The following is a 230,686-nucleotide window of genomic DNA, read 5'->3' on the forward strand; positions in this document are numbered from 1 at the left end:
AAGCCAAAGTAGCAAAGACACTTAGCTTGAACGAAGAGAAAGCAGCGTCATTTAGGCGCAGTCGGTAATAAGCCCTTATAGGGCAAGAGCAAACCACCCGTTTTACGGGTGGTTATGATATTTATAAAATAGAAGGATGTGATGGGGTAGAGAGTCGGAGTCGTGTTAGCTTTTTACTCACAACAAAGAGAGAAGTCAGTTCATCAAGAAATAGATAGAGATAGCTTAGTGATATCTATTTTAGTGTTATGAAAAGGTGTGGTAATGATGTGGTGATGGTGCGGTAATCAAGATTTAAATAAGAGTTAAGGTTTAGATAAGAGAAGTGTCACAAGAAGATGAGATAAATAACCGTACTGTGTGATCGATTGGCGGCTTTAAAGTAAGTGGCGTTTTATCCGCAACGCAAAACGCCATCAATATTGATGGCGTATCGTGTGAATTCTGATAATTATCGAGAAAACCTAAACCTGAATTTTACGCCCAGCCAGTGTTGAACGCTGTGCTTGCCCATCAGAACCATAAAGGGTTGGGCTGTGGTTCTTCTGCAAAAAACGGATAGCATCACTATTACGAGCGATATGTTGATCGAGCAGTAATCCGTTATGTTGATTCAGATATTTTAACTCCGCCGTAATGTCTATTATCTGTGTCCATAAATCAGATAAGAACGGCAACCCTTCATAAGGTTTTTCTACACCGGCTTGTAGGCTTAGCGTATGACGCTGTTGGTCTGTATGACCTAAAGCCGACAAGACAAAATTCTTCTGTTCAGTTACTTCGTGTAGGGCATTAATATCAATATTACCTGCGCATAATAACTGTTGTTCAGCACGTAAAATACCCGCAATGGTATTAAGCTGTGATAATTGAAGATCTAAAGTCTGGCGGAGTTCTTCCATCATAATCATTAAAATATTATTGAGTTATGCTTTCAGCAGCTTCACGGAAAAGAGCGTCCGCAATTTTACCGCTGTCCATGGTTAATGTTCCGTTGGCAATTGCTTCTTTTAAGCGAGCAACTTTCTCAACGTCAATGTCTTTATTTCCAGGTTGAACAAGTTTTTTCTGCGCTTCACTCAGTTTTACAGAAGTGTCGCCTGTTGCAGTTTTTTGTTCAGTCGTTCCCGATTTACGTGAGCCTTGAGTGACTTCACCCGGGTTACGTTGTGCAATTGCGTTAATCGGAAGCAGTGGATTCGCGCGTTCAATACTCATAGGAAAATCCTTTGTTAGGCATCAATTAATAGTCAGATGAAGCCATTGTAAAACAACCTATGTGTTTTCGCCTATCATCTTGTTTCTTTATATCGGCTATGAAATCAAAAACTTTAATCTTAGTCGTCATACTTCAAGCCGTAGCGTTGTTGACCGCATTCACTCACACTAGTCACATACTTATGTATGCTCCTAGCGGTTCGTTCATTTATCGCCTAGCTACAACTTGAATTATTTAGAGTAAAAAATGTATACAAATACAATATTTGTTCAAATTGTAACGCAAGAGAGTTTACCTCGGCTTGCCATAACTGAAACGGGTAACAAGCAATTCAATATAGGCTTATTCTGCTTATCAGCCTTTTAATCTATTAAAGAGGGATGCGTACAGAGCCGTTTTCCAGTGCTTCGCCGGTGACGATTTGGCCTGATTTAACTCTTACTCGAATAGTTTCATTGGCGACAGCATTGTTTACGGCTTTACCTTCATAACGGATCTGAAAGTGAGGGCCTTGCGCAAATACAGTGACTGTTTGTCCCGCCAAAATAGCCCAAGGGCGACGAACCATTGTCGAAGTTAAAGGTTTTCCTGCGGATATTTGTCGCATTGCGATCGCATTTTTAATTAATACCGGATCACGTAATACATCATAAGGTAATTTTTCTAATTCGCCCGTTGCCATGCTAACGGCAGAGGTCTCAATAATGTCATCACGATTAATGTCTTTTTTCGCGATTAAATATTCACCATTAACGCTAACATCAATTTGAATAAAACGACGTTGTTTATCACACTGAATTGGGATTGAAAGACGTCCCCAATTACGAGTACCAACATGACGTTGGATCTCTTGTGTTTGGCAGACAGGCCATTTATCTTCTGGTGTTAAAACTGTCACAGTCACTTTATCGCCTTGTTGATGAAGTGCGACAAAGAAATCTTGTAGTTCTTCAGGGAGTGATTTCGCGACACTTACATTCACCATAAAGAAAAAAGAAAATAGACCGATAAGAGTTCTAACTAACATAATTTGTATCACCTTACAGAGTTGATGCTAATTGTGCGTTTGCCATTGTTTAGCAATAACAGTGTACATCGACTTTGCACGCCTTAAACGCATAAATAGCAATCCAATTTACGCCTATTCCTCCAATCATCTTTTTTTTGAGCGTTTATTCTGTCAACTGAAATTGTTTTATCAGCTGAGGTAAGTGGCTTAGCCACCAAGGATAGAAGATGCTCGATAAATTAGAAAATACGTTTCATTTTCAACAAGAAGCGCTCTCAATACGCAATAAACGCCAAGAAATTCTCGCTGCGAATATCGCTAACGCAGATACCCCAGGCTTTCAGGCTCGTGATATTGATTTTGCTTCTGAATTGAAAAAAACCATTGAAAATGGACGCTCAGGTACTCATGGCATGCAATTGGCTATGACATCTGAACGCCATATCCCGATCAAACCCGGTTATCGCTTAGAAGCGGACTTACTCTATCGCGTGCCTCATCAAACTGCGATGGATGGTAATACCGTGGATATGGATATGGAACGTAGTAATTTTGCTGACAATAGCCTTAAGTATCAGGCTGATGTGACATTTATTAACTCGCAAGTTAAAAGCATGATGGCTGTATTGCAACAGTAGGGTAAAGAACATGTCTTTATTTAGTATTTTCGATATTTCAAGTTCAGCACTTTCAGCGCAATCACAGCGTTTAAACGTGAGTGCCAGCAATATGGCAAACGCTGACAGTGTTGCGGGTCCAGATGGCGACCCATATCGTGCAAAGCAGGTTGTTTTTCAGGTAAATGCACCAGCCGGCCAAGAAATTGGTGGCGTGCGTGTCACTGAGGTGGTGGATGATCCTGCACCATTTCGTATGGAATATCAGCCGGGGCATCCTTTTGCCGATGAAAAAGGGTATGTGCGGATGCCAAATGTTGATGTTGTGGGTGAAATGATTAACACCATCTCTGCATCAAGAAGCTACCAAGCTAACGTCGAAGTGATGAACACGGCAAAATCGCTGATGCAAAAAACACTGATGATAGGTCAATAGGGAGAATAAATTGTGGGTATTTCCTCCTCAATGAATGAACCTTATGATAATACCATTATCGGGGATGCTCCTTCTTCATACCATACGAAAAAAAGTGGTAGTGATGATATTAAAGGGAATTTCCTGACACTTCTCATCACCCAGATGAAAAATCAAGATCCAACAAACCCAATGCAAAATAATGAGCTAACTTCCCAATTAGCTCAGATTTCAACCGTTGAAGGCATTGAAACACTGAATAAAACAGTGAATAACATTGTTGGGCAGATTGACCAAAGTCAGGCGTTAAAAGCCTCTTCACTGGTGGGACGAGGTGTTATGGTCTCTGGGAATAAAATTGTTGTCTTTCAGCCAACCGACGGTAACGGTGAGACTGAAAAACCCGGTGATGGGAATGGCACAATTCCAACACCTGACACTCAAAATGAAAAAACACGTCAGCAAATGGGAACGTATAAAGTAGATGGTACGGATCCAAATACGCCTGACAGTGAACACCTTTTTTCAACGCCTTTTGGTTTTGAATTACTCAGTCCAACCGATTCTCTTACGATAAACATCACCAATGCGAGTGGTGTGACCGTTCGTACAATCAATATGGACAAAAAGATGCTACCGGATGTTTATAACTTCTCTTGGGATTGTACTGATGAAAATGACAATCCTGTTCCACCGGGAAGCTATAAATTTACCGTTAACGCCACGCTTAATGATGCTCAGGTCCCTGTTAAGACACTGAATTATGCGCTGGTGAATAGTGTGTCCATGGTGGATGGTGGTGCCCGCCTTGATGTTGGCTTAGGTAATACCGTTTCATTGGATGAAATTCGTCAGGTTCTTTAACTAACACATATTCAACTTGGAGGGCGCATGTCCTTTTCACAAGCAGTAAGTGGTTTAAACGCAGCAGCCGCTAACTTAGATACTATCGGTAACAATATTTCTAACTCTGCAACCTACGGTTTTAAAGGTGCAAACGTTTCTTTTGCAGACGTTTTCGCCGGTTCAGGTGCAGGTCTGGGTGTTAAAGTTGCAGGCATTAGCCAAAACTTTAAAGACGGTAGTATCACAACCACTAACCGTCCAACAGACGTGGCAATTTCTGGCGGTGGTTTTTTCCGCATTGAAGACCAAAATGGCGGTGTTTTCTATTCACGTAACGGTGAATTTGGTAAAAATAAAGACGGTTTCCTGACCAATATGCAAGGTATGCGTGTAACAGGTTATCCAGTACAAGTTGTTGATGGTAAAAATGTTGTTCAAAAAGGGGCGACACCAACACCTATCGTTATTCCTACCGATATGATGAATGCCAGTGCAACAGACAAAATCAATATGGCGGTTAACCTGAATTCAGGTGAAGAGAAACCTGCTAAAACGCCATTTGATTCTAAAGATGGTGATACTTATAACTTCAGTACTAACGTTACCACTTACGATAGCTTAGGTAATGAACATAACCTGAACTTATTCTTTGTAAAAACTAATGACAATGAATGGAAAGTTTATGGGCAAGATACGTCAACTAAAATAGCAGGTGGTGCGCCAACGCGTCATCAAGATTTAGGCACTTTAAAATATACCAATGCAGGGGTGCTAGAGAGTTATACAAAGACCGATATGAATATTGCTTCTTTGAATGGCTCTGCTGTGGGTACTATCGAATTAGATTTCACTGGTAGCACTCAGCAAAAAGTCTCTGAATCCAGCGTATCTAAATTAGCGCAAAACGGTTATCAAGCGGGTGAATTCACCAACTTCCGTATTGAGCAAGATGGCTCAATCATGGCCACTTACTCAAACCAACAAAGCCAAGTTGTTGGTCAAATCGCATTAGCTAACTTTGCAAACGCAGGTGGCTTAAGCTCACAAGGCGACAACATGTGGTCTGAAACTAACGGTTCAGGTTCACCAATCGTCGGTGTTGCAGGCTCTGGGGTATTCGGCAAATTAACCAATAACGCATTAGAAGCGTCTAACGTGGATATGAGCCAAGAGTTAGTTAACATGATCGTTGCTCAACGTAACTATCAATCAAACGCACAAACCATCAAGACTCAGGATCAGATCCTGCAGACTCTGGTTAGCTTGCGCTAATAACGCCGGAAATAATCTGTTATGGATCATGTGATTTATACCGCGATGGGCGGCGCCAGACATTCGATGGAAAATCAAGCTGTCGTGGCAAACAACTTAGCAAACGCATCAACGCCGGGATTCAAAGCGCAGCTTAGTGCAATGCGAGCCGTACCTGTCAATGGCGATACCTTACCGACTCGTACATTAACGGTAGCATCAACGCCAGGTAGCGATCAGAGTCAAGGAACGATGAACTATACCGGCCGATCAATGGACGTTGCTTTAAGTGATAACGGCTATTTAGCGGTTCAACTTGAAGATGGTACTGAAGCCTATACCCGAAACGGGAATATCCAACGTAACGCTGACGGTATGTTGATGGTACAAGGTCGTTTGTTAATGGGCGATAACGGTGCAATTGAAGTACCTGCTCAAGCAAATGTCAGTATTGCCAATAACGGTATTGTGACTGCGCATGTGCCTACTGATCCACCAAAAATGCTGGGTCAAATTGGTCGTCTGAAAATGGTAAAACCAGAGCAAAACGATTTAGTTCGTGGTGATGATGGGTTATTCCATTTATCACCGAAAGGAGTTGCGCGTGCTGGTGAGGAATTACCTGCAGATGATAGCGTGAAGGTGTTAGCTGGTGTGTTAGAGGGCAGTAATGTCAATCCAGCAGAAGCCATGGTCGATATGATAGCAAACGCAAGACGTTTCGAAATGCAAATGAAGGTTATTCATAGCGCTGATGATAATGCGCAACGAGCTAACCAATTGCTATCACTGAGTTAAATAGTGTAAGGGGAAAACCATGATCCGTTCTTTATGGATTGCTAAAACTGGGTTGGATGCACAACAGACAAACATGGATGTGATTTCCAACAACCTCGCGAACGTCAGCACCAATGGCTTTAAACGTCAACGTGCGGTTTTCGAAGATTTACTGTATCAAACCATTCGCCAGCCTGGTGCGATGACTTCTGAACAGACAAATGCACCTTCAGGCTTACAAATTGGTACGGGTGTTCGTCCGGTTGCGACTGAGCGTTTACATAGTCAAGGTAATTTGGCTCAAACTAATGGTACTCGTGATGTGGCGATTAAAGGACAGGGTTTTTTCCATGTCCAGTTACCTGATGGTACAGACGCTTATACCCGTGATGGCTCTTTTCAAATGGATCAAAATGGGCAATTAGTCACCACCAGTGGTTTCCAAGTTGTGCCTGCAATTATTCTTCCTGAAACTGCGAAAAAGGTCATGATTGGTCGTGATGGTACAGTCAGTGTTGAGATTGAAGGCTCCCCTGCGCCACAACAAGTCGGTCAATTGACACTAACTACCTTTATTAATGACAGCGGATTAGAAAGTGTCGGTGAAAACTTGTACTTAGAAACCGCAAGTTCTGGTGCACCTACTGAAAATGCCCCGGGTATCAACGGCGCAGGTTTGTTGTATCAGGGATATGTTGAAACCTCTAACGTTAACGTAGCTGAAGAGCTGGTCAATATGATCCAGACTCAACGTGCTTATGAAATTAACAGTAAAGCGATTTCAACATCTGATCAGATGTTACAGAAACTAACGCAACTCTAATTTCGTTTGTTCATTAGCCTGACAGGGTTTCCTGTCAGGCGTATTACTAAAAGAGTATCGAAGATGGATACAAAGGTCATTACTGACAATTCTGGGGCAAGAAAGCTTAGTGTCAGATGGCGTCGTCATCAACGTTTAGGTACCGCCCTGTTGGTACTGACACTGTCGGGATGCGCATATATACCCAAAAAGCCGTTAGTAGAAGGTAATACAACGACGGTTCCAACGGCACCGACTGCACCGGCACCCAATGGCTCTATTTTTCAGGCAACTCAGCCTGTTTATTTTGGCTATCAACCTTTATTTGAAGATAGACGCCCTCGAAATATAGGCGATACGCTGACTATTACATTGCAAGAGAATGTCAGTGCAAGCAAAAACTCATCTGCAAATGCTAGCCGTAATGGTAAAGCAGGATTCCTTGCTGCGATTACGCCGGGATTCTTAGAAGGGATATTTGGTAATAAACGTACAGATATGAGTATGGAAGGAAACAGTGACTTTGGCGGTAAAGGTGGCGCAAATGCGAACAATACCTTTAAAGGCACCATTACAGTTACCGTCGATCAGCTCCTTGCCAATGGAAACCTGCATGTTATTGGCGAAAAGCAAATTGCTATCAATCAAGGTACTGAATTTATCCGTTTCTCAGGTGTTGTGAACCCAAGAACTATCAGTGGTACTAATACCGTAAATTCAACCCAAGTTGCTGATGCGCGTATTGAATATATCGGAGACGGTTATATCAATGAAGCACAGTCTATGGGATGGCTACAACGCTTCTTCTTAAATGTATCACCTTTTTAATGAGTAGGGTCCAGATGAAAAAAATAGCGATGAGCCTTTTCTTTATCGTGATGACATGTGTCGGTTTTTCCGCTCATGCCGAACGGATCAGAGATCTCACCTCTGTTGAAGGGGTGAGAGAAAATGCGCTGATTGGTTATGGTTTGGTTGTGGGATTAGATGGAACGGGTGACCAGACAATGCAAACCCCGTTTACCACGCAAAGTCTGAATAACATGCTCTCACAATTGGGGATCACAGTACCAGCCGGCACCAATATGCAATTGAAAAACGTTGCTGCGGTGATGGTAACTGCAAAATTACCGCCTTTTGGTCGTACGGGGCAATCCATCGACGTTGTTGTTTCATCCTTAGGTAATGCAAAAAGCTTACGTGGTGGTACGTTGCTGATGACACCGCTAAAAGGTGTTGATAATCAGGTTTATGCTTTAGCACAAGGTAATATTATTGTCGGGGGAGCAGGTGCATCTGCGGGTGGTAATAGTGTTAAGGTTAACCAGTTAGCGGGTGGACGAATTAGCAGTGGCGCTATCATTGAACGTGAACTACCTTCGCAATTTGGTCAAACAGGTCTGCTGAACTTACAACTGAATGAAGAAAACTTCACTTTGGCACAACACATTTCTGACACTGTTAATAAATTAAGAGGTGTGGGTACCGCTATGCCTTTAGATGCACGTACAGTTCAATTACGTGTTCCTATTGGTAAAAGTGAACAAGTACGTTTCTTGGCTGAAGTACAAAACCTTGAAATTAAACGTGTTGTTGCAGATGCGAAAGTGATCATCAATGCAAGAACGGGTTCTGTTGTTATGAATCGTGATGTGACATTAGGAAGTTGTGCGATTGCTCAAGGTAATCTTTCCGTTACGGTCGATAGCCAAGTGAATGTAAGCCAACCTAATACTCCGTTTGCGGGCGGTAGCACCGTTGTAACGCGTAATACCAGCGTGAATATGAGTGAACAAGGTGGCTCATTACAGCAAGTGAATGCAAGCGCAAGCTTAAACGAAGTGATCCGCACATTAAATGCACTTGGTGCAACACCAACAGATTTAATGTCAATTTTGCAAGCAATGGAAAGCGCAGGTTGCTTACGTGCGAGATTGGAGATTATCTGATGAAAGATTTATCTCTGCTTTCTTCAATGCCGGCAATGTCAGCGCCGGCATATGATAGTAACGCATTGAATAAACTTAAATATCAGGTTGGACAAAATGCTGATCAGCAAGGACTGCGCCAAGTGGCGCAGCAACTTGAAGGTGTTTTTGTTCAAATGATGTTAAAAAGCATGCGTGATGCCATTCCTCAAGAAAGCATGTTCAACTCAGAAAGTACCAAAATGTACACCTCTCTTTATGATCAACAAATTGCTCAAGACTTATCACAAAAAGGATTGGGCTTTGCTGACATGATAGAAAAACAACTTTCAGCCAAAGTCACGATGGACCCTAGCGAAATGGCAGGTAAAACACCCATGCCATTAGATGGTAGTGATATTTTTCAATCCATGCCAACCCAAGCCTTGGGGCAAATTTATCGTGCTATGCAGCCTTATCAAAATGCCGTTGAAAGCACGATTGGTAAGCTTAAGGGCTTATCTGAAAGTAGTGCTTCTTTTGCATCAAAACTGTTAGGACCTGCGAAACAAGCCACAGAAGGTACTGGTGTACACCATCTTTTAGTTGTTGCTCAAGCCGCGCTTGAATCAGGTTGGGGTAAGCGTGAAATTCTAACCGGTGACGGCAAACCAAGTTATAACCTGTTTGGTATCAAAGCAGGAAGTAGCTGGAAAGGGCCTGTCACGAATATCATGACAACTGAAGTGATTGATGGTAACTCGATTAAAATGCGTGATAATTTCCGTGTTTATGGCTCCTATGTTGAAGCTATTCAAGATTATCTCAGACTTATCACTGAAAGCCCTCGTTACGCCAAAGTACCTCAAGCTCAAACCCCTGAACAAGCAGCTTACCGTATTCAAGAAGCGGGTTATGCCACCGATCCGGGTTATGCGAAAAAACTGGTTTCAATTATTGGTCAATTAAAAGGAAGTGGTGAGCAAGTTGCTAAAACTTATACTCACGATTTAAGCGACCTATTTTAATCATTTTCCCCTCAAGTTTAGAGGGGAAGAACCGATAATAAAGACCAGAGCATTCATATCAATTGCCCAGTTATGCTCCGTACATACGGGAGATGACTAAACGTAAAAGGATAGACAAATGTCCAATAGTTTAATTAATACAGCGATGAGCGGACTTAATGCGGCACAAGCTGCGATGAGCACTATCAGTAATAACATCGCTAATCAGAAAGTTAGTTGGTATAACCGTCAAATGACAGTATTTAATGAAAACGGGGGTACGATGACCGGTAATGGCTATATCGGTAATGGCGTAAACGTCAGTCGTATTCATCGTGAGTACAATGAATTCCTGGCTGGTCAATTGAATCGTGCCGTGACTAAGCAAAGCGCCCTAAATAGCTATACTAAAAACATCTCACAAATTAATGATTTGTTAGCAGATAAAGGGAATGATGTTTCGAGTGCAATTGACGAATTCTTTACTAGCTTACCAAACGTAACCAATAATGCAGAAGATAATCCTGCACGTACGACAGTTATTGGTAAAGCAGAAGCCATGGTTAATATGTTTGCAAAAGCAGACCAATCATTGCGTGATCTGGAAAAAGATATCAATAGTCAGGTGACGAATACCTCTAAAAATATCAATGAATATACAAAGCAGATTGCTAAATTAAATAACGAAATTAGTCGTTCTAAAGGCTTTAATGGCGCTGATCCGAATGACTTATTAGACCAACGTGATCGTTTAGTTCAAGAATTGAATACATTAGTGGATGTTCAAGTTACACAACAAGACGGTGGTTTTGTTAACGTGACATTTGCTAATGGTTTACCGTTAGTTTCTGGTACACGCGCTTATGAAGTGTCCGCTATTCCATCAAACAAAAACAGTGAACGCCTTGTTATCGGTTATAGCAATGGTATTGATGAAGTTCGTGAAGTGGATGCAAAACGCATTAAAGGCGGTGAACTTGGTGGTGCATACCGTAGCCGTAACGAAGTATTAGATCCAAGCCGTAATCAATTGAATCAATTAGCATTAGTGTTGGGTGATCAATTTAATAAACAACACAAAGAAGGCTATGATTTAAATGGCGACAAAGGTGAGGATTTCTTTAAGTTAGGTGGTGCTCATGTGATGACGAACGGTAAAAACAAAGGTGATGCTACCTTTGATGTGAAATATACCGATTCTAAAGAAGTGAAAGCTGCTGACTATACCGTTACATATGAGAGTGGCAAATGGAATGTCACAGTAGAACCTGGTGAACGTAAATTTCAAGCCACAGCTGATGCGACAACGGGCGAATTAAAATTCGAAGGTATGAGTATCAAAGTTAATGGCACACCACAAGAAGGTGATTCTATTGTGGTCCAATCTGTGGGTAATGTGATTGCAGGTATGGAAGTGGCTGTGACGGATCCAAGTAAGATTGCGGCTGCTGGCTCTAAAGATACAGGTCCAAGCGATAACGAAAATATGAAAAAATTGTTTGAGTTACCTGATGAAAAAATTATTGATGGTAAAACAACAATTGCTGGTGGGTATGGCTCATTGATCAGTATGGTGGGTAATAAAGTCAATACAGCACAAGTTGATTTTGATGCACAGACCTCAATCACCAAAAGTATTCAGTCTCAGCAACAATCTGTTTCTGGTGTGAACTTGGATGAAGAATACGGTGAAATGTATCGTATCCAAGAATATTACATGGCAAATGCTAAAGTTATTCAAACAGCAAATACCATGTTTGATGCGATTATGCAGGTTTTATAAGCCTCATGAATTAAGGAATAAATTGTGCGCTTAAGTTCAAATCAAATATTTTCCCAGCGAATGGATAATATCACCAGTTCGCAAAGCAAATGGATGACTGAAGGAAATAAAATCTCCAGTGGTCGTCGTGTTGAAAAACCATCAGATGATCCAATGGCGGCTTCTCAAGCCGTTATGGTTAAGCAATCTGAATCACGTAACCAGCAATATGCAACAGCGCGTGGGTTTGCAAAAAACAGTATGTCTTTGCAAATGAGTTTAGCCAGTCAAATGGTTAATATTACAACTAAAATTCAAGAAACGCTGGTTGCTGCGGGTAATGATGCAACATTAAGCGATGAAGACCGCTCATCTCTTGCTGATCAATTACAAGGTTTAAAAGATCAGCTAGTGGGGATTGGTAATACAAAAGATGGTGTGGGTCGCTATATTTTTGCCGGTTTCCAATCAGATAAACCGCCTTTTGTGGCTGATGCAACAGGCAAAATCACCTACCAAGGTGGTGATAAACAAATTACCCAAAAAGTAGATAGCAATATTGAAATGGTCACTAACTTCACTGGGATTGAAACATTACAATCTTCAGGAAGTAAAGGAACAGCACCGGATATTTTTGAAGCATTAGATGGTGCTATTACTGCATTACGTGAACCTTTAACAGGTAAACCACAAGCAGATCGCGATGCAGCATTAGAAAAAATTGATGCTGCAAACCGCGTTAACCGTGCAACCTTAAATAATATTTCAAGTGTTGAGGCCAAGTTAGGTTTACAACTTCAAGAACTTGATAATTTGGATGATTTAGGGGCAGATACGTCGTTAAGAAACGCAAAACGTTTAAGTGAATTACGCGATTTAGACTGGACGCAAGCCATTTCTGATTATTACCAAGAAGAGTCTGTATTACAGGCTTCTTATAAAGTCTTTAACGATATGAAAGACATGTCGATGTTCAAAATGTATCGCTAATTATTTAGTTCTGTCTTAAGACATTTTGATATCACCCCTGGTATTTATTTATCAGGGGATTTTTTTATCAATTAAACCCAATAAACTATATTTTCTTTTTTAATGCTAAGAATAAGATTTTGTCTTGAGTCGAAGAAGCTTTGAAACCATGATGAAGATAAAAATGTTTTGCGCTTTCAGTTAAAGCATGAACCTTAATCGCTCTAACACCAATGTTTTCAGCTAAATGATGACAACGCAAAACAGCATCTCTTAACAAATCGGCACCAAGACCTCTTCCATGAAAAGTTTTATTAACAGCAAGCCTAGCTAAAATGATCACGGGTATTGGATCTGGCATATTACGACGAATATGACTAATTGCCTCAGTATGGTTAACACTACCTGTCGCTAAAGAATAGTATCCAACAACACGTTTTTATTTTTTCACAGACCACAAATGTACGTGATGTACCTAAAATTGGTTTTTTAAACCTCTTTGTTTTATCCAGTTATCTAATACATTTTCACTACTATAAAAATCAGTCACTTCATATGAATTTGATAACGGCTCAGGTGCTGTTACTTTTCCCATAATGGTTTTCTCATTAATAACTTTTCAAGAACAGGGTCAATATCAACCGGCGCATCAATAATTTCTATAAATCCTACATATTGAGCATCATTTAAATTAAAAGTTCTACGGTCTAAAATGACGTCTTCAGCAGCTTGGCATGCTGTATCAAGAATAAAGTCAGTACGAGATTTATGGAGAAGTTCAGTAGCAATATCAATAAGTGCGCGTTGTGATTTTTTAGCGTGAATATTGAGCTATACGTCAGTTTTCATATCACACCTCCTTGTATAGCAATTGATATACAAGGATTGTGGAATAAACAATATTAGCTACAAAAAAGCAGATAAATTTTAATTCGAGAACTGCGATTAAAAATAAACTAATTTAAATCTTAAGAAACCAACTGCTGCAATATTAAGGTAATACGATTAAACGTATCGCTAAAGACGCGCTCTGTAAATACAGGTAATGCAGGCATAATCATAGATAATGCTAACATACCAACAGTCAGTGTAAGAGGGAAACCAACCACAAAGACAGAAAGCTGTGGCGTCATACGGTTTAGAATGCCTAATGAAAGGTTAAGTACTAAAAGTAGGGTGATTAATGGCATGGCTAACATCATACCGTTAATAAATATAGTGCCACCACTTTGAACTAAAGTAAGAATACCTAAAGAATTAAATGTCTGATTTCCAATAGGAACAACATAGAACGTATCAACTAATATAGATAATAGCCATAAATGACCATCAAAGACCATAAATAACAGCATTGTTAACATATTAAAAATACGTGCCAGAATAGGCATATTAGGGCCACCTGATGGATCAACGAAGGTGGCGAATGAAAGTCCCATCTGTAAACCAATCACTTCACCGGCATGACGAACAGACGCGAACGCTAACTGCATCGATAACCCTAGAATTGTGCCAATCAAAATCTGTTGTAATAGTACCCAAAAAGCAATAAGCGAGAATAAGGGCACATGACTTTGTGGTAAGCCTGGTGCGACTAATGCTGTAATCAAAAAGGCGAGTGCAATGCGAAATTTTTTAGGTGTTTGTCTTTCACTAAATAGCGGTGCAGTGCTAAAAAGGGCGAGTATACGCACAAATGGCCAGAAAAAATCACTAATGTAGCCGTTAAGCATTTCACTGGTCAGGGTTATCATTGCTATTAACCAATCATCCCAGGAATGCCAGTAAATAAGTTATGCATATAATCGACAAGTAAACTTAACATCCAAGGGCCAGCAACTAAAATCGCGGCTAATACAGCAAGAATTTTCGGGATAAACGATAATGTCATTTCGTTTATCTGTGTTGCGGCTTGGAGCATACTGATCACAAGACCCGTCACCAGAGCGGACAATAAAAGAGGGCCTGCTAGTGATAAAGCGATTTTCATCGCTTCAGTACCTAGTGCTAAGACGGATTCTGGTGTCATGGGGTTACCTCTGCGCTAATTGAAAAAGCTTTGTGCAAGCGAGCCTAATATTAATTGCCAACCATCGACTAAAACAAAAAGCATAAGTTTAAATGGCAATGAAACTGTGGCAGGTGGCACCATCATCATACCTAGCGCCATCAACACACTGGCAACAACTAAGTCGATAATAAGAAAAGGAATAAAAATCATAAAACCGATTTGAAAGGCGGTTTTTAGCTCACTCGTAATATAAGCGGGAACCAAAATACGCATCGGTACACTTTCGCGTGTTTCAAATGCGGGTGCATCGGCAAGACGGGCAAACAGAGCCAAGTCAGTTTCACGAGTTTGTTGCATCATAAACTGGCGCAAAGGTTTAGAGCCATTCTCTAAGGCTTGCTCAAAGGTAATTTGATCTTCAGTAAATGGCATATAGGCATCTTGATAAATTTTATCAAAAACCGGTGCCATAATGAAAAAGGTCATAAATAACGCCAAACCAAGAACGACTTGATTTGGTGGTGCAGAAGGTGTACCTAAAGCATTACGTAATAATCCAAGAACAATAATAATGCGGGTAAAACTGGTCATCATCAGCAAAACAGCAGGAATAAACCCTAAAGCTGTAATGAAGATTAATGTTTGAACTGGCAATGACCAACTTTGGCCACCACCTGGTAAAGGCTGTGTAATAACACCCGGAAATTGGGCAAACGCACTGCTAGGTAACAAGATTAAAACCAGCACACTAGCGAAGAGACGCCAACGCTTTAATGCGTTAAAAAAAGTGACACACTGATGCATTATGAGTTGCCTTTATCTCGCTTTAGCGTTTTTTGTAATATTTGAGTAAACAATGGCGATGTTGGTGATGAGGTCGCTTCCTGCGAGGCTTTTTCAGGGACGGGTAATTTATGCAACAGATTTACCTGTGATGCGGTTACCCCTAATACAAGCCATTCCTGTTCAATTTCAACCACCACCACTCGTTCTTTCGCACCTAACGAACAACTTGCTTTGACGCTCAGTTGTGCTGCTGTTCCTTTAAATGAACCACGGGTAAAGCCAAAACGGCGAAATAACCACATAGCAACAATAATAAGAACAATGATGCCTGCAAGTGCCGTGCTAACTTGAGCAAGACTTTGACCTACAGGCAACGGTTGTGTAGGTGTTTGAACAGTTTGTGTTGTAGCGGGTGCGGTAGTATTTACCGCACCTTGGCTGGAAAAGGAAGGAAGCTGTTCCATAGATTAACGGCTCAGGCGACGCATACGTTCTGATGGTGTAATGATATCGGTAATACGAATACCGTATTTATCAGAAACAACCACAACTTCACCTTGAGCGATTAAATAGCCATTGATAAGAATATCAAGAGGCTCACCAGCTAAACCATCCAGTGAAACGACAGAACCTTGTGACAAGCTCAGTAATTTTTTAATGGTCATTTTGGTGCGGCCTAACTCTACTGTTAATTTGACTGGAATATCCATAATCAAATTGATGTCAGAGAGATGATTCAGTGCATCGTCTTCAGGTAAAAGATGTTCAAATAGATCGGAACTATTATCCTGGCTTTTCCCAGTTTGCTGTTCCATTGCATCAGCCCACATATCCTCAGCCGATTGTGAATTATCAGTTGGGCGATTTGCATCACTCATTGGTTTGTTCCTCATCCAGAGCGTTTAAAACAGGGTTAATTAGGTGTTCAACACGAAGGGCATATTGCCCATTTACTGTACCGTATTGGCTTGTTAATACGGGCACACCATCAACATGTGCAATCAATCTTTCTGGTTTATCAATCGGGATAACATCTCCTTCTTTAAGTGTTAACACTTTTGATAAACGCAGTGGGATGTCAGTAAAGTTTGCGACCAGTTCAAGCTCTGAATGCTGAACTTGGTTGACTAAACTATCTAACCAAACCCCATCTTCTTGACGGACATTTTCAATTGGTGGATTGATCAGTCGTTCACGTAATGGCTCAATCATGGCAAACGGGATACAAATACTAAATTCTCCAACCATTGAGCCAATTTCTACCTGAAAAGGTGTCGTAACAACAATGTCATTCGGTGATGAGGTGATATTGGTAAATTTCACCTGCATTTCAGAACGAACATATTCCACCTGAATTTTGAATATGGAATCCCAAGCATCACGGTAGGCATCAAGTGCCAGTTTCAACATTTTGTTGATGATCCGCTGCTCTGTGTTGGTAAATTCACGTCCTTCCACAGGGATTGGAAAACGGCCATCACCACCAAACAGGTTATCTACCGCGATATAAACCAGATTTGGTTCAAAGGTAAATAATGCTGTTCCTCGTAACGGTTTTAAATGCACCAAGTTAAGGTTCGTTGGCACAGGTAAGTTACGAGCAAAGTCGTGATAAGGGTGAATTTTAACGCCACCAACAGTAATGTCAGGACTCCGACGGAGCATGTTAAACAGCCCCATACGGAATTGACGTGCAAAGCGTTCGTTAATAATTTCTAACGACTGTAAACGTTCTCGAACCACACGACGTTGCGTGTTGGGGTCATAAGGCTGAATATCCGGTTCATTCGGATCCTTCGCTATCGCAGGTTCCCTGTTCGCGCTTTTTTTGGCGTCGTCACCTGATGTGTCATCATTCAGCAGAGCATCAATCTCTGCCTGTGAAAGGATATTATCGCTCATAATGATTATCGCAGAATAAACGTGGTAAACAGTACATCGGAGAGGATCTGTTCAGATTCTCCCGGTACGAGAGTCGGTCTCAGCGTTTCTTTTACATCCGTCATTAGCTGGAGTTTTCCATTGTCTGTCGCGAGCTTATTAGCCTGTTGACGAGAAAGCAGTAATAACAAGCGGCTACGAACCTCTGGTAAATAATCATGTAGACGCTTGCGAGTGTCTTCATTATGCAATCTTAATGTGATCCCTATGTAGAGCACTCTGTCTAAGTGTTCTTCGTCATCAATTAGATTTACCGTAAAGGGTTCTAATGACATAAAAACGGGTGCTGGTATAACTTTTTGCTGACTTGTGCCCGCTGAACCTGATTTAGCATGCTTCAATGCCCACCAACTATATCCACCGAATGCCGCTGCAATAATGGCGATCACCAATAAAACGATGATCAGAATTAAGCTATAGCTTTTACGTTCATTGCTGTAATTAGACATGGACAGTTAAATTCCTGTTTTGTAGTGGATACGTGTTCACTGTTGTGGACTTCCATATCCATCTAAATCAACCTTAATTATCCCGCTATTTCTGTTTTTTAATTGCAGAAACAGATAGGGAAAAAACCATTAACTCTTACGTTTATTGACATAGTGTGTCCTCCCAATACATTTGTATTAGGCGAAAATATCAACACCACCACGAGCAGATGCTAATTCTTGAGGCGTAAGGGTTATCTTTTGTAGTGCCGTTTCAGAGGCTAATTGCAGAGAATTACCCTCGCTTCCTTGATGATTATCGGCACCATCTCCACTAAATTGAGAGGAATCTGGCATATTTTGTTGTTGCCAACTGTCATTAGTGTCGCTAGACACCTGACTCTGCGTGAGCTGGATCCCATTTTCAGAGAGGGCTTGACGCAATTGATGCATGGCATTTTCTAATACAGAACGAACTTGTCCGCTTTGTGAAGCAAGGTGCAACTGTGCTTGCCCATCTTCTATTTTCATGCGGATATGCAATGAACCTAGCTCTTCAGGGTGTAAACGTAGCTCTGCCTTTTGTAAGCCATTACGGCTAAACATCACAATTTGTTGATTAAGTTGCTGTTGCCACTCTTGTGTTCCCACTTGTGCATTTAATACCTGTGTTGCCATCGGTGAAAATTGCATTTGTGGTTGTGCTGATGAGTGAGCATGACCTGTAATACTTTGTGAAGCTAAAGAAGAGGTAGAAAGGGTGTTGTGAAGATCGGTTTCTACAACACGATTACCTGCCACCATTTGCTGAGCAACATTGTCCGCTAATTTTGCATTTGCAACTTGTTTATCGCCGTTTAGTAATGCATTCACTTTTTCTGCTGTTGGCGTTAAAAGTGTTGCGATGCTATCTCCTTTTTTCGCAGAAGTTTTTTCTGTTTGATTAGCACCGGCACGTGTACTTTCTGTTGTTAATGTCGCTGTCTCTGGACGTAGCTGGGTTAACAAGGACTTTTCATCTGATTTTGATAGATTAAGCTTGTCGGTAAGGTTGAAGTCCGACATATCGTTATCTTTTGAAATAGTACGTGCTAATGAGGCTAAACCTTCATCATGTTTAACTGATTGATGCTGTTGTAATGCTTGAGTCAGCTGTTCAGAGGGAAGGGTAAGACGCTTTAACCCAGGTAGTCCTGCTAACTGAACAGGAAGTTCAGCGGCAAGTTCTTCTGCTGACATTAATAAAGAAGGGGTTTTATTTTCAACGATAGCCGCAAATTGTTCATTATCCGGCAAAGTAAGAGTCAATTGAGATTTCTCAAGAGATGACTCTTCTATCACATTGGGTTCTGTAGTGACAGACGCAAGATGACTACCGTCTTCTTTTGTTTTGTCTTCATCAGAGTGTGAATGTGCTTTGTTTTCTTTCGTTGAAGGGTTTGTGATATTAGCTGTCTTTTTATCACTCTGTGCGTTTTGAGGTTGAGAGCCCAAAAGCTGAGCAAATGTCGGGGCATTATCACCGGGCTGACTATTTGAAGCGGATGTCGTTCCCGGAGAGGCTGCAGCGACATCCATGGTCAGAAGCGTTATCTCCATCAAGTTGTTCTCCGTAAAGTACTACGCTGTGCGTACTCGTCCATTTGTTTCTGTTCAATACGATCAAGATGTCGCTTACGGCTATCTTCAGCGCGTTGCTCCAAAGTCTCAAATGCATTGAGTCGTTGCTGTTTTTCTCTCCATTGTTCAGTTGCAAGATCAAGTTGCGTCTGCCAATGTTGAAGTTGTTGTTTATGTTGTTCGATAGTCAATTCGAGCGTTTTGAGAAATTGTTGGTAGTTTTGCCACGATGCTGACGACATCCCCCCTAAATTTAACGTTTCATTTAGACGTACACGGTATTCATCCTGATACCCAATCAACATATTGAGTTGCTGTTCCATTTGTTGATGACTCTGCCGGACCTGAGCCAGTTGAATAGCGGCTTGTTCAGCCGCTGTCTGTGCCAGTTCTCTCAGTGTCACTAAAGGTGACTGCTCCCGCATTGGAACCCTCTTTACTTTCTCTGATTATGTTCAGAATTAGTTTACTGTGATCAGTTGATTAAGTTGCTCACATGCACTTTGATAACTGCATTGCTCTTGAATATCTTGTTGTAAGAACTTCGCGAGGGACGGATAAAGTGCAATCGCTTTATCAAGCATAGGATCACTGCCCGCAGCATAAGCACCTACGTTAATTAAATCGCGGTTACGTTGATAACTCGATAAAAGCTGTTTAAACACTTGCACACGACGATAATGTGTTTTATCAATCAGTGACGTCATTGCACGGCTAATAGATGCTTCGATATCGATAGCAGGGTAGTGCCCAGATTCTGCAAGAGAACGCGAAAGCACAATATGGCCATCTAAAATCGCACGCGCGGAGTCTGCAATTGGATCTTGCTGATCATCACCTTCCGTTAAAACAGTATAGAAAGCCGTGATAGAGCCACCACCATCAACGCCATTTCCTGCTCGTTCAACCAATGCTGGTAATTTTGCAAAGACAGAAGGTGGATAGCCTTTGGTTGCAGGCGGTTCGCCTACTGCAAGGGCAATTTCACGTTGTGCCATACTGTAACGTGTAAGTGAATCCATAATCAGTAAGACGTGTTTTCCACGATCACGAAAATCTTCGGCAATACGTGTTGCATAAGAAGCACCTTGCATACGAAGAAGTGGTGATACGTCAGCAGGTGCCGCTACAACCACTGAGCGTGCTAAGCCTTCAGTGCCGAGAATATTTTCGATAAAGTCTTTAACTTCACGTCCACGCTCACCAATTAATCCAACAACAATCACATCAGCCTGAGTAAAGCGCGCCATCATGCCTAATAGCACACTCTTACCTACACCAGAGCCTGCAAAAAGGCCCATACGCTGACCTCGACCCACAGTTAACAGTGAGTTGATTGCACGTACACCCACATCTAGTACATCGGTAATCGGAGTACGTTGTAGTGGGTTGATAGGCGGTGTAATTAGCGGTGCGCGATAACTGGTATCTGGTGGTGGTAAACCATCTAAAGGATAACCTGAGCCATCTAAAACACGCCCTAACAGCGTATCTCCAAGAGGCAACTGGCGACCTTCATTTTCACCGCCCGGAGTAGCCTGAGCATAAACACGGGCCCCCGGTGTTAATCCCTCGACTTCCTGTAAAGGCATTAACAACATTTGGCTACCGTTGAACCCAACGACTTCACTTTCAACTTCTTCAACAGTTTTACCAATGGTACGTTCTATTAAACACGTAGAGCCAAGGGGCATAACAAGCCCCTTAGCTTCCATGACTAAACCTGTTGCTCTGGTTAAACGACCATATTGACGTACACGCGGAATTTTATTTAAACGCGCTTCTGCATCACTGAGTTTTTCTAACCAACGCCCCAATCTTGCTGTCATTACAACGCCTCCGGAGCAGCAAGACGACAAAGCTCATGCCAACGAGTTGCAATCGTGGCATCGAGATCGCCATCATTTGTCACAACACGGCATCCACCAACATGAATACTGTTATCGGCAACTACTTTCCAACCATGAGCAGAAAGTGAATCACCCAGCTCTTTTTCAATCTGTGGAATATGTTTTGGGTTAACTCTTAACTGTGGGTTGTTTGAGAACATTTGTTCCTGTTGCAACATTAAGGTGATTTGCGCCAGTAATGCAGAACCATCACAAACAGCAGGCTGACCTAAAACTTCTTTTGCCGCTGTGAGGGCGATTTGCATTAAACGTGAAGCAATAACACTGTCTAACCCATTTAAAGAGTGCCTAAACTCAGCCAGCAATCCTTGCCATTCATTAATTAATGGTGATTGCTGAGCAATGCCTTGGCGAATACCTTCTTCAATACCTGATTGTAATCCAGCCTGATAGCCTTCCTGATAACCCTGGTTTTTCCCTGCCTCAAAGCCTTCAGCGTGGCCCAATTTCTGGGCCTTGTCTTTCATGTCATCAAGCATATTAATTTGCTCAAGGACTTTCTGTTGCTGAACGACTTCTTTTTCCTGTTTTTCGACTTCCTTTTCGTCTTCTGTCGTTTCCTCGACCGTTAATGCCCAATCAGTGAGTTCTTTTGGAACCCAAGGCTTCCAGTTAGTATCAGTATGTTTATCAGACATAGGTATCGTCTCCTCCATGAAGAACAACCTCTCCAGTCTCTGCTAATTTGCGTACCACAAGCAGAATTGCTTTCTGCTCTGCTTCCACTTGAGACATACGGACAGGGCCGCGAGAATTCAAGTCATCACGCATGATCTCAGCAGCACGTTGCGACATATTGTTGAGGAAGTGATCGCGTAGCTCTTGATCGCATCCTTTCAATGCCACAACCAAGGAGTCGGATTCCACTTCCTGTAGAATGCGCTGGATAGAGCGGTTGTCGATATCGATAAGGTTTTCGAACAGGAACATTTCGTCGATAATTTTTTGTGCCAATTCGCCGTCGTAATCGCGAACCGCAGTAATGACATTCTCTTCTTGCTGACTCTTCATCAAGTTGATGATTTCAGCAGCAGTACGAACACCACCCATTTTACTGCGTTTGAGGTTTTGACCATCAAGCAGGTTATTCAGTACTTCAGTTAACTCTGCTAATGCTGACGGTTGAACACCACCAAATGTTGCGATACGTAACATCACGTCATTACGTAATTTCTCATCAAACAGGGCAAGAATATCTGCCGCTTGACCCCGTTTGAGGTGAACCAAGATAGTTGCGATAATCTGCGGATGTTCGTCGCGGATAATATCGGCAGCCATTTGTGGTTCCATAAAGTTAAGTGTCTCGATACCCGTTGTTGTTTCACGAGTTTCAGAGATCTCATCTAATAGATTATTCGCACGTTCTTCACCCAAGGCTTTAACCAGAACGGAGCGTAAATAATCGTTCGCATTGACGTTCAATGCTGCGTATTGAACTGCGTCTTCTTCAAAGCTTGCCATAACATCAATCAATTGCTGATTTGAGATATGACGCATTGATGACATTGCAATACTCAGCTGTTGAACTTCGCGTGTACTTAGATGTTTAAATACTTCCGCCGCTCGGTCTTCACCGAGTGTTAGTAACATAACGGCGCTTTTTTCGGTTCCAGTTAAGTTATTACTCATTGCTCTTTACTCATCCATTGACGAATTACCATTGCGACGACACGAGGGTCTTTCTCTGCCATTTCACGGATACGTTGGCTCTGCAATTCGGCACTCACACGTTTACGTGCTTGTTTACGTCTTGCTTCGTCATCTAATTCTGCTTCATCAACATCATCTTTAACTTGTAGCTTGGTTTTCAGTACAGCTTTCTGTGCAGCAATTTCAGCTTCACGACGTTTTTCAAGCTGTGGTTTCACCAGTTTGCGCCATAAGATCCATGCGATGATGACAAGTAATAACCAGCGACCTAAATCTAATGCTTTCGCCAGAATTTCTGGATTTTCCCATACAGGAACGGTGATCACTTTCTCTTCAATATCGTTGAACTGCGAGTTCACGACACTTAACGAGTCACCACGTTCTTGGGAATAGCCCATCGCTTCACGAACAAGCCCTTCAATTTGCTGAATTTGTTCATCAGTTAGCGGAACAAGTTTAGTTTCAACAATAGGCTCTTCGCCTTCAGCAGCTTCTTTCTTATCTTCAACAGTTTTGTAGTTCACAATAACAGCGACAGAAAGACGCTCAACATTACCTACTGGACGTTTGATATGGCGAATTCGGCGATCAACTTCATAGTTGGTTGTTTCATCTAAACGGCTATTGCTGTTTGGATTACGCGTTAATGTGCGATTCGTACCCGTACCCGTTGCATTGGCGCCATCTGTTTTCTCACCTTCTTGCGCTTTTGGTGCTTCAATAGGCGCTTGAGGTGGAGCAACAGGCTGATTAGATAATGCACCAGGAACACCGCCAGCTAACATGCCTCCATTTTGCTCACTTTGGCTCAACTGTTTTGAACGTACGGCGGCTTGGTTTGGTGGCTGGTTTGGTTTGTACTCTTCCGCTGTTTCTTCAGTATGAGAGAAATCAACTTGAGCCGTCACCTGTGCATGAACGTTTCCACGACCTACAATCGGGCTTAATAACGTTTCAATGCGTTGCTGGTAACGATTTTCTAGCTCTTGAACATATTTCAATTGGGTAGAGTTAAGGTCACGACCCATTGCATCAGGTTGTGTCAATAATTTACCGCTTTGATCAACAATGGTCACACTGCTGTCGGGCATGCCCGCAACACTGCTCGCAACGATATGCACGATGGCATTAATTTGACCTTCATCCAGCGCTCTACCCTGTAAAAGACCCACCGTAACGGATGCAGAAGGGGATTTCTGTTCGCGAACAAAAAGAGATGGCTTTGGTAGTGCTAAATGAACACGAGCATTTTGTACAGGACCTAATGTCTCGATAGTGCGAGCAAGCTCACCTTCAAGTGCACGTTGATAGTTAATCTGTTCACTAAATTGGCTGATCCCGAACTTTTCTTTATCTAACAGTTCAAAACCGGCAGCACCGCCTTTTGGAAGTCCCGCTTGCGCGAGTTTCAGGCGTAATTCATGAACCTGATTGTCAGGCACCATAATCGCCGCGCCATTTTGCGACAAGCGATAAGGTACATTCATCTGTGTTAACTGTGTGACAATTTCGCCACCGTCTTTATCGCTAAGATTACTATAAAGCACTTTATAATCAGGGCTTTGTAACCATAAAAATGCAGCAACAAAAATGGCAATAGCCGCCGAGCCCGCAATAATGAGCGGAATTTTCGGATCGGCTTTTATCCGGTTAATAATGGCGTTAAAACCCTTATTCTGGTTCACAACGTCGGTTTTTTCGGCATTCATAGACAATCCTTGCCTTGTAGTTCGGGATGAATACTAAAAGCGTGGCGTAACAAAACAGACTCCCCTTACGCAAATAAATAAACCTACTCTCAGGTGTCTCATTATTGGCCTTTTGCGTTTCATTTAATGGCGTAATTAGCCCTTAACTTTTGCGTTAATTACTCGCTTTGGAATGAAGCCCCTGTGTTAGGGTATAACTCGGTAAGCGTGTTGGTTCACTTCCTTACTATGACATTGATTCAGTAATTGAATTAGATGATTAACGCAGAGGTTTATATGTCAATTCCAGCTATTGAAAGTGTTCTGGATAAAATGCAAATCCAGACTTTGCAAGCATCCAATATTGCGAAACCCCAGCCAGTACAAGCGGGGTTTGCAACTCAGCTTGTTCAAGCCGTGGGTAAAATTAATGAAACTCGAATGAATGCAACCAACAAAGTTCAAGCGTTTACCTTAGGTACGCCAGGTGTTGAATTAAACGATGTAATGGTGGATATGCAAAAATCCAGTATCTCATTACAAATGGGCGTACAAGTACGTAATAAGCTGGTAGCCGCTTATCAAGAAATAATGTCGATGCAGGTGTAGTAACTTATCATTTGATAAAGGTGACTTTTCTTTTATATAGCTATAAGGAAGCACCTAATCAAAACAGAATGGGGCATCTTGCTCAATATCATTGAATGGATGATATAAGTTTTTGTATGTAATTAAACATTCGAATACTTATATTATTGTCTGTTATTTATGGTGATGAGTGCCCCGATTTGTGTTGACGTTTCGTAGTCAGAGATATTTATTTTTCCATGAAACATGAAACATGAAACATGAAACATGAAACATGAAACATGAAACATGAAACATGAAACATGAAACATGAAACATGAAACATGAAACATGAAACATGAAACATGAATTTTTATATTTAGCTCTAAATTTTATGGTAATCCTATTATTAGTCGCGGTAAAAATTATCTCAATATTTTTGATAACACGATGTATATGCCAAATAAATAAAAATTATTGACAAAAATACGGATTAAATAACAAATCCATACTAGACGTTCCTCTTAGAGTAAGCCCTATCATCATTTTAAACATGATTTAATGAGATGATTATGTGGGAACTTTTAATAGATAATTGGTTTATTTTGATGTTATTACTTTGCCCGTTAATGCACCTCTTTATGCATTAACATCATCATGGCGAAAACAGTTCATACGATTGTTGTAAGAATAAAGAAGAAGCAACGGCAGCAGAAAAAAGAAAACACATTTAGATACTTAAATAGGTTATTAAATATTGCTATTGAGCTAAATAATCAGATTTAGCTGTGCCTTGATGAAATCTTAGCTGCCAATCATTACGAGAATTTTTTATCCAAAAGGATGAACGGTAAGCCTGCTTTATTTTTTTGTTATCTTCTAACTGATAACTGACATAAGTTAACAGCATCACATCATCACTTAATTGTGAACCTTGATAATTTTCTGAATAAACCTCTATATTACGATTTTCGTTTGTAAGACTGTTAATTGTGTCTGTTTTATTAATGCAAACACCAGAGCGGCAAAACTCTATAAACTCATTATGTAAAAGTTGAATAAGTACATCTGTATTTTTTCGATGGGTACTTTTGTGAAGTGTTTTTTCTTGTTGGATTAGTTTTTTATAAAGTTCGGTCATGTTTATCTTTATTTTATGGTTAGATACATAGCGTAGTGGGTTTTATCATCAAAAATATCATATTATTTTAAACCACAAAAAATAAAATCAGCTCACATACAAATATGAATAGGTATGATAGTAGTAAGGTTTTTGTAAATTGATGAAAAAATAATGGGATTACTGGTTAAAGCACTGATAGGTGCGTTTGTTGTGGTATTAATCGCCGTTTTATCGAAATCACGCCATTACTATATTGCGGGATTGGTTCCGCTATTTCCCACTTTTGCGCTTATTGCACACTATATTGTTGGCTCCGAACGCTCTATTGAAGCGTTGCGTACCACCATTATTTTTAGCCTATGGGCCGTTATTCCTTATATGGTTTACCTAATTTCACTCTATGTGATGATCAACTATGTAAAATTATTTACGGCACTAGCTACGGCAGTGATTTGCTGGGTTATTGCTGCTTGGTTACTTATTCAGTTATGGAACAAATTTCATGGATAGGGCCTTTGCTCGTTCCTATTTATTACTCGATTGAAAAATAAAAATAGAGAGAATATGAGAAAATCACTACAACAAAAAATAATTCAAATATGTAATGATAAGATTTCAGCCAAAGGAGAGGGCGTGGGATTATCTTTTTATGCTTTTTTTGCAAATAAAAATGACAACCCTGAATTATTAATGGAAGCTGCAACATGGTGGATTATGACACATAAATTGGATCACTTTGAAAAAGCAGTGAAAATAAAGAAAATGATCCAATCAGAAATGGATTGTGATGCTTAAAATTTCCTCTATTGCTTTAATCTTTTTATAAAACGATTTTATTAAACTAAAAATTATTGATTATTATCACATTAAAGCGGGTCATAAACAGCTATGGTAATTACATGATTAATAACGTAAACGGTGATGATATGGAATATTGGTTTATTGCGTATAAAGTGCGTTCCAGAAATGGTGATACCTACGCCGGGCATAAAATTGTAGAAACAGAAAGTGGGATCACACCCCATATTGCGTTAGAAAAAGCATGTCAGGAAGTTGCTGAAGGGGCACAAGCTGATATTCCTGCGGTGAGAGTAGTTGCTTTTAATCGTTTATAAGACATTCTACCTAGTAGAAAATCCTGCATTTATTAATGTGGGATTTTTTTTATTTTAAATTCAAAAGTTGGTTGTTTAATACACTATATTTATAAGCTAATTTACTAATAGAAATAATAAAAAATAAAGAATTTATTTATATTATTTAATTACATTGATCTGATAGAGTTTTTTCATTTATTTTACTTAAATAAAATTGAATTATGTGATCTCAGCTCTACTAATTTACTTTTAATAATTGAATAAAAAAAGGCTTATGGTTAATGTGCTGGTGGGCTAAGGAATAGCTCAATACAAGGAAATAAAAATCATCATTTTGATTTTTTAGTTATTAATAAAAGGAAATTTAAACTATGACAGTATTAACCGTTTATTTATGTGGTACTGGTTCTAACTCATTTGATAATAATAATCCGACCTTCTGGCAAGGTGAATTAGTCTCCACTTTAGCGCAAAATAACCAAGGACGAGAGTTTGCACAGTGGTTTATTGTTGATGGCCCAGGTAGTGGTAATCTGCAAGAGGATGATTTATGGGTTGAAAGTCCTAATTACTCAGATATCAAGGGTTCGCTATTTGGTAGTGGTTGGGAAGAAAATGTTAATCACGCACTTTGCTTAATGAAAGGTAACTTTGATTGGCAACGTGAAAAATTGACAGAAGAGCAGTATAACCAATTGAAAAAAGCGGGCATCCCTATTGAAGATGTCAAAGTAACAGGCTCTTTTTTATGGCGTAAATATGACTATGGCGATCGTCATGTCACTCAACAACAACTTCAGCAGCAAATTATTCGTATCTTCCGTAAAGATGGCATTATTCCAACACAAGTTAATCTCGTGGGTTGGAGCCGTGGTGGTATTACTTGCCATATGTTAGCGAATGCAATGTTGGCAGATCCTCAATTAAAAGATATTCCTGTGAATATTTTTGCGATTGATCCTGTTCCGGGTCCACTGAATTTCCAACCTGAAAAAGTAACACTTGGTAAAAACGTCAAAGAATATGTCGGATTTTATGCAAAAGATGAGCGCTCTAAAGGATTTATTTGCGTGATCCCAACCGTTGCTGCTGATACCAAAATGCATATTTTCCCTATTTCAGGTCGTCATGCCACATTAGTCGGCAATGCTTCTATTGATGGTAGTGAAGGTGAAAATGCATTATATGCGCCGGGTATTGTGGTTCGTCATTTTGCAGAAGTCTGTTTAACTCGCTGGGGCTGCGATTTAGCTAATAAATTAGCTTTAACGGATACACAAATTACGGGCTACCATACCGATATTGCTAATGATGCGGATAAATATACCGCAATGCGTCGTAAAACCTATTCTATCCATGAAAGCACAGGTAAAGACGAACGCAAAGTTTCATTAGGTAAAGAGGGTAAAGCATTCTCTGAGATCGTTGGCGTACAATATAATCCATCAGTCGGTTTAACCGCGGATTATTTATCAAATCAGCAACTCTATGATGTGATTAAATAAATTATTATTTATCAGATTATTATGAGCTAATAGGTCGCCCACAGTGAAGTGGGCGATTTCTATTTTAATCACTATCACATTATTTATCACAGTTTCTTACTAGGAAAATGATTGTTGATTTAATATACTTCCTTTCGAGAGCTAACAGAATTTCATTAGACATAGACAGACTGTAGGAGGTTTCTATGCCTGAGTTTACTGTTAGAGTTGAGTTATCCGATCCTAAAAATGCAGATTATGTGTTATTAACACAAAAGATGGTAAAAGAAGGATTTAAAAAAGAGATCGATGGTTTGAAAGGTAAATATGTTCTGCCTCTTGCAGAGTTTAATTACCATACTGAAACTAAAGATCACAAAGAAGTTATCGAGTTAGCTTTTTCGATTGCAGAAAAAATAACCTTAAACCCAGCCATTTTAGTGACTGAAGTAAAAAATAGAGCGTGGAAAGGGTTAGAACGACTTTAAGATTATCTTACTTTTAAGTCTATAAGAGAAGTCATCAAGGCTCGTGGGGAGTCTGAACGTATTTAGGTTTACAGCTTTATTGCCGATTTTTTTGCATTAAGTCTCTATTCTTCTGCGTTTTTATTATAAAAACGTATTATCAACATTACTATTTCACTCTTTAATTAAACAAAACGATAAAACAAAGTTTGCGTCGATGGTATTGCATTATCATTGATTGTTTTTGATTGCTTTTTATTACTTTAAACCACGGGATAAAGCGCATGAATTGGATTTTAAAATCATTCTCACAACTCACCACCGATGAGCTTTACGCTATTTTGGCATTAAGAAATCAGGTTTTTATTTGTGAACAGCAATGTGCTTATCAAGATCTGGATGGGGTAGATCAAAATACATTACACTTGTTTGCCAAAGAGGAAGGTGGCCAGCAACTTATTGCTTATGCACGTCTGTTGCCTCAAGGTATCGCATTTAAAGAAGCTTCAATAGGGCGGGTGATTGTTGCTCAAGATCAGCGGGGAAGTGGTATTGCACATCAGTTAATAAAAGAGGCGATTGCAACTACGTGCCGTCAATTTAACACCCATACAATAAAAATAATGGCACAGGCTTATTTAGTCTCATTTTATCAATCACATGGTTTTGTTATCGATTCAGAAACTTATCTTGAAGATAACATTCCACATATTGATATGGTTTTAGTGCAATCTGTACAATCTATGTAATCAAAAAAACAAAAATATAAAAGGGCAAACGTTGATTTTTACGTTACCGATAACAAGTTAAGCTGAATAATAAGAGTGACTTTTTCTAAGTAAAGACGCCATTAGCTAATAAAACCGCTTTTGGCGCAGAGGAGAGTTATTTAAGATTGAGATCAGGATAATAACTATGTTCTGTAAACTGACCATAGCTATTTTGTACCCTCTGCTCTTGTTCAGTCTGTCTTATTAATACGCCAAGCTCATCTAGACGAGCTCGTAATAAATTTCGCGTCTCATTTTCGTTTTCTAAGATTTTCTTTAGCATATCCGTGAGGCGTTGTTGTAGTCTCAGCTCACCGTCAGCCGGTTTTATCATCTTAGTGATACCTTCAACGCTTTTTAAATAATCCATTTCCATTTCTATCAGCTTGTCCCATTGCTGATCTTTGGCAAGCGTTAACATTTGCTCACTTGATTTTAAAACATGCTCGTAAGCCGCCATAATATCCATATTGTTGTCCACTCTAATTTAATAAGAATTAATCTGTGTGCCGATTTGTTGCCAAGCATCAGAAATTTCAGTTAAGAGCTTGATGACTTCATGAATTTTTTCTGGGTTATTTTTTAAGTTAGCATCGAGTAGCTGATTAACCATATAGTCATAAAGGAGCTCCAGATTCTCTGCAAGCTCGCCCCCTTTCTCTTTATCCAGACCTTGTTTTAATCCGTTGCCAATAATATTAATGGCTTTAGAAATATTTTCGCCTTTACCGGCGATATTTCCTTGTTCCATTAATATTAATGCACGGCGAAGGGCGCTAAGCGCCCCATTAAATAGGATCTGGATCAGCTGGTAAGGCGTGGCATTTAAAATCTCGCTTTCAACGTCGATTTGAGCATACATTTTACTGGCTGATTGTTGATACATAGTGTCCTACTTTTAAAAATTACATTAATAAACGGCCGATTGAGGCACTGGAGTTAGTCATGGAGTTAACCATTTTATCTAACTGTTGGAACTGGTTTTTATAACGTTCCATCGTGGCTGCAATATTACGTTCCGTGTTTTTAATTTGGCTATCTAATGTTTTCTTGCGTTTTTTCACGCCATCAGTGGCAATATCTAAAGTACCATCATTAGATTGCAGGGTTTTTTTCAGGAAAGTATAGGTTTGGGTACCAAAACCGGTTTCTTTACCATCACCCATAAAAAACTCTTTCACGTTAGCCGGTTTTTCTTTTAACGCTTCATCCAGTTTTTTGCTATCGATATCTAAAGAGCCATCAACCTTAAATTTAATACCCATTTTATTTAGGGTATCCATATCTGAAGTGCCTTGTGAGCTAGTTACAAAGCTTTTTAGTTCAGACATAATCATACGGCTGGTGGTATCACCGAGTAATACACCATTATCTTTAGATGCCGCCTCACCTTTCTCTACTTGGGTATATTTAGTCAGAGATTTATAGGTGCTGTTTAACTCGTTATAAGCGTCTGTCCAAGCTTGGATCGCTTTTTTCATTGGCTCAATATCACGAGCAACGTTCACAATTTCAGGTTTATCAACACCTTCTTTATTGTTGTCAGTAGTTTTTTTAAGATTTAAAACAATCCCTTCTGGGGCATCTTTAATCTCATTAGTCTGACGTTCAATATCGATCCCGTTGACTGTTAACTCAGCGTTTTTAGCATCAACGATTTGTCGCATACCTGAAGTATGTGAAGCATCATCTTTTGCGGTCGAATTTGACAAAAATTGATTTAATTTATCGTCACCTTCAACCGTGATGGTCATTTCAGATTTAGTTCCTTCTTTCCGTGAAGTGAGAACTAAATAATTAGTATTATCATCAGCTTTAACAATAGTAGCCGAAACGTTGCCTTCTTTTTTATTGATTGCATCACGTAATTCAAGAATGGAAGTTTGTTTATCTTCTAATTCAATACGCAATGGTTTTTCTTCACCTGGTTGAGTAATAACAAGTGTACGTTTATTACCCTCACCTAAGGTTTCACCTAAAGTTTCTTTTACATCAGAGACTTTAGTTGATTTCAATGTTTGAGCTTGTGCTAACTGAGTAACAGAAACAGTGTAGTTACCCACACTGGCTTTACCATCCGTTGTTACTTTAAAAGCATCAAACTCATCATCGACTTTGGTTGCAACAATCTTGTCGAATTTTTTTAAATCTTCAGAAGCTTTTTGTAATTTATCGAGCTGACCACGAATTTTACCGTAAGCAGTAATCTTCGCTTCGTAGCTTTTCATCTGTTTATCAAGGGGTTCAAGGCGTTTATTTTCCGCCGCCTCTAATTGTGCCAATGTTTGGCTAAGAGGCATCCCTGAGCCCACGCCTAGTGAAGCAATACCAGCCATACCGGTCTCCTTTCTGTGTTCGTAAAATAATCCTCAAAAAGCGTTATCGGTAGGATCGGCGAAAAGTTTACGTCTATTTGGTATTTTTGATGACTTAAACAGGCTGCCATATAGAAGCCTTTTATTGCTATTGATGACCAAAGTCGAATTTTGATCACTGAAAAGTGGCTTGAGATAAAAAATGATAAAAATTTAATAAAAAAATAATAAATTAATTTTCTTATTTATCATTGGTTTGATATTAATTCTATAAAAAATCGCAGAAATATTTGTAGGAAAAGTTAAAGGTTGTATGTGGGGTGCCGATAAACTTGTTGCCGGTGATTGACACCGTAAATGAATAGGCAAACTTTTATTTTATCGACTTGATTTTAAAGGAATCTAGCTATGGCACAAGTCATTAATACCAACTATCTATCTCTGGTAACTCAAAACAACCTGAACAAATCTCAGGGAGCTTTAGGAAGTGCAATCGAGCGTCTGTCTTCTGGTCTGCGTATCAACAGCGCTAAAGACGATGCAGCAGGTCAAGCGATTGCTAACCGTTTCACTTCTAACATCAACGGTTTAACTCAAGCTTCACGTAATGCGAACGATGGTATCTCTATCGCTCAAACGACTGAAGGTGCTCTGAACGAAATCAACAATAACTTACAACGTATCCGTGAGTTAACAGTTCAAGCTAAAAACGGTACTAACTCTAATTCAGATATTGAATCAATCCAAAACGAAGTTAAAGAACGTTTTGACGAAATCACTCGTATCTCTGAACAAACTCAGTTTAACGGCGTTAAAGTACTGAGCGGCGAAAAAGCTGAGATGGTTATCCAAGTAGGTACCAACGACAACGAAGTTATCAAATTTAACTTAGATAAAATTGATAACGGTACTTTAGGTGTAGATAGCGATAAATTATTTACCAAAACAGCCGGCTCAGGTAAAGTTGTTGCTGAAGGTAAATCAGTTTCTGCAACTGACGTCGATCCAGCTGGTACTAAAGGTTTTGACGATGCAAATATCACATCTGTTGCTCAATATAAAGAAGACGGTGTAGCTGCGACTGATAAATATGTTGCAACTTACAAAGATGGTTCTAAACATGTTGTTACAGCAGCATTAGATACAGATACCATTAAAGTAACTAAAGGTGATGCATTCGTTGCTGATGACGGTAAAGACAAATTTAGTGTTGATGCAAAAGCATTAGAAACTTTAGATTCAGCAATCAGCAAAGTTGATGAAACTCGTTCTAAATTAGGTGCGATTCAAAACCGTTTTGAATCTACTATCACTAACCTGAACAATACTGTTAACAACTTATCTGCTTCACGTAGCCGTATCTTAGATGCTGACTATGCAACAGAAGTTTCTAACATGAGCCGTGGTCAAATCCTGCAACAAGCTGGTACTTCAGTACTTGCTCAAGCAAACCAAGTACCACAAACTGTTCTGTCTCTGTTACGTTAATTCGTACTCTGACACAAAAGATACCTTTCTATATCCAAAAGGTCCTCGTAAGAGGGCCTTTTTTTTGTTTGTGTATTTTATCTTTAAACCCACTCTTTTTTAGTTTTTATTTTTTTCTCAATTTAATTCTCTTTTCTTTTAACTCAATAAGTTCTTAAAAATTAACGGACTGGCTTTTATTGCTATTTTCGCAACGCCAAAAAACGTAAAACCCTCGAAATTGATGACGATAGTGTTTAGGCAACGTTATTACAGCGACGTAATAACAAACCTATTCATGAAAAAAAATTTTAAAATCAAGTCGAAGGAATATTGTATGGCACAAGTTATTAATACTAATTACCTGTCTTTAGTGACTCAAAATAATTTAAATAAATCACAAGGCGTTTTAGGCTCAGCGATTGAACGTTTATCTTCTGGCCTGCGTATCAATAGCGCAAAAGATGATGCGGCAGGTCAAGCCATTGCTAACCGTTTTACATCAAATATAAATGGTTTAACTCAAGCCTCTCGTAATTCAAATGATGGTATTTCAGTTGCTCAAACCACCGAAGGGGCTTTGGATGAAATTAATGACAACTTACAACGTATTCGCGAACTGACAGTTCAAGCTAAAAATGGCACTAATTCAGATTCTGATATTAGTTCTATTCAAAATGAAGTCACTGAACGTTTCGCGGAAATTAATCGTATTTCTGAACAAACTCAATTCAATGGTGTGAAAGTATTGAATGGTGATACCAAAATGACGATCCAAGTCGGTACGAATGATAAAGAAGTGATTACTTTTCAATTGGATAAAATTGATAATGATACTTTAGGTGTGGGAAACGATAAGTTATATACCGAAACAACAGTTAAGAAAGGGGAAACAAAAGCGGGTGCTACAGTTACTGCAGATAAATTGGGTATTAGTGGTGCTACGGCCTATAAAGGTAGTTTAACCGTTAATGAGTATGAAGTTGATGGTAAAGTTGTAAAGGATAAATATATTGCTACATCAGGTAGTGATCAGTATCTAGTTTCTGCTTCAGATTTCGAAGCTGATGCGACGACTCCAACAGACGTAACATTAAAAGCAGGGGTTACTACGAACCCTGCTAATAAATTTACTGCCAGTGCAGGTATCGATGTAAAAACTTTAACCGTAAATGATGATGCCCTTGCAACATTAGATAGTGCCATTAATAAAGTCGATGAGGCGCGTTCTAAATTAGGTGCGGTACAAAACCGTTTTGAATCTACTATTAATAATTTAAATAATACTGTTACCAATTTATCGGCTTCTCGTAGCCGCATTTTGGATGCAGATTATGCCACTGAAGTATCCAATATGAGCAAAGGCCAAATTCTGCAACAAGCGGGTACTTCAGTACTAGCTCAAGCAAATCAAGTGCCACAATCTGTTCTCTCTCTATTACGTTAATCTTCTCTTGAAATAATCCTCAATTAACACCTACTTCAATTTTTTGCAGTGGGTGTTTTTTCATCAAAACAATCGTTTTTTTAATTAATCATTTATGAGTATTTTAACTCGTGAATTAGACGCTAAAATCTCACAAAATAAAATACTATGATTTATATGTTATTTTTTTATGAACAAAATACATATTCAATGCGTCAATTTCTTTTAATGAGATAAATTATCAATTTAATTAACGGTTTTTCTAAGGATTAACCCTGACTGTTTTAAGGTAAAGTAGTTCTCGTAATGCAATGACAAATTAATTTATCAATGAAAACCCGATTATTGCTGAAAATTTGGCATAGGTGAAAAAGAGGCGTTTTTGCTTCACTGTTCAGCCGATTGCTAAATCTATTTCGCCAGATAATGGTTTCCGGTCTTTTATCCAAAGGTGTCTTTTGTTGTGAGTGATTTGTATACCGCCGAAGGCGTGATGGACAAAAATAGCCTCTGGGAGCGATATGTCCCGTTGGTTCGCCATGAAGCATTACGATTACAGGTCAAGTTACCTGCGAGTGTTGAATTGGATGATCTTTTGCAAGCGGGTGGAATTGGGCTACTAAATGCTGTTGAGCGTTATGACTCAATGCAAGGTGCTGCCTTTACCACTTACGCTGTTCAACGTATCCGTGGCTCTATGTTAGATGAGCTACGTAGTCGAGATTGGGCGCCACGCAGTGTGCGTCGCAATGCAAGAGAAGTAACACATTCTATTCATCAATTAGAGCAGGATCTAGGACGACCACCATTAGAACAGGAAGTTGCTGATCATTTGCAGATTGAGTTAGCAGAATACCGGCAGATCCTATTGGATACGAATAACAGCCAATTGTTCTCTTATGACGAATGGCATGAAATTTACGGTGAAAGCTGTGAACCGTCTCAAGACGAAGATCATGATGACAATCCATTACAGATGTTATTAGAAAGTGATATTCGCCAAAGAGTCATAGACGCGATAGAATTGCTTCCCGAAAGGGAAAAAATGGTTCTTACCCTGTATTATCAGGAAGAACTTAATTTGAAAGAAATAGGCGCAGTGCTTAATGTCGGGGAATCCCGCGTGAGCCAGCTACACAGCCAAGCCATAAAAAGGCTGCGAGCACGCTTAAACCCAGAGAAATAGAAGTTTTGCTTATTTTTGTTTTTGTTTATTAAGACTACAACACAGGGCTTTATCTCTTATGTCTGTTTCAACACAAAAGAAACGGCCGCTAAGCCGTTACATTAAAGACTATAAACACAGCCAGACTCATTGTCTACATTGCCACAAGGCGCTTGATCGGATCTCTCTCGTATTCAATCGCCAAGTTATCAATAAAGAAGCCATTTCTGAAATGACTGATCTAATTGATGATGAAACGTGGGAAACGTTACAAGAGAAGTTCTCTGCGCTATGCCGTTTTTGTAGTGAGATTTACTGTAATAGTGAAACTGATTACTTTGACATTATGTCTTTTAAGCAGTATTTGTTTGAACAAACGGAGATGAGCCACAGTACTGTTCGTGAGTATGTGGTTCGTTTACGTCGGCTCGATGAATTACTGACTTCCACTAATTTTCCTCGTCAAGAGTTTACGACAGAGAAAATTCAGTCAGACTTGAGTAAAAAGCTCACTCCCTCTGCATTTAGTAACTACAATATTGCACTACGTAAGTACGAGCAATATCTTGATTGGTGCCAAGAGCCCCCATCAATGAATAGCAGTCACTAATTGCGCTCAAGAGAGACCTTAAAAGGAGTAGCTTAGCCTGCTCCTTTTTCTATTCTATTAATTTTAAATCCTTCCTATTTTTTCTTGCTTAATTTCTTTTTTATTTCTAAAACTATCTATCAACGATGAAAAGCAATGTTGTACTAAGTAAATTGCATCAATAGATAAAAAAAGCGCCCACAAGTGGGGCGCAAGTTTCAGGTATTCATAAAGATATAATTAAATCAACTTCTAGGTTGACTTGATCATAAGTATATTTACTAAAATAATTTGTCGCGAATAGTAAATATAAAAAGAGTGAGAACAGTCACAGCATTAAAAAAATAACTCTCTTGACTATCTCTTTAGAAATAATAGGGCAATAAAAGAAAAAACCACCTTTAAGAAAACAGACTTTAAAGGTGGTCTCAAAGACAAGGAGAGAAAGAGAAGGGATAATTAACTAATCGTCATTAAGCTTGCATTACCTCCAGCTGCCGCAGTATTAATGCTTAATGCTCTTTCATGCAATAAACGCTCTAACAATATACCCGTTTCACCGCGAGAGAACCCCTGAACAGAAATTATAGCCCCTTTACGTTGAGCAATTTTCTGGCAAGTTTCACGTAATTGGTCACCATCACCATGATAAATCACAGCATTTATTTTTAGTGACTCATCATTCCAGTTTTCAGTCAATGTAATGGCTTTTCTGACAATATCAGGTAATTCACGATATGTTTTTTGTGAGAATGGGCTATTAACGACAATGGCATGACAACCAGAGGCGAGAACAGCAGCAATTTGAGTCAATGCATCTTGCTCGTTATCGGAAATACACAGTACATGGCCACAAGGAACTAATTGATAAGTATTGCGTTCGCCAGTAGGTCCCGGTAATACACGCAGTGTTCCAGCTTGGGATGCAAGGGCATATTTCTCTAAAGCTTCATAGTGTGGTTTATCCGCTTTGTTTGATAGCCATTCCATGTATTTATGATATGTCTGTAATAACGTATTACGCATAGAAGTATCAAGAGGAAGTGTTTCATCTTGGCGTGCTAGTGTTTGCGTTGCGGCATTTTCAGGACGTTTAGATAATAAGCGATATAAATAAACAGGACCGCCCGCTTTTGGACCTGTACCCGATAATCCTTCACCACCAAAAGGCTGAACACCCACAACTGCACCGACCATATTGCGGTTAACGTATAAATTTCCTACTTTGGCATTTGAGGCAACATAAGCAATGGTTTCATCAATACGTGTATGAACGCCCATTGTTAATCCGTATCCTGTTGCATTAATTTCTTCTAGCAAAGCGGGTAAATCTTGGCTTGCATAACGCACAACATGTAACACAGGGCCAAAGATTTCTTTCTTCAATGAACTGACTTTATCTAACTCAATTAAAGTCGGTTGAACAAAGGTACTGTTACTTTCAGCGTGTTTTGACAAACTATTGTATGATGCTTGATAAATCTCGAAGCCAGTTGTACGCATAGATTGAATATGCTTCTCTATGCCTGATTTTGCTTCTTTATCGATAACAGGGCCAATGTCTGTAGATAGTAAACTTGGATCACCCATTGTTGCTTGTGCCATTGCACCTTTAAGCATCTCGATAGTACTTTCAGCCACTTCTTCTTGAATACATAACAGACGTAAAGCAGAGCAACGCTGACCTGCACTATCGTAAGCGGATGCCATTACATCAGTTACCACTTGCTCTGTTAATGCTGATGAATCAACAATCATGGCATTTAAGCCACCAGTTTCTGCCACTAAAGGCACTGGGCGACCTTCGCTGTCTAATCGACCAGCTAAGGTCTTTTGTAAAATATGAGCAACGTCCGTAGAACCTGTAAACATCACACCACGAACACGCTCATCTGCGACTAAACGTGCACCAATGGTTTCACCTTGCCCCGGTAACAGTTGTAGTGCAAAAGAAGGAACACCTGCTTGATGGAAAAGCGCAACGGCTTTCGATGCAATTAAAGGTGTCTGCTCTGCGGGTTTTGCTAGAACGGTATTACCTGCTGCTAAAGCTGCCGCAATTTGCCCGCTGAAGATAGCTAATGGGAAGTTCCAAGGGCTGATACAAACCACAGGCCCTAAAGGTCGATGTGTATTATTATCAAAGTCTTGGGCGACTTGAGCTGCATAATAGTAGAGAAAATCAATGGCTTCACGGACTTCAGCAATCGCATTGCTGTAAGTTTTACCTGCTTCGCGCACTAGTATTCCCATAAGAGGGCCCATTTGTTGCTCCATTAATTCCGCAGCACGGATCAAAAATGAAGCTCTTTGCGCTGGTGGTGTTGCAAACCAGATTTCACCTTTTTCTTGAGCAATGGTTAAGGCAAAATCTGCCTCGGCTTCTGTGGCTTCTCTTACTGTACCGACAATATCTGCATGATTGGCAGGGTTTAATACAGATTGAGGTTCTTGTGTTTTTTCCGAAGAGCTAAACGTATCACCTAATAAAGGTTCGCAATGTATATTTTCAGTTGCTGATGTTAATAAGGCACTAGAAAGCGATGCCAAGCGATGTTCGTTTGACATATCAATGCCCGGTGAGTTTTTACGTTCATCACCATACAGTTTATGAGGAAGAGGAATTTTAGGGTGAGAAAGTCCAACTTGGCCTTCGACTTGAGCCATTCTATTCACTTCCTTGACAGGATCTGCCACTAATTCATCGAGAGAAATTGTGGTATCAGCAATTCGGTTTACAAATGATGTATTAGCTCCATTTTCAAGTAAGCGGCGCACTAAATAGGCAAGTAATGTTTCATGAGTCCCTACGGGCGCATAAATACGACAAGGGCGGCCTAGTTTTCCGTCTGCAATTTTACCAACAACTTGAGCATAAAGTGGTTCACCCATACCGTGTAAACACTGGAACTCGTATTGTCCGGGGTAATAGTTTTGACCCGCTAAATGATAAATTGCTGACAGAGTGTGTGCATTATGTGTAGCAAATTGCGGATAAATAAAATTAGGTGATGCGAGTAGTTTTTTCGCACAGGCAAGGTAAGAGACATCGGTATACACTTTACGAGTATAAACAGGATAATCTTCAAGCCCATCGATTTGAGCGCGTTTTACTTCGCTATCCCAATAGGCACCTTTCACTAAACGGATCATTAAGCGACGACGGCTACGACGAGCCAAATCAATCACATAATCAATAACTAATGGACAACGCTTTTGGTAAGCCTGAATAACAAAGCCAATACCATTCCAACCGGCTAATTCAGGTTCAAAACAGAGTCTTTCAAGTAGATCGAGTGAAATTTCAAGTCTATCCGCTTCTTCTGCATCAATATTAATACCAATATCGTATTGTTTTGCTTGTAACGTTAATGAGAGTAGGCGAGGGTAAAGCTCTGACATAACTCGCTCATATTGAGCACGACTATAACGAGGATGTAATGCTGAAAGCTTGATAGATATTCCTGGGCCTTCATAAATGCCTCTGCCATTAGAGGCTTTACCAATGGCGTGGATGGCTTGTTGATAAGAGACTAGATAATCTTGTGCATCTTTTTCTGTTAATGCGGCTTCTCCTAACATGTCATAAGAGTAGCTAAAGCCTTTTTCTTCAAGTTTGCGTGCATTTGCGAGTGCTTGAGAAATCGACTCACCAGTAACAAATTGCTCACCCATTAAACGCATCGCCATATCAACACCTTTACGAACTAATGGCTCGCCACTTTTGGTGAGAATGCGATTTAAAGAGTTAGATAGCTTTTCTTCATTATGAGTAGAAACTAATTTACCTGTGAATAATAATCCCCATGTAGCTGCATTCACAAACATAGATTGGCTTTGTCCTAAGTGTGAACGCCAGTTTCCATGACTGATTTTATCGCGGATAAGTGCATCACGAGTGGCTTTATCAGGAATACGCAATAAAGCTTCAGCTAAACACATTAAGGCGACACCTTCTTGTGAAGAAAGTGAGAATTCTTGTAATAGACCTTGAACCAGCCCTGAGCGTCCAACACCATTTTTCTGTTTACGTAATTTTTCGGCAATGGAATAGGCTAATTTATGCGTTGCTTGGGCTTCATTTTCAGGTAAGGTTGCTTGTTGTAATAACATAGGCACAGCTTGAGTTTCAGGTGTGCGATATGCAGAAGTAATTGCTGAGCGTAAAACAGACTGCGGGTGAATATGTTCAGCAAACTCCAAGAAAGGCTGATAATGAGCGGTTGGTATTTCAGTGCTTTCATCAATATCTTGCTCTGCAACTGTTGAGTGACCAAGATTAACCTGATCATTTTCGATTTGTTCTAGATAATCGAAAATAGCCTGTTTAATTAACCAATGCGATGTTCTATCTAATTTTTGTGCAGCTTCTTTTAATCTATTGCGGGTTTCTTCATCAAGTCTAACACCCATTGTTGTGCTACTCATGCAGTGCTCCTCATATTCTATTTCTAATTCACAAATACAGTTACCCGTTATTTTTATTAATATCATTCATGTTGCAACTTTGTGCAACATTGTTAACAATTTATTTATAAATAATGTGAAAGTAGTCAGGTTTTGTGGGTGATTAAAAATAGTGTAATTCGTTTTTTTCTATTTATTTGCATATAAATCAATATATTATATTTATTTTATTGATGTTGACGTTTATAATATGTCTTCGAATTAAGACAAATAGTGTGAAGTCATAAACAAAATTTAAACATTTAAACGTTAATTTCTTGTTAAATGCAGTTAACCTATTCTAGGATTGATGTGAATGCTTTATCTGTTGCTGTAAGAAATTATTTTAATTAAAAACTGAAAAGATCATTAATGCGCAACGAAGTGCAACGTTCCTGTACAAGTCAAAAGCATACCAATGATCGGAAACAGATTTATGGAGAACTGCAATTATGGCCTTAACTTCGCCAATGCTAATTACATTTACGATCTATATTCTGGGTATGCTTTTTATTGGCTATCTAGCTTATCGCTCAACAAAAAACTTTGATGATTATATTTTAGGGGGACGACGGTTAGGTAGTTTTGTTACTGCACTTTCAGCGGGTGCTTCAGATATGAGTGGCTGGCTATTAATGGGATTACCAGGCGTGGTATTTTTTGCAGGTATCTCAGAAAGTTGGATAGCTATCGGGCTCTGTTTAGGAGCATGGTTAAACTGGCGTTTAGTTGCTGGGCGTTTACGTTTGCAAACTGAAAAAAACAATAATGCATTAACGTTGCCTGATTATCTAACATCGCGTTTTGATGATAAAAGCAAAATGCTACGTATCATTTCAGCGTTAGTTATTCTTACCTTCTTTACTATCTATTGTGCTTCTGGCGTGGTTGCGGGTGGCATGCTGTTTGAATCTACGTTCCATATTCCTTATCACGAAGCGATGATTTATGGTGCACTTGCAACGATTGCATATACCTTTTTAGGTGGTTTTCTTGCTGTAAGTTGGACTGATACTGTTCAGGCGACTTTAATGATTTTTGCTCTGATCCTGACACCTATTATTGTTATTTTCTCAGTAGGTGGTATTGATACTTCTATTGCCATCATTAAAGCAAAAGATCCATCTTATTTGGATATGTTCAAAGGCCTTGATTTTATAGCCATTATTTCGTTATTAGCATGGGGATTAGGTTATTTTGGACAACCTCATATCCTTGCACGTTTTATGGCGGCTGACTCTAACCAAACTATTCGCAAAGCTCGTCGTATTGGCATGACATGGATGATCCTCTGTTTAGGAGGAACTGTTGCGGTTGGATTCTTTGGTATTGCTTACTTTGAAATGAATCCGGCACAAGCGGGTGCTGTAACAGCTAAAAATGAACGTATCTTTATGGAATTGGCTTCTCTGCTGTTTAATCCATGGATCGCAGGTATTCTATTGTCTGCAATTTTAGCTGCGGTAATGAGTACACTAAGCTGTCAATTATTAGTCTGTGCAAGTGCATTAACTGAAGATTTATACAAGCCATTTATCCGTAAAAGTGCGAGCCAAAAAGAGCTAGTTTGGGTAGGGCGTGGCATGGTGTTATTAGTGGCAATTATCGCAATCTTCTTAGCGCGTGATCCTAACAATAAGGTGCTTGATTTAGTCAGTAACGCGTGGGCAGGTTTTGGTGCCGCCTTTGGTCCCGTGATCCTCATTTCTGTACTGTGGAAGCGCATGACCCGTAATGGTGCATTTGCTGGAATGTTGATTGGCGCTTTAACCGTACTAGTGTGGATGCAATATAAATGGTTTGGGTTATATGAAATTATTCCTGGTTTTATCTTTGCCTCTATCGCTATCGTTGTGATTAGTTTAATGGGTAAAGAACCAAGTAAAGAGAACCAACAACGCTTTAATGAAGCTGAAGCTCAATATCGTAATACATAATAAAGAGAGGTATTAGCTAAAAAGGTCACTTTTTTTAAAAAGTGACCTTTTTTGTTTAATTCAAAATAAAGAGTTTTTATTAATAAAAAGTAAGTTATTCATAATATTCAAATTTATTATATATAGTTGCTGTACTGGTATCGATGATTTTATCATCCTTTCTAACTTCGCTTGTCATATCCCATGTTAAGCAATTATTATATTTATCCCATTCTCGGCATGTATTGTTATATTCTCTTATATCATCATATAAGCTGGTGAATATTTGCATTTGGCGCAAAATTTTACCATCTTTACCATAATGGAATTCTAATGTAACCTCATCATTATCAATTGCTTTGAAAAGGCGTCCTTGTTCATCATAAATATAATGAATTGAATTACCTTGATTTTCTGCAGTAGACTCAATAATAGTTTCTGCTGAAATTTTATCACCTTTATAACTTAGTTTAGCAAAATCAGTTCCTATCAGTGAGCCATCATAATCATAGAAATAAGATGTTTTGTCTATCAACTGATTTTGATTGTCTTTACCATAAAATTCAACTAAATAGAGCGTGTGTGTTCTATGGCGATTTTTTATCTGGTATTTATATTTTAGATTATAAGGCGTTGACATTCTTAAAAGATTTGTCTCAATATGCTCATGAATATATTCTTGTGTAGAAAAGTTATATTTGGTAAGAATTCCACATTCATCAAATTGAGTTTCGCCTTTAAAGGCTTTAAACCGACTTTCTTTAGGCAATTCGCTGGTGGTAGTAATTGTTTTTATTGGTCCATAATTGAAATTAATCGTTATGAACATATTGTTAGATGCATTTACCTGTTTTTCTGATTTATCACAATTTATCGACATTGCAGAAGCTGGCGGTGTAATAAAAAACGTACATAAAGAGAAAATAAAAAATAATGGATATTTCATATAATGAGCCATCTTAAATTTTATTAAAAGAGAACATGCTATAGCACATATTCATCATTAATTGATTTAAGTAGTTTTACACAAATAGTTTTTTAATGAAAGCATAGTAGATGAGTATTTAATCACAGATAAGAAGATATGTAATAAACATAAAAAACCAGTCTATTTTAGATAGTCTGATTTTTATATTGTTAACTTAAATTTGATACGAAAAATATAATATAAATATTATTCGTAATAAATAAACTCGTTATGAAGCATGGCCTTACTAAAATTCACCACTTCATCATCAAATTTAATCGTACTTTCAAGCTCCTCTTTTGAACAATTAGCAAATTTGTCCCATTCAAGGCAAGTCGTGATAAAGGCTTTATCTTCTCCATTAATTCCCTTGATATAGTTTGATTGTTTGATAGTTTTTCCTTCAGAATCATACTGATACTCTACATTTACTTTTCCGTTTTCTATTACGGATTGTAGTTTTCCTTGGGGATTATAGATGTATTCTGTTGTGATAGTCTCAGTTGTAGGATCAGATGATTTGCTAGTTTCTTTGATAATGCGACCATCTTTATAGTCGAATTGGCTGGTGATAGTATCGAGTAAAGTGCCGTCATCTGCGTAATATTGAATGACTTTTTTGTTGAACCGATTCTGTTCATCTTTATGATAGGTTTCTTGCATGTAGATGGAATGTGAGCCATAGGCATTTTTTACTTGAAATTGATATCGAATAACAGAAGGGTTGTTCGGTAATGTCCTTATTAAATTAGTTTCTACATTGCCTTCAAGATACTCCTGCATTGATGTGCTATTTTTCAATAATTCTCCACATTCATCAAAGTGAATTTCGCCTTTTAGTGCTTTAAAACGTCCGTCGTGGGGGATGGTGCTTGTCATCGTGACTGATTTAACAGGGCCGTTATAAGAACTGAGTAATATAATATCGTTATTGGCAATATTGGTTTGTTTTTCAGTATCGGTGCATTGAGTTGAAGCCGCGATTGCTGAAAATGAGGAAACCGCATAAAGGGAAAGGATGATAAGGAGTAGTTGTAGTTTCATAAGACCGTCCATGTATATATACGTATTCAAGCTACATTTTGATTCATAAAATATAAGTCTAGTATAGGGAATTAGTTTGCTAAATTGTATAGATAAAATCCTATATGATTAAGCAGTATATAAAGAAAGAATATTTTGGTACGTTCAGAACTGTTTTTGGAGCATTAAGATGTCAAACGTGTTTTCTTTTATGACTGATACAGCAACTCTGGCCATTTTTGATTTACAAGCGATCCGACATAGAAAATCAGATACAGCAGATTGGTGGAGCATGCCAGATGATGAGTTAGCGGAAATGAACAAGGGTAATATTGTATTTATTGGGTTAGGTAATGATGGCTTTTACACAATAAATCTATGCGACAACATCGAAGAGCCTGATGTAAAAATAAATATAAGCTGTCCATCGGGTAAAGTCTTTATTGGTGCTGGAGAGGACACCACTGGAGGTGATTTAGAGCCAGATGATCCACTGTATCGTTCTGGTGATATTATCTCGTTACCAATAGGAAATTATAAGATTTCATTAAAAAAGGCAGCAAATATTGTTTTTATTTCTATCACTCCAAGTAAAGCGAAAGCAAATAAATTTGAGAATATTTTACGTTTAGATTAAAGAAATATATAAATGGTAATATAAAAATATAATAACAAGTGAAAAAATACCGTTATTTTAAATGTCATTCTTATACTTTATTAATAAGTTAATAAATATAAATCAAATAGTTTATAGTTATATTCAATATGATATAGCGAATATCTTGATTAATGTAGTTTGAATATCACTGAAAGAAAATAGAGGTATAAATAATTACACAGTAATAAAATAAATAACAGGAAGTTTTTATTTGTAAATTTAAAAGTAGTTAATGAATTTATTGATTATATTTTATTAAAAATGATAAATATCAATTTAAGGTAAATTAATATTATTTTTAATATTAATCCTAATAAATTTAACGTTTTTTTGTTAAAAAATGCGTAATAGTCGTATTTAGACTATAAGAATATGCTTAAAATCGAAAGATAGATACGTATTAACCTCTATACACGATGAAGATAGTTGCATTTTATGAGTAAATAAGTTGATAATCATGCATACTTAAATATTAGTACGTAATAAGCATGAAATAAGGTTATTAAACCATTATTATTTCGTGTCAGCCTTTTCTTTTATTCAAAACCCAAAAATAAACTTATTTAGATATATTACCGGAGAGAGTTTTATTATGAATAAAATGCTTCTTGCTGCGATGATCGCAGGTGTTTTTTCATCAACAGTTTATGCGGCTTCTGATAATACCATTCGTTTTCAAGGCGAAGTTTCTGATGAAACTTGTACTGTAACTGTTAATGGTAATTCAGCACTTCCAGTTGTTTTATTACCAACAGTACCCGTAACTGCATTAGATACAGCGGGTAAAACAGCAGGTCAAACACCATTTACAATCGCAGTGAGTGGTTGTACAGGTTCTAAACCAACAGATACAAATATTAAAACTATTTTTATTGCTAATAATCTGACAACAGAAGGTCGTATTGGTAATACTGCGACAAATAACAATGTTAGCTTAGAAATTATTGATCCTGCAAAAACAGGCACCAAAATTGATTTAACAGGTGTAGGTAACGAAGGTTTAGTATTAAAAGCAAACGAAAAATCAGCATCTTATGATTATGCTGTGCGTTATTATGCAGATGATGTTGCAACAGCTGGTAAAGTAGAAGGTAGTGTGCAGTACTCTATCTCTTATCAATAATGCTTATATGTCTCCTTTATATAAAGGAGACATTTTCTATTTATATAAGAGGAAGATAAATAATGAAAAAAATAATAATGTTAATTGCCGTATTATTTTTAAGTTATAGCACAGCATCGTATTCTAGTGTCACTATGCTAAAAACACGTATTGTTTATTCATCGGATTCACGCTTTGAAGTTTTAAAATTTATGAATAACGATGAAATTCCTTACATTATGCAAATATGGGCGGATAAAGATAATCCTAATTCAACTCCAGATGATGCAGATGCTCCTTTTATTATTCAGCCTCCTGTCTTTCGTATCGACCCTAAAACAGGGAGAGATGCACGATTAATTTATACGGGTGAAGGGTTACCACAAGATAAAGAATCTATTTTCTATTTAAATGTGGCGCAAATTCCTCCTAAAGATTTGAATAAAGATATAAAAGAAGGAAATAGCTTTACGGTTATTGTGCATCATCGATTAAAAATATTCTATCGTCCAACAGCGATTGTCTCTCAGCTAAATAATATCGAAAAAAAAATATCATTCTTAAAAGAAAGTAATGGCAATATAAAAGTTAAAAATGACTCACCTTTCTTTGTGTCATTTGCACAACTTGAAGCTACTAATACGTCAGGACAAAAATTTGCATTTAAATCAACTATGGTATCTCCATTATCAACAGAAATATTAACCGCTGAAAATGGAGGAAAACTTTCATTTTCACCTGATAAAATAACCTATAAATACCTTAATGATCTAGGTGGGCAAAACAGCGCAACAGATTTAATTCATTAATAAAAATGGTATTGAAATGAAATTCATAGAAAAAAGCACAGCGCAATTAAATAAGAGAATAAAAGTCGTATTTATAATCGGCTCATTTTCTCTATTTATTCAATCAATGCCTTCTGCATTCGCTGATGACTATGAATTTGATCCTTCTCTATTATTAGGTAGCAAGAATAATATCAACATTAATCAGCTTCACGATAGTAATTATGTGGAGCCTGGTGATTATGATGTTGATATCTATATTAATAATCGTTTTCTTGAAAGAAAAACAGTGAGTTTTCAATTAAATGATAAAGGTAAAGTGATACCGTGTTTTGATCAACAACAGATTGATGAAATGGGTATTTTGCTTGATAACGAGAGTAACCAAGATAATGGTCAATGTTTAGTATTAAACCAGATCAATAAAAACATTGTAGATTCGTTTGATGCTTCTAACTTTAGAATAATGATTGCAGTACCTCAAATCTTATTAAAACGAAGACCACAAGGCTATGTTAATGAAGACGATTTAGATGCAGGCAACACTATGTTGTTCACCAATTATTCTGGTAACTACTATAAGAATAAATCGAACGGACAAGCTTCAGACTATGGTTTTGGTAGTATCAACATGGGTGTAAATCTGGGTACTTGGCAATTTCGCCAACAGGCGTCTTACTCTTATAACTCATCGAAATCGGGAAGTAATAGTGAATTTAATTGGATAAGAACTTATCTACAAAAACCTTTATTGACATTAAAGTCGATGTTAGTTGTCGGCGATATTTATACAACAGGTGCACAATTTTCAAGTCTGGCATTTAAAGGTATTCAATTAATGTCTGATGAAAGAATGTTGCCAGATTCTCAAAAAGGCTATGCGCCTGTTATTCGTGGAATTGCGACGACTACTGCTCGTGTGGTGATAAAGCAAAATGGTATTGAAATTTATCAAACGACAGTATCACCAGGGCAATTTGAAATAGATGACCTTTATCCAACCAGTTATGAAGGGGATTTATTAGTCGAGATTAACGAAAGTAATGGCAAAGTTTCTTCTTTCACTGTGCCATTCACTGCATTACCTGAGTCAGTAAGGGCAGGCCGTTTTAAATATAACTTTACCGCGGGTGAAGTGAATAATTTCGGTTCAGAAAATAGTTATTTTTCAGATATCGCCTTGCAATATGGTATGAATAACACTGTAACGTTAAATACTGGGGTGCGTGTAGGGCATCAGTATCAGGCAGTATTTGTCGGTTCTGTTATTGCCACAAAATTAGGAGCAATAGGTTTTAATTCGGCATTTTCAAATGCTGATGTGGGTGGCAAAAATTATCAAGGTGGGCGTTTAGGTATTAGTTATAGCCGTACTTTTAGCCCAACAAATACCGTTATTACACTTGCAGGCTATAAATATTCAACAGAGAATTTCCGCGAATATAATGATGTCTTGGGGTTAAGAAAAAGTGCAAGTAATGACATGGAATGGAATTCCAGCAGCTATAACCAAGAAAGCCAGTTTACACTTAGTGTTAATCAGTCTCTTGATAAGTGGGGACAACTTTATATTTCAGGCTCTATCAGTAACTATTATGGTAATAAAGGGCATGATGCTCAGTATCAAATTGGTTATTCAAATACCTATAAAGATATAGCTTATAGTCTTGCCTATAGTCGCCAAAAAACGGGTCAAATGACAGCGAATAATACCTTTACACCAATAACAACGGATCCGGTATCAGAAGATATGGTGATGTTATCTGTTTCTATGCCATTAGGACGTTCTGATTATTCACCAATGCTATCGTTATCTTCTAGCCATTCTAGTGATGATTCGAGTTATCAAACGAATTTATCAGGGCTTTTAGGAGAAGATAAAACACTTTCTTATAGTGTAAATGCAGATTACGACACACAAAATAGAGCGGTAGGCAGTGGTTTGCATTTAATCAAACAGCTTCCTTTTACCACGTTATCAGGCAGTATCTCTAATGGTAAACATTACACTCAAGGTAGTGTTGGTATTCAAGGTGCGTTAGTTGCACATAGTGGAGGGGTAACGTTAGGGCCTCGCATTAGTGATTCTTTTGCTTTAGTCGAAGCAAAAGGTGCAAGTGGCGCGAGTGTGAGTAATGGTATGGGAGCACGCATAGATCCCTTTGGTTATGCCATTGTGCCATCTCTTGTCCCTTACCAATATAATAATGTTAGTTTGGATGGGAAAAATATTAGGAATAATAATATTGAGCTATTAGAAAATACTAAGCAAATAGCACCATATTCAGGTTCTAGTACTAAAATCGTCTTTAAAACCCAAGTCGGATATCCTGTATTGATTTCGGTTAAGCCTGCAAATTCATTGGCATTAGGTGAAAATGTCTATGATAAAGATAGACATATTGTTGGCATAGTGGGACAAGGTAATCAGATTTATGTCAGAGTTGAAAATAAAAAAGGGACACTGACTGTCGGTAAAGATGAAGATAGTTGCCAAATCGATTACTCAATACCAGAAGAAAAAGAAGCCGATAAACTTATTTTATTATCAGGTCAATGTTTATGAAATTAAATCGCTGTTTACTTTCTTGTCAGTCCTCTATTTTATTGGCGTTGATGCTATTTCCTTCTTTAGCTTTGGCAACATGTTATAAAATAACAACCACGACGACGAATCCCAATAGTTCGTATTATACCGAACCCGGCAAAGGTTCAGCGAAAAGTTGGGCTGGTGCAAGAGATGATTCTGGCTCAATGGGAAATACGCCAAAAGTAATTAATGTCAATAACGACCAGTTTCAAGTTCCGGGTACATTAGTGGCAAGTGGTTTTGTTTCTTTTTTTGAGGCTGGTTATGAAGTATATGATCCTGAACAAATATTATTTCGTTGCACCGCCGATGAAGAGGGTAAATTAAGAGAGTTTTACTCAACTAATGGCGACTATAGCTATGGTGGCAAAAATTTAGTTAATCCAGCATTAGGCTTAAATGATACTTATATTAGCCTGGCAAGAGGATTAGGTATTCGCATTAAAAACACCATTACAGGCGAATATTATAGTCGCTATTGGAAATCTCGCGCTTTAGATAATTTAGAAAGAGATAGTCTAGGATGGATCTTAGTAAAAGCAAAAAACTTTTCTAATATGGAAGTCGAGTTATTTAAGATTAACTATGAAAGAACAAGTGATATGCCACCTGCACAATCAAGTAGTGGCTTAATTACTTTTATTAACCAACCTGCAGGTTATATTGCTTTTCAAAGTTCTAACTTCTCTTATTTATTAAAAGATGGTTCAGATCACGCGACAAACTATCATGGCTTTTATGCTTATTGGCCTGCGGCTGTAAACATGTCTCGCCGTATTTATATTCGTAATGCATCCACTTGTTTTGTGCGAAATGTTACGCCTTATGTTTCATTCCCATTGGTCACTATTAATGAGTTAGCTAGTGGTAAAAAAGTGACTTTACCTATTACGATTGATTTTTATTGCCAATTAACATCACCAGCGAGTGATGGTATGAGCAATATTTCTAGTGGAACGGGAGCAGGACAAACTGCAATGGGATTTTTACCCAGACCAGCGAATGTCAATAAGGCAATTGAATTAGGATTAACAGTACCTAATGGTGCCGCAATTACCCATTTAGTGACAGACGGTTATGGTACTGACTCAAATATGGCAAAAGGGGTTGGTGTAAGAATATATCGCCCATCAGGTGGAGCATTAAATTTATTATCAACATTAGCTAATGAAGGACAAGGTGAGGGCTACGGTTGGTATCCTGTTTATGATGATGCTAATTCAGTCTCATTTAATAATGGTATTGCCGATTTAACTAAAACATTATATGCCTCATTAGAAGCGTTACCGAGAGAGAAAATAACTGCAGGTAAATTTAATGCGACATTACAAGTGATTATACAGGTGCAATAAATATGAAAAGGATCAGTATTTTTATTCTGTTACTGTGTTTTTCGTTTATCGCCAAAGCGAATTTAGCATTAGATGGTTCAAGAGTGGTGCTTTATCACTCAGACAGAGAAGCATCATTAAATATAAAAAATGATGGCGAGTTTCCGGTGGTGGTTCAAACATGGGTGGATGATGGTAACCCAGAAAATACCCCAGAAACCATAACCGATGTTTCCGCTTTATCACTACCACCAGTATTACAATTAAAACCGAGTGAATCACAACAGGTACGAGTGATTAATAAATTTACCAATACAGATAAAGAGAAAGAAACACTTTATTGGCTGAATTTATATGAAATCATGCCTAAGCCAGCAAATAAAAAATATGATGAAGGTTTAATTAATGTCGTCGTTAGATTACAAGTAAAAGTATTTTATCGCCCTGATGATTTAGTTATGGCGATTTCCGATGTCAGTAGCGCTCTTATTTTTACGAAATCAGATAAACAATTAACAATTGAAAACCCGACACCTTTTTATGTCACCATTAAATCAGCATCAAGTGAAAATAATCCTAATATTCTTATTCCTATGATAGCGCCATTTTCCAAACAGCAAACCAACCTAGTAGATAGTAGAATAAATACCATTAATTATGTTTTGATTGATGATTTTGGCGGGGAATTTAAAGATAAAAAAGAGATAAAATAGACTTTCTGGCGGTTTGTATTGAATTGTCTAGCTAAACTAGATTAATTGTTTGTTTTGATTGATTCTATTTATTTTAAATTTGGATGAAAAATAAGCGGATGCTATTTTCTTTAATTACCGTATTATTTTGAGTGTTTAACTTTAGATAAAAGTGACGTTTTCGCGACGGTTTTATTCCAAAAGCAAAAAACCACTTCTTACGAAGTGGTTCAATTACCTGATTTATCAGCTTAAAATTGGTGGGTCGTGGGAGGCTCGAACTCCCGACCAATTGATTAAGAGTCAACTGCTCTACCGACTGAGCTAACAACCCGATGCGCTGATTATTCTCCTCTCAAATGCGTTGGTCAAGCGCTTATTTTGATTTTTTTTCAAATGTATAAAATATCGCCGAGTAAATTAAAGAAAGGATCTTATCTGGTTATCAAAGCATCATTCATTTTACTAAAAGTGATCTTTTCATTACTTATACTGAGATTTGTGTCACAATAATTTCGCAAACATATTACCGCGTCAAAAAATAAAATAGCGGTGAAAACAACATCGAAAATATGAAAACACTTCAGGTATTGTATGGAAGATCAAACAGAAATTACTCCTCCCGTTAGAGTGAAAAATGCCACTCTACAGCGTGGGCTAACAAATCGTCATATTCAATTAATTGCTATTGGTGGTGCTATCGGTACTGGTCTATTTATGGGATCAGGGAAAACCATTTCGTTAGCTGGGCCATCAATTATTTTTGTCTATATGATAATTGGCTTTGTCTTGTTCTTTGTAATGAGAGCCATGGGCGAGCTGCTATTATCGAATTTAGAATATAAGTCATTTAGTGATTTTGCTGGTGATTTACTAGGGCCGTGGGCTGGCTTCTTTGTCGGTTGGACATATTGGTTTTGCTGGGTGATTACAGGTATTGCCGATATTGTGGCTATAACGTCTTATATTAGTTATTGGGCACCTAATTTTCCTGAGTGGGGTACATCCTTTATTTGTGTACTGACATTGCTTATTTTAAATTTAGCGACAGTCAAACTCTTCGGAGAAATGGAATTCTGGTTCTCCATGATAAAAATAACCGCAATAGTCTCTTTAATTATTGTAGGTATTGTTCTTATCAGTATTGGATTTGAATCTCCTGCAGGGCACACTGCCGCACTAGAAAATATTTGGAATGATGGAGGAATGTTCCCCAAAGGACTAAGTGGTTTTTTTGCTGGATTCCAAATTGCTATTTTTGCTTTTGTTGGGATTGAATTAGTCGGTACCGCAGCTGCAGAAACACGTAATCCAGAAAAATCTTTACCAAAAGCTATTAACGCTATTCCTATCCGTATTATTACTTTTTACGTATTAGCATTAGCCATTATTATGTCGGTAACTCCGTGGCGCTCTATTTTGGCGGATAAAAGCCCATTTGTTGAGCTATTCGTTATGATTGGAATACCTGCAGCCGCAAGTTTAGTAAATTTTGTTGTATTAACAGCTGCTGCTTCTTCTGCGAATAGTGGGATATTTTCCACAAGCCGAATGTTATTCGGTTTATCTAAAGAAGGCGAAGCGCCAAAACAGTTTAGCCAATTATCTAAGCGTGCAGTACCTGCGAATGGATTGTTATTTACTAGCTTATGTCTGTCATGTGGAATTATATTAATTTACTTTATTCCTGATGTTATGCACGTATTTACCTTGGTAACAACAGTCTCTGCGTTATTATTTATGTTTATTTGGAGTATGATTTTATGCTCTTATTTGGCATATCGTAAAAAACGTCCACAATTGCATGAGAAGTCTATCTATAAAATGCCTTTGGGGATTATTATGTCGTGGCTATGCCTTGCATTTTTTGCATTTATGACAGTGCTATTAGCTTTTGAACATGATACTCGCCAAGCATTAAGTGTGACTCCACTGTGGTTTATTGCATTAACAGTTGGTTATCAATACGTTAAGAAGAACAAACAGAAAAACGCTGTTCAAAAATAACATAGTGACGACCACATCAATTACATAGTAAAACGAGAGAGCCTTATTATTTAATAAGGCTTTTTATTAAAAATAAAATGTTATTACTAATAAAATAATTAATAGTTTCTAAAATAAAAAATTATTAAGAATGAAGTTTATATTTATTTTCATTTTTTTACTTATTTTCATCATTAATTTGAGTGAAAAAGAGACGTTATCTTTCCGAAATAAAATATTTTTAAAATGTGTTAACTACATCCGGTATTTTTCTAAAAATACACTATCCTACAATTAAAATAAAAGGAGACGGTATGTATAAGAATATTTTGGTTCCCATTGATATTGATGAAGATAACCTGATGAACAAAGCAATTCCGTTAGTGGAAAATATTGCAAAAAATGAAGATCCTTATGTTCACTTTTTGTATGTACTTCCTAAACTTCCACAATCTTCTTATTATCGACTTGTTATGAATGATGATCAATTAGATCAAGAATGCTTAAAAACGTCTGCGGAAAAAGAGCTTAAGAAAATAATCGAACGTTTTGATTTACCTGACGATAGAATGCAAACTCACATTTGTATAGGTACACCAAGAGATGCAATATTACAGGTTGCTGATGAAGTAAATGCGGATTTAATTGTGATTGGTTCACATAATCCTGAAGACGATTCATATCATATAGGTTCAACTGCTGCAGATATTACACGTTATGCAAAACGTTCTGTTATGGTAGTAAGAAAATAGGGCAGTTAGATAAGCCTAATGTTCTTATAAGCGATAAATAAGCGTATTTACAGATTTAGTGATATCGCTGTTATGTTCCGTTTGTGCGTAACAGCGATTATGCGGCTCAAAAGGTAAAACAATTGCACAGATAGACAACTTTTACATTTTGAACAAATTCTTTTTTTAATTACTATAAGTTACCTCCTGATAATAATTAAAAAATCCCTATGCTAACGATCACCGCATTGCTAGAAAACAAATCAATTAATCCTGAACTTAACCACTACCCTGGTTTATCATTATTGTTAGAAGATGATGAGTGCCAAGCTAAAATTCTCTTTGATACTGGAAAAGACCTTACTTTTATTTCAAATGCCAAAAAAATGGGTATTGATTTAACCACATTGAAAACAATTGTTGTGTCTCATGGGCATTATGATCATTTTGGTGGGCTCACTCATTTACCAGCAGATTTTTTCACTCATAAACCACGAATTATCGCTCATCCCCATCTATTTTCTGTTCGTTATTCAGCACTTTTTTTAGGCAATAAAAATATTAAATTTAAACGGTTAGCACCTTTATTTGATCGCAAAAAACTTGAAGTACAGTTTTCTTTTGAATTAACACAAGCACCGTTAGCAATAGAAGAAACCTTTATCTATTCGGGGCAAGTGACTCAACGCCAAGTGAATAAACGCTACGGTGTTATTATTCATGAATCAGGCGAAGAAGATGACTATGTTCTTGATGATAGCTTTCTTGTTTGGCAAGGAAAGAAAGGCTTAGTGATTATCACAGGTTGCAGTCACTCGGGGATCGAATCCATCATTGGACATGCGAAAAGAATAACAGGAAATAACCAAATTCAAGCGATTGTAGGAGGATTGCATTTACGTTGTGCAACACCATCAGCATTGCAGCGTGCGAAAAAAGCCATAGATACAAATATTGATGTTTATGGATGCCATTGCACTGGTGTATTAGGACGAAAATATCTTAATGCGAAAGATTTTAATGCAGGGCAGTCTTTATCTTTTGAATAAAAACAAACAATAAAATTCATATCCTCACTTTAGGAATAGTGTGAGGGTATGAAATAAAAAGGGGAATAGATTGCTTAAAGTGAATCAAAAATTCGCTGATAAATAGCTTTTACAACATGATCTTTTTTCTGGTTATATTGATGTACATTTTCAACATCTTCTTTTGCACTGAGTTTTGCATCTATATATAACTCTCTATCTTCTTTATGGTTAATTAACCAATCTCTAAATAAAATATGTCTAAGATGTTCAGGACAATTAGGTGCAAATACATGTAGGTTCACCTTAGGTGTATCTAGTTTTAGCATACGATGTTGATACCAGGAAGGTTCTCTTACTGTAAGTTCATAGCCTAACTGATTTAACCAAGGAATATAGCTGGGTTCATCAGCGGGATCTGCAACAATTAAGTCAATATCAATGATCGGTTTTGCATCTAATCCAGGTACCGCTGTTGAGCCAATATGTTCAATGGCCAAACATTTATCTTTTAGTTTTTGGATAATATTTTCTTTTTGTTGATTAAATAATGTTACCCATAATTCATTATATGGCTCAATTTTTATTACACTTGGTGTTGGTTTCCCATTTACCCACGGATTTTCATCAGGAGAACCTTCTTCAAATGTACAGATTTTCTGTTTTAGATCTTGATTCATAAGTATCTCATGTAAAGTTTGGAAGACAGAGAATGAAAATAAATTTATTGGAATTAAATTTAGGATAAAAGCAGAAACATCGATAAAATAGACCTGAAATTTTAGTTTTTTTGGTCTGTATACTAACAAGTTAGCTCTTTGAAATGAAAAAATTAAGGCGCATTTAGTGCTATTTATAATGAAGAAAATTGCAGAGTTCTTTTGGCAATAAATAATCTAGTATTATTTATTGCCAAAAGAAAAGAAGGTGAGTGATTTTACTTGCGAATGACCATTACTGAACGTGATGTATTATTCACTATATAATCTGCTGTAGAACCCAGTAATATATTGCGTTTATTGCGTGAGCTAGAACCTATAATAAGGGTATCTGCATCAATTTTTTCTGCTAATTCTAGAATATTGTAATTAGGCGTACCAATAACGGCATGACATTGGTATTGTTCTTTGGGTAAGTTAAATTGTTGTTTTACACATTGCTCTAATTTTTCAGTTAATAGAACTAAAGCTTGTTGTTTTTTCTCAACGACAGACGTGCTATCACAATTAAGCCCATAAGCTTCTAAAGAGCGTAAATTAGGCATAACTGTAATGAAATGGAAATAATTTTCTGGTTTCCTAGCTAGGAAGTGAATATCTTCGATCATGCGCTGAATTCTGCTATCTTCTAATAAATCAATTGCAACGAGGTATTTGTTAGCCATAGTGTGCCTTTTCAATAAATTAGCTCTTAAATTAAGTATAAGTAAACTGGCTTACAAGTTGAAATTTAAAAGCAAATATTGCGATTATTGCATCATTATTCTTGGTTTTTTGGCTCTAAAAGATAAAAAATAGTGTGATGAATGCATAAATCTATTAAAATTTAGCAAAATTGCCTAATAGGCCTTTTATCATTTTTACACATCATGGATGATCCCACTAGGTTATAGTTTATATGAGAAAATCAAGCGAAGACTTACTGAAATGTATTGCCACTATATTACAGTGGGTGCTTAATATTGGATTACTTATTTTAGCAATTGTACTGGTTAGTTTTCTTATCAAAGAAACGTACGTAATTGCTTCATTATTATTTAATTTAGGTGCAGAAGAGTCGTCTTATCAATTGCTAGAAGGTATTTTGATCTACTTTCTTTATTTTGAGTTTATTGCGCTTATTGTTAAGTATTTTTTATCTGGCGGACATTTCCCACTTAGATATTTTATTTATATTGGGATAACGGCAATCGTACGTTTAATTATTGTTGAGCATAAAGACTCTGTTGATACGCTAATTCAATCAGGTGCAATTTTGCTGTTAGTTATTGCGTTATTTATCGCTAACACTGAAAAACTTAAGCGAAGTTGATTTGCCTATAAGTTGTGGCTGTTAAGTAACTTAGCATAGAGAGTATAATTTAAGATTAAAAATAAAAAGTAAGGTTTTCCGCAAGGTTGGGTGAGGTATGTTATTATCTCTCCCAATTTTATTCTGGGTTATACAAAAAATATTACTATGTCCTATCAATGTCCATTATGTTATCAGGCACTTTCTCTTCAAGCTCACAGTTGGGTTTGTGATAATAATCACCAGTTCGATTGCGCTAAAGAAGGGTATGTAAATCTGTTACCGGTGCAATTTAAGCGCTCAAAAGAGCCTGGTGATAGCGCTGAAATGATCAACGCACGCCGTGAGTTTTTAGATGCAGGTTTTTACCAGCCAATGCGAGATAAAGTGGCTGAGTTAATACAAACATTATTGCCTGAAGATAACAGTGTTGTTTTGGATATTGGTTGTGGTGAGGGTTATTACACCAATCAGTTTTATCAAAATCTAAAATCACATAACCCGCAAGTGTATGGTTTAGATGTTTCTAAAGTTGCGATTAAATATGCTGCTAAACGTTATTCATCAATTCACTTTTGTGTAGCTTCAAGTCAACGTTTACCTTTTTGTGATGCCTCTTTAAATGCGGTTGTGCGTATTTACGCCCCTTGTAATAGTGATGAGTTAGCAAGAGTTATTGTGCATAATGGTTATATCATTACTGTTACACCAGCCCCTCGTCATCTCTATCAGTTAAAAGCACTGATTTATTCAGAAGTACATCTTCATCCATTAAAAGAAGAATATTTTGATGGATTTAATAAAGTATCTGAACATCAAGTTGCTTATATGATGAATTTAAACGGCAAGCAGGCTTTTGATTTATTACAAATGACACCATTTGCATGGCGCGCTAGTGAAGAAGTAAAACAGTCATTAGCGGAAAGTAAAAATTTTGAATGTGAAACCGATTTTTTAATTCGTGTTTACCAACGTCATGCTTAATCTCGCAAAATTAAAAATATTTTATTAAATTAATAAAAAAGCTTAGGTTGTAATATTTCAAACCTAAGCTTTTCAATATGTTATATTAGCGATTATTTGGCGTACATAAATAATTCTAAATGTTCGAAGACAATATTAAAGCCGATTGCAATTAATACGATCCCACCGATAATTTCTGCTTTTTTTCCAAGTACTGGACCAATATAACGGCCAATTAGCATACCCAGAGTTGCCATAATCATAGTCATCATACCAATCGTCATTGCGGTATGAACAATATTGACTTGAAGGAACGCTAAACCGACACCAATTGCCATTGCATCAAGGCTTGTTGCAATACCTGTTGCGATTAAAGACAGTGAGCCGTGGCGTTGTGGGGCATCTTCTTCACAAGGGCAATCATCACCACGTTTTAAGCTTTGGTAAATCATTCGGCTACCAAGAACAAACAGTAATCCAAAGGCAACCCAGTGATCCCATTGAATAATATATTGGCTAGTATATAAACCTAGTGCCCAACCAATAACGGGTGTGCTGGCTTCAATAATACCGAATATAAATCCAGTGCGGAGTGCTTCACGAAAACGAGGTTTGTGTAATGTGGCACCTTTACAGACTGCGACAGCAAATGCGTCCATAGAAAGGGCAAGGGCGAGAATGATAGTAGCGTAGAAACTCATAATAAAGCCTCGGTTGGGGTATTTCCATATACACACAATTGACCCCCAACCAAAGAAGTACAATCATGTGTCTATGGTCTTGCCAACCGTATTACGGCATCTGCACCACGCTAGATGAAAATAAGCGAGTATGTTGATACAGATTTCTTAAAATAATGTTTTTTATTTTAAGACAGGCTACTCCCCAATGACTTGGTGCAGAAGATAACATATTATTTTCGAAAGGCAACATATTATTTATTATATTCCAAAGATGATATTGATAATAATTATCATTATTAAGTTTGGCAATTTTAAATATATTGTAAATAATAATTAGATGTTAAAAAAATGATAAATTTCAATATGATGAATAATTAACCATATAATAAACAATGGATTTTAATTCTTTTTATAATAAGAAATTAGTTTTTTTATAGAAATGAATACACCTGAAAATTATAAGCTTTATTCTTTATAAAATTAAATGAATACTAAATGAGCCTATATTTAATGCGTATATTTAATACTTATGTTTAATATAGAAAAATAAGAAATTTTTAAATTATAGAAAGATATACTACTTAATTTTAAATGGTTACTTTATGATTATTATCTTTAGTTATCTAAGGGTTAAGCGATGATTAAAAATAAAGTAGCGAAAATAAAAAAGCCATTCATTTTGAATGGCTTTTTCTGTCTAAATAATGCTAATTAGTCACACTGGACTTTGATTGCAAGACCACCGCGTGATGTTTCACGGTATTTAGCATTCATGTCTTTACCTGTTTCATACATGGTTTCAATGACTTTATCGAGAGAAACACGAGGTTCACTGGTACGACGGATTGCCATACGTGCAGCATTAACGGCTTTAACTGAAGCAATAGCATTACGTTCAATACAAGGAACTTGAACTTGACCTGCAACTGGGTCACAAGTTAAACCAAGATTGTGTTCCATACCGATTTCAGCAGCAATACAGACTTGTTCAGGGCTTCCACCTAATAATTCAGCAAGACCCGCAGCCGCCATTGAACAAGCTACGCCAACTTCACCTTGGCAACCTACTTCAGCACCTGAAATAGAAGCATTCATTTTGTAAAGAATACCAATTGCACCAGATGCTAAGAAATAACGTAAGTAGGTTTCTTGTGTAACAGGTTCGATGCAACGATCGTAGTAAGCCAATACAGCAGGAACGATACCACATGCACCATTTGTTGGTGCTGTGACAACGCGTCCACCTGCTGCGTTTTCTTCATTAACTGCCAGTGCAAACATATTGATCAGATCGACGACTTTCATTGGATCGTTTGACAGGCTGTTGCTTGATGTTAATAAGCGATTTAATGCAGCTGCGCGACGAGGTACGCGTAATGGTCCCGGTAATACGCCTTCTGTATTTAAACCGTGTTCAATACACTCTTGCATTGTTTTATAAACATCAGCGAAATAAGCATTAATTTCTGCTTGAGTATGCAGATCTAGCTCATTTTTCATCATTAAGCTAGAAATGGATAAACCCGTTTCTTTACAGTGTTTTAATAACTCTTCTGCACTTGCATAAGGGTATGAAACTGGCTTGCTATTTAATGTTGATTTACCAAAATTTTCTTCATCAACGATAAAACCACCACCAATAGAGTAGTAGGTTTTTCTATAGACTTCTTTGTCGCCTGCAAAAGCATGGATTGTCATACCATTTTCATGTAATGACAGATTATCATTACTGAAATGCATACTTTCTGCTGGGAAATCGACCACTTTTAGGCCGTTTGCTAATGATAGCTTGCCAGTTTCTTCAACTTCACGAATAAAACCGGGAATGCTGTCAATATCGACAGTAGCTGGTGCGTTACCTGCTAACCCCATGATAATTGCGATATCAGTATGGTGACCTTTGCCTGTCAAAGACAAGGAGCCGTAAACATCAACAGCTACGCGAGTGACAGACGCAATCAATTCCTGGCTGACTAAATCATCGACAAATTCTTTACCCGCTTTCATTGGCCCTACGGTGTGAGAGCTAGATGGTCCGATGCCCACTTTAAACATGTCGAAAACGCTAATCACGTCAGACTCCTTAATAATAAGAGAGAGGGTTAAAAAGAATAAAATATAGTTATTTATAGTAAAGGGATCGTTTTTACGATTATATCGTCCCGTTAATGATGTAGTTTACAACATTTTTTTAAAATAGCTAAGTAGAGTTGTGAAGGCGATGATAAAAAGCACAGGTTGGATATAAAATAGCGTATTAAGTAATATGCAGAGCGAGTCTATGTAAAATAGCGGCGGTTAATCCCCAAACAAGATGTCCATTATAGGGATAAAAGTAGATACGATGATTTTCACCAGCACGATGAAAATCTAATGGCTGATAATGCTGGGCATTAAGTACATGACTTAGTGGCATTTCAAAGATAGAGGCGACTTCAGCAGGATTATGGCGTAATGGTAAACCTGCAGGAATAACACCCACAATTGGGGTGACTAAATACCCGCTAGAACTTTGTAAAGGGGCTAACTGACCAATAACGGATACAACATTGGGTGGAATAGCCACTTCTTCATGTGCTTCTCTTAGTGCAGTTGCAATAAGGCTGCTATCTTCAGGATCACGTTTACCGCCGGGTAACGCGACTTGTCCTGCATGAGAGCGTAACGTTGATGCACGCTCAGTTAATAATAATGTTGGATTAGGTTTATTGATAATCGGCAGCAAGACTGCCGCCGATCTTTGGGTATGAATAGGCTGATTTACCTTGTCATCAGGTAATGTGAGTTGGAAACGATTGATAAAAGTATCAATGGGTGTCATCGATAGTAGACTCACTTAAAACAGTTAATATTTGCCCAAGTTTATCGAATGTTTCTTGGTACTCTTTGTCAGCAACGCTATCAGCAACAATACCACCACCTGCCCAGCAGTAAATTTTATTTTTTTCAGTCAATAAAGTGCGGATGCTGATATTGGTGTCCATTGTGCCACAAAAACTGATATAACCAATCGCACCACAGTATCCATGGCGACGATGAGGTTCAAGTTCTTCAATGATCTCCATCGCTCTGATTTTCGGTGCTCCAGTGATAGAACCACCGGGAAAAGCTGCTCTTAATAAATCAGTTGCTGCTAGATGAGAAGGTAACTGCGCTGTAATCGTACTGACCAAATGATGTACTGCTGGGAAGCGTTCAACAACAAATAACTCTGGTACTTTTACTGAACCTGTTACTGCAACTTTGCCAATATCATTACGCATTAAATCAACAATCATTAAGTTTTCAGCGCGATCTTTACGAGAGTTTGCTAATAACAGTGCTTGTTCATCATCTTCTTCTGACAATACTTTACGAGGTAGCGTTCCCTTTATTGGGCGTGTTTCTATTTTATTATCAGCTAAATGAATAAAGCGTTCAGGTGAAACACTAATCACAAAATTGTTGGGTAAACACATAAAAGAAGAGAATGGCGCTTTATTAGCTTGATTTAATGTTAAGAATGCATTCCATTCACTACCAGTATAATTTGCACAAAAACGTTGAGCTAAATTAACTTGATAGCAGTCACCCGAAAGTAAGTATTGATGAATTTTAGCAATCTTATCGTTATATTCATCATTGCTAATGTTTGATTGCCAATCAGTTGTTAAAGCAAATGTAGTATCAATAGATGTGGATGCTTGGTTTTCTAACCACTGTAAACGCTCATTAATATTGTGATAACTAATTAAAGTGGCTTTTTTTAAATGGTGATCAACAATAAGTGCCCAATCATAAATACCAATCGCCATATCTGCGAAATTAAGTTCATTTTTCGCTATTTCAGGTAGAGTTTCAAAACGACGGCCTAAGTCATAACTCCAAATACCTAAAGCACCTCCTAAGAAAGGCAACGATTCATTATGCTCTGGGTGGAAATTAAATTGTTCTAACGCAGATTGAATAAGTGTAAAGGGATCTTTTTTAGAACGTTTCACCGCACCATTTTTTTCTTTAATGGTTGTTGTTTGCTTACGCGTTTCCAAAGTTACAGCCGGATCCGAGACAACAACATCAAAACGGTTATGAGGATGTTCGGCAAAGCCAGAATGAAGTAAACTAGACCAAGGCAATGAGGCAATAGGAGAAAATACCCGTAATGCTAGATCAGGGGTATAAGTTAATTCACGTTGTTGTAATTGCATATCCATCTTATGACCATATAAACAAAGTGTGTCGTATTATTCGCACATTAAATTGTAATCAAAAAGATTACATTCATGTAAATACAAAATAGACGTTAATAAAGATAAGAGTAACATTATGTTTCTAGGAATGCCTACATTAACACATGAAGAGCAGCAAAAAGCAGTAGAAAAAATTCAATCTCTTATGGCTGAGGGAATGAGCAGCGGAGAGGCAATTCAGTTAGTCGCTCAAGAATTAAGAGAGAAACATACAACTCGTGAATCTGTTTCCATCGTATTTGATGATGAGAATGAATAAAACATTTTTTTAACAAATGTCACAATTGTGTTATTGACCATGTGCTATGCTTAATGAAAACACATCCTGTTTTAAAGGATATTTTCGGGAGGTTATATGAAATTAAGCAAGTTTATTGGTCAAACAGGGGTACTTGGAGCAGGTCTTTTACTTGCTGTTTCTTTTGGAGCATCTGCAGAAAGTATCGAAAAGGTTAATAAAGATATTGTGCGTTCCGCTCCCTTTGCGAGTTGCGTTAATTTAGATAACAATCAACTTGTTACAAGAGTAAAAAATGATTATCTACAAAATCGTTTACCTCGCTGGCAAGATGATAAAAATGCATTAGGATCAAAACCTGTTGCGAGTATTAATGCCAATGAAGTTATCAAGATGGATAATAACTATCAGATGGTATTGAATGTAAGAGGGGCGAGAACAGACCTTCGTTACAATGTTCAAGTCAATTGTGATGACAATACGATTACTTATGTTTCTCCTAAATAATAGATAGATGATAGTAAGTTTTAGTTAATATATAGAAAGAAAAAGAGATAAATCTTGGTTTATCTCTTTTTTTACCATTATCAAAATCACGGAGAGTGTTTGACTATTTTTTTATCTGCGGTTCATAAGGTAAACGAGAATAGTGTTGGCTTCTTGCGCGATAAAATACCAGCCTTTCTTGAAAGAAAGCATGAAAAGCTTGAGGTTGTTCTCTTAAAACAGCATCTGCTACAACGGGCATGTTATAGCGTTCTTTAAAAGCGACGCCTGAAGCAGCTAAACTTATATTTAGCTTATCTTTTTCTTCTTGTGTTAATTCTGAAAGGTTATAACTCATTATTTATCCCTCTGTAACGATATAAATAAGGTAAAAGAGCATGCTTATTAATGCAAGCAAATAAAGATATTAGTCATTAATGTGTAGTAAAAATGATGTACTTTATTTGGGACGATTTTTAATCAAGGTCATTAAATATAACAATAAAATCTTATTCCTTTTAAATTGTTATACCACTTTATGGGTAATTCAAATAAGGCTAATGATAAAACAAACATTTTCAACCCTTATTAAATAAATTCTAAAATAGAGAAAAATCAGTTTACTTATAAGAAGAGTAAATAATATTAATGTTTAACTTGATTTAGATCAATGAAAAAAATGAAAGATTTTGCATTAAAAATAGGTAAATAATGTTAATTTATCAATTAGATGTTTCATGTGTTTTTATTTTATCTTATTTGACAAGGGGTTGTGGTAAGGCTATGAAATATTAGGATAAAAAAATGCCCTATTGGGGAAACAGGGCAAAAATTAATACAACACCAGGGAAAAACATAGTATAAATAAAATTAACTAAATGGTTAATAGGTAAACTTACGTGATTCTGCATTTTTTTATTAATATGAAATAAAGTGTTATTAAACTTTAATTAATATTCAAATAAGAAGAGTGTTATTAATGAATAGCAAGTGAATAAAAAAGAGAAGAGAAACTAATCAACAGCATTCTTAAAAATCTAAGATAACAAACCATGTTAGAATTAATGTATTAGAGTAGTGTGATAAAATAAAGATGTAAAGTTTATTTTTTATCTAATCTTAATATCTTATTAATATTAAAGCATTTTATTAATACGACAATATAAAATATTTATTGTTAATTGTTGTGAAAATCTTTATTTCTTAAATGTTAATTATCAAAATGTTAAATTAGATATTAAAAAACACTTTAATTAATGACTTTAATAGTTCATTTAAATCTTATTTTAGATAAATAGAAAAAATTATTAATTGATGTTTTTTTAATCTGTTTATTCTTTTTCTAAAATGACTGATTAACTTAATGACCAAAGTGTTTACTTTACTTTTTCGAGTAAATAAAATAAAAAAATAATTATTTATCCTAATGATATATATGGTTTTTTTATTTTACAATATTGTTTGTTTTAGTTAACGAGATAATTAAAATAAAATAATAACACGTAAAAAAATAAACAAAAAATATACATCTCACACAATATTGTGTTACATTTAGTTCGCTTTTCACACAGTAATCTTTGATATTACTTTAAGACGGATTCGATTCAGTAATTGACTTAATTACACGATATCTGCTTGCTTTTTTATTTCAATAGCGATGTAAGGATAGGTTATATACGTTATTATATAAGGGGATTAATTTGACAGGGCTAATAAACTTTGCGAATAACATTTTATGGGGATATGTTCTTATCTACTTACTTCTTGGAGTAGGTATTTACTTTACTATCCGTACTGGATTTATACAAATCCGACATTTTAGTCATATGTTCTCTATTTTAAAAAATAGCCACAAGTCAGATAAATCAGGGATCTCTTCCTTTCAGGCATTATGCACCAGTTTAGCTGCGCGTGTAGGTACTGGAAACTTGACGGGAGTCGCGATTGCTTTAACAGCAGGTGGCCCTGGCGCTATTTTTTGGATGTGGGTAGTTGCTTTAATTGGTATGGCAACATCATTAATAGAAAGTACGCTCGCGCAACTTTATAAAACAAAAGATGATGATGGTAATTACCGTGGTGGTCCTGCTTATTATATGACTAAAGGGCTGAAAATGCGCTGGATGGGTGTTCTCTTCGCCATTTTCTTGATTATCGCCTTCGGTTTAGTTTTTAATGCTGTTCAAGCCAATTCGATTGCTCAAGCCACAGCTTCTGCCTTTAATTTTGATCCACTCTATGTGGGGATATTTTTAGTACTAACCAGCGGATTTATTATCTTTGGTGGCCTGCGTTGGATTGCACGAGTTGCTGAGTTAGTTGTTCCTATTATGGCAACAGCTTATTTATTATTAGCTTTTTGGGTTGTTGCAGATCATATTGAGCGCTTACCTGAAGTTTTCATTTTAATTTTTAAAAGTGCCTTTGGATTACAGGAAGCCGCAGCGGGTGCAATTGCTTATGGTATTAGCCAAGCGATGACACAAGGCATTCAGCGTGGTTTATTTTCTAATGAAGCAGGTATGGGATCGGCACCTAATGCTGCAGCTTCAGCAACACCTTATCCACCACATCCAGCATCTCAAGGCTATATTCAAATGCTAGGTGTTTTTATGGATACCTTGGTTATTTGTAGTGCTACTGCGGTGATTATTTTATCATCAGGTGTACTCGATAGTTATCCAGAAGGCATTAACGGTATTCAATTAACACAATTGGCATTGTCATCGAGTGTGGGAGGTTGGGGGAGTACTTTTATTGCTATTGCCATTTTCTTCTTCGCTTTTACCTCTATTATTGCTAATTATGCTTATGCTGAAAGTAATATGATTTTCCTTGGACGTAATCATACAACAGGTCTATTTCTTTTACGTTCAGCGGCTTTAGCTATGGTGATGTTTGGCGCTTTAGCAGATATGCCTCTTGTTTGGAAAATGGCCGATCTTTCAATGGGATTAATGGCAATGACTAATTTAATCGCAATCATCTTACTTTCTGGTGTCGCCTTAAAATTAGTTAAAGATTATAACCAGCAACGACAAGCCGGCTTACTGCCTACATTTGATATTCGCCAATATCCAGAGTTGCAAGATGATATTGAAGAAGGGATTTGGGATGAAAATATTGTTCCTGATGAGCCTTTAGTTCGATGTGAAAAAGTGGGCAATAACTAAAGTAATAATAAAAAAAGCGTCAAAACACATAACCCATATTTTTTAATATGGGTTTTTTTATTACAATTTAACTTTGGGAATATTAAATCAAGGATCAGAAATGAGGTCTAGTCGGTATTACATAGGATTACTTATTGCAATAAGTCTCTTAACCAGTTGTGCCAAGCAATCAGAATTTGTTGATAGAGGTGAATATATAGTTAAAGTTATTCCTAATAAGCAGGAAGCTAATGACTGTGTAAAATATCTGGTGATGCACTATACCGCGCTAGATGATGAACGCTCACTGAGAGTTCTTACTGGGGGGCGAGTCAGTAGTCATTATTTTATCCCCACACATCCTTCATCTATTGACGGAAAACCAGTGATCACTTCATTAGTGGATGAAAGACAAATCGCATGGCATGCGGGCATTAGCCAGTGGGGAGACGCAACTAGCCTGAATAATTGCTCCATTGGAATTGAGATAGCCAATCTGGGCTACCGTGATAATGGTAAGTTTAGGTATTGGTATTCTTATACCGCAGATCAAATTGTGACTATGTCAGTAGTGATGAAAGATATTATTGAACGTCATAATATCGAGCCTCAAAACGTTTTAGGTCACAGCGATATTGCACCTCAAAGAAAAGTTGATCCGGGTCCTTTATTCCCTTGGGAAAGATTAGCAAACCAAGGAATAGGTGCTTGGCCTGATAAGGAATTAGTGCAAACTTATTTAGCAGGTCGAGATCCTTCAGAGCCTGTTGATGTGGCAAATTTTCAAAAGTTATTACAGCAATATGGTTATCAAACACCAACAAATGGTGTGTTAGATAATAATGCACAAAAAGTCGTGAAGGCCTTCCAAATGCATTTTAGAGCAACGAAAGCGAATGGGATCCCTGATGCCCAGTCAGAAGCAATTTTAAGGGCATTGATTGAAAAATACCGAACTTAAAATTTTCTGTGATAAATTAGACAAAAAAAAAGCGTCTCCAATATGAAATTTGGCAGGCGCTTTTTTTATCAACTTACAATCAGTATTACAAATTAGGTGTTATATGATGATTATTTCGCTGTATTTTCTACTGGAAGGTTTTCTTTTTTAAGGTTTAAGCTGACAACCAGCGAAATTACGAATGCAATCGCACCTGGTAATACCCAGCCTAAACCATAATCAGAAAGTGGAATATAGCTAAATAATTGTAGTAAATCAGCATTTAACCACTTCAATTGTTTCAATGTGTCGAAAAGGCTCATTAAGACGATGATTGCAATGGTAAAGCGATAGGTAAAGCGAGGTGCTTTTAATTTATTACGAATAAATTGTAGCAATACCAAGGTGACTGATGTTGGATAAATCATTAATAACGCAGGAATAGTCACTCGTAATAATGTATCAAGACCAAATGTTGATACGATTGTGGTCATTAATGTAAATACCACAACCCAGAAACGATAACCTAAACGATGATAGAATGTCGCAAAGTAGTCTGCGGCAGCACTTGTTACACCCACAAGTGTTGTCATACTGGCTAATAAAACAATACCACCCATCAGCCAAGTACCCACAGAGCCAAATAATGCATCAACATAACGTGAGAAAATTTGACCACCGTTAGTAGCATTGAGTGCAGGATCAGCAAAGACAGAAACAGAGTGACTTGTTGCACCTAAGTAGAAAAGGCACAGATAAAGCGCAGCTAATAGTAAAACTGAAATCATGCCGGCTTTTACGGTAATAAAACCGATTTGGCGTGGTTCAGTGATGCCTTTGGTATATAAAGCACGAGCAACGATACCACCGAACGCCATAGCAGAAAGGACATCCATGGTTTGGTAGCCATCAATAAAGCCAGAGAAGAAACCATTAACAGCATAAAGACCTGTTGGCTCACCAATTGGAGAAATCGGTTTAGCCACAACAGCAATACCTACAACCACCAGTAGGACTAACAGTGCCGGAGTCATAAACTTACCAATGGCGCTGATCATGGTGCCTTGTTTTAGCATGAAGAACATACTAGTGATATTGAAAATCAGTGCAAAAGTAAGGTGTGTTGCCGTATTTTTCTCAATAAGCCCTAAAGGTAAGAAACCCATTTCATAGGCGGTATTGGTGACACGAGGCATTGCAAAAGTAGAGCCTACGATAAGATACAGTGCTACCCAGAAAATAACGGCAACCCATGAAGGCAAATCAACTGAAAGACGCTCACCACGTCCGCGAATTGCAACAATAACTAAGGTTAGGAAAGGGAGTAAGACACCAGTAACAAGGAAACCTAAAGATGTACTAAACCAGAGGTTTCCTGATTGAAAACCCGCCATAGGGGGAAAAATAATATTGCCGGCGCCAAGGAAGAGTGCAAAAACCATCATTCCAAGAACGAGCATATCTTTTGTAGAAAGCATAACTTAAACTACCTGTCTGTGAAGAAAATATATAAATGATTTATATTTGTTATTCTACATCTAGCCTAATTAACAGCTTAATATGTTGTGAAAATGCAGTTTGAATAACGAAAAGTGAATTGATAGTAACAAATTCTGAAGGATATGTAAGAAGAAAGGCAGATTTAACGCTCATTTAACAGCAATTATAGAATAATAAAAGGCTATGTTTTTGGTCGAAAAGCAGTGTGATCCTCTGCTAAGGATCACAATTGCTATATAATTTTGTAGACATTCACGATAAAACACAAAAAAGATCGTGTTTAAATAAATTTATTGATAGCGACTGCAACACCATGCTCTTCATTAGAAAGTGTGACGAATTTAGCGGCTTTCTTCACTTCTTCAGGGGCATTTTCCATCGCAACACCTAAACCTGCATATTTCAGCATTGCTAAATCATTGCCTTGATCACCAATACACATGATTTTTTCTGGTGTAATTTTTAAATGTTCAGCCACTTTTTGAACCGCACTCCCTTTATTGACATTGGTGTTCAACACTTCAATAAAATAAGGAGCACTACGTAATATGCTGTATTGTTCATAAATATTAGCAGGAAGATATTGAATGGCATTATCTAAAACGGCAGGAGCATCAACAATCATAAACTTACTAAAATACATGTCCGTTTGCATTTCATTTAGTGGGCGATAATAAAGCGGTGTCCAAGATAAAAAGGCTTCTTGGCAGGTGAAATGGCTAATATGACTATTGGTGGTATAAATCTTATTGTCACTAATAACGTGAAAATGGACGCCTATTTCACGAGCGAGGTTTTCAAAATAGAGGTAATCCTCGAAATTAAGCAGATCTTGAATAATAACTTCACCATTATCAGCTTGATGGATTTGGCTACCATTATTGCTGATACAGTAACAATCAGAGGTATCAAGACCGAGTGTTTTTAAATAGGGAGAGATGCCATTAAAAGAGCGTCCTGAAGCTAATACAATCTTAACTCCCGCCTCTTTTGCTCGCTGGACTGCTTGTTTTACTTCTGGTGTAATTTCGTGTTGTTTGTTGAGCAAGGTTCCATCTAAATCAATAGCGATAAGCTTAATACTCATTAGCATCCCCATATTAAATAAAAGCAATCATGATAAAGGAAGGGCGAAGCGGTCTATCATCACATAGCTTGAGTATTATTTATGTGACATTAAAGGCTATCTGCATAATGCCACATAAATGGAAGGGTTAATCACAACAAGGTGATTGTAAATGTAAAGGCTGTTTGGTTTCTAAAACGATCTCTTGATTTTGCCGAAAATCGAAAGGCGTGATGCCATACTCTTTACGGAACATATAAGTAAAGTGAGATTGTGAACCAAAGCCGAAATCAAGGGCGATATCGAAGATAGAGCGCTCACTGGTGCGTAATAAATGAATAGCACCAGCTAATCTACGCTGACGGATATACTTTCCTAAAGAGGTGCCCGTGACTTCTTTAAATATTTTCTGCATGTGCCAAAGAGAATATCCAGAATAAGCGGCCAACTCTTCAAGATGGATAACACGACCTAAATGCTCCTCAATCCATTTACTTAGCGCGCAAACCAATGCGAGATGATTATCTTGTGGCATTACAGTTCCATTCTATCAATGAAGTTAAGGTAAAAATCAAAATTAACTCCCTAATCTTATACAAAAAATGGCAGACAGAGAAACCCATATTAATGGATAGCTATCTCTAATCGTTGGCAAAATGTGTACTTAGAATAATATAAGACCATTTTGCATACAGTTTAGAGCAAAATAATGCAAATTATCTGAAGTCTGTCGAGGAAGCGTTTACCTTTCGTAATGAAAGTTATGCTAAATTTACTCATAGAGATAATTGATTGCGGATTTTATAACAACAACTCCCTGTTTTGTTATCGTATTTAAGCGAATGCTTATGATGTGATAAGTCATACTAACAAAATGTATTTAAAGGATTTTAAATTGAACGCAAAGAAAATAATTATTAGCTTAATTATTGCATTAGCCATTACCTTTGGCCTCTATCTTGTGGCTTTAGATAATTTTTGCGATCGTGGAGAGGATTTCCAGCAAGGCCTTTGTCGCTTTACCACATTATTCCCCTCTAAACATCACTAAAAGATAGCTTTTCTTATTATTTTTCGCCTAGCATAAAATGTATTTGTTATTCAAGTCAGAATAGTGTTTTAATGGTGGCTTGAAATAAACAAAATCGTAAATATTAGTTTACACTTTAAGTTGATAAAATAATAAAGAGAAGAGGATGTATGGCGAGAGAGTCGCAACAGACAGAACTTAAGCGCGGTCTGAAAAATCGACATATCCAGCTGATTGCGCTGGGTGGTGCTGTCGGCGCTGGTCTGTTTCTTGGTATAGCGCAAACAATTAATATGACAGGTCCATCAGTTATCTTAGGATATGCTATTGGTGGTTTTATTGCGTTTATGATCATGCGCCAATTAGGCGAAATGGTTGCCGAAGAGCCAGTTGCGGGTTCGTTTAGTCACTTTGCTAATAAATATTGGAGCCCATTTGCAGGCTTCTTATCTGGTTGGAACTACTGGGTGATGTTTATTCTTGTCGGTATGGCAGAATTAACAGCGGCAGGTAAATATATTAACTATTGGTTACCCGATATTCCTGTTTGGGTTTCCGTTGCTATCTTTTTTGTGGCAATCAACTTAATTAATCTGATTAACGTGAAAATGTATGGTGAAACAGAGTTCTGGTTTGCCATTATTAAAGTATTAGCGATTGTCGGGATGATTTTGTTTGGAAGCTACTTATTGGCGAGTGGTAATGGCGGCCCTCAAGCTTCTGTCAGCAATTTATGGGAGCTAGGCTTTTTCCCTCATGGTTTTACGGGCTTTATGTCTGCATTAGCCATTGTTATGTTCTCTTTTGGTGGACTTGAGCTGGTGGGGATCACCGCCGCTGAAGCTGAAAATCCAAAAGTCAGTATCCCGAAGGCGACTAACCAAGTTGTTTATCGTATTTTAATTTTCTATATCGGTTCGTTATTAGTGTTACTTTCACTTTATCCTTGGACTCAAGTTGTTAAAGGTGAAAGCCCATTCGTTCTGATTTTCCATAACTTGGATAACTTCTTAATCGCGAATATTTTAAATGCTGTGGTATTAACAGCTGCACTGTCTGTTTATAACAGTGGTGTTTATTCTAATAGTCGCATGCTTTATGGTTTGGCTAAACAAGGTAATGCACCACATGCACTTTCTCGTATTAATAAACGTGGTGTGCCGGTAGTGTCGTTACTGTTATCTGCAATTGCGACTTCATTGGGTATTTTAGTTAACTACTTATTACCTGATCAGGCGTTAGAGCTATTAATGGCTTTGGTTGTTACTACGTTAGTGCTTAACTGGATTATGATCTGTTTGGCGAATTTAAAATTCAGAGCCGCAAAAAACAAAGAGGGTGTAGAACCTTTCTTTAAAGCACTTTGGTATCCATATGGTAACTATATCTGCCTTGCTTTCTTATGCATGATATTAGTGATTATTTTATTTATGCCACAAGTGAATATTTCGGTGATTTTAATGCCATTCTGGATTGCATTCTTATGGGTTGGATTTAAGGTTTCCCGTATGAAGAAAACACCTAATAGTACTCAAGCAAGCCAAGATATTTAAGTTATTACAGATTGATTGAGTAATTTTGTTGAATAAGAAAAACGCATCTAAATGATGCGTTTTTTATGTTCTATCTTTTTATTGTTTACACTTATTCTGATAAGCAAAAATAAGGAAATTACTGCCAACGTAACCAAGCAAATAATACGTTACCGTTGTTATAAGTGCCTGGTACATAGGTCGCTTGTAGTGAAAGATGCCCGTAGCCGACAGAAACTAACGGTAAAGGAAGTGGCATAGGAATATAGTTGTATTCATGGCGCGCTGTAATGCTTAGCGTAAATCCTGCCCCCATACGGAACCCGTCTTTATCACCGGGATACCACATTTTTTCAAAACCATAGCCCATAATAGGCTGAACTCGATTATTTGAGTCCATAAATGCCATCGCATAAAGAGAGTGCCAATCACCGTCATTGTCATAACGATATTTCCCCATGCCAAAACCCCAAGGTGTTTCGTTATAGCGATTAGTTTTTTCTCTATCGTAAGTAAAACGGTTATGCCAAGTCCATACCGGTAAATAGTAATTATATTGGTCGTTATCCCAAGTTTGATTGACATTACGTTTGAATTTTCCCCAATAACTCTCTTCGTTATTAGATTGAGATACATTATTGGTAGTTTGCTGTTTTTCTGTAGTAATAATCTGATGTGGGGGGGAATTATTTTCAGAAGCGAAAGCAGTTGTTGTTAACGCAAGCGAAAACAACGTGGTTGCTAAAACGCTAGGGTGAAAATAGGTCGAAAACATAATATAACTCCGAGTACGACATTGCTATGATTCTGGTGATGACAAATAAACGTTACTAATAGTGTTATTTAATCGACAAGTATTTAAGATAAGAGGTATCTGAAACTTTACTTCTTAACTAAAATCTTAAGGGATAAGAATCGGTTATAAAGAAAATAAACAAGTTTGTTGTATTTATGAATGTGTTTATTTAAGACATTCAATATTGTTATCTTTTAATGGTAGCGTATTGTTTTTAATTTAAAATTAAGTTTTTATTAGATTGAAAATAATCTATTGATAAATAAGAATAAAGAGATCTTATTTAAGATGGGTTATTTCCAATATAAAAATTAACCAAATATCTATTTCTATGACTTAATTGAAATATTAATATCAATAACATCAACTTATCTAAAGAGATTAATTTCCAGCAGGATAATAGAGTAACGAATAAGAAGAGTTAAATAAAAAAAAGAAAAAATCTGTGTTGGTTTATAAATCGTTTAAGTGGTGTAAGTTTTGTTTAGCAAGATGCCTATTTTTTGTGCAGATTATCCCAAAACAAAAATATGTGGATAATGTTTATTCACACGTTTTCAAAAAATAGATTACTTATTATTGAGATTAGCTATCAAACTAGCATCTTTATCTTGAGCATGCGATACTCCTTATCGCCTGAATTTACAGGCTTTGGCTCGGGGCGCCTTATGGCTGAGATGAACCCGTATAACCTGATCTGGATAATGCCAGCGTAGGGAAGTCAAGGTAACTCTGCTGATTAACAGAGTCCGACTTTTCTGTAACTGGTGAAAGGAGGAGTTAATCAGTGAGATTCAATGCATTGTCTATCGCAGGCACCGATCCTAGTGGTGGTGCGGGTATTCAGGCTGATCTGAAGACATTTTCCGCACTGGGTGTCTATGGCACGACAGTAATGACAGCACTTGTTGCTCAAAATACCTGTGGTGTCTGTAGTGTCTATGATTTATCCCCCGATTTTGTTGCTGCTCAATTAGATGCGGTCTTATCTGATGTTCGAATTGATAGTGCCAAAATTGGTATGCTCTCTAATGCTTCAATTATTGATGTGGTTTGCGACAAACTTCAGCAATATGCCATTCCTTTTGTTGTACTTGATACCGTGATGATTGCAAAAAGTGGTGATCCGCTATTGCAACCAGATGCGGTTAATAAAATGGTTAATCAGCTGTTGCCTCTGGTTGATTTGATCACGCCTAATTTACCTGAAGCGGCAGCACTGCTAGGTTGTGAAGTCGCTCAAGATGAAACAACGATGAAGCAACAAGGTTATGCTTTGCTAAAGCAAGGATGCAAAGCGGTGTTGATGAAAGGAGGGCATTTAACTGAAAATGAAAGCCCTGATTGGTTATTTACTCAAGATGGCGAGTGGCGATTCACTTCAAAACGCGTTAATACGAAAAATACTCACGGTACAGGATGTACTCTTTCAGCCGCTTTAGCGGCTATCCGTCCTCAAGTTTCTGATTGGCAAACTTGTGTTGAACAAGCAAAAGCCTATTTACAGCAAGCGTTAGAACATGCTGACAGTTTAGAAGTTGGGCAAGGTTTTGGTCCGGTACACCATTTTCATCGCTGGTGGTAAGGCTACCTACAACAACATTAAAAAAAGCCACTCAGTTGAGTGGCTTTCACAATTAAATCGTTCAATTAAGCAATAGTGACAGATTTATTTAGATAAACATCTTGCACTGCATTAATTAGGGCAACGCCATCTTTCATTGACTTCTTGAACGCTTTACGTCCTAAGATCAAGCCCATACCACCAGCACGTTTGTTAATAACGGCGGTACGGACAGCATCTTCAAGATCATTATTACCTGAAGCACCACCAGAGTTAATTAATCCCGCACGACCCATATAGCAGTTTGCTAATTGGTAACGAACTAAATCAATTGGGTTTTCAGTGGTGAGTTTTGTGTAAACACGCTCATCAGTATGACCAAAACCAATCGCTTTAAAGCCACCGTTATTTTCAGCCATTTTTTGTTTAACGATATCAGCACCAATTGTGGCGGCTAAATGGTTTGCCTGACCGGTTAAATCCGCACTTGCATGGTAATCAACGCCATCTTTCTTAAAGGCTGGGTTACGTAAATAAGCCCATAAGACGGTGACCATACCCAATTCATGAGCACGTTCAAAGGCCATTGAAATCTCTTCAATTTGGCGACGGCTTTCTTGTGAACCAAAGTAAATGGTCGCACCCACTGCAACAGCACCCATTTCAAAGGCTTGTTCTACACTGGCATACAGTGTTTGGTCATATTGCGCTGGGTAGCTTAGGGTTTCGTTGTGGTTTAGTTTCACAAGAAAAGGGATTTTGTGTGCGTAGCGACGAGAAACAGAAGCAAGAACACCATAAGTAGAGGCAACACAGTTACAACCTGCTTCAATAGCTAACTCAACAATATTTTTCGGATCAAAATAGAGTGGGTTTGCTGCAAAAGAGGCTGCGGCAGAGTGTTCCACACCTTGGTCAACAGGTAGGATAGACAGATAACCCGTTCCCGCTAAACGCCCGTGATTAAACAGGGTTTGCATTGAACGTAACACGCTATTAGGGCGATTGTTATCAATCATGACACGATCAACAAAGTCAGAACCTGGCAGGTAGAGATTTTCGCTCGGGATGGTTTGGCAACGATGTTCTAATAATGATTTCGCATCAGCACCTAACAAACTTACTATATCAGTCATTACATACTCCAGTTCATGATGAGATGAGAGTGATTGTCATTTATCTACATTAAGATAACAAGTCACATTGAGGCGGTAACCGGCAGTGGATCGCTTCAGGTAACACAATAAATTCAAATTTATCCCCTAAAAGGGGTTCTCCATCTAAATTAAATACCATTTCATGAGAAGCGCTAATATTTACCCAGCTGCTTTCTCGCTCAATTATCTTGTCATTCTTTTTGCTATCAAACATGCTACTTAAAATTGAAGGGAGAAGTTCATGAGCTTCAACGATGGTGAGATTGAGTTTATTGTCATTAATTAAGGCATCAGAACACAATTTTTGTCCACCGCCAGCTTGACGGCCATTGCCGATAGCCAAAATAAGAGACTCTCCTTCCCAGTGGAAATTTTCAGCTTCAATTGTGCAGTGATCCGCTTTTAAAGAATCGATACTTAAAAGGCCATTAATAAAATAGGCGGCTCCGCCCAATGCAGACTTTAACGTTTCAGGCGTTTCTGTTGTGATTTTGGTTCCAAAGCCCCCTGATGCCATATTGATAAAATAGTGGGTCTCATTCACGGCGATTACATCAATAGGTATTGCACGTCCTTTAACAGCTAAGTTAAGTGCATTTTCCATATCACGAGGAATTTGTGCGCTGGTGGCAAAATCATTTGCTGTACCTAAGGGAATAATACCAAGTGTCGGTAAAGATGAGGGTGAGAGGTGGATTAATTCAGAAACAACGCTATTAATCGTGCCATCGCCTCCTGCGGCAATCACCGTTTCGGCTTGCATATCGATAGCTTCTTGTACAAAACGTCGTATATCACTAGATTCCCAAGTCACTCTTACTTGGAGATTAAAACCTTCGTTACGTAATTGGTAAACCGCTTTTCTCAATGCACTGTTATCAGCGCTTTTTCCATTAATGATTAGCAAACTAATTTTACTCATTGGTGAGTCCCTTTAATTGAATCACTCTTTTAAAGGTAATGGATATCGAGAAAATTACTATTTTTTTTACAAATGATAACGAAAAAGAGAATGAGTTGTATGTAAAGGAGAGCTATTAAGAAGGGTATAAAAAGAAAAGGCAAATCCAAGGGAGATTGGATTTGCCAAGGAGGTGGTTCCTAGTCTTACTGTATTCATTCTAGTTCTTTATTTTTCGGAACTGATGATACGGTAAACAAATCATTATTGATGTGATCTGTATTTGAAATTGACCACTTTAAATCAGATTATGACGCTTTACTTCACTTCTACTGCATCAATTTTATGCGGTTGACGTGTTGTTGTACCTTGTAGGTTGCGGATCAGCAGTGCAAAATCTAAATCAACATCTTCAGGAACAGATAAATAAACCATGTGACCATTACCCGGTGCAACATCGGTTGGTTGTTGTTTTTTGTTAAACAGCTCTTCTAACGTGAATTGAATATTTCCAGTTGGTGTCATTAATTCTAGGCTATCACCTAAAACAAATTTATTTTTAACATCAACTTCGGCTAAACCGTTTACACGTTTACCTGTGAATTCACCGACAAATTGTTGTGTGTCAGAGACAGAGTAACCATATTCATAAGTTTGGTATGCATCATGGGTATGACGACGTAAGAAGCCTTCTGTATAACCGCGGTGAGCTAAGCCTTCTAATGTCGTTAGCAACGTTGGATCGAAGGGTTTGCCTGCAACCGCATCATCAATCGCACGACGATACATTTGAGCTGTGCGAGCACAGTAATAGAATGATTTAGTACGACCTTCAATTTTCAGCGAATGCACACCCATTTGAGTTAATTGCTCAACGTGTTCAATCGCACGTAAATCTTTAGAGTTCATGATATAAGTACCGTGTTCATCTTCGAACGCAGTCATATATTCACCAGGACGTTTTGCTTCTTCGATCAAGTAAACTTTATCAGTTGGCGCGCCAACACCTAAAGTAGGCTCAACGTTTTTAATTGGGATTGGTGTGTATTTTTCGACGATATTACCTACATCGTCTTCTTTGCCTTCTTCGACTTTATATTCCCAACGGCAAGCGTTAGTGCAAGTACCTTGGTTCGGGTCACGCTTATTGATATAGCCAGATAACAGGCAACGACCTGAGTAAGCCATACATAATGCACCGTGAACGAAAACCTCTAATTCCATATCAGGAACTTGCTTACGAATTTCGGCAATTTCATCAATAGAGAGTTCACGAGACAGGATCACACGAGTTAATCCCATTTGACGCCAGAATTTTACGGTTGCCCAGTTAACGGCATTGGCTTGTACTGAGAGGTGGATATCCATTTCAGGGAAGGCTTCACGCACCATCATGATCAAACCCGGATCAGACATAATCAGCGCATCAGGGCCCATATCAATGACAGGTTTTAAGTCACGGATAAAGGTTTTTAATTTAGCATTATGAGGTGCGATATTAACCACAACATAGAAGCGTTTACCTAATTCGTGGGCTTCTTGAATGCCTTTAGCAAGGTTTTCGTGGTTAAACTCATTATTACGCACACGTAAGCTATAACGTGGCTGACCTGCATAAACGGCGTCTGCGCCATAAGCAAATGCATAGCGCATATTTTTTAATGAGCCAGCAGGAGAGAGCAATTCGGGTGTAAACATGGTTAAATTTCCTGGTTCTGATTTCAAGTCAGTCCCCCACACATTGGGTAGGGGTATATCATAAAGGGGTGGATTCTAGCGCTTAAGTGTAGCGAGGTTCAATGTATTCCTGAAAAAATATCATCGAAAACGGTAAGCTTGAGTTTCCCAACGATAGCCTTGACCATAAATTGAGCGAATAAATTCAATTTGATCGTTAAGTTGCTCAAGTTTGCGTCGTAAGTTTTTAATATGGCTATCAATGGTTCTATCCGTCACAATGCGGTAGTCATCATAAAGGTGATCCATTAGCTGATCACGGGTTAATATTTTGCCGGGTTGAGTGGCTAAGGCTTTTAGTAAACGAAATTCAGCAGTCGTTAAATCGAGAATTTTATTGTTGTATTGGATTTGATAAGCCTGTTCATCAATAACGACTAATTTATCGCTTTGAACAATATCTTGTGGTCGATAAAAACGACGCAATAAGGTTTTGACTCGGGCTACCACTTCTCTTGGACTATAGGGCTTACAAATATAATCATCAGCACCAATTTCAAGCCCAAGTAATCGATCAACTTCTTCTGTTTTAGCTGTCACCATAATGATGGGAATATCTGAAAACTGACGTAATTCTTTACAGACTGTAATACCATCTTTAACTGGCAACATGAGATCTAACAAGATTAAATCGTAATGTTGCTGTTTTACATAATGGCTCACTTCAGCACCATCCGCTAACCAATGCGTTTGATAACCAGATGCTTGAAGGTAATCAATAAGCAATTGGGCAAGTTTAGGTTCGTCTTCAACAATCAGAATTGAATAGGGTGATTCAGATACTGTCATTTATTGGCTCAATGGTTATAGGCTTAAAGATCATCAGAATATGCGGGCAATTCTATAAGGATTTTCACGCCACCTAAAGAGGATGGCATGGCACTTATCTTACCATTATGAGCTTCAACGATATTTTCGCAAATCGCAAGACCTAAACCTGAACCGCCACTTGCACGATTTCGTGAGTTTTCTGCACGATAAAAACGTTGGAAAACAACTTCGTATTGCGCACTATCAAGCCCCGGAGCACTATCTTCTAATAAAATAATGACACGGTTTTGTCCTTTTTGGGTACTGATATGTAATTGACCACCTGAATAAGTATAGCGCACGCTATTCTCTAGCAGATTATGGAAAAGCTGGATCAACCTATCAGGATCAGCTTGTACAATGAGTGGCGATAAATCATCTAATTCGGTGAGCAGAGTAATATCTTTAGTTTGATATGTGTGGCGATAAGAAGCCACAGCTAACAAAATCACCTCATTAATATCAATAAAATCTTTACGATAAGTTAGAGAGCCTCTATCTGATAATGAAAGCTGGTGGAGATCATTAACCAGTTTTGTCAGGTTTGTGACTTCAAATAAAAGGGAGTTTAGCGTTTCTGTTGTGGGTTTTCTGACACCATCTTGTAACGCTTCAAGTTCGCCTTTTAAAATGGCGAGAGGGGTTCGCAATTCATGTGAGATATCAGCCATATAATCGCGCCGAATTTGCTCATTTTTTTCTAGTGTGCTGGCAAGTTGATTAAAGTCGATAGCGAGTTGGCTGATTTCATCTTTGCTTGTGGGCGTTACTCGCACAGAAAAGTCACCAGCTGCTAATTTATGTGTCGCCTCAACCAGTCGTTTAACTGGGCGTATCATATTGCGAGAAAGAATAAGAGTGATCAATAAAGCAAAAAGAACCGTTAAACCTGCAATTATCCAACTGGTGCGCAGTTGCTGTTTATCAAAACTTATATCTGCTTCATTACTGATTTTATCGGCAGCGCTTACAATTACCCATCCTACAATTTCATCATGAAAAGTAATGGGTTTTCTGAAAGTTTCTTCTGGAAATTGATTATCATGACCAAATAAGCGTTTCATGTCTTTATCAACAATCCAAAATTGTGTCCGCCATCCCCTTGGCGGAGGGCCTTCGCTGCTTTGGCTTATTTGGTCAATACTTCGCAATATTTGATAAAGAGAACGATCATCTCTATTAAGGAAACGCCAATCCCCCGTTAAGGTATATTGATCTGTTAAGGCCTCTGCTAAAAGAGTTGCACGCTGTTCACTGTTTTTCTTGATATAGCCAATAAATCCCTGTTGAAAACTACCGCGAATACCGATATGCATGGCGAGAACGACCACCATACAAGTAGCGAAAACCACTAAGAACAGCTTGCTTCTCAATTTCATGCATTTGCCTCTTTTTTGCTGATACGTCGTTGTTGCCAACGTTCACGCAATCCATCAAAAAATAGATAAATAACAGGGGTGGTATAAAGGGTCAGTAGTTGGCTCATTAATAAACCACCTACAATTGTTATCCCTAAAGGTTGTCTTAACTCGGCACCATCTCCACTACCTAGCATCAATGGCAATGCCCCAAATAATGCAGCAAGCGTTGTCATAATAATAGGACGAAAACGCAGTAGACTAGCTTGAATAATGGCCTCTTTAGCCGACAATTTACCTTCACGTTGCGCAGTAATTGCAAAATCCACCATAATAATGGCGTTTTTCTTCACAATACCAATCAGCAACATAATGCCAATAAGTGCAATTAAACTAAAAGGCGTATTAAAAAGCTGTAATGCTAATAAGGCGCCCACACCCGCAGAAGGTAGGGTAGATAAAATGGTCAGCGGATGAATATAGCTTTCATAAAGCACACCTAATACCAAATAGACCGTTACAATCGCCGCTAGGATAAGAATAAGCTGTGATTTGATGGTCTCTTGGAAAATCTGAGCCGTACCTGCAAAGGTGCCTCTGACGGTATTGGGTACACCTAATTCTGTCATTGTGCGTTCAATAGAATTAATGGCATCAGCTAGTGTATAGCCTTCAGGAATATTAAAGGCAATAGTTGAAGATGCAGATAATCCTTGGTGATTCACACTTAATGGCGCATTCGCCGGATACCAACTTGCAAATGCGGATAATGGAATGCGCTCACCTTGATTATTGACCACATACATTTTATCTAACGCAGAGACATCTTGTGTATATTGTTCAGAGACTTCCATCACGACTTTATACTGGTTTAGCGGTGCATAAATAGTAGAGATCTGACGTTGACCAAAAGCATTATTCAGCAGATTATTGGCATCACTGACATTAATACCTAATTGCGACATAGTATCGCGATCGTAAGTAAGAGCCATTTCGGCGCCTTTATCTTCTTTATCAGAGTTAACATCGACAAGCTGAGGCAGTTCACCTAACGCTTTACGGACAATCGGCTCCCATTTACGCAACTCGCTTAAGTCATCCGCTAATAATGTAAATTGATAACTGGCATTTGCTTGGCGTCCACCGGCTCTAACATCTTGCACTGGCATTAAAAAGAGATTGGCACCCGGTTCATTAGCTAATTTTGTCCGTAAGCGGTTAATTACTTGATTTGCGCTATCTGTACGCTCTGATAGCGGATTGAGGGAAATAAACATAAATCCGCTGTTAATACGCCCGCCACCCGTAAAACCCGTTACGCTATCAACGTCTTTATCTGCATTAATTTCCTGCATAAAACGAGTCATTTTTTCTTTCATCGATTGGAATGAAATACTTTGGTCTGCACGTACAAATCCCATTAAACGCCCCGTATCTTGATCGGGAAAAAATGTTTTTGGTGCACTGATGTATAAATAAGTATTTAAGCCCAAAGTAGCGAGAAAAATGGCCATAACCCAGCGTCGATGACGCAAGGCGGCTTGCAATGTGACACTGTAACCTTGCTGAGCGCGGAAAAGTAACTTACCAAAACCGCGTAAATGCAATTGCGCTTTGGGTTTCATCCCTTTGAGTAAATGCGCGCACATCATGGGTGTTAGCGTCAGAGAAACAAATAGCGAGATAGCAATAGCTGTTGTTAAGGTGATGGCAAACTCTTTAAATAATCGCCCAACAAGACCATCCATTAACAGTAATGGAATAAAAACAGCAACAAGAGAAATACTCATTGAAAGGACAGTAAAACCGACTTCTCCAACCCCTTTTAAGGCGGCTTCTTTAGGTTTTAAACCATTCTCAATATGGCGGGAAACATTTTCAAGCACCACAATGGCATCATCAACCACAAAGCCTGTCGCCACAGTTAATGCCATCAATGAAAGGTTGTTTAAACTAAAGCCACAAAGATACATGGCTGAAAAGGTACCAATTAATGAAACAGGTACAGCAACCGCAGGGATCAGTGTGGCGCGGCCGGAGCGTAAAAATAAGAACACAACTAAAATAACCAGTGCTACAGCAATGGCTAACGCACGTTCAACTTCTGCTAATGATGCGCGAATAGTGGGTGTTCTATCTTGTGCGACTTTTAAGTCAACGCTTGCGGGAATAAGCTCACGTAATTCTGGAAGCTCATCACGAATGCGATTTACAGTTTCAATAATATTGGCACCCGCTTCACGACGAATAACCAGCAAAATTGCAGGCTCTCCACCGCTCATTCCAGCCGCTCGTGAGTTTTGTACTGAGTCGGTAACTTGTGCTACATCACTTAAACGCACTACTGCATCTTGATTGTAATGGACGATCACTGGGCGATATTCAGCCGCTTTACTGAGCTCATCGTTAGTTTGGATCTGCCAACGTCCTTCGTCATTATTGACAAAGCCTTGAGGCCGTCGCACATTCGCTTGGCTAATCGCCTTTCTAACATCATCGAGGCTGACATTTTGGTTAAATAACGCGTCAGGATTGAGGGCGACACGTATCGCAGGCAATGAACCGCCACCAACCGAAACTTCACTGACACCTTCAATTTGTGAGATTTTTTGTGCTAACCGTGTTGAAGCGAGATCGTAAAGCTCCCCTGTATTCTGAGTATCAGAGGTGAGCGTTAAGATCATAATCGGGGCATCAGAAGGATTCGATTTATAATAACGCGGACGGCTTGGCATACCTGAAGGCAACAAGCTTTGTGAGGCATTTAACGCGGCCTGTACATCACGAGCTGCGGTATTGATATCTTTGTTTAAATCGAACACCAGCGTAATGCTGGTACTTCCAAGCGAACTGCTTGATGTCATTTCATCAATACCCGCAATTCGGCCTAAAGAGCGCTCAAGCGGTGTTGCCACAGATGACGCCATCGTTTCTGGCGACGCCCCAGGTAAGGAGGCGTAAATATTAATAACTGGATAATCCACTTGGGGCAATGGAGCAACAGGGAGCAACATAAACCCTAATGCACCACATAGCGAAATCGCCAAACTGAGCAACGTGGTTGCTACGGGGCGTTGAATAAAGAGGGCGAAGAACTTCATGATACAGCCCCGTTATTATTCTCGACGTGTTTATTACGGTTGATGTAGAGCGATAATTTATCAAATAACAGATAAATTACGGGTGTCGTAAACAGGGTTAAGATCTGGCTCATAATTAAGCCACCGACCATACAAACCCCTAATGGCTGACGTAATTCTGCCCCTACACCCGTACTTAACATTAAAGGTAAAGCACCTAAAAGGGCGGCCATTGTGGTCATTAAGATTGGGCGAAAACGTAATAAACACGCTTGATAAATCGCTTCGTAAGGCGTTAAACCTTGCTCTCGTTCAGCAGCAAGGGCAAAGTCTATCATCATGATCGCATTTTTCTTTACGATCCCGATAAGCAAGATGATCCCAATGATTGCAATAATATCAAGCTCATTGCCTGCGGCAATTAAAGCCAATAATGCGCCGACACCTGCTGTTGGTAGTGTAGATAAAATAGTAATAGGATGAATAAAGCTCTCATATAGCACACCTAATACAATATACATTGCGACAATTGCTGCGATAATCAGCCACAAAGTACTTGAAAGCGCACTTTCAAATGCTAACGTCGCACCTTGAAATTGAGTGGTGATATCTCTCGGCATAGAAATTTGCTCTTCAGCTAATTTCACCGCTTTCACGGCTTCTTCAAGAGAAGATTGTTCAGCGACATTAAAAGAGAAGGTCGCTGAAGGAAATTGCTCTTGATGATTAATAGAAAGTGGTGCTAAGCGTTGCTCGACGGATGCAATAGATAATAAAGGTACCATCGCACCATCTTTACCCGTTAAATGCACGGCTGAAAGTGCCTGTAATCCATCACCATTACGAATATCTTGTTCTAATACCACGCGATACTGATTGGCTTGAGTATAGATAGTTGAAATTAAACGCTGGCCAAAAGCATTATAAAGTGCGTTATCAATTTCACTCATTGAAATGCCTAAACGACTTGCTGAATCTCTATCCACTTTGATATACGCCATCATGCCGTTATCTTGCCAATCACTGCTGATGTCAGTTAGTTCAGGGCTATCTTTTAGTGCTTGAGAAAGTTTTGGCACCCAATAAGCTAATTCATCTAATGATGTTGCTTGTAGCGTAAATTGATACTGAGTACGGGAAACTTGCGTATCAATCGTTAAATCTTGGGTAGGTTGCAGATAGAGAGTCATTCCTGAAATTGAAGCAATACGTTCTTGTAAACGAGGAATAATCACATCAATACGGGAATCCCGCTGATCAAGTGGCTTCAACGTAATTTGCAAACGGCCAGTGTTTAAGGTTGCGTTGCTTCCATCAATTCCTACAAAACTAGCAATATTATCAATAGCAGGATCATCAATTAATTTATCAACGACCTGTTGCTGTTTTTCTACCATTGCTTGATAAGAAATGGATTGTGAAGTTTCAATGGTTCCTTGCAATAGCCCGTTATCTTGTAATGGGAAGAAGCCTTTAGGAATAAACATATAGAGCAATACAGTCAGCACTAATGTGCTAAGTGCTACGCCAAGGGTTATCCATTGATGGTTTAAAACACGTTTTAACCAAACGGCATACACTGCGATCATTCTTTCAAAGAAACGCTCGCACGCCATTTCAAAACGGTTGTGCTTGATTTCATTTTCAGGTTTTAGCAATCGAGCACACATCATTGGCGTTAATGTGAGTGAAACCACCGCAGAAATTAGAATGGCGACAGCAAGGGTGATTGCAAACTCTCTAAATAAGCGGCCTACAATATCTCCCATAAATAACAGTGGGATCAGTACGGCAATCAGAGAGAAGGTAAGCGAAATAATGGTAAAACCAATCTCGCCAGCGCCTTTTAAGGCGGCTGTTAGTGGTTTATCCCCACGTTCGAGATAACGGGAAATATTTTCAATTACAACGATGGCATCATCGACAACAAAGCCTGTGGCAATGGTTAATGCCATTAAGGTAAGGTTATTGACAGAGAATCCACAAAAATACATCACAGCAAATGTACCCACTAATGAAAGCGGTACGGCAATACTTGGGATTAAGGTTGCGACACCATTACGTAAAAAGAGATAAATCACCATCACCACAAGAGCGATAGCTAATCCAAGTTCAAACTGCACATCTTTAACTGAAGCGCGGATCGTTGTGGTTCTGTCTGTTAAGATCTCAACATTAACGGATTTCGGTAAATTAGAGACTAAATCAGGTAATAAATTACGGATATTATCAGTAGTATCAATAACGTTAACACCGGGTTGACGTTGAACATTAATAATAATCGCCTGCTCATTATTCGCCCATGCACCTAGCTGATTGTTTTCAGCTGCTTGTTCAATAGTTGCAATATCAGATAGACGAATTGGTGCGCCATTTTTATAAGTAACGATTAATTGGCGGTAATCTTCTAATGATTTCATTTGATCATTAGCGGATAACGTCACAGAGCGAGTTGGCCCATCAAGGCTGCCTTTCGCTGAGTTAACGTTCGCATTATTGATTGCTACACGAATTTTTTCGCTATCTAAACCGTAAGATGCTGCGGCTTGTGCATTGAGTTTGACTCTAACAGCAGGGCGCTGGCCACCAGCTAAAGCCACTAAACCTACGCCATTAACTTGTGAAATCTTTTGCGAGATACGAGTTTCAACCATATCTTGCAGCTGTGTCATCGGTAAGGTTGAGCTAGTCACAGCTAAGGTTAAAATAGGCGGATCTGCTGGGTTTACTTTGCTGTAAATTGGCGGATAAGGTAAATCGGATGGAAGCAGATTAGTTGCCGCATTTATCGCAGCTTGTACTTCTTGTTCTGCAACATCTAATGGTAATGTTAATTGGAACATCAGTGTGATCACCGAAGCACCACCAGAGCTTTGTGACGACATCTGTTTTAATCCAGACATCTGTCCAAATTGACGCTCTAATGGAGCCGTAACTGCTGATGTCATTACATCAGGGCTTGCTCCGGGATAGAGAGTAACGACCTGAATAGTGGGATAATCAACTTCAGGTAATGCTGAGACGGGCAGCATACGATAGCCAACAATTCCAGCTAATAGAATGGCGACCATAAAAAGGGTTGTTGCAACAGGGCGCAGAATAAATAAGCGAGATGGTCCCCCACCTGTACCGTGTGTTTTTTCGGTCATTACGCTTTCTCCGCAACAACACGGTTATTTTCTTTAGTCTTTGGCGCTGTCGGAGTCACGATATCAACCTTCGCACCCTGTGTTAATCTGTCCACACCATCGGTGACAACGCGTTGTTCTGCTGATAAACCGGAGGCTATCACGACTTTTTCCGCATTTTGTAAGGCAACTTCAACACGTAATTTACTCACTTTATTTTCGCTATCCACAACCCAAACAAAGTGGCCTTCATTACCCATTTGTAGTGCTGCATTAGGAATAACAACTGCTTTTTCTAATGTAGTGACATAAAGACGGACATTGACAAATTGGTTAGGAAACAGTGTTGTTTCTTGCTGAGGGAAACGCGCTTTTAATTTAATGGTGCCAGTAGTTGCATCAATTTGATTATCAACACTAAATAATTTTCCTTTAGCTAATTCAAATTGATTATTTCTATCTAATGCGGTGACAGGTAAATCTGCATTATTTTTACGTGCTTGAATAACTTGCGCGAGATCTTGTTCTGGCAATGTAAAAAGTACATCAACAGGATCCATTTGATTGATAACGACGATAGGTGTCGATGAGCCACCAGAAATATAATTACCGACATCCACTTGTTTTAAACCCACTTGACCTGAAATAGGTGCTGTGATTTTGCTGTAAGTGAGTTGCAGTTGTGCATTACTGATAGAGGCTTCATCAATACGAATACTCGCTTCAGATTGTTTTACTAAAGCTTGCTGATTATCTAGTTCTTGTTGTGAGACTAAATTGGTTTTTGCTAATTTCTGATAACGCGCTAAATCAAGACGCGCATTAGCTAATGTAGCCTGATCTTTTGCAAGTTGTCCTTTAGCTTGAGCTAATTGAACTTGAAATGGGCGAGAGTCAATTTCAGCTAATAAATCACCTTTTTGAACTTGTTGGCCTTCAGTGAAATGTAGCGCCATTAATTGACCTTCAACACGGCTAGTGACGGTTACGCTGTTAGTGGCTTTTACTGTACCTAAAGCCGATAAAAATTGAGGGACATCTTCTTGTGTTGATGTCGCAACTTGAACAGGCGGCAAAGGAGGACGACGAGATCCAGATGTACCTCGATTTTGTGCGTTTGTTGCTTGAGTCCCTTTATTTTCGGGCGACGCTGTTTTTGCTGCATTAAATTGCCAATAGGCGTAACCCCCTGCGATTACGACGATTAAAGCGATAATGAGAGAAACTCTTTTTTTAGCATTTTTGTTTTTATTCATTACTTTTGTGATCCCACTGGCAACTAGCTAATCAGAAATACTGAAATGAAAATCTGGAATGGTGACATTCTACCTGTTTCTTCACAGTTAAAAATGGAGGAAATATGGAAATTAAGTCAAGGAATGTGTTTTGTTGACGTTATTTTAATCAGTTAAAACAAATTACTACTGGCATTATTTTATCGTTGTTATTCAATAAGAGATAATTTTGCAAAATATGGATAAGCAGTAGCGTAGCTTAATTGTTTATATAGGGATAATTAAGTGGAAAATAAATTATTGATTATCAGTGAGTTATTTTGTTCGCTGTTTTTTTAACCGCATAACTATTTTGTACAAATGCCTGTAACTATGATAAAACGCAATAGTTAGTTATAATTCTTAGATAATTATGCTTTCCAGTGATAGAATGCCAACCTTGTTTTTCTCTGCGTTGAACTCTTTTCAAAGAATAACAATCCAGTATGAAATTCACCGAGCTTTAACTCTGTCTTAAATAACGAAATTTTTGTAAAAAATTAGCCTAAATATAAAGGCGTAATAGAATAATTAGAGGTTTTTAGTGTCAACTGCAAACACACCTGACGATGGACAAAAACCGAGCCTGAATGCATTTAAACAGCCTCGTGCGTTTTATCTCATCTTCTCAATCGAATTATGGGAACGTTTCGGCTATTACGGTCTGCAAGGGATCATGGCCGTTTACTTGGTTAAAATGCTGGGCATGGGTGAAGCAGAAGCTATCACTGTTTTTGCTGCATTTACCGCATTAGTTTATGGCTTTGTTGCTATCGGTGGATGGCTTGGGGATAAAATCCTTGGTACTAAAAGGGTTATTATTCTTGGAGCGATCGTACTAGCAATTGGTTATGCAATGGTGGCATTCTCTGATCACGATAAAGATGTGATTTATTGGGGACTTGCAACGATTGCAGTAGGTAATGGTTTATTTAAAGCCAACCCATCTTCATTATTAGCAACATGCTATGAGAAAGACGATCCGCAATTAGACGGTGCATTTACTATGTACTATATGTCTATCAACGTAGGTTCGTTCTTATCTATGTTAGCAACACCGTGGTTAGCGGCTAATTATGGTTGGGATGTTGCGTTTGCATTAAGCGTTGTAGGTATGCTGATCACCTTAGCAAACTTTATGGTTTGCCGTGGTTGGATCAAAGATAAAGGTTCTAAACCTGACTTTGAACCGCTTAATTATTCAAAATTATTATTAACGCTGGTGGGTATTGTTGCACTCACTGCGTTATCGACTTGGCTGTTACACAATAATGAAGTGGCAAGCTGGTCTTTAGCCATCATCTCATTAGGTATCATCCTGATTTTTGCGCGTGAAACTTTTATGATGAAAGGTGCTGCACGTCGCAAGATGATCGTTGCATTCTTATTGATGGTTGAAGCCGTGGTTTTCTTTGTTCTTTACGATCAAATGCCAACGTCTTTAAACTTTTTCGCAATCCATAACGTAGAACACTCTCTGTTAGGTTTCAGTGTTGAACCAGAACAATTCCAATCACTTAATCCATTCTGGATCATGTTAGCAAGCCCTCTATTAGCGGCTGTGTATAACTTTATGGGTGATAAACTGCCAATGCCATATAAGTTCACCGTAGGGATGTTCTTAAGTGCGACTGCATTCTTAGTGTTACCACTGGGTGCAAGCATGGCAAATGAAGCAGGTATTGTGTCTTCATGGTGGTTAGTCGCAAGTTATGGTTTCCAAAGTATCGGTGAGCTAATGATTTCAGGACTTGGCCTGGCAATGGTTGCTCAACTTGTACCACAGCGCTTAATGGGCTTTATCATGGGCGCATGGTTCTTAACTTCGGCAGCCGCAGCAATTATTGCAGGTAAAGTTGCGAGTTTAATGGCAGTACCTGAAGATGTACAAAGCGCTCATGCTTCATTAGAAATTTACAGCAGTGTCTTCTTACAAATCGGTATTGTAACAGGTGTTATCGCAGTTCTAATGCTGCTTACAGCACCTATGCTGAGTAAAATGACACAGTAATTTTTGCCATTAAAAAAACAAAATTTTAAGAAGAAAAAAGGATGCCATAAGGCATCCTTTTTTGTATTTCTTGCCATAAAATTCAATTCAAAAAAATACCGCTCTTAGTAAGGGCGGTATTGTATAAGGGGATACTTATAGAACATATTTATACATTGATAAAGGCTTAACCAATTACTTTATCAATCTGCAATGCAACATCTTTCTCTCTTGTTGTGGGTTTTATTGCCGCCCAACCTTTATACGCTAAAGGTAAGAAAGCGACTGCAATAGCTAATAATGATACGCCAGCGACATAATAGGCACCCGCCATTGCTGTTTTTTCTAACCATATTCCTGTCAACATCGGTGTTAATCCACCGAATAAGGCATAAGCCATATTGTAAGCAAAAGACAAACCAGAAAAACGAATTGATGGTGGAAATGCTCTTGTGCTAACAATAGGTGTAGTTGCAATCGCTCCTACAAAAAAGCCCATCAAACCATAATTAAATGCTAACTGAAAACCAGACATTGCTGGATCTAAACTGCCATAGAAATGGAACGCGGTAACAATCAAACCACCCCATGATAATGTCATTGATGCGCGTGTTCCTAATTTGTCACCAATCCAACCCCAGAATATGCAACCTAAGGTTAAAGTTAATGTTGCAACACAGTTCGCTTCCAATGACGTTGTTCTATCAATTTTATAGATCCCTTCAACAATCACACCTGGTGTCATTAAAATGGTGACAACGATAGCTGTTGATAAAGACCATGTTAACGCAGCCGTAATTAAGCACGCTTGCTTGTGATTCTTAATAACTGAAACTACGGGCATTTCTTGTGCTAACGCTTTTTTCGCCGCCATCTCTTTAAATATGGGGGTTTCTTGTAAAAAACGACGTAAATAAACAGAAATTAAGCCAAATACGCCACCTAAAATAAAGGGAATACGCCATGCAAAATCATTCACTTCTTGGCTGGTATAGCTACGTTGAACGATAATTGCAACGATGGAACCTAATAAAATACCGCCTGTAATACCAGAGGTTAACGTTCCTACACCTAAGCCATAACGTTGTTTCGGTGTGTGCTCTGCGATAAATACCCAAGCACCTGGCATTTCACCACCAATAGCCGCACCTTGCATAATACGCATTAATAACAACAATAATGGTGCAGCAACACCAATGCTGGCATAAGTGGGTAATAAACCAATAACTAATGTTGGTACAGCCATTAAGAAGATACTTAAGGTAAACATACGTTTACGACCAATAATATCTCCGTAGTGTGCCATAATAATGCCACCCAGAGGACGAGCAAGATAACCGGCTGCAAAAATACCTAATGTCTGCATTTGTGCAATAAAGGCGTTATCACCAGGAAAGAACAAATGGCTCAATGTTTTCGTAAAGAACACGAAGATCACGAAATCATAGAACTCCAAAGTTCCCCCTAGTGAGGATAAACCTAACGTTTTATAGTCGCTGCGGTTCAATGGTCTTGCCGTAGGTTGACTCAACGGCTGAGTGGAGTGTGATTGTGATGTCATAATAACAACCTATAATAATCATCGTGATAAAAATAATAAGTTCACAATTAAATTCTTTTTAAATTAGCGAATAAAATAGGGTGACAATAAATAACAGCAAAAGGTTATTTAAAGGCTATTTATACGAGAAAGAATAATGTTGTGATGATGTTTTAAGTTATAACAGGAAGCTCTTAATAATGTAAATAGATGAAATTAAAACAACATAATACGCTGTTTGATTGAGGTTTCTTTATTTTATTAGTTCTAGATTTCGCTATTTACTGGAATTAAATGTTAATATCACAATACTTGCCAGTATAAAGTAAAATTATTATGTGGCTTATAAATAAGTAAGAATTCTGTATTTTTAAATAAAAAATGTTTAATGCTGAATATATTTATTCTAATTTAAGTAATCATAAAAATAATAAATTAAGAGATAAGTTAATTTATTATTTTCCAGAAATAAAGTTATTATTAGATAATTAAGAAAGCTAATAGTATTAATAATGAAAGATATGATCTGATAGAAAATGAATTATTAGAATATTCTACTGTATGTTAAATCCTGAGTTCTTGACATTGAATTTCATAATTACTTTATTTATTGAAATTAATATCTAATAAAGTTTACAGTGCTAACTTTATTTTTGTGTTTTTATGCATAATGTGGTTTTTCTTTGTTTTGTCGTCAAATTGAAAATAAAAACAAAAAGAGGCATCAAAAAAACTATTCTTGGTTATAATTACATCAGGAAGTCAATTGATATGTCGGAGGATTTATGGTCTCTATCTCAATGAGTGCTATTCTCTTAGCTGCAATTGTTCTGTTTGCATCACTTTCTATCGTCGCATTAGGTGGTGGTTTAGTATTAAAAACCATGCTTAATAACACCAATCAAAATGATAGCTATTTACTAAGTGCCTCTGTTAAAAAGACTTTTATTACTTCATCGATTATCGCATTGTTGCTTGTCTATTATTACCTCTCAACAACAGCTTAATTATTTATCGATATAAAAAACGCCACTGTATTTTATTAGCAGTGGCGTTAGTGTCATTGAGGCTTTTCTTAGACTAAGAAGATAGTTGCTAAACCTAAGAAGATAAAGAAACCACCTGTATCTGTAATTGCGGTTATCATAACGCTTGAACCAATCGCAGGATCTTTACCTAATTTAATCATGGTCATCGGGATCAATACACCCATCATGGCAGCCATTAAGAGGTTTAATACCATCGCCATTGTCATTACCGCGCCCATAGCAAGGTCACCATAGAGGAGGAAGGTGACAATTCCCATTATTCCACCCCAAACAACGCCGTTAATAAGGGCAACGCCAAGCTCTCTTAAAATTAAGAAGGAAAAGCTTCCGGTTTGAATTTGGTGTAGCGCTAATGCGCGAACAATCATTGTGATAGTCTGATTACCTGTATTTCCCCCAATACCCGCAACAATCGGCATCAATGTGGCAAGGGCAACTAATTGGGAAATGGTATCTTCAAATACACCGATAACACGAGAGGCAACGAAAGCCGTACATAAGTTGATAGCGAGCCAAGTCCAACGTGTTTTAACAGCTTGTCCGACGGGGGCAAAGACGTCTTCTTCTGGGCTCAAACCACCCATACGACGAATATTGGTATCACTCTCTTCATGCATGTTATCAACGATATCTTCAACGGTTAATCGCCCCATTAGAAGACCGTTACTATCAACAACAGCTGCTGAAATTAAGTCATAACGTTCGAACGCGCCCGCTGCATCTTCACCTTTCTCTTCAGGCATAAAGCTAACAGTGTCTGTTTTCATTACATCTGAGACAAGTTTATCAGGAGATTGAGTTAAAACGGTGGTTAATGGAAGCTCGCCCAACAGATGGTTTTTATTATCAATAACGAAAATTTTATCTGTTGCTTCAGGAATAGAGCCTCGTTGGCGTAGATAGCGTTGTACCGTTTTTAACGTGACATTGCCTCGCACAGTAACGAACTCAAAATCCATCATCTGACCGACACTGTCTTTTGGATATTGAAGAACTTCTCTTATTCTATTACGCAGGCTTGGTTCTAAATAGGTAAGAAGGCGACGCATTGTATCGCGAGGTAAGTGCTCAGCGATATATGCTTGCTCATCCACATGTAATGTGGCGACCGATCGTAATAATTCACGGTCAGTCATATCTTTAATTAAGCTGTCCCAAACGGCGACAGAAGCTTCGACTAAAACAGCACCACGTTCATTATTATCAACCAAGTGCCACAGGGCTAGACGTTCGTCATAGGGAAGGGCTTCAAGAATATCTGCAATATCTGCCGCGTGTAGATCTTGTAGTAATTCTCTAACAGTGGTGATTTTTTCATGAAGTTCATGGTGGCTCAGCCTATCATTTTCACTTGCTTCACCTAAAACGGTTTCAACAAAATGTTCATCTTCGAGAAAGATGCTCAAAATTTGCTGACGCAGGTGTGCCACTTTTTGTGAATACGGATTGATGGCAGCCGCAGTATCATTGTTGATAGCTGTTTGAGACATGTTATTCCTTTTTAATTCTTACGAGGGAGATAACCATTGACACTAATTATTCCATTTTAGGATGATTATCGGTCTTCTCCATATAAAAAATATGAATCTTGAACAATATTGCGTTGGTGATGTTCATATTATGGTCACAAATCAAACCTATGTTGTTATGTGATGATTGTTGTATGATAGATGCAACAAAAGACGCATTGGCTAGCGTCTTTTTCTGCATAATATCATATTGTTAAGCAGATTCCTCTTTTATATCCAGTTTCCAACCCGGAACTGACTGCCAATGCTCTTGTTCTTTTTCTAAATCCAATTCCATCAATGTGTTATCGGAAAGATATTTTTTAGGAAAATAAAGAGTCCAATGATTTTCATCTGTAACTAAACGCAAAGATGCGGGTTTTGTCGTCGATTGTCGCTGATTATTAAGTAAAGTTGCTAATCTTAGTATTTGTACGAGTGGAAAATACTGTTTCTTTTTATAAAGATTAAATTTTGGCAACTCATCTAGCTTGATCCCTTTTCGGTGATATCGAACTAAGGTTGTTAATAACAGTTGTTGCTCTTGATTAAACCCGGGTAAATCAGTATTTGAAAGAATATAGGCAGAATGGCGATGTAACCCACTTAAATTAATGCTTAATCCTACTTCATGTAACATGACAGCCCAGATTAAAATGGCTTCTAAATCAGGACGAACCAATTTAGGATTTTGATATGCCCACTGAGCGTAGAGAGATTGCATTGTTTCAAGAACACGTTTTGCTTGCTCTCTATCGATATTATAGTGCTCTGCAAGGCTTTTCGCAGTACGTTGGCGAATATCTTGATGGCGAAATCTGCCTTCCATTTCATAAAGCACACCTTCACGTAATGCACCATCAGATAGGTGTAGGGATTTTAATCCTAAAGAATCAAATATACCGCATAAAATCGCCAAACCTGGTACAAAAACATGTTTACGTTCATCGGATAATCCGGGAAGGGCGATATCTTTAAATTTCTTAAATCGTAAGATTTGTTTAGTGAGCATAAGTAGGCGTTCTGGTGTGATAACACCGTCTTTTTCACCAAACTCAACTAAGATCTCATGGGCCGCTTTAATTGTTCCTGAAGCTCCTAAAGCAACATCCCAGCCAGTCATTTTGTATTGCCATGCAATTTTTTCCATTTTACGCGCTGCTTTTTCTCGAGCTTTACGAAAAGCGGATTCGCTGATTTTCTGTTCTGGGAAAAATTGACGGCTAAAACTGACACAACCCATGCGTTGGCTTTCGATTAAGATTGGTTCAAAATTTTCACCAATAACCAATTCTGTTGAGCCACCACCGATATCAATAACGAGCTTTCGACCTTTTTCAGATTGAGTGTGTTCAACACCCATGAAGATAAGTCGGGCTTCTTCGTGTCCTGAAATAATTTCGATAGGATAAGGAATAACTTCTTTGGCGCGTTGAAGAAAGACTTTTGCATTAGTGGCGACACGTAAAGTATGTGTTCCCACGACGGTGACATTTTCCGCAGGAAAGCCCTGTAACCTTTCAGCAAAAAGAGAAAGGGCTGAGAGCCCACGTAACATAGCTTCTTCGCTTAATTCGTTATCATCATCAAGGCCATCAGCAAGATAAACTCGCTGTTTTAAACGGCTTAATACTTGTAATGCGCCATTAACAACCCGCGCAATAATCATATGAAAACTATTAGAACCGAGGTCAATAGCCGCAATTTCTAAAGGACGTGGTGAAGAGTCATCTTGTGATAAAGGCATAGAATTACGCTCGTGGATCTGGTTGTTCTAACAATTTAATGTACTCATAGACAGCAAGCTGGGAACGGATCTTACGTTTATTTCCACGAGGAACATAGCTATTTGTTAAATCTTTATCGATATAGCGTGCTTTTACGGTGTCATTAAATTGAATATCCAGAATATCAAGAACGCGCTGTTTAAGTTGAGGATCAAGCAAAGCCACTGCAACTTCAATGCGATAATCAAGATTTCGCGTCATCCAATCCGCAGAAGAGAGAAAGATTTTTTCATCGCCTTTATTTGTAAACACATAGACACGATCGTGTTCTAAAAAGCGGTCAACAATGCTAGTTACCTGAATATTTTCACTAAATCCCGGCTGATTAGGGACTAAAGAACACATTCCGCGTACTAATAATCGTACTTTTACGCCAGCTTCTGACGCGTCATAAAGGCGATTAACGAGCTCTTCATCAACTAAGTTATTCACTTTTAATGTGATCCCCGCGGGATGTCCGGCTTGGGCACTGTGAATTTCGTTCGTGATTAATTGATTTAACAGAATACGCGAGTTTTGTGGTGAAACCATCAAGTGTTCAAAAGTCACTGGGCGATAAGGGTTTTCAATAAAACTAAAGACGCGACGCACTTCATTAGTAATTTCGGTATTCGCCGTTAATAGTGAATAGTCAGTATAAAGACGCGCTGTTTTTTCGTTGAAGTTCCCGGTACCGATATGAGCATAGCGAATAATTTCACCATTTTCTAAACGTGAAATGATAAATAATTTTGCGTGAATTTTCAGACCTGGGGCAGAGAAAATAACGTGTACACCTGCTTCTGTCAGGCGTTTGGCCCAGTGGATATTTGCCGCTTCATCAAAGCGTGCTTGTAACTCAACGACAACAGTGACACGTTTACCGTTATGCGCAGCATGGATCATCGAATCAATGATCCGAGAATCTTTAGCAACACGGTAAATATTGATTTTTATTGAGATAACACTTGGGTCAAAAGAGGCTTGGCGCAACAATTCCAGCACATGCTCAAAGGTATGATAAGGATAATAGAGCAAGACATCTCGCTCACGTATCGCATCAAAGCCATTACGGAAATTATCAAACCAAACATGGCGTAAGCGTGGGATCACTTTATTTAAAAGAAATTTACTCCCTTCATTTGGGAAGTTAATAAAATCTTTGAAATTATGATAACGACCACCAGCTATTACGGAGTCATTATTCGATAAACCTAATTTACTACGCAGTAGTGCCACCATTTCATCAGGCATATCCCGCTGATAAACAAAACGGACAGGTTCAGCGGTAAGGCGCTGTTTTAATGTCGATGACATCATTTCAAGTAAGCTTGATTCCATTTCTGTCGCAAGATCGTACTCGGCATCTCGCGTCATTTTCATGGAATAAGCACTTAATGAGTCATAATCAAAAAAGCCTTTAAATACCTCATCAAGACAGTAGCGTAAAATATTATCCAATAAAATCATGGATTTTTTCTTACTGCGTCCTTGGTCTGTAGGCAGAATAACAAAACGAGGTACTTTATCTGATGGAATTTCTAGTAAGGCATAATGAATAATTTGCCCTTGCACAATTTCAACCGCTAGATAGGTATAGTCATCTTTAAGAAACTCAACTAAGTCTGTTTCAGGATTAATTACAATAGGCGTGATGTGCTTTCTTAAATTTTGACGGAAGTATTGGCGTAACCAGATTTGTTGATTAGGTGAGATTTGACGTTCGTTAATTAAAAAGATTTGATTTCGCGCCATTTCAAGTAACAAATCATTATATAAGGCGTCAAACTCTTGATCAGCTTTAGCCACTTTTGACTGAATTTTCTTTATAAGATGGCGAGCATGACTTGATGCAGAGCGTGAACCACGCTCTTCATTAATTAAAATACGGCGTTTTACATCGGCAAAACGAACCTTGTAGAACTCATCAAGATTATTTGAATAGATCCCCAGAAACCTGACTCTTTCTATTAACGGGTTTCGTTTATCAGCCGCCTCTTGTAATACACGTTCGTTAAACGCAAGCCAACTGATCTCTTTATCAATATAGAGTCGTTCCTGGGACATCTGAACTCCAACATGGGTTAAAGTTAAAACTTAATATCTGAATAAATCAGACGTGTTGCTTAATGGTTGCACCCGGCTTAACAAAATTTTCGGGTTTCGCCTCTTTGGCTTTTTTTGCAAAATAAGGCGCTTGGAAAGTACACATTCTAATCGCAGAACGGTAGGCACCGTTAACAAAAAACTCATCTATTAAATCACCTTCTTTTTTAAAGCCAAGCTTTTCATAAATATGAATCGCTTTAGCATTCTCTTTATCGACGATCAAATAGAGTTTGTATAAATTAAGTACAGAGAAAGCATAATCCATCGCTAATTTTGCTGCTCGTGCAGCATAGCCGTGGCCTTGGTGTGCAGGTGCGATGATGATTTGGAATTCAGCACGACGGTGAACATAATCAATTTCAACCAACTCGACAAGCCCAACTTTAGTGCCGTCACTTTCGGCAATAAAGCGACGTTCACTTTGGTCGTGAATATGTTTTTCATAAAGGTCGCTTAACTCGATAAAAGCCTCATAAGGCTCTTCAAACCAATAGCGCATAACGCTGGCGTTATTATCAAGTTGATGGACAAAAGAGAGATCTTCTCGTTCGAGAGGACGTAATTTTATAGGTGGAACTTTCTTACCACCGGACATAAGCACCTCGGTGAATGCATTGAATAAAAAGAGAAAAGTGTGACATAAAAAAAGTCACGCGAGCTACAGTGTAGCACAATGTGACTTTTTATCTTAAACGAAATAGTTAACCAAGGTTGTCGAAAAGCGCAATATCATCGAGAAAAGCTTGATTACTCTTCATTTTTAATCGCTCGTCAGCTAACCAACCGATCGCTAATGGATAGATACGATACTCTTCAGTTTGTATTCTTGCTTGTAATGATTGTTCAGTATCATCGGGTAAAACAGGAATACGCGCCTGAATAATCATGGGACCACCATCAAGCTCTTCTGTAACAAAATGGACGGTAACACCATGAAAAGAGTCTTTATTCGCTAAAACTTGGCGATGAGTGTGTAATCCAGGATATTTAGGAAGCAAAGAAGGATGAATATTTAATAATTTATGCTGATAGTGAGTGACAAAATCAGGCGATAAAATACGCATAAAGCCTGCTAAAACCACAATATCGGGCTGATAAGCATCGATTTGTTCAATTAACGCTTTATCGTAATCCGCTCTGTCATTATATAGAGCAGGATCAACAAAATAAGCTGGAATATTAGCCAGTTTTGCTCGTTCAAGACCATATGCATCAGCTTTATTACTTAAGACAGCAACCACATTTCCTGTGATTTTATTTGCCCTACAGGCGTCGATAACCGCCTGTAGGTTGCTGCCGTTTCCTGAAATAAGGACGACAATATTTTTCATTCACATGCTTTCATTAGTTAATAATAACTTGTGCTTCACCAGTAGCTTGTGGCGCAACTTCACCAATTAACCATGCGTTTTCACCACATTCAGCCAGATGTGCTAATGTTTTTTCAACGTCATTTGGGTTAACGGCAATTAACAAACCAACGCCACAGTTAAAGGTGCGATACATTTCATGTGTACTGACTTGTCCGGCATCTTGTAGCCATTTGAAAACCAATGGCCATTCCCAACTTTTACTTTCGATACGCGCTTGCGTGTTTTCAGGTAATACGCGAGGAATATTTTCCCAGAATCCGCCACCTGTAATATGTGCTACAGCATGGATGTCCACACTTTCAATTAATGAAAGCAGTGACTTCACATAAATACGAGTAGGGGCTAATAGGTGATCGGCTAATGATTTATCGCCTAATGGTGTGTTTTCAGCTTGCGTATTGCTGACTTCAAGAATTTTTCTGACTAATGAATAGCCATTAGAATGAGGACCACTTGATGCTAAAGCGATTAGTGCATCGCCAGCTTTAACTTTGCTACCATCGATAATTTCTGATTTCTCAACCACACCGACACAAAAGCCTGCGATATCATAATCGTTACCGTGGTACATTCCTGGCATTTCAGCAGTTTCACCACCGACTAGTGCACAGCCAGATTGCTTACAACCTTCTGCAATACCTGTTACTACGCGTGCTGCGGTATCGACATCTAATTTTCCTGTGGCATAGTAGTCAAGGAAGAAAAGGGGTTCCGCACCTTGAACAATCAAATCGTTGACACACATTGCGACTAAATCAATACCGATGTCATCATGGCGATTTAAATCCATCGCAAGGCGAAGTTTAGTTCCTACGCCATCAGTGCCTGAAACTAAAATAGGTTCGCGGTATTTAGATGGAATTGCACAAAGTGCGCCAAAACCACCTAAACCTCCCATAACTTCAGGACGGCGGGTTTCTTTTACTACACCTTTGATACGATCGACTAAAGCATTACCTGCATCAATATCGACACCGGCATCTTTATAGCTGAGAGAGGATTTGTTAGTCACGTAGAGCCCTCACGGCAAGTTGCTGTTAAGAAAAAATGTGTGCGGACGCTATTCTAACAGGCAAAGCAAACGTTTGCGAGGATCTTCTTTATAGGTCACAATTATTCATGTTGGTGTGGTTAAAAGCTGTGCGTTTGATCAATATCAATAGAAAAACGATGGAATGTTGGCAAAAAAGCGGTATAATCTCGCGATTTTTTTGTCAGGCTGCGTCGTACATTAGGAGAAATTATGAAGATCGTTGAGGTAAAACACCCACTCATTCAACATAAATTGGGGCTGATGCGAGATCATGATATAAGCACTAAACGCTTTCGTGAACTGGCTTCAGAAGTTTCCAGTCTACTGACGTATGAAGCTACCGCCGATTTAGAAACAGAGACGGTAACAATAGAAGGTTGGTGTGGTTCGGTAGAGATAGAACAGATTAAAGGAAAAAAAATCACAGTAGTTCCTATCCTCCGTGCAGGTATCGGGATGATGGATGGAGTATTAGAAAATATTCCTAGTGCCCGAATCAGTGTAGTTGGCGTTTACCGCGATGAAGAAACATTAAAACCTGTCCCTTACTTCCAGAAATTAGCATCCAATATTGAAGAGCGTATGGCTCTTGTTGTTGACCCTATGTTAGCAACAGGCGGCTCTATGATTGCCACAATTGATTTATTAAAAAATGCGGGCTGTACTTCAATTAAAGTATTAGTACTGGTTGCTGCTCCAGAAGGAATTAAGGCATTAGAAGAAGCTCATCCAGATGTGGAATTATATACTGCATCTATTGATAGTCATCTTAATGAACACGGGTACATCGTTCCAGGCCTTGGCGATGCTGGTGATAAGATATTTGGTACAAAATAATAATTAAGCCGACTTTGATAGTCGGCTTTTTTTTGGACCACTTATTTGTTCTATACTCTAAATATTTTAAGGTGTCGCTAGATGAGTCGTTCGAGTGAGCGTAGTTAGTAACGCGGTGGCTTAAAGTAAGACGAGTATAAAGTTAAAAATACAAACCAATTTCACATTCATATTAAAGAGAGGTCGTAAGCATGACTCGTCGTGCAATCGGGGTAGAAGAGCGCCCACCATTATTACAAACAATTCCGTTGAGTCTTCAACATCTGTTTGCAATGTTTGGCGCCACCGTACTTGTGCCAATTTTATTTAAAGTTAATCCGGCAACAATATTGTTATTTAACGGGATCGGAACCCTGCTTTATCTCTTTATTTGTAAAGGACGCATTCCTGCTTATTTAGGTTCAAGTTTCGCGTTTATCTCACCGGTACTTTTACTGTTACCTCTAGGGTATGAATTAGCACTCGGGGGATTCATCGTCTGTGGCGTGTTATTTTGTATCGTTGCAGGTATTGTTAAAATAGCAGGGCGAGGCTGGATCAATGTGATGTTTCCGCCTGCGGCAATGGGCGCAATCGTTGCCGTCATCGGGCTTGAATTAGCAGGAACCGCTGCAGGAATGGCAGGATTATTACCAAGTGCTGATGCACCAGTTGATAATCAAACACTGTTTATTTCTATGGTAACTTTAGGTGTGACAATCTTAGGCTCGGTGATGTTTAGAGGATTCCTTGCTATTATTCCTATTCTTATCGGGGTATTAGTTGGTTATGCACTCTCTTTCTTCTTGGGCGTTGTTGATATTACTCCAATTAAAGAAGCTAACTGGTTTGCACTACCGACATTCTATTCTCCACGTTTTGAATGGAGTGCCATCTTTATTATTCTACCTGCCGCATTAGTAGTTATTGCAGAGCACGTTGGACACCTTGTTGTTACAGCCAATATTGTGCAACGCGATTTAATGAAAAACCCTGGCTTACATCGTTCTATGTTCGCAAACGGTTTCTCTACCATTATTTCGGGTTTCTTTGGCTCAACACCAAATACCACTTACGGTGAAAATATTGGTGTTATGGCTATCACTAAAGTTTACAGCTCATGGGTTATTGGTGGCGCAGCAATTCTTGCTATCTTATTATCTTGCGTCGGTAAACTTGCTGCTGCTATTGCTGCTGTACCTGTTCCAGTGATGGGTGGGGTTTCATTACTACTTTACGGTGTTATTGGTGCATCAGGTATTCGTGTCTTGTTAGATTCAAAAGTGGATTACAACAAACCACAAAACTTGATATTAACTGCAATTATTCTGATTGTTGGTGTGAGTGGTGCATCCATTCAGATTGGTGCGGCTGAATTAAAAGGCATGGCATTAGCAACTATCGTAGGTATTGTTTTAAGCTTAATCTTTAAACTAGTCAGTATTGTTCGCCCTGAAACAGAATTAGTGGATAACACCATTGAATCGGTGAGTGGTACAGCAAACAAAAAGTAATCGACTAAGAAAATCTAAAGCAATATGCTGAAATTAATAAAAAAGGTGGATGATCTCCACCTTTTTTATTGTGTTTTATTTTTATGTCATATTAAAAACTAAGATTATTGATATTTTAAGTATTTAAAACTTAGGAGAGCATGATTAATTCAATCATGATGTTTATTTAAATGAAATAAATGAGACAATGGGGGTCTGTTCTTATACGGAACAGGCAATTTGTCTGTGGTTTGAGTGATATTCGTTTTAAGATTGGAAGCGTCTCAAAAAAGGTATAACGTAATTTATGGAAAAGCTGATTGAAATTTATGATTTCATTACATCAAAGCAGATTTTTACCACAGTATTTTTAGTTATTGTGTTGCTGGTGGTGTGGTTTCTCGCCAAAATGATTTTCCGCCGAATAGCAAAGCGTTTACTTTTTTTATTTACTGAACTTTCAGATGAAGAAACGATAGAAGATATAGCTAAAAAGAGTGCATCTATCGTTGCTGTTACACTCGTTCTCTATATTAATCAGCTATTACCGTCTTTTTCAGCCGAAATGAATATTATTTTTGAGACGGTTGCTCGCGCCTTTATTATCATCAATATTGCCTCATTGCTAAATAACGCGCTTGATATCTTTAATATTAGGCACGCCAAAAAAGCGTGGCATCGAAATAACTCTATCAAAGGCTATATTGAGATTGCCAAAATTGTGGTTTGGATTATCTCTTTTATCCTGATTATTGCGTTATTTACTGAACAATCACCACTTATTATTATCTCAAGCTTTGGTGCCATTGCTGCGGTATTAATGTTTGTTTTTCAGCATACACTTATCTCTTTTGTTGCCAATATTCTTATTTCTAACGGAAAAGTATTAAAGCTTTATGATTGGATTGAATTGCCCAGTAGTAATATCAGCGGTGAGGTTATTGATATCGCATTACATACGATCACTGTGCGTAATTGGGATAATACGATTTCACGTATTCCAACCAAAGATTTTTTGACTGAAAAATATACAAACTGGCAACCAATGTTTTCATCAGGAGGGCGTCGGATCAAGCGTAGTTTTTATATTGACCAATCTTCGATTTCATTTGCAACGCAAGAGTTAGTATTAGAGTTAAAAAATATAGCACCGCTTCGTAAGAGCATAGAAACGATGCTAGAAGGAAAGGAAGAAGAGATTGGTGACATTAATGAGTGGTTAGAAACAAAAGGGGTGACAAACCTACAATTGTTTCGTAAGTACATGCTAAATTGGATAAAGATGCGTGGTGATGTTCGGCCTGATATGTATTTAGTGATCAGAACAATGCCACCTACACCGATGGGATTACCTGTAGAGTTATATTGTTTTACTCGTGCAACTACGTGGGTTGAATATGAAGAGACTCAATCTGAAATTTTTGAGTATATAAATGCATCAGCCAAATATTTTAAGCTCGATATTTATCAGCAACCTTCAGGTAATGATGTTGCGAAATTAAAATTTAGATAATAAAGACGATTAAATAAACAAGAAATATTTTCTGATGTTGCACTAAACAATTTGTGATACAGAGAGGCGACAAATAAATAAGTCACTAAGAGCCTATAAAATAGGCTTATCACGATAATTTTGCTGTTATCTTAATCAGTGCAATGTGCTTTTTTAATATTGATTCTGACCTTGTGAGAATTTGTGTTAGAATCACCACGTTTATTAAACTATTCAGGTGAGGTGCTTCTGAATACGCCGTCACAGCTATCATTACCACTATCTCTGCCCGATGATGAGACATTCGATAGCTTTTATGCAGGGGAAAACGCGTCATTAGTCGCGGCAATTCGAACCGCCATTCATCAATCTCATGGCAGTTATATCTATTTCTGGTCTCGTGACGGAGGTGGAAAGAGTCATCTATTACATGCCGCTTGTGCTGAGCTTTCACTAAAAGGCGATGCTGTTGGTTATGTTCCTCTTGATAAACGAGCCTATTTTGTTCCTGATGTTCTGGAAGGCATGGAACACTTATCCTTAGTTTGTATTGATAATGTGCAATGTATTGCAGGTGATGAAGAGTGGGAACTCGCCTTATTTAATCTTTATAACCGCGTTTTAGAGCATGGGCGAACTTGTTTATTAATTACAGGGGATAGGCCACCTCGCCAAATAGAGCTACAACTTCCTGATTTAGCATCTCGACTCGATTGGGGGCAAATCTACCGCCTGCAACCTTTAAGTGATGAAGAGAAAATTCAAGCGTTACAATTAAGAGCAAAACTTCGCGGGTTTGAATTACCTGAAGATGTCGGGCGTTTTGTATTAAAACGTTTGGACAGAAAAATGCGAACCTTATTTGAAATGCTTGATGAGCTTGATCACGCCTCTATTGTTGCTCAACGTAAACTGACCATCCCATTTGTGAAAGACATTCTCAAACTTTAAATCGCCTCACTCATCTTATTCGGTGAGGCTAATAATCTAAATCCTATCTCTATTTCCCAAATCTAATATCTATTGAAGGTAACAATTCTTGGTTTTTTTAAACCGTGGTATTTCTATTATCTCTGATAAAAAGAGATAAAAAAACCGCTTGTCTTTATACAAGGCAAGCGGTGAGAGACACAAACAATAAAGGAGGAGGGTTAAATAATTAGTTTGCTTCTGCTACTTTGGCTTTCTGAACCAGTAAGAAAATCAGATAAAGTACAGTGATTGCAACGGTGTAGCCTGTGAAGATTAACCAGAATGATTTCCAATCAACTGCGCCATTAGTGGTATATAAGTCAATCACCCATCCACTTAACATTGCACCTAAATAAGTACCGAAACCGTTCACTAAGGTCATAAACATACCTTGTGCTGTTGAACGATATTGTAATGGGATCTCTTTTTCTAAGAACAGTGAGCCAGAGATATTAAAGAAGTCGAATGCACAACCATACACAATCATTGATAACAATAAGACGATTTGACCTAATGATGTGTAGTCACCATAAGCAAAGAAACCGAAACGTAAGATCCAAGCAATCATACTAAATAAAACGATAGTTTCGATTCTTACACGTTTTAATAACAGTGGTAGGAACAGAATAAATACGACTTCTGAAATCTGTGAAATAGATAAGAACACAGAAGGATAACGTGCAAAGAATGAATCATCTGCATTTGGAGATTGTGCAATATCTTGCAGGAATGGCACGCCAAATGTATTAGTAATTTGTAGTACAGATCCTAACAATGTTGCGAAAAATAAGAAAACAACGACATTTTTCTTTTTAAATACTTGCAAGATGTTGGTGATACTAAATGCAACTTCTTCGGCTTTAGTTTCGTTTTTATCAGCTGCTTTAGTTGCAGGTAAGAACATTGCAAATACAGCTAAAGCAATAGATGCGATCGCTGCAACAAAGAGTTGATGGTAGCTATTACCTAAACCTAAGAAGCTAATCACCCACATGGCTGCAATAAAGCCAACAGTGCCGTAAACACGAATTTTAGGGAAGTAGTTATTAGGCTCTAAATGTTTTTGTTCTAACAGTTCAAAAATGATGCTGTTTGCCATTGAGATACTTGGCATAAAGAACAATAAATGTAATAGAGTTGCAAAGAATAGTGTAGTTACTGTTGTCATTTGCGACATTAGCACTAATGCTAATGCGGAAAAAATATGCAGGGTAATAAACACTAATTTTCGGTTATTTATTTTATCTGCAATAAATCCCATGATGACGGGGGCGATAAGTGAGGCAAGTCCAAGAGCACTGAAAATAAGCCCAACATCACTACCTTTAAAATGTAGCTCTCCAAAGAGATACGAGGCAAATGTTACAAGCCAAGATCCCCATATAAAGAACTGGAGGAATGAGACAAGTTTTAATCTAAGTACGATATTCATCTGTTTTCCTATTAGCCTAGCAATCACCCGACACCAATAATGGTGATTGGTTAGTTTTAATTGCCCATAATGTTGGCTATAACGTTGTTTATTTCATATACATCTACAACTTCATTTCACACTGATTAATTGTCATCAAGTTAAAAAACATCAATGAAAGAAGAGATAGAGTAAATAACAAATTGAAAGCTTATTGCTGTGTTGCAGTATTGTTTTAAATGTGTATTTCTTGTTAATTTCTTTCTTGGATGATAATGAAAAAATATTTTGGCAAGAATTTATAGTTTATCAATTCTGCTATCATATTTTCTGATGCTCATGATATGTAGGAATACATTTGTGTAAAGAGACTTGAGTCACAATATAAATGAAACGCATGATTATTTTTTTCTCATAATTGTGAGTTTATGCGGCGTAGTGTGATCTAAATAAAAGTTTTCAAAAATGGCGATTTCTTACTCATAAAAAATATGAAATTGAGATGAAAATTTTTGAAAGCATAAAGCGATTGTTTTTTTTCTATTGTGGAAATAAGAAACACTTTGCTAATTGTAATTTTTACAATTTAACAACATTTGATGATTGGTTTCTTATTTGAGAAAAGAGAGTAAACGATTGCGAGATTAATAATGAAGTGGATAGAGAGAAGCCCATATATGTAAGAACATAAATATGGGCTTTAAATTTTGAAGATTAATTAAACAGTTCTTTCACTTGTTCTGGTGGGCGACCTAAACGGGCTTTATTACCTACAACCACAATAGGGCGTTCAATAAGTTTAGGGTTTTCATGCATTGCTTGAATTAATGCATCTTGCGATGTTTCATCAGCCAGTTTTAGCGTTTTATAAATTTCTTCTTTTGTGCGCATTAACTCTCTTGCGTCATTAAAATCTAATGCTTTTAGCAGTGTTTTAATTTCTGCTATAGAAGGAGCTGTATCTAGATAGTGAATAACATTAGGCGTTATTTGCATTTCTTCTAGTAAATGTAAGGTTTCACGGCTTTTTGAACAGCGTGGATTGTGATAAATCGTCACTTTCTTGGTCATGTTGTCCCTTATTTAAATTGACTATCTCTTTGCTGAATTTTTCTTAATTGGTCTATACGAGCATCAAAGCGAGCTTGGTCGTTACTACCTAATTTAACTTGTCGGCTTGCATCACCTAAATAACGAATTGCCGTTTCAAAGTCACCTCTTAGGGCCAAATCTTCTGCATAAGCGGCTAATTCATGAGCTCTATCACCTTGCTTAGCTGAATTTTCTGCCATTAATTGCCAACCGATAGGATCGCTTGGATTATCAAAGGTATAACGATAAAGCAGGCGGTTAGCTTCGTTATATTGCTTATTATGCATATATGAATTAGCTAAGTTGGCAATAAGAACATTGTTATTGGGTCTTTGTTTCAATGCCCGTTGTAATCTTGCAACCGCATCGCCTGCACGGTTTTGTTCTAAATCGATATCCGTCATGGCGTCAATAAGCCAAATATTATTCGGATCTTTTTCTAACATGGGAGTGAGCAGTTTTCTTGCGTCATCAAATTTACGATCACGAGAATAGAGCAGTATTAACGCATAATTAGCCGCTGATTTTTCAAGAGCAGTGCCTTGTCTAAATTGATCAAGTGTCGTTTGTAGTGCATTTTCTGATGTTGGATTTTTCGTCAACATGGTTAATACACGCATTTTTGCAAACAGAAAATCAGCTGACTGTGGGATTTGTCGAGCAGGGAATTGACTTGCTCGGCTTCTTGCATCGGATAAACGGCTATCGGGCAAGGGGTGCGTTAATAACATTTCAGGCGGTTTAGAGCTATATCGTACTTGGTCTGCAAGAATTTGCATAAAGTCAGGCATCCCTTTAGGATCAAACCCAGCACGGTAGAGTGTTTGTATTCCGATACGATCTGCTTCTTGCTCATTCATTTGCGTGAATGTGATCATATTTTGCTGCATACCTGCCATACTTCCCGTAAAGGTCGCAAGGCCTGCATTCGGATTCGCCATAAATATCAGAATAGAACCTAATACCCCCGCAAGAGCAAGAGGCGTTGTTTTAGCCTGATCTTCAAGCATTCGTGCTAAATGTCGTTGAGTAACGTGTGTGATTTCGTGAGCCATAACAGAGGCTAATTCACTTTCTGTTCGGCTATATCGAAAGAGTGCGGAATGCAAAACAATGTTTCCCCCAAAATAAGCAAAGGCGTTAATATTGGGATTGTTAACTAAATAAAAGTGAAAAGGGGTTTTGACCGAACTGGCATTCGAAACGAGTTTTTGTCCTAAATTATTAATATAGTTAGAAAGTAATGGGTCAAAAACTAATGGTGCACTATTTCGCAGTTGGCGAGTATAGTAATCACCCATAGCGATTTCTTGATTGATGCTTAATGTTGAACCTGCGGTGGTTCCCATATCAGGTAAAGAGTCTTCAATATCAATCGCAGCCTGAGCGGGTACTACTGATGTTGATAGCAACGCAGAAACAAGAAGCGCGACTAATGGTTTTTTAAGTCTGAGTTTCATACAACTGTATCCTGATAGCTATCTTAACGAAAAATTAATAATTAATGATGTATGATAGCAAAACCTAACGTAAAATCTGTCAAAAGATTATTGCTTATGTAAATGAATACATACAGCCCTATTATTCTGATTATTATAAAGGATCTTTATTTTCATGCTGGACTTGCTTGTTCAATGGTACAAACGCCGATTTGCTGATCCACAAGTTATCGCCCTTGTGGTCATTTTGATTGCCGGTTTTTCAATTCTGTATTTTTTCAGTGGCATACTTGCTCCTTTATTAGTGGCAATTGTGCTTGCTTATCTTTTAGAGTGGCCAACTCATTTACTTGAGAAATTAGGATGCGCCCGTATATGGGCAGTATCGATAATTCTGACACTCTTTATCGGTATTAGTGCCATTGTAATTTTGATTTTAGCGCCAACGGTGTGGCAACAGGGGATGACACTAATTTCAGATATCCCAAATATGATCAATAAGTTCAATGCATTTGCGCATGAATTACCGGATCGTTTCCCTGCATTAATGGATGCGGGCATTGTTGATATGATGGCAGAAAACTTACGCAGTAAGTTCTCAACGGTGGCTGAGTCTGTATTAAAAGTGTCTTTAGCTTCGTTAATCGGAATTATTACACTGTCGATTTATCTTATTCTTGTGCCTTTAATGACGTTCTTCTTACTTAAAGATAAGCAACAGATGCTTAATGCGGTTCGTCGTGTTTTACCAAAAAACAGAATATTGGCGGCTCAAGTTTGGATTGAAGTTAACCAGCAAATTACCAATTATATTCGGGGTAAAGTAACCGAAATGATAATTGTAGGTGTTTTTACTTATTTTGTATTTGCTTTCTTCGATTTGCGCTACTCTGTATTACTTGCTGTTATCGTCGGTGTTTCTGTTTTAGTCCCTTATGTTGGTGCTGTTTTAGCAACGATCCCCGTTATTGTGATTGCATTATCTCAGTGGGGATTAGGTTCTGATTTCTGGGCGTTATTTATCGCTTATCTTGTTGTTCAAGGATTGGATAGTAATTTATTAGTGCCAATTTTGTACTCTGAAGCTGTAAATATGCACCCTTTAGTTATTATATTGTCAGTGATTATATTCGGTGGAATGTGGGGATTTTGGGGAGTTTTCTTTGCTATACCATTAGCAACGCTGATAAAAGCAGTATTGCATGCATTACCTGATGAAATTGCGAATGAGCAACATACAAAGAAAAGCTAATTACCGCATTGAATGTATTAACAAAATATAAATAAAAAAACAGACAGTGAAAACTGTCTGTTATTTTATCAATTCAAAGCATTTATTATGGATGCTGAGCGAGATATTCGAGAACGACTTGATGGTGATTACTGGTTTTAAAGTTATCAAATACGTGTTCGATAACACCATTTTTGTCAATTAAGAATGTTGTACGATGAATGCCATCGTAAGTTTTCCCCATAAATTGCTTTTCTCCCCAGATACCAAACTCTTCTGCAATCTTATGATCTTCATCTGAAAGCAACGTGAAATTTAACATCTCTTTTTCAGCGAAACGGGAAAGTTTTTCTGATTTATCTGTGCTGATGCCGAGTACTTCAACTTTAGCTTTTTTTAGTGCATCCATTTCATCACGTAAGCCACAAGCTTGAGTTGTACAACCAGGTGTCATTGCTTTAGGGTAAAAATAAACGAGCACACGTTGGCCAGCGAAATCAGATAAATTAATTGTTTCTCCATCTTGGTCGGGCAGACTGAATTGAGGCGCCTTTTCACCGGCTTTTAATGGGTTCATTAGGTCATTCTCCATTTTTACTGTTTCATCATCAGACTATTTACGATACTTATTGTGCCTTGAGCGTTCAGCTCTGTACATAATTGATTAAATTTCTCATTAATAACAAGACCATGATCATCTAATGGATTATGCGCCGTAATTTGTATTTCTAAACGGGCTGGTGAACCATCTTCTGACGGGTGTGTTTTAGATATTAATTCAGCAAGATTAAAATTATGTTGGCTAAATAGATTAGTAAAGCGTTCTACAATACCGGGCGCATCTTCAATATCAACTTTTGCTGCGATTGTTGAAGGATAGGTAATCGGTGCACCATTGGTGGTTCTTTTCATTACGGTCAATAAATCCAGTTCCGCACTTTTAATGGGCAACAACGCTTCTAATTGTGCGATAGCGTTCCAGCCACCTGAAAGTAGCATGATAAACGTAAACTCTTGACCAAACATCGCAAGTCGGCTGTCCTCGATATTACATCCGCATTGGCTGACTAATTGTGTAATGGTATCAACAATACCAGGACGGTCAGCACCTAATGCAGTAATGACGAGAAAATGTTTATCAGGTATGGGCAAAATAAGGTTCCTTTTGACTTTCAGTTTATTCTTAACAGGTAAACACAAATTTCGATTTCTGCCAAGATCTCAGGCTCACTATCTTCAATTATTATATCTCTTTAATTCATATCAAAGAATATTAGCAAATTTCATTAGAAACCTAGAGTTAAGTAGTTTTCAATAGAGCAATGAATGAGTACCATTGAGTATACGTCTATCTCGGAGCAATGATTATGGTGAATAACGAATTTAATTTTACAGGCAGTATGGTGGCATTGGTTACACCAATGGACGCAAAAGGCAATGTTGACCGGGTTAGTTTACGTAAATTAGTTGACTATCATGTTAATGCAGGCAGTGCCGCAATAGTTTCTGTTGGTACAACAGGAGAATCTGCAACATTAAGTCATGATGAGCATGTTGATGTCGTTCTAATGACATTAGATATGGCCGATGGGCGTATTCCTGTGATTGCTGGTACTGGTGCAAATGCAACATCTGAAGCAGTTTGGTTTACACAACAGTTTGAAAATAAAGGTATTGCAGGTTGTTTAAGTGTAACGCCTTATTATAATAAACCTTCACAAGAAGGATTATATCAGCACTTTAAAGCGATTTCTGAAAGCACAGCATTACCACAAATCCTGTATAATGTACCGGGTCGTACTGGATGCGATTTATTGCCTGTAACTGTTGCACGTTTAGCCAAGTTGGATAATATTGTGGCAATTAAAGAGGCGACAGGGAACTTAAGTCGTGTTAGTCAAATCCAAGAATTGGTTAATGATGATAGTTTTATCTTATTAAGTGGCGATGACGCATCATCATTAGACTTTATGCAACTTGGCGGTCATGGTGTTATTTCGGTTACTGCTAACGTTGCTGCGTCAGAGATGGTAGAATTATGTCGATTAGCAAATGCAGGTGAGTTTGCAAAAGCACGTGAACTTAATCGACGTCTGATGGACTTACATCATCAGTTATTTGTTGAACCTAATCCAATCCCAGCTAAATGGGCGTGTCAACGTATTGGATTGATTGAAGACGCCACATTGCGCTTACCTATGACTCCGTTGACATCATCAGGTCAGCAAATTGTTGAGAAAGCGCTGTTAACAGCGGGAATACTGTAAAACTTAGGGAATTTTAATGGCAACACTATTGCATAAATCAAAGATTATGAAAGTCGCGGGTCTGTCGCTGGTGGTTTTACTGGCAGCCTGTTCGAGTGATCAGCGCTATAAACGTCAGGTCAGTGGTGATGAGTCTTATTTAGAGACGGCAGGGCTAAAGAATTTAGCGATTCCGGCGGGTATGGTGTTGCCTTTGCAAAATGGGGAATATGACATTCCAACCCCTAAAAAAACTGAACCTGTTGGTTTAGCGCTTGATATTCGTCCACCAACTCAAGCACTGAATCTGTTAAGTGGTTCACGCAGTGAAAATAATGCAGATAACAGCCGTTTGTTATTACCAAATTCACCTGAAAACACAACACTGTATGAGCAAGTTAGCTCTATCTTAAAAGAGAAAGGTGTTGCGATTACCAAAAGTGATGCTGGGCAAAAAGAGATCCACACTGATTGGATCACATGGTTACGTGCAGATGAAAACGTACCTTTCCAAACACGTCAGCGTTTAGTGATTGCTCAGTCAGGTAATGCTATTTCGTTAACAGTGACTAACGAAGGTTTACGCCAAGGCGAGACTGAGGTGACTGATCCGGCTGAAGTGAAGCGTTACAATATTTTAATGCTTAACGAATTGGTTGATGGCTTAAATCGTATGCGTAATTTAAGCGAAAATACGGCAAGCAGTAGCTTACAAGGTATTATCGATGTCCAAAGTGGCAGTGATAATGCGGGTCTTCCAGTGATTATCGTTCGTGCACCATTTGATGTGGTTTGGGATAGATTACCTATCGCATTAGAAAGTGTTGGTATGAAGATGGGCGATCGCACACGTTCTAAAGGTTCAATTGAAGTAACCTATAAAGGAATGAGCAGTGCGAACTGGAGTGCGTTAGGTGTTGATAGACCAACTGTTGAAGAAGCGGATTATAAATTACAAGTCGGCGATTTAAATAACCGCAGTAGTTTACAATTTATCAGTGATAAAGGTAAACCATTAACACAATCACAAAATGATCAAATGGTTGCTGCACTGAAAGCTGCTTTCAGTAAACCAGTTAAATAAGCATTATTCTTTAAAAATATAAGAAGCCGCACAATAAACATTGTGCGGCTTTTTTATGTTCTTAACTTAATTGTTTTAATCTAAATTGAAATTTATTTATAAAATGTAATTGAAGCTATCAAACTAAACATCATTAGTTGAATACTCTTTTAATGATAGGATTTAATTTAAATTTATTAATAATATTAATCTTAATGCAATACGCTTAAATTTATGCAATATTGCGTCAATTCTTATCCTTAAATAAAAATAACAAAGCATTCTCTGACTATATGAAGGAGTATTTATGAGTGCAGGTGATATGATTATTCACTTGATATTAAGTGGGATACTTATTGTAGGTGTTTATCAATTTTATTTTTTTACTCAACGATATACATTGAGAGAAGTGAAAGTTATTAATTCACCGATTGATGAAAAAATTCCTTTCTGGCCATGGTGGTCATGGATCTATAGCTTTTTATATTATCCTGCAATTTTATATCTCAACTGGATCATTCAAGACTCAAGACAATTCATTATGATTGTTTTTAGTTATATTGTTTTGTTAGTCATGCAAATGTTTTTCTTTGTTGTGTTCCCTGTTGCAACCCCTGCACATTGGCGCACCTTAAACCCAGGAAAAACAGCGTCAGAGAAATTTCTTAAGTTTGTTCAGTATTTTGATGATTCCTCAAACTGTTTCCCAAGTATGCACGTTTCCGTTGCTACACTCACCGCATGTCTTGCTTATGCAACATTAGGGCCTTGGGTTTTCTTATTTCCATTATTTATTGCATTATCCTGTATGTTCACGAAACAACATTACTTAATTGATTTACCTGCTGGTGCTTTATTAGGTTGGTTTGCTTATGAGATTTACTGTTACATTATTTAATTAAAGCATTATGCTATTAAGAGATAATATGGGTCTTTTAAAATATAAAAATAGATTAGAGATAATCATTAAAACTTGTTGATGCTAACACTGATAACCAGATTAAATTTCAATAAAAAGAAATTAATCTGGTTTTTTTATTATTGATTACTCAAAATAAATGTAATGTGAAACAAAATAATGCTTACTAAGAATATCATCTAAAAATAGAAATAATGGAGTGATATAATCTATAATTATTCTTATTCTGACTTTTTATTTTTTATATATTCTGATTTTATCAAACGATTTTTGATTGGCGATTATAACTTTCATTATTAGTGTAATTATTCAATAGAATTAATTGAAATATGATTTCTAATAACAGAGATTATTTTTAATAAAAAAACGTTGTGAGTTCTGGATTAAGGGCGAGATTTTTTAGTGATAGCATTCACGTTTTAAAAGCTTTTTTGTCTGATCTAGAGTAGAGTATGGGAAGCAAATTTCTTGTTAAACCTATCACATCTTTGGAGTGTGTCAGATGCAGAAAAAAGCTGAGTTGTATCGTGGAAAAGCCAAAACGGTCTATGCCACTGAATCTTCTGATTTTCTTATCCTTGAATTCAGAAATGATACATCAGCGTTAGATGGCCAACGTATTGAACAGTTTGATCGTAAAGGCATGGTAAATAACAAATTTAACCATTTCATTATGAATAAACTGGAAGAAGCGGGTATCCCAACGCAGATGGAACGTTTGCTTTCTGATAATGAAGTGCTAGTAAAAAAACTCGATATGGTACCTGTTGAATGCGTTATCCGTAATCGCGCTGCGGGATCATTAGTCAAACGTTTAGGTATCGAAGAAGGTACACTTTTAAACCCACCAATCTTTGATTTATTCTTAAAAGATGATGCTCGTCATGATCCTATGGTCAATGAATCTTATTGTGAAACTTTTGGTTGGGTATCTAAAGAAAACCTCGCAGAAATGAAACGTTTGAGCTATAAAGCAAACGATGTCCTTAGCGAACTCTTTGATAAAGCAGGGCTTATTTTAGTTGATTTTAAACTTGAGTTTGGTCTATTTCATGGCAAGGTTGTATTAGGTGATGAGTTCTCTCCTGATGGTAGCCGTCTATGGGATAAAAATACCCTAGATAAAATGGATAAAGACCGTTTCCGTCAAAGCTTAGGCGGATTAATAGAAGCATACGAAGAAGTTGCACGTCGAATCGGTGTTTCTTTAGACTAAATACGCAAACGATTACGTCAGGTTAAATAAGATGTAATTAGAAAAGGTCAGCTTAAAAGCTGACCTTTTGTCTTAAATGGGGCGTATTAAATAGAATGTATTAAACAAGTAACTATAGCGATAGCTTAATTGAATGATATTCAATAATAAGAAAATTTATCGTAAATCTAAGCTTTCTAATAATTGTTTAATTTCTTTATTAAGCGCAAGGCTATCAATATATTGGTTAATCAGTGGTGTAGGTTGGATAAATGCATACTTGCATAAAAATATAAGGAAATAGCCCACATACACATCAACGGCCATCATATTTTTACCACAAAGATAAGGTTTAGCGCTGGCTAAGCCCGTTTCTAAGCAATGAAAAGTGCGTTCAAAAGAACCAAAACCAGATGATTTTTGCTGCTCTTCATTAAGTTTAATACCAAGCTCTTTTACGGTGAATGCCGCTTCAATAGGGCCTGTGGTAAAAAAGAACCAACGATAATAAGCAGCGCGCTCAGGTGAATTAAGGGCAGGAGCAAATCCTTTTTCAATAAACTTGTCTGCTAAATAAGCACAAATTGCTGCTGTCTCTGTAACGACGATTTCACCATCAACTAATGCCGGAACTTTTGCCATTGGATTAATAGCAAGATATTCAGGGGTACGCATAGGTTCGCCATATTCTAATTCAACACGCTGATAAGACACATCTAATATTTTTAAGAAAAGCTCAGCTGTGTTACCACGAGACATTGCATTAGTATAAAGAATAAGCTCACTCATAATGTTTCCTTACTGTGTTGATTAATATGATATTGTTTAAACTGAAATAGCTAAGCTAAGAACAGCAAGGAAGATATTATCCAAATCGTGTGTCAATTCTTGTCAGGAGTCTCTTTCAATATCTCTTTTTTCCAACGTGAGAATAAATAGCTTTTTGGGTAAGGCAAATTATCACCTAAGACTTCATAAGAGATAATACGATCAAGCCTAAAATGGCGATAGCTTTGGCGTAATTCACACCATGCTGCAATAACCTGAGGATCTTGAAAATAACCTACAGCAATAGGCCAAATAATCCGAGTGCTTAATTTTTTTGGGCATCCTGATAATCTATTTTTGCTTTCTTTTCTTCGCGTAAACTAAAACGCATATCTTTAGCAATGGTATGATTAACTTCAATAATTCGGTTAGTGGGAACAAATAATGTGTTTTGTTCAAGTAAGGTTTGGTACTGTGTTGTTACCACTGCATTGATTTTATTAATTGCCCGTAATGCCGAGTGACTTAATTCTTTATCTGTATGACTTTCTACCCAACGTAGGCCTAAAACAAGCGCTTCAAGTTCATTAATATCAAAGGTTAATGGTGGCAGGAGTAAGCCTGATTTTAGTTGATAACCTATACCAGCTTCCCCCGTGATTTCAGCACCTTGATTACGCAAAGATTCAATATCACGATAAATAGATCTGACACTAATTTGCAATTTATCTGCTAGCGCTTCTGCCGTTATCGGATAGCGATTTTCTTTTAAAATCTGCAATAAAGTGAGTAAACGTTGAGTTCGAGTCATTAAATTATCTATTTATTAGTGAAGAAAAAACACAAAGGTAAGAAATAAGAATTCTATTATGAAATGACTAGGATGTGTTGAGTTATTTTCTCTAATAGTCTCTATTATCTTGTTCTCAAAAAATAGGGAATAGAGATTGCAATTTTTTGTTATTATCTCAAATCAAGTAACAAATTTGTTCATAATAAAGCTAAAGTCGTCTATTTAAACTGTGGGGATAAGTTATGCGTTGGAATGATCGCCGAAGAAGTGACAATGTTGAAGATAGAAGAGGGCAATCTTCCTCCGCATCAGGCGGTGGTAATCTTCCATTAGGATTAATTACACTTTTATTACGCACTAAATACGGATTTGTGGTTATTATTATTTTAGTGATAGCCAGTTTTATGGGATTTGATCTTAACTCATTAACTGGTGAAACCAACCAAGCACCACAACGAAGCGAACAACAAAGTGCCCTTTATAATGAAGCAGCAGATTTTAGTAGCGTTGTTTTAGCTAGTACGGAAGATTTTTGGCAAACTATTTTTGCACAAGCGGGCAAACAATATAGCTATCCTAAACTTGTTTTATATACCAATAGCACCACAACGCAATGCGGCACAGGTACAAAAATAATGGGGCCTTTTTATTGCCCTGCGGATAGAAAAATTTATCTTGATCTCTCTTTTTATAATGAAATGAAACATAGCCTAGGTGGCGGCGGTGAATTTGCTCAAGGTTATGTGATTTCGCATGAAGTAGGGCACCATGTTCAGCATTTATTAGGTATTACTAATCAAATGCGTGAAAAACAGCAAATGGCACGCTCAAAAGCAGAAGCGAATCGTTTATCCGTAAAATTAGAACTGCAAGCAGACTGTTTTGCTGGAATGTGGGGACACTTTATTGCAGGTGAAGGTCGTATTGATGAAAGCGATTTATTAACAGCGATTAAAACGGCGCAAGCGATCGGTGATGACAAATTACAGAAACAGCAACAAGGTTATGCCGTACCTGATAGCTTTACACACGGTACTGCAGAGCAACGTAAAACTTGGTTTATGCGTGGCTATAACAGTGGCAATATCAAATCTTGCGATACATTTGCTTCTTCGTCTTTGAACTAATACCATTCGCCAATAAATAAAAGACAATTAACGCTATAAAGAGAAAGGCTTAGGAACAAACATGAGTAACGTTGATCCCTCACTATTAATTTTGCTGGTTCTCGCCGGACTTGGCATTATTAGTCATAATATGACTGTAACGTTAGCAATGCTTGCTTTGCTAGTGATTAAAATCACGCCTCTAAATCAATATTTTCCTGTTGTTGAAAAATATGGCATGACCATCGGGATCTTAATTTTGACTATTGGAGTAATGACACCCATTGCAACGGGGCGTATTTCAGGGCAAGAAGTTCTTAACTCATTTTTAAACTGGAAATCATTGTTAGCGATTGCAATAGGTATCGCGGTTTCTTGGCTAGGTGCACGAGGTGTTTCTTTAATGAATAACCAGCCTTCAACAGTTGCTGGCTTATTAGTGGGAACCGTCATTGGTGTAGCACTTTTCCGAGGTGTGCCTGTGGGGCCATTAATTGCAGCCGGTATTCTTTCATTGTTAATCGGTAAATCCTAGCTGTGCCAGTTTCCTATTTACATCAATATCAGCAAAAGTTAGCCCAATTAGGGCAACGTCAGTTATTGCTACTAGCGGGTGATCCTACATGGCAAATGACGCAGATCCAGCAAATTACTCAATTATGCCAAGGAGACTGGGTCACAATTTCTTCCAATCAACCCCATGCTATTTTGCCTGAACAAGCGATTCGCCTGCTAGGGCGTGAGTTTTTACATGCTATTTTTGATGCCAATGAGGGATTTAATACTGATGCTTTAGCCATGTTAACGGGCACATTAAAAGCAGGTAGTTTATTGATTTTGTGTTTACCTAATATTGAAAGCTGGGATAGTTATATCGATAACGATAGTCAGCGCTGGAATGATGCTCAAGGCGTACTTTCAACACCAAATTTTATGGCATGGCTAAAAAATATTACTTTAGGTAATGTTCAAGGGATTGTCTGGCAACAATCAAAGCCATTTCAATTCCCCTCATTGATTGAAAAAACTAAGCTTTGGGCGCTTCCAGAAGGTAAACCGACCGCAGAGCAGCAAGCGATTTTAGATAGTTTACTCTCATCGACATCCGGTGTTTGGAGTGTTATTGCACCAAGAGGCAGAGGGAAGTCAGCGCTGGCAGGAATGTTTATTGAGCGATATCAGGGAAATGTACTGGTATGTGCGCCAGCTAAAAATAGTACAGATGTTTTATTTTCACACACCAATAAAGTCATTTCATTTTATTCTCCAGATAATTTATTAGCGCTATGCATAAATAACGAAATTCAAAGTGATTGGCTGATTATTGATGAGGCAGCTTCTCTACCTATTGCACAACTAGAAGCACTTTGTGGTTATTTCCCTCATGTATTAATGACAACCACAGTGCAAGGTTATGAGGGAACAGGGCGTGGTTTTATGCTGAAGTTAGGAGATAACATTCCTAATTTACGTACACTTCAATTACAAACGCCCATTCGTTGGGCTAAAGATTGCCCATTAGAAAATTGGCTTAATCAATTGTTATTGCTTGATGAGTTTGAGTATGATTTTAAACGCCAGCAACAAGGTGAGGTCGATATCCACCAGATCCAAGGAAATTGGCACAATAACATTTCACAACTACATGATTTTTATCAATTGCTTACTAGTGCGCATTATCGAACAACGCCACTTGATCTACGACGTTTACTCGATGGTCAAAAGCAGCGTTATTGGTCAGCATCCATTAATAAAAAAATCGTGGGTGCTGTGTGGTGTATTGAAGAAGGTGGGCTATCTTTCGACCTCGCTCATGATGTCTGGCTAGGGACTCGTAGGCCTAGAGGTAATCTGGTTGCTCAATCATTAGTAACTTATGGTTTAACACCTGATGCAATGTGTTTGAATTCATTGCGTATTAGCCGCATTGCTGTTTTGCCTCAATATCGACGTCAAAAAATTGCTGCAACTTTAATTGCTAATATTGTAAAAGAAAGCCAAAAACAGACTATTGATTATCTTTCTGTAAGCTTTGGTTACACTGAGGTGTTGGCGCGATTTTGGATGCAATGTGGCTTTCAAATAGTGCGATTAGGAGTACATAAAGAGGCGAGCAGTGGATGTTATGCCGCAATGGCGATTTATCCATTAACAGAAAAAGGCAAACAGTTATTGCACTCTTCTTTACGCGCTTTTGCTTTGCAATATCCGCAGATAGAACAGCAAACGAAACTCTGTTTAGCGGATAAGTTAATACCAAGTCATATTGCTACACCACAAGACGACTGGTTAATGATGGCGGGTTTTGCATTTGCTCATCGACCAGCCCTTACTGTTTATGAGAGTGTTGCTAACTTTTTGGTGGGTTATGAGCAACACTATCCGTTATTAGAGGCTTTTTTTGTAGACAAAAAGTCAGTTGAGCAGTGTGTGACTGAGTTTTCTTTATTAGGAAAAAAAGCCTTAACTAAGCAATTAAGAGAGCAATGCGCGCAATTAATGGCTGAAAAAGATGCTCAGTTAACATCGCGTTATCAACAGGGGTTAGCTACTTATTCTCATCCTTCTTGTTTTGATTTTGTTTAGGCCAATCATCTTCATCATCCCATTTATCATTAAAATCACGATGTGGTGGTAACTTTCGCTTATTTTTAAGAAATTGCTTGGGATCGATTTTATTCATATCTTTAATAGCGTTAATAATAATTCCTACTAAAAGAATTATGATTACCCACCAATAGTCAGCAAGCCAGTGCATAAATAAGCCTTCTATTTTAAAATTGTTGTTGAGAATGAGGATCTTTTTTATTTACTCTATAAAATAACGCAATAAAGCATGAGTTGGAAAAGCACAGCATGAAACGGATATTATTGATTATAGCAGGTTGGTTATGTGTGGGATTAGCCACATTAGGGGTGATTTTACCTGTATTACCTACTACACCTTTCTTATTACTAGCCGCATGGTGTTTTTCTCGTTCGTCAAAGCGTTTCCATTATTGGTTACTTTATCGCTCTTGGTTTGGCCCTTATTTACGATATTGGCAAACTTATCGCGCTATGCCTAAAGGGGCAAAACCTAAAGCCATCTTAGTGATCTTAATTACCTTTGCGATTTCACTGTGGTTAGTGTCTATGCTTTGGATCAGAATATTATTGCTAATAATCTTAGTGTGTTTGTTGATATTTATGTGGAGACTTCCCGTTAACGATCAACAAGAAGCCCCATGTGAAAAATAACGTTATTCAGGCAAAACAATGTAACGTGCAAATATTTCATCAAGATTAGCTAGTAGCCACTGTTTACCATAAATATTTTCTTCTTCTAACACCGATTTTAGAATATCAGGTGTGTAAGCAAGCGAAGCTTCATGAGAAAGAGGCCAGTAACTAATATGCCAAGGTTCATAAGCAATATCGCTCTCTTTATGAGTAAAAGGGCGATAAAAATCATACGCTGACATATTCTCTGTTAACCATTCATTAAGTTCTGCAAAATAGCCACCTTCTTCATATTCCCAAGGTTCTAATTGTAATGATTGACCTTCAGGTAAGCGAAAAGGATCGTAAATATCAATCTCAGTACCCCAATGATGGCGACTTGCACCGGGCAAGGCTGACCATTTTAAAATAGCGAGACAGCGTTCACCTTCTGATAATGCATGAATATCCATTGGCTGGCTTTGTGCATCTAAAACAGGGCGACTACCTTCAAACTTTCCATTCCATATCGCTAATTGGCGATTGAAATCACGAAAAGAGCTAGCTGGCATTAATTTAAAGCCTGCTTTTGTGGCTTGTTGCTGTAACGCTAAAAAAGCCTTCGTGGCATTAAACTGTAAGCGATGCTGACCGGATAAAGTGACTAAATGATCGGTAGAACGGCCCGTTAGCATTAAAGGCGTTATCATAAAATAAGTTGCTCCATAACCCGCTGATAAATTCGGCTAAGTTGTTGTAAATCGGCTGCATTAACACACTCATTAACTTTATGGATTGTTGCATTAACGGGGCCTAATTCGACAACTTGTGCTCCCATTTGGGCGATAAATCTGCCATCAGAAGTGCCTCCACTGGTGGAGAGTTCTGGCTCTAAATTGGTGTAATGCTTAACTGAGTAGCGTACTGCTTCAAGTAATTTGCCTTGCCCAGTAATAAAAGGCTGACCAGATAACGACCATTCTAATTGGTAGCGAAGTTGGTGCTTTTGTAATAACGCTTCTGTGCGTTGACGAATTTCATCATCCGTAATTGCGGTACTAAAGCGAAAATTAAATTGAATAAACAGCTCACCGGGGATCACATTATTACTGCCTGTACCTGCATGAATACTGGCAATTTGCATAGTGGTGGCTGGGAAAAACTCATTGCCTTCATCCCAAACGGTATTAACAAGTTCTTGGATAAAAGGAGAGGCAAGATGAATAGGATTTTCTGCAAGGTGAGGATAAGCGACATGACCTTGCACACCTTGAATAATTAAATTTGCTGTTATTGAGCCTCGACGACCATTTTTTACCATATCACCTAAATGATGTTGGCTTGAAGGTTCACCTACAAGGCAATAATCAAGGCGTTCGCCACGTGATATTAATGATTGTACGACCTTAACCGTACCATCTGCGGCTTTAGCTTCTTCATCTGATGTAATTAAAAAAGCGAGTCGCCCACGGTGATCAGGATAAGAGCGAACAAAGCGCTCAGCTGCTACAATCATGGCAGCAAGCGAGCCTTTCATATCTGCCGCTCCGCGCCCATATAACATACCATCACGAATAGACGGTTCAAAAGGTGGGTTATCCCATAAATTAGGATCACCTGTTGGTACAACATCAGTATGGCCAGCAAAAGCCAGCGTTTCACCTTCACCACCACGGCAAGCCCAGAGATTTTCAGTTTCACCAAAAGGCATTCTTTCAATAGTAAAACCAAGAGGGGCAAGCCTATCAATAATCAATTGCTGACAACCTTGATCATCAGGGCTGATTGATGGACGCGAAATCAGTTGTTGTGCAAGCTCAATAACAGGGCAGGACATAAAAATTAGGCTCCTGTAAAGGTCGAATAATCATTGGTATCAAAACCAACAATAAAACGGTTGTCAGATGATACAAGAATAGGACGTTTAATAATGGCTGGTTTATCTAACATAAGTGAAATTGCTGAGGTAACATCATTGATTGCGTTCTTTTCTTCATCGGATAATTGACGCCAAGTTGTTCCTCTTTTATTCACAAGTGTCTGCCAATCTAAATTTTCTGTAAAGGTGCGTAATAATGCTTCCGTCAAACCCTCTTTGCGGTAATCATGAAACGCGTAAGGAATATGATTATCATCTAACCATTTACGCGCTTTTTTGATGGTATCGCAATTTTTTATGCCGTACATGGTATATGTCAGGTTTGTCGTGGACATGATATTTTCCTTATATGACAATACGTAATATTAGTATTGATGTGAATGAGTGTTATACAATTCCAAAATAACAGCTTTTGTTGTAGTGAAAAATCCTATTTACATTATAAAATATATCGGATATTAAACTGTCACGTTAGTGTAACGAATTGTGTAGCGTAGAGTAATACAAATACGAATAAAGATTTCCGTTGGTAAAAGAAAATATGAAAAGTATTTCACTGAGTCTTATATTGCTTTTACTCTCTTCTTTTAGCTGGGCAGACGAAGAAAAAAACAGTTCAAAAGTTGATGAGTATAAAATAGCCTTAGAGGCTTTTTTTAACAGTGATTATTTATTGTGTTTGGGCGAAGGGAAATGGCCTGTGTACAGCAATGAAGATGATGCACCTTGGGTATTAGAAAGAATGCATGCATTAGTCGAAGCAGGATTGATTGAACAAACCGCAAATGGAGAAGAGTGGGTGTTCAATCTTAGTGAAAAAGGGCGCAAAGCTTGGCAACCTTATCAAGACTTCTGTTATGGTCATCTTTTCATTAGTCAGATAAAAGAAATTCAGCCAATAGGCTCAGGTAAAAGTAAAATTTATTTCTATTATGGAGTGAAAGGTATTCCTTCATGGGCAACCAATGAAGAAATACAATCTGCTTTTAGCGAACTTGATATTGTGATTAATGGGATAAACCGAGAGCTGTATCAGTTAAATATCGAAAAACTACCTGATAATCATTTTAAAGTATTGAGTTATCCAGTACCTATTGAGTAATAAATGACTTAATGCAGTCTTAAGTGAAATATTAAAACGATATATCTTATTACCCCGACCTAGTGTCGGGGTAAAACGTTTAGTGCTGATGCTTAATAAGAATAAGGCTGGCAGCTAAACGAGAAGTGACTTGCAGTTTCTTTAAAATATTACGAATGTGAACTTTCACTGTTTCTTCAGAAATAAATAAATTCTCAGCAATTTGCTTATTTTTCATTCCAGCAGACACTTCATGAAGAACATCCAACTCTCTTTTAGTCAACGCTGAAAGTGGATCTGAATAGTTTTGTCTAAGCTGAATATATTGCCACACTCGCTCGCTATAAACTGGATGCCCAACAGCTGCTTTGCGTAGGCTAAGTAATAGCATGTCTAACTCACACTCTTTTAAAAGATAACCGTTTGCGCCTGCATCCAACGCAGCATAAACATCATTACGTGAATCAGAAACGGATAAAACAAGAACATAAGATGTTAAACCAGAGCGGCGAAGTGTTCGAATAATATCAATACCTGAACGCCCTTGTAGATTTAAATCCATCATAATTAAGTCTGGATTCAATTGTTTTGCAGCGGTTACAGCCTCTTGAGCATTGCCACTTTCGCTTACTACGACAAAATCCTTGTCTTTTTCTAACAATAGCCGTAATCCATATCTCATGATAGGGTGATCATCCACTATCATAATTGAGTAGCTAGGCATAACCCCTCTCCCTAAAAAAAAATAATAATGTGTGTAATCTTTCCAATAGCAGAAAATAAAAAAGTAAATTCCAAATGAGGAATAAAAATTAGAATCAGACATCTTATTAAAAGAATAAGAAAATAAAATTGACGGTTGGCAATATTACACCAATTATTGTTACGGGTAAAAAAGAAAATAACCAAAAAGACTAACAAAAAATCTAATTCTATAAAATCCTTATAGTTACAATGAGTTGTGCGGAAGTGAGGCTATTTTAAAAATAATCAACAAGTGAAAATAGTTATTGTTTTTTTAAACTATATAAAAAATTTAATTATTTTAAATGTTAATTTAATATCTGGTAAATAATAAACAAATATTGTCTTTTTTCTGTTCGAGTTTATTACACAGATGAAATTAAATAGCGTTAATAATATACCTATAATTAGGTATTAATGGTTTATAATGGATCTCGTTTACTAATTTGAAAAAAGTGTCGGAGCCGTCATGATTTAACGCTCCATTACCATTATACTAACGAAGCCCTTACCCTATTGATACAAAGGATATGAAGATGGAAGACAAATTAAAACAAAGCGCTCTAGATTTTCATGAATTTCCCGTACCAGGCAAAATCACAGTAACACCGACAAAATCACTCATAACTCAACGTGATTTAGCATTAGCTTATTCACCGGGTGTCGCCGCTCCTTGTTTAGAAATTGCAGCCGATCCTCTTGCCGCTTATCGCTACACAGCCAAAGGCAACCTTGTCGCAGTGATTTCAAATGGTACTGCAGTACTTGGACTTGGAAATATCGGTGCCTTAGCAGGTAAGCCTGTGATGGAAGGTAAAGGCGTTTTGTTTAAGAAGTTTTCTGGCATTGATGTTTTTGACATCGAAGTTAATGAGACAGATCCTGATAAACTCGTTGATATTATTGCATCATTAGAGCCAACATTTGGTGGTATTAACCTTGAAGACATTAAAGCCCCAGAGTGTTTCTATATTGAGAAAAAACTGCGCGAGAAAATGAACATTCCTGTATTCCATGATGATCAGCATGGTACAGCGATTATTTCTACAGCCGCTATTCTCAATGGCTTACGTATTATTAAAAAAGAGATCAGCAAAGTAAAATTAGTGGTATCAGGAGCCGGTGCCGCATCTATTGCATGTATGAACTTATTGGTTGCTTTAGGGTTAACACGCGAAAACATCACTGTATGTGACTCTAAAGGGGTTATCTACCGCGGTCGTGAAGCCAATATGGCAGAAACTAAAGCGGCTTATGCGATTGAAGATAACGGTACTCGTACATTAGATGATGTTATTAATAATGCCGACATCTTTTTAGGTTGTTCAGGGCCGGGCGTATTAACGCAAGAAATGGTCAAAAAAATGGCACGCGACCCTCTTATTCTCGCGCTTGCAAACCCAGAGCCTGAAATTTTACCACCGCTAGCAAAAGCAGTACGTTCAGATGCGATTATCTGCACAGGACGTTCTGACTACCCAAACCAGGTTAATAACGTATTGTGTTTCCCATTCATTTTCCGTGGCGCATTAGACGTTGGTGCGACTACAATTAATGAGGAAATGAAACTCGCCTGTGTTCATGCTATTGCAGAATTAGCGTTAGCAGAACAAAACGAAGAAGTTGCTTCTGCTTATGGTGATCAGGAGCTCTCTTTTGGCCCTGAATACATTATTCCAAAACCATTTGATCCACGTTTGATTGTGAAAATTGCACCGGCAGTTGCAAAAGCAGCGATGGATTCTGGTGTTGCGACACGTCCAATTGAAGACTTCTCTGTTTATATCGAACACCTTAATGAGTTTGTTTATAAAACGAACTTATTTATGAAACCTATTTTCTCTCAAGCGAAAAAAGAGAAAAAACGTATTGTGTTAGCAGAAGGGGAAGAAAACCGCGTACTACATGCAACACAAGAGCTAGTAACATTAGGGTTAGCCACACCAATCTTAATTGGTCGTCCTAGTGTGATTGAAATGCGTATTCAGAAATTGGGTTTACATATTAAAGCTGGTAAAGACTTTGAAGTGGTGAATAATGAAAATGATCCACGTTTCAAAGAGTACTGGCAAGAATATCACCAAATCATGAAACGTCGTGGTGTATCACAAGAGCAAGCTCGCCGTGCAATGATTGGTAATCCAACACTGATTGGTGCCATTATGGTTCGCCGAGGCGAAGCGGATGGCCTGATTTGCGGTACAGTAGGTAGCTATTCTGAACATTTTGAAGTCTATAAAAATGTGTTCGGCTTACGTGAAGGAATGGAAACGGCTGGCGCAATGAACGCACTGTTATTGCCAAGTGGTAACACTTTTATTACAGATACTTACGTTAATGAAGATCCAACCGCAGAACAACTAGCCGATATAACGATTATGGCTGCTGATACTATCCGTCGATTTGGTATTGAACCAAAAGCAGCGCTAGTTTCTCGTTCGAGCTTCGGTTCATTCGATAGCCCATCTTCAATCAAACTCAGAAAAGCATTAGAGATAATCAAACAACGCGCACCTGAATTAGAAATTGACGGTGAAATGCACGCAGATGCGGCATTAGTAGAGTCTATTCGCCGTGATGTGATGCCTGATAGCCCATTAAAAGGCTCCGCAAACCTGTTAGTTATGCCAACAATGGAAGCTGCACGTATTAGCTATAACTTATTACGTGTAACTAGCTCTGATGGTGTAACAGTAGGGCCAGTATTAATGGGTGTTGCTAAACCAGCTCATATTTTGACACCAATTGCGTCAGTACGTCGTATCGTGAATATGGTGGCATTAGCTGTTGTTGAAGCTCAGGCACAATCTCAAAACTAATTTTACTAATTAGATAGTTACATCTATAAAGCGCCTTTTATCAGGCGCTTTTTTTGTGTCCTTAAAATAGTCATAAAATCATTAAATGCAAATTAATATAAGAATGATATTGATAATTATTAGTAATGGCATTAACCTATTTGTCCAATTAAAATAAGTATATATAACTAATGGGATGATTATGTTTTTCTCAATATCAAAAAGGATCTTACTACTAGTTTCATTAATTAGTCTTTCTGCCTGTCATTCGATAGAAAAACAACCTGCATCAACTATAGATCTGGCAATTATTCAGTCGGCAAACATCATTGATACTCAGACTGGGCAATCCATCACAGCAGATACATTGTTAACACGATTAGCAAGTCAATCACGAGTGATTATTGGTGAAAAACATGACAATACTTATCATCATGATATTGAATATTGGTTAATGACAGAGTTACCTAAAAAACGCCCTCAAGGAGCAGTTTTACTTGAGATGCTAACACCAAGCCAACAATCATTAGTTGATAACACAAAGAAACGTTATTCAGGCTCTGAATACTTACGTGATGAGCGATTAATGGCTGCATTAAAATGGAATTCAGGCTGGCCTTGGAAATGGTATGGCAATATTGTTAAAACAGGACTAAGCGCCAATTATCCTTTGTTAGCCGCCAATATTGATCGCAGTGAAATATCTAGTGCGTATAAAAATCCTCCTATTATTGATGGTGTGCATTCTACTGATACATCCGTTCGCCAACTTATTCAAAAAACAATCGAGCTTTCTCATGGTGGCGAGCTTGATAAAATACAAGCAGAAAAAATGACTGTTATCCAGCAATTGCGTGATCGTGCAATGGCTAAAAGTTTATTAGATGCTCCGACACCTGCACTTTTAATTGCGGGATCTTTTCATGCTACAAAAGTAATGGGCGTACCTTTACATGTTGCTGATTTAGCACCGAATGAAAACGTAACAGTCGTGATTATGACGGAAGAGGGAAGTGATGTTACTTCAGTTCATGCCGATTATCTTTGGATAACACCTGTCGCATTACCTTAATTTATTGATAACACAAATATGTTTATTTCTTCTTGTATGGATCAAATGCCAAAATTTCAGCTTTTTAGTTCTAAAGCCTTAATTTTGGCTATCGGTGTACATGCTGTTTTTGTTATGGCTTATTTTTATTTAAATAAAGAGAATAAGATATTTATACAAGAGCCCGAATTAGCTGTAATGATGAGCTTAAGTGAAAATGTACAAGCGCTCAGTGATGAAAAACAGGTTGTAGGAGTTGATCAACAACTGGCGGTGGCAAGCCAAAAAAAGGTAGAGCAAGATGTTGCTGAAAAACAGCCCGATCTGATTGTGAATGAAAATGCGGATATTTTACTCGAAAAACCGAAAAAAAGAGTCAATGTAGAGCAAACTGCTAAAGTAACTCCTGTTACCTCTCCTGTAAAACCTGCACCGATTATGAGTGAAAATGTGTCTAGCCAATCAGCACCTTCAAGCAGTCGCTCCGCGGCGAAACAGCAATCTAATGATGTTAGTGCAAATTATGACAGCGATTCAGATAGTTCAGAAAACGCATTAGCATTATGGCAAGCTAAAACAAAAGGGCATCTTAATCGCTATAAAGCCTATCCTGAAGAAGCAAAAAGCAAAGGTAGAACCGGTATTTCTAAAGTACGCTTTATTGTTGATGAACAAGGTTATGTCATATCGAGTGAACTAATTCTCAGTAGTGGCGTGCGCTCTTTAGATAGAGAAGCACAAAGAGTACTCAAACGCGCAGAGCCCTTACCTATACCGCCGATAGAGTTATTGTCGAAAGGTAAAATAATGGTTGAAATGCCAATTGAGTTTTCTACACTAACGTTCTAACGACAGGTTAAAAGGAAATAAAACGCTATGTTAATCGCAACAAAAAAACGGATGACGTTGAAATTAACGAGTGCGATCATGGCATTGTTAATTTCAGCAACACCTGCATTGGCTCAAAATCAGAAGGACTCCCTAGTGATGCCACCAAAAGCGAATAAAGTACCTCATGTGATGACAGATCATGGAGATACGCGCACCGATAATTATTATTGGCTACGAGATGATTCACGCAAAGATCCTAAAGTGCTTGATTATCTGAATGCCGAAAATGCTTATACCGAGTCTGTAATGAAAGAAGGTAAGGCATTAGAAGAAACACTCTTCAATGAGATGGTTAGCCGTATGGCTCAAAACGATGAGTCAGTACCTTATATTTATAATGGCTATACTTATCGTACTATTTATCAAGAAGGTAAAGATTTCCCTATTTATCAGCGTAAGCCTGTTAATAGTGAAGGTGAGTGGGAAGTCCTTGTTGATGGAAACGAACGTGCGAAAGGGCATGAATTCTATCAATTAGGTGATCTGACTATCAGCCCAGATAACAAACGCATTGCTATTGCAGAAGATAAAGAAGGGCGTAGAAACTACAATGTTGCCTATAAAGATTTGTCAGATAACACATGGAAAGAGAATGTATTAACCAATATCTCAGCAAACTTAGTATGGGCAAATGATAGCAAAACACTCTTTTATGTTGATAAAGATCCGCAAACGCTACTGCCTTATCAAATCTATCGCCATCAATATGACACTGATCGTAAACAAGACATCAAAATCTTCGAAGAAAACGACGATCGTTTTTATACCTGGATGGGTAAAAGTAAATCTGAAGATTACATTCTGGTCTCTATTGAAAGTTCAACTACTTCAGAGTCTCGCTTAATTGACGCTAATGCCCCAGAAAAACCAATGGTTATCTTCTCTGCACGTCAAGAAGGGCGCGAATATGATATCGACCATTTTAATGGTGAATTTTATATTCGCTCGAATCATGAGAGTGAATTGTTTGGTCTTTATAAAACATCATTCATTGATAAACCTTGGGAAACCGTCATTGCACCACAAAAAAATGTCGATTTAGAAGGTTTTGATCTCTTTAATCGCTGGTTAGTGGTTGAAGAAAGAAAGCAAGGCCTAGTGTCATTGCGTCAAATTGATTGGAAAACAGGTCAATCAACCAATGTCACATTTGACGATCCTGTTTATATGGCATGGTTAGGGTTTAATCCTCAAGCAGATAGTGAAGAGCTTCGCTTTGGTTATACATCCATGACAACACCATCTTCAACTTATCAATGGAATATGCAAACACATCAAAAGCAACTGCTTAAACAGCAAGAAGTGAAAGGCTTTGAACGTGATTTGTATGAAAGTGAGCGCATTTGGGTAAAAGCACAAGATGGTGTTGAAGTTCCCGTATCATTAGTTTATCGAAAAGACTTATTTAAGAAAGGTGAAAATCCTATCTTAATTTATGGTTATGGCTCTTACGGTAGTAGCATTGATCCATCATTTAGCTCACCTCGTTTAAGTTTGTTAGATAGAGGTTTTGTCTATGCGATTGTGCATGTGCGTGGTGGTGGTGAATTAGGTAAACGCTGGTATAACCAAGGTAAAATGGAACATAAAGTTAATACTTTTACTGACTTTATTGATGCCACTAAATACCTAATTGCTGGTGGTTACGGAGCACCTAAACATGTTTACGCTATGGGTGGCAGTGCTGGTGGTTTATTAATGGGCGCTGTTGTGAATATGGCGCCAGAATTATACCGTGGTGTTGTATCTCAAGTCCCATTTGTTGATGTTGTGACAACAATGCTAGATGCTTCAATTCCATTAACGACAGGGGAATATGAAGAGTGGGGAAATCCTGCCGATAAAGACGTTTATTTCCGCTTAAAATCATATAGCCCATACGATAATGTCGTTGCTAAGGCTTATCCTCATCTATTAGTCACTACAGGATTACATGATTCACAAGTACAATATTGGGAACCAGCAAAGTGGGTTGCTAAATTACGTGAATTAAAAACAGATAATAATCTATTATTACTTGATATTAATATGAGTGCGGGACACGGCGGTAAATCAGGACGTTTTAATCGCTTACGCGATACTGCAAAAGAATATGCCTTTATTTTGATGTTAGAACAACCTGAAGTCTATTTTAAAGCGCAAAATATAAAATAGAATAATCTGTAATAATAAATAAGTTTAATAAAATTAGCCTGTCTCTCTTTAAGGGAGACAGTGCTATTATTTAAAGCAAATATAACAATAATAATATTTTTTGATTTAATTACTTTATATAAAGCAACGTGAGCCTATTTAAATAAAAATAAAGAATAGGTTTATTATGAAATTTAAAAGGAAAATACTTAGCACTCTTATTTTATTTTCGGGTGTTAATCATCTTGTCATCGCATCTGAAGCGGATAAAGCGGTTCAATTTAGTAGCTTAAAAGTTTCATCAGCACAAAAAGAAACACCAGAACAAAAAGCATTGGGAAAACCAGGTGCTTATAGTTCTATTGGTGAAATTAATAATCTAGAGTCTGTTGAACAAGCATTACGATCAACACCTGGGACTTACACTCAAATGGATGTAAGTCAACCCGGTGTGAGTGTTAATATTCGCGGGCTTAGCGGTTTTGGGCGCGTTAATATGATGGTAGATGGTGTTACGCAAACGATGTATAGCACATCACCTAGTCAATATGCTCATGGCGCACAACCTTACAATCAATTTAATACCATGATTGATCCGAATTTTATTATTAAAATCGATATTTCTCGTGGTCAACAAGATGGTGAAAATAGTATTAATGCACTAGCAGGAAGTGCTAATTTTAAAACCATTGGTGTTGAAGATGTTTTATTTGAAAACCACTCTTGGGGTGTAAGAAGTAAAGCTGCTGGTGGTACGAATGGCTTAGGTTATAACGGCATGGTCGCGGTGGCAGGACAACGTTCATTATTTAATGATAATGGTACAGTTGGTGCGATGTTTGCGTTAAGTGGACATAAAATAGAGTCTTCTTATAAAAATGGTGCTGGTTTTAATAGTGAAGAATTTTCGACAAGCAAAGAGTTTAATCAAAGACCACACTCAGAACTCATTAAAATAAATATAAAACCAAATGATTCTCATGAATTAGAATTAAGTGGTCGTTTTTATAACAACAATTTTAATCGTCGAAAAATAGATGCTAAAGATTATTATGCGAAATATCGCTATACACCGTTAAATGATTTATTTGATAGTGAAATTCTGCTTAGCCACAGCCAAGCATCACAAAAATTTGAGGGTGATTCTCTTGTGAGTTTGCGAGAAGCAAATGCTAAAAATATATCAGACTCACTAGTGGCGAAAAATACCAGTCGCTTTAATTACGGTGAAATGGATATGGCATTAACACTTGGCTCTAAATTAATGTCAACAGAATACAAACGTAGTGTTATCGCCCCCTCCACTGATCCGTGGCAATCACAAAATATGGTTGAAAATAATGTGTTTGCACCACAAGGAAAAAATGATTTAACTAGCTTCTTTTCACAAATGAAATTTGAATACGATATTTATACTCTCGACCTAAATTTAAATTATGTGGATTACAATATAAAAGGGTATAAACCAGCGTGTGCTGCTCGTGATGCATGTTTCCCTGAAGGTGAAATGAATGTAAATCGTCATGATAGAAATTGGGATCCTGGGGTGTTATTTTCCGCTGAAATTATTTCTGAATTTCAGCCCTTTGTAAGTTATGCTCATACAATGAGAGCGCCCACCTCACAAGAGATCTTTTTTGCCAATGAAGGTGGGGCTTCAATGAATCCATATTTAAAGAGTGAAAAGGCTGATACATTCCAGCTTGGGTTTAATAGTTACCGTCCAGATTTAATTATCGAAGGTGATAGTTTTCGATTTAAAGGATTATGGTATTACACAAAGGTCAAAAATTATATTTCTAGTGAATCTTTTATCGTGTGTAAAGGAGGGATCCGTTGTAGAGTTGATGATACATTAACATTGGATGATTACGCCAATATGGAAAATGACGGTAATATTAATCTTCATACTAACAGTATCGATCCTGTGGTTTTACGTGGATATGAGTTACAAGCTAATTATGATGCAGAGGTATTTTACGCTAATCTGTCTTATAGTGATCAACGCACATCACAACCCACATCAATTGCTAGTTTAGATTTTGGACAAACACCTGCTTCTGAGCTTCCTAAATATTATGCCACTATAGATACAGGTATTCGTCTCTTTGATGACCGGTCATTAGAACTAGGTACTGTGATACAAATCACAGGAAAATCACGTAAATCTTCACCTGAAGGTGTTGATTTTGATACGGGTAAAGTCCCTATGGTGCAACAAGATAATATCCCAACGGTTATTGATCTTTATAGTAATTACAAAATTAATAAAAATATTTCTTTGAAGTTTGCTGTGCATAATTTAATGAATAAAAACTATTCTAATGCGCTTGATAGAAGTAATTCAGCACCAATAATGCAAGAGCCAGGAAGTAATACTCAAACTGCTCGAGGTCGAAGCTATTTATTTGCAGGAGAAGTCCGTTTTTAATGTAACGTAATAATTATCTTAAAGTATAAATAATAAAAAACGGCATCAATATTATTCTGATGCCGTTTTCCTTTTGTATTTATATTGATCTAAGCCATTTGATATGGCTAATCCTCATTTTTAGAGGCGGTCTTACGTTTAGCTCTTATCTTTTGTGTTTTAACCACTTCACTGGTGATCCAACCATCTTCAACACGCGTTTTTAGCGGATCACCCACTTTTACCTGTTTGGTATTTTTCAGCACTTCTCCAGACTCTGTTTCGCTAATACTGTAACCGCGAGAAAGTGTTGCGAGAGGACTCACACTTTCTAAACGAGAACAGCTAATAGCGAATTGTTCACGTTGACGAGATAACTGTTGTGAAATACTTTCTCGCATACGGTAAATCAACTGTTGTTGTTGGCGAAGTAATGCTTGAATTTGGGAACTAGGCTCTTGGTAATTAAGGCGTTTTTGTAGTTGTGTTTGTTGATGTTGTTTGGCTTGCAATAGTCGCTGAAAACTAGAAACTAAACGCTGTTGTGTTGAAGCCAATACATTTTGCTGACGAGCAAGACGTAAATGAGGATGTTGTTGCTGTAATCGATGATGAAGCTGTGTTATTGCACGTAATTTTTTCGCTAAGTAGTAATCCATTGCCATTTCAAGGCGTTGTTGTTGTGATTGTAATTGGCGCAATAGCTCAAGCTTGTTACGGCTGATTAGTTCTGCTGCTGCAGAAGGAGTTGGTGCTCTAAGGTCGGCAATAAAATCAGCTATGGTTACATCAGTTTCATGACCAACAGCACTTACAATCGGAATTTCGCTGGCAAAAATAGCACGAGCAACACGTTCATCATTAAATGCCCAGAGATCTTCTAACGAGCCACCGCCACGACCAACAATTAAAACATCACACTCTTTACGACGGTTAGCAAGTTCGATGGCATGAACAATCTGCATAGGCGCTTCAGCACCTTGAACCGCAGTTGGATAGATAAGAACAGGTAAAGAGGGATCACGACGACGAAGAATATTTAAAATGTCGTGCAGTGCTGCTCCTGTTGATGAAGTGATAACACCAATTTGTTGAGCAGGTGATGGCAGGGGTTTTTTATGAATAGCATCAAATAAACCTTCAGCACTGAGTTTTTGTTTTAATAGCTCAAATTGTTGTTGTAAAAGTCCGTCGCCAGCAGGTTGCATACTTTCAACAATCAATTGGTAATCACCTCTTGGCTCATACAATGTAATTGTTGCGCGCACTAAGACTTGCTGGCCATGTTGAGGGCGAAAAGTAACTTTAGTATTTTGCCCACGAAACATCGCCGCTCTAATTTGGGCATTAGTATCTTTTAACGTAAAATACCAGTGACCAGAAGAGGGTTGAGTAAAATTGGAAATTTCAGCGCTGATCCAAATGCGACCCATTTCCATTTCTAATAACTGGCGAACGGTCTTATTTAGACGGCTAACAGTAAAAATATTATTGTTTATCGGTAGTGTCATGTGAGCCAGATCAAATTTTAAAACAAAGACTTAATTGATTGATACTACCTAAGTTAGTGGCAGGATCAATAAAAATTTTGAAAAAAAGCTAGAAGCAACCGATTACGGTGTGTATAATTCCGCGGCAATATTTTCTATTTCCTAAAAGCCGCCTTGGTGAGATATTGCTATGTTACGAATTAAAAAAGAAGCACTTACATTTGATGATGTTTTGTTAGTTCCTGCACACTCCACTGTTCTTCCTAATACTGCCGACTTGTCCACTCAACTGACTGAAACAATCCGCCTAAATGTTCCTATGCTTTCTGCTGCAATGGATACTGTGACTGAAGCGCCTTTAGCTATCGCATTAGCTCAAGAAGGTGGAATTGGTTTTATCCACAAAAACATGTCTATCGAACGCCAAGCTGAAGAAGTTCGTCGTGTGAAAAAACATGAAAGTGGTGTTGTCACTGATCCTATCACCGTAACACCAGAAACTTCTTTACGTGAAGTTCAAGCAATGACTGAACGCAATGGCTTTGCGGGTTACCCAGTTGTGACCAATGACAACGAATTAGTGGGTATTATTACTGGTCGTGATGTTCGTTTTGTTACTGATTTAGACCAACCTGTTACAGCAGTAATGACACCAAAAGAGCGCTTAGTGACTGTACAAGAAGGTGAAGCACGAGATATTGTCATGCAAAGAATGCATGAAAAACGTGTAGAGAAAGCCTTAGTGGTTGATAACAACTTCCACCTGAAAGGAATGATCACTGTAAAAGACTTCAAGAAAGCAGAACGTAAACCAAATGCTTGTAAAGACGAACACGGTCGTTTACGTGTTGGTGCTGCTGTTGGTGCGGGTGCCGGTAACGAAGAGCGTGTTGCTGCATTAGTTGCTGCAGGCGTTGACGTTTTACTTATTGACTCATCTCACGGTCACTCTGAAGGTGTCTTACAGCGTATTCGTGATACTCGTGCATTATATCCAAATCTACCTATTATTGGTGGCAACGTTGCAACCGCAGAAGGTGCATTAGCACTAGCAGATGCTGGTGTGAGCGCGGTTAAAGTAGGTATTGGCCCAGGCTCAATTTGTACAACACGTATCGTAACCGGTGTGGGTGTACCACAAATTACTGCTATTGCAGATGCTGTTGATGCTCTGAAAGATCGCAACATTCCTGTTATTGCAGACGGCGGTATTCGTTTCTCTGGCGATATCGCAAAAGCATTAGCAGCAGGTGCAGCTTGCGTTATGGTTGGTTCAATGTTTGCAGGTACTGAAGAATCTCCTGGCGAGATCGAACTGTTCCAAGGCCGTTCTTATAAATCTTATCGAGGCATGGGTTCATTAGGTGCGATGTCTAAAGGTTCATCAGATCGTTACTTCCAAACTGATAATGCAGCAGACAAATTAGTACCAGAAGGTATCGAAGGTCGTGTTGCTTATAAAGGTTTATTGAAAACTATCGTTCATCAACAAATGGGTGGTTTACGCTCATGCATGGGCTTAACAGGCTGCGCAACAATTAAAGATTTGAATACCAAAGCTGAATTTGTTCGTATCAGTGGTGCGGGTATTCAAGAAAGCCATGTCCATGATGTGACCATCACAAAAGAATCTCCTAACTATCGCTTAGGTATGTAATTTATTCCGAGAAAGGCTTGTTTTAGTTATTACTTTGTTTTGATTATAAATTAGCAAGCCTTTCAACTTTATGACTTTATCTGTTTTGGAATTCACCACAAATGACAGCAAATATCCATAATCATCGCATTCTTATCCTTGATTTCGGTTCACAGTATACGCAGCTTATTGCTCGTCGTATTCGTGAAATCGGCGTTTATTGTGAACTCTGGGCATGGGATGTTACAGAAGAACAAATTCGTGAATTTAATCCTAATGGTATTATTCTGTCTGGTGGCCCTGAAAGTACTACTGAAGACAACAGCCCTCGCGCACCAGAATACGTATTCAATGCAGGCGTTCCTGTATTAGGAATTTGTTATGGTATGCAAACGATGTCGATGCAATTAGGTGGCGACGTCGAAGTTTCTGGTGAGCGTGAATTCGGTTATTCACAAGTTGAAATTCGTGAAACTTGCGCACTGTTCCGTGATATTCAAGATTCTGTTAGTGAAGATGGTAAACCATTATTAGATGTATGGATGAGCCACGGTGACAAAGTTACTGCTATTCCATCAGATTTTGTAACAGTAGCGAGCACAGAAACTTGCCCATTTGCTATCATGGCGAATGAAGAAAAACGTTTTTATGGTGTTCAATTCCACCCTGAAGTTACACATACCCATCAAGGTTTAGCGATTTTAAAACGTTTTGTTTTAGATATCTGTGGTTGTGATGCGCTGTGGACTTCTGCCGCAATTATTGAAGACACGGTTGCTCGTTTAAAAGAGCAAATTGGTGATGATCACGTTATTTTAGCGTTATCAGGCGGAGTTGACTCATCAGTAACTGCATTATTGTTAAACCGTGCGATTGGTAAACGTTTAACATGTGTATTTGTTGATAACGGCTTATTGCGTCTGAATGAAGCAGAACAAGTCATGGAAATGTTTAAAGGTAAATTTGACCTAAATATTATCCATGTTGAAGCGGAAGAGCGTTTCTTAACTGCGTTAAAAGGCGAGAATGATCCTGAGAAAAAACGCAAAATTATTGGTCATACATTCATTGAAATCTTTGATGAAGAAGCTGTTAAACAGCCACAAGTTAAATGGTTAGCACAAGGCACTATCTATCCTGATGTGATTGAGTCTGCTGCATCTGCAACAGGTAAAGCTCATGTAATTAAATCGCACCATAACGTGGGTGGCTTACCAGAAGATATGAAGCTGGGCTTAGTTGAGCCATTAAAAGAGCTGTTTAAAGATGAAGTGCGTAAGATTGGTTTAGAGTTAGGCTTACCATACAACATGCTTTATCGTCACCCATTCCCGGGCCCAGGTTTAGGGGTTCGCGTATTAGGTGAGATCAAAAAAGAGTACTGTGATTTATTACGTCGTGCTGATGCTATCTTTATCGAAGAACTGCATAAAGCTGATTTATATAACAAAGTAAGCCAAGCATTTACCGTGTTCTTACCTGTACGTTCAGTGGGTGTTATGGGCGACGGTCGTAAATATGATTGGGTTGTTTCATTACGTGCAGTTGAAACTGTGGACTTTATGACAGCGCATTGGGCACATTTACCATATGACTTCTTAGGTCGCGTTTCTAACCGTATTATCAATGAAGTGGGCGGGATTTCCCGCGTTGTTTATGATATCAGTGGTAAACCACCTGCAACGATTGAGTGGGAATAAAATAACGTTTATCAGCAATAGTTGACAAAGGTTAAAAAACCAAGAGCCATCAGTAAGTTACTGGTGGCTTCTAAAATATTATGGCGATAAATAACGAAAAATAATATTTGGTATTATACCTAATAAACTTAATATATTAGAAATAATAGTAATTAAATTCATTAGCATGAATTCTTATTCCTAATAACCTTCCTTAATTCTTTTTTTATATCCTCTTCAAACCATGTACTATTATCAATAATAACTATACCTTCAGTTTTATCCGCTAAAATAATTTCTGTGTTAATATCTCTCTTATTTAATAATATCTGTATATGTTGTAAATAGCGGCGTTTACCAGTAAACCAATTTCTATTAATGGTGAGTAAATTAATGGTATCGGTATATTCGTATCCTAACCATTATTTTAAATTAAGTAATGCGATTTTGTTTTCCTTAGAAAAGGTAGGGCGAAGAAGATAAAACTGACTGCCAGCAGCTTTGGCATCGTAGATATCTTGCAGAAAATCCTCGACACTTTCCCCACTGCCAACGATATTAATTTTACCCGTAAAGGTATTCACTAAATAAGCATTTACACCAATATAACAATGCTCTAGTTGATTATAAATAACATAACGCTCAGAGTTACAACGGATTATCCAAAAGTCTTGCTTAGGCGATAACTCACAAAAATAAATAGCAAACCGCTCACCACAAGGTGATGAATGGCAGTGATTAAGAACGATATCTTGTGCTTGTTGTGAGGTTATCATTTTAATTTATAAATCACCTAATTACACATGGGTAAAATGAGAATTTGACTAAGTTTGTCTTGGCTTATGTCTGTGTTATAACCATAGAATATTAGCGTTGAGATGTAAATTAGTGAAAAAAGTCACAAATAAGGAGATAAGGACATCATGCATAATGAGATATTAAAAAAATTACCGCAAATAGAACAAGAGCATCAAGTTAAATTACTTTATGTTGCGGAAAGCGGTAGCCGAGCTTGGGGATTTGCCTCAACAGACAGTGATTATGACGTGAGAGGTATTTTTATACGTCCTCGCAATGCCTATCTTTCTATCGATAAACCTAAAGAAACCTTTGAATGGATAGAAAACAGTTGGTTTGATGTTGGTGCTTGGGATATTACCAAAGCATTGCATTTATTACGTAAATCGAACTGTATATTATTAGAGTGGCTCCAATCACCGATAATTTATCAACAATATCCTAATGTCCAAAAAGAGTTATTTGAGCTTGCAAAACTCTATTTTCAGCCTAAGGTGATTGTTCATCATTACCGAGGAATTGCTAAAGTTGTGAGCGGAAATTCTTCTGAAAATAATGCAAAAAATGAAATTAGTGCAGAACCAATAAAGTTAAAAAAATGGTTTTATATGCTACGTTCTCTTTTATCTGCTTATTGGACAGTAAAAACAAGTGATATTCCACCAATGGAATTGGATAAGCTGATAAAGATTTTAACTGTTGAAGAACAAAAAGCCATCAAAGAGCTAGTAGAATTTAAATCAGATAAAGATGAGCATTTTACTTGGATCCCAACAGATGCGATGCAATATTTAGTGATTTCTTTATGGCAAGAGACAAATGTTCAATTGGTAAAAAGAACAGTGCCAGATAATGATATTTTAAATAATTGGTTTAGGAAAAAATTAGATGAAACTGACCATTGAAGATATAAAACCTTACCTTTTATTTGAAAGTATCGCTGGAAGTCGTTCTCATAACCTTGCGACGGAAACATCAGATACGGATATTAAAGGCATATTTTATCTTCCTAAAGATCTTTTTTATGGGTTGGAATACACGCCACAAGTCAGCAATGAAACCAATGATATCGTTTATTATGAACTAGGACGATTTATAGAACTATTGTGTGCATCTAATCCTAATATCTTAGAACTACTTAATTCACCTGAAGATATGGTTATTTATCGGCATCCTTTAATGTCATTAATAAAACCAGAATGGTTTCTATCTAAAACTTGCGTTCAAACATTTGTGCACTATGCACAGGGTCAGATTAAAAAAGCGCAAGGGTTAAACAAAAAAATCGTCAATCCGGTCGAAAAAAAATTAAAAACTATTCTCGACTTTTGTTATGTGATTGAAGACGGAAAAACAATTTTAATCAATACTTGGTTAGAGAATCGACATTGGAAACAAGAACATATTGGATTAACAAAACTTGCCCATGCTCAAGATATTTATGCAATTTATTATGATGATAAAGCGACTTATCAAGGAATAATAAAAAAAGAAAGTGCTAATGATGTATTGCTAAGTAGTATTTCTAAAATAGCAAAACTAGAAGGTTATCTTAGTTTTAATAAAGAAGGTTATAGCGCATATCGAAAACAATATCATGAATATTGGCAGTGGGTTGAGCAACGTAATAATGTTCGTTACCAACAAAATATCGATCATGGGCGAAGTTACGACAGTAAAAATATGATGCATACCTTTAGATTACTCTATATTGCATTAGGGATCGCACAAGAAGGAAAAGTGAAGGTTTGGTGTGATAACCGAGATGAGTTATTAGCAATTAAAGCTGGTCAGTTTAGCTATGATGAATTATTAGAACGTAGTAAAACTCTTATCAAGAATATTGAGAATGCATTTCAACTAAGCACATTGCCTGATGAAATTGAGCCTTCAATCGCAGAAGTTGTACTTATAAATATAAGAAAAGAGCTTTATAAATAGTGGAAAAATAAACTAGCCTAGAATACTAATATCCCTTACGTAATGTAAGGGATATGCTATTTTTAATATTTTAAGTATATAAACTGAATACAAAAATATTTATCAAATAGTGTTGACGTATAACTATATTAATTGGTTGCAAGATACTCTGGATAAGCATCTACTAACTTCATATAGACACGTTTGTGCTCTGCTTTCTTTCTGAAATCCTGTTTTAAACAGACTTTAGCTGCGTTTTTTAACTCAGCAGGTATATTTTCAGCGTTTGTAGAGGCAATAATGGAAAAACGCACTTTCCTTTTAGACCGACTTAAATTATAAGGTAAACCTAAAATACGTCTTGCGACTCTGTTTGTTTTCACAACTCACTCCTTTTTGCATTTAATTTAGAGAAAGCCTGTTTATTATAACAGAAAATAAAAAGAATAAGATGTTGGTAAGTTTATTAATTTAGCATTAAAAGCTATTTAGCCTATATATATTTAAAATATACTCATGCCAACAAAATTAATAATCTTCGGTTTATTATTTAATTAACCATCTGTATTATTATTGGCTAAAATCAAAATTATTTTTATTGTAAAGTATATTTAAAATACCTGTATTATTTTAAATAAGAAATTTAATTTAACATTTACAAAGAGTTATTTGTCTAATAATTGAGATGATATAAGATAATTTTATTTACAACTTATTATCATTTTTTTGAAAAAATATTAGAAAAGAGGTCTCACTAGAAATTTAACATTGTTTTAATTCAAGGATGTCTGGATCCAATTAATATAACCTTTAAAACCATTTTCAATCGGTACTATAATTACTTCAGGAGTATCGTAAGGATGTATTTCGACAAGAGTATCAATTAAGTTTTGCTGTTTGCTCTTTTCAGATTTTATCATCATAAGTATTTCATTATCTTCAATAATTTCATTATTCCAATGATAAATAGATTTGACTTGAGGGATTAAACTTACACAAGCGGCAAGTTTCGCATTGATGAGGTAGTGAGCAATTTCATTAGCGATTTTTTCATTTGGTGCCGTGGAGTATGCAATTATCATTATTTTTCCTGTTAAAATTAATTTGATTTTTCATAGCAACAATAAGGATTGGGTGATTTTAATTTTATCAAAATAAAACTTTTTAAAACTTAAAGCTAATATTTTTATTTTTAGCAAAATAAAACAGCATTTTCAAAAAAAACTTTCTCGATATGAACTGTTTACGGCATTATTAAGGGCTTTTTACGTATTATAAGGTTCTTGTAGTAAAGAAAAATATCAGGGTGCCGATATTATTAGTAGATTAATGAAATGTATCTATTTGTGTTATAAGGCTTAATTTTGCCAAAGACATTTTTATCTTCAATAATATCTCTAATATAAAATAAATTAATTAGTCATAAGATTTATAAAAATTTGTGGGGTTTAAAATGGATAATAATTCGCTAAAAAACGCGAGTTTATTTGATAATGATCCCGTTCTCTATGCTGCATGGCTTTACTATCAGGACGGACTCAGCCAAAGTGAAGTTGCAAATATAATGGGTGTTTCTCGTGTCACTGTAGTGAAATATTTGCATCTAGCTAGAGAAAAAGGATTCGTAAATATTAACTTGGATTCATCAGTATTTTCTACGATTGATTATGCCATAAGAATAAAAGCAAAATTCGATCTTAATAATGTGCTTATTTTACCTGATGAAGAAAAGAATAAATCGCAACATACTTTAAATATGAACAGAGAAAGATTAGCGAAAGCAGGAGCGATGTATCTTTCTCAGATAATTAATGACGATGATATTTTAGGTGTTGCTTGGGGACGAACAATTTATAAATTGGGTAATTATCTTCCACCCAAGTCATTAAAAAATATTACAGTACTACAAATGATAGGTGCAGTGGCACCACAGCCGGATTTTAAAACAACAGAAGCAGCCGCGTTAATCGCAAACAAGTTATCAGGCTGCAGTATTAATTTACATGTACCTGCGGTGGTATCTAGTGCACGCCTAGCAATGGAACTTCAAGCGGAGCCTATTATTAGGCGTAATTTTTCAGCACTAAATCAGTGTAATAAAGCTCTGTTTGTTGTGGGTAATACATGTGATGACAATCCTCTGATTACAACAGGGGTTTTAACGAGCAGTGAAATGGCTCAATATCGCGATTTGGGTGCTGTGGGTGTAATTTGTGGGCGTTTTTATGATGCGCAAGGCAATCCTTTAGTTTCTGATATTGATCTTAGGATTATGGGCATAAGCCTTGCTCAGTTAAGACAAATAGCACAGCGACTTTTTATTGCAGGTGGCGTGGAAAATATTCAAGCAACAATAGGGGCGATAAAAGGAGGTTACGCCACTGATATTGTGATTGATGAAGTGACAGCATTGGCATTATTAGAGCTAGATTATTAGTAATAAAATCCTCGTGAAAGCGAGGATTTGTCGGCAAACCGCTAGTTTAATATCTACTTATCTCTGATAAAAATAAAATATTTGAAGCATTTATTTTGAGTAGTTTCTTTTGTAAAGCTTACACATAAAGAAAAAGATAAAAATGATAAGTTGTTAACATTTTTCTTTTTTTTTATATGGGTCTCTTGCCTTAAACAGTTATATCATTCATTATATAAAAAATTATATAGCGATAATTAGGGTCTCCACTTTTATGAAATGCCAATTGCTTGCTGGTTTAGGACTAGCATTAGGATTAATTTGTCATAATACATTTGCAGCCGAGCTTCATCTTTATGCTGGAGCTGGGTTAAAACAACCCGTAGAGCAAGTTGTAAGTGTATTTGAAAAAGAGACAGGAAATAAAGTCACTATTGAATATGGCGGTTCAGGTCAAATATTAACACGCTTTAATTTAACTAAGCAGGGGGATTTATTCTTTCCTGGTTCACAAGATTATGTTGAAAAGTTAGATAAAGAAGGACAAGTCGTTAATCAGTATTCTATTGTTCGTCATATTCCAGTTATTGCTGTGCGTAAAGATAAAGCGGGTGATATTAAAACACTAGAAGATCTTGCTAATAGCTCATTAAAACTAGGAATGGGTGATGCTAAAGCTATCGCACTAGGAAAAAGTGGCGAGCAACTCATTGATGCGTCAGGTCAAGGTGATAAATTACGTAATAAGGTTGTTGTGCGCACAGCAACGATTAAACAATTGCTTATATATTTATTAAATGGGGAAGTGGATGCCGCCATTATTGGATATGCAGATGCAATGAAAAACCAAGATAAACTTGTTTTACTTCCAGTTCCTGAAGGCAGTCCAGAAGAAGTGGCAACACTTGCTGTTTTAAAAACATCAGCAAGCCCAAAAGAAGCACAATTACTTGCTGATTATTTTACGCGTGCTGAAGGGATAAAGGCTTTTACTGATTATGGTTTTCTTCCTGTAATTTTGAAACCATAGATTTTTTCTCACATAAATTGTGTTTTTTCGCCACCAACTCACTGGTGGCTTTTTTCATTATTACAGCAAAATAAATATCTATCTTAAAAAGGAAATAACGTGTTTCGATGGGCATTAATTCCACTTTTTTTGTTGTTATTTCTGATCTTAGGATCGCTAATTGCACTAATATGCCAGCTTTCTTATGTTGAATTGAGGCAAGTTATTACTGATCCTGAATTCCATTTTGCTATTGGTATGTCACTTAGTACAGCGTTAACTTCTTTATGTCTGGCTATTATCCTAGGTGTGCCAGCAGCATGGGCGATGGCAAGAATTCCTTTTAAAGGACATCGTTTTATTGATGCATTATTAGATTTACCCTTGGTGACTCCTCCATTAGTTATCGGTATCGGATTATTATTATTGTTAGGAAATCAAGGGCCTTTAACAGGAGTTTTCCCTGAATTATCTCGCTCTCTCTTTTCACCATTGGGTATTATTATTGCCCAAACTTATGTCGCTAGCGCGATTATTATGAGAAATAGTCTCTCTGCTTTTAAATCTGTTGATCCTGCTTATATTCAAACTGCACAAAATCTAGGATTAACGCCAACAAAAACATTTTTCCTGATTGAGATCCCTCTATGTTGGCCAGCTTTAATGAGTGGAAGTATCATTGCATTTTCTAGAGCTTTAGGTGAATTTGGCGCTACATTAATGTTAGCTGGTGCAACAAGATTAAAAACAGAAACGTTACCTATGGCAATTTATTTAAATATCGCCAGCGGAGACTTCACTCTGGCAATAGGTTGTGCACTTGTTCTTATCGCTATCGCGATTACTTTACTATTTGCGTTACATCGTTTGCAGCGAGAAAGGAAAAGATCATGCTAGAAATTCGTTCATTAACAACGGGTATATTAAAAGATGTTTCGCTGAACGTAGAGAAAGGAACATGCTTAGGAATAAGTGGTACATCTGGAAGTGGTAAAACAACGCTTTTAAATGCGATTGCTGGATATACATCATACTCTGGTGATATCTATCTTGCAGATAAAAATATAAATAAACAACCAGTGTGGTTACGTTCTTGTCGATATTTAAATCAACGGCTTTATTTATTTCCGTTTATGACGGTGACACAAAATTTATGGCTAGCACAATATGGTGCAAAACAGAAACGAAGCAAGGAGAGAGAAACGGCGATATTAGAACAAATGGGAATTGCGCATCTCGCGGCACGTTATCCTCATCAAATATCAGGAGGGGAGCAACAACGCGTCGCATTGGCTAGAGCTCTTATTAGCCAACCCAAACTTTTACTACTGGATGAACCTTTTTCGAGTTTGGATTGGGAAACACGTTATCAGCTTTGGGATTTAATTGTTTCCTTAAAATCTAAGGAAATAACGATGATCATGGTTACTCATGAGCCTCGTGAAATCAGAGCACTAGCAGATAAAACGGTTTTATTATCTAAAGGACAAGTTGTTATTGAAAATTCTATACTATGAAATTATTGCCTTGCTTATTGATTACCATGCCATTACTGACCAATGGATAATACGGCCCATAATTTTTACAGAATCAGTTTCCGCAGATTCATCAGGAAACTCGTCTTTATTATAGCTACGTATAATCAATTTACCGCCCGGTTGACGGTAGAGCAGCTTTATTCTAAATAAGGCATCTTGTTCGATAGCATAAATGCCACCATCAACAATGCGTGTGTTACCTGTATCAACCGTAACTGTTGAGCCATTTGGAATAACAGGTGACATACTATCGCCATAAACAGAAAAGCAAATAACGTTCTGAGAAGATGCGCCATAACGGCGTAATGTGCTTTTTGAAAATCTCAATTTATATCCATTATGATCTTCGTTAGTACAACAACCGTCACCCGCTGCGAGTTCGATACTTTTAAAATAGGGAATTTCCACTTCATCAGTACCTAAAGGGGTATTACTGTCCCATTCACTTACTGGTTGCCATTCATCCTCTGGTGGAATTTCAGAATTCACATTGGGTTGTTCTTTACCTTCGAGTAGCCAAGCTAAATCACAATTTAATGCTTTTGCTAATTCAGGTAAAAAACGGGGACGTTTAGTTTTACCACTTTCTAGCTGTTCTATGGATTGCTGCGTTGTGCTTGCTAAAGTAGCAAGTTCTGATTGTGTTAAACCTAACGCAATGCGTTTATCTTTGGTACGTTTCGCAATAGACATTAGTGACTCCTAATACGTGTCCTTACATATTCAAGTACAAAGAGTATATCGTAAAAAGAAAACAAATTAAATTGTATTTTATCTTAATCATAAAATTAAGAATAAATTAATTACTTAATTTTGAAAACATCGTCTGCACTATCTGGTGGGGTGAGATAAGGGTTTTCATCAGTAACTTCAGGATCTCTCAAGACTTCTCCACAGAAAATAATAAGGTCCGGTCTTTTTTGTTTTAAGTAGTTAAGCCGTGTTGTGCATTCGTCTTTAGTATAAATTGTTTCTGTAACAGGAACTGCATCACAAGAATCATTTCCACATGGACTTACCAACAACACATAACCGACCAGCATGAGCTGTGAAGTAAACATAAAATATCCTTTTAACTATTCATGTTTGGTCATCAAAATCAGACCGCTAGATTACCTATTTGTTGATAAAAAAGCAGTTTCTATTTGTCTTAAATAGCATTAATGATGCAAAAAGGTGTATGTGATCACAATTTTTCTAGTGTTTGTTTGTATTTTTTTGCAATGTGTTATAGGCGAAAGACCCAAATATTAGGCAATAACATGCTATGATATATTGTGAAAACAAATAGAATTGTTTTTTAGTCTGTTTGGTTGTTGTAATATTGTTATTTGTAATATTAAATTGATATTCTCTATGAAATATTAATTTAAATGATGTTTGTTAATTAGATAAATTAAGATGAAATACATTATATTTAGTAAAAATTAAAGTGGTTACAGCAATAAATAGAGAATAATTTTATTTTAAGGTTATTACAAAAATAATAAAATTTATTCTTATTAACACTTGCTCTTAATTATATTCATTAAAATGAAAGTAAAAAGTCAAAAAGTAGAGATGAATTCTTTATTATCTATTGATTATAAAGGATAAAAAAATAAATTACTTTCATTGTGTAACTAGTAAGTTCTCTGTGATAAATAGAGTTACTCTTTTTATAATATGTTGCAAAACTAATTAAACTTCATTTAATCGCCCCTCACAAATAGTGAGTGATATAAAAATATGCCGAAATCTATTTTTATCACGTATAATTTATCGATAAGAAAGGCGAAGTTAGCTCTCTTTATTAAATTAATTTTAAATAATGTATTTGCTACCTTATATTCTAATATGGAAAATATTTTATATAAGATTTTTTTGGCCAAAATAACTTTTTATGATGATGGTGAATTATGTTAAAGAAAATTGTAGGTTCTCTGTTTTTAATATTTACAGTCATGGCATTATCAGCTTGTGGTGATAAAACGGATGATCCAGGGCAGGCTGCAGTTGCATTTGTTGAAGCAGTTGCTGAAGGGAATGGGGATAAAGTCATTTCATTAATTCACTTAGGTGATATGGAAGGAGATCCAAGAGCTGAACAATTTAATAGCAAATTTAAAATGATTGTAGAAGAGACTGGAAAACAAGTTAAAAAGCAAGGTGGCTTGAGTAAAGTTGAAGTTATCAGTATTGAATACAGTGAAGATAAAAATAGTGCAATTGTGACATTAAAAACTGTATTAAAAGATGGTGTGGAAAAAAATCAAGCACAAGAGATGATTAATGTCGATGGTAAATGGAAAGTTGCCATCAAGTGATTGTTCGCACTTTTAATATTTTCGCTTTATTCTTAGTGGGTGCATTTTATGCACTCGCTTTGCCTCATGACTTAAAGAACGGTGATTTGGTTTTTCGGGATGGGGATGAAGTTATTAGTGAGATAATTAAACAAGTTGATAAAAGCGGGTTTAGCCACGTAGGTATGCTGTGGATCTCTGATAACGGCATTCAAGTGATCCATTCAACACCCAGTGAACATAATAATATAAAAGATGGTGTTACTGTGGATAGTCTTGAATTTTTCATTACTCGAGCAAAGCTTAATTCAGTTCGTTTTTACCAAGTAAAAGGAAGTAAAGAAGCAAGAGAGATTGCAGTGCAAACTGCATTAGAACGAGTGGGTGAAAATTTTAGTATTTACCCGAAGCAAGGTGTTTATTGTACAGAATTAGTTGCTGATGCGTGGCTAAAGGCGGGAGTATCTATTTCAACAGGAACTCAAAAATTAGATATGCCATTTATTTCAGATATTTCTTTTATTCTTCCTGAAAATTTAATCAACTCTGAAAATGTTTTTATTTATTTAGAAAAAGAATAAATCATCACACCCCCACTTCTTAGTCATTTTAATAACCAAAAAGTGGGTGTTTTATTACTCGTTAGTCTTAACCCTTACCGCCTTGAAAAGAAGAGTAAAGGGTCATTCCACCATCAATAAAAATGGTCTGTCCTGTAATATAGGTTGATTGTTCTGATGCTAACCATGCGGCAACGTTAGCAACCATTTCTGGTTCAGCTGCATATCTCATCGGGATCATATTTTCTAATTCTTCACGAAGAGTATCGTCTTGCATTTTTTCTTGATTGATAGGCGTATTTATTGCTCCTGGGCCAATCGAATTAATTCTAATGCCGTGGCTTGCATATTCAAGAGCAAGAGATTGAGTCAGCATTCTTACACCACCTTTACTTGCGGCATAACTTGCAAATGTTGGCCAAGGGATAATCTCATGAACAGACGACATATTAATGATATTGCCTTGAATGTTATTTTCTACAAAATATTTTAATGCAGAGCGGGCAGTGAGAAAATAGCTTGTTAAATTTACATCGATAATTTTACGCCAGTCAGCTAAATCAACAGCGTGAGAAGGTGTTTGTGTTTCAATACCTGCGTTATTAATAAGAAGATCTAGCTTACCAAAATGGTTTATAGCGCAATAAATAAGATTATGAGCAATATCCTCGTTACTAATGTCACCCCCAAAAATAATTGCTTTACCTGAATTTAATTTATTTAAATCAGTTGCAAGGCATTGGGCCTCTTTTTCATTAGAATGATAATTAATTACGACATTCATTCCTTCAGCGATTAATCGAGATACAACAGCAGCACCAATACCTCTTGATGAACCTGTAACAACAGCTACTTTTCCTTGGAGATCGTTGTACATGTTTCCTCCGATATTTGATGTTAAAATTAGGCAAAAAAGTAATATAAGAGATAAAAAAGTTATTTATCTAGCACTCTATTCAGCTTGAGGTTAATATAACCATCTCCTTATTTTCTCTCTCTCTTTATTGTAGGTTGTTATTATGTAATACGCATTAAGGCACTGAAGGAATAGTGCAAATACAGAAAAATTGACTTACCGAATTTCTCTTTAAATTTGGTAGACCTTCTGTTACTTAATGAGTATTAAATCATGAATAATCAATCACAAAAATATGATAGAACCTATCACTATCCTTTTTCACCAGGCATAACAAATGACGATCGTATAAATGCGCAATGGTGGCAGGATATTTGCCAAATAAAACAACTTATCCATACAGAAAAACTGGATGGAGAAAATAATTGCCTAAATAAATGGGGGGTTTTTGCTCGCTCGCATGCAGCCCCGACTCAATCAGCGTGGACATCTCAATTACGTCAACGTTGGCAAATGATGAAAAACGATTTAGGTGAGTTAGATATTTTCGGTGAAAATCTATATGCCATTCATTCTATTGAATATACACACTTAGAAGAATATTTTTATGTGTTTGCAGTTCGTTATAAAGATAAATGGCTAAGTTGGGAAGAAGTGCAGTTTTATGCTTCTCTCTTTGATCTGCCAATAGTACCAGAAATTAAACTGCCTGAATGTCAGGATAAAACTGATTTTGAAAATATGATTGTTTCACAAGCCCAACAGGCAAGTTTTTTTGAATCACAAGATGTTTTAACGCAAAAACCAAGCCCAATGGAGGGTATTGTTACACGAGATGCTCAGTCGTTTTCTTTAGATGATTTTTCACATCGTGTTTTTAAATATGTTAGAAAAGACCATGTTAAAACAGATGTTCATTGGAAAAAAAATTGGCGACGAGCCCCTTTAATTTGGGAAAAAACACAGGAGCCTCAATGATGCTTCATAAGAAATTACATACTGAAATGTCATGGGAACACCTCTGTGAACTGTATGATGAAATTAGTGATATGGCAGGTGTTATGCAGGATCCTATTCATCATGCAGAAGGTGATGTGGCGATACATACACAAAGAGTAATCAATTCAGTTAAATCATTGCCAGAATATGAAACGTTAACTGAAAGAGAACAGCAAATTTTATGGATCTCGGCACTTCTTCATGATGTAGAAAAGCGTTCTACAACACGAGAAGAAGAGGGACGAATTGTTTCACCGGGTCATGCACGTAAAGGTGAATTGACAACGCGTCTTTTTCTATATGAAAAAGTGCCTTTAAATTTTGCAGATAGAGAGCAGATCGCGGCTTTAGTTCGTTTTCACGGATTACCGCTATGGGTGATGGATAAACCTGATCCTAAAAAAGCGCTGCTTGCTGCATCATTAAGAGTAGATTGTTATTTATTGGCATTATTGGCTAAAGCTGATGTTTTAGGGCGAGATTGTGAAGATAAGAAGGCACTTTTTGATAAAATTGCGCTATTTACACTTTATTGCGAAGAGTTAAATTGTTGGCGTAGAGTCGCTCCATTTACTTCAGATGATGCTCGTTTTCACTATTTTTATACAGAGAATAGTACTGATTGCAATTATGAGCCTTATCCGGAAAAAGGAAGTGAGGTTACGGTGTTATGTGGATTACCGGGTATGGGAAAAGATACCTTTATTCGCCAACATTGTGCTGATATTCCGATTGTGAGTTTAGATGATCTCCGTCGCCAGCATAATATTAAACCTGATAATAGAGATGCTAATGGTTGGATAGCTCAGCAAGCAAAAGAACAAGCCCGTATTTATTTACGAGAGCATAAACCTTTTGTTTGGAATGCCACCAATATTACGCGAAAAATGCGAGATCAGCTTATCTCTTTATTTTATCGCTATAATGCTAAAGTCACCTTGGTTTATATTGAAGTTCCTTATGCGCAATGGCAGAGGCAAAATAATGCACGAAATGAAGCTGTGCCAGTTAAAGTAATGGAACGCATGTTGAGTAAATTGGAAGTACCCACACCAGAAGAAGCGCATAAAGTGATTTATTGGATTGAAGGGCAATCTCAGACCATACTTTAATAATTTGATTAATTTCAGTGAAATGACAAGTAGGTTATAAAAATAAAGTGAGGGTTACTTATAAAAATAAGCAACCCTTTTTTATTTATTAAGCAGGACTAATTTAGTAGGGTTAATTTGCAGGTAAAACAACGCATTAAGTTTATTTTTTAACGTGATGAATAATATCAAAATAGGTATTACGATCATCCGCATTTGGATAAATACGATAGGTATACTCGTCATTTTTAACCGTGATATTTTCTACATCTCGGGTGAAGAGCGTTTTGCCTTCAGTATCTTTCGCAACTAAGGTACGTATTTTTCCATCATCTGAGATTGACCAGTCACCTTGCATTTTTTGTTTACCTTCAGGTGTAAACATAATAAACGTGCCATTAGGGTAGTATTCAGCAAGGCCAAAATAATTGGTTACTTGCGCATTATCTGCAGTTGTTTTATTACCTTTTTCATCGATAGCATCTGTCGTTACCCAGACTTTTTCTATCATGATTTTTTCATAATCATTAAGCTCTTTTTGAGCCTGAATAACACCTTGAGTTTGAATATTGGTAGATGGTGTTGAACTCTCTGCAGCGAAAAGAGAAAAGCTAGCGCTTAATAATGAGATTGCGATAAGTGATTTTATTTTCATTGATATATCCTTATTTTATATTGTGCTTTTGTCAGGTATTTATGTTGTGTCTGACGGTATGAATAAATTTAAGTCTAAAATAGGCAAAGTGCGAGGAAAGAAGTATGTCTAAATGTTTCTGATAAAAAGACTTTTTGACAAAAACAAATAGTTTAAAATATCGATATATTTATTTTTATTGACATTATTATCTGCATTTATTCTTATTTTAGATGTAATTACTGTGAATAAAGTGGTTAAAAAAACAAATCATATTTATAGATGGTATAGAAAATAGATAAAAACCATTCTTGATTTACAATATGAATTCAAAGATTGACTTACATGTGAACTAAATAGACAAAGGTGATGACTTTTTTATCTAACTAAATGTTACTTAGATCACAAAAATGAAAGATGAAAAATGAGTATGTTTTAAGCATTGCTTTTGCATTACTTAAGTAATTTACGTCCTTTGTCAAAAGGGTATCGTTTTCTTTGGTGTTTAATGATTAGAATTCCTTTATGGTAAATTCTGACTAAAAATCAGAGATGATAAAAATAATTAATGCATTGCTCGATTCAATTAGATTGTGTTTTATTTAAGCATTATTACGATTATTTTACAGAAATATAAAGTGATTTTTTTGTAATGTCTTATTTATAAAAGTAAATTTTATTCTTGTATGTGGAATTTTAATATTATTTCCTGAGGATAGGTAAAAAGTAATATTAAATTTATTTATACTAAATAAGTTAAGGTTACGTTATTTAATAACTCTATTTTTTATAAAAAATGAATAAATCTCAAATTTATTTATTAAATAATCTTACGGTTTTCATTGTTTATTTCTGTTTCTTTTTGTTTTTTATTTTTGTATTTCTGCTTTTTTTTGCTTTTAATAAATAACATATGATTGTAATCACAATCCAATAACAACTAATAAACTAAAGTTGTTGCCATAGAGGTAACATTAAATGAAAGCAGAACGTCATAAGAAAATAATTAATCTGATCAAAGGTAATGGTGCAGTAAAAGTTTCTGTTTTGGCTAAAGAACTTAATGTTACCAAAGAAACAATACGATCAGATTTAAATACACTAGCAGAAAAGGGAATTATAAAAAGATGCCATGGTGGCGCTTTTATAGAATTTGAAACATTAGACAAAGTAGCTAAGAAAGAAATTATACAATTTCTAGAATGTAATGATCAAATTGATAAAAACGATTTAGCAAACAAGACGGCAATAAATAAGGTGTGCGTACTGGGGTCATTTAATGTTGATATGATTAGCTATCTTCCTAGATTGCCAGAAGCCGGGGAATCCTTATTATCGAATAAATTTATCTTCTCACCAGGAGGTAAAGGCTGTAACCAAGCACTGGCTGCGAGTTATGCTGATGCGCAGGTACATTTTATTACTAAGATAGGCACTGATCAATTTAGTGATTATGCAGTTAATTTTATATCGTCATCAAGAATAAAAACATCAACGATATATCAAACTGAAAATTACCAAACAGGAACAGCTTCTATTTTTGTTTCGGAAGAGAGTGGGGAGAATATTATTTCTATTTACTCTGGTTCTAATATGGATATTTCTGCTGATGAAGTAAAAATACAGAAAGATAAAATTATTGATGCAGATATAATTTTACTACAATTAGAAACAAATATTGAAGCATTAAAGGAAATTATTGCTATTGGAAATGAGAATAATATTCCTATTATTCTTAATCCAGCACCTTATAACAAAATAGTTAATGAATTACTTCCAATGATAGATGTATTAACACCTAATGAAACGGAAGCGAGTTTATTATCTGGAATAGAAGTACTTGATTTAGAGTCCGCAAAAAATGCTGCGGTTTCTATTTATCAGCAAGGCGTAAATAAGGTGGTTATTACGCTGGGTAGTAAAGGTTCGTTAGCTTATGACGGATATAAGTATATTTACTCGCCGGCATATCCGGCAGTTGTAAAAAATACAGCAGGGGCAGGTGATGCTTTTAATGGTGCGCTCGCTGCCTCGTTGGCAAAAGGAAAGCAGTTTTCTTATGCGTTACGCTATGCATCAGCTTTTTCATCATTAGCTGTTGAGACGAGTAATGCTTCAGAAATGCCTGAAGATATTAATGTCATGCATCGCATCAATCAAACAACATATTCACAGATTGTCACCCAATCCCCTGAATAAATAATCTTTTTTGAAAGAGGAATAAAAATGAAAATCTTATTTATTGGTGAGTCATGGCATATTCATATGATCCACTCCAAAGGCTACGACAGTTTCACTTCCAGCAAATATGAAGAAGGTTCAACGTTCTTATTAAGTTGCTTAAGAGAAAAGGGTGTTGAAGTTGATTATATGCCTGCTCATACCGTTCAGGTTGCATTCCCACAAACGGCTGAAGCATTAGCTAAATACGATGTCATTGTCATTAGTGACATTGGTGCAAATACGTTCCTTCTGCAAAACGATACTTTCTATAACATGAAAGTTATTCCTAACGCATTAGGGTTAATTAAAGAGTTTGTAGTTAATGGCGGTGGTTTATTAATGATTGGTGGTTACCTGTCATTTATGGGTATTGAAGCTAAAGCAAACTACAAAAACACATTACTTGCAGAAGTTCTGCCTGTCGAAATGCTGGATGGTGACGATCGTGTTGAAGCGCCTGAAGGTGTATTTGCAAGTGCTGTGAATGCTCAGCATGCATCAGTAAAAGGTTTTGGTGAATGGCCTATGTTCCTTGGCTATAACAAAGTTTCAGCTAAAGAGAATACAGAGACGGTATTGAATATTGGCGAAGATCCATTGTTGGTATTTGGTCAATTTGAAAAAGGGAAAACGGGCTGCTTTATGAGTGACTGTTCTCCTCACTGGGGTAGTAAAGAATTCTTAGCATGGCCTCATTATGCAGATATGTGGGTCAACATTCTTAAACAAATTGCCCGTTAATTTGCATTAAGAATAACTGTCATAAAAAGTAAAAAAGCGCAGAGTTGCCGCTCTGCGCTAATAAAAAACCGATTACTTGAAAAATAAAAAAAGAAATCACTCATAGCCAATAATCCAAAAGGAACATCTTATGAGTACAAAAAATTTATCAACACCATTGCTGATGTTAGCAACTGTGTTAGCAGGTATGCTATCACCAATGCAGTCTGCGGTGAATGGGCAGTTAGGGCATGTTTTAAAAGATGGTAACGCGAGCGCAGTTATTTCTTTTGCCAGTGGTTTAGTGGTGATGTTTTTTATCATCATGTCGAAAAAACAGTATCGCCAGCAATTTGCTTCAATTCCAAGTTTAATTAAAACGCGCAAAATTCCATTATGGAACTGGTTTGCAGGTCTTTGTGGTGCAATGGTTGTTTTCTCTGAAGGGGCTTCTGCAAGCGCATTAGGGATCGCAACATTCCAAACAGCATTAATCTCAGCACTCTTATTATCAGGCTTATTGTGTGACCGCTTTGGTGTTGGTGTTGATGAGAAAAAATATTTCACGCCATATCGTGTATTAGGTGCAGTATTAGCCGTTGTTGCAACTTTATTTGTGGTTTCTCCACAATGGCACTCAACCTCATTTATCTATCTAGCAATCTTACCTTTCCTCGCAGGTTTATTAGCCGGTTGGCAGCCAGCAGGTAACTCTAAAGTTGCAGAAGCAACCGGTTCTATGATGGTGTCTATTACTTGGAACTTTATTGTTGGCTTCACTGTTTTAACCATTGCTCTTATTGTTCGTATGGCATTAGGCCATATCACTCTTGAATTACCAGGTACTTGGTGGATGTATTTAGGTGGTCCTTTAGGACTCATGTCTATCGCATTAATGGCTATTTTAGTTCGTGGTTTAGGCTTGCTGATGTTAGGAGTTGCTTCAACAGCGGGTCAATTATTAGGTTCTGTATTAATTGACTTATTATTACCTTCATTAGGCAATACCGTTTATTTAGTGACAATCATCGGTACATTATTTGCGCTAGTAGGTGCGATTGTAACCACAATCCCTGAATTCAGAGCCACTAAGTCAGTAAAAGCGTAGGAGTATCGTAATGAAAGGTTATATTCAAACCGTAACTGGCCCCGTGAAAAAAGAAGATATGGGGCTAACATTGCCCCATGAACACCTCTTTAATGATCTCTCAGGTGTTGTTGATGAACCTTTTTATGAATTCTCGCACGTGTTAGTTGATAAAAAAGTGAGTGCAGATATTCAGTGGGGGCTTAAATACGATCCATATTGCTGCTGCGATAATATGGATAAGAAACCAATCGAAGATGTTATTTTTGAATTAAATAACTTCAAAGAGTTAGGTGGAAGAACAATTGTTGATGCAACTGGCTCTTCATCTATTGGACGTGATATTAGAAAACTAAGACAAGTTGCAGAGATAACAGGCATTAACGTTGTGGCTTCTTCCGGGCTTTATATTGAGAAGTTTGAAGGAAAACGACTAGCTGATGATATTGATGCAATGGCAAAAATCATTGATGATGAATTGAATGTAGGTATCGATGGTACTGACATTCGTGCAGGTATGATTGGTGAAATTGGTGTTTCTCCCTTCTTTACTGATGGTGAGAAAAATAGCTTAAGAGCAGCTGCTATTGCACAAAATAGTAATCCTCATGCATCGATGAATATTCATATGCCGGGTTGGCAGCGTCGTGGTGATGAAGTTTTAGATATTCTATTAACTGAAATGGGATGTAATCCCGCTAAGATTTCATTGGCACACTCTGATCCATCAGGCAAAGATATTGATTATCAATGCAAAATGTTAGATCGTGGTGTTTGGCTTGAGTTCGATATGATTGGCCTCGATATCTCTTTCCCTAAAGAAGGGGCTGCACCAAGTGTTATGGATACCGTAGAAGCTGTCGCAAGCTTAATTGAAAGAGGTTATGGTAGCCAAATCGTATTAAGCCATGATGTGTTCTTAAAACAGATGTGGGCAAAAAATGGGGGAAATGGTTGGGGATTTGTTCCTAATGTATTCCTTTCATTATTGGCTCAGCGTGGCATTGATAAATCTATTATCAAAAAATTATGTGTTGAGAATCCAGCCAATTTATTGGCTTAAATCTGAAGTGAATAAATAACAATAAATATACCCCTTGAAATAAATTTAGCGGCACTTTAATCGAGTACCGCTTTTTTTATGTCTCAAGGAAAGAAAGACAAATTGAGGTATTAACGTAAATGGTAATTCTCAATATAACGTAATGAATGTGTTGAACCATTAATCACTAAAGAGTGTGTTTGTAGGTATTGGGTTTGTTGATTAACACCCGATAAGAAATCACCAGCAGTAATTGCGGTTGCTGCAAACATAACATCTTGGTTACGTACTAATGTGTCTAATGACAATTTGGTATTTACATCAGTCCCCATTTTATGACAACGAGCAATTTCAGAGACGGCATATTCTCTATTTTCTGCACTGTTTCCTTTTGCGATATCACGAGTAATTAAACGTGCTTGCATATCACCGCCTAATGCCTTAGCAATCGCAGCACTAATAACACCTTCAGGTGCTCCACCAATGCCGTACATAACATCAATACTGTTATTAGGCATTGTGGCATATAAAGAGGCTAAAACATCACCATCAGGAAGTGTAATAACATTAATGCCTTTAGCGCGTAGGTCTTTAATAATATCGTGGTGACGTGGTTTATCTAAAATAGCGAGAGTTAATTGCTCAATAGATTTATTTAATGTTTGTGCAATAGCATCAAGGTTATATTCAAGACAATGGTTAAGGTCAATCACGCCGGCAGCTTGCTTACCAACAATTAATTTTTCCATATACATGTCGGGAGCTTGTAAAAAACTGCCTTCAAAGCCAGCAGCTAAAATTGCTAGGGAATTATTTTCACCTGTTGCTACCATACGAGTACCGTCAATTGGGTCAACAGCAATTTCTATTTTATCGCCTTTCCCATTACCGACTTTTTCGCCAATATAAAGCATAGGTGCTTCATCTATTTCACCTTCACCAATGACAATTTCACCATTGATATTTAGGCTATTCAAACGTTCACGCATAGCACTGACAGCGGCATCATCTGCTGCATTTTTATTTTGTTTTCCAATCCAAGGCATTGCTGCAATAGCTGCAGCTTCTGTTACAGAAGCGATAGCGTTAGTTAATTCGTCATTTAATTTCATATTATGAGTGTGTTTTGCGATATAAATGGAAGATTAAGATAGGTTACCGATCATACCTTTTTTTCGAAATTATGTGCTAGGTTTAAATCAAGAGTTCTCGAAATAGGTTATTTAGGAATAAACTAAGATAAATCTGTGAAAATTAAAGTATAACTAAGGTTAAGAGATTAAAACCATATGATGCTTAATGCAAAAGGATTAGGTTTATGGACGACTTTTTGGTGCTCATCGTTACAATATTTGTCGTGGTGTCTTTGTATTGGCAATACCACTCTTATACAAATAGCAATTCATTGCTGTATCGAATTAAACAGCTTGAAGAAAAACTTATTGAGCAACAAGAGAAATTATTTAAGTTATTAAATAAAGACAAAACTGTGGATATTCTCACAGAGTGTGACGCTCAGAAAAGCGAAGTTAAGGATTTATCTCATGATATAAAAAGAGAGCCTCAACCAACAGTTTCAACCGATTCAACTTATCAACCCAAAACCGTTGACCCTAAAACAGTTGAACCTACTAAGACAACAGAGCATGTGCAAAATAAGGCGGAGAGCAAAGAAACGCCAGCATATCAACGCGCACAAGCATCACAAGAAACGGCATTTAATAAAGTTTCTCCTAAAGAAGAAAAACCAGTTGTTCAATCTTCTATGGTTAATGATATTAACCTTGAAAACAAACAATCTAATAAGACAGAAATATCAACAGTTCCTACACCTAAAGAGCCTGAATCTTATCAACCTAAGGTAGCAACGAGTCGTTTTGCTCATCATTATCAAAAAGAAGCGAAACAAACATCTATTGAACCTGTATCAGAACCACGTGTGGAAAATAGAGCAAATGTGGCAAGTGCTAGCCTTGCGGGATCTGAAACAGGTCATTTAAAAAGTGCTACACCTCAATCAAATAGACCAGCATCGCAATATAGACCTGCTTTAAATTCTCGCCCAAAACGTCAACAGAAATCGATTTTGGGACTTATTTGGAATTGGGTAGTAACAGGAAATCCGCTGGCTAAAATAGGGATGTTATTGCTCTTTTTTGGTCTGTCTTATTTACTTAAATACAGTATTGAGAATGAGCTTATCTCAGCATCAACACGCTTAATGATGGCTGGAACAGGATGCTTGGCCTTATTAGGTATTGGCTGGTGGCTTAGAAAGAAAAACTTGATATATGCATTAATTTTGCAAGGTGGTGGCATTGGTGGGTTTTATATTACTATTTTTGCCGCAACTAAAATTTATGATTTTATTCCTATTGGTATTGCTCTCGCGATTATGGTGTTTATCTGCTTGGTCAGTGTAAGTTTGGCAGTTATTCATCGAGCCATTAGTTTAGCTATATTAGCCTCGCTTGGCGGTTATTTAGCACCTGTTTTATTGTCTACTGGTGATAACAATTATGTTGGGTTGTTTAGCTATTATCTTATCCTTTCAATTGGCATTCTTATTATCAGTCATTGGCAAGTTTGGCGTTTATTAAATCTTATTGGTTTTGCTTTTACTTTTGGTATTGGTTTTATATGGGCGATACCTAATTACACTCATGCCGATTATTTACCTTGCCAGCTATTTTTAATTGCAAATTGGTTGATTTTTGGTGTTGCAACGGAGCTTTCAACATTAAAAAACAAACTGAAACTTAATATTTCTTTTGATGCCACATTACTATTTGGTACACCATTAATTGGTTTTATCTTCCAACATCGATTAGCTTCAGAATGGGAATATGGCGTTGCTATTGCTTCATCGCTTTGTGGATTAGCATATTTCGCACTAAGTTGGTTTGTGCTTAAGCGTTATCGTGAAGAGGGTAAATTGCTGGCGATTGCCTTCTTTATGCTCTCTGCTACTTTTGCCACTTTAGCTGTACCATTTGCATTCTCTGCTGAATGGACATCGATTGTATGGGCTATTGAAGGGGTGATGATCCTTGCATTTTCTGTTTTACAGCAGCAAAAGAAACCCGCTATTGCAGGGACTCTTTTAGTTGCAGTTTCCTTTATTTTATTGTTCAACATGCCTGTTACCTTGTTAGGTGATTGGCTAATGATCGTAATACAAGTAATCGCTGTATTTGCTGTTGCAGTACTGTGGTATCGAGCTAAGTTTACTAATATTGATAATCAAACTATTGGATATGTAGCACTATTTATCTCTGTTGTAAGTTGGGGATATAGCGTTTTACTTTTACAAGAGTATGGCGAATATTGGCTCTATCCAGAGGTAAAATCCATTACCTTTGCATTTATTCTTATTAGCTGTTGGGGCATGTTCTTTGCGGGTAAGAAAACCCTATTTTCTGAGTTGGCAAGTTGCTCTATTTTATTATGGCCAATGTCAGCACTTATTATGTTGGTCTACATCTATCTCGCAGGTTCGCTAATTGATAATTGGTTAAGTGCGATTATCTGGATTGCAATTTTTGCAAGTGGTTTCTACTTGCTTAAAGTAAATACGTTATTGCCGAAACAAAGGATCAATAAAGCGTTGATCCATATTATGCATCTTGTCTTTATTGGTATTTTCTTATTTACTGAAATTATTTGGTTGCTGGATGTTACGTACCTTTATGTGAGCTTACATTTTGCAAGCGTTATTCTTGCTATAAGTTTATTTATTGCAATAAGCTATATGTTAGCAATGGGAGTTAATTGGATAAAAGAGTACCAAAATACTTATTGGTTAGTTACTTTACCGGCTTTAGGATTACTGGCACTTTCTTTAATCTTTGCGAACTTTAATAACGGTACTGAAGGTGGAATTAAATTTATTCCATTATTTAACTTGATGGATCTAATGGGTATTGTTGGAATATGGGTTGGCTATAAATTTATTTCAGTAATAAAACAGTCACCTAAGTATCAAGCATTATTGCAGAATAACTTACCGGTATTTAATTACATTATTCCTGCTATGATTTTCTGGTGGGCAAACGGTATTTTATTAAGAGGGTTAGTCTTTGCAACAGATATTGATTGGTCGAGTTATGCAATCATTAATTCCAAAGTGATCCAAACAGTATTAGCCATTATTTGGGCGATTACGGCATTAGTGACTATGGTAATGGCGACACGTAAGAAGTCACGCTCACAATGGTTTATTGGTGGTGTACTATTGGCTGTGGTTATCGCTAAACTCTTCCTAATTGATACATCATTAAGTAGTGGATTGCTGAGAGCATTGGCCTTTATTGGTGTTGCAATATTGATTTTATTAATCGGGTATTTCTCACCATTACCGCCGAAAAAACAAACTAACAATACAAGTGTGTAAGTCATGTTTTAGCTTGTGTTGTGTTTATTTTATTAATTAAATCATGCGTATAATCTTAAATGGTTAGTGCATGATTTAACGAAAAGGAGAGTTATAATGCATCAAGGTCAATGTTTATGCGGTAAAGTTAAACTATCGACAGCACAAGATATATCTGCGCTCAGTGTTTGTCATTGTAGTATGTGTTTGCGTTGGAATGGTGGTCCTGGTTTTTCAATTGATTGTAAATCAGATTTGAGGATTGAAGGTGAAGAAAATATAACACGCTATGATTCATCTTTATGGGGAGAACGAGCATTTTGTAAGCATTGTGGCTCTCATCTTTTTTATCATTTAAAAGAAACCAATACTTACTATGCATCAGCAGGATTATTCCCTGATGCAAAAGAAAGTAAACTAACAATACAAATTTATATAGATAGCAAACCTCTTTATTATAATTTTGTAGAAAAAACACCAATGCTAACAGAGCAAGAGATTATTAGTATGTTTAATAAATAATATTTTAATTTATTAGTTTTTTGGATTTTTTATTCTTTTAAGACTCTTTTCTATATGAGTCTTTTCTTATGATTTTATTAAATAAATATTAATTAATGCTAAGAAAGAGGTAGGTTGCTATTTTTTATTATAGTATGATCTTTTCTTTAAAATTTATAACAAGTTAATCTAATTTTTTTGTTATGTTTTGATTTAAAAGGAGAGTGTTATTGATAAATACATTGATAATAAGTCGAGTTGAAATATTTAGCTTGGGAATAAAAACACTTCTTAGTCAGATTAAAAAAATCAATATCCGAAAGGTGATGAATGATGAAAGTGATGCATTTCGTTATTGTCGACAATTTTCGGTTAATCTTATTATTATTTATTCAGCACCTTCAGTATCATTAATTGATTCTATAAAAAGAATAAAGCGATCATCTTTATCAATTAAAATTATTGTTATTTCACCAAAAACAGACTCTATATTATCAATAACGCTTCTTCAATTAGGTATTGAAGGCTTTATTGTCGTTGATACTTCTTGTGAAAATATTCTGCAAGCTATTCGGCAAGTTTGTATCGGTCAACGATATATAAGCCAAGAGTTAGCTATGGAAATCGCACTCACAAAATTACAGCAAGAATTAAATCCGTTACATCATCTATCTGAACGAGAATTGCAAATTATGTCGATGATCATCAGAGGAAAAAAAATCGCACAAATTGCAAGAGAGCTGAATATTAATACAAAAACAGTAAATAGCTATCGTTATCGAATGTTTAGTAAACTTAAAATCTCAGGTGATGTAGAATTAACACATATAGCAATACGTTATGGGTTAATTGAGATAGAGAGTCATTTACAAAGTGGAAGACAAATTTGACGCCAAAGCATTCTTAAGCCGAGTCACAAATAAACCGGGTGTTTATCGGATGTATGATGCGACAGACACAGTAATTTATGTTGGCAAAGCTAAAGATCTGAAAAAAAGGCTTTCGAGCTATTTCCGCACACAAGTAAATAGCCGTAAGACCGAAGCTTTAGTGAAGTGCATCACCAATATTGATGTCACGATCACCCATACAGAAACAGAAGCTTTATTGCTTGAACATAGCTACATCCAGCGTTATCAACCTCGCTATAATGTGTTGTTACGCGATGATAAATCCTATCCTTATATCTATTTAAGTGGTGATAAACACCCTAGACTTGCTAGTTACCGCGGTGCAAAACATGCTAAAGGGGAATATTTTGGGCCTTTTCCTAACTCCTTTGCAGTGAGAGAAACATTGGCATTAATGCAAAAATTGTTTCCTATTCGTCAATGCGAAGACAGTGTGTATCGCAATCGTTCAAGGCCTTGTTTGCAATATCAAATTGGGCGCTGTCTTGCACCTTGTGTAAAAGGCTATGTTTCTGATGAAGAATATGCCCAACAAGTTAATTATGTGCGGCTTTTTCTTTCAGGTGATGATTCGCAAGTTATTGACGGATTGGTTAAACGTATGGAAGAAGCAAGCCAAGATCTACGTTTTGAAGAGGCGGCTCGCATTCGTGATCAAATCCAAGCGGTAAGGCAAGTGACTGAAAAACAATTTGTCGCCAATATTGGTGATGATCTTGATGTGATCAGTGTCGCTTTTAATGGTGCGATTGCTTGTGTTTATGTGCTCTTTTTCCGTCAAGGTAAAGTGTTAGGAAGTCGGAGCTATTTTCCTAAAGTCCCCGCAAATACCTCAATTGATGAAGTTGTTCAGACTTTTATTGGCCAATTTTATTTACAAGGTAGTGCAATTCGAACTTTACCAACTGAAATCTTGCTTGATTTTAATTTAGAAGATAAAGCCATTCTTTCTGAGTCAATTTCTTCAATAGCGGGGCGAAAAATTCAAATTCAAACAAAACCGCGTGGTGATAGAGCTCGTTATTTAAAATTAGCCAGAACAAATGCAGCAACAGCATTGGCTTCAAAACAAGTCGAACAATCGACAATTTCACAACGTTATACCTCATTGATGTCTCTTCTTGGTATGAAAGAGATAAAACGAATGGAATGTTTTGATATTAGTCACACTATGGGAGAGCAAACTGTGGCTTCATGTGTAGTATTTGACATGAATGGCCCATTAAAATCTGAATATAGGCGCTATAATATCAGTGGTATTACTCCTGGTGATGATTATGCGGCGATGAATCAGGTGCTCACTCGACGTTATGGTAAATCATTAGAAGAGACTAAGGTTCCAGATATTATCTTTATCGATGGTGGTAAAGGGCAATTAGCACAAGCAATAGAGGTATTTGATTCTCTTGATGTTGATTGGGACAAATCACACCCGAAATTAATAGGTGTCGCAAAAGGGAGTGATCGTAAAGCAGGGCTTGAAACCTTGTTTTTTGTGCCTGAAGGTGAAGGAATGGCATTACCTTCTGATTCACCTGCGTTGCATTTGATCCAACATATTCGTGATGAATCGCATCGTCATGCAATAACGGGACATCGTCAGCGTAGAGCAAAAGTGAAAAATACCAGTTCGTTAGAATCTATTGAAGGTGTAGGGCCTAAGCGCCGTCAAATGTTGTTGAAATATATGGGAGGGCTACAAGCTTTGCGAGACGCAAGTGTTGAAGAAATTGCGAAAGTCCCCACAATTTCGACTGCATTAGCAGAAAAAATTTTTAATGCGTTGAAACACTAAGTGTATTGATGCACCATATTAATAACTCTCACTTTTCTAGGTCGTGTAGAACGCTATGCAACTAAATATCCCAACTTGGCTAACTCTATTTCGTGTCGCACTAATCCCATTCTTTGTTTTGGTGTTTTATTTACCATTCAAAGATGCTCCATTAGTTTGCGCTATTATTTTTATGGTAGCAGCTGCAACTGACTGGTTTGATGGTTTTTTAGCACGTAGATGGAAACAAACTACTCGCTTCGGGGCTTTTCTTGACCCAGTAGCGGATAAAGTAATGGTTGCAACAGCACTTGTTTTAATTACTGAATACTATCATGAGTGGTGGATAACCTTACCCGCAGCAACCATGATTGCTCGTGAAATTATCATCTCTTCACTAAGAGAATGGATGGCTGAATTAGGAAAGCGTAATAGTGTTGCAGTTTCTTGGATAGGAAAAGTGAAGACGACCGCACAAATGGGTTCACTGGTTGTGTTATTATGGCGTCCTACTGTTGAAGCGGAGTGGTTTGGATTCGCTTTATTATATATTGCAACCGTGCTGACATTCTGGTCAATGTTTCAATATTTGAGCGCTGCATGGTCAGATTTGCGTGAAGGTTGATCGAAATGACTGAAAATTCACCGAACAGTCAAAAAGATGCAAATATAGTGTTGACTAGATTCAGGAAATCAGTAGAATGCAACGCATCGAAAGGCACAACGGTTTACGGAAATAAATAAGTAAATCAGCAAGTTCGGTAAAGCGGGAATAGCTCAGTTGGTAGAGCACAACCTTGCCAAGGTTGGGGTCGCGAGTTCGAGTCTCGTTTCCCGCTCCAATCTCTAATGAGATTGAGTAGTTGAGGCGCGTTGGCAGAGTGGTCATGCAGCGGATTGCAAATCCGTGTACCTCGGTTCGATTCCGGGACGCGCCTCCATTAATGCCCAGGTGGTGAAATCGGTAGACACAAGGGATTTAAAATCCCTCGGCTGTAAGGCTGTGCGGGTTCAAGTCCCGCCCTGGGCACCAACTCTTCTAGATGAGAGTTTGGTGCAAAAAAGTCCATTATCAATGGCATTGGGAAATAAGTAATAAGTCGTCCATACCAGTATTTATCTTAGTAATAAGAATTTACGGGCGCACCACAGAATTTAGCCCAGGTGGTGAAATCGGTAGACACAAGGGATTTAAAATCCCTCGGCTGTAAGGCTGTGCGGGTTCAAGTCCCGCCCTGGGCACCATACAAATAGCGGACCTTAACTTAGGTCCGTTTTTTCTTCCACTAGCGACCAAGTTGGTGAGAGAAGAGCAAAAACTAAAGTTAGTTTAGAAGTAAATGCTTAAAATTTATTTGTTATCTATCTTGTTTGATAAACGGGTATTAAGCGTAACAAGTAAATACAATTTAGCCCAGGTGGTGAAATCGGTAGACACAAGGGATTTAAAATCCCTCGGCTGTAAGGCTGTGCGGGTTCAAGTCCCGCCCTGGGCACCATATAAAAAAACGGACCTCAATGAGGTCCGTTTTTTTATTGTCAGCCTTAAACCACCTCCTTAGGAGGTGGTGATTGACCCTGTGAGGCTATAGCCTGAAGGAAACCCATGTTAAAAAACTATCTCTTACTCACCACAAGTAAAGAGGAAATAACATGGGTTTATACAGAAGTTCATCACATGTGTATTGGCGTTGCAAATATCATCTAGTTTGGACACCTAAATATCGTTATAAGATATTGAAAGATAAAGTAGGAAAATAGCTTTATAGAACAATTTATATTCTCTGCAATATGAAAGACTGTGAAGTATTGGAGCTAAATGTTCAGCCAGACCATGTACATTTAGTTGTAATGATCCCACCTAAACTATCAATATCAACACTAATGGGAGTCCTGAAAGGACGTAGTGCGATAAGGTTATATAATCGATTTCCGCATATACGTAAGAAAATTTGGGGTAATCACTTTTGGGTTAGGGGATATTTTGCTGATACGGTGGGGGTTAATGAAGCCATCATTAGGCGTTATGTAAGGCATCAGGATAAAGTTGATCAAGAGCTCGACCAACAAATGGAATTGTTGGAGGATTAATAAAGAATATAGCCCCCTTATAGGGGGCCCAATTTAAAGCCACCTCTTTTAGAGGTGGTATTTTACTTATGGATAATATTTTTCTCTTCATATTGGCACGGCAAAAACTTTAACCGTATCAATCGATAAGCTGATAAAAAGTGATATTTAATACTATCTTGAGCAACATGTTTGGATGGTCAATCAAACATGGTTAGCTCTGTTTAAAGTCTATCAGATATGGCTTGGTTGCTATACCAAAGTAAATTAAATTCTTTATCCATAATAATCACTTCTACCGGGTAAGCCATTTACACCTTCAATTATTCTTATTCTGGATATTTATTAGCTGCTTAGTTAAAAGTAGCATCATTTGATGAGTATCGAGTAAGCGTCAGAGTATTTCATTCGACTCCTTATTAGCAATATCCCAAACTATTATTTCTATTTGGATCCTGCATTTTTGAACCGTGTCTGTTGTCCTTGCATCCATCAGATATTCATCGGTGATCTTAGAGAAAATAAGATACAAGAGTGAGATGGGTAAATAGTTCGAATGACCCGAAGGAATAGCATAAAAAAGAAATCGGAGTGGATTAGAAAATCTTACACAACTATCAGAGCGATCAATGATCCTTACTTGTTTGAAATTAAGCCATTGACCATTTTTGTTGTTTAAAAAATTATTTTCAATAATTTTCAAAAAGAGATGAATATAAGGAATATATGGTAAATAAATGTATATACTGAGGGTATTCAAATAAATGTTGTATTAGGTATTCCAGATTTATGACTAAAAAAACTATTTATGTTGTTGCAGCTGCAATGTATAACGAAAAAAATGAAATATTTTGTGCCTTAAGATCTCAAAAAATGAGCTTACCAGGATTATGGGAATTCCCTGGAGGTAAAATCGAACCCGGTGAAACTCCTGAAGAGGCACTTAAACGAGAAATTCAAGAAGAATTAGGATGTGAAATACTGGTACAAGCACATATCGATACTCATTTACACGAATATGAAAATATAAATGTTAATTTAAGTGTTTATAAGTCAGTTCTTCAAAGTGGAAAGATTCAATTATACGAACATGAAAAAGGAATGTGGACTCCTATTTCTGAGCTACTAACTTTAAATTGGGCCCCCGCTGATATCTCTGCTGTTGAAAAAATCTTAAAAGAAGAGAGTCGCAATGCATAAAGATTTTAAGCAGTCTATTTTACACAGCTTTGTAGATCATCAGATACAAGCGAAAGATCACCTTAAAGCTGAGGTTTTTACAAATCAAAGTTATGATGATCAATTGTTGTCAGGCATTATTGATCGATTAAAAAATGTAAAATCATTTGATATTGCGGTCGCTTTTGTGACTAAATCGGGCTTATCTCTACTTAAAACAATCTTGTCAGATTTGTCTCTTAGAGGAATTACTGGCTGACTTCTAACATCAGATTATTTAACATTTAACCATCCTGATACATTTAAAGAATTACTAAAAATCTCTAATTTAGAAGTGAAGATTTCGACAAAACAGGGATTCCATGCCAAAGGCTATTTTTTTCATTATGAAAATTACTCAACTACAATTATTGGTAGCTCAAATCTAACGGCAAATGCATTAAAGATAAATTATGAATGGAATCTCGCTATTACGAGCTATCAAGATGGTGATATCTACAAAAAATTACGAGATATATTTGAAGATGAGTGGGGAGCTAGTGAGTTATTAGATTTGGTTTTTATCAATAAATATACGATTGAATATCAGAAAAATAACAAGCTATACCAGCAAGATAACTCAATATCTGAAGTAGTTAATACAGACATAATTAAACCAAATAAAATGCAGCAAGATGCTTTGCTAAATCTTAAGGCTTTAAGAGATCAAGATAAAAAAAAAGCGCTTATTATTTCTGCTACCGGAAGTGGTAAAACATATTTATCTGCCTTTGAAATACAAAATGCTAAACCCAAGAGAATGCTGTTTCTGGCACACAGAGAACAAATTTTATTAAAGGCATCCGAAAGTTTTAAAAAAATTATTCCCGCCTCATCAGAGATTGAATATGGTATTTTTTCGGGCAATCAAAAAAATTTAAACGCTAATTATCTTTTTGCGACAATACAAACTTTGTCACAGACAGAATACTTAGATAAGTTTTCAGCTGATCATTTTGATTATATTATTATTGATGAAGTCCATAAAGTTGGTGCTACTTCATATCAAAAAATTTTAGATTATTTTAAACCGAAATTTTTACTTGGTATGACTGCTACGCCAGAAAGAACAGATGGATTTAATATTTTTGAAATGTTTAACTACAACGTTGCATATGAGATCCGCTTGAAAGACGCATTAGAAATGGATTTAGTTGCGCCTTTTCATTATTTTGGCGTGGTGGATTATGAGCTTAATGGCGAATTAATTGATAATTTATCCAATCTGAAACATTTAGTTAGTGACGAGCGAGTCGATTTTCTAATTGAAAAAATAGAATATTATGGGTATTCAGGTGATTCACCCAAAGGTTTAATATTTTGTCGTTCACTAGATGAAGCAAGAGATCTTTCAGATGAATTCAATAATAGAAGTTATAGAACTGTAGCATTGTCGGGAGAAGATCCACAGGAATATAGAGCACACACTATTAAGCGGCTTGAGGTTGGAGAAATTCAGTATATTTTTGTTGTGGATATATTTAATGAAGGCATTGATATTCAATGTTTAAATCAAGTGATTATGATGAGACAAACGGAATCAAGCATCATATTCATTCAGCAACTAGGTAGAGGATTGCGCAAATTTCCAACTAAAGAATATCTAGTTGTTATTGATTTTATAGGGAATTATCAGAAGAACTATTTGATCCCAATAGCCTTGATGGGTGATAACTCATTGAATAAAGAAACTATCAGACGAGCAGCTATTGATCCTGGTAATTTGTATGGTTTAAGTAATATTAGCTTTGAAAAAATAGCACAGGAGAGAGTGCTTAAGGCTATTTCTTCCGTCAAACTTGATAGTGTTCGATCCATCAAAAAGGCTTACATTGATTTAAAAAACCGTATAGGCCGTATCCCGTTATTGTTGGATTTTATTACCAATAATAGTGTAGATCCTAGTGTTATAGCCAGTTCATATAAAACATATGATGACTTTATTGCCTCAATGGAAGGACAACCCATAAAAACTTTTGGGGTATATGCGGATGCCGTTTTGTTGTTCTTAATGAGGGAGTTATTAAATGGTAAACGCTTACATGAAGTTTTATTATTAGAAACTTTATATATCCAATCTACATTATTACATGCTAATTATTTAAAAGTTTTAGATGATAATCAAGTTAGTTATACAGTAGAAACTATAATTTCTGTCCAAAGAATATTGAATTATGATTTTTGGGGAGAGATTGAACGAAAAAGGTATGGTGGATCTTCTTTAGTTATTTATGATGAGGCATCAGAAAATTATATTCTGGCATCAGAAATAAAAAATCTATTAGAATGTAATCAAGAGTTTAAAAATCGCTTCTTAGATATTATAAATGTAGCAAAAGCGAAAAATAAAAAATACTCTTCATCTACACCATTAAAACTGTATGAGCGTTACAGTAGAAAAGATATATGTCGATTATTAAATTGGCATAAGGACGAATCAAGTACTATTTATGGTTATCGCCTTAAACATAACACACTGCCTATTTTCACAACTTATCAAAAAACGGAAGATTTGAATTCCAAGGTGCATTATGAAGATAAGATATTAAGTCCAGATCTTATCAAATGGTATAGTAAGTCTAAGCAAACACGAAATTCAGGACCAATGCTTGAAATATTTCAATCTCAAAAAGATAAAACAGCTGTAATACATTTTTTTATTAAAAAAGATGATTCTGAAGGTACAGAATTTTATTATTTAGGCCCAGCTGATATCGTTGAAGATTCGATTATGGATGAGCAAGCAACAGAGATCGATGGAGGAAAAACACACTCTATTGTATCAATGCATTTGCGTTTACATTATTCGATAGAATTAAGTTTGTATCATTATTTAATTGCCTAAAGAGGCTTTTATTTTGTTTAAAAAGAGTACTAGCTGACACTTACTGGGCTATATCTTAAATTACTGTGAATATAGCTATGTTAATAAGCTCAGTGTTTTAGAGCCGTACAAAATATACTCGACAAGTTTTCTTTGGGAACCATATAAAAAACGGACCTCAATGAGGTCCGTTTTTTTATATCTGCTTAATATTAGAAACAAGCTTCCAAAATATCGAGGACATCTTTAGTGGTTAGCTTTTTATAGCCTCTACCAATAATTGTGGTTGATTGTGCAATCTCAGGAAGCATCTCTCTTGTTGCACCTAAGTCTTCTAATGAAGTCACAATACCGCACTCTTTTGTGAAATGTTCTAGTGCATCAATACCTTCAAGTGCAATTTGATCTTGTGTTTTTCCCTCTGCGGAAATTCCCCATACTTGAGTTGCAAATCGTACAAATTTCTCAATACCAAACTTATAGATAAAACGATAATAAGGTAGAGAAATTGCAGCAAGTCCCATTCCATGCGCACAGTCTGTATAAGCCCCTAATTGATGCTCAATCATATGGACTTGCCAATCTTGTGTTTTTGATAATCCTGTGAGGGTATTTAGTGCAAGTGTTGCATTCCACATAAGATTACTTCTTGCTTCGTAATCACTTGGATTTTTAAGTGCGATACGTAAATTATCAATCGAAGATTTTAATAAACTTTCAATTAAGTAATCTGTTGTGTTTGCACCTTGATCAGAAAAATATTGCTCCATCAAGTGCGACATCGTGTCAAAAACACCACTTACCATCTGATACTGAGAAACAGAAAACGTATATTCTGGATTTAAAATCGAAAATTTAGGGAATACATTTGCAGGAAATACACGTCCAATTTTATATTTAGTCTCTTCATGGGTAATGACTGAGCCACCATTCATTTCAGAGCCTGTGCCTACCATGGTAAGAATTGATGCGACAGGGACAATTTTATTGGTCACATCTTGATATTCAACCCAGTATTTTTGAAAAGGATCTTCATCTTCACAATAGGCTGAAATGGAAATGCCTTTTGCACAATCAATAACAGAGCCACCACCGACGGCTAAAATTAAGCTGACGTTATGCTCACGAACTAATTGAGCGCCTTCCATCATTTTTGCATAAGTTGGATTAGGCATCACACCTGATAACTCAACCACTTTTTTTCCTGCATGTTTGAGTATTGCAATCACTTCATCATAAAGGCCATTAGATTTGATTGCATTACGACCGTACATCAGCATGATGGTTTCACCATAATGTGATAATTCATCATTTAATTTAGCAAGAGAGTTCTTACCAAAATGAATAGTTGTCGGGTTGTAGTAAGTAAAATCGAGTTGCATTTTGATATCCTATTGCAATATTAATTTGATAGCTATCTCATTGAAGTATAGTTTGTTCTTTTAACTTCAAGAAATATTGGTCTATTTTTGTTTAATAGAGATGCTATCGCTTCTACATTGAGATATGAATGTCCGATCTTCTTAGTCTCTTGCCTAATTTTCCAAAAGATAAAAGAGTGATAATAAATAATATAAATAGGTAAAAAAGATAAAACGATTGGACTTATAAAAAGTGGTTGTATTCAAATATTGTTAGATTCTTTGAGCATCTTAATATCGGTTGCTGGAGGTGATCCAAATAATCGACTATATTCACGACTAAATTGAGAAGGGCTTTCATAACCAACTCGGAAAGTGGTTGTTATTGCACCTAGATTTTCAGTTAACATCAATCGACGGGCTTCACTGAGTCGTAATTTTTTTTGGAATTGAAGCGGAGTCATTGATGTCATTGTTTTAAAATGAGTATAAAAAGCAGATTTACTCATTCCTGAACATGAAGCCAATTCATTGATGTTTAATGGTTTTATATAATTACTTTTTAGCCAATCAATCGCTTTAGCAATTTGATGACTATGGCTACCTGCTGTGACAATTTGATTTAATCGCTCACCTTGCTCGGTAATCAGTAGACGATAGAAAATTTCACGTTTTATACCAGAAGCAAGGATTTTAATACTATCAGGCTCATCAAGAAGAGTGAGTAAGCGAATAAACGCATTGACTAAAGGTTCTGATAATTCACCAACAGCAATGCCTTTTGGGGTATTCGAATCTGAGCTAAATGTTAATTCACTATCAACGATAAGTTGTGATATTTGTTGCAGATCTAACTCCATAACTAGCCCTAAAAACGGTTTCTCGTCGCTGGCTCTCATAATATTTGCCATAACAGAGAGTTCTATTGAAGAAATTAAAAAATGGTTGGCATCGTAAATAAAGCTTTCTTCTCCTAAGATCACTCTCTTTTCGCCCTGGGCAATTAAACAGATCCCTGATTTATGAGTATGGCTGGTAATTGGTGTAGGAGAAGTCCAGTGTGTTAGTGTTAATCCCGGAATTTGAGTTTCAAATTGATTAGTATTGTGAGTCCATTTTTTAATTTGCATGGCTAGCTTTTGAGTTAATGACGCCATGTTTTCTAATTTATTCATATGGGCTCCATACGGGATAAAGCGATTAATGTTGCGATAGTTATAAAATTATAATGTATGAGATGAATATTAGAAAATTATTTGATTTATCTTTAATAAGAAATTTGGAAGGTAAACATTAAAAAAAAGACAGGCTGCGCCTAATAAATCACAGCCTTATAAATTTATTATTTATCGGTTCTATTTTTTTCTAACCATTTTTGCATTTGTTCTATTTCAGGGCCTTGCGCATCAATAATAGCTTGAGCTAGTTTACGCATTTCAGGATCAGTACCATATTTCAACTCAATTTTAGCCATATCAATAGCGCCTAAATGGTGGGCTATCATGCCATCAGCAAAAGCAACATCTGCATTATCAGTATTCATTCCTTTTGCCATATCAGCATGCATTTTATTCATGGAATCATTGAGTTCCTTTTGCATTGGTGAGCTGTTATGAGGTGTATCCATATTCATGGTCATATGTGTATTATTTGCCATTGCACCAAAAGAGATAGCACTCATTAAAATAACCGCAGCAGGTAAAATCTTTTTCATAACAGTTTCCTTTAATTTATCGTGAAATTGTTATCACTCTAAAGATTCCCCCTAGGGGAAGGTCAATGTTGTTATTCAAAGTTTAATATTCTTTACCTTTAATGACGTAATTACAAAAATAGTCTTTTAACATATTTTATTTCAATTGGTTATATATCAATATCTAATTTATACCTCTTTGCAGACTCGGAATTTCTTTATAAAAAAAGAAAATTAATGATAACTATTCCCATTAAAGCTATTTTGCTATAAAGTTGTATTAATAATGCAACTTTAAGGTGGCTATATGGATAATCAAATTACAACGCAATCTATGTCTCAAGAACCATCAAAAGCAGGGCATACCTTTTTAGCGAGTTTAGGGAAAACACGTTTAAGACCGGGCGGTGTAGAGGCATCTGATTGGTTAATTAATAATGCACATTTTACATCATCAAGCCATGTTCTTGAGATTGCTTGCAATATGGCGACAACTTCGATCGAGATTGCCAAGAAATACGGTTGTCATATCATTGCTATCGATATGGATGATAATGCTTTGTCTCATGCGAAAAAAAATGTCGATAGTGCTCAATTATCACATTTGATCCAATTAACAAAAGCCAATGCGTTATCTTTGCCTTTTCCTGATAATACTTTTGATATTGTGATAAATGAAGCGATGCTGACAATGTATGCAGATAAAGCCAAAGCAAAACTAGTTAAAGAGTATTACCGCGTTTTAAAACCAGGTGGCTTATTATTAACCCACGATATTATGAAGAAAAATGATGAGGTTAATAGAAACAACTTAATCGATGTAGTGAAATCAAATGTAGCACCTATGTTTCTGCAAGAGTGGCACGACTTATTTATTAATGTTGGTTTTTCAGAAGTAAAAATAAAATCAGGTAATATGAGTTTAATGTCACCTATTGGTTTCATTCGTGATGAAGGATTATTTAGGACTGCAAAAATAATTAAGAATGGGGTGATAAAAAAGAGAAATAGATCACGATTCTTATCAATGTTCCGTTTTTTTAGAGAGAATCGACATGTTTTAAATTATATTGCATGTTGTTCTAAAAAATAATTTAATCAAGAAAAATTTATATATTAATTAATGGCACCTAAGTAAAACTAGGTGCTTGTTTTCTTTTATAAATAAGAATAAATAGAACTGTATACCTCCGTAATAAAATGTAAAAAATAAAAAGAATCGTAATCCAGATTGAACCCAATTTATTTTGACTATATATATTAAAAAAGAAATATTAAAATAGAAATAATTTATATGTGGAGTTTAATATGAAACAGATACTTATTATTGCTGGGGGGATATTGTCGCTGACTATTATACTGGCTATTCTTGTTGCTATTTTAATTGTTTCTGTCATTAAAGAAAATACTGCTGAGTTTTGGAATGAAAGCCGCGAAGTGATTGAAAGTTCGTCATCTACCGTACGTGAAACTGTTTCTAGCGTAGATGCAAAACGCGATACGCTTATGGCTATTTATCAATCTAAAAATAACAATGGAAGCTGTCAGCAGTTAGCTGAAAAGCTAAATGATGTTGAAAAAGCACTTTCTAATGGAAATTTAACGTTACCACGATCTGCAAAAGAACAAATTTCGACTGTCAAAAATGCTTTCGATGGTTCAACATCATCTACGAAAAATATTGCTTGCGAACAGGCACTTCAAGTTATTAATGACTTGAGTCAGTAATCTCAATATCCTTTCTATTTTTATTTATCTTTTGTCCAACAGTAAGATTATTTCTGACTATTAAATTAATATCTCTTAACTTAATTCAATGAATATGCGATATATTTTTCTTGAAAAGAGCATATTTTTACTCTTCAACCTAAAATAGTGATAGGTCATTTATATCTATAATCTCTCTATTAGAAGATTATGTTAACGTTAAAAAGAAGTTGCGGAGGGGATTCAAAATCATGATATGAGATGCTAAAATTGATAGCTGATTCGCTTTAGCAATGAGATTTAGTGATGATTTGGTTTATTTTTTGTTTCTAATAAAATGCATTTTTATCTTTATGTTATTTTTTTATTTTCAATATAATAAATCCATTTTAACTCAAGTAAGAAAAGTAAATCAGACAAAAGCTTCTGTAAAAAGCATGGCATATATATCAATATAATTTAAGAAAACATCGATTAATTATGAATATAGCAGCATCAAATGTAACTGAAGTTAGCCGTCAAACAGCGTGGATCAGAGTAATAATATTATCATTTGCAGCTTTCGTTTTTAATACAACAGAATTTGTTCCGGTTGCACTGTTAAGTGATATTTCTGAAAGCTTCGGCATGGTTCCAGCTCAAACAGGTTTAATGATCACAATATATGCTTGGGTTGTTGCTTTAATGTCTTTGCCTTTAATGATAATGACAAGCAAAATTGAGCGACGTAAGCTACTTATTATTTTATTTATTCTCTTTATTTTAAGTCATATTTTATCTGGTATAGCATGGGACTTTAAATCGTTGATAGCAGGGCGTATAGGTGTTGCGTTTTCTCATGCCGTATTCTGGTCTATTACTGCATCACTGGCTATTAGAGTCGCGCCTGCGGGTAAACGAGCTCAAGCATTAGGTTTATTAGCGACAGGAACTGCATTAGCAACTGTACTTGGTTTGCCTTTAGGTCGCGTTGTTGGACAATGGTTAGGATGGCGTGCAACATTTATGGGAATTGGTGTTTTAGCTTTAATTACCATGTTTGCATTAATGCGCTATTTACCTTTATTACCAAGTGAGCATTCGGGATCATTAAAAAGTGTGCCCGTGTTATTAAAACGTGGACCATTAATGGGTATTTTTCTGTTAACCGTAATCGCGGTTACTGCACACTTTACCGCTTATAGTTATATAGAGCCTTTTGTTGTTGATATTGCCAATTTAGATCAAAACTTTGCCACCTTGGTTTTACTTATTTTTGGTGGTGCAGGTATTGTGGGAAGTATTTTATTTAGTCGTTATAGTACCAAAATGCCAACATCACTCTTGTTCTTTGCCTTAATTTTGCTGACATTCTGTTTAAGCTTATTAATGATGAGTAGCCAAAGTTTAATGACATTTATTGCACTGATTATATTTTGGGGCATCGGCTTTATGTGCATTTGTCTTGGAATGCAAGTCAAAGTGATTGATTTAGCCCCTGATGCAACAGATATCGCCATGTCCATTTACTCGGGTATTTTTAATATTGGTATCGGTGCTGGAGCACTGATTGGTAATCAAGTTATCTTACATGCCGGCATGACAAACATCGGCTATGCAGGAACAATATTAAGTGTTATCGCTGTGGTTTGGTGTGGTTTTATCTTTAATCGCTATCGTGTTTCCATGGGCGGAAAGCCTCGTCAAAAAAATCAGCTTCATCAACACTAAATAAGTATTTCCACGATATAAAGGCATCTATTCAATATGAAAGATGCCTTTTTTATTAATAAATTTATATATCTAGCGATGAGATTAGTGTGGATTTCATTTCGTTATAGTGTGAGTCTAAGCTATCATAATTCCAAACTTTTTCTTTCATCATTAAGTATTGTTTAATACTGTCAATATCATTGTTATGATAATAACTTTGTTTTGCTTCAAACATGAGATTACTTAATCGTGAGTTTTTACTATGACTAATTAAACATAAGTTGCCGAAACTATTTAGCTTATTTGTTTCCCATTTTTCATACCCATTCATAGGGGTTTGTGGGTAATAGTGTTCAACAGAACTTCGAAATGTAAATTCAAATTTTTTTATGGCGTCATCGCTACTATAATATTTTTTCCATAATAGATAATCTAAGTAATTGAATATAAGATTATGTGCTATTTTTCCATAAGATAAGCAGTTTTCTAGATGTTCGATTTCTTTATTGGGCAAGTTTTCACATAAGTTGCTGAAATATTTTTTATTCTTATCAATGTTCTTTTCTATTTCACTTTCAGAAGAATAAATTATTTTTTGATAAGAGAGAGTGCTAGGTACTAACCAAAGATCAAAAACGAATCTATTTGTCATCTTTTCTAAATAAGTTAAATAGAGCTCTCCTTGTACCTTATGGGTATTATAAAGCCAATTTAATGCACCATTGAGCCAATATTTATATGCTTGTGTAGGGGTCGACACATGAAGTGCAGAAAGTATCATTATAAGTGAATGCTGGGTCATATCATTGTGATCTTCTTTACCATGAGTATTAGCATAATAATGCGTTTTGCTAGTACTTTTACGATAAGTTTTTAAACTCCAGCTATCTTTATTTTCAATATATTCTCGTTTAATAATCCATTGGTCAAAAAGATATTTACATTTTAATAATGACCAAATAAAATTTCTTACATTATTGATGATATTTTCATCACTTGAATTTATTTCCGAGGGTTTCAAAAGAAATTGATCAAAAAAATCTAAAAGTCGTTTATCATCTAATGCAACTTTTTCATCTTTAGTGACAATATTAAGAACATGGATTAGAAAGTTCGGAAATGAAATAACTGAATGGAAACGTTCAGAGCCTTCACTATTAGGAGAGTTTTGTTTATTTTCTTTGATAAAAGGTAATTGGATTAATTCAGTTAAATTGAATTTTTTTGATGTGTTATCATTAGTATCGATTTTTTCATTATTCTCATTATCAGTCGATGCATTTTCTAAAGATTGAATAAATGAATTTATATCTGATGGTAATAAATTATCCCAATTTTCACCGAATATATGTTGGCGTTGCGTAGAGTCAAAACCAGATTGAATGTAACTATTCATATCAGCACAAGCATTCCAAACTAGATCTAATGCTAATTTACTATATTTTTTATCTTTTTCATTTTTTATTCTATCAAGGATACTTAATAACTTAGCTTTCAAAATTTCATGTTTTTCTAATTGTTCTCCTCGATTATTCATCACTTCAAAATAGTGATTTAAATCAGTTTGTGCAGGCACTTCAACCCGAAGAATTTGTACTTTGTTGATGAGGTAATCAGTAAATTTTTCTAAACTTACACTCCGCTCGTTAAGGATTTTAATAAGAGAATCATTAATTATTTTATAACCATTTACAATAGCATTATTGATAGGAAAAATATTTCCTGCCTTTAAATCGTCACTATTTTTCTTTAAATTAAAAAGGCTATTAATGGTGTTTTTTGAACTCTCTCGACACTCAAATTCAATATTAGGTGAAAAGTAAAAGCCTTTGTTTTTTAATTCTTTTTGTATCCAAATCATTAATAGTGATAATGTCGTTAAACGTTGTTGACCATCAATAACTTCATAGATTTCTTTTTTATTATGTTGTTCATGCTTAAAAACAACAAGAGTACCAATATGATAATAATTAGCATTTTTATGTTGTAGGTAATCTAATATATCATTGATTAATTGTGATATTTCGCCTTTTTCCCAAGAGTAATTACGCTGATACATAGGGATCATGTAATGAGCATGTTGGAGTAGATCTTTAACAGAAAGAGAAATAGGTTGGCTCACGACATATACCTCATTTTCTTAAATAACGCTTCAATAGAATTTGTCTTACTAGAATAATTTTTTTCTACAATAGGTAAGTAAAATTGTAAAAAATCTGTGGGCTCAATTGAGTTTCTCAATAATTTAAAAAGATTTTTTTTTAGTACATAATTATCCATACTGGCTAATGGTAATACTTGATAATTTAAGCGTAAGCTGTAAGCCCATATAAAGATCTTTTCAATGGCCTCAGAAATTTGTTCAATACCGAATTTGTCATAATAGTAGAGTAGTAGGCAATTAAACATCGTTCGAACATAACTATCACCAATACGATGTCTTGCATTATAAGTGTTAATCGTGGTTAAAATATTTTTAGCATTTTCTGTAAGATGCACCTTATCCATAACTGAAGTGCTTTTTAAATGAGGTAATAGCATTTGATAATAGCTAATCATTTCAAAAAAACGACGACCATTAATAATTTTTTGTTCAAGTTGAAATGGATACATCATCGATTGGTGATCAATTTTTCTTGTGTAGTGAGCATTATAATCATCAACAACATGATGTATCATTTGAAGAGCTTTAACACAAGGATAAGAATGGCTTTTTTCTAGATTAACACCTTTAAATAAGCCTATATCGTTTTTAGTAAACTCACGAGCAGATTCCCCATTTATCCATTTTTTTATTCGATAAAGATATTCTCCAAATAAGTTACTTAATGTTTCACTATTACTATTTTCCCATAAATGTACGGTATGTTCTTTTAACACACTATCCTCAGTATTAAATTCACGTAAATGAAATGCCTTTAGAAGATCATGAGGAACAAGATCTCGTCCTCGAGCATTTTGTGAATCAAAGAATTGGAACGCTTCTGAGATATTATCAATAGTTACTTGAACTAATTCACAATTATTCAATAAAAAAACAATTTGTTCTTTACCAAATGTGGGACGATTAATATGTTGACAAATAAGTTGGTAGTTAATCTGAATATTGTATTGAGAAATCTTATTATCAAAAATAGGATTAAAAATAACTTTATCTAATTCTAAAAGTTGTTTTTTTAGTTTTTTATCGATTTCATTGTTGTCATTGAATAAATTGGTCTCTAATCGTTCGTAGATAAATGCTTTAATTATCAGTATTAAAGTAATAATTCTTTGCTGTCCATCGACAATATCGTCTATTATTTTTTCATTTAAGCAATGTCGATGAATTACTAATGTACCAATTCGCCAAGCCTCCTTATCTTGATGATGAAATAAATCAATAAAAAATTGTTCAACATGCTGTGTTGTCCATTTATAGGGGCGCTGGTAATCAGGGATGGAGAGATGGGGATTGAGTAAGATGTTCTGTATTTTTGTAATCTCAGGCTTTATTTTAAATACATTATTAGAAGATGTTTGTAAATTCATGGTTTTTAATTTAGATAAAAATATTTTTATAAGATGAAAATTTAAATTATACAATAATTATAAATTGTACCTAATTTAGATAGATGAGGGTATAGAAATCATTCAAAATAAGTCATTGTACTTAGTGCTAAATCTAAATAATCCTCAAATAAGCGCATTGAGTCTTAGATTGCATGAACTGTTTGAGGATAGCTTGTGATAGAATTCACAAAATTGACTTTGTATAGGATTAAGACGAAAAAATGAATGGATTAACTTACCTAATATTGGCAATTATATCGGAAGTGATTGCGACAACAATGCTAAAAGCTTCTGATGGTTTTAGCCGATTATATCCATCTATTGTGGTCGTCATTGGTTACTGTCTTTCTTTTTGGGCACTTTCTCAAGTGGTAAGAGTTATGCCATTAGGTATTGCTTATGCAATATGGAGTGGGTTAGGGATAGTTTTAGTTTCTGTTGCGGCGGTGTTTCTCTATCAACAAAAACTTGATTTACCTGCCATTGTTGGTATGACTTTAATTATTGCTGGTGTTTTAGTTATAAATCTACTTTCAAAAAGTGCTTCACACTAATAGGAATAACTGGAAGAAATTAAGGTGTCTTTGATGCAAAAGAAATTTAAAACGGCTTGTTATCTGTTTATGTTAACTAGCTTTGCTTTTATTGCAGGATGCAGTAATTCAGCGCAGACACAATCTTCATCTACACAAGTGGTTAGTAAAAGTCGAACAATACCGACAACCAGCCTTGATATTCCCTTAGATGAATCAGCCAAGGCAACTTGTGTCTTTTCAGGTGGCGTGCCTTCTTTAAACTATGAATTACATGGTGGTCAGACACCTGTGTGTCAATTTGCTAATGGTAAGCGTTGTAGTGAACAAGCTTTAATTGATGGGGTTTGTATTCCTGGTTAAAGCTTATTTTGGGTTGAATGTTTAATCATCAATTTTCTATTATTAAAATAGCCCTTAGTTTATCGCTAAGGGCTATTTTCTTTTTTATTCTTTTGTTTTAAAAGAACTTGTTATTTGGCTCATTAATACTAATAAACCTACAACAAAATAAGCTGAGAAAATAATAAGCATCCATTGTGGCATTTCTAAAGTTAAGAATTGCCATTGGCTGACAGAGCAATCACCAGTTGCTTGGAATACAGAAGGGAACCAATCTTGCAGAGCAAACCAAGAGGGTAAAGTGACAAAAAAGTCACAGGTTGCAAAAGGTGATGGATTCAGAATAAGTTGTGTATGCTCCCAAGAAAGTTCAATTCCTCGGTATGCAGAATAAATCCATAAGAAACCACCTGCCATTCGCATAAGTGCCATTTTAGGTGCAGTCGCCCCAATCAATGCGGCAACTAATATTCCCAACACCGCGATACGTTGATAGACGCACATTACACAAGGCATTAATTCCATTCCGTACTGAAAATACAATGCAGCGCCTTCAAGACCTATTGCTGTTAATGCAAGCAACAGCCATGAAAAACGGCTTTGTGACCAGTGACGAAGAGAAGTCAGCATAATAATATCCATTTAAATATTAAATAAAATAAGTGTATATTCTGCCCAAAAATCAAGCACAAAAAAAGTTGAAACCTGTTATTTCACAAATATTTACATTCAAGCTTCTTTTAAAGAAGAAAATAGGACTTTCATCAAATAAAAGTCCTATTAATGTGGTGTAACTGTGGATCTATTGTTATGGAATAGCAACTAAACCAATTTCATAGAACCAATGTGTTGCAGGAACAAGCCAAAACTCAACAGCCAGTAAACCAAGTAATGTCATTACAATCGTGTATGGCAGTGCCATTATTACCATTCGGCCATATGATAAACGGATGAGCGGTGATAGTGCTGATGTTAATAAGAACAGGAATGCAGCTTGACCATTTGGGGTCGCAACAGAAGGTAAGTTTGTACCTGTATTAATAGCAACACCAATATGTTCATATTGTGATTGGCTAATTAATCCATCTTGCAATGCGGTTAAAGCTTCACTGATATAAACCGTACCTACAAACACGTTATCAGAAATAGCAGATAGTAGACCATTAAAGAGGTAAAAAAGGGATAGTTGTGAGGATTCTGAAGCTTGAAGAACAAACTGAATAATAGGGCCAAATAACTGTTGGTCAATAATAACGGCAACGATAGAGAAGAATACGGTCAATAATGCAGTAAAAGGTAAGGCTTCTTCAAATGCTTTACCAAGAGCATGTTCTTCTGTGATCCCACAAAATGCAGTGGCAAGAATAATAACAGATAAACCGATAATACCGACTTCTGCTAAATGGAGCGCTAAAGCAACAATCAACCAAATACCAATTAATGCTTGGATCATTAGTTGAGCTTTTTCTTGAGATGTACGTTTTTCACTGTTTTTTCTGTCGTATTCAGTTAGAACTTTACGAACTAAATCAGGCAATTCAGCGCCATAACCAAAGAGCTTAAAGCGTTCTACTAAGTAGCACACTGCAAGACCAGCAAAGAAAACAGGAATAGTGACAGGTGACATTCTGATGAAGAAGGTCACAAAATCCCATTCTAAATGTTTTGCAATAATCAGGTTTTGTGGTTCACCTACCATGGTCATTACGCCACCTAACGCAGTACCGATACCGGCATGCATCATTAAGCTACGTAAAAAGGCACGGAATTGTTCTAAAGTTTGTTTTTTTTCTGCGGTATCAATAAATCTATCATTACTTAATTCTGCACCTGATTGATTAGAGGCAAAATTATGATAAATAGAGTAGAAACCGAGAGAGACACTGATTACAACCGCGATTACAGTTAAAGCATCTAAAAAGGCAGATAAAAAGGCACTTGCAAAGCAAAAGGCAATAGATAACATTCGTTTAGAACGAATGGATAACAGCAGTTTAGTAAAAGCAAACAGCAATAATTGCTTCATAAAATAGATACCTGCAACCATAAAGACAAGAAGCAAAATCACTTCAAGGTTGTTGGCAATTTCATGACCAATCTGTTTTGGGCTAGTCATACCAATGATGACAGCCTCAATGGCAAGTAATCCTCCGGGTTGTAATGGGTAACACTTTAGCGCCATAGCTAGTGTAAAAATAAATTCTACAACTAATAGCCAACCGGCGACAAAAGGGTCAACAAAGAAAAAAATCAGTGGGTTGATAATTAAAAAAATAAGAATAGCAAGCTTATACCAATCTGGGGAATTTCCCATAAAGTTCTTTAGTAGTGCTTGTCTTATACTCATATCCATTAGGTTTCTCATCCTCCAAATAGAGATTTTAAGCGCAATGATACGCAATTGAACCATAGTACGCGCTAATCGCTGTGAAATTAAGCGCATTAGTAATAATAAATTGATAAAACTACATCAAGTTTTATGATGCCATTCACTATTTAATGATGGTTGAGCTATATCAAAATTACGCATTCTGATATTATCTTTTTCATTATTAGCAGAAAAATCGCTTCGGAAGAAATAAAAATATGGTTATTAAGGCTCAAAGCCCCGCAGGTTTTGCGGAAGAGTATATTGTTGAAAGCATCTGGAATAATCGTTTTCCTCCTGGATCTATTCTTCCAGCGGAACGTGAGCTCTCTGAATTAATTGGTGTTACAAGAACCACATTAAGAGAAGTGTTACAACGCCTTGCTCGTGATGGTTGGTTAACTATTCAACACGGAAAGCCAACGAAGGTAAACAATTTCTGGGAAACATCTGGCCTTAATATCCTTGAAACAGTTGCTCGTCTTGATCATGATCGAGTACCACAGTTAATAGATAATTTATTGGCTGTCAGAACCAATATTTCAGCTATTTTTATACGGACAGCATTTAGAAATAGCCCTGAAAAATGTATTGAAGTTTTAAACCATGAGCTTACCACTGAAAATAGCGCTGATGAGTTTAGTGAACTGGATTACAACATTTTCCGTGGATTAGCGTTTGCGTCAGGTAATCCAATTTATGGTCTTATCTTAAATGGTTTAAAAGGGCTTTATACGCGCGTAGGCCGTTATTATTTCTCAAATATTCAAGCCAAAGAACTCGCGTTAGCATTCTATAAAAAACTGGCTACATTATGTGAGCAAAAAGATGTCGAGCATGTCATGGAATGCGTTCGCCAATATGGTAAAGACAGTGGTATTATCTGGCAAAGTTTACAGTCACCACTACCTAGTGATCTAGAAGAAGTAAAACGCTAATTACGATTGTTGCTTTATCACAATAGAAAAAACCAGTATTCATATAATTTGTGATACTGGTTTTTTTATGCTTTTAAAAAGCGAAAAAGTGTCATTTTTTAGGCAATGCTTTAAATAGGTTATTTTTAGTAAAAAGAGTAACCAAAGTGAGTTAATTAAAGATTTATCATCTTAAATTAAGTCTATTATTGGGTTTTAATAAAATCTCAATTTTATCTTCTTACATCTTAAACTCTTTTCAATTTTAAATAATTTACTAATCAATATTATTATAATTTATGGTGATAATTATATCTTGTTGATTTCATGCGTTAATTCAATAATTATTTTTGAAAATTACTTGTCGAATAGCAATCAAATGTGACTCAACTCTAAAATTTGCTTTTTTATTGGTCTAGATGATTATTCTATATTGGCTTTTTGTGTATGGAATATTATTCTTATGTTATATCAATGTAAATTATTGGAGTCTTGCCATGAAAGTGATCATCTTAGGTGGCGGCGTTATTGGTGTAACAAGTGCGTGGTATCTTGTGCAACAAGGCCATGAAGTCGTTGTTGTTGATAGACAAAGCAGTGCAGCAGAAGAGACTAGTGCAGGTAATGCAGGCCAGATATCTCCAGGGTATGCAACGCCTTGGGGAGCACCAGGTATTCCATTAAAAGCAGTTAAATGGATGTTCCAAAAGCACGCACCATTAGCAATTAAACCTGATGGCTCACTTTTCCAGTTACGTTGGATGTGGCAAATGTTACGTAATTGTGATGCGTCACATTACACCATGAATAAAAGTCGTATGGTGCGTATTGCTGAATATAGCCGTGATTGTATTCGCCAGTTACGCCAAGATACTGGTATTGAATATGAAGGGCGTCAAGGTGGCACTCTGCAACTTTTTCGCGATCAAAAGCAATTTGATAATGCAGCCAATGATATTGCTGTATTAAAGCAAGAGGGTGTTGCTTATGAATTGTTAACTGCGGATCAATTAAAATTAGCAGAGCCAGCTCTTGAGCATGTTAGTCACAAATTGACAGGTGGTTTACGTTTACCGAATGATGAAACGGGTGATTGCCAAACTTTTACGAAAAAACTCGCTAAAATGGCAGAGGATGCCGGTGTTACGTTCCTATTTAACAAAGAAATCAAACATTTGTTATTTGATGGTGATAAAGTAGCGGGTGTTCAATGCCATGATGGATTATTAACAGCCGATCACTATGTTGTTGCCATGGGCTCTTACTCAACAGAGTTTTTGAAAAACAAAGTCGCCATTCCAGTTTATCCTCTTAAAGGTTATTCACTTACGATGCCGATTATTGATGCATCAAGAGCACCAACATCCACTATTTTAGATGAAACCTATAAAATTGCAGTAACACGTTTTGATGAACGAATTCGTGTCGGTGGAATGGCGGAGGTCGTTGGTTTTAATCTGGACATTTTAAAATCGCGCTGTGAAACATTAAAAATGGTTGTACAAGATCTCTATCAAGGTGGCGGTGATATTGAAAAAGCCACATTTTGGACGGGTTTAAGACCTATGACGCCTGATGGTACGCCTATTGTAGGGCCTACGGCTTATCGTAATTTATCTTTAAATACAGGGCACGGCACATTAGGTTGGACAATGGCATGCGGCTCTGGCCAATTATTGGCTGATTTAATTTCAGGAAACAAACCTGCTATTGCTGCTGATGATTTATCTGTGTTTCGGTATATCGATGGCTTTAATACTAAATTGCTCTTACCGGGGCAAAAACTTGATGCAGCTTATTAATTGAGGAAAAACCATGTCCAGACCCACAAAAGTAACCATTAACCTCGATGCATTAAGCCATAATCTGTCTGTTATTAAAGAGAGAGTCAAGGGCAGCAAAGTGTGGTCTGTTGTGAAAGCAGATGCTTATGGACATGGATTATCCTGTGTTTGGCCTGCATTAAGTCATACCGATGGCTTTGCATTAATTGAGCTAGACAAAGCTGTCATGCTAAGAGAGCAGGGGTGGGTAGGGCCTATCCTTTTGCTGGAAGGTTTTTTTAAGCCAGAAGATGTTTATTTATTAGAACGTTATTCCTTAACGACAACAATTCATTCTGATTGGCAATTTGATGCTATAGAAAATGCACAATTAGAAAGGCCCATTAATATCTATCTTAAGCTTAACAGTGGAATGAATCGGCTAGGCTACCGACCTGACACTTATAAGCAAGCAATTGCTCGTGCAAAAAGTATCAAAAATATTGGTTCTATTATTCAAATGTCGCATTTTGCTAATGCAGATACGGGATTGAATATGGATGTACAAAAGGCCGCTATTAATCAGGCAATGGTAAATGAATTACCTCGGTGTTTGGCAAATTCAGCCGCAACACTGTTTGATCCTGAAACTTATCAAGATTGGGTGCGCCCGGGCATTATTTTATATGGTGTTTCGCCTTCAGGTGTTTGGCAAGATATTGCTGATTTCGATTTACAACCCGTAATGACATTTAATAGTGAGATATTAGCTATTCAACAAGTCAAAAAAGGTGAGCAAATAGGCTATGGTAGCCGATATACTGCTGAGCGTGATATGCGGATCGCTGTTGTTGCCTGTGGTTATGCTGATGGTTATCCAAGACATGCGCCAGACGGTACACCCGTTATTGTTAATGGGCATAAAACACAATTGGTCGGGCGTATTTCTATGGATATGCTAACCGTTGATGTAACGGATTTTCCTGATGTGAGTTACGGTAGTCCGGTTGAATTATGGGGAGAGCAATTGCCTGTTGATGATGTCGCAACGGCATGTGGCACTATTGGTTACGAATTATTGTGTGCAATTGCACCAAGAGTGACTGTTGAAGTGATGATAAATCTACCTAATTCCACTTTTTCTGATCTAAATGAAAGTTGTTGATAATCACTAAACTAGAATAAGCTTAAATTTATTTTGATTTGGTGATCCTATGAGTAACGGCATTGCATTGCGTGTGAAAGGAAAGGTTCAAGGCGTTGGATTTCGCCCATTTGTTTGGCAACTAGCCCATCGTTTTGGTTTATTAGGGCAAGTAAGTAATGATAGTTTAGGTGTATTGGTACATTTAACCCCTTCACCTAAAAATGCGCTCTTTATCGAAGCATTAAAAGCAGAATGCCCCCCACTAGCACGCATTGAACGAATAGAAGAATCGCCCTATCAATGGGAACAGCTACCCACAGACTTTATTATTGTAAAAAGTGGTGGTGGCGAAATGGATACACAAGTTGTTCCTGATGCAACAACTTGCCAAGCTTGTATTAATGAATTGTTTGATCCTCAAAATCGTCGTTATCATTATCCTTTTATCAACTGCACACATTGTGGCCCTCGTTTTACTATCATAAAAAAAATGCCTTACGATAGGCCTTTTACTTCAATGTCTGAGTTTCCATTCTGTCCTGAATGTAAACATGAATATGAAGATCCCGCAGATAGACGGTTTCATGCTCAGCCTAATGCATGTCCTGTCTGTGGACCCCATATCTGGCTTGAAGATAATCAGAGTAAAGAGCTAGCAACAAAAGAGCTCGCATTAACTCAAACTTGTGAAGCATTACTTGCTGGAAAGATTATTGCCGTTAAAGGTATTGGTGGTTTTCATTTAGTATGTGATGCACGCAATAATGAGAGTGTTGCATTATTACGAGAGCGCAAATATCGACCTGCGAAGCCTCTCGCTGTGATGCTCACAGGAATTGATCAAATTAAAGCAGATAAGCAAGAACCAGATTTTCTTTCAACTGCTATCCAAGCGTTGCAAAGCACTGCTGCCCCAATTGTATTAATCCCCAAAACAGTTGCACCTAAACTTGCGGAGCTTATTGCGCCAGGATTAACTGAAATTGGTGTTATGTTGCCAGCCAATCCATTGCAACATCTATTAGCGCGTGGCACAAATATTCCACTTGTTATGACATCAGGCAATACGTCAGGTCATACGCCGGCATTAAGTAACGAAGATGCCTTAATGCAATTGAAAGATATTGCAGATTTATTCTTAATGCACAATAGAGAGATCATACAAAGAGCTGATGATTCACTTGTTCGCATTGAGGGTAAAAAGAGTGTGATGATCAGACGATCTCGAGGTTATGTCCCAGATGCGATTTCATTACCTGAAGATTTTGGAGAACAACCCTCAGTACTCGCGATGGGGGGTGATCTCAAAAATGTATTTTGCCTATTACGCCAACATCAAGCCATTATGGGGCCTCATTTAGGGGATCTTGATGATTTAAGTGTGCGACAGCAGTTGATAAAATCGTTGGCTCTCTTTCAGCAAATTTATCGTTTTACGCCTAAAGCGATTGTGGTAGATGCACATCCTAACTACATTAGTCATCAACTGGGTAAACAATTTGCTCAAGAGCAAAATATTCCTCTTATTGAAGTTTTTCACCATCATGCGCATATTGTTTCTTGTCTAGCTGAACATGGTCATACACACCAACAAGGTGCTGTCATTGGTATTGCGCTTGATGGATTAGGCTTTGGACAAGATGGCACGTTATGGGGAGGGGAGTGTCTGCTGGTGGACTATCAAAAATCAGAGCGGATTGGTGGGCTTCCTGCTGTTGCGATGCCAGGAGGTAATCTTGCCTCTATTCAACCTTGGCGAAACTGGTTCGCACATTTAGCTACTTTTTCTGAAGATTGGCAAGGTAGTGTAATCGCCCAAATGGTGCCTAGCAATGATTTGCAGATATTAAGTAAGGCCGTAGAGCGTGGCTTAAATTCACCTAAAGCCTCTTCTTGTGGACGTTTTTTTGATGCGGTTTCAGCATCATTAGGATTAGCCCCTAAAGAGATAAGTTGGGAAGGTGAAGCGGCTTGCTATCTACAAACAGCAGCATTAGCGTGCCATCAAGAAAAACAGGCAGAAATAATTAAGCAATATGGGCATCTAATGCCGGTAAAAAATAGTGTGCTTGATTTGTCGGTTTTTTGGTCTCTTTGGGAAAGTGTAGCGCTGAATGTCAGTGAAAAAGCATGGTTATTTCATTATCTATTAGCTGAAGGTTTAGGCGATATTGCATTGCAATATGCAGATAAATACCAGATTGACACCATTGTACTGACGGGTGGTGTGTTAAATAATACATTACTCAAACATCTGTTTAAGAAAAAGTTAAACAATAAAAAAGTAATTGCCCCTATGATGTTACCAGCTGGAGACGGTGGTATTGCATTAGGGCAAGCGCTGATTGCTACACATTTAATGCATAACTAAAATGATATAGGTAAAATAATACCAGTTTTAGTTATTTGTGACTGAAATAGGTTTTTGGTTGCTACTTTATTAATGACAATATGGAAAATCATCGTGAGTAATAAGAAGATTATCATTTCTTTAGCCGTTATTGCAGGACTTAGCACACCAGCAGCATTTGCTGGAGAATGGTCAATTGGTGGTTCAGTCTTAGCACAAGTCACTCCTTATAAAGGGGCTAAATCAAAAGATTATTTATTACCAGTACCACAAGTTAACTACCAGTCAGAAAACTTTTATTTCGCAACGTTAGCTGCGGGATATTACCTGTGGAATACACCTAAAGATCAACTTTCTGTTGATTTGCACTATTATCCTCAGGCTTATAAACCAAGTGATAGTGACGATGAGCAAATGAAAAAACTGAATCGTCGTCGTGACACCATGATGGGTGGCTTTACTTATAAACACCATGAATCATGGGGTAGCTTAAGAGCGATTGTTTCTGGTGATATGCTGGGTAAAAGTAATGGTATTATTGCTGATGCTGCCTATTTATATCCTTTCGAATTAGGTAATTGGTCTTTCCAACCTGGTGCGGGTATTGTTTGGGAAAACAAAAAGCAAAATCGTTATGCGTATGGTATTACTCATGCAGAATCACAGCGTAGTGGTTTAGCTGAATACACACCAAATGATAGCTGGAGGCCTTATGTTGAACTCTCTGCTAACTATAAATTTGCCGAAAAATGGAATTTCTTTGCAATGGGCCGTGTTGACCATTTACCAAGTGAAGTGAAAGACAGCCCAATGGTGAATAAATCTGTTACTGCGATTGTGTGGACAGGTGTGACTTACACATTCTAATTAGCAGAAATTTGGTTAGAATTTAGTGAGATTAATGATGATAAAAAAGCTTCGATTTAAATTCGAAGCTTTTTTATTGTGTAAGATGCCAGCAATACTTTATTTTTCAGCAATATTCTTACGAACACGGACTACCAAAGATAAACGGCCGGGATGAACATTATCTGGTTTTAATGGCTGGTGGATACGTGCGGTTTCTACACAAGCCATTTTACGATAACCACCAGAACTCATATCTTTCATTGAACTTGCAAGCTCTGCGCCGGGGTTCCAACACACGACATCACTATGGTGATAATGATGAACTTCAATTGTGCGATCCCAACCATCATCATGAATGAGATTAAAATCATCAGGCTCCGTATAAAGCCTGTCAGTGCGTCCATTAAAGCGTAATGAGGTTTCATCAGTGTAAACCTCTTTATCTGCCACTGTGTCAATGTAGTGGCCTCCTAGGCCGGTTACAGAGACATTATCGATATCACTCACATTAAAATAAGAGTGAAGAGCAGCTGTCGCTTCATAATCACCATAAGATTCTAATTCAACCTCACAGGTTGCTCCTAATTTAAAACGAGCAATAACAGTAAAGGGATGAGGCCAATATTTTTGCGTTTGTTGACTCTCTTTTAATGTCATGGTGATGAGGACACCATCATCTTGTTCTGTATGAGCACTAAATTCCCAAGGAAGAATACGTGCAAATCCATGACTTGGTGTACCTGCTGAAGCAAACCAAGGCCAGCAAATAGGGATACCACCACGAATGGCTACACCTGGAGTGAAGAGAGAGGCTTCACTTACCCAAAATACAGGATGTTCTTGTGCAGGTTGCCAAGCAATTAAATGTGCGCCTTGAAGGCTGATAGCTGCGCGTACTTTAGGATGTGAAATAACAAGGATAGGAAGTTCGCCTAATTGCCGACGACTTAAGTAAGGTGATATCTGTTCAATAATCGGCAAAGAAAAAATTTTCTCATTCATTATCTTATGACCTTATGTCACTGACTATTTCAATACAATAAACTGACTGGCTAAAAAATAAAAGAGCCACCGAAAAGGTGGCTCTAAAAGAAATCGTGACTTTCTAAACTCTAATTATTTAGAGATATGAGAAATCAGATCCAGAACTTTGTTTGAATAACCAACTTCGTTATCGTACCAAGCAACTAATTTAACAAAGTTGTCATTCAGAGCGATACCTGCTTTAGCATCAAATACTGAAGTCAGAACTTCGCCGTTGAAGTCAGTTGAAACAACTGCATCTTCAGTGTAACCCAGAACGCCTTTCAGTTCGCCTTCAGCTGCAGCTTTGATAGCGTCACAGATTTGAGCGTAAGTTGCTGGTTTTTCCAGACGTGCAGTCAGGTCAACAACAGAAACGTTAGGAGTAGGAACACGGAAAGACATACCAGTCAGTTTGCCGTTCAGTTCAGGGATAACTTTACCTACAGCCTTAGCAGCACCAGTTGATGATGGGATGATGTTCTGAGAAGCACCACGACCACCACGCCAGTCTTTTGCAGATGGACCATCAACAGTACGTTGAGTTGCAGTTGTAGCGTGAACAGTAGTCATCAGACCTTCAACGATACCGAAGTTGTCGTTGATAACTTTAGCTAAAGGCGCTAAGCAGTTAGTAGTACAAGATGCGTTAGAAACGATATCTTGGCCTGCGTATGATTTATGGTTTACGCCCATTACGAACATTGGAGTGCTGTCTTTTGAAGGACCAGTCAGAACAACTTTTTTCGCGCCAGCTTGGATGTGTTTACGAGCAGTTTCGTCAGTTAAGAACAGACCAGTTGCTTCTGCAACAACGTCAGCACCGACTTCGTTCCATTTCAGATTTGCTGGATCTCTTTCTGAAGTTACGCGGATGGTTTTACCATTAACAACGAGGTGGCCATCTTTTACTTCAACAGTACCGTTGAAACGGCCATGAGTTGAATCGTATTTCAGCATGTATGCCATGTAGTCTGCGTCTAACAGATCGTTAATACCTACGATTTCGATATCTGAACGTTCTTGAGCAGCACGGAAAACGATGCGGCCGATACGACCAAAACCATTAATACCTACTTTGATAGTCATATGTATTCCACCAGCTTTAATTTAGTGAATTAAAAAGTTGCTTCTAAAGTTACCAAAACCGCGCCAATCGTCAAGCGGAATCGTGTCAATAATTGCAAAAAATCAATTAAAAAAACACTTTTCGCTTAAGGATTGGTCGTTTTAGCCAAATGTTACGCTGTGTATTATCGGGATCAACGCCGATAAATGAAGTTACCTTTGCTCCGTTATGTGAAATTCATCACATTTCAAAAACTAAAGATTACTCTTGATGATTTTAGACTATATTTTTCAGATTTGTTGTTAAATCTTTGTTATTATTCACTGTTGTTTTAAAAAGCATTTTTCTGGGCAAGAGGTCGATATGGCAGATAATGAAAAGAAAGTGAATATTTCAAGCAATAACAATCACCTTGATTTATCAACACTCAACGAAATGCAACGTTATGTGACGCAACAGCAAGGCACAGAACCTCCGTTTAGTGGTAAATTATTACACAATCGTCAAACAGGGATTTATCACTGTTTATGTTGTTCGGCTCCTTTGTTTTATTCAGAGACGAAATTTGATGCAGGGTGTGGTTGGCCTAGCTTTTACCAACCCGTTAGTGATAATGCAATTCGCTATATTGATGATTTTTCTCATAATATGAAAAGAACTGAAATACGTTGCCAGCAATGTGATGCACATTTAGGCCATGTTTTTAATGATGGCCCAGCCCCTACAGGGGAGCGTTATTGTGTTAATTCAGCATCTCTTTCATTTACGAATAGTGAAACAGGCGAAAAACAAGTCGGTTAATCCAGTTAAATTAACAAAATAACAACAATGGAAAAAACGATTCAGCCATTTCAAGAGATTATTTAGCTTATGGAGCAATCAATGGAAGTTAATGAACTTATTTCGATGGTAACCCCTGAAATTTACCAACGTATTTCAACCGCAGTTGAACTAGGTAAATGGCCTGATGGCGTTACATTGACTGATGAGCAAAAAGAACATTGCATGCAGATTGTTTTATTATGGCAGGCGAAAAATAACCATACACCTGAGCATATGACAGTGGGAACTAATGGGCAAATTACCATGAAGAGCAAACAAGAATTAAAAGCTCAGTTTCAATCTGAACGTTTAGCAACACTAACACCAATGGATGATGACTAAAACGTGTATTGAATGGATAGAATAGAGATAAAAAAGGGTTAATTATTAACCAGGTTGGTTGGAAATTAACCTTTTTTTTGTTTTATGAAGATGAAGAAAATAACGAACCTATTGATTGTTACGATTAAGCCAATGTGCTGAATCAATTAATACCGCACCTTTTGCCCGCATCTCTTCTAGTGCTTTTTCGCTATCATCATCTTGAATATTTACGCCGCGACAACCATCTGTAATCACCGTCACTTGATAACCTAACTGTAAAGCATCCAGTACCGTATATTTAACGCAATAATCCGTAGCAATTCCTAAAATATAAAGATGTTTTATATTCAGTGTTTGCAAAAGAGTATGTAAGCCCGTCTGATATTCATGGTCGTTATCAAAAAAGGCACTATAACTATCAATAAGGCGATTTTGCCCTTTGTAAATAATATGGTTTATTAGTGCTTGGTTTAATTCAGGGTGAAATGCAGCACCATAAGAATTTTGTACACAATGCACAGGCCACCATACTTGTGGTAATCCATTAAGCGTTCCAATTTCCCCTACAACAGTGTCTGAATTTTCAGCAAAGCTAAGATGATCGGCTGGGTGCCAATCTAAACTGGCAATAATGGGATTTTTAGATAGCTTAAAATCATGAATAAGTTGGTTGGCTGTTTGTATCACTATATCGCTTTCATTAACAGCTAATGCACCACCAGTACAAAAGTCGTTTTGTATATCAACCAATAACAGTGCGGAATTTTTCACCAATTTTACCTTTAGATTAAGCTTAGTTGTTATCGTCTAATGTCATTTCACCGCGAAGGTTTTGTTGCATTAGTCGGCAGATCTCAGTGTAATTATATTGTTGGCTAAGGAGATAATGCAGTTTAGTTAATGTTGCTTCAAATGTCATATCAAAGCCACTGATCACACCCACTTCCGCTAATGCTTGACCTGTTGCATAACCTTCCATATTCACTCGACCAGAAATACATTGCGTAAGGTTGATAACAACAATTCCACGCTCAGTTGCTTCACGTAGGGTTGAGAGTAGGGCAGGATGCGATGGCGCATTACCGACACCATAAGAGCGCAAAATTAAGGCTTTTACAGGTTGCATCAGGATATTTTTAACAACTTCATCTGAAAGACCTGGATAAATGGTGACAACGCCGATCGGCTGAGGTGTAATATTATGTGCAGTAAATTCCCCTTTCCCTTTTGGAAATGAGTTAATTTTAAATTGTTTAATATTAATACCCGCTTCTAACAGTGGGGCGCTATTTGGTGATGCAAAGGCGTTAAAACCATCTGCATGCGCTTTTACTGTGCGGTTTCCACGATACAGCGTATTATTAAAAAATAGCGCCACTTCATTAATTGGGTGATGTGCTGCGAGGTAAAGCGCATTTAATAGGTTTGTTTGCCCGTCAGAACGTAAGGCTTCTAAAGGAATTTGAGAGCCAGTAACGATAATTGGTTTGCTAAGATTCTCAAACATAAAAGAGAGTGCTGATGCGGTAAATGCCATGGTATCTGTACCATGAAGAATAACAAACCCATCATAGTTGTGATAATTTTCATTAATATCATCAGCAATGGATTGCCAATCTTCTGGTGTGATATTTGAAGAATCAATTAAAGGAAGGTGCTCTTTGATTGTGAAATCAGGCATCTCCTCACGGTGGAATTCTGGCATTTTAGCTAATTGGCGTTGTAAATGTCCTGATACAGGAATATAGCCATGTTCAGAATGTTGCATACCAATAGTACCGCCAGTATAAACAACGTAGATTGATTTCTTTTGCATCAGAAAAAGCACTCTTATTAAGCTGTGAGAAATACCTGATTATAGGGGGTTTGCAGAATAAAAAAAGGAAAGGATGCTAAAAAAAGAAAATAGAGACTGACTAATATCTACTTTAAATCATTGTGTTAAAAATAGTTTGAATATAGACGAACAAAAATCATTCATCAGAATATCATTCTATCAAAAGCCAGAAAAAAGAGAGAAATACACCTGCTCAGTGTGAACAGGTGTATCAGTGGAAAAACTATTGAATATCACCACAAGATAAACAATACGCATAGCGATTTAGCGGATCGTTCATATTGCGATAAAACTCTGTCTGTGTTTTAACTTCTTTTAAAACAGGCGCAGGAATATAAGCTTGTAACGGATCAGGAAGAAGTGCTTTTGCGTTAGACGACAAGCTCATTATGATCTGCTCTGACAGGCTTAGTTCTGGTTTCATCCAATCAATAACAGGTTGGTCAATTTTTGCCATTTTAGCAACGGCATCAATAGCATCATCAAAATCACCAAACTCATCGACTAAACCCACATTCTTTGCATCTATTCCTACCCACACTCGGCCTTGAGCAATGCGATCAATTTGAGCGGGTGTTTTTTTACGAGATTCTGCTACTAAATTAAGAAACGTTTTATAGCCACTTTCGATATTGAGCTGTAAAAGCTCTGCAAATTCTTCAGGTAGTTTATTTGTGACAGATAATCCGGCTAATGGTGATGTTGTGACACCATCAGTATAAACACCAATAGACTCTAAGCTATTTTCGAAAGTATTAATAACGCCAAAAATACCAATCGAGCCAGTTAATGTTGATGGGCTAGCAATAATCTTACTCGCAGGAGTTGAGATCCAATACCCACCTGATGCAGCTAAACCACCCATTGAAACAACCACATATTTTTTCTGTTGCTTAAAGGCAGCAACTTCACTACGTATTTGCTCTGATGCAGACACACTACCACCAGGGCTATTTACACGTAATACAAGTGCCTTAATATTTGGATCTAAACGTGCTTGACGAATTTGATTAGCAATGGTTGACCCTCCCGCAGAGCCCGGGATACTTTCACCATCAATAATGGCACCTTGAACAACGACTACGGCAATATTACCTTCATCACTTGCAGGTAATGATGAGGTTAGCGTATCGGCATAATCATAAATGCTGATATTGTTAAATTGCTGGTTCTCTTTATCCCACTGAAAGGTTTCTGTCATATCTGCTTCAAATTGAGCGTATGAGCTTACAGAATCCACTAATTTACGATTTAGTGCATAAGTTGCGTTATTCCCATCCGCATTACGTAGCTGTGCAATCATCTCTTTTGCGCCAGGGAAAACATCTTCTGTGGTAATGCTACGGTTTTCTGCAACTTGGGTTAAATATGTAGACCATAGTGCATTAACTAAACGTAATGACGCATCTCGAGATTCAGCAGACATGTCATTACGCATTAATGGCTCAACCGCAGATTTATACGTTCCGACACGGAAAATATGAGTACTAATTTTTAAGTTTTCTAACAGTGTTTTGTAATAGAGATTTTGAAAGCCATAACCATAAACACCCACAGCACCCTGAGGGGTGAGATAAATTTTATCTGCATAAGAGGCGAGATAATATTGTGGCTGACTGTAATAGCCACTCACTGCAAAAATCGGTTTACCTGTCTTTTTAAATTCATTAAGTGCTTTACCAATATAATTTAGCGAGGGCTGATCTGCGCCTGCAAATTCATCAAGTTTAAGCACCATACCTTTAATTTTCGGATCTTGAGAGGCTAGGCGTAGCGTATCGACAACTTCAAATAATGAATTTTCTTGAAGCTGGCTACTAGAAACACCTAAAAGCTCCCGTCCAACTTCTCCTAAAGGATTTTGGGTTGCAGTTTGGTCAACAATCACACCTTTCAGATCAACAAGAAGGGCACCTTCATAATCCACTGGTTTTTGTGCTTCTTTGCTAATTAAGAAAATACCAATGACCATAAAGAGAAGGAAAAAGAAAATAACGTTTAAGATTAATTTCCTGATAAAGTTAATGGCTTGCCAACTGAATTTTAATATTGCGCCGATTAACTCCATAATTTTATTCATATTATCTCCACATCATGTAAAGCTAAATTTTAATCCTAAACAGTCATGCTAGAATTATTAGTAAGCAGGCTACATCCACATAATCTCATACTATTAAAACAAAAAATGTTGTTAGCAATAGAGAGAATAGCAATAACAATGAAGGAATATTCTAATATAGCTCTTATTGAATGTCTGTCATTGATTTTTAGGAAACCACTAATGATAAATTTTGCTTAAGATGTTATTAAGTAAACACTTATCTTACGTAAAAATAGCTAAATAATTTCACACAAAAAGGCATCAAAGTAATATAGGAATTCATCGAATTAAAAAGAAAGTAGGATCAAAATAAGCTTAAATTAACTTAGTAAGCCAAGATTAATCATTTTATGAACAGTAAATTACGATTAAATAACCACACAGCTGATTTTTAGAAAAATTCCCGCCTAAATCTATGGATGGTGGTAATATAACAGTTTGTTATACTGCGAATTGATAAGAACTGTCCATCCCCATAAGAATGGGATCTTGCTAAAATAAAATGCTGACAGGAGAATAAAAATGGATGCATTAACACTGCTTTTGAACCGCCGTTCAGCTTCTCGACTGACTACTCCAGCCCCTGATAGTGAAGCCCTCAATACTATTTTACAAGCCGGTATGCGCGCACCTGATCATGGTGCACTTAAGCCTTGGCATTTTGTTGTGATGCAAAATGAAGGCATAGAGCGTTTTAGCCAATTACTGCATAAAGCCGCGGTTGTGGGTAATTTAGGGCCAGAAGTTGAAGAAAAAGCAAAAAATGCACCTTTTCGTGCCCCATTAATCATCACTGTTATTGCGAAAGTGAAAGATCATCCAAAGGTTCCTGAATGGGAGCAAGTTGTCGCTGCTGGTTGTAGTGTTCAAGCAATGCAAATGGCGGCGGTTGCTCAAGGATTTGGGGGAATTTGGCGTTCAGGTTCTTGGACTCATGATGCAGTGGTAAGAGAAGGACTTGGCTGTGGTGAACACGACCAGATTATTGGTTTTCTTTATTTAGGCACGCCAGCCCTGAAAGCGCCAATGACGGTTTCTCCTGCTGACTTAACTGATTTTGTGACTTATTTTTAAAAAGGATGGCATGTTATGTCTGAAGCAATTCGTTTAACACAGTACAGTCATGGTGCAGGTTGTGGTTGTAAGATCTCACCAAAAGTTTTAGAAACCATTTTACATAGCGAACAAGCTAAATTTCATGATCCTCATTTACTCGTAGGTAATGAAACCAAAGATGATGCTGCTGTTTATGATTTAGGAAATGGTACAGGTATTATCAGCACTACTGATTTCTTTATGCCAATCGTTGATAACCCTTATGATTTTGGGCGTATCGCTGCAACAAATGCAATCAGTGATATCTTCGCGATGGGTGGTAAACCTATTATGGCGATTGCTATTTTAGGTTGGCCTATTGATAAACTAGCACCTGAAATCGCGCGCGAAGTGATTGAGGGCGGCCGAGTCGCTTGCCAAGAAGCAGGAATTTCACTAGCTGGTGGTCACTCAATTGATGCACCAGAACCTATTTTTGGCCTTGCAGTAACAGGTGTTGTGCCTGTCAGCAAAGTGAAGAAAAATAGTGAAGCTAAAGCTGGGTGCCAGCTCTTTTTAACGAAACCTTTGGGTATTGGTGTATTAACAACCGCTGAGAAGAAAGGTCTGTTAAAACCAGAGCACCAAGGTTTAGCGACAGAAATTATGTGCCGCATGAATAAAGCCGGTTCTGATTTTTCTGATATCGAAGGCGTCACTGCAATGACTGACGTTACAGGATTTGGTTTATTAGGGCATTTAAGTGAAATTTGTGACGGCTCTGGTGTACAAGCCACTATTCATTTCTCACAAGTACCAAGATTACCAGAAGTAGAGTCTTATATTGAACAAGGCTGTGTTCCGGGTGGTACTGGGCGTAACTTTGAAAGTTATGGTCATTTAATTGGTGAGATCACTGAAATGCAACGTAAATTACTCTGTGATCCGCAAACATCAGGTGGTTTATTATTAGCAGTATTGCCTGAAGCGGTTGAACAAGTGAAAGAGGTTGCCTCACGTTTTGATATCGAATTAACTTCTATTGGTGAGCTAACAGCGCCAGTAGCTGGAAAAGCGTTGATTGAAGTGATTAACTAACGTAATGAGATTATTTATTGCAGAAAAACCCAGCCTTGCTCGTGCTATTGCTGATGTATTGCCAAAACCTCATAAAAGGGGCGATGGTTTTATTCTTTGTGGTGATAACCAGTATGTGACGTGGTGTGTTGGTCACTTACTTGAACAAGCTGAGCCGGATGCATACGACCCGCGGTACGCCCGCTGGTCGTTAGATGATTTGCCTATTATTCCTGAAAAATGGCAACTCAAGCCCCGAGCTGATGTTAAAAAGCAGCTAGAAACTATCAAAACACTACTTAAGCAGGCAAAAGAAGTGATCCACGCGGGAGACCCCGATCGTGAAGGTCAGCTTCTAGTCGATGAAGTGCTTAACTATTTAAATATCAGCGAAGACCAAAGAAAACAGGCGCGTCGTTGCTTAATTAATGACTTAAACCCAGCGGCAGTGACGCGTGCTATTGATAAGCTACGTTATAACCATGAGTTTGTACCATTGTGTGTATCGGCTTTGGCACGAGCAAGAGCAGACTGGCTTTATGGTATTAACATGACTCGAGCCTATACGCTTTTAGGTCAACGCAATGGTTATCAAGGTGTATTGTCCGTGGGGCGAGTACAAACACCCGTATTAGGCTTAGTGGTTCGTCGTGATGAAGAAATTGAAAATTTTGTGCCTAAAGATTTCTTTGAAGTTAAAGCTCATGTTGTAACACCTGCCGATGAACGCTTTACCGCGATTTGGCAGCCAAGCGAGCACTGTGAACCTTGGCAAGATGAAGAAGGGCGATTATTAAATCGTAAGCTTGCAGAGCATGTTGTTGAGCGAATTAAAGATAAACCTGCCAATGTAACGGATTATCAAGATAAGCAAGAATCTGAAATAGCACCGCTTCCTTTTTCGCTTTCCGCATTACAAATTGAAGCCGCAAAACGCTTTGGTTTAAGCGCACAGCAAGTCTTAGATACATGCCAAAGACTATATGAAACGCATAAATTAATCACTTATCCGCGTTCTGACAGTCGTTATTTGCCTGATGAGCATTTTGCTGGTCGCCATGCTGTTATTAATGCGATTAGCACACATGATGCAAGCCTATTACCGCAAGATACCTTAGATATTGATAAAAAGAATCGTTGCTGGGATGACAAAAAAGTTGATGCCCACCATGCAATTATTCCAACGGCAAAAACAGGTAATATCTCATTAAGTGAAAATGAGAAAAATATTTATTATCTCGTGGCTCGCCAATATCTAATGCAATTTATGCCTGATGCTGTTTATCGTAAATGCGTTATTGAACTTGATATTGAGAATGGCAAATTTATCGCTAAAGCGCGTTTTTTAGCGCAAACAGGATGGCGAATATTATTAGGTGCGAAAGAGCAAGATGCCGAAAATGATGGTTCTGCATTGCCAGTAGTGGCGAAAGGTGATGAGTTGCTGTGTGAAAAGGGAGAGATTGTTGAAAAGCAAACGCAGCCACCAAGACCTTTTACTGATGCGACATTGCTTTCTGCTATGACAGGAATTGCGCGCTTTGTTCAAGATAAAGAACTTAAGAAAATCCTAAGAGCGACGGATGGATTAGGTACTGAAGCGACAAGGGCGGGAATTATTGAGCTGTTATTTAAGCGAGGCTTTTTGCAAAAGAAAGGACGAGCCATTAACTCAACTCCAGCAGGTAGAGCATTAATTCATGTATTGCCAGATATGGCAACTTTACCGGATATGACTGCACATTGGGAATCGATACTCACGCAAATTAGTGAGAAGCAATTTAAATATCAAGATTTTATGATGCCATTAAATAACACCTTGATAGAGTTGATTACTCAAGCGAAACGTCGCCCGAATATTCAAGCTTTCAGAAATCTTCCCGCACCGGCGCATAATAAAAAGCGTAAGGCTGCAACTAAAGGAAGTAACAAAGCAGGCGCTACAAAAAATAAAGCGCAGAATAAAGCAGCAACAACGGATTATTAAGCACAAATAAAAAGCACTTCCTGCGTTATCTCAGGTAAGTGCTTTTATTGAATTAAAATTTAATTTAATTATATTTTAAATTCAGCCCAAACTGGCGCGTGATCAGAGGGTTTTTCCATTCCTCGGATCTCGTAATCAATTCCTGTTGAAATACAATTATCCGCTAAGTCGCGACTTGCTAGAAGTAAGTCAATACGTAAGCCTCGATTATCATCGAATCCTTTAGAACGATAATCAAACCACGAGAATTTATCATCAGTTTCAGGATGTTGTTGGCGGAATGTATCTGTTAATCCCCACCCCATTAATGTTGCCAGCCATTCCCGCTCTTCTGGTAGAAAAGAACATTTGCCTGTTTTTAACCAGCGCTTCATATTATTTTCGCCAATACCAATGTCTTTATCTGTTGGGCTGATATTTAAATCACCCATAATAAGCACTGGAGAGGTCGGTTTTAAGCTGGTGGTTAGGTAATTTTGCAGATCAGCATAGAATTTTTCTTTTGCCGGGAATTTAGTTTCATGATCACGGCTCTCACCTTGAGGAAAATAGCCGTTCATGACCGTTAATAAACCCGCTGGTGTTTCTATATCAGCCATGATCATTCGGCGCTGAGCATCGTCATCATCACCCGGAAAGCCTTTACGCACTGCAACGGGCTTCTCTTTTGTGAGTAAAGCAACGCCATAATGCCCTTTTTGACCATGATAGAAAACGTGATACCCCAAAGCACCCACTGTATCTAATGGAAACATATCATCATGAACTTTCGTTTCTTGAAGTCCAATAACATCCGGCTGATGTTTTTCTATGATAGCTTCAAGTTGGTGAGGACGAGCGCGTAAACCATTAATATTGAAAGAGACAAATTTCATGTGACTGTAACCATTTATATATTGAATAATAGGATGTCTTATACTAGCAGGATCATAAAATGAATGTAAGCAAATCACTGAAATGATGGCACGGCTTATCAAGAGAAAGATAAAATTAGATAAAAATAAAAGTCATTAAATAGACTGTGTTAATTTAATAAAAATAATTAATTGCATAACAAAAAATATTAATTAAACAAACTAGAAACATAAACTAATCTTTGATAGAAGAATATAAGTATTATTATTCTTTATATGTGAAGAATGATGACATAATAAAAATAATATTGTAGTTATAAATTGCATTCATTAAAAGGAGGTAAAGGAATATTTATATAAAACTGCTTTTATATAAATTTAAATTTTAAATTAATTAATCACTATTTTATTTACATTAAATGAATTGATGAAATTATTTTATTCTACACAGCAAAGGAATGGTGAATTATGTTTTTTTCTCGTAAGTTAGAAGCCTTTATGGCTGTAGTCGAAAATGGCTCGTTAAGTAAAGCCGCACGCGTGATGAATCGCACGACACCCCCCGTCGCTAAATCTATCAAAGACTTTGAGGCCGTATTAGGAAAGCGTTTATTTAAGCGAGAGAAGTTCGGTATGAGTTTAACTCAAGAAGGACTTGAGCTTTATAATGATTTGAAATCGCTTTATCTTCAGGAGAAAGAGATAACTAAAAAACATATCTCGGGGATCATAAACAATAGCATTCATGTTTATTATGATTGGGGGAAAAGTCAGTATTTAACTCAGTTTTATCAGGCAGCAAATAAAAATTATTCCCATATAAATATCATGCGATTTTCAAAAGAAAATTTTGAAGAAATACCCGACTATGATGGTAATACATTAATATTAAGCTCTGAGAAAATTATTAGTGAAAAATTTAGCCTTCTTCATAAAATAGAAAATAAACACTTAGGTATTTGTTGTCAAAAAATACTTGTGAATAGTGTGAATAATAATATTGATAGGCTTTTAAGTGAAAATATTTGGTTATGTGATCCGGCATTATACAAGACAACTAAGATAAAAAAATTAGAGAGCGAAATCGGGAATAGAGGGAAAACCGTGTGTGTCAGAATAATGGATGATCTTAATTGCTGTTTACGTTTTATTCAAACACATCATTCTCTTTTATTAACTGACGAAAACCCATTGAAAAATGAGTACGAAGCAGACTTATGTTTTATACCATTAACGAAACCTGAAATACGGTATAGCTGTTATATCTATAAATCTAAGTATCATTCAAGTGTATTGAATCGATTTTTGGATTTAATTGATAAAATGGAATAAAAAGAATTTTTATAGAGTAAAGCTAAGAGGAGATGGTGGTGGGAGAAGGATTCGAACCTTCGAAGTCTGTGACGGCAGATTTACAGTCTGCTCCCTTTGGCCGCTTGGGTATCCCACCAACATTAAATTGTTTTGCTGTCCGTGACAGCGGGCGCAATAATACCAAATACCTGAGATCTGTAAAGCGCTATTTTGCTAAAAATCTACTGACTGATGTAAAAATGTTCGTATTGTTCAAGCTTTATGCGCTATCGTATTGATTTTAAGCAATATGATCTATGTTAATAAGGGGGGAAAAATAAACCGCGATATGCTTTATATCGCGGTTTACATTTAGATAGCCGTAATGTGTACGTTATTAGTGACAGAAAACTTATAAAATGATGGTTCTGTTACCGTAAACGAAAACTCGTTGTGAAAATACCCAATATAAAGCATGGCTAAGAACATTCTTTTCAACATCTCGACCCGCTCTCATCATATCTTCAGCAGAAAACGTATGGTCAACATTAATCACGTTTTGAGTGATGATTGGACCTTCATCTAAATTATCATTTACGTAGTGTGCTGTTGCACCAATGATTTTAACACCGCGCTCATAAGCCTGATGGTAAGGACGGGCACCAATAAAGGCCGGTAAGAAAGAGTGGTGAATATTGATAATTTGATTTGGGAAATTTTGTACAAATGCAGGTGTTAATACACGCATATATTTTGCGAGTACAACATAATCAGGTTTGTATTGATTAATTTGTGCAATTAATTTTTCATCATGCTGATCACGAGTTAAGCCTTCATGGCTAACAAGATGGAAGGGAATACCAAATTGTTCTACTAAATGTTTTAACGTGTCGTGGTTACCAATGACGGCGGCAATTTCAACATCCAAATCACCAAATGCACTTTTCATTAATAAGTCACCCAAGCAGTGTGCTTCTTTTGTCACCATAATGACAATGCGACGACGGCCTGCGGTATTTAATTCGCGTTTTGAGCCTTGTGGTAAAGCATCATCTAAATCCGCAAGAAAGGTTTCATCATTAAAGATACCTTCCAGCTCGGTGCGCATAAAAAAGCGACCTGTACGATGATCAACAAATTCACTATTTTGAACAATATTTAATTGATGTTTGTAGCAAATATTCGTGATTTTAGCGATAAGTCCTTTTGCATCAGGGCAAATAGTACGCAGTATTTTTTTTTGAGTATTTTGGTGTTGCATGTATGGATAAATCCTTTCTTTTACTTCTGTGTTTGCAGTTATTTGATGTTATTTTCACAACATTTTTTGTATTTACGTCCTGAGCCACAAAGGCAGGGATCGTTTCGTCCCACTTTCGGTTTCACACCGTCAATATAAAACCAACAGTCATCTATTTTTAGAAAACGAGAGCGTTCATGTAAGTACCGTTTATCATCGGCATTTCTTTCAATAAAGCAAGCCGAGAATTCAACATATGCCTCATTTTTATTTGTGCTCGCTTGCGATGAGATAATATTGAGTCCAAGCCATTGTGTATTTGGAAAGCCTGAAACTAATTCATCATGCAGGGAGGCAACACGGCAAGAAGGATGCCACGTCTTTATTAAGTAATCAGCATTATGTTTAACGAACGCGCTATAACGCGAACGCATCAATGCTTCTGCTGTAGGAGCGTTTTTTTGACCTAAATGGTAAGGCTCACAGCAATCAGAGTAGAGTAATTGGCTATTGCAGGGGCATAAACTCGACAAAATAATGTCCTAACTCACGTTATCAGTATGACGATTTCCCATAGATTGAAAAAAGTAACGATTGGGAATAATTAACGTCAATGTTGAACTAAACTGATAATGTAGCGCTAATTAATCAGCATGTGAAACGATAGTTACCGGAGTCACCAATGAACAAAGCCTTAGTAGGTAAAAAAATCTTAATAATTGATGATGAGGTCGTTTTTCGCACAATGTTGACAGAATATTTCTCACATGAGAAGGCTTGTGTCTATACAACAGATAATGGTAGCCAAGCATTATCTTTATTAGAGGAAGGATTGCTCCCTGATCTTATTTTATGTGATATCCGTATGCCGGTAATGAATGGACCCACTTTTTTGTGTCATCTTGAACAACGAAAACTGGCTATTCCTGTTATTGCTATTTCATGTACAGATAATATGGCTGAAATAGATGATATGTTGCGTTTAGGGGCACAAGAGATTTTCCTTAAGCCAATAACACATCTTGATAAATTAAAACAAAAAGTTATTGAAGTATTATGCCCTGGCTTTTTTGAATCAGTATTAATAGAAGGTATACATTTAGAGCCACTTTGGAATAGCTTACGAAAAGATACCCATTATATTCAGTCGTTCATAAAACAGATGCAACCTCAGGTTAAGCAAGTTGTTGCGGGATATTGTGTTAATTATCGTCAATTAAATGATATCGCTAAAATGGGGTTATTATTTGATATTGCGGCTTTATCAGAAGATCAAATTATTTTCTATTGTGTCGATATTTCTAGAGATGATGAAAATGGGCTTTTAGTCGCTTTACTCTTACGAGTTGTTTTTAATGATGTATTAAAATCATCAGAAAAAGTACGATCTTTACCAAGTATGTATAATATGTTGAATAAGCTAAATAAAATGCTTAATGAGATTGGGGTAAAAGGACAATTTCCTATTATACTCGGTTATTATCATACTCAGAAAAAAAATATACTATTAGCATCAGCAGGTTTAAAAGCTGAAATAAAAACAGAAAGTAAAAAATTTGAATTAAATAGTGGTGTCCCCTTAGGTACATTGCAACTTTTATATATTAATCAAGTAAAATGTGAGGGAACAAATTGGCAATGCAAAATTTGGGATAACACAAATCAGATAAGATTAATGTTTTCTCCTATCTATAAAAGTTAAATTTAGATTAAATAAAAAACAGAATATCGTGCATATATTAAACATAAATGAAGAACTATCTCAATTAACGGATAGGCCTCTGTTTATCCTTAGATATTAGCTGGTATACTCTGGCGATTATTTTTTAATTGTACCCATTCATATTTGAAAGTAGAACGGTACGAATTGCAGGAGAAGTATAATGTCATCAGCAGTGCGTAAAGTTAGAAAAGCGGTGATCCCTGTTGCAGGATTAGGAACGAGAATGCTACCTGCAACCAAGGCAATTCCAAAAGAGATGTTGCCAGTGGTTGATAAGCCTCTTATTCAATATGTAGTGAATGAATGTATTGCAGCTGGTATTAATGAAATTGTGCTTGTCACACATTCATCTAAAAATTCAATTGAAAACCATTTTGATACGAGTTTTGAATTAGAAGCGATTTTAGAAAAACGCGTTAAACGTCAGTTATTAGAAGAAGTACAAGGTATTTGTCCAAGCCATGTCACGATTATGCAAACTCGTCAGGGAATAGCAAAAGGATTAGGCCATGCTATTTTATGTGCTAAGCCACTAATTGGTGATGAACCTTTCGCTGTTATCCTGCCTGATGTTATTTTAGATAGATACAGTGCGGATTTAACAAAAGTTAACTTAAAAGAGATGCTTTCTCACTTTGAACGTTCAGGCGCAAGTCAAATCCTTGTTGAACCTGTTCCTGAAGATGAAGTCTCTAATTATGGTATTGTTGATTGCATGGGCGAAAATTTATGCCCAGGTGATAGCAAACCAATTACTCGTGTTGTTGAAAAGCCTAAGAAAGAAGAAGCACCTTCGAATTTATCTATCGTAGGGCGTTATGTGTTATCTGAAAGTATTTGGCCTCTATTAGCGAAAACCGCACCGGGTGCCGGAGATGAAATTCAGTTAACTGATGCGATCGCAATGCTGATTGAAAAAGAAGCTGTTGAAGCTTATCACCTACAAGGGAAAAGCCACGATTGTGGTAATAAACTAGGATATATGAAAGCTTTCGTAGAGTACGGAATACAGCACGAAGAGTTTGGCGAAGATTTTGCACAATGGCTAAAATCATTAAAGATACAGTGAGATAAAGCCTATTAATAATCATTTATATGGTTAATTTCATTGTATAATTTCCGTAAATGCATGTTGCGTATTTTATGGGAAAAGCTAGATAAAGCGGTTGTAAGAGATTAAGGTATGGCTCAATACATTTAGTATTGAGCCATGTTGATTTTGTAATGCATGACGATGTTAAGCGTTATGATGTTTAATCAAGGTGATATTAAGCATGATAACGTTGACATAAAAATAAATTATTGGGTTATTTGAGTGATAATATGAAAATATTGGTAACAGGTGCTGCGGGTTTTATTGGCTATCATATGAGTCAGCGTTTAATCGAAATGGGTTATCATGTTGTTGGAATAGATAACTTGAATGACTATTATGATGTGCGCTTAAAAGAAGCTCGATTAGCTAAATTACAACAGCTAGAAAATTTCCATTTTGAGAAACTTGATATCGTTGACTCAGCAAAAGTGGCTCAATTATTTGCATCACACCAATTTGACCGAGTTATTCATTTAGCAGCTCAACCAGGAGTTCGCTACTCGATTGAAAATCCAATGGCATATATTGATGCGAATATCGTTGGTCATATTAATATATTAGAAGGATGTCGCCATAATAAAGTTGGACATCTTATCTACTCATCTTCAAGCTCTGTTTATGGTTTAAATCAGAAACAGCCTTTCTCAACAGAAGATAGTGTTGATCATCCTGTTTCATTATATGCTGCAACAAAGAAAGCCAATGAGTTAATGTCTCATAGCTATTCACATCTATATCAATTACCAACAACTGGATTACGTTTCTTCACAGTATATGGCCCTTGGGGCCGCCCTGATATGGCATTATTTAAGTTCACTAAAGCAATGTTAGCGGGTGAACCTATTGATGTTTATAACGGTGGAAATATGACGCGTGATTTCACTTATGTTGATGATATTGTGGGATCAGTGGTTCGATTAGTTAATGTTGTACCAGAAGCAGATGAAAACTGGACAGTAGAGAAAGGTGAAACATCTTCAAGTTCTGCACCTTATAAAATCTATAATGTGGGTAATGGGCAACCAACTAAATTGATGGCATTTATTGAAGCAATAGAAAAATCACTCAATATTAAAGCTAAATTGAATTTAATGCCGATGCAAGACGGTGATGTTCTTTCTACTTGTGCTGATTGCCAAGATTTGTCTGAGACAATCGGTTTTTCACCGAATACAGCAGTAGAATATGGCGTAAAACAGTTTGTTGATTGGTATTTAAGTTATTATAAAAATTAATAACATTAGTTTAATTAAATCAAAGAAAAAAGGAGCTATAAAAGCTCCTTTTTCATTATAAATAAAAATAAATAACGAAGTTATTACATTTTTTATTTTTGCTTACCTACATCTAATACAAACAACATCAGCACATATTAAAATTAAACGCTTGTTTAATTAAATGAAGTAAACAAGAAAATACCCTTTTAAATAATTAAAAGGGTATTTCAAATAGAGTATTGACTTAAATTACAGCAGGAAATCGTCTAATGATTTGCCTTCTTCATCAATAGCACGTTTGATTACAGTTGGTGTACGACCTTGGCCTGTCCAAGTTTTAGTATCACCATTATCATCAACGTAAGAGTATTTAGCTGGGCGAGCGGCGCGTTTAGCACGGCCAGTTTTATTAACAGCACTTGCTTCAAGTAAGTCTGTTGGATCAATACCGGCTTCTTCTAACATTTCGCGGTATTTTTGTAATTTCTGAACACGTTCTTCTTCAGCTGCTTTTTCTAATGAGAATTCTTCACGACGCTCATTAACGACAACTTCGAGTTTCTCCAGCATTTCTTCTAAAGTTTCTAAAGAAGTTTCTCTTGCTTGTGCGCGGAGAGTACGGATGTTATTTAATATTTTTAAAGATTCGCTCATTTTCCTGGTCTCAAATAAATGTTGTTGGCTGATGTAATACTAATAATAGATTGCTATTTAAATTTCTGCAATACCTAAATACAAACCTTACGTAAAATTTCTTTTTTTTAAACTAATATCTCAACGAAAAAAATAATAAAAGTAGAGGTATCTTTAGTCAATAAAGGAAATATTAGTAAGGAAATGCATCTTTTAACTGATGATAGCGCTAATGCTAAAGAATAGAAAGCTTTGTTCATTTTTTTATAATAACGGACTTTTTTCTAAAAATGGAATCGGACTAACTTTCATACTTTAATAAAGGTATATCAAGGTGTGTTTTAATATGTTAAGTACTTATTAAAGCTATTTATTTTTTAAGCAAAAATTAGCATTAACAACGAACTTCATCTTTCGATGGTATATCTAGAATAGAAATAAAGGTAATAAATACTTGTTATGGATAACTTGTAGATTGTTTATGTTAGACTGTCGCTCGTGAAAATAAACACTATTTAAGGAGAGAGCTGATGGCTCAGCTTTACTTTTATTATTCAGCCATGAATGCTGGAAAATCAACATCTTTATTGCAATCCTCTTATAACTATAATGAACGAGGAATGCGCACATTGATTTTCACTGCTGCTATTGATACACGCTTTGCAAAGGGAAAGATTAGCTCAAGAATAGGATTAAGTGCGGATGCATTACTCTTTAGTGATGATATGAATATTCGTGACGTTATTGTTGCTGAGCATAACAAACAGCCTATTCATTGTGTATTGATTGATGAGTGCCAATTTTTAAGTAAGGCACATGTCGAACAACTTTGTGAAATAACGGATACCTATGATATTCCCGTTCTTACATATGGGCTAAGAACGGATTTTAGAGGTGAGTTATTTACAGGTAGTGCTTATTTATTAGCATGGGCTGATAAGCTTGTAGAACTTAAAACAGTATGTTACTGCGGTAGAAAGGCGAATAAAGTATTACGCTTAGATGATAAAGGAAATGTACTAAGTGATGGTGCTCAAGTTGAAATTGGTGGAAATGAAAAATATGTTTCAGTTTGCCGTAAGCATTATACGCAGGCAACACTAAAAGGGTGTATTGAACAAGAGTAGCCTTTTCATTTTCCCTCTTTTACTAATTTGCTGGGGCGAAAGAGGGGATGAAATAATAATTTAAATAAAGAGTTATATTACGTAATACTAAAAAATGTTTATATTTTTTTAAATTTTAGCCAATTTATTGGCTTTTTTTATATCAAATTGCGGTGAGTTTGATTTTCTTCTGTAAAGATATGTTGTTTTTTTTATGGGGAAATTTATTTATTTCATCGATTTCATTATCATTAATCAAAAAAGACATAATCAAATATACGTAAGGTGTTTGTTTTGTGATGTCGATATTGTTTTTTACAAATGATAAGAGAGAGAGACATTTGATGCATTTATATTATTCATAGTTTAATAAAATTGAATAAAGATAGTCATGAAATACTAAGAAATATTTCTTTTATCTATGGTTGGTATAATGAAACATTTATATCGAATTTTATAGATGTCGATTATGAGGTGCTTAAGTTGTTATTGAAGAAATAAAATACTTCACTTTATGCTTGTTAATACGGATAAATAGGCTACTTTTATACTCCTAAAGGAGTAACTTCTAAGTGGAATGCACAAATAGCGACCTTTATTACGTTATTACTTTAGCAGACTCAAACTAACAAACCTCATTTTGATAATATTTTATTGAAACTATGTTTCTTATAAACTCAAGATAGTTAGAGATATAAAATATTTATATTTCTTTATTTTGAGCACTAATTAATAATCAATGTGATTAAGTCTATTTATTTTTTATCAGATAAGAATAAAAGTACGATTGCAAATCGTAACGTGAACACGATGGTTTCAAATAACATTTCGTTATAGTCATTTTATGAGGGAAATAAGGTAAGAGTGAAATAATTATACCAACTAATGAAAGAGGAGAAGAGTTTGATACGCTCTGTAATCACTCATAAGGCACTTTCTATAACGTGGTAATGCAATGATGCAACTTAAGAGATAAGTTGCTCAGTGCCTTTTTTAGAGCCAATTATAAACATACAAAGAAAGGCACTATTTTTATAGTAAAAATAAAACTCACTAATTAAGTATAAATACTTATGATTTATGACTAAATAGTGACTTATTGTGACTTGTTTCTCAATCTTAAAAATCAGTAGCAAAATGTATATAGATAAGTAAGAAGCATAAAAACACCCAGCCATAAGACTGGGTGTTTATTTAAGAACAAATAACCGAAATATTGAGGATCACACTAACACAGCGTGTTTCGATTATTTTTTACTGCTTTTTTTAGCTGGTTTTGTCTCTTCTTTCACTTCAACAACGGGATGTTCATTAAATTCACGACCGTAGTAAGAATCTAATAACAGTTGTTTTAATTCAGAGATCAGTGGGTAACGTGGGTTAGCACCAGTACACTGATCGTCAAACGCATCTTCAGATAATTTATCAACTCTTGCTAAGAAATCACTTTCTTGAACACCAGCTTCACGAATAGAAGATGGAATTCCTAATGAAGATTTCATTTCTTCTAACCAAGCTAACAATTTCTCAATCTTAGCAGCAGTACGATCACCCGGTGCTGAAAGTTCTAAGTGGTCAGCAATTTCTGCATAACGACGACGTGCTTGAGGGCGATCGTATTGGCTAAATGCCGTTTGTTTAGTTGGGTTGTCATTAGCGTTATAACGAATAACGTTTGAAATTAATAACGCATTAGCTAAACCATGAGGAATATGGAACTCAGAGCCTAATTTATGCGCCATTGAGTGACAAACACCCAAGAATGCGTTTGCAAAAGCGATACCAGCAATAGTTGCCGCATTATGAACACGCTCACGAGCAACAGGGTTTTTAGCACCTTCATGATAACTTGCTGGCAGATATTCTTTCAGTAATTTTAATGCTTGCAGTGCTTGTCCGTCAGAATATTCGTTCGCTAATACAGAAACATAAGCTTCTAATGCGTGAGTTACAGCATCTAAACCACCAAATGCACACAGAGATTTAGGCATATTCATAACAAGGTTTGCATCAACGATAGCCATATCTGGTGTTAATGCATAGTCTGCTAATGGGTATTTCTGACCTGTTTCATCATCAGTTACTACTGCAAATGGTGTTACTTCAGAACCAGTACCTGATGTTGTGGTGATAGCAACCATTTGTGCTTTCACACCCATTTTCGGGAATTTGTAAATACGTTTACGGATATCCATAAAGCGTAATGCTAATTCTTCAAAGTGAGTTTCTGGATGCTCATACATAACCCACATGATTTTTGCAGCATCCATTGGTGAACCACCACCTAATGCGATGATCACATCAGGTTTAAAGCTGTTCATCTGTTCTGCACCTTTACGCACAACGCTTAATGTTGGATCGGCTTCAACTTCAAAGAAGACTTCTGTTTCAACACCAAATTTTTTCAGTACACGAGTGACTTCATCAACATAACCATTGTTGAATAAGAAACCATCGGTCACGATAAAGGCACGTTTTTTACCATCAGTCGCAATCTCTTCCAGTGCGATAGGTAAACAACCACGGCGGAAGTAAATAGATTTAGGAAGTTTATGCCACAACATATTTTCTGCTCTTTTCGCCACGGTTTTGGTGTTGATAAGGTGTTTTGGCCCTACGTTTTCAGAAATGGAGTTACCACCCCATGAACCACAACCTAATGTTAGAGAAGGAGCAAGTTTAAAGTTATATAAGTCACCAATACCACCTTGAGATGCTGGAGTATTGATTAAAATACGAGATGTTTTCATCTTGTCGCCGAAATAGGCAACATGTTCAGGGCAGTTATCTTGATCTGTATATAAGCAAGAAGTATGACCGATACCACCCATCTCAACTAATTTTTCAGCTTTTAACACTGCATCTTCAAATGATTGAGCATGATACATTGCTAATAGTGGAGATAATTTCTCGTGAGCAAACGGCTCAGCTTCGGTTGTTTCTTTTACTTCACCAATTAAAATTTTGGTATTTACTGGTACTTCAATGCCGGCCATTTCAGCAATTTTTGTTGCAGGTTGACCCACAATAGCTGCGTTTAAGTTACCATCTTTTAAGATGATATCTTGAACAGCTTTTAATTCTTTACCTGTCAGCATGTAACCGCCGTGGGTAGAGAAACGCTCACGAACTTGTTTATAAATGCTGTCAACAACGATAACAGATTGCTCTGACGCACAAATTACGCCGTTATCGAAAGTTTTAGACATTAAGATTGAAGCCACTGCACGTTTGATATCAGCAGAGTCATCAATAACAACTGGCGTATTACCTGCGCCAACACCAATAGCTGGTTTACCAGAACTATACGCTGCTTTAACCATGCCTGGACCACCTGTCGCTAAGATCAGGTTAATATCATCATGGTGCATTAATGCGTTAGATAGAGCGACTGAAGGCTCATCAATCCAACCAATAATATCTTTTGGTGCGCCTGCTGCAATAGCTGCATTTAAGACGATTTCAGCAGCACGGTTTGTCGCTTCTTTTGCACGAGGGTGTGGAGAGAAGATAATACCATTACGTGTTTTTAAGCTAATTAATGCTTTAAAAATCGCAGTAGAAGTTGGGTTAGTTGTTGGTACGATACCACAGATGATCCCAATAGGTTCAGCAATGGTAATTGTGCCGTAAGTCAGATCTTCAGATAAGATCCCGCAGGTTTTTTCGTCTTTATACGCATTGTAGATATACTCAGAAGCAAAGTGGTTTTTAATCACTTTATCTTCAACGATACCCATACCAGACTCTTTAACAGCCAATTTTGCAAGGGGAATACGGGCATCAGCGGCAGCTAATGCAGCAGCACGGAAAATAGCATCAACTTGTTCTTGAGAGAAGTTAGCAAATTCACGTTGAGCTTTTTTTACACGAGCAACCAAATCATTGAGTTCAGTAACGTTAGTTACAGACATAAAGAGACTCCTGATAAAATGTTAAATTTTTTAAGCAAATTAGCCGTTTTCATCATAACTAATAAGAATAGCCTAGATAGATGATAATGTGCTTATTTCAGTAATAATTATTAGAGGGCATAATTTGCTTAAAAAACTTAAAAAAAACAATAATAAAGGCAAATATATTTTCTAAGTAGCTCTCTTTCTTCGAATGATAACAGCTTACCATCTTTCTAATTAATTAACGTGATATATGTCACAAAAATAGCAAGCTGACACCTTTCAGCATGGCTATTTATGAGAATAATTCTCATATGCAATAAATGTTCAACGATTTTTTTGTCGTACAGTTTATTTCGATATAAAATTAAACCTCTAGGTTTTAATCTATTTACAAGAGAATATTTTAGGTAAAAACTTGTTAACTAATAGAATTAACTGGTTTATTGATTTAAAGTAACGCGCATTTTTTGGAGTTACTCTATCTTTTATAGAATAATTCGCATGTTTATTAGCCAAGAAGGGGCTTTTCATGGGGTCACTGCTGGATTTATCCGGTTATATTAAATTTTTTGTCGGTCTTTTTGCGATTGTAAACCCAATTGGTATTTTGCCTGTCTTTATCAGTATGACGAGTTATCAAACTGATGCAGGGCGTAACAAAACAAACTTAATTGCGAATGGCTCCGTTGCAATTATTTTAGTTTCTTCTCTGTTAATCGGTGATTCTATACTGAGTGTTTTCGGTATTTCTATCGACTCGTTTCGTATAGCAGGGGGAATGCTGATTGTTACTATTGCGATGACCATGATAAATGGACGTTTAGGAGAAGATAAACAAAACAATCAGGAACGAAACGAATCCGCAGTACGTAGTAGTGTTGCTGTTGTGCCTTTAGCATTACCATTAATGGCAGGACCCGGAGCAATCAGTTCTTGTATTGTGTGGAGTTCTCGCTGGGAAGGTTTTACTAACTTTTTAGGATTAGCCGCAACCAGCATCTTTTTTGCATTTTGTTGTTGGTTGCTGTTTCGCAGCGCAACACTATTAGTGAAATATTTAGGGCAAACTGGCATTAATGTAGTTACTCGTATAATGGGCTTATTATTAATGTCGTTAGGTATTGAATTTATTGTGACCGGATTACGTTCTATTTTCCCGGGCTTATTAGTTTAAACACAGCGCAGAACAATAAAAAACGGTACGATTAAACAGTAATATTAAAAACGAGCAGTATTAATAACGTAATGCTGCTCGGCTCCTTTCTTTTATCTATTCTCTTTTATCTCAATCAATACGATGTATCCCTTTTGATAACGCATCTCGATCATAATGTTGTGTTAATTCACCATTTTCCATTAATGCAGCTCGATCCGACATATGTGCGATAACATCTGCATCATGACTGACGAGTAAATAAGTCATGTTATGCTGTTTTTTTAGTGTGTTAAGCAGATTTAAAATCTCGGCTTGCACTGACATATCTAGCGCTGAGGTTGGTTCATCTAAAAGTAATAGTTGAGGTTGCAATAAAAGGGCTCTTGCAATGGCGACACGTTGACGTTGCCCACCCGAAAGTTGGTGTGGATAACGACTCGTCACATCGGCAGGTAAACCAACTTGGGCTAATGCTTGTTCAATCGTCTCTTTATCAAAAGGAATTTGGTGGATTTTTAAAGGCTCAGAGAACGCTCGCTCAATACGGTGTTGGGGGTGTAAAGAGGCGTAGGGATCTTGAAATACCATTTGTATATTACGGCGCAAAGTCCCTTGAAAACGTTGTTGAGGTTTAATTGTTTGTCCTAAAAGCGATATCTCACCTTGCCAATTCGGTAATAACCCTGCGATCACACGCAAAACAGTCGATTTGCCACAGCCAGAACGGCCAATCAAGCTAAAAGTTTCGCCTTGTTGAACATGTAGATTGATCCCTTTTACAACGTGCTTTGCTTGTTTACCTTGTTTGAATTGAACGTGTAAATCATGAATATCAATTAGCATGATGTAGCCCCTTAAAATTAAGCGTTCTATCTAGTACTGGCAATTGAGTGCCATAAGTGCTTGCATTAGGTCTACATGTCCAAAGTGTACGAGTATAAGGATGTGAAGCAGTCGGTAGCGCTTTAGCATCGAGTTCATCAACTTGTTCGCCTTGATACATCACCATGACGCGCTCACAATATTCAGCAACAAGGGGTAAATCATGGCTAATCAGTAATAAACCCATATTACGCTGTTCACACTGAATAGTGATCAGTTCAAGGATTTGATGACGTAACTGAGCATCCAGTGCAGATGTCGGTTCATCGGCAATTAAAATAGTAGGGTTATTAATTAGCGCAATCGCTATCATTGCTCGTTGTCCCATACCACCTGATAATTCACCAGGATAACGATAAATATTCTGTTCAGGTAAGCCGACAGACAGCAGGGTATCGATGATAAGTTGACGCCTATCTTGACGTGAAAGTTTTTGATGTTGTTTTACGGTTTCTTCTACTTGCTGATAAATGGTTTTTACAGGATTTAATGCATAGCGAGGATCTTGTAATACCATTGAAATCGTATTTCCGCGGATGTTATTCCATTGGCGAGATGAAAAATCTAATAGATTATTTCCTTGTAAGTTCAGTATCTCTGCACTGACTTTTCCCGGATGACGAACAAGCCCCATTAATGCACGAGCGGTCATTGATTTGCCAGAGCCAGATTCACCAACAATCGCCAAACGCTCTTGCCCCAAAGTAAAAGAGATATTATTGACAACTCTTGCCTTTGGAAAATCGATGCAGAGGTTGTTTACCTCAATTAATGGTGTTTTATTCATGGGTATCTCCCAATACATCACGTAATCCATCACCTAATAAATTAAATGCCAGACTGCTGATTAAAATTGCCGTACCCGGAATAGCTGCAATCCACCATTGATCAAAAATAACGGGCATACCTTCTGCGATCATCGCTCCCCATTCCGCCATTGGTGGGCGTGCACCTAATCCAAGGAAGCCCAATCCGGCTGCTGCGAGAATAATTACGGCTAAGTTAAGTGCTAAACGCACAATGGCTGAAGGTAAACATAGTGGTAAGATATGTCCCCATAACAGTCGAAGACCTTTAATACCCATCATTTCGGCAGCAGCAAGATAATCGCTATTGCGTAAATGTTGAATTTCACTACGAGATTGTCGTGCATAAGCCGGCCATGCAGTTAAAGCCAGTGCTAACGCGCCATTTAGCAGGCCAGGTCCTAACATTGCGACAAAGGCGAAGGCGAGAATAAGAGAAGGCATCGACATTACAATATCAGTGAATCGCATTAAAATACGCTCAGTCCAACCACCGTAATACCCAGATAAAATCCCAATTAATAATCCTAAAGGTAGCGTAATAAGCGCCACCAGCCCCACTAAGCCTAGCATTGGGCGAGTACCATAAATAAGTCGAGAAAGAATATCTCGCCCATAATTATCTGTCCCTAGCCAATGTTCAGCATTGGGTGCTAATAAACGTTGGGCAGCATGTTGCCAATTCGGATCGTAAGGGGCTAACCAAGGTGCAAAAATAGCAATAATTAACAGTAAAATGAGCAACGATAAACCGATAAATGCAGAAGGCGAACGCGCTATTTTTCTTAAAAATGGAGATGACATTAGCGGAGCCTCGGATCAGTCAAACGAATAACGATATCGGTCATATTATTGATAAAGACAAAGCATAAGCCGATAACTAAAGTACCGCCCATAATGGCTGTGGTATCACCTGCAAAAAGTGCTGTTGTGAGATATCGACCAATTCCCGGCCAAGAAAAGACCGTTTCTGTTAATACGGCACCTTCTAACATACCAGTATAAGATAAGGCGATAATGGTCATTAAAACACCACGAATATTAGGCAGTACGTGATAAAAAAGAATACGTAATTCACCAATACCTTTTGCTCTTGCTAACGTGACATACTCTTTATTCATTTCGTTTAAACAGGCTGAACGAGTTAAGCGAGTAATAGAAGCAAGGGCAAAATAAGCTAATAAAGAAACTGGTAAAATAAGGTGTGATAACGCATTAAAAAAAGCATCTTTATCGCCAGCTAATAACGTATCAATTAGTGCAAAACCCGTTACGGGTTCAATGGTGAATTGATAAATATCGTCTAATCGCCCGGGGCCTGCTGTCCATTGTAAGGTGGCATAGAAAAGCAATAGCAAAATCAAACCTAGCCAGAAAATAGGAACAGAGCTACCTAATAACGTCAAAATTCGCAAAATAAAATCGAACGGTGTTCCCACAAAACGCGCACATAAAACGCCAAATAAAATACCAAGGCTGGCACCAATCAGTAATGCAACAGTTGCTAATTCCAATGTGGCGGGAAAAGTCGCTAACAAATCATCAAGAACAGGTTGACCTGTTGATGTTGCTGTACCTAAATGCCCTTGTAACAGCGCTTCTACATAATGAAAAAACTGCATGTAGATAGGTAAATCTAGTCCTAATTCATGTCTTACTTGGTTATAGGTTTCGAGGCTTGCGTGATCACCAACAATTTGTAAGACAGGATCGACAGGTGAAAGAGCTGAAAGCGTAAAAGTGATGACAAGAAGTCCTAAAAGAGTCAGCACCAGAGTCAATATTCCTTGAGCAAAGGTAATTAACTGATCTTTTAGACGAATAGGTAACGTCATAGCAGTATTCATACAGCAATAGCCTAGTGAAATGGCAAAAAATAGACCATCCACAGTAACATGGCTGTGGATGGTTTCAGGAAAAAATATTACTTAGTTACTTTGTCATAATAGACCATATCTGCATTTAGACCTTGCGCATAACCGTTAACGTTATCGCGCATGACTATCTGGTTTTTGCCTTGGTCAATAAACACATAAGGTGAACTACGCTGTAACTCTTTTTGCATTTCAGTATAGAGCGATTGGCGTTTTACTTTGTCCGCTTCATTAAGTGCAGATAATGTCTGCTGACTTAACTCAGGAATTTTCCAGCCATTTAACCAAGCAACAGTATTGGATTGTCCATCATTATAAGCGAAGGCACTGGCATTTGAGTGCGCATCAAAATAATCAGGGATCCAAAAACGAATGGCTGCTTGATGCTGTTTAGCGCGTACACGGCTATACACTTGGCTACCTGCTGCGGGCAATAAATCAACTTGTACACCCGCTTGAGCAAAGCTTGCTTGAATGGATTGCGCCACAGTGATGTAAGGAACTTTGTTCTCAACATCTAATGTAAAGCGTGCATTGGTAATACCCGCTTTGGCTAAAATTGCTTTGGCTTTTTCGGGATCAAAAGTAAAAGGATTATCTTTTAATGCACCCGGTAAGCCTATTGGTAAGAAGCTTTGATGAATAAAGTACTGACCACGCATTAAATCTTCAGTAATGCCTTTGTAGTCAATTAAATAACGAGATGCTTCCCAAAATGCGGGGTTACTCAGCGCTGGGTTTCCACTGGCGGTATTAAAAGCCATATAAACTTGCTCAGCAGAAGGAATATCTAAAATTTTGATACCAGTTTTGCCCGCTAAAGCTGCAGTTTGATCGGTACCTAAGTCACGCGCAATATCCGCATCACCTTTTTCAATTAATAAACGACGAGATGCCGGATCGGGCACGTTTTTAATAATAATATTGGCTATTTTAGGCGCACCAGTTGGCGAGAGTGGGTTAGCTTCTAACACAATAGCTTGACGTGGTTGATAAGCACGCATTTTGTATGCGCCACTTCCTGCTGAGTTCATCTTCAGCCAGCTATTCCCAAAGTCATTATTTTTAACATGAGCGGAAACCAGTTTTTCATCAACAATAGACGCAATTGGAGTTGAAAGGATATTTAGCACAACATCAGGGCTGACATCCGCTGTCCAACGCACTTCTAATTCATTATCACTGACCTTTTTCAGCAGTGAATTAATGTTATCAGTTTTCCAACCCAGCACATTTAGAATAAAAGCAGGTGATTTGTTCATGGTGATCGCACGCTGATAAGAGAAGATAATATCTTCAGGACGTACAGCGTTACCAGATGCAAATTTTGCATCTGGCTTAATTTTAAATACGATCGTTTTTTGTTCAGGGTTCGCTTGCCAGCTTTCAACTAAAATCGGTTCATTAATTTCTGGATTATCACGATTAGGTTGAACAATACGTTGATATAAACTAGGCACAGTTTGAATACTGGATAGTTCATTACTTTCAGCAGGATCAAGGCTGACAATATCATCAAGCCCTTGTACCACAATTAATGTATTAGCAGGTGTTGCTGCAAATGCCGGTACGGAAAGGGCACCCACAACGAATAATGATAATAATTTTGCTTTCATGAGACGCTCCCTGAAACGGTGTAGCCAAAATCGTTATGTCAATAACTTATTAGTTATTACTTTGTGAAATTAACTTAGGCAAAACGTGACCAATGCGCAAAGTTTTAATTACGCTTACATATAACTCTTCGTTATAAGTGGCTAAAATTAATTATGGTAGAAGAATAATTAACCGCAAGAACATGATGATGAAATACTCCTTTAGTAGTAACTCATTGACTATTAAGTTGTAGTAGCTGAATTGATTAAGCTGTATTTGATATCCATCAATATCTCTTATGAGTAGTTTCGTATTTTAGCCTTAGAAATCTTTAAATCTGAGGCAAAAATGAGCAAGAAAACACTCGCAATCATCGGTAACGGTATGGTGGGACACCGTTATATCGAAGAGTTGATTGATAAAGGTGGCAATGAAGAATTTAATATTGTTGTCTTTTGTGAAGAACCTCGCGTTGCATATGATAGAGTCCATCTCTCCTCTTACTTTTCACATCACACCGCTGAAGAGCTCTCCTTAGTTAAACAAGGTTATTATGAAAAATACCAAATAGAGGTATTAATTGGTGAGCGCGTGATAACCATTAATCGTGACGAAAAAGTGGTACACACTAATACCGGACGTTGTGTCAGTTACGATAAATTAGTGATGGCAACAGGCTCTTATCCGTGGGTTCCTCCAATTAAGGGAAATAACTCGCCGGACTGTTTTGTCTATCGAACTATTGAAGATTTAAACGCTATCGAATCTTGCGCACGTATTAGTCGTAAAGGGGCGGTGATTGGTGGTGGGTTGTTAGGTTTAGAAGCAGCCGGTGCGTTAAAAAGCTTAGGTATTGAAACTCACGTCATCGAGTTTGCTCCAACCTTAATGGCAGAGCAGCTGGATACATTAGGTGGTGAGCAACTTAAACGAAAAATAGAGCGTATGGGTGTAAAAGTGCATACCTCTAAAAACACCCAAGAAATATTATCAACTGGGGAAAGTGCGCGTAAAACACTGCAATTCGCGGATGGTACTTTTCTTGAAGTTGATTTTATTGTGTTTTCCACAGGTATTCGCCCGAAAGATAAGTTAGCTCGTCAGTGTGATTTAGATATTGCCCCACGAGGCGGCATTGTTATTAATGATTATTGCCAAACAACAGATCCTGATATTTATGCTATTGGTGAATGTGCATCTTGGCAAAATAAAACCTTCGGTTTAGTGGCGCCTGGCTACAAAATGGCACAAGTTGCGGTCGATAATTTATTAGGCCATCACTCTGTTTTTCAGGGTGCTGATTTAAGTGCAAAATTAAAACTTCTTGGTGTCGATGTCGGCGGTATTGGTGATGCTCATGGGCAACAAGCAGGGTGTCGTAGCTATATTTATCTGGACGAAGGCAAAGAAATCTATAAACGCCTGATTGTTAGTGAAGATAATAAATATCTATTAGGTGCTGTATTAGTGGGTGATACCGAAGATTATGGCAATCTTTTACAACTATCACTCAATACCATTGAATTGCCAGAGCACCCAGACTCTTTGATTTTACCTTCACATGCTGGAAGTAAGCCGGCAATAGGTGTTGATTCACTACCCGAAACCGCACAAATCTGCTCTTGTTTTGATGTTACAAAAGGCGACATTATTCAAGCAATTGAACAAGGTTGTCATACAGTCGCTGCAATTAAGGCAGAAACCAAAGCGGGTACAGGATGTGGTGGCTGTATTCCTCTTGTGACTCAAGTCTTAAATGCAGAATTAGCCAAACAAGGTATCGAAGTTAATCACCATCTTTGTGAGCATTTCCACTATTCTCGCCAAGAGCTTTATCATCTTATTCGTGTAGAAGGACTGAAAAGCTTTGATGAGTTATTGAAAAAACACGGTCAAGGCTATGGTTGTGAAGTGTGTAAACCAACCGTCGGTTCATTGCTTGCTTCATGTTGGAATGATTATATCTTGCGTGATGATTTAGTTTCTCTGCAAGATACTAACGATAACTTCCTTGCGAATATGCAAAAAGATGGGACTTATTCCATCATTCCTCGCTCTCCTGGTGGTGAAATTACCCCCGCAGGCATTATTGCTATTGGGCAAATCGCTCAAGAATACAATTTGTATACCAAAATTACGGGATCGCAACGAATGGCGATGTTCGGTGCGCACAAACAGGATTTACCCGCTATTTGGGAAAAACTGATAGCGGCGGGTTTTGAAACTGGTCATGCCTATGCGAAAGCACTGCGAATGGTAAAAACATGTGTAGGCAGCAGTTGGTGTCGTTTCGGTGTTGGTGACAGTGTCGGTTTGGGCGTTGCACTAGAGCATCGTTATAAAGGCATTAGAACACCTCATAAGATGAAATTTGGTGTCTCGGGCTGTACTCGTGAATGTTCTGAAGCACAAGGAAAAGATGTCGGTATTATCGCCACAGATAAAGGCTGGAACCTCTATTTCGGTGGAAATGGTGGTATGAAACCACGACATGGAGATCTCTTTGCTTCCGATCTTGATGAAGAAACCTTAGTGCATTATATCGACCGTTTTATGATGTTCTATATTCGTACTGCCGATAAGTTACAACGCACTTCAGTGTGGTTAGATAATTTAGAAGGCGGTATTGAATATTTACGTGATGTCATAATTAACGACAAATTAGGTTTAAATGCACAACTGGAAAAAGAACTTAAAACCTTACAAGAACGCGTTGCTTGTGAATGGAAAGAAACAGTTGATTCTCCAAAAGCATTAAAACGGTTTGCCCACTTTATTAATAATCCAATGCCTGATCCAACAGTGCAAACAGTAAAAGAACGATTTCAGCATCGTCCCGCACGTTTACATGAACGTATTGATATCAAACAGATCACTGAGGAGGCGCAATCATGAGCCAATGGATAGCTGTTTGCCAATTAGATGATATTACTCCGGGAACGGGTGTTTGTGCGCTGGTGGAACAAGATCACGTTGCCATATTTCGTCCTTATTCTGATGCGCGTTTATATGCATTAAGCAATATAGATCCCTTTGCACATTCGAGTGTTCTATCACGAGGATTGATTGCTGAACATGAAAATGAGCTGTATATCGTCAGTCCGCTAAAAAAACAGCATTTTCGTTTAACGGATGGTTTTTGCCTTGAAGATGAGAATTTCTCGATCACTCATTTTGATATCAAGGTTGAAGGTAACACCGTTAGCGTGCGTAGTCGTAATAAGTCATCACAATAAATAGGGGAACGGATATGGATTACTTTCCAATATTCTGTCAGCTAAAAGATAAACCTTGTTTATTAGTAGGAGGTGGTGAGATTGCTGAACGTAAAGCGAGATTGCTGATGGAGGCAGGCGCCATTATTTCTGTTGTTGCCCCTTCATTTACTGGGCAATTTATGCAGTGGCATACAGAGCAAAAACTAAATTGCATCACAGGAATATTTAATGAGGCTCATTTGTCTGGTAAATGGCTTGTTATTGCTGCAACAGATAGCGAGCAAGTGAATCAACAGGTTTTTCAAACAGCAACAGAAAAACAGATATTTTGTAATGTGGTTGATTCACCAGAGCAAGCTAGTTTTATTATGCCTTCTGTTATCGATCGCTCTCCTATCGTGGTGGCAATTTCATCGGGCGGAAAAGCACCTGTACTCGCTCGTATTTTGCGAGAAAAAATTGAGCAGTTACTCCCTAATTATCTTGGTGCACTAGCACAACTTGCCGGAAAGTTACGAGAGCAAATAAAACAACGTTTTTCATCGATGAGTGCCAGACGTTATTTTTGGGAGCAATTTTTCGAGGATAAATCATTACAAGCTGAAATAGAAGCGCAAAGAGATGACGGTATTGAGCGACGTATTAGCGCACTGTTATCTGAAAATCAGCAACCTCAAGGCAGCGTTGTTTTAGTCGGAGCAGGACCGGGTGATGCTGGGTTAATGACCATTAAAGGTTTGCAGCAGTGCCAGCAAGCTGACGTGGTGGTTTACGATAGGCTAGTGTCTGATGAAGTAATGGCATTAGTTCGTAGAGATGCACAACGTATTTATGTTGGTAAGCAAGCGGGATTTCACTGCGTTCCTCAAGACGAAATCAATCAAATCTTAATCAAAGAAGCCATAGCAGGAAAACGAGTGGTGAGATTAAAAGGGGGCGATCCCTTTATTTTTGGCCGAGGCAGTGAAGAACTAGAAGCTTTGATTGAACATCAGATCCCATTTTCTGTGATCCCCGGAATTACGGCTGCATCAGGTTGTACGACTTATGCGGGTATTCCTTTAACGCATCGAGATTATGCACAAAGTGTTCGCTTTATTACGGGGCATGGGAAAGGATTAAATGAAGCACAGTGGCAATGTATTGCACAAAAAAATCAGACCTTAGTGTTTTATATGGGATTAAGTAAAGCCCATTATATTCAGCAAATGCTACTTAGCCAAAACATGTGCGCGACTATGCCTGTCGCCATTATCGAAAAGGGGACGTTAACAACACAAAAAGTGATTGTTGGTCAATTACGTCAACTGGCAGAGATGGCAGAAACAATGGAAAGCCCAGCACTGATTATCGTGGGAGAGGTCGTCTCATTGAATGAGAAGCTACAATGGTTTCAATCAAAGTCAGCTCAATAGCTGAAAAAAATTGAAGTTATAATTTTAAAATTAAAAACCTCTTTAATATTCGAGATGTATATTAAAGAGGTTTTTTTATCTAACTCATAGAAATATAAATGAAAAATTTTTTATTTTTATTTCTATTAAACATTTAGATTAAATTTTAAAAATAAACAATAAAAGTGAATATTTAATAATCTATAAATATTTTTAGATTAGAATTGTTATTCAGCCTAAAGATGAATTTATTATTATTTGTAATTAATTTCAAAGAGAAACTCTTTACAAATAAAGCATCATAAAATTCTGCTAGTCAGTTAAAAGCCATCCTAATTATATTAATTTTGTGAGATAAGTCGGTTTTCTATCTATAAAACTTGCATGATGTTAATTTAATGTTTATTTGTTGTTTTGCCTCTCTTGATATGTATTTTTTATTTTCTCAAGATAGAACGCTAGAGGGCTCAATAAAGTTAAGTGATAAGAATACCGCATTAATTGACAAAATTTACGATAAGTGTAAAAAAGAAGTGTGTTGTTATCATTTTTATCTCGTTAATATCAGCAAATATCTAAGAGCCATAAATATTACAATCAAAATTTAACAACGATACTTATCGTTAATTGATCGACCCCGCTATAAATTATTGTTTATTAGGAGAGGTACCCATGAAAAATAAAGTTACGTTAAAAACAGTGTTTCCACTCAGTATTATGTCACTTGTCTTTACCTCCTTTTTTTCTCATGCCGTCACTCTTCCTGAAGGTACTATTCTGGCAAAACAACAGAATATTGTGATTAATAACGGAACTGAAGTTTCATCACTTGATCCACATAAAGTAGAAGGTGCACCAGAAACTAATATTATTTTAAATTTATTAGAAGGGCTGACTTATGTTGGGCCGAATGGTGAAAGTATGCCGGGCG

General features: G+C 37.1%; 204 protein-coding genes, 7 tRNA genes, 4 pseudogenes and 2 riboswitches (1 of these 217 cut by a window edge). Of the genes and pseudogenes, 119 read left to right on the plus strand and 96 right to left on the minus strand.

Features of this window, described 5'->3' with window-relative positions; all coding sequences use genetic code 11:
• Positions 1-464: 464 nt before the first annotated feature.
• The 3 genes from DK857_RS04780 to flgA form a co-directional block, all read right to left on the minus strand.
• Entirely contained in the window at positions 465-905 is a 441-nt protein-coding gene (locus DK857_RS04780) for a flagella synthesis protein FlgN (protein WP_109395188.1), read from the minus strand.
• Between the two features lie 13 nt (positions 906-918).
• Entirely contained in the window at positions 919-1,218 is a 300-nt protein-coding gene (gene flgM / locus DK857_RS04785; protein ID WP_075673036.1) for a flagellar biosynthesis anti-sigma factor FlgM, read from the minus strand.
• Between the two features lie 371 nt (positions 1,219-1,589).
• Positions 1,590-2,246: a flagellar basal body P-ring formation chaperone FlgA gene (gene flgA / locus DK857_RS04790; protein WP_109395136.1), complete on the minus strand. Its 657-nt coding sequence runs from the start codon at positions 2,244-2,246 to the stop codon at positions 1,590-1,592.
• A 209-nt stretch (positions 2,247-2,455) separates the two neighbouring features.
• Between flgA and flgB the strand changes: the two genes are divergently transcribed.
• The 11 genes from flgB to flgL all read left to right on the plus strand — a co-directional run bounded on the left by flgB (position 2,456) and on the right by flgL (position 12,602).
• Positions 2,456-2,866, plus strand: coding sequence for a flagellar basal body rod protein FlgB (gene flgB, locus DK857_RS04795; RefSeq protein ID WP_098942419.1), 411 nt, complete (start codon positions 2,456-2,458; stop codon positions 2,864-2,866).
• Positions 2,867-2,876: 10 nt separating this feature from the next.
• The gene (flgC, locus tag DK857_RS04800; protein ID WP_023581815.1) at positions 2,877-3,281 is read left to right on the plus strand and encodes a flagellar basal body rod protein FlgC; all 405 of its coding nucleotides are present in this window, start codon (positions 2,877-2,879) and stop codon (positions 3,279-3,281) included.
• Between the two features lie 12 nt (positions 3,282-3,293).
• Positions 3,294-4,124 (plus strand): flagellar hook assembly protein FlgD, encoded by an 831-nt coding sequence (locus tag DK857_RS04805; RefSeq protein ID WP_109395135.1) that lies wholly within the window; start codon positions 3,294-3,296, stop codon positions 4,122-4,124.
• 27 nt (positions 4,125-4,151) lie between these two features.
• Positions 4,152-5,378, plus strand: a complete 1,227-nt coding sequence (gene flgE / locus DK857_RS04810) for a flagellar hook protein FlgE (protein WP_109401687.1) — start codon at positions 4,152-4,154, stop codon at positions 5,376-5,378.
• A 21-nt stretch (positions 5,379-5,399) separates the two neighbouring features.
• A complete protein-coding gene (locus tag DK857_RS04815) occupies positions 5,400-6,155 on the plus strand; it encodes a flagellar basal body rod protein FlgF (RefSeq protein ID WP_075673031.1) in 756 nt (251 codons plus the stop codon).
• A 19-nt stretch (positions 6,156-6,174) separates the two neighbouring features.
• Positions 6,175-6,957: a flagellar basal-body rod protein FlgG gene (gene flgG / locus DK857_RS04820; RefSeq protein ID WP_036935743.1), complete on the plus strand. Its 783-nt coding sequence runs from the start codon at positions 6,175-6,177 to the stop codon at positions 6,955-6,957.
• Between the two features lie 63 nt (positions 6,958-7,020).
• The gene (locus tag DK857_RS04825) at positions 7,021-7,764 is read left to right on the plus strand and encodes a flagellar basal body L-ring protein FlgH (protein WP_109401688.1); all 744 of its coding nucleotides are present in this window, start codon (positions 7,021-7,023) and stop codon (positions 7,762-7,764) included.
• Positions 7,765-7,778: 14 nt separating this feature from the next.
• Positions 7,779-8,885, plus strand: a complete 1,107-nt coding sequence (locus DK857_RS04830) for a flagellar basal body P-ring protein FlgI (RefSeq protein ID WP_109395134.1) — start codon at positions 7,779-7,781, stop codon at positions 8,883-8,885.
• Positions 8,885-9,871, plus strand: a complete 987-nt coding sequence (flgJ, locus tag DK857_RS04835; protein WP_109395133.1) for a flagellar assembly peptidoglycan hydrolase FlgJ — start codon at positions 8,885-8,887, stop codon at positions 9,869-9,871. Before DK857_RS04830 ends, flgJ begins: the two co-directional genes overlap by 1 nt.
• A gap of 118 nt (positions 9,872-9,989) precedes the next feature.
• Complete coding sequence (gene flgK, locus DK857_RS04840; RefSeq protein WP_109401689.1) at positions 9,990-11,633, plus strand: flagellar hook-associated protein FlgK; 1,644 nt, start codon at positions 9,990-9,992, stop codon at positions 11,631-11,633.
• 24 nt (positions 11,634-11,657) lie between these two features.
• A complete protein-coding gene (gene flgL, locus DK857_RS04845) occupies positions 11,658-12,602 on the plus strand; it encodes a flagellar hook-associated protein FlgL (RefSeq protein WP_087802138.1) in 945 nt (314 codons plus the stop codon).
• Positions 12,603-12,687: 85 nt separating this feature from the next.
• Here the strand turns inward: flgL and DK857_RS19210 are convergent.
• The 15 genes and pseudogenes from DK857_RS19210 to fliF all read right to left on the minus strand — a co-directional run bounded on the left by DK857_RS19210 (position 12,688) and on the right by fliF (position 24,633).
• Positions 12,688-13,176: pseudogene (locus tag DK857_RS19210) on the minus strand (GNAT family N-acetyltransferase).
• Positions 13,164-13,406 (minus strand): type II toxin-antitoxin system TacA family antitoxin, encoded by a 243-nt coding sequence (locus tag DK857_RS04855; protein WP_227003125.1) that lies wholly within the window; start codon positions 13,404-13,406, stop codon positions 13,164-13,166. The pseudogene DK857_RS19210 and the gene DK857_RS04855 overlap by 13 nt, the downstream one beginning before the upstream one ends.
• A gap of 143 nt (positions 13,407-13,549) precedes the next feature.
• Complete coding sequence (gene fliR / locus DK857_RS04860; protein ID WP_109395131.1) at positions 13,550-14,332, minus strand: flagellar biosynthetic protein FliR; 783 nt, start codon at positions 14,330-14,332, stop codon at positions 13,550-13,552.
• A 5-nt stretch (positions 14,333-14,337) separates the two neighbouring features.
• Positions 14,338-14,607, minus strand: a complete 270-nt coding sequence (gene fliQ, locus DK857_RS04865) for a flagellar biosynthesis protein FliQ (protein WP_069367481.1) — start codon at positions 14,605-14,607, stop codon at positions 14,338-14,340.
• Positions 14,608-14,622: 15 nt separating this feature from the next.
• Positions 14,623-15,393, minus strand: a complete 771-nt coding sequence (gene fliP, locus DK857_RS04870; RefSeq protein ID WP_023581828.1) for a flagellar type III secretion system pore protein FliP — start codon at positions 15,391-15,393, stop codon at positions 14,623-14,625.
• Complete coding sequence (gene fliO / locus DK857_RS04875) at positions 15,393-15,839, minus strand: flagellar biosynthetic protein FliO (protein WP_109395130.1); 447 nt, start codon at positions 15,837-15,839, stop codon at positions 15,393-15,395. The genes fliP and fliO overlap by 1 nt, the downstream gene beginning before the upstream one ends.
• A 3-nt stretch (positions 15,840-15,842) precedes the next feature.
• Positions 15,843-16,253, minus strand: a complete 411-nt coding sequence (gene fliN / locus DK857_RS04880) for a flagellar motor switch protein FliN (RefSeq protein ID WP_023581830.1) — start codon at positions 16,251-16,253, stop codon at positions 15,843-15,845.
• Complete coding sequence (gene fliM / locus DK857_RS04885; protein WP_023581831.1) at positions 16,246-17,277, minus strand: flagellar motor switch protein FliM; 1,032 nt, start codon at positions 17,275-17,277, stop codon at positions 16,246-16,248. The genes fliN and fliM overlap by 8 nt, the downstream gene beginning before the upstream one ends.
• A 5-nt stretch (positions 17,278-17,282) precedes the next feature.
• Entirely contained in the window at positions 17,283-17,765 is a 483-nt protein-coding gene (fliL, locus tag DK857_RS04890) for a flagellar basal body-associated protein FliL (protein ID WP_006533151.1), read from the minus strand.
• A gap of 177 nt (positions 17,766-17,942) precedes the next feature.
• Positions 17,943-19,343 (minus strand): flagellar hook-length control protein FliK, encoded by a 1,401-nt coding sequence (locus DK857_RS04895; protein ID WP_109401691.1) that lies wholly within the window; start codon positions 19,341-19,343, stop codon positions 17,943-17,945.
• A complete protein-coding gene (gene fliJ, locus DK857_RS04900) occupies positions 19,343-19,789 on the minus strand; it encodes a flagellar export protein FliJ (RefSeq protein ID WP_109373786.1) in 447 nt (148 codons plus the stop codon). Before fliJ ends, DK857_RS04895 begins: the two co-directional genes overlap by 1 nt.
• A 36-nt stretch (positions 19,790-19,825) precedes the next feature.
• Positions 19,826-21,193 carry a flagellar protein export ATPase FliI gene (gene fliI / locus DK857_RS04905; protein WP_109401692.1) on the minus strand — a complete coding sequence of 456 codons (1,368 nt, stop codon included), beginning with the start codon at positions 21,191-21,193 and terminating at the stop codon, positions 19,826-19,828.
• Positions 21,193-21,912: a flagellar assembly protein FliH gene (gene fliH, locus DK857_RS04910; protein WP_023581834.1), complete on the minus strand. Its 720-nt coding sequence runs from the start codon at positions 21,910-21,912 to the stop codon at positions 21,193-21,195. The genes fliI and fliH overlap by 1 nt, the downstream gene beginning before the upstream one ends.
• On the minus strand, positions 21,905-22,903 hold the full coding sequence (fliG, locus tag DK857_RS04915) for a flagellar motor switch protein FliG (RefSeq protein WP_006533145.1): 999 nt from the start codon (positions 22,901-22,903) through the stop codon (positions 21,905-21,907). Before fliG ends, fliH begins: the two co-directional genes overlap by 8 nt.
• Complete coding sequence (gene fliF, locus DK857_RS04920; protein WP_109401693.1) at positions 22,900-24,633, minus strand: flagellar basal-body MS-ring/collar protein FliF; 1,734 nt, start codon at positions 24,631-24,633, stop codon at positions 22,900-22,902. The genes fliG and fliF overlap by 4 nt, the downstream gene beginning before the upstream one ends.
• A gap of 276 nt (positions 24,634-24,909) precedes the next feature.
• Here fliF and fliE point away from each other — a divergent pair, with 276 nt between their 5' ends.
• On the plus strand, positions 24,910-25,221 hold the full coding sequence (gene fliE / locus DK857_RS04925; RefSeq protein WP_072068509.1) for a flagellar hook-basal body complex protein FliE: 312 nt from the start codon (positions 24,910-24,912) through the stop codon (positions 25,219-25,221).
• 530 nt (positions 25,222-25,751) lie between these two features.
• A complete protein-coding gene (locus DK857_RS19550) occupies positions 25,752-25,829 on the plus strand; it encodes a DUF2933 domain-containing protein (protein ID WP_227003126.1) in 78 nt (25 codons plus the stop codon).
• A gap of 110 nt (positions 25,830-25,939) precedes the next feature.
• On the opposite strand, the gene DK857_RS04935 is transcribed toward DK857_RS19550, so the two are convergent.
• Positions 25,940-26,320, minus strand: a complete 381-nt coding sequence (locus DK857_RS04935) for a nuclear transport factor 2 family protein (protein ID WP_109401695.1) — start codon at positions 26,318-26,320, stop codon at positions 25,940-25,942.
• 153 nt (positions 26,321-26,473) lie between these two features.
• Between DK857_RS04935 and DK857_RS04940 the strand changes: the two genes are divergently transcribed.
• From DK857_RS04940 to DK857_RS04965, 6 genes are all read left to right on the plus strand, one after another.
• Positions 26,474-26,812 (plus strand): GlpM family protein, encoded by a 339-nt coding sequence (locus DK857_RS04940; protein ID WP_072068506.1) that lies wholly within the window; start codon positions 26,474-26,476, stop codon positions 26,810-26,812.
• Between the two features lie 54 nt (positions 26,813-26,866).
• The gene (locus DK857_RS04945) at positions 26,867-27,097 is read left to right on the plus strand and encodes a DUF6500 family protein (RefSeq protein WP_109401696.1); all 231 of its coding nucleotides are present in this window, start codon (positions 26,867-26,869) and stop codon (positions 27,095-27,097) included.
• Positions 27,098-27,201: 104 nt separating this feature from the next.
• Positions 27,202-27,417, plus strand: a complete 216-nt coding sequence (locus DK857_RS04950; protein WP_023581839.1) for a hypothetical protein — start codon at positions 27,202-27,204, stop codon at positions 27,415-27,417.
• A gap of 353 nt (positions 27,418-27,770) precedes the next feature.
• Positions 27,771-28,904, plus strand: a complete 1,134-nt coding sequence (locus DK857_RS04955; protein ID WP_109401697.1) for a hypothetical protein — start codon at positions 27,771-27,773, stop codon at positions 28,902-28,904.
• 185 nt (positions 28,905-29,089) lie between these two features.
• Positions 29,090-29,371 (plus strand): hypothetical protein, encoded by a 282-nt coding sequence (locus DK857_RS04960; protein ID WP_109395121.1) that lies wholly within the window; start codon positions 29,090-29,092, stop codon positions 29,369-29,371.
• 263 nt (positions 29,372-29,634) lie between these two features.
• Positions 29,635-30,099: a GNAT family N-acetyltransferase gene (locus DK857_RS04965; protein WP_109401698.1), complete on the plus strand. Its 465-nt coding sequence runs from the start codon at positions 29,635-29,637 to the stop codon at positions 30,097-30,099.
• Between the two features lie 136 nt (positions 30,100-30,235).
• On the opposite strand, the gene fliT is transcribed toward DK857_RS04965, so the two are convergent.
• Genes fliT through fliD form a run of 3 tightly spaced genes read right to left on the minus strand, consistent with a single transcriptional unit; the run spans position 30,236 to position 32,456 of the window.
• Positions 30,236-30,589: a flagellar protein FliT gene (gene fliT / locus DK857_RS04970; protein ID WP_109401699.1), complete on the minus strand. Its 354-nt coding sequence runs from the start codon at positions 30,587-30,589 to the stop codon at positions 30,236-30,238.
• An 18-nt stretch (positions 30,590-30,607) separates the two neighbouring features.
• The gene (fliS, locus tag DK857_RS04975) at positions 30,608-31,006 is read right to left on the minus strand and encodes a flagellar export chaperone FliS (protein ID WP_023581844.1); all 399 of its coding nucleotides are present in this window, start codon (positions 31,004-31,006) and stop codon (positions 30,608-30,610) included.
• A gap of 19 nt (positions 31,007-31,025) precedes the next feature.
• Positions 31,026-32,456 carry a flagellar filament capping protein FliD gene (gene fliD, locus DK857_RS04980; RefSeq protein WP_109401700.1) on the minus strand — a complete coding sequence of 477 codons (1,431 nt, stop codon included), beginning with the start codon at positions 32,454-32,456 and terminating at the stop codon, positions 31,026-31,028.
• Between the two features lie 387 nt (positions 32,457-32,843).
• Between fliD and DK857_RS04985 the strand changes: the two genes are divergently transcribed.
• The 4 genes from DK857_RS04985 (at position 32,844) to fliZ (ending at position 37,103) form a co-directional block, all read left to right on the plus strand.
• Positions 32,844-33,923, plus strand: a complete 1,080-nt coding sequence (locus tag DK857_RS04985; protein WP_109401701.1) for a FliC/FljB family flagellin — start codon at positions 32,844-32,846, stop codon at positions 33,921-33,923.
• A gap of 316 nt (positions 33,924-34,239) precedes the next feature.
• The gene (locus tag DK857_RS04990) at positions 34,240-35,349 is read left to right on the plus strand and encodes a FliC/FljB family flagellin (protein ID WP_109401702.1); all 1,110 of its coding nucleotides are present in this window, start codon (positions 34,240-34,242) and stop codon (positions 35,347-35,349) included.
• 442 nt (positions 35,350-35,791) lie between these two features.
• A complete protein-coding gene (locus DK857_RS04995) occupies positions 35,792-36,514 on the plus strand; it encodes an RNA polymerase sigma factor FliA (protein ID WP_036912728.1) in 723 nt (240 codons plus the stop codon).
• A gap of 58 nt (positions 36,515-36,572) precedes the next feature.
• Entirely contained in the window at positions 36,573-37,103 is a 531-nt protein-coding gene (fliZ, locus tag DK857_RS05000) for a flagella biosynthesis regulatory protein FliZ (protein WP_006533125.1), read from the plus strand.
• 438 nt (positions 37,104-37,541) lie between these two features.
• Here fliZ and putA read toward each other — a convergent pair whose 3' ends face one another.
• A complete protein-coding gene (gene putA, locus DK857_RS05005; protein ID WP_109401703.1) occupies positions 37,542-41,510 on the minus strand; it encodes a trifunctional transcriptional regulator/proline dehydrogenase/L-glutamate gamma-semialdehyde dehydrogenase in 3,969 nt (1,322 codons plus the stop codon).
• Positions 41,511-41,980: 470 nt separating this feature from the next.
• Here putA and putP point away from each other — a divergent pair, with 470 nt between their 5' ends.
• Positions 41,981-43,465: a sodium/proline symporter PutP gene (putP, locus tag DK857_RS05010; RefSeq protein WP_109394027.1), complete on the plus strand. Its 1,485-nt coding sequence runs from the start codon at positions 41,981-41,983 to the stop codon at positions 43,463-43,465.
• A gap of 94 nt (positions 43,466-43,559) precedes the next feature.
• Here putP and DK857_RS05015 read toward each other — a convergent pair whose 3' ends face one another.
• The gene (locus tag DK857_RS05015) at positions 43,560-44,390 is read right to left on the minus strand and encodes a hypothetical protein (RefSeq protein WP_109401704.1); all 831 of its coding nucleotides are present in this window, start codon (positions 44,388-44,390) and stop codon (positions 43,560-43,562) included.
• Positions 44,391-44,618: 228 nt separating this feature from the next.
• Entirely contained in the window at positions 44,619-45,467 is an 849-nt protein-coding gene (locus DK857_RS05020; RefSeq protein WP_109401705.1) for a hypothetical protein, read from the minus strand.
• Between the two features lie 157 nt (positions 45,468-45,624).
• Here DK857_RS05020 and DK857_RS05025 point away from each other — a divergent pair, with 157 nt between their 5' ends.
• The 6 genes from DK857_RS05025 (at position 45,625) to DK857_RS05050 (ending at position 52,616) form a co-directional block, all read left to right on the plus strand.
• Positions 45,625-46,071 carry a DUF6386 family protein gene (locus DK857_RS05025; protein ID WP_109401706.1) on the plus strand — a complete coding sequence of 149 codons (447 nt, stop codon included), beginning with the start codon at positions 45,625-45,627 and terminating at the stop codon, positions 46,069-46,071.
• A 613-nt stretch (positions 46,072-46,684) separates the two neighbouring features.
• Positions 46,685-47,215, plus strand: coding sequence for a fimbrial protein (locus DK857_RS05030; RefSeq protein ID WP_109401707.1), 531 nt, complete (start codon positions 46,685-46,687; stop codon positions 47,213-47,215).
• Positions 47,216-47,277: 62 nt separating this feature from the next.
• Entirely contained in the window at positions 47,278-48,003 is a 726-nt protein-coding gene (locus tag DK857_RS05035; protein WP_109394023.1) for a fimbrial biogenesis chaperone, read from the plus strand.
• A gap of 16 nt (positions 48,004-48,019) precedes the next feature.
• Positions 48,020-50,548, plus strand: a complete 2,529-nt coding sequence (locus DK857_RS05040; RefSeq protein ID WP_109401708.1) for a fimbria/pilus outer membrane usher protein — start codon at positions 48,020-48,022, stop codon at positions 50,546-50,548.
• Entirely contained in the window at positions 50,545-51,924 is a 1,380-nt protein-coding gene (locus tag DK857_RS05045; RefSeq protein ID WP_227003120.1) for a fimbrial protein, read from the plus strand. Before DK857_RS05040 ends, DK857_RS05045 begins: the two co-directional genes overlap by 4 nt.
• Positions 51,925-51,926: 2 nt before the next feature.
• Positions 51,927-52,616 carry a fimbrial biogenesis chaperone gene (locus DK857_RS05050; protein ID WP_109401709.1) on the plus strand — a complete coding sequence of 230 codons (690 nt, stop codon included), beginning with the start codon at positions 51,927-51,929 and terminating at the stop codon, positions 52,614-52,616.
• A gap of 237 nt (positions 52,617-52,853) precedes the next feature.
• Here DK857_RS05050 and DK857_RS05055 read toward each other — a convergent pair.
• Positions 52,854-52,929 (minus strand) — tRNA-Lys (locus DK857_RS05055).
• 260 nt (positions 52,930-53,189) lie between these two features.
• Between DK857_RS05055 and cycA the strand changes: the two genes are divergently transcribed.
• From cycA to DK857_RS05070, 3 genes are all read left to right on the plus strand, one after another.
• Complete coding sequence (cycA, locus tag DK857_RS05060; protein WP_109401710.1) at positions 53,190-54,602, plus strand: D-serine/D-alanine/glycine transporter; 1,413 nt, start codon at positions 53,190-53,192, stop codon at positions 54,600-54,602.
• A 293-nt stretch (positions 54,603-54,895) separates the two neighbouring features.
• The gene (locus DK857_RS05065; protein WP_109394019.1) at positions 54,896-55,333 is read left to right on the plus strand and encodes a universal stress protein; all 438 of its coding nucleotides are present in this window, start codon (positions 54,896-54,898) and stop codon (positions 55,331-55,333) included.
• A gap of 209 nt (positions 55,334-55,542) precedes the next feature.
• Positions 55,543-56,361 (plus strand): MBL fold metallo-hydrolase, encoded by an 819-nt coding sequence (locus DK857_RS05070; RefSeq protein WP_109401711.1) that lies wholly within the window; start codon positions 55,543-55,545, stop codon positions 56,359-56,361.
• A 74-nt stretch (positions 56,362-56,435) separates the two neighbouring features.
• Here DK857_RS05070 and DK857_RS05075 read toward each other — a convergent pair whose 3' ends face one another.
• Positions 56,436-57,020, minus strand: a complete 585-nt coding sequence (locus DK857_RS05075; RefSeq protein ID WP_109401712.1) for a GrpB family protein — start codon at positions 57,018-57,020, stop codon at positions 56,436-56,438.
• A gap of 257 nt (positions 57,021-57,277) precedes the next feature.
• Entirely contained in the window at positions 57,278-57,724 is a 447-nt protein-coding gene (locus DK857_RS05080; protein ID WP_098942463.1) for a universal stress protein, read from the minus strand.
• A 233-nt stretch (positions 57,725-57,957) separates the two neighbouring features.
• Here DK857_RS05080 and psiE point away from each other — a divergent pair, with 233 nt between their 5' ends.
• Complete coding sequence (psiE, locus tag DK857_RS05085; protein ID WP_109394015.1) at positions 57,958-58,371, plus strand: phosphate-starvation-inducible protein PsiE; 414 nt, start codon at positions 57,958-57,960, stop codon at positions 58,369-58,371.
• A gap of 147 nt (positions 58,372-58,518) precedes the next feature.
• A complete protein-coding gene (rlmA, locus tag DK857_RS05090; protein ID WP_109401713.1) occupies positions 58,519-59,334 on the plus strand; it encodes a 23S rRNA (guanine(745)-N(1))-methyltransferase in 816 nt (271 codons plus the stop codon).
• Between the two features lie 92 nt (positions 59,335-59,426).
• Here the strand turns inward: rlmA and mntP are convergent, their stop codons facing one another.
• The 4 genes from mntP to pabB form a co-directional block, all read right to left on the minus strand.
• Positions 59,427-60,014, minus strand: coding sequence for a manganese efflux pump MntP (gene mntP / locus DK857_RS05095; RefSeq protein ID WP_006533102.1), 588 nt, complete (start codon positions 60,012-60,014; stop codon positions 59,427-59,429).
• 84 nt (positions 60,015-60,098) lie between these two features.
• Positions 60,099-60,212, minus strand: a riboswitch (yybP-ykoY riboswitch).
• Between the two features lie 495 nt (positions 60,213-60,707).
• Complete coding sequence (locus tag DK857_RS05100; RefSeq protein ID WP_109374205.1) at positions 60,708-62,069, minus strand: L-serine ammonia-lyase; 1,362 nt, start codon at positions 62,067-62,069, stop codon at positions 60,708-60,710.
• Between the two features lie 184 nt (positions 62,070-62,253).
• Positions 62,254-62,817, minus strand: a complete 564-nt coding sequence (locus DK857_RS05105; RefSeq protein ID WP_109394013.1) for a CoA pyrophosphatase — start codon at positions 62,815-62,817, stop codon at positions 62,254-62,256.
• A complete protein-coding gene (gene pabB, locus DK857_RS05110) occupies positions 62,804-64,189 on the minus strand; it encodes an aminodeoxychorismate synthase component 1 (RefSeq protein WP_109394012.1) in 1,386 nt (461 codons plus the stop codon). Before pabB ends, DK857_RS05105 begins: the two co-directional genes overlap by 14 nt.
• 112 nt (positions 64,190-64,301) lie before the next feature.
• Here pabB and DK857_RS05115 point away from each other — a divergent pair, with 112 nt between their 5' ends.
• A complete protein-coding gene (locus DK857_RS05115; RefSeq protein ID WP_069367593.1) occupies positions 64,302-64,484 on the plus strand; it encodes a YoaH family protein in 183 nt (60 codons plus the stop codon).
• A 96-nt stretch (positions 64,485-64,580) separates the two neighbouring features.
• The gene (yebF, locus tag DK857_RS05120; RefSeq protein WP_109401714.1) at positions 64,581-64,970 is read left to right on the plus strand and encodes a protein YebF; all 390 of its coding nucleotides are present in this window, start codon (positions 64,581-64,583) and stop codon (positions 64,968-64,970) included.
• 103 nt (positions 64,971-65,073) lie between these two features.
• Here yebF and DK857_RS05125 read toward each other — a convergent pair whose 3' ends face one another.
• Complete coding sequence (locus DK857_RS05125) at positions 65,074-65,307, minus strand: DNA polymerase III subunit theta (protein ID WP_109394010.1); 234 nt, start codon at positions 65,305-65,307, stop codon at positions 65,074-65,076.
• Positions 65,308-66,649: 1,342 nt separating this feature from the next.
• Between DK857_RS05125 and DK857_RS05130 the strand changes: the two genes are divergently transcribed.
• The gene (locus tag DK857_RS05130; RefSeq protein WP_088495266.1) at positions 66,650-68,122 is read left to right on the plus strand and encodes an alanine/glycine:cation symporter family protein; all 1,473 of its coding nucleotides are present in this window, start codon (positions 66,650-66,652) and stop codon (positions 68,120-68,122) included.
• A 100-nt stretch (positions 68,123-68,222) separates the two neighbouring features.
• Positions 68,223-69,062: an N-acetylmuramoyl-L-alanine amidase gene (locus DK857_RS05135; protein WP_109401715.1), complete on the plus strand. Its 840-nt coding sequence runs from the start codon at positions 68,223-68,225 to the stop codon at positions 69,060-69,062.
• Positions 69,063-69,172: 110 nt separating this feature from the next.
• Here the strand turns inward: DK857_RS05135 and brnQ are convergent, their stop codons facing one another.
• From brnQ to DK857_RS05150, 3 genes are all read right to left on the minus strand, one after another.
• Entirely contained in the window at positions 69,173-70,519 is a 1,347-nt protein-coding gene (gene brnQ, locus DK857_RS05140; RefSeq protein ID WP_109401716.1) for a branched-chain amino acid transport system II carrier protein, read from the minus strand.
• A 302-nt stretch (positions 70,520-70,821) separates the two neighbouring features.
• The gene (gene yidA / locus DK857_RS05145) at positions 70,822-71,628 is read right to left on the minus strand and encodes a sugar-phosphatase (protein ID WP_109394007.1); all 807 of its coding nucleotides are present in this window, start codon (positions 71,626-71,628) and stop codon (positions 70,822-70,824) included.
• A 127-nt stretch (positions 71,629-71,755) separates the two neighbouring features.
• Positions 71,756-72,142 (minus strand): helix-turn-helix domain-containing protein, encoded by a 387-nt coding sequence (locus DK857_RS05150; protein ID WP_006533085.1) that lies wholly within the window; start codon positions 72,140-72,142, stop codon positions 71,756-71,758.
• Positions 72,143-72,502: 360 nt separating this feature from the next.
• Here DK857_RS05150 and mgrB point away from each other — a divergent pair, with 360 nt between their 5' ends.
• Together mgrB and DK857_RS05160 are read left to right on the plus strand one after the other, a co-directional pair.
• Entirely contained in the window at positions 72,503-72,658 is a 156-nt protein-coding gene (mgrB, locus tag DK857_RS19335) for a PhoP/PhoQ regulator MgrB (protein WP_226892284.1), read from the plus strand.
• A 149-nt stretch (positions 72,659-72,807) separates the two neighbouring features.
• On the plus strand, positions 72,808-74,190 hold the full coding sequence (locus DK857_RS05160) for an amino acid permease (RefSeq protein ID WP_109394006.1): 1,383 nt from the start codon (positions 72,808-72,810) through the stop codon (positions 74,188-74,190).
• A gap of 118 nt (positions 74,191-74,308) precedes the next feature.
• On the opposite strand, the gene pagP is transcribed toward DK857_RS05160, so the two are convergent.
• On the minus strand, positions 74,309-74,944 hold the full coding sequence (pagP, locus tag DK857_RS05165; RefSeq protein WP_109394005.1) for a lipid IV(A) palmitoyltransferase PagP: 636 nt from the start codon (positions 74,942-74,944) through the stop codon (positions 74,309-74,311).
• Positions 74,945-75,612: 668 nt separating this feature from the next.
• Positions 75,613-75,701: riboswitch (TPP riboswitch) on the plus strand.
• Positions 75,702-75,752: 51 nt separating this feature from the next.
• On the opposite strand from pagP, the gene thiD reads away from it, so the two are divergent.
• Complete coding sequence (gene thiD, locus DK857_RS05170; protein WP_109394004.1) at positions 75,753-76,550, plus strand: bifunctional hydroxymethylpyrimidine kinase/phosphomethylpyrimidine kinase; 798 nt, start codon at positions 75,753-75,755, stop codon at positions 76,548-76,550.
• A 65-nt stretch (positions 76,551-76,615) separates the two neighbouring features.
• Here the strand turns inward: thiD and fbaB are convergent, their stop codons facing one another.
• The 8 genes from fbaB to DK857_RS05210 all read right to left on the minus strand — a co-directional run bounded on the left by fbaB (position 76,616) and on the right by DK857_RS05210 (position 89,956).
• Positions 76,616-77,665 carry a class I fructose-bisphosphate aldolase gene (fbaB, locus tag DK857_RS05175; RefSeq protein WP_006533078.1) on the minus strand — a complete coding sequence of 350 codons (1,050 nt, stop codon included), beginning with the start codon at positions 77,663-77,665 and terminating at the stop codon, positions 76,616-76,618.
• A gap of 49 nt (positions 77,666-77,714) precedes the next feature.
• A complete protein-coding gene (gene yegS / locus DK857_RS05180) occupies positions 77,715-78,608 on the minus strand; it encodes a lipid kinase YegS (protein ID WP_109394003.1) in 894 nt (297 codons plus the stop codon).
• 297 nt (positions 78,609-78,905) lie between these two features.
• Positions 78,906-80,285, minus strand: a complete 1,380-nt coding sequence (trhP, locus tag DK857_RS05185) for a prephenate-dependent tRNA uridine(34) hydroxylase TrhP (protein ID WP_109401717.1) — start codon at positions 80,283-80,285, stop codon at positions 78,906-78,908.
• A 120-nt stretch (positions 80,286-80,405) separates the two neighbouring features.
• On the minus strand, positions 80,406-81,113 hold the full coding sequence (gene baeR / locus DK857_RS05190; RefSeq protein ID WP_109401718.1) for an envelope stress response regulator BaeR: 708 nt from the start codon (positions 81,111-81,113) through the stop codon (positions 80,406-80,408).
• Between the two features lie 23 nt (positions 81,114-81,136).
• Positions 81,137-82,513, minus strand: coding sequence for an envelope stress sensor histidine kinase BaeS (gene baeS / locus DK857_RS05195; protein ID WP_109401719.1), 1,377 nt, complete (start codon positions 82,511-82,513; stop codon positions 81,137-81,139).
• The gene (mdtC, locus tag DK857_RS05200; protein WP_109401720.1) at positions 82,510-85,593 is read right to left on the minus strand and encodes a multidrug efflux RND transporter permease subunit MdtC; all 3,084 of its coding nucleotides are present in this window, start codon (positions 85,591-85,593) and stop codon (positions 82,510-82,512) included. The genes baeS and mdtC overlap by 4 nt, the downstream gene beginning before the upstream one ends.
• A complete protein-coding gene (locus tag DK857_RS05205; protein WP_109393998.1) occupies positions 85,590-88,721 on the minus strand; it encodes an MdtB/MuxB family multidrug efflux RND transporter permease subunit in 3,132 nt (1,043 codons plus the stop codon). The genes mdtC and DK857_RS05205 overlap by 4 nt, the downstream gene beginning before the upstream one ends.
• Positions 88,721-89,956, minus strand: a complete 1,236-nt coding sequence (locus DK857_RS05210; RefSeq protein WP_109393997.1) for an MdtA/MuxA family multidrug efflux RND transporter periplasmic adaptor subunit — start codon at positions 89,954-89,956, stop codon at positions 88,721-88,723. The genes DK857_RS05205 and DK857_RS05210 overlap by 1 nt, the downstream gene beginning before the upstream one ends.
• A 562-nt stretch (positions 89,957-90,518) precedes the next feature.
• Between DK857_RS05210 and dtpA the strand changes: the two genes are divergently transcribed.
• A complete protein-coding gene (gene dtpA, locus DK857_RS05215; RefSeq protein WP_109393996.1) occupies positions 90,519-91,985 on the plus strand; it encodes a dipeptide/tripeptide permease DtpA in 1,467 nt (488 codons plus the stop codon).
• A 166-nt stretch (positions 91,986-92,151) separates the two neighbouring features.
• On the opposite strand, the gene DK857_RS05220 is transcribed toward dtpA, so the two are convergent.
• On the minus strand, positions 92,152-93,525 hold the full coding sequence (locus tag DK857_RS05220) for an MFS transporter (protein WP_109393995.1): 1,374 nt from the start codon (positions 93,523-93,525) through the stop codon (positions 92,152-92,154).
• Positions 93,526-94,289: 764 nt separating this feature from the next.
• Between DK857_RS05220 and DK857_RS05225 the strand changes: the two genes are divergently transcribed.
• The gene (locus DK857_RS05225; protein WP_109401721.1) at positions 94,290-94,511 is read left to right on the plus strand and encodes a hypothetical protein; all 222 of its coding nucleotides are present in this window, start codon (positions 94,290-94,292) and stop codon (positions 94,509-94,511) included.
• A 68-nt stretch (positions 94,512-94,579) separates the two neighbouring features.
• Here the strand turns inward: DK857_RS05225 and mgtE are convergent, their stop codons facing one another.
• From mgtE to purM, 6 genes are all read right to left on the minus strand, one after another.
• Complete coding sequence (gene mgtE, locus DK857_RS05230; RefSeq protein ID WP_109393993.1) at positions 94,580-96,043, minus strand: magnesium transporter; 1,464 nt, start codon at positions 96,041-96,043, stop codon at positions 94,580-94,582.
• A 232-nt stretch (positions 96,044-96,275) separates the two neighbouring features.
• Positions 96,276-97,808: an exopolyphosphatase gene (gene ppx, locus DK857_RS05235; protein WP_109393992.1), complete on the minus strand. Its 1,533-nt coding sequence runs from the start codon at positions 97,806-97,808 to the stop codon at positions 96,276-96,278.
• Positions 97,809-97,812: 4 nt separating this feature from the next.
• Positions 97,813-99,894, minus strand: a complete 2,082-nt coding sequence (gene ppk1 / locus DK857_RS05240; RefSeq protein ID WP_109393991.1) for a polyphosphate kinase 1 — start codon at positions 99,892-99,894, stop codon at positions 97,813-97,815.
• Between the two features lie 46 nt (positions 99,895-99,940).
• Entirely contained in the window at positions 99,941-100,531 is a 591-nt protein-coding gene (gene speG / locus DK857_RS05245; protein ID WP_109393990.1) for a spermidine N1-acetyltransferase, read from the minus strand.
• A 106-nt stretch (positions 100,532-100,637) separates the two neighbouring features.
• On the minus strand, positions 100,638-101,267 hold the full coding sequence (gene purN, locus DK857_RS05250; RefSeq protein ID WP_109401722.1) for a phosphoribosylglycinamide formyltransferase: 630 nt from the start codon (positions 101,265-101,267) through the stop codon (positions 100,638-100,640).
• A 13-nt stretch (positions 101,268-101,280) separates the two neighbouring features.
• Positions 101,281-102,321 carry a phosphoribosylformylglycinamidine cyclo-ligase gene (gene purM, locus DK857_RS05255; RefSeq protein WP_109401723.1) on the minus strand — a complete coding sequence of 347 codons (1,041 nt, stop codon included), beginning with the start codon at positions 102,319-102,321 and terminating at the stop codon, positions 101,281-101,283.
• 231 nt (positions 102,322-102,552) lie between these two features.
• Here purM and upp point away from each other — a divergent pair, with 231 nt between their 5' ends.
• The 4 genes from upp to hda all read left to right on the plus strand — a co-directional run bounded on the left by upp (position 102,553) and on the right by hda (position 107,094).
• The gene (gene upp, locus DK857_RS05260) at positions 102,553-103,179 is read left to right on the plus strand and encodes a uracil phosphoribosyltransferase (protein ID WP_023581896.1); all 627 of its coding nucleotides are present in this window, start codon (positions 102,553-102,555) and stop codon (positions 103,177-103,179) included.
• Between the two features lie 191 nt (positions 103,180-103,370).
• On the plus strand, positions 103,371-104,672 hold the full coding sequence (gene uraA, locus DK857_RS05265) for a uracil permease (RefSeq protein WP_109401724.1): 1,302 nt from the start codon (positions 103,371-103,373) through the stop codon (positions 104,670-104,672).
• Positions 104,673-104,958: 286 nt separating this feature from the next.
• Positions 104,959-106,164 (plus strand): mechanosensitive ion channel family protein, encoded by a 1,206-nt coding sequence (locus DK857_RS05270; RefSeq protein WP_109393987.1) that lies wholly within the window; start codon positions 104,959-104,961, stop codon positions 106,162-106,164.
• Between the two features lie 222 nt (positions 106,165-106,386).
• Positions 106,387-107,094 carry a DnaA inactivator Hda gene (hda, locus tag DK857_RS05275; protein ID WP_006533048.1) on the plus strand — a complete coding sequence of 236 codons (708 nt, stop codon included), beginning with the start codon at positions 106,387-106,389 and terminating at the stop codon, positions 107,092-107,094.
• Positions 107,095-107,302: 208 nt separating this feature from the next.
• Here the strand turns inward: hda and DK857_RS05280 are convergent, their stop codons facing one another.
• The 3 genes from DK857_RS05280 to bepA all read right to left on the minus strand — a co-directional run bounded on the left by DK857_RS05280 (position 107,303) and on the right by bepA (position 111,078).
• Positions 107,303-108,547, minus strand: a complete 1,245-nt coding sequence (locus DK857_RS05280) for an MFS transporter (RefSeq protein ID WP_109401725.1) — start codon at positions 108,545-108,547, stop codon at positions 107,303-107,305.
• Between the two features lie 693 nt (positions 108,548-109,240).
• Positions 109,241-109,597 carry an arsenate reductase (glutaredoxin) gene (arsC, locus tag DK857_RS05285; RefSeq protein ID WP_109401726.1) on the minus strand — a complete coding sequence of 119 codons (357 nt, stop codon included), beginning with the start codon at positions 109,595-109,597 and terminating at the stop codon, positions 109,241-109,243.
• Between the two features lie 8 nt (positions 109,598-109,605).
• Complete coding sequence (bepA, locus tag DK857_RS05290; protein ID WP_109393984.1) at positions 109,606-111,078, minus strand: beta-barrel assembly-enhancing protease; 1,473 nt, start codon at positions 111,076-111,078, stop codon at positions 109,606-109,608.
• A 154-nt stretch (positions 111,079-111,232) separates the two neighbouring features.
• On the opposite strand from bepA, the gene DK857_RS05295 reads away from it, so the two are divergent.
• Entirely contained in the window at positions 111,233-112,309 is a 1,077-nt protein-coding gene (locus DK857_RS05295) for an AI-2E family transporter (RefSeq protein ID WP_109393983.1), read from the plus strand.
• Positions 112,310-112,394: 85 nt separating this feature from the next.
• Here the strand turns inward: DK857_RS05295 and bcp are convergent, their stop codons facing one another.
• Together bcp and DK857_RS05305 are read right to left on the minus strand one after the other, a co-directional pair.
• Positions 112,395-112,865: a thioredoxin-dependent thiol peroxidase gene (gene bcp / locus DK857_RS05300; protein WP_088495299.1), complete on the minus strand. Its 471-nt coding sequence runs from the start codon at positions 112,863-112,865 to the stop codon at positions 112,395-112,397.
• 17 nt (positions 112,866-112,882) lie between these two features.
• Positions 112,883-113,440, minus strand: a complete 558-nt coding sequence (locus DK857_RS05305; RefSeq protein WP_036912784.1) for a glycine cleavage system transcriptional repressor — start codon at positions 113,438-113,440, stop codon at positions 112,883-112,885.
• A gap of 215 nt (positions 113,441-113,655) precedes the next feature.
• Here DK857_RS05305 and dapA point away from each other — a divergent pair, with 215 nt between their 5' ends.
• From dapA to purC, 4 genes are all read left to right on the plus strand, one after another.
• A complete protein-coding gene (gene dapA / locus DK857_RS05310; RefSeq protein WP_023581903.1) occupies positions 113,656-114,555 on the plus strand; it encodes a 4-hydroxy-tetrahydrodipicolinate synthase in 900 nt (299 codons plus the stop codon).
• A gap of 16 nt (positions 114,556-114,571) precedes the next feature.
• The gene (gene bamC, locus DK857_RS05315; RefSeq protein ID WP_109393982.1) at positions 114,572-115,618 is read left to right on the plus strand and encodes an outer membrane protein assembly factor BamC; all 1,047 of its coding nucleotides are present in this window, start codon (positions 114,572-114,574) and stop codon (positions 115,616-115,618) included.
• 286 nt (positions 115,619-115,904) lie between these two features.
• Positions 115,905-116,495, plus strand: a complete 591-nt coding sequence (locus tag DK857_RS05320) for a phosphatase PAP2 family protein (RefSeq protein ID WP_088495302.1) — start codon at positions 115,905-115,907, stop codon at positions 116,493-116,495.
• Between the two features lie 523 nt (positions 116,496-117,018).
• Positions 117,019-117,732 (plus strand): phosphoribosylaminoimidazolesuccinocarboxamide synthase, encoded by a 714-nt coding sequence (gene purC, locus DK857_RS05325; protein WP_088495303.1) that lies wholly within the window; start codon positions 117,019-117,021, stop codon positions 117,730-117,732.
• Between the two features lie 156 nt (positions 117,733-117,888).
• Here the strand turns inward: purC and DK857_RS05330 are convergent, their stop codons facing one another.
• Together DK857_RS05330 and DK857_RS05335 are read right to left on the minus strand one after the other, a co-directional pair.
• Positions 117,889-118,500, minus strand: a complete 612-nt coding sequence (locus DK857_RS05330; RefSeq protein ID WP_109401727.1) for a glutathione S-transferase family protein — start codon at positions 118,498-118,500, stop codon at positions 117,889-117,891.
• A 92-nt stretch (positions 118,501-118,592) separates the two neighbouring features.
• A pseudogene (locus tag DK857_RS05335) lies at positions 118,593-119,290 on the minus strand (helix-turn-helix transcriptional regulator).
• Between the two features lie 224 nt (positions 119,291-119,514).
• On the opposite strand from DK857_RS05335, the gene ypfJ reads away from it, so the two are divergent.
• The 3 genes from ypfJ (at position 119,515) to DK857_RS05350 (ending at position 122,964) form a co-directional block, all read left to right on the plus strand.
• The gene (gene ypfJ / locus DK857_RS05340; RefSeq protein WP_109401728.1) at positions 119,515-120,399 is read left to right on the plus strand and encodes a KPN_02809 family neutral zinc metallopeptidase; all 885 of its coding nucleotides are present in this window, start codon (positions 119,515-119,517) and stop codon (positions 120,397-120,399) included.
• A 61-nt stretch (positions 120,400-120,460) separates the two neighbouring features.
• On the plus strand, positions 120,461-120,913 hold the full coding sequence (locus tag DK857_RS05345; RefSeq protein WP_006533030.1) for a DUF441 domain-containing protein: 453 nt from the start codon (positions 120,461-120,463) through the stop codon (positions 120,911-120,913).
• Positions 120,914-120,915: 2 nt separating this feature from the next.
• Positions 120,916-122,964 (plus strand): tRNA(Met) cytidine acetyltransferase TmcA, encoded by a 2,049-nt coding sequence (locus DK857_RS05350; RefSeq protein ID WP_109393977.1) that lies wholly within the window; start codon positions 120,916-120,918, stop codon positions 122,962-122,964.
• On the opposite strand, the gene DK857_RS05355 is transcribed toward DK857_RS05350, so the two are convergent.
• Positions 122,927-123,136, minus strand: coding sequence for a YpfN family protein (locus tag DK857_RS05355; RefSeq protein WP_109393976.1), 210 nt, complete (start codon positions 123,134-123,136; stop codon positions 122,927-122,929). The two genes, DK857_RS05350 and DK857_RS05355, sit on opposite strands and share 38 nt — an antisense overlap.
• A 98-nt stretch (positions 123,137-123,234) precedes the next feature.
• Between DK857_RS05355 and DK857_RS05360 the strand changes: the two genes are divergently transcribed.
• On the plus strand, positions 123,235-123,618 hold the full coding sequence (locus DK857_RS05360; RefSeq protein ID WP_109401729.1) for a DUF454 family protein: 384 nt from the start codon (positions 123,235-123,237) through the stop codon (positions 123,616-123,618).
• Positions 123,619-123,620: 2 nt separating this feature from the next.
• Here DK857_RS05360 and DK857_RS05365 read toward each other — a convergent pair whose 3' ends face one another.
• From DK857_RS05365 to DK857_RS05375, 3 genes are read right to left on the minus strand one after another with little or no spacing between them, the layout of a single operon-like run.
• The gene (locus DK857_RS05365; protein ID WP_109393974.1) at positions 123,621-124,289 is read right to left on the minus strand and encodes a M15 family metallopeptidase; all 669 of its coding nucleotides are present in this window, start codon (positions 124,287-124,289) and stop codon (positions 123,621-123,623) included.
• Positions 124,286-125,416: a succinyl-diaminopimelate desuccinylase gene (gene dapE / locus DK857_RS05370; protein ID WP_109401730.1), complete on the minus strand. Its 1,131-nt coding sequence runs from the start codon at positions 125,414-125,416 to the stop codon at positions 124,286-124,288. The genes DK857_RS05365 and dapE overlap by 4 nt, the downstream gene beginning before the upstream one ends.
• A 5-nt stretch (positions 125,417-125,421) precedes the next feature.
• Positions 125,422-125,793 carry an ArsC family reductase gene (locus DK857_RS05375; protein ID WP_109393972.1) on the minus strand — a complete coding sequence of 124 codons (372 nt, stop codon included), beginning with the start codon at positions 125,791-125,793 and terminating at the stop codon, positions 125,422-125,424.
• 206 nt (positions 125,794-125,999) lie between these two features.
• Here DK857_RS05375 and DK857_RS05380 point away from each other — a divergent pair, with 206 nt between their 5' ends.
• Positions 126,000-126,560, plus strand: coding sequence for a hypothetical protein (locus DK857_RS05380; protein ID WP_098942509.1), 561 nt, complete (start codon positions 126,000-126,002; stop codon positions 126,558-126,560).
• A gap of 79 nt (positions 126,561-126,639) precedes the next feature.
• Here the strand turns inward: DK857_RS05380 and DK857_RS05385 are convergent, their stop codons facing one another.
• A complete protein-coding gene (locus DK857_RS05385) occupies positions 126,640-127,263 on the minus strand; it encodes a response regulator (RefSeq protein ID WP_075671862.1) in 624 nt (207 codons plus the stop codon).
• Positions 127,264-127,819: 556 nt separating this feature from the next.
• Between DK857_RS05385 and maeB the strand changes: the two genes are divergently transcribed.
• The 5 genes from maeB (at position 127,820) to DK857_RS05410 (ending at position 136,587) form a co-directional block, all read left to right on the plus strand.
• Entirely contained in the window at positions 127,820-130,102 is a 2,283-nt protein-coding gene (maeB, locus tag DK857_RS05390; protein ID WP_109401731.1) for an NADP-dependent oxaloacetate-decarboxylating malate dehydrogenase, read from the plus strand.
• A 181-nt stretch (positions 130,103-130,283) separates the two neighbouring features.
• Entirely contained in the window at positions 130,284-131,153 is an 870-nt protein-coding gene (locus tag DK857_RS05395; protein WP_109401732.1) for a ChaN family lipoprotein, read from the plus strand.
• 45 nt (positions 131,154-131,198) lie between these two features.
• Positions 131,199-131,981, plus strand: a complete 783-nt coding sequence (locus DK857_RS05400; RefSeq protein WP_227003121.1) for an energy transducer TonB family protein — start codon at positions 131,199-131,201, stop codon at positions 131,979-131,981.
• Positions 131,982-132,008: 27 nt separating this feature from the next.
• Positions 132,009-134,177, plus strand: coding sequence for a S9 family peptidase (locus DK857_RS05405; protein WP_109401734.1), 2,169 nt, complete (start codon positions 132,009-132,011; stop codon positions 134,175-134,177).
• Between the two features lie 166 nt (positions 134,178-134,343).
• Positions 134,344-136,587 carry a TonB-dependent receptor gene (locus DK857_RS05410; protein WP_109401735.1) on the plus strand — a complete coding sequence of 748 codons (2,244 nt, stop codon included), beginning with the start codon at positions 134,344-134,346 and terminating at the stop codon, positions 136,585-136,587.
• Positions 136,588-136,694: 107 nt separating this feature from the next.
• On the opposite strand, the gene xseA is transcribed toward DK857_RS05410, so the two are convergent.
• Positions 136,695-138,077, minus strand: a complete 1,383-nt coding sequence (gene xseA, locus DK857_RS05415; protein WP_109401736.1) for an exodeoxyribonuclease VII large subunit — start codon at positions 138,075-138,077, stop codon at positions 136,695-136,697.
• 169 nt (positions 138,078-138,246) lie between these two features.
• Between xseA and guaB the strand changes: the two genes are divergently transcribed.
• Together guaB and guaA are read left to right on the plus strand one after the other, a co-directional pair.
• A complete protein-coding gene (guaB, locus tag DK857_RS05420; protein ID WP_109401737.1) occupies positions 138,247-139,713 on the plus strand; it encodes an IMP dehydrogenase in 1,467 nt (488 codons plus the stop codon).
• Positions 139,714-139,814: 101 nt separating this feature from the next.
• Positions 139,815-141,392, plus strand: coding sequence for a glutamine-hydrolyzing GMP synthase (gene guaA / locus DK857_RS05425; protein ID WP_109393964.1), 1,578 nt, complete (start codon positions 139,815-139,817; stop codon positions 141,390-141,392).
• Between the two features lie 401 nt (positions 141,393-141,793).
• Here the strand turns inward: guaA and DK857_RS05430 are convergent, their stop codons facing one another.
• Positions 141,794-142,147 carry a hypothetical protein gene (locus tag DK857_RS05430; RefSeq protein ID WP_109401738.1) on the minus strand — a complete coding sequence of 118 codons (354 nt, stop codon included), beginning with the start codon at positions 142,145-142,147 and terminating at the stop codon, positions 141,794-141,796.
• Positions 142,148-142,294: 147 nt separating this feature from the next.
• On the opposite strand from DK857_RS05430, the gene DK857_RS05435 reads away from it, so the two are divergent.
• Together DK857_RS05435 and DK857_RS05440 are read left to right on the plus strand one after the other, a co-directional pair.
• Positions 142,295-143,074 carry a nucleotidyltransferase domain-containing protein gene (locus tag DK857_RS05435; RefSeq protein WP_109401739.1) on the plus strand — a complete coding sequence of 260 codons (780 nt, stop codon included), beginning with the start codon at positions 142,295-142,297 and terminating at the stop codon, positions 143,072-143,074.
• Positions 143,058-144,110: a DNA polymerase beta superfamily protein gene (locus DK857_RS05440; RefSeq protein WP_109393961.1), complete on the plus strand. Its 1,053-nt coding sequence runs from the start codon at positions 143,058-143,060 to the stop codon at positions 144,108-144,110. The genes DK857_RS05435 and DK857_RS05440 overlap by 17 nt, the downstream gene beginning before the upstream one ends.
• A gap of 128 nt (positions 144,111-144,238) precedes the next feature.
• Here DK857_RS05440 and sra read toward each other — a convergent pair whose 3' ends face one another.
• On the minus strand, positions 144,239-144,472 hold the full coding sequence (sra, locus tag DK857_RS05445) for a stationary-phase-induced ribosome-associated protein (RefSeq protein WP_109393960.1): 234 nt from the start codon (positions 144,470-144,472) through the stop codon (positions 144,239-144,241).
• A gap of 390 nt (positions 144,473-144,862) precedes the next feature.
• Positions 144,863-145,171, minus strand: a complete 309-nt coding sequence (cutA, locus tag DK857_RS05450) for a divalent-cation tolerance protein CutA (RefSeq protein WP_109393959.1) — start codon at positions 145,169-145,171, stop codon at positions 144,863-144,865.
• A 371-nt stretch (positions 145,172-145,542) separates the two neighbouring features.
• On the opposite strand from cutA, the gene DK857_RS05455 reads away from it, so the two are divergent.
• The 4 genes from DK857_RS05455 to DK857_RS05470 all read left to right on the plus strand — a co-directional run bounded on the left by DK857_RS05455 (position 145,543) and on the right by DK857_RS05470 (position 149,031).
• Entirely contained in the window at positions 145,543-146,526 is a 984-nt protein-coding gene (locus tag DK857_RS05455; protein WP_109401740.1) for a sugar-binding transcriptional regulator, read from the plus strand.
• A 253-nt stretch (positions 146,527-146,779) separates the two neighbouring features.
• A complete protein-coding gene (gene modA / locus DK857_RS05460) occupies positions 146,780-147,535 on the plus strand; it encodes a molybdate ABC transporter substrate-binding protein (protein ID WP_109393957.1) in 756 nt (251 codons plus the stop codon).
• A gap of 99 nt (positions 147,536-147,634) precedes the next feature.
• Positions 147,635-148,411, plus strand: a complete 777-nt coding sequence (locus DK857_RS05465) for an ABC transporter permease (RefSeq protein WP_109401741.1) — start codon at positions 147,635-147,637, stop codon at positions 148,409-148,411.
• Entirely contained in the window at positions 148,405-149,031 is a 627-nt protein-coding gene (locus DK857_RS05470) for an ABC transporter ATP-binding protein (protein ID WP_109401742.1), read from the plus strand. Before DK857_RS05465 ends, DK857_RS05470 begins: the two co-directional genes overlap by 7 nt.
• A 21-nt stretch (positions 149,032-149,052) precedes the next feature.
• Here DK857_RS05470 and DK857_RS05475 read toward each other — a convergent pair whose 3' ends face one another.
• Together DK857_RS05475 and DK857_RS05480 are read right to left on the minus strand one after the other, a co-directional pair.
• A complete protein-coding gene (locus DK857_RS05475; RefSeq protein WP_109401743.1) occupies positions 149,053-149,745 on the minus strand; it encodes an XRE family transcriptional regulator in 693 nt (230 codons plus the stop codon).
• Between the two features lie 110 nt (positions 149,746-149,855).
• Entirely contained in the window at positions 149,856-150,113 is a 258-nt protein-coding gene (locus DK857_RS05480; RefSeq protein ID WP_006532995.1) for a hypothetical protein, read from the minus strand.
• Positions 150,114-150,950: 837 nt separating this feature from the next.
• Here DK857_RS05480 and DK857_RS05485 point away from each other — a divergent pair.
• Both DK857_RS05485 and DK857_RS05490 read left to right on the plus strand, forming a co-directional pair.
• Complete coding sequence (locus DK857_RS05485) at positions 150,951-151,358, plus strand: DUF4878 domain-containing protein (RefSeq protein ID WP_109393953.1); 408 nt, start codon at positions 150,951-150,953, stop codon at positions 151,356-151,358.
• Complete coding sequence (locus tag DK857_RS05490; RefSeq protein ID WP_109393952.1) at positions 151,337-151,918, plus strand: YiiX/YebB-like N1pC/P60 family cysteine hydrolase; 582 nt, start codon at positions 151,337-151,339, stop codon at positions 151,916-151,918. Before DK857_RS05485 ends, DK857_RS05490 begins: the two co-directional genes overlap by 22 nt.
• A 67-nt stretch (positions 151,919-151,985) precedes the next feature.
• Here DK857_RS05490 and DK857_RS05495 read toward each other — a convergent pair whose 3' ends face one another.
• Positions 151,986-152,774 (minus strand): glucose 1-dehydrogenase, encoded by a 789-nt coding sequence (locus DK857_RS05495; RefSeq protein WP_109393951.1) that lies wholly within the window; start codon positions 152,772-152,774, stop codon positions 151,986-151,988.
• Positions 152,775-153,026: 252 nt separating this feature from the next.
• Here DK857_RS05495 and DK857_RS05500 point away from each other — a divergent pair, with 252 nt between their 5' ends.
• Together DK857_RS05500 and DK857_RS05505 are read left to right on the plus strand one after the other, a co-directional pair.
• Positions 153,027-153,731, plus strand: a complete 705-nt coding sequence (locus DK857_RS05500) for an RNA ligase family protein (RefSeq protein ID WP_109401744.1) — start codon at positions 153,027-153,029, stop codon at positions 153,729-153,731.
• Entirely contained in the window at positions 153,728-154,864 is a 1,137-nt protein-coding gene (locus tag DK857_RS05505) for an AAA family ATPase (RefSeq protein ID WP_109393949.1), read from the plus strand. Before DK857_RS05500 ends, DK857_RS05505 begins: the two co-directional genes overlap by 4 nt.
• 142 nt (positions 154,865-155,006) lie before the next feature.
• Here DK857_RS05505 and DK857_RS05510 read toward each other — a convergent pair whose 3' ends face one another.
• Positions 155,007-155,498: a DUF4822 domain-containing protein gene (locus DK857_RS05510; RefSeq protein ID WP_109393948.1), complete on the minus strand. Its 492-nt coding sequence runs from the start codon at positions 155,496-155,498 to the stop codon at positions 155,007-155,009.
• Positions 155,499-156,455: 957 nt separating this feature from the next.
• On the opposite strand from DK857_RS05510, the gene DK857_RS05515 reads away from it, so the two are divergent.
• The 4 genes from DK857_RS05515 to DK857_RS05530 all read left to right on the plus strand — a co-directional run bounded on the left by DK857_RS05515 (position 156,456) and on the right by DK857_RS05530 (position 160,570).
• A complete protein-coding gene (locus DK857_RS05515; protein ID WP_109393947.1) occupies positions 156,456-157,676 on the plus strand; it encodes a PfkB family carbohydrate kinase in 1,221 nt (406 codons plus the stop codon).
• A 27-nt stretch (positions 157,677-157,703) separates the two neighbouring features.
• On the plus strand, positions 157,704-158,441 hold the full coding sequence (locus DK857_RS05520) for a glutamine amidotransferase (RefSeq protein ID WP_109393946.1): 738 nt from the start codon (positions 157,704-157,706) through the stop codon (positions 158,439-158,441).
• Between the two features lie 130 nt (positions 158,442-158,571).
• Positions 158,572-159,528: a DMT family transporter gene (locus DK857_RS05525; protein WP_098942535.1), complete on the plus strand. Its 957-nt coding sequence runs from the start codon at positions 158,572-158,574 to the stop codon at positions 159,526-159,528.
• A gap of 10 nt (positions 159,529-159,538) precedes the next feature.
• Positions 159,539-160,570: a methylphosphonate esterase gene (locus tag DK857_RS05530; protein WP_109401745.1), complete on the plus strand. Its 1,032-nt coding sequence runs from the start codon at positions 159,539-159,541 to the stop codon at positions 160,568-160,570.
• Positions 160,571-160,680: 110 nt separating this feature from the next.
• Here the strand turns inward: DK857_RS05530 and glpX are convergent, their stop codons facing one another.
• The gene (gene glpX / locus DK857_RS05535; protein WP_109401746.1) at positions 160,681-161,661 is read right to left on the minus strand and encodes a class II fructose-bisphosphatase; all 981 of its coding nucleotides are present in this window, start codon (positions 161,659-161,661) and stop codon (positions 160,681-160,683) included.
• Positions 161,662-161,867: 206 nt separating this feature from the next.
• Here glpX and DK857_RS05540 point away from each other — a divergent pair, with 206 nt between their 5' ends.
• The 15 genes and pseudogenes from DK857_RS05540 (at position 161,868) to DK857_RS19560 (ending at position 174,240) form a co-directional block, all read left to right on the plus strand.
• Complete coding sequence (locus tag DK857_RS05540) at positions 161,868-164,942, plus strand: DUF2339 domain-containing protein (protein ID WP_109401747.1); 3,075 nt, start codon at positions 161,868-161,870, stop codon at positions 164,940-164,942.
• 96 nt (positions 164,943-165,038) lie between these two features.
• Positions 165,039-165,443 (plus strand): GFA family protein, encoded by a 405-nt coding sequence (locus DK857_RS05545; RefSeq protein WP_109393942.1) that lies wholly within the window; start codon positions 165,039-165,041, stop codon positions 165,441-165,443.
• 203 nt (positions 165,444-165,646) lie between these two features.
• The gene (locus tag DK857_RS05550) at positions 165,647-166,312 is read left to right on the plus strand and encodes a LuxR C-terminal-related transcriptional regulator (RefSeq protein WP_227003122.1); all 666 of its coding nucleotides are present in this window, start codon (positions 165,647-165,649) and stop codon (positions 166,310-166,312) included.
• A complete protein-coding gene (gene uvrC, locus DK857_RS05555; RefSeq protein WP_109401748.1) occupies positions 166,296-168,128 on the plus strand; it encodes an excinuclease ABC subunit UvrC in 1,833 nt (610 codons plus the stop codon). Before DK857_RS05550 ends, uvrC begins: the two co-directional genes overlap by 17 nt.
• 55 nt (positions 168,129-168,183) lie before the next feature.
• Positions 168,184-168,732, plus strand: coding sequence for a CDP-diacylglycerol--glycerol-3-phosphate 3-phosphatidyltransferase (gene pgsA / locus DK857_RS05560; protein ID WP_075674025.1), 549 nt, complete (start codon positions 168,184-168,186; stop codon positions 168,730-168,732).
• 141 nt (positions 168,733-168,873) lie between these two features.
• Positions 168,874-168,949, plus strand: a tRNA-Gly gene (locus DK857_RS05565).
• A 25-nt stretch (positions 168,950-168,974) separates the two neighbouring features.
• Positions 168,975-169,048, plus strand: a tRNA-Cys gene (locus DK857_RS05570).
• A gap of 5 nt (positions 169,049-169,053) precedes the next feature.
• A tRNA-Leu gene (locus DK857_RS05575) sits at positions 169,054-169,140 on the plus strand.
• Between the two features lie 125 nt (positions 169,141-169,265).
• A tRNA-Leu gene (locus tag DK857_RS05580) sits at positions 169,266-169,352 on the plus strand.
• Positions 169,353-169,519: 167 nt separating this feature from the next.
• A tRNA-Leu gene (locus DK857_RS05585) sits at positions 169,520-169,606 on the plus strand.
• 154 nt (positions 169,607-169,760) lie between these two features.
• Positions 169,761-170,198: pseudogene (tnpA, locus tag DK857_RS05590) on the plus strand (IS200/IS605 family transposase).
• Between the two features lie 768 nt (positions 170,199-170,966).
• On the plus strand, positions 170,967-171,377 hold the full coding sequence (locus DK857_RS05595; RefSeq protein WP_099660541.1) for a (deoxy)nucleoside triphosphate pyrophosphohydrolase: 411 nt from the start codon (positions 170,967-170,969) through the stop codon (positions 171,375-171,377).
• Positions 171,370-171,615 carry a phospholipase D-like domain-containing protein gene (locus DK857_RS05600; protein ID WP_109401749.1) on the plus strand — a complete coding sequence of 82 codons (246 nt, stop codon included), beginning with the start codon at positions 171,370-171,372 and terminating at the stop codon, positions 171,613-171,615. Before DK857_RS05595 ends, DK857_RS05600 begins: the two co-directional genes overlap by 8 nt.
• Positions 171,616-171,672: 57 nt before the next feature.
• Positions 171,673-171,876 (plus strand): annotated as a pseudogene (locus DK857_RS19555) (phospholipase D-like domain-containing protein); the annotation flags it as partial.
• A 33-nt stretch (positions 171,877-171,909) separates the two neighbouring features.
• Entirely contained in the window at positions 171,910-174,240 is a 2,331-nt protein-coding gene (locus DK857_RS19560; protein WP_405124800.1) for a DUF3427 domain-containing protein, read from the plus strand.
• A 191-nt stretch (positions 174,241-174,431) separates the two neighbouring features.
• Here the strand turns inward: DK857_RS19560 and DK857_RS05610 are convergent, their stop codons facing one another.
• The 3 genes from DK857_RS05610 to copM form a co-directional block, all read right to left on the minus strand.
• Positions 174,432-175,601: an iron-containing alcohol dehydrogenase gene (locus tag DK857_RS05610; protein ID WP_109401751.1), complete on the minus strand. Its 1,170-nt coding sequence runs from the start codon at positions 175,599-175,601 to the stop codon at positions 174,432-174,434.
• A gap of 242 nt (positions 175,602-175,843) precedes the next feature.
• Positions 175,844-176,755, minus strand: coding sequence for an AraC family transcriptional regulator (locus tag DK857_RS05615; protein ID WP_109401752.1), 912 nt, complete (start codon positions 176,753-176,755; stop codon positions 175,844-175,846).
• A 167-nt stretch (positions 176,756-176,922) separates the two neighbouring features.
• Entirely contained in the window at positions 176,923-177,294 is a 372-nt protein-coding gene (copM, locus tag DK857_RS05620; RefSeq protein WP_109393937.1) for a CopM family metallochaperone, read from the minus strand.
• Between the two features lie 286 nt (positions 177,295-177,580).
• Between copM and DK857_RS05625 the strand changes: the two genes are divergently transcribed.
• The 3 genes from DK857_RS05625 (at position 177,581) to DK857_RS05635 (ending at position 180,690) form a co-directional block, all read left to right on the plus strand.
• Positions 177,581-178,366 carry a class I SAM-dependent methyltransferase gene (locus tag DK857_RS05625; protein ID WP_227003123.1) on the plus strand — a complete coding sequence of 262 codons (786 nt, stop codon included), beginning with the start codon at positions 177,581-177,583 and terminating at the stop codon, positions 178,364-178,366.
• A 215-nt stretch (positions 178,367-178,581) separates the two neighbouring features.
• The gene (locus tag DK857_RS05630; RefSeq protein ID WP_109393936.1) at positions 178,582-179,001 is read left to right on the plus strand and encodes a hypothetical protein; all 420 of its coding nucleotides are present in this window, start codon (positions 178,582-178,584) and stop codon (positions 178,999-179,001) included.
• A 459-nt stretch (positions 179,002-179,460) separates the two neighbouring features.
• Positions 179,461-180,690 (plus strand): sugar transporter, encoded by a 1,230-nt coding sequence (locus DK857_RS05635; RefSeq protein WP_109401753.1) that lies wholly within the window; start codon positions 179,461-179,463, stop codon positions 180,688-180,690.
• Positions 180,691-180,754: 64 nt separating this feature from the next.
• Here DK857_RS05635 and DK857_RS05640 read toward each other — a convergent pair whose 3' ends face one another.
• Both DK857_RS05640 and DK857_RS05645 read right to left on the minus strand, forming a co-directional pair.
• Positions 180,755-182,794 (minus strand): DUF262 domain-containing protein, encoded by a 2,040-nt coding sequence (locus tag DK857_RS05640; protein ID WP_109401754.1) that lies wholly within the window; start codon positions 182,792-182,794, stop codon positions 180,755-180,757.
• Complete coding sequence (locus DK857_RS05645; RefSeq protein ID WP_109401794.1) at positions 182,791-184,203, minus strand: DUF262 domain-containing protein; 1,413 nt, start codon at positions 184,201-184,203, stop codon at positions 182,791-182,793. The genes DK857_RS05640 and DK857_RS05645 overlap by 4 nt, the downstream gene beginning before the upstream one ends.
• A gap of 242 nt (positions 184,204-184,445) precedes the next feature.
• On the opposite strand from DK857_RS05645, the gene DK857_RS05650 reads away from it, so the two are divergent.
• Positions 184,446-184,778, plus strand: coding sequence for an SMR family transporter (locus DK857_RS05650; protein ID WP_109393934.1), 333 nt, complete (start codon positions 184,446-184,448; stop codon positions 184,776-184,778).
• A 33-nt stretch (positions 184,779-184,811) separates the two neighbouring features.
• Positions 184,812-185,120, plus strand: coding sequence for a putative hemolysin (locus DK857_RS05655; protein WP_109393933.1), 309 nt, complete (start codon positions 184,812-184,814; stop codon positions 185,118-185,120).
• An 84-nt stretch (positions 185,121-185,204) separates the two neighbouring features.
• Here DK857_RS05655 and dsbB read toward each other — a convergent pair whose 3' ends face one another.
• Together dsbB and nhaB are read right to left on the minus strand one after the other, a co-directional pair.
• Positions 185,205-185,729, minus strand: coding sequence for a disulfide bond formation protein DsbB (gene dsbB / locus DK857_RS05660; RefSeq protein WP_109393932.1), 525 nt, complete (start codon positions 185,727-185,729; stop codon positions 185,205-185,207).
• A gap of 178 nt (positions 185,730-185,907) precedes the next feature.
• On the minus strand, positions 185,908-187,452 hold the full coding sequence (gene nhaB, locus DK857_RS05665; protein WP_109393931.1) for a sodium/proton antiporter NhaB: 1,545 nt from the start codon (positions 187,450-187,452) through the stop codon (positions 185,908-185,910).
• Between the two features lie 233 nt (positions 187,453-187,685).
• Here nhaB and fadR point away from each other — a divergent pair, with 233 nt between their 5' ends.
• From fadR to DK857_RS05690, 5 genes are all read left to right on the plus strand, one after another.
• Complete coding sequence (fadR, locus tag DK857_RS05670; RefSeq protein ID WP_109393930.1) at positions 187,686-188,405, plus strand: fatty acid metabolism transcriptional regulator FadR; 720 nt, start codon at positions 187,686-187,688, stop codon at positions 188,403-188,405.
• Positions 188,406-188,881: 476 nt separating this feature from the next.
• On the plus strand, positions 188,882-190,186 hold the full coding sequence (locus DK857_RS05675) for a D-amino acid dehydrogenase (RefSeq protein WP_109393929.1): 1,305 nt from the start codon (positions 188,882-188,884) through the stop codon (positions 190,184-190,186).
• A gap of 13 nt (positions 190,187-190,199) precedes the next feature.
• Positions 190,200-191,312, plus strand: a complete 1,113-nt coding sequence (alr, locus tag DK857_RS05680; protein WP_109401755.1) for an alanine racemase — start codon at positions 190,200-190,202, stop codon at positions 191,310-191,312.
• 49 nt (positions 191,313-191,361) lie between these two features.
• Positions 191,362-193,665 (plus strand): carbamoyltransferase HypF, encoded by a 2,304-nt coding sequence (hypF, locus tag DK857_RS05685; RefSeq protein ID WP_109401756.1) that lies wholly within the window; start codon positions 191,362-191,364, stop codon positions 193,663-193,665.
• 93 nt (positions 193,666-193,758) lie between these two features.
• Positions 193,759-194,511 carry a MipA/OmpV family protein gene (locus tag DK857_RS05690; RefSeq protein WP_109401757.1) on the plus strand — a complete coding sequence of 251 codons (753 nt, stop codon included), beginning with the start codon at positions 193,759-193,761 and terminating at the stop codon, positions 194,509-194,511.
• 99 nt (positions 194,512-194,610) lie between these two features.
• Here the strand turns inward: DK857_RS05690 and DK857_RS05695 are convergent, their stop codons facing one another.
• The gene (locus tag DK857_RS05695; RefSeq protein ID WP_075673880.1) at positions 194,611-195,495 is read right to left on the minus strand and encodes a D-hexose-6-phosphate mutarotase; all 885 of its coding nucleotides are present in this window, start codon (positions 195,493-195,495) and stop codon (positions 194,611-194,613) included.
• Between the two features lie 114 nt (positions 195,496-195,609).
• On the minus strand, positions 195,610-196,605 hold the full coding sequence (gene gapA / locus DK857_RS05700) for a glyceraldehyde-3-phosphate dehydrogenase (protein WP_023581959.1): 996 nt from the start codon (positions 196,603-196,605) through the stop codon (positions 195,610-195,612).
• 343 nt (positions 196,606-196,948) lie between these two features.
• Between gapA and msrB the strand changes: the two genes are divergently transcribed.
• Complete coding sequence (gene msrB / locus DK857_RS05710; RefSeq protein WP_109393925.1) at positions 196,949-197,386, plus strand: peptide-methionine (R)-S-oxide reductase MsrB; 438 nt, start codon at positions 196,949-196,951, stop codon at positions 197,384-197,386.
• An 81-nt stretch (positions 197,387-197,467) separates the two neighbouring features.
• The gene (locus DK857_RS05715) at positions 197,468-197,749 is read left to right on the plus strand and encodes a YeaC family protein (protein WP_109393924.1); all 282 of its coding nucleotides are present in this window, start codon (positions 197,468-197,470) and stop codon (positions 197,747-197,749) included.
• A 108-nt stretch (positions 197,750-197,857) separates the two neighbouring features.
• Here DK857_RS05715 and pncA read toward each other — a convergent pair whose 3' ends face one another.
• The 3 genes from pncA to sppA form a co-directional block, all read right to left on the minus strand.
• The gene (gene pncA, locus DK857_RS05720; RefSeq protein ID WP_109401758.1) at positions 197,858-198,502 is read right to left on the minus strand and encodes a bifunctional nicotinamidase/pyrazinamidase; all 645 of its coding nucleotides are present in this window, start codon (positions 198,500-198,502) and stop codon (positions 197,858-197,860) included.
• A 22-nt stretch (positions 198,503-198,524) separates the two neighbouring features.
• Entirely contained in the window at positions 198,525-199,547 is a 1,023-nt protein-coding gene (gene ansA, locus DK857_RS05725) for an asparaginase (RefSeq protein WP_109401759.1), read from the minus strand.
• A gap of 244 nt (positions 199,548-199,791) precedes the next feature.
• Positions 199,792-201,648, minus strand: coding sequence for a signal peptide peptidase SppA (gene sppA / locus DK857_RS05730; RefSeq protein ID WP_109393921.1), 1,857 nt, complete (start codon positions 201,646-201,648; stop codon positions 199,792-199,794).
• A gap of 543 nt (positions 201,649-202,191) precedes the next feature.
• Between sppA and DK857_RS05735 the strand changes: the two genes are divergently transcribed.
• From DK857_RS05735 to DK857_RS05745, 3 genes are read left to right on the plus strand one after another with little or no spacing between them, the layout of a single operon-like run.
• A complete protein-coding gene (locus tag DK857_RS05735) occupies positions 202,192-202,743 on the plus strand; it encodes an NAD(P)H nitroreductase (protein WP_023581966.1) in 552 nt (183 codons plus the stop codon).
• Between the two features lie 15 nt (positions 202,744-202,758).
• Positions 202,759-203,802 (plus strand): selenide, water dikinase SelD, encoded by a 1,044-nt coding sequence (selD, locus tag DK857_RS05740; RefSeq protein ID WP_109401760.1) that lies wholly within the window; start codon positions 202,759-202,761, stop codon positions 203,800-203,802.
• 4 nt (positions 203,803-203,806) lie between these two features.
• Positions 203,807-205,768, plus strand: coding sequence for a DNA topoisomerase III (locus DK857_RS05745; protein ID WP_109401761.1), 1,962 nt, complete (start codon positions 203,807-203,809; stop codon positions 205,766-205,768).
• A 68-nt stretch (positions 205,769-205,836) separates the two neighbouring features.
• Here DK857_RS05745 and xthA read toward each other — a convergent pair whose 3' ends face one another.
• On the minus strand, positions 205,837-206,643 hold the full coding sequence (gene xthA / locus DK857_RS05750; protein ID WP_109393918.1) for an exodeoxyribonuclease III: 807 nt from the start codon (positions 206,641-206,643) through the stop codon (positions 205,837-205,839).
• A 447-nt stretch (positions 206,644-207,090) separates the two neighbouring features.
• Here xthA and DK857_RS05755 point away from each other — a divergent pair, with 447 nt between their 5' ends.
• Positions 207,091-207,954 (plus strand): helix-turn-helix domain-containing protein, encoded by an 864-nt coding sequence (locus DK857_RS05755; protein WP_109393917.1) that lies wholly within the window; start codon positions 207,091-207,093, stop codon positions 207,952-207,954.
• Positions 207,955-207,987: 33 nt separating this feature from the next.
• Here the strand turns inward: DK857_RS05755 and DK857_RS05760 are convergent.
• The 3 genes from DK857_RS05760 to DK857_RS05770 form a co-directional block, all read right to left on the minus strand.
• Positions 207,988-208,072 (minus strand) — tRNA-Tyr (locus DK857_RS05760).
• A gap of 255 nt (positions 208,073-208,327) precedes the next feature.
• Positions 208,328-209,176 (minus strand): formyltetrahydrofolate deformylase, encoded by an 849-nt coding sequence (gene purU, locus DK857_RS05765; protein WP_109393916.1) that lies wholly within the window; start codon positions 209,174-209,176, stop codon positions 208,328-208,330.
• Between the two features lie 38 nt (positions 209,177-209,214).
• Positions 209,215-209,688, minus strand: coding sequence for a YchJ family protein (locus DK857_RS05770; protein WP_109401762.1), 474 nt, complete (start codon positions 209,686-209,688; stop codon positions 209,215-209,217).
• Between the two features lie 149 nt (positions 209,689-209,837).
• On the opposite strand from DK857_RS05770, the gene rssB reads away from it, so the two are divergent.
• The 3 genes from rssB to DK857_RS05785 all read left to right on the plus strand — a co-directional run bounded on the left by rssB (position 209,838) and on the right by DK857_RS05785 (position 213,209).
• Positions 209,838-210,857, plus strand: a complete 1,020-nt coding sequence (gene rssB / locus DK857_RS05775) for a two-component system response regulator RssB (protein ID WP_109393914.1) — start codon at positions 209,838-209,840, stop codon at positions 210,855-210,857.
• Positions 210,858-211,038: 181 nt separating this feature from the next.
• Positions 211,039-211,947 (plus strand): UTP--glucose-1-phosphate uridylyltransferase GalU, encoded by a 909-nt coding sequence (galU, locus tag DK857_RS05780; RefSeq protein ID WP_098942564.1) that lies wholly within the window; start codon positions 211,039-211,041, stop codon positions 211,945-211,947.
• 254 nt (positions 211,948-212,201) lie between these two features.
• Complete coding sequence (locus DK857_RS05785) at positions 212,202-213,209, plus strand: NAD-dependent epimerase (RefSeq protein WP_109393913.1); 1,008 nt, start codon at positions 212,202-212,204, stop codon at positions 213,207-213,209.
• A gap of 231 nt (positions 213,210-213,440) precedes the next feature.
• On the opposite strand, the gene hns is transcribed toward DK857_RS05785, so the two are convergent.
• Positions 213,441-213,845: a histone-like nucleoid-structuring protein H-NS gene (gene hns, locus DK857_RS05790; protein ID WP_109401763.1), complete on the minus strand. Its 405-nt coding sequence runs from the start codon at positions 213,843-213,845 to the stop codon at positions 213,441-213,443.
• A 509-nt stretch (positions 213,846-214,354) separates the two neighbouring features.
• Here hns and DK857_RS05795 point away from each other — a divergent pair.
• Positions 214,355-214,951 (plus strand): thymidine kinase, encoded by a 597-nt coding sequence (locus DK857_RS05795; protein WP_023581977.1) that lies wholly within the window; start codon positions 214,355-214,357, stop codon positions 214,949-214,951.
• Between the two features lie 1,226 nt (positions 214,952-216,177).
• On the opposite strand, the gene adhE is transcribed toward DK857_RS05795, so the two are convergent.
• Complete coding sequence (gene adhE / locus DK857_RS05800) at positions 216,178-218,844, minus strand: bifunctional acetaldehyde-CoA/alcohol dehydrogenase (RefSeq protein ID WP_075673957.1); 2,667 nt, start codon at positions 218,842-218,844, stop codon at positions 216,178-216,180.
• A 514-nt stretch (positions 218,845-219,358) separates the two neighbouring features.
• Between adhE and DK857_RS05805 the strand changes: the two genes are divergently transcribed.
• Positions 219,359-220,003 (plus strand): YchE family NAAT transporter, encoded by a 645-nt coding sequence (locus DK857_RS05805; RefSeq protein WP_109393910.1) that lies wholly within the window; start codon positions 219,359-219,361, stop codon positions 220,001-220,003.
• Between the two features lie 111 nt (positions 220,004-220,114).
• On the opposite strand, the gene DK857_RS05810 is transcribed toward DK857_RS05805, so the two are convergent.
• The 5 genes from DK857_RS05810 to DK857_RS05830 form a co-directional block, all read right to left on the minus strand.
• Positions 220,115-220,831: an ABC transporter ATP-binding protein gene (locus DK857_RS05810; protein WP_193528586.1), complete on the minus strand. Its 717-nt coding sequence runs from the start codon at positions 220,829-220,831 to the stop codon at positions 220,115-220,117.
• A complete protein-coding gene (locus DK857_RS05815; protein ID WP_109393908.1) occupies positions 220,818-221,654 on the minus strand; it encodes an ABC transporter ATP-binding protein in 837 nt (278 codons plus the stop codon). Before DK857_RS05815 ends, DK857_RS05810 begins: the two co-directional genes overlap by 14 nt.
• Positions 221,647-222,477 (minus strand): ABC transporter permease, encoded by an 831-nt coding sequence (locus tag DK857_RS05820; RefSeq protein WP_109393907.1) that lies wholly within the window; start codon positions 222,475-222,477, stop codon positions 221,647-221,649. The genes DK857_RS05815 and DK857_RS05820 overlap by 8 nt, the downstream gene beginning before the upstream one ends.
• A complete protein-coding gene (locus tag DK857_RS05825; protein WP_109393906.1) occupies positions 222,477-223,520 on the minus strand; it encodes an ABC transporter permease in 1,044 nt (347 codons plus the stop codon). Before DK857_RS05825 ends, DK857_RS05820 begins: the two co-directional genes overlap by 1 nt.
• A gap of 77 nt (positions 223,521-223,597) precedes the next feature.
• A complete protein-coding gene (locus DK857_RS05830) occupies positions 223,598-225,163 on the minus strand; it encodes an ABC transporter substrate-binding protein (protein ID WP_109393905.1) in 1,566 nt (521 codons plus the stop codon).
• Between the two features lie 328 nt (positions 225,164-225,491).
• Between DK857_RS05830 and nirB the strand changes: the two genes are divergently transcribed.
• From nirB to DK857_RS05850, 4 genes are all read left to right on the plus strand, one after another.
• Positions 225,492-228,038 carry a nitrite reductase large subunit NirB gene (gene nirB / locus DK857_RS05835; RefSeq protein ID WP_109393904.1) on the plus strand — a complete coding sequence of 849 codons (2,547 nt, stop codon included), beginning with the start codon at positions 225,492-225,494 and terminating at the stop codon, positions 228,036-228,038.
• Complete coding sequence (gene nirD, locus DK857_RS05840) at positions 228,035-228,379, plus strand: nitrite reductase small subunit NirD (RefSeq protein WP_075673950.1); 345 nt, start codon at positions 228,035-228,037, stop codon at positions 228,377-228,379. Before nirB ends, nirD begins: the two co-directional genes overlap by 4 nt.
• Before the next feature lie 14 nt (positions 228,380-228,393).
• Positions 228,394-229,776 (plus strand): siroheme synthase CysG, encoded by a 1,383-nt coding sequence (gene cysG, locus DK857_RS05845; RefSeq protein WP_109401764.1) that lies wholly within the window; start codon positions 228,394-228,396, stop codon positions 229,774-229,776.
• A gap of 651 nt (positions 229,777-230,427) precedes the next feature.
• A protein-coding gene (locus tag DK857_RS05850) for an ABC transporter substrate-binding protein (RefSeq protein ID WP_109401765.1) crosses the window boundary here: on the plus strand, positions 230,428-230,686 show its 5' portion. Its footprint extends 1,379 nt past the window's final position; only the first 259 of its 1,638 coding nucleotides appear in the window; its start codon is at positions 230,428-230,430; its stop codon lies off the right edge, out of view.

This window comes from Proteus terrae (assembly GCF_003144325.1).
Lineage (GTDB): Bacteria > Pseudomonadota > Gammaproteobacteria > Enterobacterales > Enterobacteriaceae > Proteus > Proteus terrae.

Excerpts from the sequence above, each read along its gene's own strand:
- DK857_RS05020 (WP_109401705.1), bottom strand. The coding sequence starts at position 45,467 with ATGGACGGTCTTATGAAACTACAACTACTCCTTATCATCCTTTCCCTT.
- DK857_RS05220 (WP_109393995.1), bottom strand. The coding sequence starts at position 93,525 with ATGACATCACAATCACACTCCACTCAGCCGTTGAGTCAACCTACGGCA.
- ppx (WP_109393992.1), bottom strand. The coding sequence starts at position 97,808 with ATGCCTTTATCACAAGATGACTCTTCACCACGTCCTTTAGAAATTGCG.
- fliP (WP_023581828.1), bottom strand. The coding sequence starts at position 15,393 with ATGCATCAGTGTGTCACTTTTTTTAACGCATTAAAGCGTTGGCGTCTC.
- flgJ (WP_109395133.1), top strand. The coding sequence starts at position 8,885 with ATGAAAGATTTATCTCTGCTTTCTTCAATGCCGGCAATGTCAGCGCCG.
- xseA (WP_109401736.1), bottom strand. The coding sequence starts at position 138,077 with ATGACACTACCGATAAACAATAATATTTTTACTGTTAGCCGTCTAAAT.
- DK857_RS05365 (WP_109393974.1), bottom strand. The coding sequence starts at position 124,289 with ATGATAACGCCTTTAATGCTAACGGGCCGTTCTACCGATCATTTAGTC.
- msrB (WP_109393925.1), top strand. The coding sequence starts at position 196,949 with ATGGCAGATAATGAAAAGAAAGTGAATATTTCAAGCAATAACAATCAC.
- fliG (WP_006533145.1), bottom strand. The coding sequence starts at position 22,903 with ATGAGTAATAACTTAACTGGAACCGAAAAAAGCGCCGTTATGTTACTA.
- DK857_RS05150 (WP_006533085.1), bottom strand. The coding sequence starts at position 72,142 with ATGCCACAAGATAATCATCTCGCATTGGTTTGCGCGCTAAGTAAATGG.
- DK857_RS05830 (WP_109393905.1), bottom strand. The coding sequence starts at position 225,163 with ATGAAAGCAAAATTATTATCATTATTCGTTGTGGGTGCCCTTTCCGTA.
- guaB (WP_109401737.1), top strand. The coding sequence starts at position 138,247 with ATGTTACGAATTAAAAAAGAAGCACTTACATTTGATGATGTTTTGTTA.
- DK857_RS05050 (WP_109401709.1), top strand. The coding sequence starts at position 51,927 with ATGAAAAGGATCAGTATTTTTATTCTGTTACTGTGTTTTTCGTTTATC.
- DK857_RS04945 (WP_109401696.1), top strand. The coding sequence starts at position 26,867 with ATGAGAAAATCACTACAACAAAAAATAATTCAAATATGTAATGATAAG.
- flgA (WP_109395136.1), bottom strand. The coding sequence starts at position 2,246 with ATGTTAGTTAGAACTCTTATCGGTCTATTTTCTTTTTTCTTTATGGTG.
- DK857_RS05520 (WP_109393946.1), top strand. The coding sequence starts at position 157,704 with ATGAAAATCTTATTTATTGGTGAGTCATGGCATATTCATATGATCCAC.
- rssB (WP_109393914.1), top strand. The coding sequence starts at position 209,838 with ATGAACAAAGCCTTAGTAGGTAAAAAAATCTTAATAATTGATGATGAG.
- fliS (WP_023581844.1), bottom strand. The coding sequence starts at position 31,006 with ATGTATCAACAATCAGCCAGTAAAATGTATGCTCAAATCGACGTTGAA.
- DK857_RS05355 (WP_109393976.1), bottom strand. The coding sequence starts at position 123,136 with ATGCACTGGCTTGCTGACTATTGGTGGGTAATCATAATTCTTTTAGTA.
- adhE (WP_075673957.1), bottom strand. The coding sequence starts at position 218,844 with ATGTCTGTAACTAACGTTACTGAACTCAATGATTTGGTTGCTCGTGTA.
- mntP (WP_006533102.1), bottom strand. The coding sequence starts at position 60,014 with ATGAGTTTCTACGCTACTATCATTCTCGCCCTTGCCCTTTCTATGGAC.
- DK857_RS05475 (WP_109401743.1), bottom strand. The coding sequence starts at position 149,745 with ATGTCTATTGCGAAACGTACCAAAGATAAACGCATTGCGTTAGGTTTA.
- putA (WP_109401703.1), bottom strand. The coding sequence starts at position 41,510 with ATGAGTAGCACAACAATGGGTGTTAGACTTGATGAAGAAACCCGCAAT.
- flgK (WP_109401689.1), top strand. The coding sequence starts at position 9,990 with ATGTCCAATAGTTTAATTAATACAGCGATGAGCGGACTTAATGCGGCA.
- sppA (WP_109393921.1), bottom strand. The coding sequence starts at position 201,648 with ATGAATAAAATTATGGAGTTAATCGGCGCAATATTAAAATTCAGTTGG.
- DK857_RS05630 (WP_109393936.1), top strand. The coding sequence starts at position 178,582 with ATGAAACAGATACTTATTATTGCTGGGGGGATATTGTCGCTGACTATT.
- DK857_RS05070 (WP_109401711.1), top strand. The coding sequence starts at position 55,543 with ATGCTAACGATCACCGCATTGCTAGAAAACAAATCAATTAATCCTGAA.
- fbaB (WP_006533078.1), bottom strand. The coding sequence starts at position 77,665 with ATGACTGATATAGTAAGTTTGTTAGGTGCTGATGCGAAATCATTATTA.
- DK857_RS05400 (WP_227003121.1), top strand. The coding sequence starts at position 131,199 with ATGCCAAAATTTCAGCTTTTTAGTTCTAAAGCCTTAATTTTGGCTATC.
- fliN (WP_023581830.1), bottom strand. The coding sequence starts at position 16,253 with ATGAGTGATGCAAATCGCCCAACTGATAATTCACAATCGGCTGAGGAT.
- fliO (WP_109395130.1), bottom strand. The coding sequence starts at position 15,839 with ATGGAACAGCTTCCTTCCTTTTCCAGCCAAGGTGCGGTAAATACTACC.
- fliZ (WP_006533125.1), top strand. The coding sequence starts at position 36,573 with ATGTCTGTTTCAACACAAAAGAAACGGCCGCTAAGCCGTTACATTAAA.
- DK857_RS05485 (WP_109393953.1), top strand. The coding sequence starts at position 150,951 with ATGTTAAAGAAAATTGTAGGTTCTCTGTTTTTAATATTTACAGTCATG.
- DK857_RS05695 (WP_075673880.1), bottom strand. The coding sequence starts at position 195,495 with ATGAATGAGAAAATTTTTTCTTTGCCGATTATTGAACAGATATCACCT.
- flgE (WP_109401687.1), top strand. The coding sequence starts at position 4,152 with ATGTCCTTTTCACAAGCAGTAAGTGGTTTAAACGCAGCAGCCGCTAAC.
- DK857_RS05035 (WP_109394023.1), top strand. The coding sequence starts at position 47,278 with ATGAAAAAAATAATAATGTTAATTGCCGTATTATTTTTAAGTTATAGC.
- cycA (WP_109401710.1), top strand. The coding sequence starts at position 53,190 with ATGGAAGATCAAACAGAAATTACTCCTCCCGTTAGAGTGAAAAATGCC.
- DK857_RS05655 (WP_109393933.1), top strand. The coding sequence starts at position 184,812 with ATGCAAAAGAAATTTAAAACGGCTTGTTATCTGTTTATGTTAACTAGC.
- DK857_RS04935 (WP_109401695.1), bottom strand. The coding sequence starts at position 26,320 with ATGACCGAACTTTATAAAAAACTAATCCAACAAGAAAAAACACTTCAC.
- DK857_RS05495 (WP_109393951.1), bottom strand. The coding sequence starts at position 152,774 with ATGTACAACGATCTCCAAGGAAAAGTAGCTGTTGTTACAGGTTCATCA.
- DK857_RS05500 (WP_109401744.1), top strand. The coding sequence starts at position 153,027 with ATGAATAATCAATCACAAAAATATGATAGAACCTATCACTATCCTTTT.
- DK857_RS05115 (WP_069367593.1), top strand. The coding sequence starts at position 64,302 with ATGTTTCTAGGAATGCCTACATTAACACATGAAGAGCAGCAAAAAGCA.
- fliI (WP_109401692.1), bottom strand. The coding sequence starts at position 21,193 with ATGACAGCAAGATTGGGGCGTTGGTTAGAAAAACTCAGTGATGCAGAA.
- DK857_RS05595 (WP_099660541.1), top strand. The coding sequence starts at position 170,967 with ATGACTAAAAAAACTATTTATGTTGTTGCAGCTGCAATGTATAACGAA.
- DK857_RS05395 (WP_109401732.1), top strand. The coding sequence starts at position 130,284 with ATGTTTTTCTCAATATCAAAAAGGATCTTACTACTAGTTTCATTAATT.
- DK857_RS05440 (WP_109393961.1), top strand. The coding sequence starts at position 143,058 with ATGAAACTGACCATTGAAGATATAAAACCTTACCTTTTATTTGAAAGT.
- fliJ (WP_109373786.1), bottom strand. The coding sequence starts at position 19,789 with ATGCGGGAGCAGTCACCTTTAGTGACACTGAGAGAACTGGCACAGACA.
- DK857_RS04985 (WP_109401701.1), top strand. The coding sequence starts at position 32,844 with ATGGCACAAGTCATTAATACCAACTATCTATCTCTGGTAACTCAAAAC.
- DK857_RS05105 (WP_109394013.1), bottom strand. The coding sequence starts at position 62,817 with ATGACACCCATTGATACTTTTATCAATCGTTTCCAACTCACATTACCT.
- galU (WP_098942564.1), top strand. The coding sequence starts at position 211,039 with ATGTCATCAGCAGTGCGTAAAGTTAGAAAAGCGGTGATCCCTGTTGCA.
- fliR (WP_109395131.1), bottom strand. The coding sequence starts at position 14,332 with ATGATAACCCTGACCAGTGAAATGCTTAACGGCTACATTAGTGATTTT.
- uraA (WP_109401724.1), top strand. The coding sequence starts at position 103,371 with ATGACTCGTCGTGCAATCGGGGTAGAAGAGCGCCCACCATTATTACAA.
- DK857_RS04830 (WP_109395134.1), top strand. The coding sequence starts at position 7,779 with ATGAAAAAAATAGCGATGAGCCTTTTCTTTATCGTGATGACATGTGTC.
- DK857_RS05295 (WP_109393983.1), top strand. The coding sequence starts at position 111,233 with ATGCTGGACTTGCTTGTTCAATGGTACAAACGCCGATTTGCTGATCCA.
- DK857_RS05820 (WP_109393907.1), bottom strand. The coding sequence starts at position 222,477 with ATGTCATCTCCATTTTTAAGAAAAATAGCGCGTTCGCCTTCTGCATTT.
- flgB (WP_098942419.1), top strand. The coding sequence starts at position 2,456 with ATGCTCGATAAATTAGAAAATACGTTTCATTTTCAACAAGAAGCGCTC.
- putP (WP_109394027.1), top strand. The coding sequence starts at position 41,981 with ATGGCCTTAACTTCGCCAATGCTAATTACATTTACGATCTATATTCTG.
- mdtC (WP_109401720.1), bottom strand. The coding sequence starts at position 85,593 with ATGAAGTTCTTCGCCCTCTTTATTCAACGCCCCGTAGCAACCACGTTG.
- bepA (WP_109393984.1), bottom strand. The coding sequence starts at position 111,078 with ATGAAACTCAGACTTAAAAAACCATTAGTCGCGCTTCTTGTTTCTGCG.
- guaA (WP_109393964.1), top strand. The coding sequence starts at position 139,815 with ATGACAGCAAATATCCATAATCATCGCATTCTTATCCTTGATTTCGGT.
- fliQ (WP_069367481.1), bottom strand. The coding sequence starts at position 14,607 with ATGACACCAGAATCCGTCTTAGCACTAGGTACTGAAGCGATGAAAATC.
- DK857_RS04955 (WP_109401697.1), top strand. The coding sequence starts at position 27,771 with ATGACAGTATTAACCGTTTATTTATGTGGTACTGGTTCTAACTCATTT.
- dapE (WP_109401730.1), bottom strand. The coding sequence starts at position 125,416 with ATGTCCTGCCCTGTTATTGAGCTTGCACAACAACTGATTTCGCGTCCA.
- DK857_RS05015 (WP_109401704.1), bottom strand. The coding sequence starts at position 44,390 with ATGAAATATCCATTATTTTTTATTTTCTCTTTATGTACGTTTTTTATT.
- copM (WP_109393937.1), bottom strand. The coding sequence starts at position 177,294 with ATGAAAAAGATTTTACCTGCTGCGGTTATTTTAATGAGTGCTATCTCT.
- DK857_RS05470 (WP_109401742.1), top strand. The coding sequence starts at position 148,405 with ATGCTAGAAATTCGTTCATTAACAACGGGTATATTAAAAGATGTTTCG.
- DK857_RS05045 (WP_227003120.1), top strand. The coding sequence starts at position 50,545 with ATGAAATTAAATCGCTGTTTACTTTCTTGTCAGTCCTCTATTTTATTG.
- DK857_RS05430 (WP_109401738.1), bottom strand. The coding sequence starts at position 142,147 with ATGATAACCTCACAACAAGCACAAGATATCGTTCTTAATCACTGCCAT.
- pabB (WP_109394012.1), bottom strand. The coding sequence starts at position 64,189 with ATGGATATGCAATTACAACAACGTGAATTAACTTATACCCCTGATCTA.
- DK857_RS05065 (WP_109394019.1), top strand. The coding sequence starts at position 54,896 with ATGTATAAGAATATTTTGGTTCCCATTGATATTGATGAAGATAACCTG.
- DK857_RS05040 (WP_109401708.1), top strand. The coding sequence starts at position 48,020 with ATGAAATTCATAGAAAAAAGCACAGCGCAATTAAATAAGAGAATAAAA.
- purU (WP_109393916.1), bottom strand. The coding sequence starts at position 209,176 with ATGCAACACCAAAATACTCAAAAAAAAATACTGCGTACTATTTGCCCT.
- glpX (WP_109401746.1), bottom strand. The coding sequence starts at position 161,661 with ATGAAATTAAATGACGAATTAACTAACGCTATCGCTTCTGTAACAGAA.
- DK857_RS05600 (WP_109401749.1), top strand. The coding sequence starts at position 171,370 with ATGCATAAAGATTTTAAGCAGTCTATTTTACACAGCTTTGTAGATCAT.
- dapA (WP_023581903.1), top strand. The coding sequence starts at position 113,656 with ATGGTGAATAACGAATTTAATTTTACAGGCAGTATGGTGGCATTGGTT.
- nirD (WP_075673950.1), top strand. The coding sequence starts at position 228,035 with ATGAGCCAATGGATAGCTGTTTGCCAATTAGATGATATTACTCCGGGA.
- modA (WP_109393957.1), top strand. The coding sequence starts at position 146,780 with ATGAAATGCCAATTGCTTGCTGGTTTAGGACTAGCATTAGGATTAATT.
- dsbB (WP_109393932.1), bottom strand. The coding sequence starts at position 185,729 with ATGCTGACTTCTCTTCGTCACTGGTCACAAAGCCGTTTTTCATGGCTG.
- DK857_RS05805 (WP_109393910.1), top strand. The coding sequence starts at position 219,359 with ATGGGGTCACTGCTGGATTTATCCGGTTATATTAAATTTTTTGTCGGT.
- DK857_RS04815 (WP_075673031.1), top strand. The coding sequence starts at position 5,400 with ATGGATCATGTGATTTATACCGCGATGGGCGGCGCCAGACATTCGATG.
- DK857_RS05525 (WP_098942535.1), top strand. The coding sequence starts at position 158,572 with ATGAGTACAAAAAATTTATCAACACCATTGCTGATGTTAGCAACTGTG.
- yebF (WP_109401714.1), top strand. The coding sequence starts at position 64,581 with ATGAAATTAAGCAAGTTTATTGGTCAAACAGGGGTACTTGGAGCAGGT.
- selD (WP_109401760.1), top strand. The coding sequence starts at position 202,759 with ATGTCTGAAGCAATTCGTTTAACACAGTACAGTCATGGTGCAGGTTGT.
- DK857_RS05025 (WP_109401706.1), top strand. The coding sequence starts at position 45,625 with ATGTCAAACGTGTTTTCTTTTATGACTGATACAGCAACTCTGGCCATT.
- DK857_RS05320 (WP_088495302.1), top strand. The coding sequence starts at position 115,905 with ATGAGTGCAGGTGATATGATTATTCACTTGATATTAAGTGGGATACTT.
- DK857_RS05125 (WP_109394010.1), bottom strand. The coding sequence starts at position 65,307 with ATGAGTTATAACCTTTCAGAATTAACACAAGAAGAAAAAGATAAGCTA.
- mgtE (WP_109393993.1), bottom strand. The coding sequence starts at position 96,043 with ATGTCTCAAACAGCTATCAACAATGATACTGCGGCTGCCATCAATCCG.
- DK857_RS05615 (WP_109401752.1), bottom strand. The coding sequence starts at position 176,755 with ATGAATAAATTAGAAAACATGGCGTCATTAACTCAAAAGCTAGCCATG.
- DK857_RS05380 (WP_098942509.1), top strand. The coding sequence starts at position 126,000 with ATGAAAAGTATTTCACTGAGTCTTATATTGCTTTTACTCTCTTCTTTT.
- baeR (WP_109401718.1), bottom strand. The coding sequence starts at position 81,113 with ATGACAGTATCTGAATCACCCTATTCAATTCTGATTGTTGAAGACGAA.
- fliH (WP_023581834.1), bottom strand. The coding sequence starts at position 21,912 with ATGTCTGATAAACATACTGATACTAACTGGAAGCCTTGGGTTCCAAAA.
- DK857_RS05675 (WP_109393929.1), top strand. The coding sequence starts at position 188,882 with ATGAAAGTGATCATCTTAGGTGGCGGCGTTATTGGTGTAACAAGTGCG.
- fadR (WP_109393930.1), top strand. The coding sequence starts at position 187,686 with ATGGTTATTAAGGCTCAAAGCCCCGCAGGTTTTGCGGAAGAGTATATT.
- purC (WP_088495303.1), top strand. The coding sequence starts at position 117,019 with ATGCAGAAAAAAGCTGAGTTGTATCGTGGAAAAGCCAAAACGGTCTAT.
- upp (WP_023581896.1), top strand. The coding sequence starts at position 102,553 with ATGAAGATCGTTGAGGTAAAACACCCACTCATTCAACATAAATTGGGG.
- DK857_RS05625 (WP_227003123.1), top strand. The coding sequence starts at position 177,581 with ATGGATAATCAAATTACAACGCAATCTATGTCTCAAGAACCATCAAAA.
- DK857_RS05135 (WP_109401715.1), top strand. The coding sequence starts at position 68,223 with ATGAGGTCTAGTCGGTATTACATAGGATTACTTATTGCAATAAGTCTC.
- DK857_RS05330 (WP_109401727.1), bottom strand. The coding sequence starts at position 118,500 with ATGAGTGAGCTTATTCTTTATACTAATGCAATGTCTCGTGGTAACACA.
- DK857_RS04780 (WP_109395188.1), bottom strand. The coding sequence starts at position 905 with ATGATGGAAGAACTCCGCCAGACTTTAGATCTTCAATTATCACAGCTT.
- DK857_RS05755 (WP_109393917.1), top strand. The coding sequence starts at position 207,091 with ATGTTTTTTTCTCGTAAGTTAGAAGCCTTTATGGCTGTAGTCGAAAAT.
- DK857_RS05360 (WP_109401729.1), top strand. The coding sequence starts at position 123,235 with ATGAAACGGATATTATTGATTATAGCAGGTTGGTTATGTGTGGGATTA.
- DK857_RS05205 (WP_109393998.1), bottom strand. The coding sequence starts at position 88,721 with ATGACCGAAAAAACACACGGTACAGGTGGGGGACCATCTCGCTTATTT.
- DK857_RS05510 (WP_109393948.1), bottom strand. The coding sequence starts at position 155,498 with ATGAAAATAAAATCACTTATCGCAATCTCATTATTAAGCGCTAGCTTT.
- fliE (WP_072068509.1), top strand. The coding sequence starts at position 24,910 with ATGTCAATTCCAGCTATTGAAAGTGTTCTGGATAAAATGCAAATCCAG.
- DK857_RS05405 (WP_109401734.1), top strand. The coding sequence starts at position 132,009 with ATGTTAATCGCAACAAAAAAACGGATGACGTTGAAATTAACGAGTGCG.
- DK857_RS05825 (WP_109393906.1), bottom strand. The coding sequence starts at position 223,520 with ATGAATACTGCTATGACGTTACCTATTCGTCTAAAAGATCAGTTAATT.
- maeB (WP_109401731.1), top strand. The coding sequence starts at position 127,820 with ATGGAAGACAAATTAAAACAAAGCGCTCTAGATTTTCATGAATTTCCC.
- DK857_RS04825 (WP_109401688.1), top strand. The coding sequence starts at position 7,021 with ATGGATACAAAGGTCATTACTGACAATTCTGGGGCAAGAAAGCTTAGT.
- pagP (WP_109394005.1), bottom strand. The coding sequence starts at position 74,944 with ATGTTTTCGACCTATTTTCACCCTAGCGTTTTAGCAACCACGTTGTTT.
- yidA (WP_109394007.1), bottom strand. The coding sequence starts at position 71,628 with ATGAGTATTAAGCTTATCGCTATTGATTTAGATGGAACCTTGCTCAAC.
- DK857_RS05610 (WP_109401751.1), bottom strand. The coding sequence starts at position 175,601 with ATGCAACTCGATTTTACTTACTACAACCCGACAACTATTCATTTTGGT.
- DK857_RS05540 (WP_109401747.1), top strand. The coding sequence starts at position 161,868 with ATGGACGACTTTTTGGTGCTCATCGTTACAATATTTGTCGTGGTGTCT.
- DK857_RS05225 (WP_109401721.1), top strand. The coding sequence starts at position 94,290 with ATGGTCTCTATCTCAATGAGTGCTATTCTCTTAGCTGCAATTGTTCTG.
- ppk1 (WP_109393991.1), bottom strand. The coding sequence starts at position 99,894 with ATGTCCCAGGAACGACTCTATATTGATAAAGAGATCAGTTGGCTTGCG.
- DK857_RS05435 (WP_109401739.1), top strand. The coding sequence starts at position 142,295 with ATGCATAATGAGATATTAAAAAAATTACCGCAAATAGAACAAGAGCAT.
- DK857_RS04950 (WP_023581839.1), top strand. The coding sequence starts at position 27,202 with ATGATTAATAACGTAAACGGTGATGATATGGAATATTGGTTTATTGCG.
- DK857_RS05635 (WP_109401753.1), top strand. The coding sequence starts at position 179,461 with ATGAATATAGCAGCATCAAATGTAACTGAAGTTAGCCGTCAAACAGCG.
- DK857_RS05410 (WP_109401735.1), top strand. The coding sequence starts at position 134,344 with ATGAAATTTAAAAGGAAAATACTTAGCACTCTTATTTTATTTTCGGGT.
- DK857_RS05270 (WP_109393987.1), top strand. The coding sequence starts at position 104,959 with ATGGAAAAGCTGATTGAAATTTATGATTTCATTACATCAAAGCAGATT.
- speG (WP_109393990.1), bottom strand. The coding sequence starts at position 100,531 with ATGTCCGGTGGTAAGAAAGTTCCACCTATAAAATTACGTCCTCTCGAA.
- DK857_RS05785 (WP_109393913.1), top strand. The coding sequence starts at position 212,202 with ATGAAAATATTGGTAACAGGTGCTGCGGGTTTTATTGGCTATCATATG.
- DK857_RS04960 (WP_109395121.1), top strand. The coding sequence starts at position 29,090 with ATGCCTGAGTTTACTGTTAGAGTTGAGTTATCCGATCCTAAAAATGCA.
- DK857_RS05385 (WP_075671862.1), bottom strand. The coding sequence starts at position 127,263 with ATGCCTAGCTACTCAATTATGATAGTGGATGATCACCCTATCATGAGA.
- gapA (WP_023581959.1), bottom strand. The coding sequence starts at position 196,605 with ATGACTATCAAAGTAGGTATTAATGGTTTTGGTCGTATCGGCCGCATC.
- DK857_RS05715 (WP_109393924.1), top strand. The coding sequence starts at position 197,468 with ATGGAAGTTAATGAACTTATTTCGATGGTAACCCCTGAAATTTACCAA.
- flgM (WP_075673036.1), bottom strand. The coding sequence starts at position 1,218 with ATGAGTATTGAACGCGCGAATCCACTGCTTCCGATTAACGCAATTGCA.
- DK857_RS04895 (WP_109401691.1), bottom strand. The coding sequence starts at position 19,343 with ATGGAGATAACGCTTCTGACCATGGATGTCGCTGCAGCCTCTCCGGGA.
- psiE (WP_109394015.1), top strand. The coding sequence starts at position 57,958 with ATGAGAAAATCAAGCGAAGACTTACTGAAATGTATTGCCACTATATTA.
- arsC (WP_109401726.1), bottom strand. The coding sequence starts at position 109,597 with ATGACCAAGAAAGTGACGATTTATCACAATCCACGCTGTTCAAAAAGC.
- fliF (WP_109401693.1), bottom strand. The coding sequence starts at position 24,633 with ATGAATGCCGAAAAAACCGACGTTGTGAACCAGAATAAGGGTTTTAAC.
- DK857_RS05505 (WP_109393949.1), top strand. The coding sequence starts at position 153,728 with ATGATGCTTCATAAGAAATTACATACTGAAATGTCATGGGAACACCTC.
- DK857_RS05455 (WP_109401740.1), top strand. The coding sequence starts at position 145,543 with ATGGATAATAATTCGCTAAAAAACGCGAGTTTATTTGATAATGATCCC.
- DK857_RS05490 (WP_109393952.1), top strand. The coding sequence starts at position 151,337 with ATGGAAAGTTGCCATCAAGTGATTGTTCGCACTTTTAATATTTTCGCT.
- brnQ (WP_109401716.1), bottom strand. The coding sequence starts at position 70,519 with ATGCTTTCTACAAAAGATATGCTCGTTCTTGGAATGATGGTTTTTGCA.
- fliL (WP_006533151.1), bottom strand. The coding sequence starts at position 17,765 with ATGTCTAATTACAGCAATGAACGTAAAAGCTATAGCTTAATTCTGATC.
- DK857_RS05080 (WP_098942463.1), bottom strand. The coding sequence starts at position 57,724 with ATGGCTAACAAATACCTCGTTGCAATTGATTTATTAGAAGATAGCAGA.
- cutA (WP_109393959.1), bottom strand. The coding sequence starts at position 145,171 with ATGATAATTGCATACTCCACGGCACCAAATGAAAAAATCGCTAATGAA.
- DK857_RS05645 (WP_109401794.1), bottom strand. The coding sequence starts at position 184,203 with ATGAATTTACAAACATCTTCTAATAATGTATTTAAAATAAAGCCTGAG.
- DK857_RS04965 (WP_109401698.1), top strand. The coding sequence starts at position 29,635 with ATGAATTGGATTTTAAAATCATTCTCACAACTCACCACCGATGAGCTT.
- DK857_RS05530 (WP_109401745.1), top strand. The coding sequence starts at position 159,539 with ATGAAAGGTTATATTCAAACCGTAACTGGCCCCGTGAAAAAAGAAGAT.
- fliT (WP_109401699.1), bottom strand. The coding sequence starts at position 30,589 with ATGGATATTATGGCGGCTTACGAGCATGTTTTAAAATCAAGTGAGCAA.
- DK857_RS05745 (WP_109401761.1), top strand. The coding sequence starts at position 203,807 with ATGAGATTATTTATTGCAGAAAAACCCAGCCTTGCTCGTGCTATTGCT.
- trhP (WP_109401717.1), bottom strand. The coding sequence starts at position 80,285 with ATGTTTACACCCGAATTGCTCTCTCCTGCTGGCTCATTAAAAAATATG.
- DK857_RS05375 (WP_109393972.1), bottom strand. The coding sequence starts at position 125,793 with ATGTCCACGACAAACCTGACATATACCATGTACGGCATAAAAAATTGC.
- hns (WP_109401763.1), bottom strand. The coding sequence starts at position 213,845 with ATGAGCGAATCTTTAAAAATATTAAATAACATCCGTACTCTCCGCGCA.
- alr (WP_109401755.1), top strand. The coding sequence starts at position 190,200 with ATGTCCAGACCCACAAAAGTAACCATTAACCTCGATGCATTAAGCCAT.
- cysG (WP_109401764.1), top strand. The coding sequence starts at position 228,394 with ATGGATTACTTTCCAATATTCTGTCAGCTAAAAGATAAACCTTGTTTA.
- DK857_RS04990 (WP_109401702.1), top strand. The coding sequence starts at position 34,240 with ATGGCACAAGTTATTAATACTAATTACCTGTCTTTAGTGACTCAAAAT.
- DK857_RS05515 (WP_109393947.1), top strand. The coding sequence starts at position 156,456 with ATGAAAGCAGAACGTCATAAGAAAATAATTAATCTGATCAAAGGTAAT.
- DK857_RS04940 (WP_072068506.1), top strand. The coding sequence starts at position 26,474 with ATGGGATTACTGGTTAAAGCACTGATAGGTGCGTTTGTTGTGGTATTA.
- DK857_RS05480 (WP_006532995.1), bottom strand. The coding sequence starts at position 150,113 with ATGTTTACTTCACAGCTCATGCTGGTCGGTTATGTGTTGTTGGTAAGT.
- purN (WP_109401722.1), bottom strand. The coding sequence starts at position 101,267 with ATGAAAAATATTGTCGTCCTTATTTCAGGAAACGGCAGCAACCTACAG.
- DK857_RS05795 (WP_023581977.1), top strand. The coding sequence starts at position 214,355 with ATGGCTCAGCTTTACTTTTATTATTCAGCCATGAATGCTGGAAAATCA.
- pgsA (WP_075674025.1), top strand. The coding sequence starts at position 168,184 with ATGCAACTAAATATCCCAACTTGGCTAACTCTATTTCGTGTCGCACTA.
- ansA (WP_109401759.1), bottom strand. The coding sequence starts at position 199,547 with ATGCAAAAGAAATCAATCTACGTTGTTTATACTGGCGGTACTATTGGT.
- DK857_RS05345 (WP_006533030.1), top strand. The coding sequence starts at position 120,461 with ATGAGTAACGTTGATCCCTCACTATTAATTTTGCTGGTTCTCGCCGGA.
- flgC (WP_023581815.1), top strand. The coding sequence starts at position 2,877 with ATGTCTTTATTTAGTATTTTCGATATTTCAAGTTCAGCACTTTCAGCG.
- yegS (WP_109394003.1), bottom strand. The coding sequence starts at position 78,608 with ATGAGTAAAATTAGTTTGCTAATCATTAATGGAAAAAGCGCTGATAAC.
- bamC (WP_109393982.1), top strand. The coding sequence starts at position 114,572 with ATGGCAACACTATTGCATAAATCAAAGATTATGAAAGTCGCGGGTCTG.
- DK857_RS05030 (WP_109401707.1), top strand. The coding sequence starts at position 46,685 with ATGAATAAAATGCTTCTTGCTGCGATGATCGCAGGTGTTTTTTCATCA.
- flgG (WP_036935743.1), top strand. The coding sequence starts at position 6,175 with ATGATCCGTTCTTTATGGATTGCTAAAACTGGGTTGGATGCACAACAG.
- DK857_RS05815 (WP_109393908.1), bottom strand. The coding sequence starts at position 221,654 with ATGAATAAAACACCATTAATTGAGGTAAACAACCTCTGCATCGATTTT.
- rlmA (WP_109401713.1), top strand. The coding sequence starts at position 58,519 with ATGTCCTATCAATGTCCATTATGTTATCAGGCACTTTCTCTTCAAGCT.
- hypF (WP_109401756.1), top strand. The coding sequence starts at position 191,362 with ATGAGTAACGGCATTGCATTGCGTGTGAAAGGAAAGGTTCAAGGCGTT.
- DK857_RS19550 (WP_227003126.1), top strand. The coding sequence starts at position 25,752 with ATGTGGGAACTTTTAATAGATAATTGGTTTATTTTGATGTTATTACTT.
- fliM (WP_023581831.1), bottom strand. The coding sequence starts at position 17,277 with ATGAGCGATAATATCCTTTCACAGGCAGAGATTGATGCTCTGCTGAAT.
- DK857_RS05650 (WP_109393934.1), top strand. The coding sequence starts at position 184,446 with ATGAATGGATTAACTTACCTAATATTGGCAATTATATCGGAAGTGATT.
- nhaB (WP_109393931.1), bottom strand. The coding sequence starts at position 187,452 with ATGGATATGAGTATAAGACAAGCACTACTAAAGAACTTTATGGGAAAT.
- xthA (WP_109393918.1), bottom strand. The coding sequence starts at position 206,643 with ATGAAATTTGTCTCTTTCAATATTAATGGTTTACGCGCTCGTCCTCAC.
- fliD (WP_109401700.1), bottom strand. The coding sequence starts at position 32,456 with ATGGCTGGTATTGCTTCACTAGGCGTGGGCTCAGGGATGCCTCTTAGC.
- nirB (WP_109393904.1), top strand. The coding sequence starts at position 225,492 with ATGAGCAAGAAAACACTCGCAATCATCGGTAACGGTATGGTGGGACAC.
- DK857_RS05075 (WP_109401712.1), bottom strand. The coding sequence starts at position 57,020 with ATGAATCAAGATCTAAAACAGAAAATCTGTACATTTGAAGAAGGTTCT.
- DK857_RS05545 (WP_109393942.1), top strand. The coding sequence starts at position 165,039 with ATGCATCAAGGTCAATGTTTATGCGGTAAAGTTAAACTATCGACAGCA.
- DK857_RS05210 (WP_109393997.1), bottom strand. The coding sequence starts at position 89,956 with ATGAATAAAAACAAAAATGCTAAAAAAAGAGTTTCTCTCATTATCGCT.
- DK857_RS05735 (WP_023581966.1), top strand. The coding sequence starts at position 202,192 with ATGGATGCATTAACACTGCTTTTGAACCGCCGTTCAGCTTCTCGACTG.
- DK857_RS05160 (WP_109394006.1), top strand. The coding sequence starts at position 72,808 with ATGGCGAGAGAGTCGCAACAGACAGAACTTAAGCGCGGTCTGAAAAAT.
- baeS (WP_109401719.1), bottom strand. The coding sequence starts at position 82,513 with ATGAAATTGAGAAGCAAGCTGTTCTTAGTGGTTTTCGCTACTTGTATG.
- bcp (WP_088495299.1), bottom strand. The coding sequence starts at position 112,865 with ATGAACCCATTAAAAGCCGGTGAAAAGGCGCCTCAATTCAGTCTGCCC.
- DK857_RS05280 (WP_109401725.1), bottom strand. The coding sequence starts at position 108,547 with ATGAATATCGTACTTAGATTAAAACTTGTCTCATTCCTCCAGTTCTTT.
- ypfJ (WP_109401728.1), top strand. The coding sequence starts at position 119,515 with ATGCGTTGGAATGATCGCCGAAGAAGTGACAATGTTGAAGATAGAAGA.